Origin of the sequence: Mesorhizobium sp. WSM4898, from assembly GCF_029625845.1 — a bacterium.
Lineage (GTDB): Bacteria > Pseudomonadota > Alphaproteobacteria > Rhizobiales > Rhizobiaceae > Mesorhizobium.
This window is the reverse complement of sequence record NZ_JARTVQ010000002.1, coordinates 976,265-1,205,836: the sequence shown is the minus strand read 5'-3', so window position 1 is coordinate 1,205,836 and position 229,572 is coordinate 976,265. Positions and strand designations below refer to the sequence as shown.

At 63.7% G+C, this 229,572-nt stretch carries 208 protein-coding genes, 1 tRNA gene and 1 pseudogene (1 of these 210 running past the window's edge); 98 read left to right on the top strand and 112 right to left on the bottom strand.

Annotated elements, in window-relative coordinates; translation table 11 throughout:
• Both P9228_RS13240 and P9228_RS13235 read left to right on the top strand, forming a co-directional pair.
• Positions 1-245 carry the 3' portion of an FAD-binding oxidoreductase gene (locus P9228_RS13240; protein WP_067326030.1) on the top strand. 1,141 nt of this gene lie to the left of the window's left edge, so the window shows 245 of its 1,386 coding nt (coding positions 1,142-1,386); the start codon falls outside the window, past its left edge; its stop codon occupies positions 243-245.
• A gap of 105 nt (positions 246-350) precedes the next feature.
• On the top strand, positions 351-707 hold the full coding sequence (locus tag P9228_RS13235; protein WP_067326033.1) for a cupin domain-containing protein: 357 nt from the start codon (positions 351-353) through the stop codon (positions 705-707).
• A 34-nt stretch (positions 708-741) separates the two neighbouring features.
• On the opposite strand, the gene P9228_RS13230 is transcribed toward P9228_RS13235, so the two are convergent.
• From P9228_RS13230 to P9228_RS13080, 31 genes are all read right to left on the bottom strand, one after another.
• Positions 742-2,385 carry an MFS transporter gene (locus tag P9228_RS13230; protein WP_278053832.1) on the bottom strand — a complete coding sequence of 548 codons (1,644 nt, stop codon included), beginning with the start codon at positions 2,383-2,385 and terminating at the stop codon, positions 742-744.
• Between the two features lie 197 nt (positions 2,386-2,582).
• The gene (fliQ, locus tag P9228_RS13225; protein ID WP_027165133.1) at positions 2,583-2,849 is read right to left on the bottom strand and encodes a flagellar biosynthesis protein FliQ; all 267 of its coding nucleotides are present in this window, start codon (positions 2,847-2,849) and stop codon (positions 2,583-2,585) included.
• Positions 2,850-2,870: 21 nt separating this feature from the next.
• The gene (flgD, locus tag P9228_RS13220) at positions 2,871-3,281 is read right to left on the bottom strand and encodes a flagellar hook assembly protein FlgD (RefSeq protein ID WP_278053831.1); all 411 of its coding nucleotides are present in this window, start codon (positions 3,279-3,281) and stop codon (positions 2,871-2,873) included.
• Positions 3,282-3,283: 2 nt separating this feature from the next.
• On the bottom strand, positions 3,284-3,721 hold the full coding sequence (flbT, locus tag P9228_RS13215) for a flagellar biosynthesis repressor FlbT (RefSeq protein WP_127216042.1): 438 nt from the start codon (positions 3,719-3,721) through the stop codon (positions 3,284-3,286).
• Positions 3,718-4,065 (bottom strand): flagellar biosynthesis regulator FlaF, encoded by a 348-nt coding sequence (gene flaF / locus P9228_RS13210; protein WP_278053830.1) that lies wholly within the window; start codon positions 4,063-4,065, stop codon positions 3,718-3,720. The genes flbT and flaF overlap by 4 nt, the downstream gene beginning before the upstream one ends.
• Positions 4,066-4,096: 31 nt before the next feature.
• Entirely contained in the window at positions 4,097-5,146 is a 1,050-nt protein-coding gene (locus P9228_RS13205) for a flagellar hook-associated family protein (protein ID WP_095800446.1), read from the bottom strand.
• Positions 5,147-5,149: 3 nt separating this feature from the next.
• Positions 5,150-6,604 (bottom strand): flagellar hook-associated protein FlgK, encoded by a 1,455-nt coding sequence (gene flgK, locus P9228_RS13200; protein WP_278053829.1) that lies wholly within the window; start codon positions 6,602-6,604, stop codon positions 5,150-5,152.
• A gap of 32 nt (positions 6,605-6,636) precedes the next feature.
• Complete coding sequence (locus tag P9228_RS13195) at positions 6,637-7,893, bottom strand: flagellar hook protein FlgE (protein WP_067002423.1); 1,257 nt, start codon at positions 7,891-7,893, stop codon at positions 6,637-6,639.
• Positions 7,894-7,984: 91 nt separating this feature from the next.
• Positions 7,985-8,653 (bottom strand): response regulator transcription factor, encoded by a 669-nt coding sequence (locus P9228_RS13190; RefSeq protein WP_067002421.1) that lies wholly within the window; start codon positions 8,651-8,653, stop codon positions 7,985-7,987.
• Between the two features lie 222 nt (positions 8,654-8,875).
• Complete coding sequence (locus tag P9228_RS13185; protein WP_278053826.1) at positions 8,876-9,469, bottom strand: transglycosylase SLT domain-containing protein; 594 nt, start codon at positions 9,467-9,469, stop codon at positions 8,876-8,878.
• Entirely contained in the window at positions 9,399-10,142 is a 744-nt protein-coding gene (locus P9228_RS13180) for a flagellar hook-length control protein FliK (protein WP_278053825.1), read from the bottom strand. The genes P9228_RS13185 and P9228_RS13180 overlap by 71 nt, the downstream gene beginning before the upstream one ends.
• Before the next feature lie 650 nt (positions 10,143-10,792).
• Positions 10,793-12,223, bottom strand: coding sequence for a chemotaxis protein MotC (locus tag P9228_RS13175; protein WP_278053824.1), 1,431 nt, complete (start codon positions 12,221-12,223; stop codon positions 10,793-10,795).
• Positions 12,220-13,665: a MotB family protein gene (locus tag P9228_RS13170; RefSeq protein ID WP_278053823.1), complete on the bottom strand. Its 1,446-nt coding sequence runs from the start codon at positions 13,663-13,665 to the stop codon at positions 12,220-12,222. Before P9228_RS13170 ends, P9228_RS13175 begins: the two co-directional genes overlap by 4 nt.
• Positions 13,662-14,288, bottom strand: a complete 627-nt coding sequence (locus P9228_RS13165) for a hypothetical protein (RefSeq protein WP_127241319.1) — start codon at positions 14,286-14,288, stop codon at positions 13,662-13,664. Before P9228_RS13165 ends, P9228_RS13170 begins: the two co-directional genes overlap by 4 nt.
• Positions 14,289-14,291: 3 nt before the next feature.
• Positions 14,292-15,950 (bottom strand): flagellar basal-body MS-ring/collar protein FliF, encoded by a 1,659-nt coding sequence (gene fliF / locus P9228_RS13160; RefSeq protein ID WP_095823391.1) that lies wholly within the window; start codon positions 15,948-15,950, stop codon positions 14,292-14,294.
• Between the two features lie 186 nt (positions 15,951-16,136).
• Complete coding sequence (locus P9228_RS13155; RefSeq protein WP_067002412.1) at positions 16,137-17,021, bottom strand: flagellin; 885 nt, start codon at positions 17,019-17,021, stop codon at positions 16,137-16,139.
• A gap of 281 nt (positions 17,022-17,302) precedes the next feature.
• Positions 17,303-18,187 (bottom strand): flagellin, encoded by an 885-nt coding sequence (locus tag P9228_RS13150; protein WP_067002410.1) that lies wholly within the window; start codon positions 18,185-18,187, stop codon positions 17,303-17,305.
• 228 nt (positions 18,188-18,415) lie between these two features.
• On the bottom strand, positions 18,416-19,147 hold the full coding sequence (gene fliP / locus P9228_RS13145; RefSeq protein ID WP_095777164.1) for a flagellar type III secretion system pore protein FliP: 732 nt from the start codon (positions 19,145-19,147) through the stop codon (positions 18,416-18,418).
• Positions 19,144-19,638, bottom strand: coding sequence for a flagellar basal body-associated FliL family protein (locus tag P9228_RS13140; RefSeq protein WP_278053818.1), 495 nt, complete (start codon positions 19,636-19,638; stop codon positions 19,144-19,146). The genes fliP and P9228_RS13140 overlap by 4 nt, the downstream gene beginning before the upstream one ends.
• A 17-nt stretch (positions 19,639-19,655) precedes the next feature.
• On the bottom strand, positions 19,656-20,360 hold the full coding sequence (flgH, locus tag P9228_RS13135; protein ID WP_278053817.1) for a flagellar basal body L-ring protein FlgH: 705 nt from the start codon (positions 20,358-20,360) through the stop codon (positions 19,656-19,658).
• Entirely contained in the window at positions 20,357-20,890 is a 534-nt protein-coding gene (locus P9228_RS13130; RefSeq protein WP_095800636.1) for a MotE family protein, read from the bottom strand. Before P9228_RS13130 ends, flgH begins: the two co-directional genes overlap by 4 nt.
• Positions 20,891-20,952: 62 nt before the next feature.
• Positions 20,953-22,194 (bottom strand): flagellar basal body P-ring protein FlgI, encoded by a 1,242-nt coding sequence (locus P9228_RS13125; RefSeq protein WP_278053815.1) that lies wholly within the window; start codon positions 22,192-22,194, stop codon positions 20,953-20,955.
• The gene (gene flgA, locus P9228_RS13120) at positions 22,191-22,733 is read right to left on the bottom strand and encodes a flagellar basal body P-ring formation chaperone FlgA (RefSeq protein ID WP_278053814.1); all 543 of its coding nucleotides are present in this window, start codon (positions 22,731-22,733) and stop codon (positions 22,191-22,193) included. The genes P9228_RS13125 and flgA overlap by 4 nt, the downstream gene beginning before the upstream one ends.
• Positions 22,734-22,739: 6 nt before the next feature.
• The gene (gene flgG / locus P9228_RS13115; RefSeq protein WP_067002397.1) at positions 22,740-23,528 is read right to left on the bottom strand and encodes a flagellar basal-body rod protein FlgG; all 789 of its coding nucleotides are present in this window, start codon (positions 23,526-23,528) and stop codon (positions 22,740-22,742) included.
• A 9-nt stretch (positions 23,529-23,537) separates the two neighbouring features.
• On the bottom strand, positions 23,538-23,870 hold the full coding sequence (locus P9228_RS13110) for a flagellar hook-basal body complex protein FliE (protein WP_278054074.1): 333 nt from the start codon (positions 23,868-23,870) through the stop codon (positions 23,538-23,540).
• Positions 23,867-24,283, bottom strand: a complete 417-nt coding sequence (gene flgC, locus P9228_RS13105) for a flagellar basal body rod protein FlgC (RefSeq protein WP_067326083.1) — start codon at positions 24,281-24,283, stop codon at positions 23,867-23,869. Before flgC ends, P9228_RS13110 begins: the two co-directional genes overlap by 4 nt.
• A 2-nt stretch (positions 24,284-24,285) precedes the next feature.
• Complete coding sequence (gene flgB / locus P9228_RS13100) at positions 24,286-24,666, bottom strand: flagellar basal body rod protein FlgB (protein WP_095823386.1); 381 nt, start codon at positions 24,664-24,666, stop codon at positions 24,286-24,288.
• An 89-nt stretch (positions 24,667-24,755) separates the two neighbouring features.
• Complete coding sequence (locus P9228_RS13095) at positions 24,756-25,415, bottom strand: hypothetical protein (protein WP_278053812.1); 660 nt, start codon at positions 25,413-25,415, stop codon at positions 24,756-24,758.
• A complete protein-coding gene (fliI, locus tag P9228_RS13090; RefSeq protein ID WP_127246055.1) occupies positions 25,396-26,802 on the bottom strand; it encodes a flagellar protein export ATPase FliI in 1,407 nt (468 codons plus the stop codon). The genes P9228_RS13095 and fliI overlap by 20 nt, the downstream gene beginning before the upstream one ends.
• Before the next feature lie 4 nt (positions 26,803-26,806).
• Positions 26,807-27,529 (bottom strand): flagellar basal-body rod protein FlgF, encoded by a 723-nt coding sequence (gene flgF, locus P9228_RS13085; protein WP_067002386.1) that lies wholly within the window; start codon positions 27,527-27,529, stop codon positions 26,807-26,809.
• A 7-nt stretch (positions 27,530-27,536) separates the two neighbouring features.
• A complete protein-coding gene (locus tag P9228_RS13080; RefSeq protein ID WP_067326092.1) occupies positions 27,537-28,313 on the bottom strand; it encodes a DUF1217 domain-containing protein in 777 nt (258 codons plus the stop codon).
• A 144-nt stretch (positions 28,314-28,457) separates the two neighbouring features.
• Between P9228_RS13080 and motA the strand changes: the two genes are divergently transcribed.
• From motA to P9228_RS13050, 6 genes are read left to right on the top strand one after another with little or no spacing between them, the layout of a single operon-like run.
• Positions 28,458-29,333 (top strand): flagellar motor stator protein MotA, encoded by an 876-nt coding sequence (gene motA, locus P9228_RS13075; RefSeq protein ID WP_067002381.1) that lies wholly within the window; start codon positions 28,458-28,460, stop codon positions 29,331-29,333.
• 34 nt (positions 29,334-29,367) lie between these two features.
• Entirely contained in the window at positions 29,368-30,303 is a 936-nt protein-coding gene (locus tag P9228_RS13070; protein ID WP_278053809.1) for a FliM/FliN family flagellar motor switch protein, read from the top strand.
• A 30-nt stretch (positions 30,304-30,333) separates the two neighbouring features.
• Positions 30,334-30,720, top strand: a complete 387-nt coding sequence (fliN, locus tag P9228_RS13065) for a flagellar motor switch protein FliN (RefSeq protein WP_278053807.1) — start codon at positions 30,334-30,336, stop codon at positions 30,718-30,720.
• Positions 30,721-30,763: 43 nt separating this feature from the next.
• Positions 30,764-31,780, top strand: coding sequence for a flagellar motor switch protein FliG (locus tag P9228_RS13060; protein WP_278053805.1), 1,017 nt, complete (start codon positions 30,764-30,766; stop codon positions 31,778-31,780).
• A 24-nt stretch (positions 31,781-31,804) separates the two neighbouring features.
• Positions 31,805-32,887, top strand: a complete 1,083-nt coding sequence (gene flhB, locus P9228_RS13055; protein WP_095800430.1) for a flagellar biosynthesis protein FlhB — start codon at positions 31,805-31,807, stop codon at positions 32,885-32,887.
• Between the two features lie 19 nt (positions 32,888-32,906).
• The gene (locus P9228_RS13050; RefSeq protein WP_067002370.1) at positions 32,907-33,344 is read left to right on the top strand and encodes a hypothetical protein; all 438 of its coding nucleotides are present in this window, start codon (positions 32,907-32,909) and stop codon (positions 33,342-33,344) included.
• Between the two features lie 35 nt (positions 33,345-33,379).
• On the opposite strand, the gene P9228_RS13045 is transcribed toward P9228_RS13050, so the two are convergent.
• The 3 genes from P9228_RS13045 to P9228_RS13035 all read right to left on the bottom strand — a co-directional run bounded on the left by P9228_RS13045 (position 33,380) and on the right by P9228_RS13035 (position 36,318).
• A complete protein-coding gene (locus P9228_RS13045; protein WP_278053802.1) occupies positions 33,380-34,150 on the bottom strand; it encodes a helix-turn-helix transcriptional regulator in 771 nt (256 codons plus the stop codon).
• Positions 34,147-34,857, bottom strand: coding sequence for a LuxR family transcriptional regulator (locus P9228_RS13040; protein ID WP_278053801.1), 711 nt, complete (start codon positions 34,855-34,857; stop codon positions 34,147-34,149). The genes P9228_RS13045 and P9228_RS13040 overlap by 4 nt, the downstream gene beginning before the upstream one ends.
• Before the next feature lie 429 nt (positions 34,858-35,286).
• Positions 35,287-36,318, bottom strand: coding sequence for a histone deacetylase family protein (locus P9228_RS13035; RefSeq protein ID WP_278053800.1), 1,032 nt, complete (start codon positions 36,316-36,318; stop codon positions 35,287-35,289).
• A 169-nt stretch (positions 36,319-36,487) separates the two neighbouring features.
• On the opposite strand from P9228_RS13035, the gene P9228_RS13030 reads away from it, so the two are divergent.
• From P9228_RS13030 to P9228_RS12995, 8 genes are all read left to right on the top strand, one after another.
• Positions 36,488-38,146 (top strand): amidohydrolase, encoded by a 1,659-nt coding sequence (locus P9228_RS13030; protein ID WP_278053799.1) that lies wholly within the window; start codon positions 36,488-36,490, stop codon positions 38,144-38,146.
• A gap of 143 nt (positions 38,147-38,289) precedes the next feature.
• On the top strand, positions 38,290-39,390 hold the full coding sequence (locus P9228_RS13025) for an ABC transporter ATP-binding protein (RefSeq protein ID WP_067326113.1): 1,101 nt from the start codon (positions 38,290-38,292) through the stop codon (positions 39,388-39,390).
• The gene (locus P9228_RS13020) at positions 39,390-40,337 is read left to right on the top strand and encodes an ABC transporter permease (protein ID WP_082953946.1); all 948 of its coding nucleotides are present in this window, start codon (positions 39,390-39,392) and stop codon (positions 40,335-40,337) included. The genes P9228_RS13025 and P9228_RS13020 overlap by 1 nt, the downstream gene beginning before the upstream one ends.
• Positions 40,330-41,142: an ABC transporter permease gene (locus P9228_RS13015; protein WP_095777180.1), complete on the top strand. Its 813-nt coding sequence runs from the start codon at positions 40,330-40,332 to the stop codon at positions 41,140-41,142. Before P9228_RS13020 ends, P9228_RS13015 begins: the two co-directional genes overlap by 8 nt.
• 47 nt (positions 41,143-41,189) lie before the next feature.
• Positions 41,190-42,218, top strand: a complete 1,029-nt coding sequence (locus tag P9228_RS13010) for an extracellular solute-binding protein (RefSeq protein ID WP_067002357.1) — start codon at positions 41,190-41,192, stop codon at positions 42,216-42,218.
• Between the two features lie 65 nt (positions 42,219-42,283).
• Positions 42,284-43,480, top strand: coding sequence for a serine hydrolase (locus P9228_RS13005; RefSeq protein ID WP_278053796.1), 1,197 nt, complete (start codon positions 42,284-42,286; stop codon positions 43,478-43,480).
• 30 nt (positions 43,481-43,510) lie between these two features.
• A complete protein-coding gene (locus P9228_RS13000) occupies positions 43,511-44,689 on the top strand; it encodes a serine hydrolase (RefSeq protein WP_278053795.1) in 1,179 nt (392 codons plus the stop codon).
• A 123-nt stretch (positions 44,690-44,812) separates the two neighbouring features.
• Positions 44,813-47,134 (top strand): Tex family protein, encoded by a 2,322-nt coding sequence (locus tag P9228_RS12995; protein WP_278053794.1) that lies wholly within the window; start codon positions 44,813-44,815, stop codon positions 47,132-47,134.
• Here P9228_RS12995 and P9228_RS12990 read toward each other — a convergent pair whose 3' ends face one another.
• Complete coding sequence (locus P9228_RS12990; RefSeq protein ID WP_278053793.1) at positions 47,135-48,046, bottom strand: LysR family transcriptional regulator; 912 nt, start codon at positions 48,044-48,046, stop codon at positions 47,135-47,137. It abuts the gene before it with no gap.
• 106 nt (positions 48,047-48,152) lie between these two features.
• Between P9228_RS12990 and P9228_RS12985 the strand changes: the two genes are divergently transcribed.
• The 11 genes from P9228_RS12985 (at position 48,153) to P9228_RS12935 (ending at position 63,371) form a co-directional block, all read left to right on the top strand.
• Positions 48,153-49,343 carry an acyl-CoA dehydrogenase gene (locus P9228_RS12985; protein ID WP_278053792.1) on the top strand — a complete coding sequence of 397 codons (1,191 nt, stop codon included), beginning with the start codon at positions 48,153-48,155 and terminating at the stop codon, positions 49,341-49,343.
• 105 nt (positions 49,344-49,448) lie between these two features.
• Positions 49,449-52,808, top strand: a complete 3,360-nt coding sequence (locus P9228_RS12980; protein ID WP_278053791.1) for a transglutaminase family protein — start codon at positions 49,449-49,451, stop codon at positions 52,806-52,808.
• Positions 52,809-52,814: 6 nt separating this feature from the next.
• On the top strand, positions 52,815-55,226 hold the full coding sequence (locus P9228_RS12975; protein ID WP_278053789.1) for a circularly permuted type 2 ATP-grasp protein: 2,412 nt from the start codon (positions 52,815-52,817) through the stop codon (positions 55,224-55,226).
• Positions 55,227-56,102 carry a transglutaminase family protein gene (locus P9228_RS12970; RefSeq protein ID WP_095823370.1) on the top strand — a complete coding sequence of 292 codons (876 nt, stop codon included), beginning with the start codon at positions 55,227-55,229 and terminating at the stop codon, positions 56,100-56,102.
• A gap of 105 nt (positions 56,103-56,207) precedes the next feature.
• Positions 56,208-57,143: a glycosyltransferase family 2 protein gene (locus tag P9228_RS12965; RefSeq protein WP_278053787.1), complete on the top strand. Its 936-nt coding sequence runs from the start codon at positions 56,208-56,210 to the stop codon at positions 57,141-57,143.
• Positions 57,143-58,015: a glycosyltransferase family 2 protein gene (locus P9228_RS12960; protein ID WP_278053785.1), complete on the top strand. Its 873-nt coding sequence runs from the start codon at positions 57,143-57,145 to the stop codon at positions 58,013-58,015. Before P9228_RS12965 ends, P9228_RS12960 begins: the two co-directional genes overlap by 1 nt.
• The gene (locus tag P9228_RS12955; RefSeq protein ID WP_278053784.1) at positions 58,012-58,755 is read left to right on the top strand and encodes a hypothetical protein; all 744 of its coding nucleotides are present in this window, start codon (positions 58,012-58,014) and stop codon (positions 58,753-58,755) included. Before P9228_RS12960 ends, P9228_RS12955 begins: the two co-directional genes overlap by 4 nt.
• A gap of 74 nt (positions 58,756-58,829) precedes the next feature.
• On the top strand, positions 58,830-59,921 hold the full coding sequence (locus P9228_RS12950) for a DNA topoisomerase IB (protein WP_278053782.1): 1,092 nt from the start codon (positions 58,830-58,832) through the stop codon (positions 59,919-59,921).
• Between the two features lie 106 nt (positions 59,922-60,027).
• Entirely contained in the window at positions 60,028-60,402 is a 375-nt protein-coding gene (locus P9228_RS12945; RefSeq protein WP_067002334.1) for a YciI family protein, read from the top strand.
• Positions 60,399-61,673 carry an RNA polymerase sigma factor gene (locus P9228_RS12940; RefSeq protein ID WP_278053780.1) on the top strand — a complete coding sequence of 425 codons (1,275 nt, stop codon included), beginning with the start codon at positions 60,399-60,401 and terminating at the stop codon, positions 61,671-61,673. The genes P9228_RS12945 and P9228_RS12940 overlap by 4 nt, the downstream gene beginning before the upstream one ends.
• A 183-nt stretch (positions 61,674-61,856) precedes the next feature.
• Entirely contained in the window at positions 61,857-63,371 is a 1,515-nt protein-coding gene (locus P9228_RS12935; RefSeq protein ID WP_278053779.1) for an aldehyde dehydrogenase family protein, read from the top strand.
• Positions 63,372-63,560: 189 nt separating this feature from the next.
• Here the strand turns inward: P9228_RS12935 and P9228_RS12930 are convergent, their stop codons facing one another.
• Positions 63,561-64,427: a hypothetical protein gene (locus P9228_RS12930; RefSeq protein WP_278053778.1), complete on the bottom strand. Its 867-nt coding sequence runs from the start codon at positions 64,425-64,427 to the stop codon at positions 63,561-63,563.
• 325 nt (positions 64,428-64,752) lie between these two features.
• Between P9228_RS12930 and P9228_RS12925 the strand changes: the two genes are divergently transcribed.
• The 3 genes from P9228_RS12925 to P9228_RS12915 all read left to right on the top strand — a co-directional run bounded on the left by P9228_RS12925 (position 64,753) and on the right by P9228_RS12915 (position 67,288).
• Entirely contained in the window at positions 64,753-65,586 is an 834-nt protein-coding gene (locus tag P9228_RS12925) for a GNAT family N-acetyltransferase (RefSeq protein WP_278053776.1), read from the top strand.
• A gap of 135 nt (positions 65,587-65,721) precedes the next feature.
• Positions 65,722-66,492, top strand: a complete 771-nt coding sequence (locus tag P9228_RS12920; RefSeq protein WP_278053775.1) for an SDR family oxidoreductase — start codon at positions 65,722-65,724, stop codon at positions 66,490-66,492.
• A 34-nt stretch (positions 66,493-66,526) separates the two neighbouring features.
• Entirely contained in the window at positions 66,527-67,288 is a 762-nt protein-coding gene (locus P9228_RS12915; RefSeq protein ID WP_278053772.1) for an SDR family NAD(P)-dependent oxidoreductase, read from the top strand.
• A gap of 36 nt (positions 67,289-67,324) precedes the next feature.
• Here P9228_RS12915 and P9228_RS12910 read toward each other — a convergent pair whose 3' ends face one another.
• The 4 genes from P9228_RS12910 to P9228_RS12895 all read right to left on the bottom strand — a co-directional run bounded on the left by P9228_RS12910 (position 67,325) and on the right by P9228_RS12895 (position 72,021).
• Positions 67,325-68,428: an alcohol dehydrogenase family protein gene (locus tag P9228_RS12910; RefSeq protein WP_278053770.1), complete on the bottom strand. Its 1,104-nt coding sequence runs from the start codon at positions 68,426-68,428 to the stop codon at positions 67,325-67,327.
• Positions 68,429-68,496: 68 nt separating this feature from the next.
• Complete coding sequence (locus P9228_RS12905; protein ID WP_278053769.1) at positions 68,497-69,876, bottom strand: aspartate aminotransferase family protein; 1,380 nt, start codon at positions 69,874-69,876, stop codon at positions 68,497-68,499.
• Positions 69,877-69,912: 36 nt separating this feature from the next.
• A complete protein-coding gene (locus P9228_RS12900) occupies positions 69,913-71,406 on the bottom strand; it encodes an NAD-dependent succinate-semialdehyde dehydrogenase (protein ID WP_127246041.1) in 1,494 nt (497 codons plus the stop codon).
• 129 nt (positions 71,407-71,535) lie between these two features.
• Positions 71,536-72,021: an Lrp/AsnC family transcriptional regulator gene (locus P9228_RS12895; RefSeq protein WP_127216188.1), complete on the bottom strand. Its 486-nt coding sequence runs from the start codon at positions 72,019-72,021 to the stop codon at positions 71,536-71,538.
• Positions 72,022-72,105: 84 nt separating this feature from the next.
• Here P9228_RS12895 and P9228_RS12890 point away from each other — a divergent pair, with 84 nt between their 5' ends.
• From P9228_RS12890 to doeB, 10 genes are all read left to right on the top strand, one after another.
• Positions 72,106-73,491: a PLP-dependent aminotransferase family protein gene (locus P9228_RS12890; RefSeq protein WP_278053764.1), complete on the top strand. Its 1,386-nt coding sequence runs from the start codon at positions 72,106-72,108 to the stop codon at positions 73,489-73,491.
• A gap of 136 nt (positions 73,492-73,627) precedes the next feature.
• Positions 73,628-74,413: an ectoine/hydroxyectoine ABC transporter ATP-binding protein EhuA gene (ehuA, locus tag P9228_RS12885; RefSeq protein WP_278053763.1), complete on the top strand. Its 786-nt coding sequence runs from the start codon at positions 73,628-73,630 to the stop codon at positions 74,411-74,413.
• Positions 74,414-74,516: 103 nt separating this feature from the next.
• Complete coding sequence (gene ehuB, locus P9228_RS12880) at positions 74,517-75,368, top strand: ectoine/hydroxyectoine ABC transporter substrate-binding protein EhuB (RefSeq protein WP_067326181.1); 852 nt, start codon at positions 74,517-74,519, stop codon at positions 75,366-75,368.
• Positions 75,369-75,555: 187 nt separating this feature from the next.
• Positions 75,556-76,215, top strand: a complete 660-nt coding sequence (ehuC, locus tag P9228_RS12875) for an ectoine/hydroxyectoine ABC transporter permease subunit EhuC (RefSeq protein WP_095781183.1) — start codon at positions 75,556-75,558, stop codon at positions 76,213-76,215.
• Between the two features lie 16 nt (positions 76,216-76,231).
• Positions 76,232-76,891 (top strand): ectoine/hydroxyectoine ABC transporter permease subunit EhuD, encoded by a 660-nt coding sequence (gene ehuD / locus P9228_RS12870; protein WP_067002307.1) that lies wholly within the window; start codon positions 76,232-76,234, stop codon positions 76,889-76,891.
• A gap of 5 nt (positions 76,892-76,896) precedes the next feature.
• Positions 76,897-77,673, top strand: a complete 777-nt coding sequence (gene eutA / locus P9228_RS12865; protein ID WP_067327080.1) for an ectoine utilization protein EutA — start codon at positions 76,897-76,899, stop codon at positions 77,671-77,673.
• A 12-nt stretch (positions 77,674-77,685) separates the two neighbouring features.
• A complete protein-coding gene (gene eutB / locus P9228_RS12860) occupies positions 77,686-78,681 on the top strand; it encodes a hydroxyectoine utilization dehydratase EutB (RefSeq protein ID WP_278054072.1) in 996 nt (331 codons plus the stop codon).
• Positions 78,678-79,670: a cyclodeaminase gene (locus P9228_RS12855; protein WP_278053760.1), complete on the top strand. Its 993-nt coding sequence runs from the start codon at positions 78,678-78,680 to the stop codon at positions 79,668-79,670. Before eutB ends, P9228_RS12855 begins: the two co-directional genes overlap by 4 nt.
• A 37-nt stretch (positions 79,671-79,707) precedes the next feature.
• Positions 79,708-80,886 carry an ectoine hydrolase DoeA gene (gene doeA, locus P9228_RS12850; protein WP_278053759.1) on the top strand — a complete coding sequence of 393 codons (1,179 nt, stop codon included), beginning with the start codon at positions 79,708-79,710 and terminating at the stop codon, positions 80,884-80,886.
• A 5-nt stretch (positions 80,887-80,891) separates the two neighbouring features.
• Positions 80,892-81,893: a N(2)-acetyl-L-2,4-diaminobutanoate deacetylase DoeB gene (gene doeB / locus P9228_RS12845; protein ID WP_067326196.1), complete on the top strand. Its 1,002-nt coding sequence runs from the start codon at positions 80,892-80,894 to the stop codon at positions 81,891-81,893.
• 48 nt (positions 81,894-81,941) lie between these two features.
• Here the strand turns inward: doeB and P9228_RS12840 are convergent, their stop codons facing one another.
• The 10 genes from P9228_RS12840 to P9228_RS12795 form a co-directional block, all read right to left on the bottom strand.
• The gene (locus tag P9228_RS12840) at positions 81,942-83,234 is read right to left on the bottom strand and encodes an L-fuconate dehydratase (protein ID WP_278053756.1); all 1,293 of its coding nucleotides are present in this window, start codon (positions 83,232-83,234) and stop codon (positions 81,942-81,944) included.
• A gap of 13 nt (positions 83,235-83,247) precedes the next feature.
• Positions 83,248-83,979, bottom strand: coding sequence for an SDR family oxidoreductase (locus P9228_RS12835; RefSeq protein WP_095800405.1), 732 nt, complete (start codon positions 83,977-83,979; stop codon positions 83,248-83,250).
• 15 nt (positions 83,980-83,994) lie between these two features.
• Positions 83,995-84,447 carry a MaoC/PaaZ C-terminal domain-containing protein gene (locus tag P9228_RS12830; RefSeq protein WP_278053755.1) on the bottom strand — a complete coding sequence of 151 codons (453 nt, stop codon included), beginning with the start codon at positions 84,445-84,447 and terminating at the stop codon, positions 83,995-83,997.
• A gap of 8 nt (positions 84,448-84,455) precedes the next feature.
• Positions 84,456-85,529: a Gfo/Idh/MocA family oxidoreductase gene (locus P9228_RS12825; protein ID WP_278054071.1), complete on the bottom strand. Its 1,074-nt coding sequence runs from the start codon at positions 85,527-85,529 to the stop codon at positions 84,456-84,458.
• Positions 85,522-85,851 (bottom strand): L-rhamnose mutarotase, encoded by a 330-nt coding sequence (locus tag P9228_RS12820; protein ID WP_278053754.1) that lies wholly within the window; start codon positions 85,849-85,851, stop codon positions 85,522-85,524. The genes P9228_RS12825 and P9228_RS12820 overlap by 8 nt, the downstream gene beginning before the upstream one ends.
• Before the next feature lie 2 nt (positions 85,852-85,853).
• Positions 85,854-86,975 (bottom strand): mandelate racemase/muconate lactonizing enzyme family protein, encoded by a 1,122-nt coding sequence (locus tag P9228_RS12815; protein WP_278053753.1) that lies wholly within the window; start codon positions 86,973-86,975, stop codon positions 85,854-85,856.
• Positions 86,976-86,977: 2 nt separating this feature from the next.
• Positions 86,978-88,075: a sn-glycerol-3-phosphate ABC transporter ATP-binding protein UgpC gene (gene ugpC / locus P9228_RS12810; protein WP_278053752.1), complete on the bottom strand. Its 1,098-nt coding sequence runs from the start codon at positions 88,073-88,075 to the stop codon at positions 86,978-86,980.
• A 4-nt stretch (positions 88,076-88,079) separates the two neighbouring features.
• The gene (locus P9228_RS12805) at positions 88,080-88,946 is read right to left on the bottom strand and encodes a carbohydrate ABC transporter permease (protein WP_095800400.1); all 867 of its coding nucleotides are present in this window, start codon (positions 88,944-88,946) and stop codon (positions 88,080-88,082) included.
• A 2-nt stretch (positions 88,947-88,948) separates the two neighbouring features.
• A complete protein-coding gene (locus tag P9228_RS12800) occupies positions 88,949-89,845 on the bottom strand; it encodes a sugar ABC transporter permease (RefSeq protein WP_278053750.1) in 897 nt (298 codons plus the stop codon).
• A gap of 106 nt (positions 89,846-89,951) precedes the next feature.
• Positions 89,952-91,265 (bottom strand): sugar ABC transporter substrate-binding protein, encoded by a 1,314-nt coding sequence (locus P9228_RS12795; RefSeq protein WP_278053748.1) that lies wholly within the window; start codon positions 91,263-91,265, stop codon positions 89,952-89,954.
• A 156-nt stretch (positions 91,266-91,421) separates the two neighbouring features.
• Here P9228_RS12795 and P9228_RS12790 point away from each other — a divergent pair, with 156 nt between their 5' ends.
• Both P9228_RS12790 and P9228_RS12785 read left to right on the top strand, forming a co-directional pair.
• On the top strand, positions 91,422-92,207 hold the full coding sequence (locus P9228_RS12790) for an IclR family transcriptional regulator (protein ID WP_095781194.1): 786 nt from the start codon (positions 91,422-91,424) through the stop codon (positions 92,205-92,207).
• 102 nt (positions 92,208-92,309) lie between these two features.
• On the top strand, positions 92,310-93,146 hold the full coding sequence (locus tag P9228_RS12785) for an amidohydrolase (RefSeq protein ID WP_278053746.1): 837 nt from the start codon (positions 92,310-92,312) through the stop codon (positions 93,144-93,146).
• Positions 93,147-93,171: 25 nt separating this feature from the next.
• Here P9228_RS12785 and P9228_RS12780 read toward each other — a convergent pair whose 3' ends face one another.
• From P9228_RS12780 to P9228_RS12770, 3 genes are read right to left on the bottom strand one after another with little or no spacing between them, the layout of a single operon-like run.
• Positions 93,172-94,293 (bottom strand): extracellular solute-binding protein, encoded by a 1,122-nt coding sequence (locus P9228_RS12780; RefSeq protein ID WP_278054070.1) that lies wholly within the window; start codon positions 94,291-94,293, stop codon positions 93,172-93,174.
• A 14-nt stretch (positions 94,294-94,307) separates the two neighbouring features.
• Positions 94,308-95,465 carry a CaiB/BaiF CoA-transferase family protein gene (locus P9228_RS12775; RefSeq protein WP_127246034.1) on the bottom strand — a complete coding sequence of 386 codons (1,158 nt, stop codon included), beginning with the start codon at positions 95,463-95,465 and terminating at the stop codon, positions 94,308-94,310.
• Complete coding sequence (locus tag P9228_RS12770; protein WP_127215205.1) at positions 95,462-96,016, bottom strand: MaoC family dehydratase; 555 nt, start codon at positions 96,014-96,016, stop codon at positions 95,462-95,464. Before P9228_RS12770 ends, P9228_RS12775 begins: the two co-directional genes overlap by 4 nt.
• A 512-nt stretch (positions 96,017-96,528) precedes the next feature.
• Here P9228_RS12770 and P9228_RS12765 point away from each other — a divergent pair.
• Positions 96,529-97,413, top strand: coding sequence for a hypothetical protein (locus P9228_RS12765; protein WP_278053742.1), 885 nt, complete (start codon positions 96,529-96,531; stop codon positions 97,411-97,413).
• A 41-nt stretch (positions 97,414-97,454) separates the two neighbouring features.
• Here the strand turns inward: P9228_RS12765 and P9228_RS12760 are convergent, their stop codons facing one another.
• The 3 genes from P9228_RS12760 to P9228_RS12750 form a co-directional block, all read right to left on the bottom strand.
• Positions 97,455-98,972 (bottom strand): hypothetical protein, encoded by a 1,518-nt coding sequence (locus P9228_RS12760; RefSeq protein ID WP_278053741.1) that lies wholly within the window; start codon positions 98,970-98,972, stop codon positions 97,455-97,457.
• 66 nt (positions 98,973-99,038) lie between these two features.
• A complete protein-coding gene (locus P9228_RS12755; protein ID WP_095823347.1) occupies positions 99,039-100,145 on the bottom strand; it encodes a cellulase family glycosylhydrolase in 1,107 nt (368 codons plus the stop codon).
• Positions 100,146-100,165: 20 nt separating this feature from the next.
• Entirely contained in the window at positions 100,166-102,316 is a 2,151-nt protein-coding gene (locus P9228_RS12750) for a GumC family protein (protein WP_278053738.1), read from the bottom strand.
• Between the two features lie 238 nt (positions 102,317-102,554).
• Between P9228_RS12750 and P9228_RS12745 the strand changes: the two genes are divergently transcribed.
• Together P9228_RS12745 and P9228_RS12740 are read left to right on the top strand one after the other, a co-directional pair.
• Positions 102,555-103,967: a lipopolysaccharide biosynthesis protein gene (locus tag P9228_RS12745; protein WP_127215208.1), complete on the top strand. Its 1,413-nt coding sequence runs from the start codon at positions 102,555-102,557 to the stop codon at positions 103,965-103,967.
• Entirely contained in the window at positions 103,964-105,058 is a 1,095-nt protein-coding gene (locus tag P9228_RS12740; RefSeq protein WP_127215209.1) for a glycosyltransferase family 4 protein, read from the top strand. Before P9228_RS12745 ends, P9228_RS12740 begins: the two co-directional genes overlap by 4 nt.
• On the opposite strand, the gene P9228_RS12735 is transcribed toward P9228_RS12740, so the two are convergent.
• Complete coding sequence (locus tag P9228_RS12735) at positions 105,044-106,519, bottom strand: hypothetical protein (RefSeq protein ID WP_127215210.1); 1,476 nt, start codon at positions 106,517-106,519, stop codon at positions 105,044-105,046. The genes P9228_RS12740 and P9228_RS12735 overlap by 15 nt on opposite strands.
• 280 nt (positions 106,520-106,799) lie before the next feature.
• Here P9228_RS12735 and P9228_RS12730 point away from each other — a divergent pair, with 280 nt between their 5' ends.
• On the top strand, positions 106,800-107,957 hold the full coding sequence (locus P9228_RS12730) for a GNAT family N-acetyltransferase (protein ID WP_278053735.1): 1,158 nt from the start codon (positions 106,800-106,802) through the stop codon (positions 107,955-107,957).
• 74 nt (positions 107,958-108,031) lie between these two features.
• Here P9228_RS12730 and P9228_RS12725 read toward each other — a convergent pair whose 3' ends face one another.
• The 4 genes from P9228_RS12725 to P9228_RS12710 form a co-directional block, all read right to left on the bottom strand.
• On the bottom strand, positions 108,032-109,258 hold the full coding sequence (locus tag P9228_RS12725) for an NAD(P)/FAD-dependent oxidoreductase (RefSeq protein WP_127246030.1): 1,227 nt from the start codon (positions 109,256-109,258) through the stop codon (positions 108,032-108,034).
• Positions 109,255-110,217, bottom strand: coding sequence for a WecB/TagA/CpsF family glycosyltransferase (locus P9228_RS12720; RefSeq protein ID WP_347404202.1), 963 nt, complete (start codon positions 110,215-110,217; stop codon positions 109,255-109,257). Before P9228_RS12720 ends, P9228_RS12725 begins: the two co-directional genes overlap by 4 nt.
• Before the next feature lie 386 nt (positions 110,218-110,603).
• Entirely contained in the window at positions 110,604-111,389 is a 786-nt protein-coding gene (locus tag P9228_RS12715; protein ID WP_278053733.1) for an SDR family oxidoreductase, read from the bottom strand.
• A 17-nt stretch (positions 111,390-111,406) separates the two neighbouring features.
• Complete coding sequence (locus P9228_RS12710) at positions 111,407-112,138, bottom strand: FCD domain-containing protein (protein WP_278053732.1); 732 nt, start codon at positions 112,136-112,138, stop codon at positions 111,407-111,409.
• Between the two features lie 178 nt (positions 112,139-112,316).
• Between P9228_RS12710 and uxuA the strand changes: the two genes are divergently transcribed.
• From uxuA to P9228_RS12690, 4 genes are all read left to right on the top strand, one after another.
• Positions 112,317-113,501, top strand: a complete 1,185-nt coding sequence (gene uxuA / locus P9228_RS12705; protein ID WP_278053730.1) for a mannonate dehydratase — start codon at positions 112,317-112,319, stop codon at positions 113,499-113,501.
• Between the two features lie 71 nt (positions 113,502-113,572).
• A complete protein-coding gene (locus P9228_RS12700) occupies positions 113,573-113,710 on the top strand; it encodes a hypothetical protein (RefSeq protein WP_278053728.1) in 138 nt (45 codons plus the stop codon).
• A gap of 139 nt (positions 113,711-113,849) precedes the next feature.
• Complete coding sequence (locus tag P9228_RS12695) at positions 113,850-115,094, top strand: MFS transporter (protein WP_278053726.1); 1,245 nt, start codon at positions 113,850-113,852, stop codon at positions 115,092-115,094.
• Between the two features lie 215 nt (positions 115,095-115,309).
• Entirely contained in the window at positions 115,310-117,514 is a 2,205-nt protein-coding gene (locus tag P9228_RS12690; protein WP_278053724.1) for an adenylate/guanylate cyclase domain-containing protein, read from the top strand.
• Between the two features lie 175 nt (positions 117,515-117,689).
• Here P9228_RS12690 and P9228_RS12685 read toward each other — a convergent pair whose 3' ends face one another.
• A complete protein-coding gene (locus tag P9228_RS12685) occupies positions 117,690-118,553 on the bottom strand; it encodes a FecR domain-containing protein (RefSeq protein ID WP_278053723.1) in 864 nt (287 codons plus the stop codon).
• 671 nt (positions 118,554-119,224) lie between these two features.
• On the opposite strand from P9228_RS12685, the gene P9228_RS12680 reads away from it, so the two are divergent.
• From P9228_RS12680 to P9228_RS12670, 3 genes are read left to right on the top strand one after another with little or no spacing between them, the layout of a single operon-like run.
• A complete protein-coding gene (locus tag P9228_RS12680) occupies positions 119,225-120,439 on the top strand; it encodes a glycosyltransferase family protein (RefSeq protein ID WP_278053721.1) in 1,215 nt (404 codons plus the stop codon).
• A 1-nt stretch (position 120,440) separates the two neighbouring features.
• Entirely contained in the window at positions 120,441-121,685 is a 1,245-nt protein-coding gene (locus P9228_RS12675; RefSeq protein WP_278054068.1) for a glycosyltransferase, read from the top strand.
• Positions 121,682-122,839 carry a glycosyltransferase family protein gene (locus P9228_RS12670; RefSeq protein WP_278053720.1) on the top strand — a complete coding sequence of 386 codons (1,158 nt, stop codon included), beginning with the start codon at positions 121,682-121,684 and terminating at the stop codon, positions 122,837-122,839. The genes P9228_RS12675 and P9228_RS12670 overlap by 4 nt, the downstream gene beginning before the upstream one ends.
• A gap of 77 nt (positions 122,840-122,916) precedes the next feature.
• On the opposite strand, the gene P9228_RS12665 is transcribed toward P9228_RS12670, so the two are convergent.
• Positions 122,917-123,588: an SAM-dependent methyltransferase gene (locus P9228_RS12665; RefSeq protein WP_095800629.1), complete on the bottom strand. Its 672-nt coding sequence runs from the start codon at positions 123,586-123,588 to the stop codon at positions 122,917-122,919.
• An 83-nt stretch (positions 123,589-123,671) separates the two neighbouring features.
• On the opposite strand from P9228_RS12665, the gene P9228_RS12660 reads away from it, so the two are divergent.
• The 4 genes from P9228_RS12660 to P9228_RS12645 all read left to right on the top strand — a co-directional run bounded on the left by P9228_RS12660 (position 123,672) and on the right by P9228_RS12645 (position 128,186).
• A complete protein-coding gene (locus P9228_RS12660) occupies positions 123,672-124,025 on the top strand; it encodes a hypothetical protein (protein WP_278053718.1) in 354 nt (117 codons plus the stop codon).
• 15 nt (positions 124,026-124,040) lie between these two features.
• A complete protein-coding gene (locus tag P9228_RS12655) occupies positions 124,041-126,755 on the top strand; it encodes an ABC transporter ATP-binding protein (protein ID WP_095781213.1) in 2,715 nt (904 codons plus the stop codon).
• Positions 126,756-126,857: 102 nt separating this feature from the next.
• Positions 126,858-127,304, top strand: a complete 447-nt coding sequence (locus P9228_RS12650; RefSeq protein WP_067326300.1) for a cyclic nucleotide-binding domain-containing protein — start codon at positions 126,858-126,860, stop codon at positions 127,302-127,304.
• A 36-nt stretch (positions 127,305-127,340) separates the two neighbouring features.
• The gene (locus tag P9228_RS12645) at positions 127,341-128,186 is read left to right on the top strand and encodes an MBL fold metallo-hydrolase (protein WP_278053716.1); all 846 of its coding nucleotides are present in this window, start codon (positions 127,341-127,343) and stop codon (positions 128,184-128,186) included.
• Between the two features lie 50 nt (positions 128,187-128,236).
• Here the strand turns inward: P9228_RS12645 and P9228_RS12640 are convergent, their stop codons facing one another.
• Positions 128,237-129,013 carry a polysaccharide deacetylase family protein gene (locus P9228_RS12640; RefSeq protein WP_278053714.1) on the bottom strand — a complete coding sequence of 259 codons (777 nt, stop codon included), beginning with the start codon at positions 129,011-129,013 and terminating at the stop codon, positions 128,237-128,239.
• Positions 129,010-130,098, bottom strand: a complete 1,089-nt coding sequence (locus P9228_RS12635) for a glycosyltransferase family 4 protein (protein ID WP_278053713.1) — start codon at positions 130,096-130,098, stop codon at positions 129,010-129,012. The genes P9228_RS12640 and P9228_RS12635 overlap by 4 nt, the downstream gene beginning before the upstream one ends.
• Before the next feature lie 75 nt (positions 130,099-130,173).
• Between P9228_RS12635 and P9228_RS12630 the strand changes: the two genes are divergently transcribed.
• From P9228_RS12630 to P9228_RS12595, 8 genes are all read left to right on the top strand, one after another.
• A complete protein-coding gene (locus P9228_RS12630) occupies positions 130,174-131,352 on the top strand; it encodes a DUF3095 domain-containing protein (RefSeq protein WP_278053712.1) in 1,179 nt (392 codons plus the stop codon).
• Between the two features lie 108 nt (positions 131,353-131,460).
• Positions 131,461-132,804, top strand: a complete 1,344-nt coding sequence (locus P9228_RS12625) for a nucleotide sugar dehydrogenase (RefSeq protein WP_278053710.1) — start codon at positions 131,461-131,463, stop codon at positions 132,802-132,804.
• Between the two features lie 267 nt (positions 132,805-133,071).
• A complete protein-coding gene (locus tag P9228_RS12620) occupies positions 133,072-134,412 on the top strand; it encodes an adenylate/guanylate cyclase domain-containing protein (protein ID WP_066994087.1) in 1,341 nt (446 codons plus the stop codon).
• Between the two features lie 141 nt (positions 134,413-134,553).
• Entirely contained in the window at positions 134,554-136,449 is a 1,896-nt protein-coding gene (locus P9228_RS12615; protein WP_347404282.1) for an ABC transporter ATP-binding protein, read from the top strand.
• On the top strand, positions 136,446-138,344 hold the full coding sequence (locus P9228_RS12610; protein WP_347404291.1) for an ABC transporter substrate-binding protein: 1,899 nt from the start codon (positions 136,446-136,448) through the stop codon (positions 138,342-138,344). Before P9228_RS12615 ends, P9228_RS12610 begins: the two co-directional genes overlap by 4 nt.
• 2 nt (positions 138,345-138,346) lie before the next feature.
• Positions 138,347-139,345 carry an ABC transporter permease gene (locus P9228_RS12605; RefSeq protein WP_066994096.1) on the top strand — a complete coding sequence of 333 codons (999 nt, stop codon included), beginning with the start codon at positions 138,347-138,349 and terminating at the stop codon, positions 139,343-139,345.
• Positions 139,342-140,523 carry an ABC transporter permease gene (locus tag P9228_RS12600; protein ID WP_278053706.1) on the top strand — a complete coding sequence of 394 codons (1,182 nt, stop codon included), beginning with the start codon at positions 139,342-139,344 and terminating at the stop codon, positions 140,521-140,523. Before P9228_RS12605 ends, P9228_RS12600 begins: the two co-directional genes overlap by 4 nt.
• 191 nt (positions 140,524-140,714) lie before the next feature.
• A complete protein-coding gene (locus P9228_RS12595) occupies positions 140,715-141,194 on the top strand; it encodes a class I SAM-dependent methyltransferase (RefSeq protein ID WP_278053704.1) in 480 nt (159 codons plus the stop codon).
• A gap of 21 nt (positions 141,195-141,215) precedes the next feature.
• Here P9228_RS12595 and P9228_RS12590 read toward each other — a convergent pair whose 3' ends face one another.
• The gene (locus tag P9228_RS12590) at positions 141,216-142,631 is read right to left on the bottom strand and encodes an adenylate/guanylate cyclase domain-containing protein (protein ID WP_067326333.1); all 1,416 of its coding nucleotides are present in this window, start codon (positions 142,629-142,631) and stop codon (positions 141,216-141,218) included.
• Between the two features lie 203 nt (positions 142,632-142,834).
• Here P9228_RS12590 and P9228_RS12585 point away from each other — a divergent pair, with 203 nt between their 5' ends.
• From P9228_RS12585 to P9228_RS12575, 3 genes are all read left to right on the top strand, one after another.
• Entirely contained in the window at positions 142,835-143,659 is an 825-nt protein-coding gene (locus P9228_RS12585; protein ID WP_095823572.1) for a hypothetical protein, read from the top strand.
• A 74-nt stretch (positions 143,660-143,733) separates the two neighbouring features.
• Entirely contained in the window at positions 143,734-144,258 is a 525-nt protein-coding gene (locus P9228_RS12580; protein WP_127323812.1) for a GNAT family N-acetyltransferase, read from the top strand.
• A gap of 198 nt (positions 144,259-144,456) precedes the next feature.
• Positions 144,457-145,842: a hypothetical protein gene (locus P9228_RS12575; RefSeq protein ID WP_278053700.1), complete on the top strand. Its 1,386-nt coding sequence runs from the start codon at positions 144,457-144,459 to the stop codon at positions 145,840-145,842.
• Between the two features lie 81 nt (positions 145,843-145,923).
• Here the strand turns inward: P9228_RS12575 and P9228_RS12570 are convergent, their stop codons facing one another.
• Positions 145,924-147,696, bottom strand: coding sequence for an adenylate/guanylate cyclase domain-containing protein (locus P9228_RS12570; protein ID WP_278053699.1), 1,773 nt, complete (start codon positions 147,694-147,696; stop codon positions 145,924-145,926).
• A 243-nt stretch (positions 147,697-147,939) separates the two neighbouring features.
• On the opposite strand from P9228_RS12570, the gene P9228_RS12565 reads away from it, so the two are divergent.
• Both P9228_RS12565 and P9228_RS12560 read left to right on the top strand, forming a co-directional pair.
• Complete coding sequence (locus tag P9228_RS12565; RefSeq protein WP_278053697.1) at positions 147,940-151,242, top strand: adenylate/guanylate cyclase domain-containing protein; 3,303 nt, start codon at positions 147,940-147,942, stop codon at positions 151,240-151,242.
• A gap of 19 nt (positions 151,243-151,261) precedes the next feature.
• Positions 151,262-151,942, top strand: coding sequence for a redoxin domain-containing protein (locus P9228_RS12560; RefSeq protein ID WP_067326351.1), 681 nt, complete (start codon positions 151,262-151,264; stop codon positions 151,940-151,942).
• A 62-nt stretch (positions 151,943-152,004) separates the two neighbouring features.
• On the opposite strand, the gene P9228_RS12555 is transcribed toward P9228_RS12560, so the two are convergent.
• A complete protein-coding gene (locus P9228_RS12555; RefSeq protein WP_278053678.1) occupies positions 152,005-154,902 on the bottom strand; it encodes a trifunctional glycosyltransferase/class I SAM-dependent methyltransferase/polysaccharide deacetylase in 2,898 nt (965 codons plus the stop codon).
• A 245-nt stretch (positions 154,903-155,147) separates the two neighbouring features.
• Between P9228_RS12555 and P9228_RS12550 the strand changes: the two genes are divergently transcribed.
• Both P9228_RS12550 and P9228_RS12545 read left to right on the top strand, forming a co-directional pair.
• On the top strand, positions 155,148-156,239 hold the full coding sequence (locus P9228_RS12550) for a branched-chain amino acid ABC transporter substrate-binding protein (RefSeq protein ID WP_278053677.1): 1,092 nt from the start codon (positions 155,148-155,150) through the stop codon (positions 156,237-156,239).
• Positions 156,240-156,319: 80 nt separating this feature from the next.
• Entirely contained in the window at positions 156,320-158,785 is a 2,466-nt protein-coding gene (locus tag P9228_RS12545; protein ID WP_278053675.1) for an adenylate/guanylate cyclase domain-containing protein, read from the top strand.
• An 86-nt stretch (positions 158,786-158,871) separates the two neighbouring features.
• Here the strand turns inward: P9228_RS12545 and P9228_RS12540 are convergent.
• Positions 158,872-158,948: transfer RNA gene (locus P9228_RS12540), tRNA-Met, on the bottom strand.
• A gap of 230 nt (positions 158,949-159,178) precedes the next feature.
• On the opposite strand from P9228_RS12540, the gene P9228_RS12535 reads away from it, so the two are divergent.
• Positions 159,179-160,144: a Gfo/Idh/MocA family oxidoreductase gene (locus tag P9228_RS12535; RefSeq protein ID WP_278053674.1), complete on the top strand. Its 966-nt coding sequence runs from the start codon at positions 159,179-159,181 to the stop codon at positions 160,142-160,144.
• 51 nt (positions 160,145-160,195) lie between these two features.
• On the opposite strand, the gene mnmA is transcribed toward P9228_RS12535, so the two are convergent.
• Entirely contained in the window at positions 160,196-161,386 is a 1,191-nt protein-coding gene (gene mnmA, locus P9228_RS12530) for a tRNA 2-thiouridine(34) synthase MnmA (RefSeq protein WP_278053673.1), read from the bottom strand.
• A 257-nt stretch (positions 161,387-161,643) separates the two neighbouring features.
• Between mnmA and P9228_RS12525 the strand changes: the two genes are divergently transcribed.
• Positions 161,644-161,919 (top strand): DUF1153 domain-containing protein, encoded by a 276-nt coding sequence (locus tag P9228_RS12525; protein WP_006203587.1) that lies wholly within the window; start codon positions 161,644-161,646, stop codon positions 161,917-161,919.
• A gap of 66 nt (positions 161,920-161,985) precedes the next feature.
• Here P9228_RS12525 and P9228_RS12520 read toward each other — a convergent pair whose 3' ends face one another.
• Positions 161,986-162,912: an NADP-dependent oxidoreductase gene (locus P9228_RS12520; RefSeq protein WP_278053671.1), complete on the bottom strand. Its 927-nt coding sequence runs from the start codon at positions 162,910-162,912 to the stop codon at positions 161,986-161,988.
• Between the two features lie 90 nt (positions 162,913-163,002).
• Here P9228_RS12520 and P9228_RS12515 point away from each other — a divergent pair, with 90 nt between their 5' ends.
• Positions 163,003-163,410 carry a helix-turn-helix domain-containing protein gene (locus P9228_RS12515; RefSeq protein WP_095777256.1) on the top strand — a complete coding sequence of 136 codons (408 nt, stop codon included), beginning with the start codon at positions 163,003-163,005 and terminating at the stop codon, positions 163,408-163,410.
• Positions 163,411-163,489: 79 nt separating this feature from the next.
• On the opposite strand, the gene P9228_RS12510 is transcribed toward P9228_RS12515, so the two are convergent.
• Complete coding sequence (locus P9228_RS12510; protein ID WP_278053669.1) at positions 163,490-163,867, bottom strand: flagellar export protein FliJ; 378 nt, start codon at positions 163,865-163,867, stop codon at positions 163,490-163,492.
• A gap of 449 nt (positions 163,868-164,316) precedes the next feature.
• Here P9228_RS12510 and ctrA point away from each other — a divergent pair, with 449 nt between their 5' ends.
• Positions 164,317-165,012: a cell cycle two-component system response regulator CtrA gene (ctrA, locus tag P9228_RS12505; protein WP_006203583.1), complete on the top strand. Its 696-nt coding sequence runs from the start codon at positions 164,317-164,319 to the stop codon at positions 165,010-165,012.
• A gap of 63 nt (positions 165,013-165,075) precedes the next feature.
• Here ctrA and P9228_RS12500 read toward each other — a convergent pair whose 3' ends face one another.
• From P9228_RS12500 to P9228_RS12490, 3 genes are all read right to left on the bottom strand, one after another.
• Positions 165,076-165,444: a response regulator gene (locus tag P9228_RS12500; RefSeq protein WP_067326373.1), complete on the bottom strand. Its 369-nt coding sequence runs from the start codon at positions 165,442-165,444 to the stop codon at positions 165,076-165,078.
• Positions 165,445-165,676: 232 nt separating this feature from the next.
• A complete protein-coding gene (locus P9228_RS12495; protein ID WP_067326376.1) occupies positions 165,677-166,306 on the bottom strand; it encodes a histidine phosphotransferase family protein in 630 nt (209 codons plus the stop codon).
• Positions 166,307-166,325: 19 nt separating this feature from the next.
• Positions 166,326-166,574, bottom strand: coding sequence for a hypothetical protein (locus P9228_RS12490; RefSeq protein WP_278053666.1), 249 nt, complete (start codon positions 166,572-166,574; stop codon positions 166,326-166,328).
• Between the two features lie 117 nt (positions 166,575-166,691).
• On the opposite strand from P9228_RS12490, the gene P9228_RS12485 reads away from it, so the two are divergent.
• Positions 166,692-167,228, top strand: coding sequence for an EipA family protein (locus tag P9228_RS12485; RefSeq protein WP_245299591.1), 537 nt, complete (start codon positions 166,692-166,694; stop codon positions 167,226-167,228).
• A 137-nt stretch (positions 167,229-167,365) separates the two neighbouring features.
• Positions 167,366-168,511, top strand: a complete 1,146-nt coding sequence (locus tag P9228_RS12480) for a hypothetical protein (protein ID WP_278053664.1) — start codon at positions 167,366-167,368, stop codon at positions 168,509-168,511.
• 42 nt (positions 168,512-168,553) lie between these two features.
• Here the strand turns inward: P9228_RS12480 and P9228_RS12475 are convergent, their stop codons facing one another.
• The 6 genes from P9228_RS12475 to P9228_RS12450 form a co-directional block, all read right to left on the bottom strand.
• A complete protein-coding gene (locus P9228_RS12475) occupies positions 168,554-169,351 on the bottom strand; it encodes an RNA methyltransferase (RefSeq protein WP_278053662.1) in 798 nt (265 codons plus the stop codon).
• A 56-nt stretch (positions 169,352-169,407) separates the two neighbouring features.
• A complete protein-coding gene (locus P9228_RS12470; protein WP_066994170.1) occupies positions 169,408-169,746 on the bottom strand; it encodes a metalloregulator ArsR/SmtB family transcription factor in 339 nt (112 codons plus the stop codon).
• A 165-nt stretch (positions 169,747-169,911) separates the two neighbouring features.
• Entirely contained in the window at positions 169,912-170,682 is a 771-nt protein-coding gene (locus tag P9228_RS12465; protein WP_127323559.1) for a HugZ family protein, read from the bottom strand.
• A gap of 36 nt (positions 170,683-170,718) precedes the next feature.
• Positions 170,719-171,894: a CaiB/BaiF CoA-transferase family protein gene (locus P9228_RS12460; RefSeq protein ID WP_278053660.1), complete on the bottom strand. Its 1,176-nt coding sequence runs from the start codon at positions 171,892-171,894 to the stop codon at positions 170,719-170,721.
• A gap of 7 nt (positions 171,895-171,901) precedes the next feature.
• Positions 171,902-172,663, bottom strand: coding sequence for a 3-hydroxyacyl-CoA dehydrogenase (locus P9228_RS12455; RefSeq protein WP_067326396.1), 762 nt, complete (start codon positions 172,661-172,663; stop codon positions 171,902-171,904).
• A 30-nt stretch (positions 172,664-172,693) separates the two neighbouring features.
• A complete protein-coding gene (locus P9228_RS12450) occupies positions 172,694-173,299 on the bottom strand; it encodes an N-acetyltransferase (RefSeq protein ID WP_278053658.1) in 606 nt (201 codons plus the stop codon).
• Between the two features lie 274 nt (positions 173,300-173,573).
• Between P9228_RS12450 and P9228_RS12445 the strand changes: the two genes are divergently transcribed.
• A complete protein-coding gene (locus P9228_RS12445) occupies positions 173,574-174,560 on the top strand; it encodes a glutathione S-transferase family protein (RefSeq protein ID WP_278053657.1) in 987 nt (328 codons plus the stop codon).
• A gap of 1 nt (position 174,561) precedes the next feature.
• On the opposite strand, the gene P9228_RS12440 is transcribed toward P9228_RS12445, so the two are convergent.
• Entirely contained in the window at positions 174,562-175,062 is a 501-nt protein-coding gene (locus P9228_RS12440; protein WP_278053655.1) for an NUDIX domain-containing protein, read from the bottom strand.
• Positions 175,063-175,130: 68 nt separating this feature from the next.
• On the opposite strand from P9228_RS12440, the gene P9228_RS12435 reads away from it, so the two are divergent.
• The gene (locus P9228_RS12435; RefSeq protein ID WP_278053653.1) at positions 175,131-176,069 is read left to right on the top strand and encodes a metallophosphoesterase; all 939 of its coding nucleotides are present in this window, start codon (positions 175,131-175,133) and stop codon (positions 176,067-176,069) included.
• Here the strand turns inward: P9228_RS12435 and P9228_RS12430 are convergent.
• From P9228_RS12430 to leuA, 4 genes are all read right to left on the bottom strand, one after another.
• Positions 176,059-176,676 carry a hypothetical protein gene (locus P9228_RS12430; protein WP_095801707.1) on the bottom strand — a complete coding sequence of 206 codons (618 nt, stop codon included), beginning with the start codon at positions 176,674-176,676 and terminating at the stop codon, positions 176,059-176,061. The genes P9228_RS12435 and P9228_RS12430 overlap by 11 nt on opposite strands.
• 68 nt (positions 176,677-176,744) lie before the next feature.
• Positions 176,745-177,545, bottom strand: a complete 801-nt coding sequence (locus P9228_RS12425) for an alpha/beta fold hydrolase (RefSeq protein ID WP_278053651.1) — start codon at positions 177,543-177,545, stop codon at positions 176,745-176,747.
• Positions 177,546-177,778: 233 nt separating this feature from the next.
• On the bottom strand, positions 177,779-179,566 hold the full coding sequence (locus tag P9228_RS12420) for a tetratricopeptide repeat protein (protein ID WP_278053649.1): 1,788 nt from the start codon (positions 179,564-179,566) through the stop codon (positions 177,779-177,781).
• 197 nt (positions 179,567-179,763) lie between these two features.
• On the bottom strand, positions 179,764-181,440 hold the full coding sequence (leuA, locus tag P9228_RS12415; RefSeq protein WP_170950267.1) for a 2-isopropylmalate synthase: 1,677 nt from the start codon (positions 181,438-181,440) through the stop codon (positions 179,764-179,766).
• 528 nt (positions 181,441-181,968) lie between these two features.
• Here leuA and P9228_RS12410 point away from each other — a divergent pair.
• Genes P9228_RS12410 through P9228_RS12400 form a run of 3 tightly spaced genes read left to right on the top strand, consistent with a single transcriptional unit; the run spans position 181,969 to position 184,173 of the window.
• Entirely contained in the window at positions 181,969-183,135 is a 1,167-nt protein-coding gene (locus P9228_RS12410; protein ID WP_278053648.1) for an ATP-grasp domain-containing protein, read from the top strand.
• A gap of 4 nt (positions 183,136-183,139) precedes the next feature.
• Complete coding sequence (locus P9228_RS12405; RefSeq protein WP_095823306.1) at positions 183,140-183,916, top strand: alpha/beta hydrolase-fold protein; 777 nt, start codon at positions 183,140-183,142, stop codon at positions 183,914-183,916.
• On the top strand, positions 183,916-184,173 hold the full coding sequence (locus P9228_RS12400) for a hypothetical protein (RefSeq protein WP_179293602.1): 258 nt from the start codon (positions 183,916-183,918) through the stop codon (positions 184,171-184,173). The genes P9228_RS12405 and P9228_RS12400 overlap by 1 nt, the downstream gene beginning before the upstream one ends.
• Here the strand turns inward: P9228_RS12400 and P9228_RS12395 are convergent.
• The 5 genes from P9228_RS12395 to P9228_RS12375 form a co-directional block, all read right to left on the bottom strand.
• Positions 184,167-184,919: an SDR family NAD(P)-dependent oxidoreductase gene (locus tag P9228_RS12395; protein ID WP_278054066.1), complete on the bottom strand. Its 753-nt coding sequence runs from the start codon at positions 184,917-184,919 to the stop codon at positions 184,167-184,169. The genes P9228_RS12400 and P9228_RS12395 overlap by 7 nt on opposite strands.
• 52 nt (positions 184,920-184,971) lie before the next feature.
• Positions 184,972-186,075 carry an AbrB family transcriptional regulator gene (locus tag P9228_RS12390; protein WP_095801703.1) on the bottom strand — a complete coding sequence of 368 codons (1,104 nt, stop codon included), beginning with the start codon at positions 186,073-186,075 and terminating at the stop codon, positions 184,972-184,974.
• Between the two features lie 76 nt (positions 186,076-186,151).
• On the bottom strand, positions 186,152-186,463 hold the full coding sequence (locus P9228_RS12385; protein WP_095823304.1) for a putative quinol monooxygenase: 312 nt from the start codon (positions 186,461-186,463) through the stop codon (positions 186,152-186,154).
• A 52-nt stretch (positions 186,464-186,515) separates the two neighbouring features.
• Entirely contained in the window at positions 186,516-187,301 is a 786-nt protein-coding gene (locus P9228_RS12380; protein WP_095823303.1) for an SDR family oxidoreductase, read from the bottom strand.
• Between the two features lie 83 nt (positions 187,302-187,384).
• Entirely contained in the window at positions 187,385-187,819 is a 435-nt protein-coding gene (locus P9228_RS12375; RefSeq protein WP_278053646.1) for a DsrE family protein, read from the bottom strand.
• A gap of 107 nt (positions 187,820-187,926) precedes the next feature.
• On the opposite strand from P9228_RS12375, the gene P9228_RS12370 reads away from it, so the two are divergent.
• The gene (locus P9228_RS12370) at positions 187,927-189,009 is read left to right on the top strand and encodes a hypothetical protein (RefSeq protein ID WP_278053645.1); all 1,083 of its coding nucleotides are present in this window, start codon (positions 187,927-187,929) and stop codon (positions 189,007-189,009) included.
• Positions 189,010-189,271: 262 nt separating this feature from the next.
• Here the strand turns inward: P9228_RS12370 and P9228_RS12365 are convergent, their stop codons facing one another.
• The 5 genes from P9228_RS12365 to P9228_RS12345 all read right to left on the bottom strand — a co-directional run bounded on the left by P9228_RS12365 (position 189,272) and on the right by P9228_RS12345 (position 195,694).
• Positions 189,272-190,219 carry a cation diffusion facilitator family transporter gene (locus P9228_RS12365; protein WP_095801702.1) on the bottom strand — a complete coding sequence of 316 codons (948 nt, stop codon included), beginning with the start codon at positions 190,217-190,219 and terminating at the stop codon, positions 189,272-189,274.
• A gap of 5 nt (positions 190,220-190,224) precedes the next feature.
• Complete coding sequence (locus P9228_RS12360) at positions 190,225-192,414, bottom strand: anthranilate synthase (protein WP_095801838.1); 2,190 nt, start codon at positions 192,412-192,414, stop codon at positions 190,225-190,227.
• 235 nt (positions 192,415-192,649) lie between these two features.
• Positions 192,650-193,705, bottom strand: coding sequence for a succinylglutamate desuccinylase/aspartoacylase family protein (locus P9228_RS12355; protein WP_278053643.1), 1,056 nt, complete (start codon positions 193,703-193,705; stop codon positions 192,650-192,652).
• A 154-nt stretch (positions 193,706-193,859) separates the two neighbouring features.
• Positions 193,860-195,236, bottom strand: a complete 1,377-nt coding sequence (locus tag P9228_RS12350; RefSeq protein WP_127245995.1) for an FAD-containing oxidoreductase — start codon at positions 195,234-195,236, stop codon at positions 193,860-193,862.
• On the bottom strand, positions 195,233-195,694 hold the full coding sequence (locus P9228_RS12345; protein WP_067327104.1) for a DUF4126 domain-containing protein: 462 nt from the start codon (positions 195,692-195,694) through the stop codon (positions 195,233-195,235). The genes P9228_RS12350 and P9228_RS12345 overlap by 4 nt, the downstream gene beginning before the upstream one ends.
• Before the next feature lie 133 nt (positions 195,695-195,827).
• Here P9228_RS12345 and P9228_RS12340 point away from each other — a divergent pair, with 133 nt between their 5' ends.
• Positions 195,828-196,385 carry a sugar O-acetyltransferase gene (locus tag P9228_RS12340; RefSeq protein ID WP_127245994.1) on the top strand — a complete coding sequence of 186 codons (558 nt, stop codon included), beginning with the start codon at positions 195,828-195,830 and terminating at the stop codon, positions 196,383-196,385.
• Here P9228_RS12340 and P9228_RS12335 read toward each other — a convergent pair.
• Entirely contained in the window at positions 196,372-197,355 is a 984-nt protein-coding gene (locus P9228_RS12335; RefSeq protein WP_278053641.1) for a helix-turn-helix domain-containing protein, read from the bottom strand. The genes P9228_RS12340 and P9228_RS12335 overlap by 14 nt on opposite strands.
• Positions 197,356-197,482: 127 nt before the next feature.
• Here P9228_RS12335 and P9228_RS12330 point away from each other — a divergent pair, with 127 nt between their 5' ends.
• Positions 197,483-198,124, top strand: coding sequence for a cysteine hydrolase family protein (locus tag P9228_RS12330; RefSeq protein ID WP_278053639.1), 642 nt, complete (start codon positions 197,483-197,485; stop codon positions 198,122-198,124).
• A 174-nt stretch (positions 198,125-198,298) separates the two neighbouring features.
• On the opposite strand, the gene P9228_RS12325 is transcribed toward P9228_RS12330, so the two are convergent.
• The 8 genes from P9228_RS12325 to P9228_RS12290 all read right to left on the bottom strand — a co-directional run bounded on the left by P9228_RS12325 (position 198,299) and on the right by P9228_RS12290 (position 208,576).
• Complete coding sequence (locus P9228_RS12325) at positions 198,299-199,978, bottom strand: formate--tetrahydrofolate ligase (RefSeq protein ID WP_278053637.1); 1,680 nt, start codon at positions 199,976-199,978, stop codon at positions 198,299-198,301.
• Between the two features lie 376 nt (positions 199,979-200,354).
• On the bottom strand, positions 200,355-201,479 hold the full coding sequence (locus P9228_RS12320; RefSeq protein ID WP_067326471.1) for a DUF2333 family protein: 1,125 nt from the start codon (positions 201,477-201,479) through the stop codon (positions 200,355-200,357).
• 15 nt (positions 201,480-201,494) lie between these two features.
• Positions 201,495-202,802, bottom strand: coding sequence for a DUF6638 family protein (locus P9228_RS12315; protein ID WP_278053636.1), 1,308 nt, complete (start codon positions 202,800-202,802; stop codon positions 201,495-201,497).
• A gap of 109 nt (positions 202,803-202,911) precedes the next feature.
• Positions 202,912-203,328, bottom strand: coding sequence for a DUF559 domain-containing protein (locus P9228_RS12310; RefSeq protein WP_127215410.1), 417 nt, complete (start codon positions 203,326-203,328; stop codon positions 202,912-202,914).
• Positions 203,329-203,426: 98 nt separating this feature from the next.
• Positions 203,427-205,337, bottom strand: a complete 1,911-nt coding sequence (locus P9228_RS12305; protein ID WP_278053634.1) for an ATP-binding protein — start codon at positions 205,335-205,337, stop codon at positions 203,427-203,429.
• 24 nt (positions 205,338-205,361) lie between these two features.
• Positions 205,362-206,507, bottom strand: a complete 1,146-nt coding sequence (locus P9228_RS12300; RefSeq protein ID WP_278053632.1) for a hypothetical protein — start codon at positions 206,505-206,507, stop codon at positions 205,362-205,364.
• Positions 206,508-206,541: 34 nt separating this feature from the next.
• Complete coding sequence (locus tag P9228_RS12295) at positions 206,542-207,630, bottom strand: hypothetical protein (RefSeq protein WP_095801837.1); 1,089 nt, start codon at positions 207,628-207,630, stop codon at positions 206,542-206,544.
• Positions 207,631-207,964: 334 nt separating this feature from the next.
• Entirely contained in the window at positions 207,965-208,576 is a 612-nt protein-coding gene (locus P9228_RS12290; protein ID WP_127215405.1) for a thymidine kinase, read from the bottom strand.
• Positions 208,577-208,663: 87 nt separating this feature from the next.
• Between P9228_RS12290 and P9228_RS12285 the strand changes: the two genes are divergently transcribed.
• From P9228_RS12285 to P9228_RS12265, 5 genes are all read left to right on the top strand, one after another.
• The gene (locus tag P9228_RS12285) at positions 208,664-208,786 is read left to right on the top strand and encodes a hypothetical protein (protein WP_259979959.1); all 123 of its coding nucleotides are present in this window, start codon (positions 208,664-208,666) and stop codon (positions 208,784-208,786) included.
• 23 nt (positions 208,787-208,809) lie between these two features.
• Entirely contained in the window at positions 208,810-209,745 is a 936-nt protein-coding gene (locus P9228_RS12280; protein ID WP_066994256.1) for a choline ABC transporter substrate-binding protein, read from the top strand.
• A 121-nt stretch (positions 209,746-209,866) separates the two neighbouring features.
• Positions 209,867-210,721: a choline ABC transporter permease subunit gene (choW, locus tag P9228_RS12275; RefSeq protein WP_066994259.1), complete on the top strand. Its 855-nt coding sequence runs from the start codon at positions 209,867-209,869 to the stop codon at positions 210,719-210,721.
• A complete protein-coding gene (choV, locus tag P9228_RS12270) occupies positions 210,718-211,899 on the top strand; it encodes a choline ABC transporter ATP-binding protein (RefSeq protein WP_095823289.1) in 1,182 nt (393 codons plus the stop codon). The genes choW and choV overlap by 4 nt, the downstream gene beginning before the upstream one ends.
• A gap of 107 nt (positions 211,900-212,006) precedes the next feature.
• Complete coding sequence (locus P9228_RS12265) at positions 212,007-213,044, top strand: MBL fold metallo-hydrolase (protein WP_095823288.1); 1,038 nt, start codon at positions 212,007-212,009, stop codon at positions 213,042-213,044.
• Between the two features lie 150 nt (positions 213,045-213,194).
• On the opposite strand, the gene P9228_RS12260 is transcribed toward P9228_RS12265, so the two are convergent.
• The gene (locus P9228_RS12260) at positions 213,195-215,261 is read right to left on the bottom strand and encodes a BTAD domain-containing putative transcriptional regulator (protein ID WP_082953953.1); all 2,067 of its coding nucleotides are present in this window, start codon (positions 215,259-215,261) and stop codon (positions 213,195-213,197) included.
• A gap of 171 nt (positions 215,262-215,432) precedes the next feature.
• Between P9228_RS12260 and P9228_RS12255 the strand changes: the two genes are divergently transcribed.
• Together P9228_RS12255 and P9228_RS12250 are read left to right on the top strand one after the other, a co-directional pair.
• Positions 215,433-216,518, top strand: a complete 1,086-nt coding sequence (locus tag P9228_RS12255) for a pyridoxal-phosphate dependent enzyme (RefSeq protein WP_067326494.1) — start codon at positions 215,433-215,435, stop codon at positions 216,516-216,518.
• Positions 216,519-216,596: 78 nt separating this feature from the next.
• Positions 216,597-218,078, top strand: coding sequence for an aspartate aminotransferase family protein (locus P9228_RS12250; RefSeq protein WP_278053623.1), 1,482 nt, complete (start codon positions 216,597-216,599; stop codon positions 218,076-218,078).
• Positions 218,079-218,098: 20 nt separating this feature from the next.
• Here P9228_RS12250 and P9228_RS12245 read toward each other — a convergent pair whose 3' ends face one another.
• On the bottom strand, positions 218,099-220,111 hold the full coding sequence (locus P9228_RS12245; RefSeq protein WP_278053621.1) for a BTAD domain-containing putative transcriptional regulator: 2,013 nt from the start codon (positions 220,109-220,111) through the stop codon (positions 218,099-218,101).
• Between the two features lie 159 nt (positions 220,112-220,270).
• Between P9228_RS12245 and P9228_RS12240 the strand changes: the two genes are divergently transcribed.
• The gene (locus P9228_RS12240; protein ID WP_040996927.1) at positions 220,271-220,507 is read left to right on the top strand and encodes a hypothetical protein; all 237 of its coding nucleotides are present in this window, start codon (positions 220,271-220,273) and stop codon (positions 220,505-220,507) included.
• A gap of 21 nt (positions 220,508-220,528) precedes the next feature.
• Here P9228_RS12240 and P9228_RS12235 read toward each other — a convergent pair whose 3' ends face one another.
• The 3 genes from P9228_RS12235 to P9228_RS12225 form a co-directional block, all read right to left on the bottom strand.
• Complete coding sequence (locus P9228_RS12235; RefSeq protein ID WP_066994274.1) at positions 220,529-220,897, bottom strand: YciI family protein; 369 nt, start codon at positions 220,895-220,897, stop codon at positions 220,529-220,531.
• 207 nt (positions 220,898-221,104) lie between these two features.
• A complete protein-coding gene (locus P9228_RS12230) occupies positions 221,105-222,514 on the bottom strand; it encodes an ATP-binding protein (RefSeq protein WP_278053619.1) in 1,410 nt (469 codons plus the stop codon).
• Positions 222,511-223,227: a response regulator transcription factor gene (locus tag P9228_RS12225; protein ID WP_066994281.1), complete on the bottom strand. Its 717-nt coding sequence runs from the start codon at positions 223,225-223,227 to the stop codon at positions 222,511-222,513. The genes P9228_RS12230 and P9228_RS12225 overlap by 4 nt, the downstream gene beginning before the upstream one ends.
• A 237-nt stretch (positions 223,228-223,464) precedes the next feature.
• Between P9228_RS12225 and P9228_RS12220 the strand changes: the two genes are divergently transcribed.
• The 4 genes from P9228_RS12220 to clpS all read left to right on the top strand — a co-directional run bounded on the left by P9228_RS12220 (position 223,465) and on the right by clpS (position 224,953).
• A complete protein-coding gene (locus tag P9228_RS12220; RefSeq protein WP_066994286.1) occupies positions 223,465-223,767 on the top strand; it encodes a hypothetical protein in 303 nt (100 codons plus the stop codon).
• A 40-nt stretch (positions 223,768-223,807) separates the two neighbouring features.
• A complete protein-coding gene (locus P9228_RS12215) occupies positions 223,808-224,056 on the top strand; it encodes a hypothetical protein (protein WP_066994288.1) in 249 nt (82 codons plus the stop codon).
• A 144-nt stretch (positions 224,057-224,200) separates the two neighbouring features.
• Entirely contained in the window at positions 224,201-224,542 is a 342-nt protein-coding gene (locus P9228_RS12210; protein WP_278053615.1) for a hypothetical protein, read from the top strand.
• Positions 224,543-224,647: 105 nt separating this feature from the next.
• Positions 224,648-224,953, top strand: coding sequence for an ATP-dependent Clp protease adapter ClpS (gene clpS / locus P9228_RS12205; protein ID WP_040989718.1), 306 nt, complete (start codon positions 224,648-224,650; stop codon positions 224,951-224,953).
• 155 nt (positions 224,954-225,108) lie between these two features.
• On the opposite strand, the gene P9228_RS12200 is transcribed toward clpS, so the two are convergent.
• Both P9228_RS12200 and P9228_RS12195 read right to left on the bottom strand, forming a co-directional pair.
• The gene (locus tag P9228_RS12200; RefSeq protein WP_095801685.1) at positions 225,109-227,196 is read right to left on the bottom strand and encodes a hypothetical protein; all 2,088 of its coding nucleotides are present in this window, start codon (positions 227,194-227,196) and stop codon (positions 225,109-225,111) included.
• 3 nt (positions 227,197-227,199) lie between these two features.
• Positions 227,200-229,572 (bottom strand): annotated as a pseudogene (locus tag P9228_RS12195) (DUF4159 domain-containing protein); the annotation flags it as partial.

Below are 229,572 nucleotides of genomic sequence, written 5' to 3'. Positions count from 1 at the left end.
TGGGCGTGTCGAGCTCAAACCTTTCGGGGCGCACGCTTGCCGATCTGATCCTCGGCAATGACACGGATCTTACGCGACTGCCCTGGGTCAACCGCAAGGTCAGACCCTGGGAGCCGGAACCGTTCCGCTGGCTCGGCGTCCACTCGATGTACCAGCTCTACCGCATCGCCGACCAACGCGAGGCCGCCGGGCTCAATTACACTTCGAAATTGGCCGCCCTGGCCGACAGCATCACAGGCCACTGAGACGGTTCGGCGTTCGCCGAACCGCTCTAACTCTTTGTTTTCGCGCAATTCCGGACGGAAAACCATTGCACTTTCCTGGAATTGCTTTTGACACTGGAGCCTATCTTGATCGACCTTTCGACCTTCCGCGACCTCGCCACGGCCGATATCGGCGCCTTTTCACCGAAGCCGACCTCGATCGAAGGCGATCAGGTCGAAGCGGTGCGCTCGTTCTTCCAATCGCCGGACGGGACCGTCGATATCGGCATCTGGGAATGCACGCCCGGCCGCTTCACCGCCGACCGCTCGGGTTCATCCGAGATCTGCCACATCATCTCCGGTCGCGTGGAAGTGAGCCGCGCCGACGGCGAGATGCGTGAGCTGGGGCCTGGCGATCTGCTCGTCCTGCCGAAGGGCTGGAAGGGCGAGTGGCTTATTCATGAGACGACGCGCAAGCTCTATATGATCCACAGCGCTGGCTGATCGGAACTAGATATTCCGGGCCAAAAGACGCGGGTTAGTGATCGATCGGCCCCTTGGGCGAGACAAGGGCCGTGCCGGCGGTGGTCGGGCGTTCGATCATGCGGCGCACACGCGGCGGGTTCTCGCCGCTGTGCAGCGCGCGGATGCGCTCGCCGACAACGGCGTCGGCATGGGTGGCACGCCGGTTGTGGCGGATATACTCGACCCAGGTCGGCGTGTGGTAGTGTTCGATCCAGATGCCCGGATTTTCGAGATCGCGGGCGAGCGTCCAGTTGCGGGCGCCGTCGCGGCGGCGGATGCGGCCACGCTCGGCCATGGTTGCGAGGAATTCCGGCACGTCCTCCTCGCGAATGATGTATTCGATCATGATGGCGATCGGGCCGCTGCGCGGCTTCAAATCGAGCGCCAGCATCGGCTCCTTGAACCGGTTGAGCGGATCGAGGTTGAGAGCGGTGTGCTGCGGCAGCGGCAGGATCAGGCCGATGCCGCCACCGACGAGCATGGTGACAGCGGCAACCATCAATGCAGTCTCCGCGCCATGGGCGTCGGCGACGACGCCCCAGATCCAGCTGCCCAGCGCAATGCCGCCGAAGGTTGCTGTCTGGTAGATCGACAGCACGCGCCCGACCACCCAGCGCGGCGTCGACATCTGCACCGTGACGTTGAAATGCGAGAGCGCGATCACCCAGCAGGCACCGCCGATGAGCAGGCCCGCCGACGTCTGCCAGGCATTGTCGCTGACGGCGGCGTTGAAGGCGCAAAGCGCGAAACCGGCGAAGGCGGCGCGCACCATCGTTTTGCTGGAGAGCAATTGTCTGAGCCTCACGCTGATCAGCGCACCGCCGACCGCGCCGATACCGAAGGCGCCAAGCATGATGCCGTAGGTCAGCGCGTCGCCCTTGACGACATCGCGCGCCACCAGGGGCAGCAGCGCCAGCACCGCGCCGGCGCTGAAGCCGAAGGCGAAGCCTCTCGCCAGCACCTTGCCGATGTTCGGCGACATGGCGACATAGCGCAGGCCGGCTCCCATCGCGGCGCCGAGCGATTCCCGCGGCAGGGTCGGCGCGGGCACTTCCGGCTTCCAGCGGAAAAGCACGACGATCAGGCCGATATAGCTGATGGCGTTGGCGGCGAAGGCCGCCGCCGCCCCCGCGGCGGCGACGATGATGCCGCCGATCGCCGGGCCGACGCTGCGCGTGATGTTGAAGCCCATTGAGTTGAGCGCGATCGCCGCCGGCACCTTGGCGCGCGGCACCATGTCGCCAACCGACGCCTGCCATGACGGGCTGTTCAGCGCCGTGCCGCTGTCGATCAGGAAGGTGAAGGCAAGCAGCGTCCACGGCGTCATCCAGCCGAACCAGGTGAATACGGTGAGCAGTGCCGAGACCACCAGCATGAAACTCTGCGCCACCAGCATGACCTTGCGGCGGTTGAAGCTGTCGGCAATGGCGCCGGCAACAAGCGCGAACAGCATGATCGGCAAGGTGGTCGAGGCCTGCACCAGCGCCACTTGGTAGGATGAGGTGGCGATCGTCGTCATCATCCAGGCGGCGCCCACGCCCTGGATCAAGCCGCCGAAATTCGACACAAGGCTCGCCGACCAGACGGCACGGAAGATGCCGTGCCGGAACGGCGCCAGCGCCGAGACGCGTTCGCTTTCCGGCTCGTCGTCGATCATGGTCGCTGTCCCGCCTTCATCTTGCTGTCTTGCGCTCGCCCGGCGCCATCATCGCGCGGGCGACTCGCCAAAGCATCCCGGTCCAACAACAGGAAGGCAAAGGCGAAAATGCGTCGGCGAAGCTTTAGGCCAAGCATCTTGCCGGTGTGGACCAAACTTTTGCCGGTCCGCGCGGGCGGGATGCCCGCAGCCCCAGGTCAGAAGCCGTGCTCGATGCGTTCGAAGATGACGTTGGTGAAGGCCGAGATCTGGCTGCCGATGAACGGGCCGGTCAGCGCCACGACCAGCATGATGGCGACGATCTTGGGCACGAAAGTGAGGGTGATTTCCTGAATCTGCGTCAGCGCCTGGATAAGCGCGATGCCGATACCGACGGCCATAGCCACGAGCACCACCGGCGCGGAGGCGGTAAGCACCGTCCACACCGCATATTGCACGATATCGAGGGCGTCGGCCTCGTTCATGGGCAGACCCTATGCGAAACTCTAGGCGGCCGGCTTGATCGATACGCCCGCGCCGACAGGGACCTCGGTGCCGTCCTGCAGCACCGCGATCAGGCCGCTGCTTGCGAGCTTCACCGAAGCCACGGTCCCGGTTGTCTTGCCGTCGGCGGAGGTGATCGAACGGCCGATCAGCGCGTCCGCCTGCGACAGCGCCGAGGATTGTATGATCTGGTCGAGCTTGCTGTTGGTCTGCACCGATTGCTCGACCTGCGAGAAGGTCGCGAGCTGGGCGACATATTCCGTCGAATCCATCGGCTTGGTCGGATCCTGGTTCTTCATTTCGGCGATCAGAAGTTTCAGGAACGACTGGTAGTCGACCGCTGTCTTCGAGGTCTGCTGGCTGCTGGCCTGGGTGGCGCCAACCGGGATCGTCGTTGTCATGTCCACGGCCATCTTTATGCTCCCACAGCCAGCGCGCGCGGCGCTTCCGGAATGTCGTCATTGCCGCCAAGCGCTTGGCGCTCGAGCGGATACAGCGCGCGGATCGCCTTCAGCGCCTCGTAGATATGATCCTCGCCGACCATGCGGTCGATCTGCTTCAGCGCGCTGCAGATTTCCTGATTGTCGAAGCTTGCGATCAGCATCGGCAGCGAGCGGCGGAACATGTCGCGGGCCTCGGAGGCTCCCGGCGGGTTTATCAGCATGATCTGCACGATGAAATAGAGCTGCCTGAGCGGCGTCGAGGCCTGCTCGGCTTGGATGACATGGCTTTCGAGCAGGAACTGAACGTCGTTCATCAGCTCGATCGTGACCTTGCGGTCGACCCGGACGACGGCGCCGTTGATGTAGATCTTCTCGTTCGGCTTCAGCGAGATCTTCAGCGTGTTGCTCATTGGATGCCGTCTCGGATGATCTGGGAGACCTCGATCAATCCTTCGAAATTGTTGGTGCGGCCCTGCCGGATGTCTTCCGTTTCGCGCAGCAGCCACAGGCCGATCGAGATCAGATTGGCGCGCAGTTCCCTGGGCAGCGCATTGTCGCTGGAGCCGAGATCCTCGACGAAGGTGGTCCAGATGCGGTTGGTGAAGTGCAGCGCCTCGACCGCCTCAATCGACTCCGGCCCAACGGAAGCTGCCGTGGACAACATGTCGATCGATCGGGTGAGCAACTGCCGCTCCCGGTCCTTGGCGTCGGCGACGGAGTCGGTCTGGATGTCGGCGTAGGAGAATTGATACATCGTCGGAGCTCTGGCGTTCCGGTGAGAGTGTTCAGGTGAGATAGTTCAACAGGCTCAGTTGCTGCAGTCGCGCGGTCAATGCGAAGGACGTTTCTATATGCTGCGTCAGGTCGGCCACGCGGGTGGCGGCCTCCGAGGGATCGACGCCTTCGAGGTCGATGATGTGCTTCTCGAACAGATCGACCTGGGTCTTCATGCGATCGCTGGCGTCGGACACGCGCTTCTGGGTGAGGCCGGCTTCGGACTGCACCTGGACGATGCCGCCGATGGCCTCGCCGACCAGCTTTTGCGCGCGGCTGACGATCGTATTCTGCCCGGCCTCGCTGATGTTGCCGGCAAAGAGCGTGCCGACCATGGCGGCCGCCATGGCGAGCTTGCGGATGCCTTGCTCGTTGGCGCTGACCGACGTCTGCGTGGTCTCGTTCAATGAAATGCGGCTGGTGATCTGGTCGTCGGTGGCGTTCGACCAGTTGGCCTGCCATCCGGAGCCCAGGAACTGCGGCTCGACCGCGGTGGTGATGAAGTCGTCCATCTGGGCGGCGGTGATGTTGGCGGCCGCGGGGTCGTTCTGGGTGAAGCCGAAATAGCTGGTGAAGGCGGCGTCGAACGCCGCCTTGGCGGGCGAGCCGGCGGCGCTGAAATCGTCGATCGGCTTGACGTCGGTGTTGGTCCCGGCAAACAGGTATTCGCCGTTGACGCTGGTGTTCAGGATGCCCGTCATCTGCTGCAGCGCCGTGGCGCCGGCGGTCTGGGTGATGCTGGTCGAGGAGTCGCCCGATACGGCGCTGGTCAGCGCCGTCAGCAGATCCTGCGCGACATCGGAGAGCTGACCCAGCGAATCCTGTGTCGAAGTCAGACGCGCGGCGACCAGCGAGTTCGAATCGACGATGCCGTTCAACCGGTCGAGATCGCGCTGGAAGGTGACGGCCTGTGTCGTGCGCCCGCCGAGCGCCAGGCCGACATCCGCTACCTTGCCGGTCTGGGATTCCGTGGTCGCCTTGACGAGATCGGCCTGCATGCGCATCTGCTGATAGCGCAGGGCGTTGGAGATGGCGGCTGAGGAGACGGCTGTCGCTTTCATCGATTATCCCACCGCGCCCAACAAGGCGTCCAGCATGTCGTCGACGGTCTTCATCATGCGCGCCGACGCCTGATAGGTATGCTCGAGGTCGAGAAGCAGGGACATTTCCTGGTCGACATTGACGCCGGTATCGTTCGACAGCGCTTCGGCGGTGCGAGTGGCCAGCGCTTCCTTCGCGTCGGCGTTGGTCGACGCCTGCTGGCGCACGCCTTCGAACCAGCCGATGGTGTTGGCCGCGTAGTCCGAGACGCCGGAGCTGACCGTGATGCCGGCGGAGGTGTCGAAGGCCATCGGCTGGTCGAGCCTGTTGCCGTAGGCGATCAGCAGGTCCGAGTAGGAGGCGCCGCCGCCGGTGTTGGAAACATAGGCCGCGCCGTTGGCGCCGCCGTCGCGCAGCAGCGCCGCGCTGCCGCCGGCGCTCGGGTCAAACGCGGCGTTGACGCTGATCGAGCCGGCGAGGCCGTCGACCAGGGTGCCGGCAGCGGGAATAGCCGGCGCGCCGGACCAGGTGAACAGGCCTGCGGCGTTGGGCTGAGACGGCGCGGTCTCGGCAAATGCCGTGATCAGGCCGCGCGCGATCTCGTCGAGCTGGCTCTGCATGGTCGCGGCAACGCCGTCGCGCAGCTTCAGCATGCCGGCAAGCTTGCCGTCGGCGCTGGTATTGTCGCCGGTGCCTGCAGAAAGCGGCACATTGTCGATATAGATCGTGTTGCCGGGCGTGCCGGCGGTGTAGCCGGCCGAGGGCGTGAAGGTCACCGACCGCGGCACCGTCTCGAACAGCGTCGTGCCGTCCTTGGTGGTGATGACCATGTCGTTGTCGCCACGCGTGAAGGTCGAGACCGGGACATATTCGGCGATCTTCTTGAGAAGCGCGTCGCGCTGGTCGAGCGCGTCCGACACATCCGTGCCGGAGCGCGTGCCGGCGATGATGGCCTTGTTGGCGTCCTGGAACTGGCTGAGCAGCGAGTTGAGGTCGTCGACGGCGGTGGCGATCTGGCCGTCGGTTTGGGTCCGGAAATCCTGGATCGCCGTGGTGCCGTCGTTCAGCGAGCTCACCACCTGCTTGGCTGCGTCGATGACGCTGGCGCCGAGATTCTGGTTCGACGGCGTGGTGGCGTAGAGCTGCAGCGCCTGCTGCAGATTGCCGATCGCGATCGACGCAGACGACGCATTGTCGACTCCATTAACCGATAGGTCGAGCTGATCCATGCCGCTATAAAGCGCGCTCTGCCCGCTCCATGCCGACAGCGCGGAAAGGTTCTGCCGGAACAGAAGATCATTGGCGGCGCGCTGTATCTCCACCGATCGCGCGCCGGGCGCCGTGCTGGTGACGACGGCGACGCGACGAGCATAGTCCGGGTTGGACGCGTCGGCCACATTGCGCGACACGACGCTGGTTTGCTTGGATGTGGCCAGGAGCGCCGACTGGGCGATGCTTAATGCGGTGGAAAGCGACATGCGGGTCTTTCACGGGCTGGCGCCCGATGGGGTTATCTCTTCAGGTTGACCAGGACGTCCATCAGGTCGGAACCGGTCTGGAAGACCTTCGAGTTGGCGGTGTAGCTGCGCTGCGCCGCAATCATGTTGGTCAGTTCCTCGGCGATATCGACATTGGAATTTTCGAGCGCGCCCGAGACGACCGAGCCAAGCTTTCCTTCATTGGCAAAGCCGATGCGAACAGCGCCTGAGTCCGCGCTCTGCACATAGACGTTGCCCGGCATCGCGGTGAGGTTGTCGGGGCTCTGAACGTCGGCCAGCGGGATCTTGTAGAGCGGCTTGGTGGAGCCATCCTCGAATTGGGCGTAGATGACGCCGTCCTGGCTGATCTGGATCTTTTCGATCGTGCTCGGCGCATTGCCGTTGACGTTGGCGTCGGAGACCGTGAAGCCGGTTCCGAGTTGCGTCAGCTTGGAGAGGTCGAGGTTGAGAGTCGACCCGTTCGGCACCGTGAAGGACACGCCGGTGGTCGCGCCGGTGAGCTTGCCGGTGGTGGTGTCGAAGGTGAGATTGGCCGAACCCAGCGCGCCGCCCGCATAGGGGAACGACGTGCCGGCCGTGGCCTTCGACTGATCGAACACCGAGACCTGCCAGGTGCCGGTGCCGGTGTTGGTGAAATAGACGTCGAGCAACACCTTGTTGCCGAGATTGTCGTAGGCGACCAGCGACGATTTCGACGTGTATTGTGACGAGGTGCTGTTGTCGGTGGGTAGGTTGCCGGCGGTGACAGCGGTGGCGCCAGCCGGCAGGTTGCCGGTGAATGTCCCTTCCGTGCTCGGCGTCGCCGTCATCTCCTGATCGGAAATCTGCACAGGCACGAGGCCTTCGAAGCCGTTGGCGGTCGCGGCCGGATCGCCGTTGGCGTAGCTGTAGGCCATCAGCTGGTAGCCGGCGGCGTTGACGAGGCGTCCTTGAGCGTCCGGAACGAAGGCGCCGGCGCGGGTGAGATAGGGCGTTCCGCTCGGGTCCTGCACGACGAAGAAGCCGTCGCCGTTGACGGCTAGGTCGGAGACCGAAGTGGTGTATTGCAGAACACCCTGCGAGCTGACGGCCGAGCGGATCGTCGTCGTGACGCCACCCGAATTATAGGCGCCGCCGGTGCTGGGCATAATCAGCGTCGAGAATTCGGCGGAGGAGCGCTTGTAGCCGGTGGTGTCGGAATTCGCGATGTTGTCGGCCACCGTGGACAAGCGGTTGGCCTGGGCGTTCATACCGGAGACGCCGGTGCGCATCATTCCGTAGAGGCTCATCGATACATCTCCTCGGTGCCTTTCTGAGAGGCTACAAAACTAAGCCTCGTGTCTTGCGCGAGGCTGGCGCGGGATGTGCCGGCGACGACCATCAAAACACTAGCCGGTAGCCGAGGAACCTCTTGGAATCGATCGGGTCGTGGCCGAGCTTCTCACGCAATTTCTTGCGCAGCTTCGAGATGTGGCTCTCCACCACGTTCTCCTCGACCTCCTCGTCGAAGATGCCGTAGATGGCGTTGAACACCTGCGTCTTGGTCACGCGCCGGCCGCGATTGCTGGCCAAATACTCCAGGATGCGCCGCTCGCGACGCGGCAGCGGCAGCGGCTCGCCGTCGATCTCCGGGTCGCGCCCATCCATGAAGATGCGCATCGAGCCGACCTCGGTGTAGGCGGCCTCTTCGCGGGCGCGGCGGCGGATGGCGGTGATGCGGGCGAGGATCTCGCGGATGTGCACGGGCTTGCGGACGACGTCGTCGACGCCGCTCTCGAAGAGCCTGAGCGTGTGTTCCAGCGAGTGCTGTTCACTGAGCGCGATCACCGGCGCCCCGGTGCGGTCGCGGATCTGGCGCGGCGAGATGGCGCCCTCGCGGCAGTCGCCGATAAGGAAAGCCCTGACCGATCTTAAATCCGTGTCGGCGGCAGAGTTCACCCACTCGCCGAACTCGCCTGGCGCGAAGCCGGCGGTGGCGACGCCCTCGCGATCGAAAAGTGAGCTGTAGCCCTCAGTTACGAGCTCGCGCTCATCAACGATCACGATCATCGGCCCGCCCTCCGAATCATCTCATTTGCCCCGTGCGGAAAGCGGTATCCGGTGCGGTGAATCCTGAAAAACCGTCATTTCTTGTAGCTATTTTCTTGGGAGTTTTTTTGGGAGCCGTAATAAAGCCGGCCGTGAAGGGTCTATTCGCGGTACTGGATGGAGGGCGATGCCGGCGGCGCTGTGAACCCCATTGCGGCAGACCAAAGGCACAAGGTTTGGCAACTATTGGTTGCAGAACGCGCTGGCGTTCGGCGTCCATTTGCCGAAGCCGGTGGCGACCATGTTGGCGATGACGCGGCAGACATAGACCTTCTGCGCCGGGTCGTTGTCGGGGCCGGCATGATAGCGGGCGACGGCCATCGACCAAGTCATGTGGCGGGCGTGGAGGCTCGCCAGGAAGCGCGCGGCGTAGTCGACGTTCTGGTGCGGGTCTAGCATGTCCTCGACGCTGCGGAACTGCGCGCCATGATAGCGATGATTGATCTGCATGCAGCCGAGATCGATCAGCGTCTTGCCCTCGCGGCGGGCATTCTCGAACGTCGCCAGCGCTTCGCCCCTGCTGCGCGGAAAAACAGCCTTTCCTTCTACATTCAAAGCGTTGGGCTGAAGGCTGCCCTTCTTTCCCGTTTCGGTCAGGCCGACCGCGTAAAGGATACCGGCCGGCACGCCATAGCGATCGGCGGCGCGCAGGATTTCCGGCTCGCAAGGATTGGGCGCGGCTTTGGCGGCGACGGTCGCGGCCAGACTAGATATAGATATCGTCGCCAGCGCGCTCGCGAAGAGGCGAAGCAGCGCGGCCGAATTCCTGTGCGCCATTGCCGTTGTTCCTTCCCGGTTGCCGATCGCCGCCGGCGCTGTTGCCGCCCGAGTTCCCGGGCTGGAACGAAGGCTGTTCGCGGCCCGTGGACATCGGCGGCGCGCCGCTCGCTTCGACGCGACCGGGCGAATGGACCGCTATCGAGGGTTGCATGATGGTGACGTGATCGACGTCGAAACCAAGACTGCGGAGCGACTTGACGATGGCGTCGCTGTCAGCGGTCAGACGGCGGTACGCCTCGTGCGTTTCCGGCTTCATCTCGATCGAAAGCTGCTCTCCGGAAAGACGCAGGCTGGCGGTGACGGGGCCGAGGGCAGCCGGGTGGAGCTCGATCTTCAGGACATGTGTCGGAACGGCAACAGAGTTGGTCGCGTGCGAGCCGATCGGAGCGCTCGAGTAGGCCTGCTGAACGCCGCTGTCAGAGGCGATCGCCTCGGCCAGCGCCGATACTGTCTGGCCGAAGGCGTTTTGGGCCGGCGCGGGGAAGCTCTGCTGGCTGACCACATCCAAGCGCCCGGCGGCGGAGGATGGCCTGGCTTGACTGTTCGATGCGAGGGCTTGCGCCGTTTGCGCGGTCTTCTGGGCGGCCGCCGGACGCCAGCCTTGCGGCGTCGCTGCGTCGGTTGCGGCTCCTTGCGTTCCAGACAGGACGTCGTCCTTGCGGATCGACATGTCCGGGCCCGGACCAGCGCCGGCCGGTTTCTGTCCGAAATCGGGTCCGGGCTTCTCGGTCGCCGTCGTCGCGCGACCGGATCGCGGCAATGGCTCGCTGCCTTCGGAAGCGTCGGCCAACATGCGTTTGCCTTGACGGATCGCCAGCTGCGAAGACGCGGCCTGGCCGATCGAGGGCTGGGTTCCTGCCTCTCCCTCGACAGAAGATCCACCGCGCTCGGCATTTGTCGACGTTGCGAAGTGGCGGATGTCGCCCAGCGCCATCAACAAGGGCAAACCGTCATGAAGCGGAGCGCTATCTGACGATTGCGCCGCCGCATCGGCATCGTCCGTGGCCTTTACATGGTCGGCCTCGGCGCCATTCTTCGCGGCCTTTCCGGCCGCTGGCTTCGGCGCGGCAGTCTTGTTCTGGCCATCCTGATCGGGTCGTGGCTTGGGCGAACCGGCGAGGGCGCGCCGCTCCGGCTGCGCATGGGAAGACACAGGTTCGGCGGGATGCTTTGCCTCCCTCGCCGATTGTCCGGCGCCATGCACCATCTCGCCAAAATTCGCGCCGTTTTCCTTGCCGTCGGCAGGATGCTGCCGCGATTGGACTTGGGCGGATGCAAGTCCCGGCGTGGCCTGGCTCACGCTGTTCATTTGGGCGCTGGTCATTTGGGAGCGGCTCCGAGTAGCTGGTCGATCTGGTCGAGCTGGCGGCGCGCTTTGAGCATCGCGGCATCGGTGGGATCGTGCGGATCGAGGCTTGCTGCGGCCGCCGGCGCGGATGCAGGCAGCACGGATGGCGTTTCGGGCTGCGCAGGAGCGGGGGCTTGAGCCTCGGCCGCGGCCTGAGCCGTCGTCGGCGGAGCCGGCGGCGCGGACGCTGCGGCCGGCGCGTCCGCCGGCTTGACCGGGGCCGGCTGCTCGGCCATCGCGCCCTCCACCGGTGGCAACCCTTCGGCGTCGGCCGGGCTCGCAGCCTCGGTTTCAGCGGGTTTCGCGGCATCGCTCTTTGCCGGACCTGCGGCCTCCGTCTCATTCATGGCGGCCGCACGCACGGGAGCGACGACCTCGCCGGCAACGGCTTGCGCTGCATCGAGCAAAGCGCGGTCGCTCTCCGAAAGCTTGCCGCGATCAATCGTGCCGAGCCTCGCGCGCACATCGTCGATCGTGGCCGATGTCACCGTGGAGAGGCTCGAATAGAGCACGGCGCGCGGGTCGTCCTGATTGCCTTTGCCGTTGCGGCCCTGCTCGGCCCGGGCCGAGGCGAAGGCGGAGAGGTCGCTCAGCCCGTCGATCGCGGCGCGGCGCGCGATGCGCAGATAAATCACCTTCTCGCGCTCGGGGTCCATCATCGAGGTGATGTCGGCGAGCTTGTCTTGGCTGATCGACATGTGCAGCGCAATCACACCGGAGACGAAGGAATCGGCGAACTGGCTGGCATAGGGGGAATAGAGATAGCCGGCGACATATTGCGTCGAGGCAAGCGCGAAGCGCGCGGCGTCGCCTTGTGTCGCTGCGAGGCCGACCGAGCGGCGAAGCGCTGCCTCCTCGACCAGTGTGCCGGGGCTGAGCAGGCGGGCCTCGTCCAGCAGCGTCAGCGCCGTTGCGGGTTCATCGGTCGCAAGCGCCGAGCCCTTGACCAACGCCAGGAAGGCGCCGAGGTCGGCGGGCACGCTCATCGGGTCGATCGGCTTCAGGATTTCGATTGCCGCGGCCGGCCTGCCGTTGAGATAGGCGACGACCCCTTTGGCGATGGCGAGGCTTTGCGGGTCGGTCGCCGCGCGCGAAGCTGCCGCCTTGACAGTGACGGGATTGCCGCCGCTCATGCCATAGACGAGCAGAGCGCGGAAATTCTTCGGGTCCTTGAAATCGCCGGCATCGGCGGCGCGAAGCCTCGCATCGGTCATTTCCAGCAGCTTGGCCTGCATCGGCAGCGCCGCATGATCGCCTCCGGCGATGCGGTCCTGGACCAACTGCAGCGAGCGCACCAGCTGGTAAGGCTGCAGGCCGTCATCCTGTGCAAAAGCGGCAGCGGGCGATCCTGCGGCGAGCAGCAGCAGCCCGACTGCGCGGCCGATGGCGGTTCTGACCCTCATCCGCCGGTCGCCATCAGGATCTCGATGCGGCGGTTGGCGGCGGCCAGCGGATCGGACGCGATCTTGGGCTGGCGGTCGGCGAAGCCCGCGACCTCGGTGATGCGGCTTTCGTCGACGCCGCCGCGCACCAGCATGTAATAGGCGGAGTGGGCGCGGGCGGTGGACAGCCGCCAGTTGTCGTAGGCGTTGCTGCGGAACGGCCGCGCATCGGTATGGCCGCCGATGGTAATGGTGCCCTTCTTCTCGTTGATGATGCGGCCGATCTTCTCCATCGCCAGCACCATCTCGCGGCGCGGCACGGCCGAGCCGATCTCGAACATGCCGAAGTCGAGCTGATCGGTGATCGAGATGACGACGCCCCTGTCCGTTGCCTCGACGGAGACGCCCTCGGCCAGCTTTTCACCGGGCGCAAAAGCCTTGGCCAGTTCCTGCTTGATTTCGGCGGCCGCCTTGAGGGCGGCGCTGCTCGGGACATTCTTTCCCTTGTCGGAGGCTTGCTCCGGCTCCGCCTTTGCCGGCTCGGCCGTCGCCGCTTCGGCCCCTGCGGCTCCCGGCATCGCAGCATCGGTCGCAGCGGCCTCCGCCTTTTCGGCTTCTGCCTTTTCAGCTTGGGCTTTCTCGCCCTTGATCGCCTTGCCTTCGGCCTTCCCGACTTTCGTGTCGCCGTCCGATCCGGCGACCACCTTGGCACCGGGTTTTTCCGGTGTGGCCAACGGCTCGAGCGGCGCATCCAACTGCGGCGGTGCCGGCGGAGCGGCCTTGACTTTCGGAACATCGGTCTCGGCGACCTTCTCGCCGGGCCTGGCCGGATCGCCTTCGATCCTCCTGCGTTCGGCGCTGGCCTCGGCGCCGGGTGTCGCAACCTGCTGCGACCAGAAGTCCGGCGCGAAAGGATCGCGATAGGATTCGCCGCCGGAAGCGCCGGTCGCCGGACCGGCGTTCTGAGCGCCGCCTTCACCCTTGGCGCTGACATTCTGCATCACGCCGGTATCGGTAGCGATCTCCGACAGCACGGCATAGGGATCGGCAAACAAATGCTCGTCGGAGAGATCGGATTTCTGCGAGGCCTCCTTCGTCTGCCTGCGGTCGGAGGAGCCGGCGCCGCCCTTGCCGTCCTCGCCGGCCTTGCTCGCGCCATCCTGCGGATTGTCGGCGGTGAGGCCAACCTTGCTCGGGCCGTCGCCAAGGTCTTCCAGGCCCTTGCGGCTGGAATTGCGATCGATCAGCTCGACCGGGTTGAAATAGCTGGCGACCGCCGCCTTGGTCTGCTCGTTGGCGGCGTTGATCAGCCACATGACGAGAAAGAAGCACATCATGGCGGTCATGAAGTCGGCAAAGGCGATCTTCCAGACGCCGCCATGATGGCCGTCGTCATGACCGTCGTGGTTCCGCTTGACGATGATGATCTCGTGCCTGGCCTCGCCGTGGTCGATGGCGCTCATGATAGGACCTCCGACAGGGAAGCCGACCATTCGGCGATGCGCGTCTCGAAGACGGTTTCATCGATGGTCACGGTCAGGTCGAAGCCGGCGGCCTCGGTGAAATCGAGATTGGCCGCGCGATCTCCAAGCGACGCCTTCAGCGGCTCGAACAGCGACAGTGGCCCGCGCACGCCGATACGCACCGCCTCACTGTCGGCAATCGCGGCGCTTACGGTACGGGCAAGAGCTTCGATCGAGCGCTCCTGCAGATCATCGCTGACCACGCCGCCGATGATGCGGGCGACGGTGGCGGCGGTGAGCTCGGCCACGCGCGCTTCCATGGCATCGATCCGTGTCGCGACCGCCGCCCCCAGATCGCCGCCGAAGCTTTTGAGGAACGCCTTTGCCGCATCGTCATTGGCCTGGCGTTCGGCCTCGAGGGCCGCCTCGTGGGCGGCCGCGAGCCGCGCCCCGAGTGCTGCTTCCGCATCGGCCACCGCCTCGGCGATCAGCGCGCCGATGTCGGCCTGCGGTGGCGATATGTCTGGCTTGCGCTCGATGTCAGGCGCTGACGGTGCCTGGCCGGCGCGCGGGGCGCGCGAACCGAAATCGGGCAGGAGATCGAAAAGGGCCGCCGAAGCCATGGCTTAACCCGCGGCTTCCGGGGCGGCGGCCCATTTGCGCAGGATCTGGGCGGTGCGTTCCTCGTTGAGGTCGACCATGCGTGCTAGCCGTTCCTGCGGCGCAGGCCTGATCTTCTGGCGCAGGTCGTCGAGCGGAGTGGCGCCCGGCCGGGCGCCCGGCAGCGCGCCGACGGCCGTGTCGGCCGCGATTGCGGCCACCGGCGCGTCGGGCGTCGGCAGCGAGCGCTGGACATCGTCGAAGCTCGGGCCGGCGAGGGCCGCGGGCTTGGCCGACGCCGTCAGCGCGGCCGCCATCGGCCGCAGGCCGAAGAAGGCGACCAGGAACACGACGACGATAAAGGCGCCGGCATTGATCAGCGTGCCGGTGTATGTGCCGATCGAGGCGAGGATGCCCGGCTGGTCGATCGGCTCACCGTCCAGCCCGTCGATGAACTCGACCGCCGAGACATCGATGACGTCGCCGCGCTTCTCCTCAAAGCCAGTGGCGGAGGCCACCATCTTCTGGATATCGGCGACGCGCTTGGCAATCTGCTCGGGGGTGGCGTCCTTGCCGAGGATGGTCTTCAGCCGATCCTGGTTGACGACGACGGCGATCGACATCTTGGTCACCGAGTAGCCATTGGAAACGGTGGCGATCTTCTTGGAGTTGATCTCGTAGTTGGTGATCTCCTCCTTGCGGTCGTTCTGCGAGGAGGACTGCGGCCCTTCAGTCGTGGTCGTCTGCGTCTCGGGCAGGTTCTGCTCGACGCTGGTCGGGTTCGAGGCCTGCTTCTGGTTGCTGGCCTCGTTGGTGCGCACCGACTGCACCGAACGCTCGACGCGGGATTCGGGATCGAAGATCGTTTCTTCGGTCTGACGGGTGTCGGTATTGACGTCGGCCTTGACGCTGGCGCGAAAATTGTCGGGGCCGAGATAGGGCGTCAGCGCGCGGCGGATGTTGTCACCGATCTGCGCCTCGACCGTCTGCTCGACGCCGAGCGTGCGGGCAGCACTTGTGTTGGAAGTGTCGTCGCCGGCTGCGAGCAGATTGCCGTTGGAATCGAGCACGGTCACCTTGTCGGCCGACAGGCCGGGAACCGCTGCGGCGACGAGGTGGCGGATCGACTGGGCGCTCTTCTCGGCATCGACGCCGGCATAGCGGATGACCACCGAGGCCGAGGGCTGCTGCTCGTCGCGGCGGAAATTGGCGCGCTCGGACATGACGATGTGTACGCGCGCCGCCTTGACGCCGGCGATCGACTGGATGGTGCGCGCGATCTCGCCTTCCAGCGCACGCACGCGGGTGATCTGCTGCATGAACGAGGTGAGGCCGAGCGAGCCGACATTGTCGAACAGCTCGTAGCCGGCGTTGGCGCTGGTCGGCAGGCCCTTTTCGGCCAGCAGCATGCGCGCCTGCGCGGTGGTGCCGGCCGGCACCAGCACCGATGTTCCGTCGGCGCCGACATCGAAGCCGATGCCGGCCTCGCCCAGCACCAGGCCGATCTGGTTCACGTCGCTGCGGTCGAGCCCGACATAGAGCGTCTCGTAGGCCGGACGGTTGAGATAGACCGAGCCGACGCCGATGACGGCCATGACCAGCGCGGCGATGCCGCCCATGAGAGCGAGACGCCTGACGCCGAAGCCGCGGAGGTTCGCGATGAGGCTCTGGATCTGTTCCGGCACGATTCAACCGCTCCCAGCATGACTTTCCGCCGGAAGACTAGACCGCGAAGCTTGTGCGAGGATGATAGCGCATGCGGCCAGGGGCTATCGAGGCCCGAACGGCCCGGCGGCAGCGGTCCGACGCGCAAGAAAAAGGCCGCGCCCGAGACACGGCCTTGCGATGGAGGGGTTGGCTCAGCGGAAATATCAGCTCTTGAACAAGGCCAGGATCGACTGCGAGTTGCCGTTGGCGATCGACAGCGCCTGGATGCCGAGCTGCTGTTGCACCTGGAGCGCCTGCAGGCGGGTCGATTCCTTGTTCATGTCGGCATCGACGAGGGCACCGACGCCTTTGTCGATCGAATCGGACAGGTTCGACAGGAAGCTCTGCTGGGTGTCGATGCGCGACTTGGCGGCGCCAAGGTAGGCAGCGCCGGTGGAGAGCTTGGCAAGCGCGGTTTCAACGCTGTCGAGCGCGGTGTCGACGGCGGTGTCGGAAACGGCCGCGGCACTCGGATCGAAGAAGGTCGTCGCAAGCAGCCCGCCGACGATGCCGCCCGTGCCGGCGGTGTCAAGAACCTGCGTGTCGGTCGCTGCCACGTCGATGGTGTCGATGGAGACGGTCGTGCCGGTGCGGTTGTACGAAGCCACGACATGCAGGTCCGAGGCGGCCGTTCCGTCATTCTGCAGCAGGTTCGAACCGGCATAGCTGGCATTGGTGACCGACGACCTGATCTGGTCCTGGATGGCCTTGATTTCGGTCGCGATCTTCTGCTGGTTGTCCTGACTGGCGCCACGCGCGGTGACCAGCTTGGCCTTGATCGCGTCGACCTGGTCCTTGATGTCGGTGATGGCGGTGTAAGCTGTGTCGACCTTGCCGGCGCCGAGGCCGAGCGCGTCCTGGACGGCCGAGAGCGCCTTGTTGTCGGACCGCATCGAGGTGGCGATCGACCAGTAGGCGGCGTTGTCGGAAGCGGTGGCGACACGGTAGCCGGTCGAGATGCGGCCCTGCGTCGTCTCAAGCGCCTTGTTGGTGGCGTTGAGGCTCTGCAGCGCGGTGAGCGCGGCGGCGTTGGTCATGATGCTTGCCAAGATACACCCCTTCTCAAAGCAGGCATGCCTCGCGCATGCCGGTCAACTCTCTGGCGGGGGCGGTCATGCCTGTCGACCGTCGGTCGGCCCGTCATAGCGATTGGTTAACCATAGCTAGCGCGTCACAGTTAACGGCGCGTTAAAAGCCAGCCTTGAAACCGCGGTGCGGTAATATTTCTCGAGGGAAGAGGCGCGCCTCGGAGGGGCAGCAGCATCAAAAATGAAAATCGGGCCGCGCTGGTGGCGCGGCCCGACAAAGATGCCTGAAGTTCGCTGGGCGATCAGCCGCGGAAGAGCGACAGGATCTGCTGCGAGTTGCCGTTGGCGATCGACAGCGCCTGGATGCCGAGCTGCTGCTGCACCTGGAGGGCCTGCAGGCGGGTCGATTCCTTGTTCATGTCGGCGTCGACCAGAGCGCCGACGCCCTTGTCGATCGAGTCCGACAGGTTCGACAGGAAGCTCTGCTGGGTATCGATGCGCGACTTTGCGGCACCGAGCGAGGCGGCGCCGGTGGACAGCTTGCCGAGCGCCGTTTCAACGGTGCCGAGCGCGGTGTCGATAGCGGTGTCGGCGACGGCGGCGGAGCTCGGATCGAAGAAGGTCGTCGCAAGCAGACCGCCGACGATGCCGCCGGTGCCCGCCGTGTCGAGGACCTGCGTGTCGGCAGAGGCCACCTTGATGGTGTCGATGGTGACGGTCGAGCCGGTGCGGTTGTACGAAGCAACGATGTTCAGATCGGAAGCAGCCGTGCCGTCGTTCTGCAGCAGGTTCGAGCCGGCGAAGTTGGCGTTGGTGACCGACGACTTGATCTGATCCTGGATGGCCTTGATTTCGGTCGCGATCTTCTGCTGGTCTTCCTGGCTGGCGCCGCGGGCGGTAACCAGCTTGGTCTTGATCAGGTCCACCTGATCCTTGACGTCGTTGATGGCGGTGTAGGCGGTGTCGACCTTGCCGGCGCCGAGGCCGAGCGAGTCCTGAACGGCCGAGAGCGCCTTGTTGTCCGACTTCATCGAGGTGGCGATCGACCAGTAAGCGGCGTTGTCGCTGGCGGTGGCGACACGGTAACCGGTCGAAATGCGGGACTGGGTGGTCTCGAGCTGCTTGTTGGTGTTGTTCAAGCTCTGCAGCGCGGTCAGCGCAGCGGAATTGGTCATGATACTGGACATGATACTCGTACCTTGGTTTTTACACGGATTTTTTTGACATACCGGCTTGTCCGGTATGACGGTGCGGCATCATGCCAATGATCGCTGAGACCCGATCACCCGCCATCTGGAGCGGACTATGCGGGCAACTTCCTACCAAACGGCTAAACTGGACGGTTAATCCAAAATAATTCGCGCGGGCTTTAGCAGGCGAAGCCTTAAGTGTCGTCCTCGAGCCCGGCGGGGCGGTCAGGTAAAGGATCGCACTAGGCTGCCGACCAGAAGGTTCCAGCCGTCGATCAGCACGAAAAACAGGATCTTGAACGGCAGGGAAACCACCGTCGGCGGCAGCATCATCATGCCCATCGCCATGGTCACGGTGGCGACGATGAGATCGATCACCAGGAACGGCAGCACGATCAGAAAACCGATCTCGAAGCCGCGCCTGATTTCCGAGATCATGAAGGCGGGCACCAGAATGCGCAGGTCCACGGTGTCGCGCGAGACAGTCTGGCCGCGCTCGCGGGCGAGATCGGCAAAAAGATCGAAATCCTTGTCGCGCACATTGTGCAGCATGAAGCTGCGGAACGGATCCGAGATCTTCTCGAAGGCCTCGGCCTGGGTGATCTGGTTGTCCATCAGCGGCTTGACGCCGGTGTTCCAAGCCTGGTCGAAGGTCGGCGCCATGACATAGAAGGTCATGAACAGCGACAGCGAGATCAGGATCAGGTTGGCCGGCGTCGACTGCAGGCCGATGCCGGCGCGCAGAATCGAGAAGGCGATGACGAAGCGGGTGAAGCTCGTCACCATGATCAGCAGGCCCGGCGCCACCGAAAGCACGGTGAGCAGCCCGAACATCTGGATGAGATAACCGACCGTGGTGCCGTCGGCCTTGCCTATGCCGCCGAGATCGAGCTGCTGGGCCGCGGCGACAGAGGTGGTGACGACGATGAGCGCCGTGGCGATGAGGAACTTTCTCATTCGAGCAGCATCGTCCTGATGAGAACCTGTTTGACGTGGCCGCCGCTGCGCAGCGCCGCACGCTCGTCGAGATCGGCCTTGAGATGCTGGTAGCCGCTGGCACCTTCGATCTGATGCATCTTCAGCGTGCGCACGAACGCCAGCAGGTCCTGATGGATCTGCTCGGTCATTTCCTGCGGCTGCGGCGCGTCGTAGAGCACCGATGCCTCCAGCCTTATCCAGACTTCGCTGGGGGCGGCGAGATTGGTGGTGATCGGCGCCAGTTGGACCACCGTCGGTCCGGCGATCTGTTTGCCCACTTCGGCCGACTTCTCCGGGTTGCCGGCATTCTCAGGTGCGGCAGGAACAGGCGCCGGGGCTTCTCCCTGCTTGAGATAGCCGCCCGAGAACCAGCCCATGCCGACGGCCGCGCCCGTCATGGCCAAGAGCATGGCGAGCTGGACCACAAGGGAAGGTCCCTTCTTGGGCTGAGCCTGCTCGACATTTGACACGACAGCGCGCTCCCGGCCTAGAAAGGAAGAACCTGGTCGAGGATCTGCTGACCGTAGGCCGGCTGCTGGACCTCGCTCACGCGGCCGCGTCCGCCATAGGAGATGCGTGCCTCGGCGATGCGCTCGTAGGGGATGGTGTTTTCGGCGCCGATATCGGAGGGACGCACCATGCCAGCGATGGTGAGGACCCGAAGTTCGTAATTGACGCGCACTTCCTGCGAGCCCCTGATCATCAGATTGCCGTTGGGCAGCACTTCGGTGACGACGGCGGCGACATTGAGCTCGAGATTCTCCGAGCGATTGATCTCGCCGTCGGCGTTGGTCTCGGTGCTGGAGCTCAAGCCGGCATCGCCCTTGCCGCTGGTGCTCTTGCCGTCCCAACCGAGCGTCACGTCGTAGCCGAGCTTGCGCGCGGCGGTGCGGCTGCGGTCGTTCTTGTTCTTGAAATTGGCCTTGTCGTTGAGCTTGATGTTGACGGTCAGGATATCGCCCTCGCGCAGCGCCCGCGGATCGGTGAAAAGCCTGCTCTGGCGATCATCCCAAAGCGAGAATTTCTTGACGGGTCTCGCCGGCGGCTCCGGATAGGAGTAGGGGGCAGCGCCGCCTTTGCCGATGCCGGAGCCGACCGGTGAGAGCGCAGGCTCCCGGCCGACTTCCTTGAGATCGGTGCCGCAGCCGGACAGTGCCGCGACCGCGACAAGGACGAGCAATTTCAACTTCATGACGGATCAACCCTTCGCGCCGCGCTGGCCATGATGCCGGTGAGCGTCGCCGCCGCCTTCTGGTCCATTTCGTTGAGGATGACGCCGGCTTTGCGCGCATCGAGCTTCATCAGGATGGCCGCAGCGAGCTCGGCGTTGACCATTGCCAGGCGCTCGGCCGCGGCGTCTGGCTTCATGCCGGCATAGATCTTGACGACGCTCTCTTCGGCGCGCGCCAGGAATACCTCGCGCCGCTTCAGCCACTGCTCGTACTCGGCGCGTTTTGTCTCCAGCGCCTTCATGCGCTCGTCGATGCCTGCCTGGAGCTGCTTCAGCTCCTCGGCCTGCAACGCGTAGCGGCGGTCGCGAGCCGCATCGGCGATGTTGGAGCAGAAGCGCTGGATCTCGCTCTCGTCCGGCGCCTTGCCGCGCGCGAGATCAGCCGGCTGGGCCGGGGCCTGTCCGCCGGGCAGCACCTGGCGGACTTCTTCCGCGCGACCAGGAGTGCCGCCCATCAGCGCAGCGATCGCGACAGCGGCTAGTAGCTTCATGGTCGTATGAAGTCTCGGGCGACGATGCGGGTTTGAGGAGAAGAGCTCCATCATCGGCATGCCTATTGGAGAACCAGGTCGGCCTGCAGGGCGCCGGCCGACTTGATGCCTTGCAGGATGGCGATGATGCCGTCGGGCTTCACGCCGAGACGGTTGAGACCGGAAACGAGCGTTTCAAGGTCGGGGCCGTCGAGCACGGCGACGCGGGCGTCGGGTCGCGAGGCCTCGATGGCGGTGAAGGGCTCGACCGCCGTCTCGCCCTTGGAGAAGGGCTCCGGCTGAACCACTTTCGGCGCCTCGGTGATGCGCACGGTGAGAGTGCCGTGGCTGATCGCGACGCGCGAGATCTTGACGTTGTTGCCGATGACGATGGTGCCGGTGCGCTCGTCGATGACGACGCGGGCAGGCGCATCCGACTCGACGACTAGGTTTTCGATCTCGGCATAAAAGCGCGCGGCCGATACGTTCTTCGGCCGTCTGATCTGCACGGTGCGGGCATCGCGCTCGGCCGCAACGCGCATGCCGAAGCGCTGCGAGGTGTAGTCGTTGATGGCGTCTGCGATGCGGATGGCGGTCGAGAAATCGGGATTGCGCAATTGCAGCGTCAGCACGCCCTGGTCGTCGAACTCGGCGGGCACGGAGCGCTCGACGATGGCGCCGTTCGGCACGCGGCCGGCGGTGGGCACGCCTTGCGTCAGCTGCGCGGCCTGGCCCTGGGCGGCGAAACCGCCCACGATCACCGAGCCCTGGCCGACGGCGTAGATCTCGCCGTCCGCGGCCTTGAGCGGCGTCATCACCAGCGTGCCGCCGGCAAGCGAGGTGGCATCTCCCATCGAGGAGACGTCGATGTCGATGCGCGCGCCCGACTGGACGAAGGGCGGCATGTTGGCGGTGACGATGACGGCGGCGACGTTCTTGGCGCGCGCGCTGCCACCTTCGGTGGCGATGCCGAGGTTCTCCAGCATGGCGCGGATCGACTGTTCGGTGAACGGCGAGTTGCGCAGGCTGTCGCCGGTTCCCGCCAGGCCGATGACCAGGCCGTAGCCGACGAGCTGGTTGTCGCGCGCGCTCTGCAGCTGGGCAATGTCCTTGATGCGCGCGGCGACCTGGCCGGGCGGCAGCGTGCTCGGTCCCGTCGAGACGCGGAACATGCGGGTGGTGGTGGCCGGATCGTATTCCGGATCGTCGTAAACGCCGCCATTTTTCTGCGCAAGTTCGCGCTTGGCCTTGGACGTGAGCCCATCGGCCAATGCGGGCTGAAGACCGATCGCGGCGCTCAGCAGAAGGGCAAAGACGCGCCTCACGATGCGCCGACCCGAATCGTGCCGTCGGCCATTACTGTGCCGGAAATGATCTTGCCGCTGTCGACATTGCGAATTTTGATGAGGTCGCCGGCGGCGCCTGGCTGCAGCGTGACGCCGGCGGCCGAGATGGTCAGCGCTCCGGCGGTGAAATAGACCTGCACCGAGGCACCCTGCTCGACCAGCCAGGCATCGCGGATCGCGGCCGCCGGAATGTAGCGGCCGGGCACGAGGGTGCGCTTGGCGACCTTGCCCTGAAGTTCCTCGGAGCGCGTCGCCATTCCGTCCGGCGTGTGCTTGCCCGGGACAAGCGTCACCTGCTTCAGCGCCGCAAGTTCGATCGTCTCGCCGGGATAGATGACCCGGTTGGGGATCAGCACGGCTTCGCCGACCGCCTGATGGGCGGCGAGCTGGTTGGCCGACTCCCCGGATCGCAAGGGAGATGGGCCCGTCTCTTGCGCAAGCGCCGGCACGTCGACGACCACCAGCGCAAGGGCCAGCACGGCGCGACGAAAAGCAGGGCAGGAAGCCGGCATGGCCATCGTCGGTTACCTGATGTTCTTTGAGACCACCGAGGCCATGTCGTCAGCGGCCTGGATGACCTTCGAGTTCATTTCATAGGCGCGCTGCGCCGAGATCAGCTCGGTGATTTCCTTGACCGGATCGACGTTGGAGGACTCCAGATAGCCCTGCTCGATGGTGGCGAAGCCCGGATCGCCTGGAACGCCGACATTGGCCGGGCCGGAGGCAGCCGTCTCCTGGAACAGATTGTCGCCGAGCGGCGCCAGGCCCGCCTCATTGGCGAAATTGGCGATCTGAAGCTGGCCGAGAAGCTGAAGGTCGGTCTGGCCGTCGATACGGGCAAAGACCTGGCCGGTCTTGTTGACGATGACCTCGACCGCGTCGGTCGGCACGGTGATCGCCGGAATGACGGTGGCGCCGTCGGCGGTGACCAGCTGCCCGGTGGCATTGGTGTTGAAGGCACCGGCGCGGGAGTAGAGCGTGCTGCCGTCGGCGCCCTCGATCTGGAACCAGCCGCGGCCGGTCAGCGCCAGGTCGAAGCTGTTGCCCGTGCTGGTCAGCTCGCCCTGTGTATGGACGTTGCGCACGGCCGTCGTCTTGACGCCGAGGCCGATCGAAACGCCCTCGGGCACAAGCGAGGTGTTGGAGCGGTTGGGCACCCCTTGGGTGCGATCGACCTGGTAGAGCAGGTCGGAGAATTCGGCGCGCGCCCGCTTGTAGCCGGTGGTGTTGATGTTGGCGATGTTGTTGGCGATGACTTCCAGATTGGTTTGCTGGGCGTTCATGCCGGTCGCGGCGATGGCAAGGGCTTTCATGACGCGGTCCTAGATACTCATGCGGCTGATTTCGAGATAGGCCGAGACGACCTTGTCGCGGATGGCGATCGTCGTCTGCAGGGCCTGCTGGGCGCTCAGCACCGCATCGGCCACTTGGCGGGTGTCGGCGTCGCCTTTGAGCGCCTGGATCGACATCTGCTCGGCGTTCTGCAGCGTGTTGACGGTCTTGGTCGCAGCCTGGCTGAGAGCCTCCGCAAAGCTGCTGCCGACGCCTTCGCCTGCTTTGGTGCCGACACCGCCCTGAAGCAGGCCCGGCGAGGCGGCCTTCGTGCCGTCGATTGCCGGTTTGAACTGTAGTGCCCCGATACCGCCGATCATTATTGGTTCCTCATCAGGTCGATGGTCATGGAAATCAGATCGCGAGCCTGCTTGATGACCTGCAGGTTGGCCTCATAGGAGCGGTTGGCCTCGCTCATGTCGGCCATTTCGACCAGCACGTTGACGTTGGGCATCTTCACGTACCCTTTTGCGTCGGCGGCCTCGTTGCCGGGCTGGAACTCGATCGGGAAGTCCGACGGGTCGCGCGCGATCGAGCTCACCTCGACCAGCGAACCACCGCTCGTCCGGTCGAGCTCGGACTGGAAGCTGATCGTCTTGCGGCGATAGGGATCGGCGCCAGGCGTGTTGCCCGTCGATTGCGCATTGGCGAGGTTCTCCGACACCACACGCAGACGCTCCGACTGGGCGCCAAGGCCGGATGCCGCGACTTTAAGGGCTGCGGTCAGGGCGTCCATGATCAGCTCTTCACCACCATCGTCATCATCGAGTGGAAGGCTTTGACGATCGCCGTGTTGAGCTCGAAGGAGCGGCGAACTTCGCCGGCCTTCATCAACTCGTCCTCGAGCACCACCGTGTTCTTCGACGGCATTATCGAGCCCGTGACATCCTCCGGCTTGAGATTGAAGCCGGCATTGGTCCCCTCGGGGCCCAAATGGCCGGTCTGGGTGGCCGCCAGCGTCACCGCAGTCCGGTCGAGGACCTTTTCGAACGGTTCGACGTCGTTTGCCGTGTAGCCCGGCGTGTTGGCATTGGCGATGTTGGATGCGATCGCCGACTGGCGCACCGCTAGCCATTGCGACTGCCGGGTGGCGAGGTCAAAGAGGTTGACGGGTTCCATGGGACTCTCCGGGCGAGTACGCACAAGACTAGGCTGCCAGTCTTGCGCGGACCTTGCGCGGAGCGAGCCCGCGGCCCGTTACGAGGCCATTACCTGGAAAGCTGGATCACCTTGTTGGCATCGGTGACGATCACCCACTTGCCACCGCGCTGCTCGATCGCGGCGACGCGGCTGGAGTCCGGCAGGACGGAGCCGCGCTGGACGATCCACAGGCCGGTGTCGTCCTCGATCATCGCGCGGCCATTGGCGACATGCACCATCCTGAATTCCGCCGCGGCCGCAGGGAAGGGCTGGTCGCCAGGCGCCGGCGGGGGTTCGTCCTGCACCGTTCCGGTGGCCAGCAGGTCGATATCGGCGTTGGGAACGTACTTGGCCGTCAGCGGTCCGCTGCGTTCGGCCGCGACGCCGCCGCCCTCGCGTCCCGAATTGCTGCCGCTGCCGCCGAACTTGATGGTCTGGACGCCGAACTGCTCCTGGTTGAAAAAGATATACCAGGGAAACAGCGCGCAGATCAGGCCGAGCGTGATGCCGAGCGCTGCGACGACGAAATCGCTGCGCCGGTCCGCTTTCCTGTTGGCCAGGCGGGGGAACTGGACCGGCGGCGGCTGCGGCCACTCCACCTTTTTCGGGAACAGGCCGTTGATGAGCGAGTCGCGGCTGGCGTCGGCCTCCTCGGCGGCCTTGGCCTCGGCAATCATCTCACGCAGCATGCGCTCGGTCTGTTGCAGGTCAGTCTCCTTGATCGCCATTCTGCTTCCCCTTGAGATGGCGGGCGAGATCGGTGAACGGATCGGCCGATGCGCGGTCCCTCGGCGACTGCGTGAGCGCCTCGTAGATCAGCGGCACCTGGCGCACGGCGATGTCGAGCTCGGCGTCGGCGCCGCCCTGATAGGCGCCGAGCAGACGGATGTCGCGCGTGTCCTCGAAGCGCGCGATCATCGCTTTCAGCCTTGTCACCAGCATGCGCTGCTCCGCGCTCCAGGCCTTGTCGGCGAGACGTGAGATCGACGACAGCGGATTGACCGGCGGGTAGCGTCCCTGCTCGGCGATCGCGCGGTCGAGCACGACGTGGCCATCGAGGATGCCGCGCACCGAATCGGCCACCGGATCGTTGTGGTCGTCGCCGTCCACCAGCACCGAGATGATGGCGGTGATCGAGCCTTTGCCCTCGGCGCCTGGTCCGGCGCGCTCGAGCAGCTTGGGCAGATCGGTGAAGACCGATGCCGGGTAGCCGCGCGCGACCGGGGGCTCCCCGGTGCCCGTCGCCACCTCGCGCAGCGCATGGGCAAAGCGGGTGATCGAATCCAGCACCAGGAGCACGCGATGGCCCTGGTCGCGGAAATGCTCGGCCACACGCATGGCTGTGTCGGGCGCGCGCCGGCGCATCATGGCGCTCTCGTCGCTGGTGGCGACGACCGCGACGGTCTTGGCCATGCTGTCGGCGCCGATGGTGTCCTCGAGGAATTCGCGCACCTCGCGGCCGCGCTCGCCGATCAGCGCCACGACCACCGTGTCGAAGGCCTCGGCGCCGGCGAGCATGGCAAGCAGCGTCGACTTGCCGACGCCGGAGCCGGCGAAGATGCCGAGCCGCTGGCCGAAGCAGAGCGGCGTGAAGATGTCGATCACCCGCACTCCGGTCAGAAAGCCGGTGTCGACCCGCTGCCGCGACATGGCGCCGGGCGTCAATGTGTCGGCGCTGCCGGCGGCATTCGGCCTGACCAGCGGCGGGCCGCCGTCGATGACGCGAGTCAAAGCGTCGATGGCGCGCCCGCGCCAGGAAACATCCGGCGCGACCGCGAGTGGGCCGCGCCGGAAAACGGTGTCGCCGATGCCGGCATCGGCGTGGCGCTCGAACGGCGCGACCACCACCTCGTCGCGGCCTATCCTGACGATCTCGCCGCGGCGCGTGCCGGTCTTGCCGCGCTGCTCGACGATGTCGCCGAGCCTGGCAATGTCCGAAAGGCCGCGCACCTTGTAGTGAGTGGGCGAGATCTCGACGACGCGGCCGCCGCGGCTGAGCAGCGTTTCCGGGTTGTCGAACCGCCGCCAGATGCGTTCGAGCGCGGCCAGCCGATCCGTGGGACCGGCGTCTGCAAGCTTCTCAGGCGCGCGGAGCAGGGACGAGCCGTTCGCCATCCCGTTACTTGTCGCCGAGCGTCTTAATCGCATCGTCGGTGGACGAAGCACTCTGCCGGATCAGCGCAGCCGTATTCTCGAAGGCGCGCTGCACCTGGATCAGCCGGGTCATCTCCAGCACCGGATTGACGTTGGATTCCTCGAGAAACCCTTGAGCTACGCCGACATCGGAGCGGTCGGTGACCGGTTCCGGGGTCCGCGCGGGAACGATGCCCGAATTGCCGTAGCGGACGAAATTGGCGCCGGGGTCGAAATCGTAGAGGCCGATGGCGCCGACGAGCTGGTCGTTTTGGCGTAGCGAGCCATCGGCGCCGGCCTTGGGCGGACCGTTGCGCGGATCGAGCTGGATCGGCGCGCCGCCGCTGTCCAGCACCGGATAGCCTTCGATCGACATCAGCTCGCCGTTCTCGTTCATGGAGAAACGGCCGTCGCGGGTCATCACCGTGCCGGCCGGCGTCTCGATGGCGAACCAGGCGTCGCCTTGGATGGCGAAATCGAAAGGATTGCCGGTTTCGGTCAGCGAGCCGTGCGCGCTGGAAAGATAGGTCTTGCCGGAGGATGCGAAGGATACCGACTTCGGCCCGGTGCCGGAGACCACGTCCTCGAATTTCACGCCGGTGGCGCGAAAGCCGATGGTCGAAGCGTTGGCGACATTGTCGGCGATGGTGTCGAGACGGCGTTCGAGCGCAATCTGCGAAGATAGGGCGACGTAGAGACTGTCCTGCATGGTGTTCTCAGAACTTCAGCTTCTGCATGGCCATCATCAGATCGGTCGAGATGCCGACCGTGGTCGGCTGCGCGAACAGCACGCTGACCGAGGTCACGGCAGTGGTCGTCGGGTTGTTGATCTCCCACAGGCTGGTGAAGCGGGTAAGGAAGGTGTTCAGCTTGTCGGGATCCTTGAAGTCGGCGATATCGAGCTTCTGCTCGAACATCTGCGCCTGCTTGTCGATGTCGGCCGACGCGATGGAGTCGGGCAGGCCGAGAGCCGTGCGCACCACGCTCGAAAGGGCCGTGTCGGCGAGCACGTCATACCAGCTGTTGATGTCAGGCGCCTTACGCTGGAAATAGAGCGCCAGCCGCACGCCCTGATTGGTCTCGCCGGCATTCTCCTCCAGCGTCTGGCGCATGTATTTGTCGACCGCGCCTTGCTGGGCGGAAGGATAGAGCGTGGCGGTCGAGCCGTAAGCCGCAAAGTTGAACGCTTTGACGAAGTCGGCGTAACGTTTGTCGCTCAGCTTGTTGGCGAAGCTGTCGGAGTCGGACACGCCTTCCTTGAGCGCCTTGACCATGAAGGCCTTGGCATAGGCCATGTCTTCCAGCCCGTACGCCTTCATCGCGTAGTTGAACAGCCGAGTGTTGTTGACGAAATCGTCGATGCTTTTGACGTTGCCGATATTGGCCAAATAGTAGTCGGTATCACGCTTCACGACGGGCTGCGACTCGACCTGGTCGATTGCCTTTGGGATGTCCTTGGCGATGAGCTGATAGCTCGTATAGGTGTTCAACATCTGCGCCTCCGGCCGAAGCTTTCCGGTGACGATAGCGATGCTTCCTTGTGCGAGGCTGAATCGGTTTCCGCATCGCGATTCAAGCCTCACACAAGGCACGAGGACTATCCCTGATCCCCGACGTGACATGCGGAAGGACCTGTCGTGGGTATTCTGATCGGACTTGTGGTGACGCTTGGCTGCGTGCTCGGTGGCTTCATGGCCATGGGTGGGCATCTGCATGTGCTGATCCAGCCTTGGGAAGCGGTGGTCATCTGCGGCGCAGCGCTCGGCACTTTCCTCGTCGCCAATCCGATGAAGACGGTCAAGGACACCGGCAAGGGCATTCTCGAGGCCTTCAAGCAGGCCGTGCCGAAGGAGCGCGACTATCTCGAAACGCTTGGCGTCCTGCACAGCTTGATGCGCGAGTTGCGATCGAAGTCGCGCAGCGAGGTCGAGGCGCATATCGACAATCCGGAAGAGTCGGCGATCTTCCAGGCGTTCCCGACGGTGCTCAAGAACCACGACCTGACGCATTTCATCTGCGACTATTGCCGCATCATCATCATCGGCAATGCGCGCTCGCACGAGATCGAGGCGCTGATGGATGAGGAGATCCAGACGATCCGCACCGACAAGCTGAAGGCCTATCACGCGATGGTCGCGGTCGGCGACGGCCTGCCGGCGCTCGGCATCGTCGCGGCCGTGCTCGGCGTGGTGAAGGCGATGGGCGCGCTCGACCAATCGCCGGAAATTCTCGGCGGGCTGATTGGTGCTGCGCTCGTCGGAACCTTCCTCGGCATCTTCCTGTCCTATGCCGTGGTCGGTCCGGTCGCCACCAAGATCAAGACGGTGCGCGAGAAGAAGAACCGCCTGTACATCATCGTCAAGCAGACGCTGCTCGCTTACATGAACGGCGCCTTGCCGCAGGTCGCGATCGAGTTCGGCCGCAAGACCATTTCGTCCTATGAGCGTCCTACGATCGATGCCGTCGAGCAGAGCACGATGAATACCGGCACCGCCGAGAAGAAGGCGGCCTGAGCATGCAGAACTTCAGCCGGGGCCGTTTGGCGTCATGACCAGTCCGGCAAGTCCGTCGCAAACCCGGGCTCTCATCATCGAGCGTCTCGTCGGCGACAGCGGCGAGGCCGCGCAGGTGATCGGCGTCGGCCGCGGCATGGCCGAGCGCTCGCTGCCGCTGCTGCAGAAAGCACTTTCCGCAGAGCTGGGCGCGCCGGTCACCGTCGACCTGCAGGCGGTCGAAGTGGGACGTGTCCCCGATGCGCGTATGCGCGCCGGCGAAACCTTCGCCATGACTATCGTTCCTTCGCCGACCTCGGCCGACGCCATGACGCTCGTCATGGACGCGCCGGCGATCGCCGTCATGGTCCAGGCGCTGTTCGGCGGCGATCCGGACCAGCCGGTGGCGCCGATCGAGCGCGACCTGTCACAGATCGAGACCGACGTCGCCACCACCGTCTTCCAAGAGGTCGCGATGGCGCTGAACGGATCGGGCCGGCGTTCTCTCGAGCTGCGCCAGCCTGTCCCGAGGGCGATGTCCGGCAACGAGGCGAAACGGCGCGTGCTACGCGACGGGGCGGCGGTTCGCATCATCTATGGCATCTCGACGCCGACCGACACCGGCACGGTGACGGTGATGATCCCGCAGCGAATCCTTTTGGCGACCCGCGGCGCCACCGCCGATCACGGCGGCGACCAGACGACGGAATTCGACTGGCGAGCCCGCTTTTCGGAGGAAGTGATGCGCTCGGCCGTGCGGCTCGAGGCCACCATGCCGCTCGCCCGGCTGTCGCTTGGCGATCTCGCCGCCTTCCAGCCCGGACAGGTGATCGAGTTCGAGGAAGATGCGCAGCTGCAGGCAAAGCTCAGCGCGCGCGACAAGACGCTGTTTGTCTGCGAGTTCGGCAAGCTCGGACAGAACTACACGGTCCGCATCCGGCATCCTCACGATGGCGGGCAGGATTTCGTCGACGGATTGGTGCCGGGCTGAGGCCTGGCTTGGGATTATTGGAGACGAGGCATGGCGAAGACCAAGGTGGAAGCCGAACCCGAAGCCGACCAGCCGGACGAACAGCTCGACCGCGCCATCGAGGAATTGCGCGGCGTGCTGCGGGAGGAGGAGAACCGCCCCGACGCCGCCCTACAGGCCGGCGCCAATTCCTCGATCATTATGACGATTCCGGTCGATGTGCAGATCATTCTGGGCAGCACCGAAATGCCGGTGTCGGAGCTGATGGCGCTGCAGAAGGGCTCGACGGTAGCGCTCAACCGCCGCATAGGCGAGCCGGTCGACGTGGTGGTCAACGGCCGCAGAATCGCGCGTGGCGAGGTCACGGTGCTTGAACACGATCCGACACGCTTCGGCATCAGGCTTACCGAAATCAACGCTGCTACCAAGAGCTCCTGAGCATGGACGGCGAGAGCATTCACCGGCAGTGGAGCCATGCCCAATGACGTCGTTGACGCTGACGCGCCCACAAAAGGCCGCCGCCATCCTTGTGGCGATGGGCAAGCCCTCGGCCAGCCGGCTGCTCAAATTCTTCAAGCAGGAGGAGCTGAAGGCGTTGATCGAGGGCGCGCGGCTGCTGCGCACCATTCCGCAAACCGACCTGGAGCGCATCGTTGCGGAATTCGAGGCCGAGTTCACCGAGGGCGCAGGCCTGCTCGATTCGGCGGACCGGATGGACACGATCCTCAACGAATCGCTGTCGCCGGAGGAAATGAGCGCGATCATGGGCGAGAAGAAGTTCGAGCCCGCTCCTGAGGGACCGCCGCCGATCTGGCCGGATCTGGAAAAGCTCGAGCCGACGCGCCTGGGCACCTTCCTCGCCGGCGAACACCCGCAAACGTCCGCCATGGTGCTGTCGAAGCTTGCGCCGCAGACCGTGGCCAATGTGCTGCTGACGATGGAAAAGCCGATACGCAGCCAGATCATCAAGCGCATGGTGACGATGGCCAACATTCCGGATGCGGCAGCCAGGATCGTCGAGAACCAGTTGCGCGCCAGCGTGCTTTCGCAAAAAGCGACCAGGGACACCTCGGTCGGCCAGGAGCGCGTCGCCAGCGTGCTCAACGAGATGGCCAAGCCCGAGCTCGACGAACTCATGCAGGATCTGGAGGAAGCGGGCACGCCCGATCTGGCCGGGGTCAGGTCGCGGCTGTTTGCCTTCGACGACTTGCCGCTGCTCGCCCAGAAGGCGCGCGTGCTTCTGTTCGACGGGCTGTCGACGGAGCTCGTCACACTGGCTTTGCGCGGCGCGCCGGCGGAGCTGACCGAATCCGTGCTGTCGGCGATCGGCGCTCGCTCGCGCCGCATGATCGAATCCGAGCTCGGACAGGGATCGGAAGGTATCGCGCTGGCCGACATCATGGCGGCGCGAAAGACGATCGCCGTGGCGACCATTCGTCTCTCGCGGCAGGGAGCGTTCGAGCTTCCCTCGACGCAGACCACCGCCGAAGCCGCCTGACGATAGCGATGCGGTCAGGGCACCATGGCTGACGCGGTCGACAAGGATTCCAAAACCGAGGAAGCCACAGAAAAGAAGATCCGCGACACGATCGAGCAGGGCAAGCTGCCTCACTCGCGCGAGACGGCGATCTTCGCTTCCTTCCTCGCCATACTGGTGTTCAGCGTCTTTTACGCCAAGGACGCCATCGTCAATCTCGGCATGTTCCTCGCCATGTTCCTGGAAAAGCCGGAAGCCTGGCCGATGGACACCGAGACCGACGTCATCGAGCTCTACAAGACCGTGCTGTTCGAAATCGGCCGCGCCGTCGTCAGCCTGCTGGTGCTGCTGGTGGTCGCCGGCGTCGGCGCTTCGGTGTTCCAGAACATCCCGCAATTCGTCGGCGAACGGATCCGGCCGCAGCTGTCGCGCATTTCGATCGCCAAGGGCTGGAGCCGCCTGTTCGGCGTGCAGGGCTTTGTCGAATTCGCCAAGTCGCTGGCCAAGCTTGCCTTCGCCATCGCCGTGCTCGCCTTCACGCTGTCGGAAGATCACCGCAGGCTGCTCGCCGGCATGATCACCAACCCGGTGTCGTTCGGCATGGTCATCCGCGGCATCTTCGTCGACATATTGGTGGCGATCGTCTTCGTCATGGGGGCGGTCGCGGTCGCCGATATCGTCTGGTCGCGCTTCCACTGGCGGCGCGACCTGCGCATGACCAAGCAGGAAGTGAAAGACGAGCTGAAGCAGTCGGAAGGCGATCCGATCGTGAAGTCGCGCCTGCGCTCGCTGGCGCGTGACCGGGCGCGGCGGCGCATGATGACGGCGGTGCCGCGCGCGACGCTCGTCATCGCCAATCCGACGCACTATTCCATCGCGCTGAAATATGTGCGCGAAGAGGACTCCGCTCCGCTGGTGCTCGCCAAGGGCCAGGATCTGGTGGCGCTGAAAATCCGCGAGATCGCGAGAGAGAACAACATCCCGATCTTCGAGGACGTGGCGCTTGCCCGCTCCATGTACAAGCAAGTTTCAGTTGATAGCGTGATCCCGTCGCAATTCTACCAGGCGGTCGCCGAATTGGTGCGGATCGTCTACTCGAAGAAGGCCGAGCGAAAAGTAACCCAATGATCGGACGCTGTTTCTATCCATGAACCGGCAACCACACGCCAATTCACGCGAGCAGATCGTCGCCAATGCCATCCAGGACGTGGTGGGCGAGCTGCGCCTGATCGAGGTCGCGGATTATATCGCCTTTATCCGGCTGGAGCATTTCGCCTGCCTGTCGGACCTGGTGGACTCGGCTGCGGAGCTCTATTTCCAGCCGGGCACGCTCAGGCTCGGTCATGGCGGCGAAGCGCATGTCGACTGGAGCGGCAGCCCGCGCATCGTGCTCGATCTCGAGCTTCGGCCGCGCGGCGTAACCGTCTATTTCCAGCTGATGCTGACCGGGCAGGGCACGTCCGTGATCGTCAATTACGTCTCTTTCGAGAAGCCGGGCGAGACGCCGGAGCACAACACCGCCCTGCTCGAGGACGCGATCGACGAGGCGCGCATCCGGAGGACCGAGCCGCTCGCTTTTCCCTGACGATGTTTCAGGTCTCGGCGCCTGGCCTGGGCGAGCTACTCGATCAGGCCAAGGCGCAGCGCCTTCGCGACCGCCTGGTTGCGGTTGACAGCGTTGAGCTTCTGCGTCGACTGGGTGAGATACTGGTTGGCGGTGTGCACCGACAGTTTCAGGAGCTTCGCGATCTCCTCGCTGGTGTTGCCGTTGGCGGTCAGCTTCAGGCATTCGAGTTCGCGCTTGGAAATGGCGCGCGTCCTGCCGGTTTCGCTTGGACGGATGCGGGCGACCGACGCAAACAGGGCAAAGCAGCGCGCGTGGATTTCACATAGCGTGTCGTCCGAAAGGGTCATATCCGGCCCCAGGAAGACGAGTAGCCCGCACTGGCCGCGCTCCGCATGCACCGGAAAGGCGATGCCGTCGGTGCCGGGCGCGAGCGGCGCGGTCGGTTCGGACCATGCCAGGCTCCCCAACCTCTGCTGCGAAACGGCCATGCCGCTGTCGGCCCACCAGCGCGGCGTCGTCGAGATGCGGCTGTGGCGCACCATTTCCTCGCCGCTGGCGCCCGAGATGAATTTGGTGGTGAGGCCGGTCGACGGATAATCCGAATCGAAGCAGGCGACCAGGCGCGCTCGCTCCAGCGAGGGGCTGACGAAGAAGAGTCCGAAACCAGAAGCGTTGATATCGACCGCGATCCAGCGGCAGCGGCGCACGGCGTCCGGAATGGTCACCGCGTGATGCGTCTCCGATCCGAGCGAGAAGGCGCCGAACGGATTGCGCTGCTCGTTGAAAAGGGCGGCAGCGGCCTCTTTGATCTGTGCGTGCTTCAAATGATGCCGCTCCTGATAGCGGTCGCAATCGCCATCGCGCGGTTCGAAGCCGCGAATTTCTGGATGGCATGCGTGATGTAGCTGTTGACGGTGTTCGACGAGACGCCAAGGATGAGGGCCACCTCGTCGGTGGTCTTGCCCTCCGATACCCAGAACAGGCATTCGCGCTCGCGGTCCGACAGCGGATCCTGCATGGATGCCGCGGCGATCAATTGCGGGATGCTGGATAACGCGTAGCAGCATTTCAGCTGCGCCTTCATCAAGGCCGTAAGGTCGATCTTGGCGGGCTCGGCGGCGGAAAACAGCACGAAAAGGCGCTGGCGGCCGACATTCAACCTCAGCGAATAGATCTCGGCGTGGCCGAGCACATCGAGCAGCCGCGCTTCCTCGCCGCTCAGTAGCGTGCCGGCGTCGGGCGCATGCGCCGCGACCAATGCCTTGGGGCGCACGCCCGGCGCTGCCGTCAGCGGGCCGAGCGCGAGATTGGCAATCAGCCGCTTGCCGATCAACTCGATGGCGTCGAAAATCCAGTTCGACGACACGATACGCGCGTCGTTTCGATCCTGATCGTGCACCATGGCGACCAACATATAGCTGTCGGCGCCGATATCCGCTGAAAGCTGCATGAAGAAACTGGTGAGATCGCCGCGCGACGCCAGGCGCGAGCCTGAAGCGTCGGAATGAAGAAGCGCGGCGGGACTGCTCATTTTGATATTCTGACCGGAATCGATCCTTGCGCCCGGTGCTGGCATTGGCCAGCGCTCGGACCCGAAACGCGTCACGTTTACGAAGACACACCCACGGGCGCGCACAGCGCCCAACCCAGCCGAATCCTTACAGGGAACGCGAAGCCGTCCGCGTCTGGTACCGGCAGGACGCCGGAACTTGAGACTTTGGGTGGTCGCCGCGCCCCCCGTGGACCGGCTGATTCGGGTCTAATCTACCCGCAGATGAATCCGACATCAAACGCGATTTGACAAAATCGAATCCGCTGGACTCGTGTTGCGACTCAGCGGCTGCTCATCGCGTTGCTTGGGGGTGGCTTCAGAGCTGCACCGAGCCGATGATTTCCCGGTGAAATCGAAAAAATAACGCTTCGTTGCAGGCGGAAGCGCGTCCTTTTGATCAGATATGGCTCAGCGGTCCTCGAAGCCGGTCAGCACGCCGACGGCGTTGATGCCGATTTCCTCAACCGCGTAGCCGCCTTCCATGACGAACAGCGTCGGCAGGCCGAGCTTGGCGATGCGCCGGCCGATCTTGGGATAGTCTTCGCTCTTCAGCTTGAACTGGCTGATCGGATCCTTCTCGAAGGTGTCGACGCCGAGCGAGACCACGACCACGTCCGGCGCATAGGCGGCAAGCTTGGCACAGGCGTCTTCCAGCGCCGCGTTCCAGCCGTCCCAGTCGGTGCCGAAGGGCATCGGGTAGTTGATGTTGAAGCCTTCGCCTTCATCCTCGCCGCGCTCGTCGGCATGGCCGAGGAAGAAGGGGTACTCGACCATCGGATCGCCATGCAGGTTGAGCACCTGGACGTCGCCGCGGCGATAGAAAATCTCCTGCGTCCCATTGCCGTGGTGGTAATCGACATCGAGGATCGAGACACGGCTTGCGCCCTGGTCGCGGAACCATTGCGCGACGACGGCGGCGTTGTTGATGAAGCAGTAGCCGCCCATGAAGGCAGCGCCGGCGTGGTGGCCGGGCGGGCGGCAGAGCGCGAAGGCGGTCCGCTCGCCGCCCTTGACCAGGGCGGCCGCCGTCAGCGCGACGTCATAGGATGACTTGATCGCCTTCCATGTGCCTTCGACGAAAGTGGCGCCGGCATCGAAGGAATAGTAGCCGAGCAGGGCGTCGATGCGCTTCGGCGGGACATCGCCGCGCAGGCCGCGCGTCGGCCAGGTGAAGCCCATCGCCGAGCCCTTGAAGCCGGCGGCAACCCATTCCGGCCAAACTGTCGGCAGGAAATCGATGTAGTGCGCTTCATGCACGCGCTTGGCGGCGGCAAGGGCGTGCTCGGCCGGCCCGATGATCGGCCCCAGCTTCTCGCTTTCCACCCTTGCCTTGATGAATTCGGCCCGCGAGGGCTTCTCGAAACCCGGTACAATCGCCGAGGTGACCAGTTCCATCTGGCCGGCGTGACCGGCGTGAAGCGGTGAAAAAACTGTCTTCATTTTGGGAGTTGGCTCGCTGTTCGAGTTCTGGTAACGGGGCCTCAAACAGCTTTGTGGCAGAGAGTTCCGGCGCCGCCAAGGGGCATCTCAGTTTGTCGTTCGGGCCAGCATGGGACGGCTTGCCAGACGCCAATACTCTGCTAGCCTAGGCGCAAATCGGGAGAAAATGATGCCGCAAACGGCCGATCTTATCGTCGAGAACGCCAGCATATTGACGATGGATCCGGATACCCCCGCCGCCCAGGCCATTGCCATCAAAGGTGATAAGATAATTGCGATCGCAGATCGCGATAGCGTCCGCGACTGCAAAGGCCCTGCCACTCGTGTCGTCGATGCTCAGGGCGGCTCCGTCCTGCCGGGCTTCATTGAAGCGCACATGCATTTGTTCGGCGGCGCGGCCGAGCTCGACAATCTGCATCTTGCAGGCGTCCAGGGCTTCGACGCGCTTCGCGACGCGATCCAGGGCTTTGCGGCGAAGCGTCCGAAAGCTGGGCTGCTGCTCGGCGCCGGTGTAGACTATGCGATCCTGCCCGAGCCGGTGACCCGCCATCACCTCGACCGCATCATTCCCGACCGGCCCTTTGCCATGTCGGCCTCTGACCATCACACGATGTGGGCGAACACCAAGGCGCTGGAAGAGGCCGGCCTGCTGCATGGCAAGCAGGTGGGACCAGGCAACGAAATCGTCATGGGCACGGACGGGCTTGCCGCCGGCGAGTTGCGCGAAGGCGAGGCGTTCGGTCCCGTGCTCGCCCATTTCGGCGCGAACCGGACACGGCTCGGCCTCGAAGGTGCGGAGCCGGATCCCTATCCGTCGGCAGCGGAGCTTGCCGCCGACCGAGACCTCATGCACCGCGGGCTTGAGTGGTGCGCAAAGCACGGCATCACCTCGATCCAGAACATGGACGGCAACCTCTACCAGCTCGAACTGCTCGCCGGGCTGCAAGAGGAAGGACGGCTCATCTGCCGCACCAAGATCCCGTTCCACTTCAAGAATTTCATGAAGCTGGACATGCTGGAAGAAGCCTCGCGCATGGCGGCGGCGTACAATTCCGAGTGGCTGTCGTCCGGCATGGTCAAGGTCTTCTACGACGGGGTGCTGGATTCCTGGACCGCGGTGATGGTCGACGATTATGCCGACCGTCCGGGCTGGCGCGGCGAGCCGCTTTTTTCCCCCGAGCATTTCGCCGAGGTTGCGGTCGAAGCCGACAGGCGCGGCCTGCAGATCGCCGTTCATTCGATCGGAGACGGAGCGGTGCGCGCCGTGCTCGACGGTTACCAGGCGGCAGCGAAGAAAAACGGCAGGCGCGACAGCCGGCACCGCATCGAGCACATCGAAGTGGTCACCCCGTCCGATGTGCCGCGTTTCGCCGAGCTCGGCGTGCTCGCCTCGATGCAGCCGCCGCATCCGCCGGGCGCGATGAATTTCCCGCTGGAGCCGACGATCTCGCGCATTGGCCATGATAAGTGGCCGCTGAGCTATGCCTGGCGCACCTTGAAGAATGCCGGCGCGCGGGTCGTCTTCGCATCCGACTGGCCGGTCTCGCCGGTTGACCCGATCCTGGGCATCCAGGCGGCGGTCTTGCGCAAACCTTGGGCAGAAGGCCTGCCGGACCAGAGCTTCTCGCTGCATGAAGCGATTGCCGGCTACACGGTCGAAGGCGCCTATGCCGAGTTCATGGAACACCGCAAGGGGCGCCTGAAGCCCGGATACCTCGCCGATATCGTGGTTTTGTCGGCCGATATCGAGAAGACGGCGCCGGAGGCGCTGCACACCGTGCGGCCGGTCACCACCATCTGTGGCGGCAAGATCACTTTCCAAGCTTAGGATTGACTAGGCCTGAGGCTGGCATGGGTATTGCGTTAAAAAAACGAGTAGCAGCTCCGCAGTTGCCAAGCCGGTCGGCTTATGGTGACAATCAAACAGGAACGCACCTGCCGCCAAGAGCAGGCTCTCTCAATGGGGTAATCGTGCCGGAACAACCGGGTAAGAACGCGATCGAAGTTCGCGGCGTACGAAAAGTATTTGGAACCGGTGAAAACCAGGTAGCCGCTCTCGACACGGTGTCCGTCTCGATCCGCGAGAACGAGTTTTTCACGCTGCTCGGCCCGTCCGGATGCGGAAAGACGACGCTTTTGAGACTGATTGCCGGCTTCGATTTCCCAAGCGCCGGCGAAATCATGCTGCACGGCCAGGACATCGCGCCGCTGCCGCCGTTCAAGCGACCCGTCAACACCGTCTTCCAGAGCTACGCGCTCTTCCCGCACATGACGGTGGCGCAGAACATCGGCTTCGGTCTGGAGATGCTCGGCAAGCCCAAGGGCGAAATCGAGGCACGGGTCGCTCAGATGCTGAAACTGGTCAAGATGGAGGCGCTCAAGGCGCGCCGCACCAGCCAGATCTCGGGCGGCCAGCAGCAGCGCGTGGCGCTCGCCCGGGCGCTCGCGCCACAGCCGAAGGTGCTCTTGCTCGACGAGCCGCTCTCGGCGCTCGACTACAAGCTGCGCAAGGAGATGCAGATCGAACTGAAGCGGCTGCAGCACGAGACCGGCATCACCTTCATCTTCGTCACCCACGACCAAGAAGAAGCGCTGACCATGTCCGACCGCATCGCGGTGATGTCGGCCGGCAAGATCCTCCAGGTCGGCACGCCGCGCGACATCTACGACAAGCCGGCGGAACGCTTCGTCGCCGATTTCATCGGCGAGACGAATTTCTTGGCCGGCACGGTGTTGTCGAAGAAGCCAGGGGCGGCCACGGTCAAATTCGCCAGCAACGCGACGATCGCCGCCGGTTATCCGGAGGGCTTCGATCCGACAGGCGAGGTGACGCTGGTGGTGCGTCCCGAGCATGCCGACCTGGTGCCCGATCCGACCAAGGGCACGATCGCTGGAACGCTTTCCAACATCGTCTATTTCGGCACCGATACGCATTACCACGTGAGGCTCGACGGCGGTGAGAACTTCATCGTGCGCCATCAGAACAGCCGCTCGTCTCCGGTGACCTACGAGACCGGCGCCAAGGTCGGCATCCAGTTCGAGGAGGGCGCCGCGCGCGTCCTGAAAGACTGATGACGACAGCCACGCTCTCCCCGACCATGCCTTCCAAGGCCGCGTTGTTCGAAGCCCAGGCGGTGAAAGCCGGCGCGCGACGCAACCGCCTGCTGTCGCTGCCGGCGCTGCTCATCATCGGCATTTTCGGCGTGCTCCCGCTTTTGATCATCTGCGTCTATTCGTTTCTGGCCGCCGCGCCCTATGGCGGCGTGCAGTGGCGGTTCTCGACCGACGCCTATCTGAACTTCCTGTTCCAGCGCGACATCTTCGACGACACCCTGCAGTTCACGCCGGACTTCCTGATCATCTATCTGCGCTCGTTCCTGTTCGCGGTGGTGACGACGATCATCTGCCTGCTGCTCGGATTTCCGACCGCCTATTTCATGGCGACGCGACCGCCGGCGCAGCGCAACTGGTGGGTGCTTCTGATCACCATCCCGTTCTGGTCGAACCTTTTGGTCCGCACGCTGGCGATCATGTTCATCATCCGCGACGAAGGGCTGATCAATAACGCGCTGCTGGGGCTCGGCGTGATCGATAAGCCGATCACCATGCTCTACACCAATTTCGCAATCCAACTCGGCCTGCTCTATGCCTTTCTGCCGTTCATGGTGCTGCCGCTCTATTCCAGCCTGGAGAAGCTCGATTTCCGGCTGATCGAGGCGGCCTACGACCTCTATGCGACGCGCCGCCAGGTGTTGTGGCGGGTGATCATCCCGCTGTCGAAGCCCGGCATCATCGCCGGCTGCCTGCTCGTCTTCATCCCGGCGCTCGGCGCTTATGTCACGCCGCTGATCCTCGGCGGGGGCGTCCACCTGATGATCGGCGATCTCATCGCCCAGCAATTCGGATCGGGGCGCAACTGGCCGCTCGGCTGCGCGCAGGCGCTGATCCTGATGGCCGCGGTGCTGGTGGCGCTGTTCTTCTACGTCCGCAATACGTCAGGGAAGGTGCAGCATGGCTGAGCCGCGCAGCATCGACATCAAGGAGCAGCCGGGCTTCCGCTCGATTGCTGTCATCTGCCTGCTGGTGCTCTACGTGCCGGTGCTGATCCTGATGATCTTCTCGCTGAACAGCGGCTCGCTGGTCACGCATTGGGAGGGCGTCACGCTCGGCTGGTACGGCAGCGCATTGCGCAACGAGGAATTCCACAACGCTGCCCGCAACACGCTGATCATCTCGATCAGCGCCACGATAATCTCTACCGTGTGCGCGACGCTCGCGGCGATCGGCATGACAAGAGTGAAGCCGTGGCGCGGGCTGGCGGCGGCCTTCATGGTCATCAATCTGCCACTGATGGTGCCGGAAATCATCACGGCGGTGGCGACGCTCTCCTTCTTCGCGCTGATCGCCGGCACGTTCGGGCTGAATTTCGGCATCGGCAATCTGATCCTCGCCCACACCGTGTTCTGCATTCCGTTCGCCTACATGCCGATCCGGGCGCGGCTGGAAGACATGGACCTGACGCTGGAATATGCCGCCGCCGACCTTTACGCGACGCCGTGGAAGGCCTTCAAGCGCATCACGCTGCCGTTGCTTGTTCCCGGCATCATGTCGGGCGCAGCACTCGCCTTCATCGTCTCATTCGACGATTTCACCATCACCCAGCTCGTCGCCGGCCCCGGCCAGACGACTTTGCCCCTCTATATCTGGAACCAGATCCGGCGGCCGATGACGCCGGAGATCAACGCCATCTCCACCATCCTGCTTTTGGTGTCGATCCTGTTCGTCTCGGTCTCGTTCCTGATCGCGCGGCGACGCGCCAAATGATCCGTGAGCTCCAACACAAAACAATGGGAAGGCAAGGAGAACATCAAATGTCTGGAAAACTGATGGCGGCCGTTTCCGCGGCCGTGCTGTTATGGGCCGTTCCGGCGCTCGCCGACGGCGAATTGCATATCTACAACTGGGGCGACTACACCAACCCCAAGCTGATCGAGAAGTTCGAAAAGCAGTACAACGTCAAGGTGACGCTGGACGACTACGATTCCAACGAAACCATGCTGTCCAAGGTGCGCGCCGGCAATTCGGGCTACGACATCGTCGTGCCGTCCGACTACACCGTGAAGATCATGATCGAGGAGGGCCTGCTCGAAAAGACCGAGCCCAACGCGATGCCGAACGGCAAGAACATCGATCCACGCTTCCTCGATATCTACTGGGACTCCGGACGCCATTACACCGCGCCGTGGCAATTCGGCACGACGGCGTTCTCCGTCAATACGGATAAGTTCAAGGGCGACATCAACACGCTGGCCATCCTGTTCAACCCGCCGGACGAACTGAAGGGCCAGATCAACGTGCTCGACGACGTCAACACCGTCATGCACGCGGCCGAGCGCTATGCCGGCGTGCCGCGCTGCGGCGCAGACAAGGCCAGCCTGAAAAAGATCAACGACATACTGATGGCCGCCAAGCCGTCATGGAAGACCTTCAGCTACGACACGATCACCAAGATCACTTCCGGCGACGTGATCGTGACCGAACAGTGGAATGGTGCGGCCTACCGCTCGCGTCAGAAGATCCCGGCGATCAAATATGCCTATCCGAAGGAAGGCATCGAGGGCTGGATGGACAATGTCGCGGTGCTGAAGGGCGCCAAGAACCTGGAGAACGCCAAGCTCTTCCAGGATTTCGTCATGGCGCCTGAGAACGCGGCGCTGATCTCCGAGTATGCCGGTTACGACAACGGCATCGCCGGCAGCCACAAATTTCTGCCTGCAGAGTTCGCCAACTCGCCGGAAATCAGCCCGCCGGCCGGCTCGCCGACGCCGGAATTCGTGCCGCCGTGCCCGCCAGATGTGGTGGAGATCTACAACAAGATCTGGACCAACCTGCGCAAGTAACTGAGCGGGAACGCATGAAGGGAGGGGAGGCTCCGGCCTCCCTTTCTTATGTGCAGGGAGGATTGATGGCATCTTACCGCAACTCCGATCCGCGGCCGCCGATCATGCAGGGCTCGCCGCCGGCCATGGCTCTGCCGAAGCTCGACTGGGATCGGCCACCGTGGAACCGCTGGGCCTTCCAGCACGTGCGTGAGTTTTTGCCGACCGTCGAGGTCTGGCGCGGCCAAGGTCATCGCCGTCGGCTCGATCGCGCCGAGGTCGATCTCGATGACCTGGCGGTGGCGGATAGCGAGGGCCGTCCGACAACGCTCGCAGGCCTGCTCGATGAGACCTACACGGACGGTTTGCTGGTGTTGAAGGACGGCAGGGTCGCCTATGAGCGCTACTTCAACGGCATGGACGAACGCACGCTGCATCTGTCGCAGTCGATGGCAAAGTCGGTCACCGGATCGGTGTTCGGCATCCTGGTCGGGCGCGGCCTGATCGACCCGGCCAGGCTGGTGACGGATTATCTTCCGGAGCTCGGCGAGAGCGCCTGGACCGGGGCCACCGTGCAGCAAGTGCTCGACATGACGACCGGCGTGCGCTTCTCGGAAGAGTACACGGATCGCTATTCCGAGATCGGTCAGGTCGATGTCGCCACCGGCTGGAAGCCGATCCCGCCGGGCAGCGATCCTGATTTCCGGTGGCCCGCGCATCTGTTCGAGCTGATCCTGCGCCTGAAGGACAAGGTGCGCGAACATGGCGAGGCCTTCGAGTACCGCTCGATCGAGACCGATGTGCTTGCCTTCATCATGGAGCGGGTGAGCGGCAAGCGCCTGGCGCAGCTAGTCTCGGAAGAACTCTGGCAAAAGCTCGGCGCCGACGAGAGCGCCTGTTTCACAGTCGACAGCGCCGGGTATGCGCTGGCCGATGGCGGCTTCAACGCGACGCTGCGCGATTATGGCCGCTTCGGCCAGTTGATCCTCGACAATGGCGGCGGGGTCATCCCTGCCGAGTGGATCGAGGCGACGCGCAGCGGCAAGCACGGACCGGACTTCAGCCCGAGCCTTCCGGACGGCAGCTACCGCAACCAGTTCTGGATCGAGGATCCACGCTCTCGCGCACTGATGTGCAAGGGCGTGTTCGGCCAGATGATCCATATCAGCTGGGAGCACAGGATGGTCGTCGTGAAGCTTTCGACCTATCCGGATTTCCTCAACGCCGCCTATTCGGTGGCGACGCTTAAGGCCGTGCACGCCATAGCCGCCGCGCTAGGCTGAAAGTCAGAGATAGACGACCGGGAGACAATCGTGACCGGCAACACCGCGTTCGAGACCAGATACGGCTTTGCCCGCAAGGATGTGCGGCTCGATAATTGGCGGCTGAGGCCGTTCAGCCAATGGTCGTTCCAGAATGTCGGCGAACTGGTGCCGAGCGTCCACGTTGCCGCCGCGCCCGGCGGCGAGGAAGAGGTGAAATCGCTCGGCGCGCTGCTCGAGGAGAAAGTCACCTTGGCCGGCGGCGCCGAAACAGTCGAAGCATTCCTGAAGCGCTCCGACACTGACGGGCTGACGATCCTGAAGGGCGGCAGGCTGGTCGGCGATTGGTCGGCCCCGCATATGGCGTTCGGTCAGCGCCACATCATCTTTTCGATCAGCAAGTCGGTGACGGCGATCCTCGCCGGCATCCTGCAAGGCGAGGGAGTGTTCGACCCGGAAGCGCCGGTGACAGAATACATCCCCGAAGCCAAGGGCTCGGCCTATGGCGATGCGAGCGTGCGCAATGTGCTCGACATGACGGTCAGCCTCGACTTCGAGGAGGCCTATCTCGATCCGGAAAGCGCCTTCGCCCGCTATCGCCGCGCGACACTGTGGAATCCAGGCGGCGGGTCGGAAAGCCTCGCTGCGTTTCTGTTGACGTTGCCGCGGCTCGCCGAGCCGCATGGGGAGACCTACCGTTATCGCTCACCCAATTCGGATATGCTGGGCATCCTGGTGGAGCGGGCATCCGGCAAACGCGTCAGCGACTTGCTCAGCGAGAAACTGTGGCTGCCGCTGGGCGCCGCGAGCGAGATGTCAGTGACGGTCGACATGGAAGGCACGGCGCGTACCGCCGGCGGCATGTCGATGACGCCGCGCGACCTTGCCCGCATCGGCGAGATGATGCGACAGGGCGGCACGGCCAATGGCCGCCGCATCGTGCCGGAAACCTGGGTGCATGACACGGTTGCCAGCGGCGGCAGCCACGAAGCCTGGCGGCGCGGCACGATGGTGTTCCTCTTCCCCAAGGGCCGCTACCGCAACAAATGGTACCAGATGGGCACGCCAAGCGGCGCCTTCTGCGGCATCGGCATTCACGGCCAGTGGATCTACGTCAACCCGAGCGACGAGGTGGTCATCGCCAAGATGTCGTCGCAGCCGGAACCGGTCGACGATCAGCTTGATCTCGATGTCGTCGCCTTCTTCGAGGCCCTGAGCCGGACGGTTTGAGCCGTTCGGCTGGTCTTTCCTCGCAGCTCTTTCCTGTGGAGCTTTCCCGTCGGGTTGAGACAGCGCGGTTGGCGCAGCCGTCGTCCCGGCCTATTGTCGCCGCTCTTTTCGGCAGGAACCAGCATGGCATCGGACATCAAGCGCATCGCAGCAATCATCGCGGCCGAGATCGGCTCGCGGCCGGAGCAGGCGGCAGCCGCAATCGGGCTGCTGGACGAGGGTGCAACGGTGCCTTTCGTGGCGCGCTACCGCAAGGAGGTCACCGGCGGCCTCGACGACACGCAGTTGCGCGACCTTTCCGAGCGGCTTGCCTATCTGCGCGAGCTGGATGCGCGCCGCGACACCATCCTCGGTTCGATCCGTGAGCAGGGCAAGCTGACCGAGGACCTCGAGGCAAAAATCGCGGAGGCGACCACCAAGGCCGAGCTCGAAGACATCTACCTGCCATACAAGCCGAAGCGCCGCACCAAGGCCGAGATCGCCAGGGAACGTGGACTGGGGCCGCTGGCCGAGGCCATCCTCGCCGACCGTTCGGCGGTGCCTGCCGAACTCGCGCTAGCCTATCTCACAGAGGAGGTTCCCGACGCCAAGGCAGCGCTCGAAGGCGCGCGCGACATCCTGTCCGAACAGTTCGCCGAGAATGCCGAGCTGGTCGGCAGGCTGCGCGCCTATATGAAGGAGCGCGCCTTCCTGCGCGCCAGGGTCGTCGACGGCAAGCAGGAGGCGGGCGCGAAATTCTCCGACTATTTCGATCATGTCGAGCGCTGGGCGAACGTGCCCAGCCATCGCGCCTTGGCCATGCTGCGTGGCCGCAACGAAGAGGTGCTGTCGCTCGACATCGAAGTCGATGCCGACGATCAATCGCCGGTGAAACCGGTCGAGCGGATGATCGCCAACGCCTATGCGATTGGTAGCACCCTGCCGGGCGACCGCTGGCTGATGGAAGTGGCCGGCTGGACCTGGCGGATAAAACTATCGCTCCATCTGACGCTTGATTTGATGCGCGACCTGCGCGAGCGGGCCGAGGACGAGGCCATCCATGTCTTTGCCCGCAACCTCAAGGACCTGCTGCTCGCCGCGCCCGCCGGCTCCCGGCCCACGATGGGTCTCGATCCCGGCATCCGCACCGGCGTCAAGGTGGCGGTGGTCGACGGTACCGGCAAGCTGGTGGCGACGACCACCGTCTATCCGTTTCCGCCAAAGAACGATGTGCGCGGCACGCAGGCGGAACTTGCCAGGCTCATTCGCTTCCACAAGGTGGAGCTGATCTCGATCGGCAACGGCACCGGCAGCCGCGAGACCGAGAAGCTGGTGGCCGACATGCTCGCCAGCCTGCCGTCCGACGGCGGGCCGAAGCCGATCAAGGTGATCGTCAGCGAAGCCGGCGCGTCGGTCTATTCGGCCTCGGCGACGGCGGCCGCCGAGTTTCCCGACCTCGACGTGTCGCTGCGCGGCGCTGTGTCGATCGCGAGACGCCTGCAGGACCCGCTCGCCGAGCTGGTCAAGATCGAGCCGAAGTCGATCGGTGTCGGCCAGTATCAGCACGATGTCGACCAGTACCGGCTCGGCCGCTCGCTGGAGGCGGTGGTGGAGGATGCGGTCAATGCCGTCGGCGTCGACCTCAACACGGCATCGGCGCCGCTCTTGGCGCGCGTGTCGGGACTGGGGCCATCGCTTGCCGAAGCGATCGTCGCGCATCGCGACGTCGGCGGTCCGTTCGCTACGCGCCGCGATCTGCTGAACGTGGCGCGGCTTGGACCGCGCGCGTTCGAGCAGTGCGCAGGCTTCCTGCGCATCCCGAACGGCTCCGAGCCGCTCGACGCTTCATCCGTGCATCCGGAAGCCTATGGCGTGGCAAAGAAGATCGTCGCCGCCTGCGGCCGCGACGTGCGCGCGCTGATGGGCGACAGTGCCGCGCTCAAGGCACTCGACCCTCGTGTCTTCGTCGACGAGCGCTTCGGCCTGCCGACGGTACGCGACATCATCGCGGAACTGGAAAAGCCCGGACGCGACCCGCGGCCGGGCTTCAAGACGGCGACCTTTGCCGAAGGCGTCGACGACATCAAGGACCTGAAGCCCGACATGCTGCTCGAAGGCACGGTCACCAATGTCGCCGCCTTCGGCGCCTTCGTGGACATCGGCGTGCACCAGGACGGGCTGGTGCATGTCTCGCAGCTGGCCGACCGCTTCATCAAGGACGCGCATGAGGTGGTAAAGGCCGGCGATGTCGTGAAAGTTCGGGTGGTCGATGTCGACATCAAGCGCAATCGCATCGGCCTCTCGATGCGCAAGGATGGCGGCCAGGGTGGGGCGCCTCGGGTCGGCGAGCGCGACAGCGGCGGCGGCAAGCCCGTACCGCGCTCGCCGGCGCCGCAGCGCCAGCCTGAAAAGCCGTCACAGGGTGCGTTCGGCGCGGCGCTCGCCGAGGCGATGAAGCGGAAATAGCTACCACGCCAGAACAGCCGGCTCCTTCTCAACCTGGCCCCGCAGCCAGTCGCGAAAGCTGGCAACCGGCGGATGGCCGCGCTTGGCGTGCGGCACGACCAGATAATAGGCACTGCGGCTCTGCATCGGCTTGCCCGGCGCCGGCACCAACTGGCCACGCTGCAATTCTCCGGCAATCAGGATCTGCGGCAGCAGCGCCACGCCGAGCCCCGCCATGCAGGCCTGCGCGACCGTACCGAACTGCTCGAACTGCATGCCGGGGCCGGTCGGCGCGTCGAGCTCCTGATGCTCGAACCATTCGCTCCAGGCGTCGGGACGCGTTGCCATGTGCAGCAACGGCAGGCGGCCGATATCGGCCGGCGTCGCGACCTTCCGCTGCGCCAGGAATTCGGGCGCGGCGACCGGCATCACGGTCTCGCGCATCAAAAGCGTGCAATCAGCGTCCGGCCAATCAGGCATGCCGTGGTGGATTGCGGCGTCGAGCCGCTCACGCGCGAAGTCGAAGCGGCCAATGCGCGTGGCGAAATTGATCGTGATGTCCGGATGACGGGCGACGAAATCTGGAATGAGCGGCATCAGCCAGCGCGTGCCGAAGGTCGGCAGGATGGCAAGGTTGAGAACACCGCTATGCCGATTGCTCATCAATCCAAGCGCCGCATCGCGCAATTGCGCAAGTGCTGAGCGCACCGCGCCGGCATAGATTTCGCCCGCCGTGGACAGCCTGACATTGCGGCTGTCGCGTTCGAAAAGCCGGCGCCCGAACTGCTCTTCCAGCAGATTGATCTGCCGGCTGACGGCACCTTGCGTGAGATCGAGCTCGCGGGCCGCGGCGGTGAAGGAGCCGAGACGCGCCACTGCCTCGAAGGCGGCAAGCGCGCTGATGTTTGGCAAGAGGCGACGCTGGACGTTCATGATCTATTACTATCGCTCATTGATGCTTGATGCAATTTCGTTTGATTTTTTCCAGATGGAGGCGGATAAGCCGGGCCATCCAAGATTTTACCGGGAGACCCACCTCATGGCCGCCGAGAAGAACGCCTTCGTCTGGAACGATCCCTTCCTGATCGAGGACCAGCTTTCCGAAGACGAGCGGATGGTGCGCGACGGCGCAGCGGCGTTCGCCGCCGACAAGCTGGCGCCCCGCATCGAGGAAGCCTATGCCGATGAGAAAACCGATCCCTCGATCTTCCGCGAGATGGGCGAGGCGGGCCTGCTCGGCATTACCATTCCGGAAGAATATGGCGGGCTCGGCGCCAACTACGTCACCTACGGGCTGGTGGCGCGCGAAGTCGAACGCATCGATTCCGGCTATCGCTCGATGATGAGCGTGCAGTCGTCGCTGGTCATGTATCCGATCCATGCCTACGGCTCGGAAGAGCAGCGCAAGAAGTACCTGCCGAAGCTCGCCTCCGGCGAATGGATCGGCTGCTTCGGCCTCACCGAGCCGGATGCCGGCTCCGATCCGGGCGGCATGAAGACACGGGCCGAGAAGACGGCGAACGGCTACAGGCTTTCCGGCTCCAAGATGTGGATTTCCAACGCGCCGATCGCCGACGTCTTCGTCGTCTGGGCAAAGTCGGCCGCGCATGACAACCAGATCCGCGGCTTCGTGCTGGAAAACGGCCTGAAGGGGCTGTCGGCGCCGAAGATCGGCGGCAAGCTTTCGCTGCGAGCCTCAATCACCGGCGAGGTTGTGATGGAAGGCGTCGAGGTCGGCGAGGAGGCGCTGCTGCCCAATGTCTCGGGCCTGAAGGGACCCTTCGGCTGTCTCAACCGCGCGCGCTACGGCATCTCGTGGGGCGCCATGGGCGCGGCCGAGGATTGCTGGCACCGCGCGCGGCAGTACGGCCTCGACCGCAAGCAGTTCGGCAAGCCGCTCGCCGGCACGCAGCTCTTCCAGAAGAAGCTCGCCGACATGCAGACCGAGATCGCGCTCGGCCTGCAGGGTTCGCTGCGCGTCGGCCGGCTGATGGACGAGGGCAAGATGGCGCCGGAGATGATTTCGATCGTCAAGCGCAACAATTGCGGCAAGGCGCTCGACATCGCCCGCCAGGCTCGCGACATGCATGGCGGCAACGGCATCCAGATCGGCTATCACGTGATGCGTCATGCCCAGAACCTAGAGACGGTCAACACCTATGAGGGCACGCATGACGTGCATGCGCTGATACTGGGTAGGGCGCAGACGGGGCTTCAGGCGTTTTTCTAAGCTGGCAACGCTGCTTAAATTAGGTGCAGCGCAACATCTCTGCTTGGAGAATGCCCAGCACTTATGTCAGGGTTCGGCGATTGAAACGCCGTTCCCCGGGGCACCATGGCAATTCTGGCAGCCGTCCACCACCTGACCCATTACAAATACGACCGGCCGGTCGTTCTCGGCCCTCAGGTGATCAGGCTGCAGCCGGCGCCGCATTCGCGCACCAAGGTGCTCAGCCATTCGCTGAAGGTCGAGCCGAAGAACCATTTCGTCAACCTGCAGCAGGACCCGTACGGCAACTTCCTCGCCCGCTTCGTCTTCCCGGAGCCGGTGACGGAACTGAAGATCCAAGTCGATCTAGTCGCCGATATGACGGTCTATAATCCGTTCGATTTCTTCGTCGAGGAATCAGCCGAGAATTTCCCGTTCGAGTACCCGGAAGAGATCAGGCAAGACCTCGCTATATACCGCACGCCCGAGCCGGCCGGCCCGTTGCTGTCGGCCTTCCTGAAAACCATCGACCGCAGTCCGACAAACACGGTCAACTTCCTGGTCGGCCTCAACGCGCGGCTGCAGCGCGAAATCGCTTATATCGTGCGCATGGAGACCGGCGTCTATTGGCCGGAGGAGACGCTGGCCGCCGGCAAAGGCTCGTGCCGAGATTCGAGCTGGCTGCTGGTGCAGATCCTGCGCAACCTCGGCATCGCAGCGCGTTTTGTCTCCGGTTACCTGATCCAGTTGAAGCCGGACCTCGTCTCGTTGGACGGACCGCCTGGAACCTCGGTCGATTTCACCGACCTGCACGCCTGGTGCGAAGTCTATATTCCGGGCGCCGGCTGGATCGGCTTCGACCCGACTTCCGGTTTGCTCACCGGCGAAAGCCATGTGCCGCTGGCGGCGACGCCGCATTTCCGCAATGCCGCGCCGATCTCGGGCATGGCGAGCTTCGCCAATGTCGATTTCGACTTCGACATGCGCGTCGATCGCATCGCCGAGCATCCGCGCATCACCAAGCCGTTCTCGGATGAAAGCTGGGAGGCGCTCGACGCCTTGGGCAACAAGGTCGACGCGGTTTTGCGGGAACAGGATGTGCGGCTCACCATGGGCGGCGAGCCGACCTTCGTGTCGATCGATGATTTCGAGGCTGCCGAATGGAATACGGCGGCCGTCGGGCCGACCAAGCGCGACAAGGCGGATCAGCTGATCCGCCGGCTGCGCGAGCGCTTCGCGCCGGGCGGTTTCCTCCACTACGGGCAAGGCAAGTGGTATCCGGGCGAGAGCCTGCCGCGCTGGACCTTCTCGCTCTTTTGGCGCACCGATGGCGAGCCGGTCTGGCGCGACCCGTCGCTGATCGCGCGCGAAACGAGCACCGTCTCTGTCGGGCCTGAGCAGGCCGCAAGCTTGCTCACGGCGATCGCCGCCGAGCTCGGCATCGACAAGGCGATGGTCGGCGAGGCCTATGAGGATCCGGCCGAATGGCTGCTCAAGGAAGGCAAGCTGCCGGATAATGTCGACCCGTCCAACTCGAAGCTGGAGGATCCGGAAGAGCGCAGCCGCATGGCACGTGTGTTCGAGCGCGGCCTGACCAAGCCGTCAGGCTATGTGCTGCCGGTGCAGCGCTGGAACAGCCAGGCCGCCGGGCAGCGCTGGCGTTCGGAAAAGTGGAAGACGCGGCGCGGCCGGCTGTTCCTGGTGCCGGGCGATTCCCCGGTCGGTTATCGGCTGCCGCTCGGCGCGCTGCCTTACGTGCCGCCGGCGCAGTACCCCTATATCGTGCCGGTCGATCCGTCGCTGCCGCGCGCTACGCTGCCGGCGCGCGACGCTCTCTTGCCGGAACCTGCCCCAGCAGAACTTGAGGGCCCCGAAGAAATGGCGCGCCGCCAGCTGGCAGCGTCCTTCACCGCGACAACGGGCCAGCAGGACCGCGTCGAGCAGGAGATCACCGAGATCGGCGGTGCGGTGCGCACGGCGCTCACCGTCGAGCCTCGTGACGGGCGGCTCTGCGTGTTCATGCCGCCGGTCGAGGCGCTTGAGGACTATCTTGAGCTGGTGGCGGCGGCCGAGAACGCGGCCAAGGCGATCGGCCTGCCGGTGCATATCGAGGGTTATGGGCCGCCGCACGACCCGCGCCTCAACGTCATCCGCGTGGCGCCCGATCCCGGCGTCATCGAGGTAAACATCCACCCGGCCGCCGACTGGCGGGAATGCGTCGCGACGACCACGGCGATCTATGAGGAAGCCAGGCAGTCGCGGCTCGGCACCGACAAGTTCATGATCGACGGCCGTCACACCGGCACGGGCGGCGGCAATCATGTCGTTGTCGGCGGTGCGACGCCCAACGATAGTCCGTTCCTGCGCCGGCCGGACCTGTTGAAGAGCCTGGTGCTGCAATGGCAGCGGCACCCATCGCTCTCCTATCTGTTTTCCGGCCTGTTCATCGGCCCCACCAGCCAGGCGCCGCGCATCGACGAGGCACGGCATGATTCCCTCTATGAACTCGAGATCGCGCTGGCCCAGGTGCCGCATCCCGACAAGGGCGAGGCGCCGTTGCCGTGGCTGGTCGACCGGCTGTTCCGCAATCTCTTGACCGACGTGACCGGCAACACGCACCGTTCGGAAATCTGCATCGACAAATTGTTCTCGCCGGACGGTCCGACGGGACGGCTCGGTTTGGTCGAGTTCCGCGGCTTCGAAATGCCACCCAATGCCCGGATGTCGCTCGCCCAGCAATTGCTGGTCCGCGCTATCATCGCGCGGGCTTGGAAGAACCCGCTCGACGGCCGCTTCGCGCGCTGGGGCACGTCGCTGCATGACCGTTTCATGCTGCCGCATTATGTCTGGGCGGATTTCCTCGACGTGCTGGAAGATCTGAAGCTCAACGGCTTCGACTTCCGCCCGGAATGGTTCGCAGCCCAACTCGAATTTCGCTTCCCGTTCTGCGGCGAGGTGCAGCATGGCGGCGTCAAGCTGGAGCTCAGGCAGGCGCTGGAGCCCTGGCATGTGATGGGCGAGCAAGGCGCGATCGGCGGCACGGTCCGCTTCGTCGATTCGTCCATCGAGCGGCTGCAGGTGAGGACGCAAGGCCTCAATCCGGAGCGTCACGCGGTCGTCTGCAACGGCCGCATCGTACCGATGAAGGCGACCGACAGCAGAGAGGTCGCGGTGGCAGGCGTGCGCTTCAAGGCCTGGCAGCCGGCCTCCGGCCTGCATCCGGCCCTTCCGGTCAACACGCCGTTGGTGTTCGACATCTACGACCGCTGGTCGGGCCGCTCGTTGGGAGGCTGCGTCTATCATGTCGCGCATCCGGGCGGCCGCAACTACGAGACCTTCCCGGTCAACGGCAACGAGGCGGAGGCGCGGCGGCTGGCCCGCTTCGAGCCGCGCGGCCATACGCCGGGTGCCTATGTGCTGCGTGAAGAACAAGGTTCTGAAGAGTTTCCCATGACCCTTGACCTCAGGCGACCGGCGAGATTCTGATCGACCATGGCCAAGGGGAATCAGAAACGGGCGGGCGGGAGGCCGCGGGCGCAGAGCCTGTTGGAGCATTACCGGCCGATCGAAGGCGTCGTCGACGAGATGGTCGACGCGTCGGGCAATCCGCGCCCGGCCTGGCGGTCCTTCATCGGAGCGATGGACGATCTGGGGGCTGAGGCGCTCGGACAGCGCTTTGCCCGCGCCGACCAATATCTGCGCGATGCCGGCGTCTACTACCGCGTCTACGACAAAGCCGGCGCCAACGAGCGCGAATGGCCGCTGGCGCATGTCCCGCTGCTGATCGACGAGATGGAATGGGCCGAGATCAGCGCCGGCCTCGTCCAGCGCGCCGACCTGTTCGAGGCGATGCTGGCCGACATTTACGGGCCGAACCGGCTGATCGAGAAGGGAATCCTGCCGGCGGGGCTGATTGCGGCGAGCCCGGAATATCTGCGCCCGGTGGTCGGCGTCCGTCCAGCCAGCGGCCATTTCCTGCACATGGTCGCCTTCGAGCTCGGCCGCGGCCCCGACGGCCGCTGGTGGGTTCTGGGCGACCGCACGCAAGCGCCGTCGGGCGCCGGCTTTGCGCTGGAGAACCGCGTTGCCACCACGCGCGCCTTGTCCGACATCTATGGCGAGCTGCATGTGCATCGCCTGGCCGGCTTCTTCCGCCGCTTCCGTGATGCGCTGAACGGCATGGCGAAGGATTCCGGCGGCCGCGTCGCCATCCTGACGCCCGGACCGCTCAACGAGACCTATTACGAGCACGCCTATATCGCGCGTTATCTCGGCATTATGCTGCTCGAAGGCGAGGACCTGACGGTGTCCGGCGGCCGGCTGATGGTGCGCACGGTTTCGGGCCTGATGCCGATCGGCGTTTTGTGGCGGCGGCTCGATGCCGCTTTCGCCGATCCGCTGGAGCTCAAACCGGACTCGCAGATCGGCACGCCGGGGCTGGTCGAGGCGATCCGGCGCGGCACCGTCTCGGCCGTCAACGGGCTCGGTTCCGGCTTGGCGGAAACGCGGGCGCTGCTTTCTTTCCTGCCGCGGATCGCGCGGGAATTGCATGGCGAGGAACTCAAGCTGCCGAACATTGCGACCTGGTGGTGCGGACAGCAGGCCGAACGCGACCATGTGCTGGCCAATATCGACCGCATGGTGGTTGGCCCGGCGCTGTCGACACGGCTTGCCTTCGAGGACGATGGCGCGACCAGGCTCGGTTCGGCGCTTTCGGCCGGCGAGCGGGCGGAGCTTATCGCGCGGATCGAAGCCGATGGGGTTGGCTTCGTCGGCCAGGAGGCGGTCACGCTCTCGACTACGCCGGTCTTTGCCGGCGGCGGCTTGGAGCCGCGGCCCGCCAGCCTGCGCGTCTACCTGGCGCGAACACACGAAGGCTGGACGGTGATGCCCGGCGGCTTTGCACGCGTCGGCTTCTCGCTCGACCCGACCGCGATGGCCATGCAGCGCGGCGGTCAGGCGGCGGATGTCTGGGTGGTCAGCGACAGGCCTGTCGAGCGGGAGACGCTGCTGCCGCAGGAGACCGACGGCTTCACCCGCACCATGCCCGGCAGCCTGCCGAGCCGCGCCGCGGAAAACCTGACCTGGCTCGGCCGCTATATCGAGCGCTCGGAAGACACGGTGCGGGTGCTGCGCGCTTATCACGTCAGGCTGGCGGAGACATCCGATCACGAGATGCCGCTGCTCGCCGACATCAGAGACTATCTCGAACCGTTCGGCATCGAGGTCGAAACCGCGATCCCGCTTGGATTGATCGGCACATTGGACAGCGCCGTCTACAGCGCCGGCCAGATCCGCGACCGCTTCTCGCCGGATGGCTGGCTGGCGCTGAAGGATCTGTCGAAGACCATCCACAAATTCGCGGAGACGGTCGCTCCGGGCGACGACGCGACGCGGGCGATGACCGTGATGCTGCGAAAGCTTGCGGGCTTCTCGGGGCTGCTGCACGAGAACATGTACCGCTTCACCGGTTGGCGCTTCCTGGAGATCGGCCGCCGACTGGAACGTGGCATCCAGATCGCGCGCACGCTAGCCAGGCTGACAAAGGCAGACGCGCCCGACGGCGCACTCGACATGATGCTGGAGATCGGCGACAGCGTCATGACCCACCGCCGGCAATATCCGGTTCAGTCAGGCCGGCGCACGGTTATCGACCTCTTGGCGCTCGATCCGCTCAACCCGCGCTCCATCCTGTTCCAGCTCGAGCGCCTCAAGGCCGAGATCGGCATGCTGCCTTCCGTCGGGGGCGAGGGACATATGTCGCCTGCGGCGAAAGAAATCCTGCAGCTCAACACGGCGCTCGCCGTGATGGAGCCTCAGGACATGACCGCGAAGGTGCTCGACGATCTCGCCATTCAGATCGGCGATCTCTACAACAGTCTCGCCAAGGCCTATTTCGGATAAATGCTCTACGACATCAGGCTCCATCTTCATTACGGCTATGCGGCCGCAGCCGGCGGCGGCAGGCACCAGGTGCGCGTGCTGCCGCAGACGATCGCCGGCGTGCAGCGGGTTATCGCCGCCTCGCTGTCGTTCCAGCCGAATCCGGCCGAGCGCGCGGATTTTTCCGATTTCTTCGGCAACAACGTCACTGCGATCGCCGTTCGCGACGCGCATGAGGAGCTCCACGTCAGGATGAGCGCCCGTGTGTCGGTGTCGCGGCCGGACGCCGGCCTCGACGTCTCGCCCGACATTCACGGCCTGAGGGCGGAACTCGACGCGGTGCGTTCGCTGTCCGCCGAGGCGCCGCATCACTTCCTCGCCGCCAGCGACCATGCCGGCATCGATCCGGTAATCACGGCCTATGCGCGGGAAAGCCTCGCCGGTTCGGCGATCGCCACGGCGGTCGACCTCTGCAATTGCATCCATCGCGATTTCACCTATGACGGCAAGGCAACCACCGTGCAGACGCGCGCCAGCGATGCCTTTGCGCTTCAACGTGGGGTTTGCCAGGATTTCTCGCACATCATGATCGCCGGGCTGCGCGGGCTTGGCATCCCCGCCGGCTATGTCAGCGGCTTCCTGCGCACGATCCCTCCCAAGGGCAAGCCGAGGCTCGAAGGCGCCGACGCCATGCATGCCTGGGTCAAGGCCTGGTGCGGGCGCGATGCCGGCTGGCAGGAATTCGATCCGACCAACGGCATGCGGGCGAGCAACGACCATATCACGGTGGGATACGGCCGCGACTATTCCGACGTGGCGCCGATTGTCGGCGTCCTGAAAACCACCGGCGAGCAGATCGGCGAGCAGGCGGTCGATGTCATCCCGGTCGCTGCCTGAAGGCGCACGATCGGTGATGCGGCTGCTTCTCAAATCGCGATCCCGCCGCTATCTTGCCGCCGGACCGTGGACCGGCCTGCCGGGCACTTGCGCGGAGTTCAATTGTTGACATCGGTCAGCATCATCATTCCAGCACACAATGCGTCGGCAACCGTTGCAGACACGTTGGCAACCTTGCGCTCGGAAGCCGAGGTCATCGGCGAAGTGATACTGGTCGACGATTCCTCGACGGACAACACGGCGGCCGTGGCCGCGGACGCAGCCTCGCGGCTGGCGCTGCCGTTCCGGGTCATCCGGTCCAATTGTCGGGACGCGGGCGGCTCCCGCAATCTTGCGCTGGCCGAGGCGCGCTTCCCCTGGATTTATATGATCGACGCCGACGATTTGCATATCGAGGGCGGGTTGCGGACGCTGCTGTCCAAGACCAGGACCAAGCCAGGCGCCGACATGGTGGTCGGCGCCTACCGCCGGCGGACCGATGGCCGGGACCGACAGTTCAAAACGCCGGCCGGCTACATGACTGCCGGGCTCGCCAATGCCTCCGCTTATGTGGAAGGCAGGATACGGTCGATTGCCGTCGGCAGCGCGCTGGTGTCGCGGCATACGGTCGGGGACACGCGCTTCCCGACCGGGCTCGCCTACGACGAGGACACGTTGTTCTGGGCGCGGGTTATGCGCAAGGCATCGCTCGCGGTCGTGAGGCAACCAATCATGATCTACTTCGTATCGTCGGACCGCTCGGATGACCGCTTCGCGATAAAGCCTGCGCGTCGCTTCCTCGAATGGCGCCTGGCGCTGCGCGAACTCGCCGACTGCGGCATTGCGAAATCGTCGTTGAAAGCGAGGGAAGGGCTTGTGGCGCTCAAGATCGCCCGCGTTCACTACGCCCGCGGCGATCTCGAAACGGCGGCAAAATTCCTGGCGGTTGCCGAAGCGGCGCCCAAGGTTTCCACCGACATCTGGCGCTGCATGCGCTACCGGCTCAAAATCGCAGCGCGGCGCCGGTTCCCGGCTCATCGCGCCCAGCTGCAAAGTGCCTGATGGCCGACGGGCCGGAACTTGCAGTCGTGGTGATAGGTTTTCGGGCTCCGACCGATCTGGTCGCGGCGGTCAGGTCGGTGCTCGGCCAGAACATCCCGCTCGAGGTGGTGGTCGTGAATTCCGGCGGCGGGAACGCCCAGGCGCTTCTGGCCAATGCCGGACTCGACGTGCCAGTCATCGAGTGGGTAGAAAGGCTCTTTGCCGGGGCCGCGAGAAATCGCGGCATAGCGGCGACGAAAGCTCCTTTCATCGCCTTTCTCGCGGATGATTGCCTGGCATGCCCGCGATGGGCCGAGGTCCGGTTGCGCCATCACCGGGAAGGCGTCGCGGCCGTGGCAAGCGCCATCGCCAACAGTCATCCGCGCAATCTGGTCGCGTGCGCGGCCCATCTCGTTACCTATATGCGGCGCCTGCCAGGTCTTCCCGCTCATAAGGCACTTCGTTACGGCGTTTCTTTCGACCGAAAATTGTTCGATCGGTATGGCCTATTCGACGAACAAATGGCGACGGGAGAAGACACGGAATTCCTGGAAAGGCTGCCAAAGGCGATCGTGCCGCTATGGGAGCCAGCGGTGCTTACCGTCCATCGCAACGAGACACGGCTGATCCGAGTGATTGTCGACCAGTATCTGCGCGGATACCGATATGGGACCTACCTCAAATCCGTTGGGCACCGAAAGCCATTGCGGATTTTCAAAGGGGTGTTTCGGGACCGGCGCAATGTCGGCAAGTTCGCAAAAGAAGGCCTGGCCGAAGAGGATAGACGTTTCGCGATGTTATCGCTGCCGATCGTGTGGGCTGCATTGTTCGCAAAATCGCTGGGGGCAGCCGTCGGCGTAACGCATGGCGATAGGACAGGCACGCGGCCATGATCACCCTGGAGATGAAGCAGCCGCGCCGGCGGCGCGGTCGATGGCTTTGGGCGCGGCAAAGGATCGTCGCCATTTTCAGCTATCGCTACGATGCGCATCTGGTGCCAGACCTCCTCGCCAATCTCGACGCAATCGTCGATGGCTGGATCGCCTATGACGATCGCTCGGCGGATGCGGTCTTCAGCAATGAACCGCAGAGGCGGCGCGCGCTTATTGCCGCGGCCTATGAGGCGGGTGCCGATTGGCTTCTGGCAATCGATCCGGACGAAAGGCTGGAAGATGCCGTGGCAAGCCGGATAGGCCAACTGACCAGCGGGTCCAGGCGCAATGCCTGGGGATTTCGCCTAAGGGAGATGTATACGCCGGCAAGCTATCGCATCGACGGCGTCTGGGGCCAAAAGATGCAGCACAGGCTTTTCCCCGCCTATCACCCGGATCTGAGCCGGTCGCAAGGGCTGCATGAGGCCTGGTTCCCCGAAGATCTGCGCTTCAAGCTTCGGGACAGCGGCCTTAACCTTTATCATTTGAAGATGATCGAGCCGAAACGGCGCGTGGCACGTCGCGACCTCTACAATCATCTCGATCCGGAGCAACGTTTGCAGCAGATCGGCTACGACTATCTGACGGACGAGTCGGGAGCGGTTCTGGAAGCGATACCGGCCGGGCGAGACTACTTTCCCACCCATGTCGACGACGGCAGGCTTTGGATGGCTGAGGTGTCCGCCGACCGGCGGAGCTGAAGGACGCCCTCTGGGGACGGCGGAACCAGCCGCTGTCGCGCGGCTTATCTACGGACCAGTTCCGTGGAGTTACCATGCTGCAACGAGCACAATCGTCCTTCGGCCGCCTGGCGGGTGGTCTGGAAATACAAGGGAACGGCGCGCAGAGTTCCGCCGAGCGCGCCGCGCTCAGCTATGTCAGCGATGCCGATCCGGGCATCCGGCGCCTGAGAAAAGGCAAGGGATTTTCCTATGTCGGCCCGAACGGGAGTGCGGTCACCGCGGCCACCCTTGACCGTATCAAGGCGATCGTCATTCCGCCCGCGTGGACGGATGTATGGATCTCGCCCGACCCGAACGGCCATATCCAGGCGACCGGCCGGGATCAGCGCGGACGCAAGCAGTACCGCTATCATCCGCAGTGGACCGAGGAACGGGACGGCGTCAAATACTCCAGCCTCGTTGCTTTCGCGCAAAGCCTGCCCTCCTTGAGGCGCCAGGTCGATGCCGACCTGCGCCGTCATGGACTTCCGCTGGAGCGCGTTGTCGCCTCTGTCGTCTGGCTGCTCGACAACACCATGATCCGTGTCGGCAATGCCGCCTATGCCCGCGACAACAAGAGTTTCGGCCTGACCACGCTGCGCGACCGCCATGTCGAAATCACCGGTTCCAGCCTGCGCTTCTCCTTCACGGGCAAGTCCGGCAAGGAATGGAAGCTGAAGCTCGTCGACCGACGCATCGCCAAAATCGTGCGCGGCGCGCAGGACCTGCCTGGCCAGAAGCTGTTTCAGTATCTTGATGACGAGGGAACACGCCGGCCGCTGCGGTCGGAGGACGTCAATCGCTATATTCGCGAGGCATCTGGCCCGGAGTTCAGCTCCAAGCATTTTCGTACCTGGGGCGGCACCATCCATGCGGCATCCCTGTTCGCGCAGGCGGAGTTGCCCGAGAGCATGACCCAGAAAAACCGCGTGATGAACAGTATCGTCGACAAGGTCGCCGAACGACTCGGCAATACGCGAGCCGTCTGCCGCCGGTGCTATATCCATCCGCTCGTCTTCGAGGCGTGGGCCGAAGGGAAGCTGCTCGGCGAAATGGCCGAAGCCAACAAACGAAAGCGCCTTATACCGGGCCTCGACGAGGAGGAGACGCTGGTGCTGAGATGGCTGCAGGCGCGCGAAGCCTGACCACCAGGAGGATAGCGTAAACCCTCGATAGCTCTACAACTTTTTTGTCGACCTTGTGTCGGGAAGGGTCCTACTGTTGCGTCCTTTGATACGGAAAGGACGCACCATGCTCTATGCCATTCTCTGCTACGCCTCCGAAGACGTGGTCTGCTCCTGGAGCAAGGAACAGGACGAGGAGGTCATGGCAAAGCTCCTCAACGTACAGGACAAATACGCCAGGGCAGGCCGGCTGGGGCCGGTGGCGCGCCTGCTGCCGACCACAGCCGCGACGACGCTCCGCAAGGTCAAGGGCGAATCGGTGGTGCTCGACGGCCCGTTCGCCGAGACCAAGGAGCAGTTCCTCGGCTTCTACACGCTCGAATGCAATCACCTGGACGAAGCCGTCGAGTTCGCTCGCGAACTCTCCGAGGTCAATCCGAGCGGTGGTTCCTACGAGATCAGGCCGATCTCGGTCTTCAATCCGACAAAGGTTCCCGCATGACCGAGCTTGCCTGGATCAGCAACGCGATCAGCACCGCCCGTCCGCAGGCGATGGGCGCGCTGCTGCGCTATTTCCGGGACCTCGACGCCGCGGAAGAAGCTTTCCAGGATGCGTGCCTGAGGGCGCTGAAGAACTGGCCGAAAAACGGGCCACCGCGCGATCCGGCGGCCTGGCTGATCTTCGTCGGCCGCAACAGCGGCATCGACGCGGTGCGCAAGCGCGCCAAGCAGGCGCCGATGCCGGAAGAGGACCAGATCTCCGATCTCGAGGATGCCGAAGGCGATATGGCCGAGCGGCTCGACGGCGCGCATTATCGCGACGATATCCTGCGGCTCCTGTTCATCTGTTGCCATCCGGACCTGCCGGCGACGCAGCAGATCGCGGTCGCGCTGCGCATCGTCTCCGGCCTGACCGTCAAGCAGATCGCGCGCGCCTTTCTCGTCGGCGAGAGCGCCATGGAGCAGCGCATCACCCGGGCCAAGGCGCGCATCGCCGATGCCGGCGTGCCGTTCGAGACGCCAGGCGCGGTCGAGCGTTCCGAGCGCTTGGCGGCGGTCGCGGCCATGATCTATCTGATCTTCAACGAGGGCTATTCGACCAATGGCGGCGAGGCGCCGGCCCGCGCGCCGCTTTGCGAGGAGGCGATCCGGCTCGCCCGGCTGCTGCTCAGGCTGTTTCAGCAGGAACCGGAGATCATGGGGCTGACGGCGCTGCTGCTTCTCCAGCATGCGCGCGCGCCGGCGCGCTTCGACGCGCATGGCGAGATCGTGCTGCTCGAGGATCAGGACCGGTCGCTCTGGAGCCGCAAGATGATCGACGAGGGCCTGGCCCTGGTCGACAAGGCGCTGCGTCATCGCAAGCCTGGCCCATACCAGGTGCAAGCGGCGATCGCGGCATTGCATGCGCGGGCGGCAACACCCGAGGATACGGACTGGACCGAGATCGACCTGCTCTACGGCTTGCTCGAGCAGATGCAGCCGTCGCCGGTAGTGACGCTGAACCGCGCGGTCGCGGTAAGCAAGGTGCGCGGCCCCGAAGCGGCGCTGGCGATGATCGAGCCGCTGGAGGATCGGCTGGCAGGCTATTTCCACTTCTTCGGCCTGAAGGGCGGCCTGCTGATGCAGCTTGGCCGCAGCGAGGAGGCGCGCGTGGCCTTCGACCGCGCGATCGCTTTAGCCAACACCGCCGCCGAAGCCGCTCATATCCGCATGCATATCGACCGGCTGATCAAGGAAAGCACCGAGACGTCGCAGGCCAAGAAGGCGCGCTGATCCCACTTTCACTGCTGGCCCAATTTTGCGCGCCGGGGTTGGACCATCCCGGGGTGGCGGTTTTTCCCTGAAACGAGTAATGCCACGCCATGAAAGCGCCGTCGTGCCTCAGGGCGCCGACAAGACGTGGCGCAAGGCTTCGACGCTCGCCATATCCAAGGCGAGATCTGAAAAGGAACAAACATGACGATTGCGAAGGAAACGGCCTCACTTCTGGAGAAACTTGGCGTCGCCAAGGATACGCTTTCCGGCGGCGACCTCATCGTGCGCAGCCCGGTGACGGGCGAGCAGATCGCGGCACTGAAGTCGATCTCGGCGGTCGATGCCGGCAAGGCTATCGATGCCGCGCACAAGGCCTTCCAGGCCTGGCGGCTGGTGCCGGGGCCGAAGCGGGGCGAACTGGTGCGCCTGCTCGGCGAGGAGTTGCGTGCTCACAAGGCGGAGCTCGGCCGGCTGGTGTCGATCGAGGTTGGCAAGATCCCGTCCGAGGGTCTTGGCGAAGTGCAGGAGATGATCGACATCTGCGATTTCGCGGTCGGTCTTTCCCGCCAGCTCTACGGCCTGACCATCGCCACCGAGCGCCCTGGACATCGCATGATGGAAACCTGGCATCCGCTCGGCGTCGTCGGCGTGATCTCGGCCTTCAACTTCCCCGTCGCGGTGTGGTCGTGGAACGCGGCACTTGCACTCGTGTGCGGTGACGCGGTGGTGTGGAAGCCGTCGGAAAAGACGCCGCTGACGGCGCTTGCCTGCGAGGCGATCTTCGAGCGCGCCGCCAGGCGTTTCGGCGCCGATGCGCCGGAAGGCCTGCTCCAGGTGCTGATCGGCGACCGCGCCGTCGGCGAGGTGCTGGTCGACCATCCGAAGGTGCCGCTGGTCTCGGCCACGGGCTCGACCCGCATGGGCCGCGAGGTCGGTCCGCGGCTGGCCAAGCGTTTTGCACGCGCGGTGCTCGAGCTCGGCGGCAACAATGCCGGCATCGTCTGCCCGAGCGCCGATCTCGACATGGCGCTGCGCGCCATTGCGTTCGGCGCCATGGGCACCGCCGGCCAGCGCTGCACGACGCTCAGGCGTTTGTTCGTGCACGAGAGCGTCTATGACGCGCTGCTGCCGCGCCTGAAGAAGGCCTATCAGAGCGTTTCGGTCGGCAATCCGCTGGAGACCTCGGCGCTGGTCGGTCCGCTGATCGACAAGGCCGCCTTCGACAATATGCAGAAGGCGTTGAACGAAGCGGAAGCGCATGGCGGCAAGGTGACCGGCGGCACGCGGTTCGAGAACGGCCATCCCGAGGCCTACTATGTGCATCCGGCGCTCGTCGAAATGCCGAAGCAGGTTTCGCCGGTGACGGAAGAGACCTTCGCGCCGATCCTCTATGTGATGAAATATGCCGATTTCGACGAGGCGCTCGACCTGCACAATGCGGTCGGCGCAGGCCTGTCATCCTCGATCTTTACCCGTGACCTGCAGGAATCGGAGCGCTTTCTCGGCGTCGACGGTTCGGACTGCGGCATCGCCAATGTCAATATCGGCACGTCGGGCGCCGAGATCGGCGGCGCATTCGGCGGCGAGAAGGAAACCGGCGGCGGCCGGGAGAGCGGCTCGGACGCCTGGAAGGCCTATATGCGGCGCGCCACCAACACGGTGAACTTCTCCAAGGCCCTGCCCTTGGCGCAAGGCGTGTCGTTCGACATCGACTGAGGACATAGAGCGGTTCACCGTTCCACGGAAACGGCAAGCCGCCCTATCTCTTTGATTTGACAATTCGGGACGGAAGACCGTTTCACACTTTCCTGGAATTGCTCTGAGCGCCGCGTCATGGTCTAAGCGGCTCAACGGCGCGTCTCTTTGCGCGCCGTCACGGCAAGCTCGGAGCAGGCGCCGCGGCGCTCAGCCTTCGCTCGCCCCGGAAAAACTCGCCTCGAAGGCTGCGTCGACGATGGCGAGCTTGGCTGCCTGGACGGCCATGTACTCGTCGAAGAACTGCCGCGACACCCACATGACGGAATGTCCGCGCTGGCCGACCCAGCCGATGCTGCCGAGCGCCTCGGCGTCGCGGAGCTTGCGCGCCAGATGCGTGCGCGACAGCTTCAGCCAATGCGCAAATTCGCTGATCGAGATGACGCCGGTCGGAATCTTCTCGAGGCTGGCGTCCTCCGGATCGATACCCGACATCAGCCAGTCCATGACGATGCCGCCGTTGTTGAGCCAGATGAACAACGAGAAGGTTTGCTGGGGTTCCCGCACCGGAATGGATGCGAGCAATCCGTCGCAGATCAATGGCTGCAGCTTGGCCAGCATATCGGGGTGTTCGAGGAAAGTCGTCAGCCGGGCTCCGCCATCGATGCGGTCGAGCGTTCGCAAATGGGCATGGATCCAGCCGGTAAAGGTCTCGACGGTGGCCGCGGTCACCCGCAAGGGATGAGCCCGGCCATCGCCACGCGACGAAATATATTCGGCGACGTTGTAACGGAGCATTTCCTTGACGAACGCTTCGGCGGTGTTGCGGCTGGCGACTGAATTGCGGCGCACGACCTCGATGAAACGCGCTACGGTCATTTCGGTGCGACGGTCATCGGGGTCGCGCCTGAAATGCAGCGCAAGTCCGACATGGCCGAGCAGCCAGCGCTGCTGGGTGGCAAAAACGGCGGCAAGGCGCGGGCTGGTTTCGTAGATATGGATGAGCGCGCGCGACTGCTCCTTGACACCGCGCAGAGCTGCCGGATGACTGGCGATTTCTTCGGCGCTCAAGGGCATTTCCTGCGGCACTCCATTCGATTCCAAGCAACGACGAAAGAAGATTCCCCGCCTTCCACGGTCGTGTCCAGTTGCCCATTGGAACAACGGCTGATGTTTCGGCGCGTTCTTGCTAACCCTTTGCATCGATTCGAAAAACCCGGATGGTAATTCGCTCGACGGTCTAGCGTTCAATGGGCGGTCTCTTCGCCGAATCGGCGAAGGAGCATCGACGGTTGGGCTTCGTGGCGTGGACAGGTCGGCAACGTCCAAAACCGGTCTTTGCAACCTGCTGGCGGCGACCTATCCTGGCGACTTGAAATCCGTTGCCGCGCCGAGTGAAGCCATGCCGAGAACGATCCGGACGCTGACCGCCAGCGAGGTGGAAACGCTCGTCGAGTGGGCGGCGGGGGAAGGATGGAATCCGGGCATCGGGGATGCCGCCGCGCTCAGGGCCGCCGATCCTGAAGGGTTCATCGGCGCCTTCGTCAGCGGCGAGATGGTGGCCGGCATCTCGGCCGTCGCCTATGGCGCGGAGTTCGGTTTCATCGGCCTCTATATCTGCCGGCCCGATCGGCGCGGCGAAGGCCATGGCAAGGCGGTCTGGGATGCCGGCATGGCTCGGCTCGGCGACCGCATTGTCGGCCTCGACGGCGTGGCCGAGCAGCGGGCCAACTACCAGCACAAAGGCTTCGTGCCGGCTTATGAGACCGTCCGCTTCAGCGGTCGTCCGGCCGGACTGACCGGCGGTCGCGATATCCGGTCCGTTGCCGCCGCCGAGACAGCCGAGATCCTGGCCTATGACCGCCAGTGCTTCCCTGCGCCTCGGGAGGCCTTCGTGCGGGAATGGCTGCAGCCGCCCCGGATCGCGATGATGTCCACTGGCTCTGCTGGGCATGCCGGCTACGGCGTGGCGCGCCGATGTCGCGAAGGTTCCAAGGTCGGTCCGCTGTTCGCGGACGACATGGATACAGCCCTGGCTTTGATGGCGGAACTGGCGGGCAGGACGGCAGGCGAGGCGCTGCATATCGACGTGCCGGCTACCCAGATCGGCTTCACCGCCGTGCTTCAGGCTGTCGGCATGGTCCCCGGTTTCGCGACGACCCGCATGTATCGGGGCGGCAAACCAGGCAATGCGCCGTCGAAGGTTTTCGGCATCACGACGCTGGAGCTGGGGTGATCGCGAAGCGGATGGCTTCGGTCCTGTGATCATTGATTGTCCGGCCTGGCGCATGCGAGATGTCTCTTCGACGTGGTTCGGATGCCCGGACTGTGTCTCGCCGCAACGATCATCGCACAGTGCGGAGGTTATCGAATGGATGCAAGAACCGTGCTGATCGCGGGCGGCGCCGGGGGAATGGGTCTTGCGACGGGACTGCGCCTGGCGGCCGACGGCGAGCGGATCGTGCTCGCCGACCTTCCCGGCGCGAAACTCGACGAGGCCGTGTCAAAGATTGCCGCGACCGGTGCGAACGCGATCGGTCTGCCGCTCGATATCCGTTCCGTCGCTGCCTGCCGAGAGGTTGTGGATAAGGCACGCGAATGGGGCGGCGGCCTGGACATTCTCGTCAATGCCGCCGGCGTCTGGCTCGAGGGAGCGGCAAGCGAGATCCGCGAAGAGCAATGGGACCTGGTGCTGGACGTCAATCTCAAAGGCGCCTTCTTCCTGATCTCGGCCGCCATTCCGCACCTGTCGGCGGCGCAGGGCGTTATCATCAATATCGCCTCCGACGCGGGCATCGTCGGCAACAGCGGCGCGGCGGTCTATTGCGCGTCCAAAGGCGGGCTGGTGCTGCTGACCAAGGCTCTCGCCCTGGAGCTTGCGCCGCACGGCATCAGGGTCAACGCCGTCTGTCCTGGCGACACGGCGACGCCGATGATCGAGTATCAGGCAAGGACCTATGGCGGAGATGACCCGGACGGCTACAAGCGCCGGCTCCTTGGGCACTACCCGCAAGGGGAAAGAGCACGGTTCATCGGCGTGGAAGAGATCGCCTCCTTCATCCATTATCTTTGCCAGCCCGGCGCGGCGCCGATCACCGGGGCCGCGCTTTCGATCGATTTCGGCATCAGCGCCGGCTACTGACTCGCGGCATTGGCGTCATCGCCTGGGAGGCTTCATGACCATATTTCGCAAATCCCGCACGGCGCTGGTGACCGGCGCGGGCGCCGCCGACGGCATCGGCGCCGCGGTGGCGCGTGAGCTCGGAGACGCCGGGCTTGCGGTCGCGATCACCGCCTCGTCGCATCGCGTCGAGCAGCGCGCTGAAGAGCTGCGGGCGGAGGGGCTCGACGTTCGTGCGGTGGTGGCCGATCTGACGCGTGCAGCGGATGTCGAGCGGCTCTGCTCGGAGGTCGGCGAAATCGATATCCTCGTCAACAATGCCGGGATGGGAACAGTCGCCCAGCCGGCGCTGCAGCGGCGATTTCTCGATCTCAGCGAGAGCGACTGGGACCGCGGCATCGATGTCAGCCTGAAGACCACATTCCTTGCCACACGCGCATTTCTGGCCGGCATGGTCCGACGCGGTCATGGACGCGTGGTGAACATGGCCTCGGTCACCGGCCCTTACGTCTCCAACGAAGGCGAGGCCGCTTATTCCGCCGCCAAGGCAGGCATGGTCGGGCTGACGCATGCGCTTGCGCTGGAGGTCGGCCGCAGCGGCGTCACCGTTAACGCCGTAGCGCCGGGCTGGATCGCGACGGGCGCCTCGACGCCGGAAGAGCTCCTCGCGGCGCAAAACACGCCGCTTGGACGCGCCGGCACTCCGGAGGAGGTCGCTGCGGCTGTGCTGTTCCTGGCGTCCGACGGCGCCAGCTATGTCAACGGGGCCGTCCTCGTCGTGGATGGCGGCAACATCCTTCAGGAGCGCAAGGGCTGACCGCGAAGGTCAACTAACGGCCGCCGCCATCGGCCGCTACTTGTTCGTGTCGGCAATCGCGTCCGGCACCACCACCAGCTTGCCGACGAAGTCCTTGGCCATGAAGTCGGTCTGGGCGCGGTGGAAGTCCGACAGCTTGTAGACGCCGCCGACCAGCGGGCGGATCTTCTTCTCCTCGATGTAGCGCACGATGCGGCGGAAATCGGCCCTGGTGCCCTGGCTCGAGCCGTGCAGCTGAAGCTGCTTGAGATACATGGTGCGCAGGTCCAACTGCACCACCGGCCCCGCGATGGCGCCTGCGGTGGTGTAGCGTCCCTCGGGCCGCAGGATGCGCAGCAGATCATTGAAGATGGCGCCGCCGACAAGGTCGGCGACCACGTCGATGGGTTGGCCAGCGGTCGCTTCGTTGACGGCGGCAGGCAGGTCGGCCACGCCGCGCGTGACCACTTTCTCGGCGCCGATGTCGAGCACCGCTTGCTCCTTGCCCTTGCCGACCACGGCATAGGGAATGGCGCCCCGCGCCCGCGCCAGCTGCACGATGCCGGAGCCGACACCGCCGGAGGCGCCGGTGACCAGCACCCGTTCGCCGGCCTTCAAGCCTGCACGTTCCAGCATCTGCTCGCCGGTGAGATAGGCGCAGCAGAAGGTGGCGAGCTCGACATCGCTCAAATCGGTATTGACGACATGCGCGTTCTCGGCCGGCAGCGCCTGGTATTCGGCATAGCCGCCGTCACGGCCGTGGCCCATATAGTCGATGTCGGCAAGCGAATCGTCGTCACGGTTGTAGATGGAGAAGTCGACCATGACGCGTTCGCCGATGCGCTCGGAGGGTACGCCGTCACCGACGGCGACGATGGTGCCCACCGTATCGGTGCCCTGGATGCGCGGAAAGGTCAGCGTGTTGCCTTGCCGGCGCCAGGTCGACACGGCGGCCGCGTCTTCCTCGGTGCCGTAGGCGCCCTGGCGCACCCACACATCGGTGTTGTTCATGCCGCAGGCGCTGACCTTGACCAGCACCTCGCCGGCAGCCGGCGGCGGCACCTTCACATCGGTGCGATAGACGAGTTTTTCCAGGCCGCCGTGGCCGGTGAGCTGCACGGCGGCCATCGTGGCCGGGACGGTTCTGGTCATGGCATTCATGTCAATCTGTTCCTTTGCCTTCGCGCAATTCCCCACGGAAAACCGTTTCACACCTTTCCTGGATTGCTTCAGAGGCTGGCAAACACGCTGTTCACGGCGTCGGCGGTCTTGGCGACGATGGTGTCGGCCTCCTCGCGCGTCAGGCAAAGCGGCGGCGCGAAGCCGAGGATGTCGCCCTGCGGCATGGCGCGGCCGATGACGCCGCTTGCCGCGAGCGTCGTGGCGATCTGCGGGCCCACTTTGAGCGCCGGATCGAAGAAGACGCGATCGTCGCGATCCCTGACGAACTCGACCGCAGCCAGCATGCCGTCGCCGCGGACCTCGCCGACGTTTCTGTGGTCGCCGACGGCCTTGGCCAGCTCGGCGCGGAAATAAGCGCCGGTCTCGCCGGCATTCCTCACCAGATCCATCTCGTCGATCAGTTCGAGATTGGCGACGCCCGCGGCGACGCAGATGGGATGCGCCGAATAGGTCCAGCCGTGGCCCAGCGAGCCCAGCTTGTCGGAACCCCTGACCAGCACCTGCCAGACCTTGTCGGAGACGATGACGCCGGAAAGCGGCGCATAGGCAGACGTCAGGCCCTTGGCGATGGTGATCAGGTCCGGCTTGATGCCGTAATGGTCGGAGCCGAACATGGTGCCGAGACGGCCGAAGCCGGTCACCACCTCGTCGGCGACAAGCAGCACGTCGTATTTGTTCAGCACCGCCTGGATCTTTTCCCAATAGCCGGCGGGCGGCGGCACGATGCCGCCGGTGCCGAGGATCGGCTCGCCGATAAAGGCCGCGACGGTGTCCGGGCCCTCGGCAAGGATCATCTCCTCGAGCTTGTCGGCGCAATATTGCGAAAACTGCTCCTCGCTCATCGAGCGGTCGGCGCGGTGGAAATAATAGGGGGCCTCGGTGTGCATGATCGGCGCGCGCGGCAGGTCGAAGGCGTTGTGGAACAGCTCGAGCCCGGTCAGCGATCCTGTCATGACGCCGGAGCCGTGGTAGCCGCGCCAGCGCGAGATGATCTTCTTCTTCTCCGGCCGGCCGAGAACGTTGTTGTAATACCAGATCAGCTTGATGTTGGTCTCGTTGGCGTCGGAGCCGGAGAGGCCGAAATAGACCCTCGACATGCCCTTCGGCGCGCGGTCGATGATCATCTTGGCGAGCGTAATCGAGGCCTCGGTGCCGTGCCCGACATAGGCGTGATAATAAGCGAGGTTCTTGGCCTGATCGGCAATGGCATCGGCGATCTTGTGGCGGCCATAGCCGACATTGACGCAATAGAGGCCGGCAAAGGCATCGATGCTCTTCTTGCCGGTGTTGTCCCAGACGGTGACGCCTTCGCCGCCGGCCATGATGCGTGCCGGGGACTCGCCCCGCGCATGCGTGCCCATATGCGTCGAGGGATGGAAGAAGTGGTCGCGATCCCAGGCCGAAAGTTCGTTGGACTGTTCGAGCATCTTTTTTCTCCTTGCAGGGAATTCTTCCGGCGTGCGCTAGGCGACGTCCAGACAAAGGTATTTCAGATCGGTGAAGGCTTCGAGGCCATGGCGCGAGCCTTCGCGGCCGATGCCGGACTGCTTGACGCCGCCGAACGGGATCGGCGCGCCGGTGATCTTCACCCGGTTGATCGCGACCATACCGTATTCCAGCGCGCGACCCATGCGCGCCTGGCGCGCGCCGTTCTCGGTCACGACATAGGCGACGAGGCCATATTCGGTAGCATTGGCGCGGGCGACGACTTCCCGTTCCTCGTCGAACGGGGTGACGGCGGCGACCGGGCCGAAGGTTTCCTCATGCATGATCAGCGCCTCGTCCGGCACATCGACGAGCAGCGTTGGCTGATAGAACAGCGGCCCGGCCGCATGGCGCTTGCCGCCGATGAGGCAGCGCGCGCCGCGAGCCAGCGCGTCTGCGACCTGCTCCTCCACCTTCTTGACGGCGCGCTCATGCATCAGCGGGCCGATATCGGCGTCGGGTGAAAGCCCGTTGCCGGTGCGCAGACGCTCGATGCGACGGGCGAGGGCGGCGCAGAAGCGGTCATAGATCTGGCGCTGCACATAGATGCGGTTGGCGGCAAGACAATCCTGGCCGGAGGTGGCGAATTTGGCGTCGAGGGCGATCGTCACCGCCTTTTCGATATCGGCATCACCGAAGACGATCAGCGGCGCATGGCCGCCGAGCTCCATGACCAGTCGCTTCATCGTCGGCGCGCTCTGCGCGGCAATCAGCCGGCCGACGTCGGTCGAACCGGTGAAGCTCATGGCGCGCACCCGGGCGTCAGCGCACATCGCGCCGACGATGGTGCGCGCATCCCCGGTGACAACGTTGAAGACGCCGGCGGGCAGGCCGGCACGCTCGCCGAGCTCGGCCAGCGCCAGCGCCGAAAGCGGCGTTTCCGAGGACGGATGCGCCACCACGGTGCAGCCGGCGGCAAGCGCCGCAGCGGCCTTGCGGGTGAGCATGGCCGACGGAAAGTTCCATGGGGTGACGACGCCGACGACGCCGAGCGGCTCGCGGCGAACGGTCATCTGAGCATTCGGCAAATGGCTGGTGACGCTTTCGGCATTGAGGCGCTTTGCTTCCTCGGCATACCACTCGACGAAGGAGGCGGCGTAGTCGATCTCGCCCAGCGATTCCTTTAGCGGCTTGCCCTGTTCAAGCGTCATCAGCAGCGCCAGGTCGTCCTTGGCGGCGACGATCAGCTCGAACCATTTTCGCAAGATTCCGGAGCGCTCCTGCGGCAGCGCGGAGCGCCAGGCCGGCAGGGCACGCGCTGCCGCGTCGACAGCCTCCGCCGTTTGGCTTGCGCCGAGGGCGGCAACGAAGGCGACTGTGGCGCCGGTGGCCGGATCGGTGACTGCGAAGCTCGCAGCCGAGTCGCCGGCGGTCCAATGGCCCCCGATATAGCCGAGATCGCGCAGCAGCCGGCGATCGGCGAGACGATCCAGTGCTTCGTGGCGGTGTGGGCGTGCAAAATGCGCGGACATCGTTTGTCTCCCGGTGCCAAGGCGATGCGGAGAGATTAGCCGCGCGACCGAGACAGAGAGGCTTTTTCGGCAGCCGCCAGGAGAGAGATTGTCTCCCATGGCCCGCCGGGCCAGACGATCTCTCCGGCTTCAGCCTGGCAACAGGTCGGCGACAGGCACCACGGACTCCTCCTTCACCGTCTTGGTGACGATGTAGGTGAAGTAGCGGTCGATGCCGATCTCGCGTTCCAGAAGGGCGTCGACAAGCCGCTGATAGGCGTCGATGTCCCGCGCCATCACTTTAAGCACATAGTCGACGCCGCCGCCGACCGACCAGCAGGCGACGATCTCGGGTACGTCGCGGATGACCCGCTCGAAACGGTCGAAATCGGCCTGCCGGTGGCTGGCCAGTGTCACCTCCATCAGCACGGTCGCCACCGGCGCGATCGCGCGCATGGTGATTGCGGCGTGGTAGCCGGAGACAATGCCGGCCTTCTCCAGCTTGCGCAGCCGCATCCAGCAAGGCGTCGGCGACAGGCCGACCTTCTCGGCCAGCGCCAGCTTGGTGATGCGCCCGTCGCGCTGGATGGCGTCAAGGATTTTGAGGTCGATCGGATCGAGTTTTGCTGCCGCCATGCCGGCTCCAGTTTTTGTTCCGGACACCATGACGATGCATTATTTCGATTGTCAATTGCACTGATTTCGATCTCTAATAAAGTCATGACATTATGGCAGCCAGATCCTGCGCTCATCCGCCGCCCGGCCTACCTCTCGCTGGCCGATCAGTTCGCGCGCGCCATCCATGACGGAAAGCTCGCCAATGGCGCGCGACTGCCGACGCACCGGCGGCTTGCCGACGACCTGAAACTTTCGGTCCAGACGGTCAGCCGCGCCTATGAGGAACTGATCCGCCGCGGTCTGATTGCCGGCGAGGTCGGGCGCGGCAGCTTCGTGCAGACGCAGCGCCGCGAGCCGGAGCCGCCCTACCTCCCGGAACGGTTGGGCGAGGTCATCGACCTCTCGATCCTGAAGCCGGTCTGCGAGCCGATGCATCTGGAGAAGCTGAAGCAGGCGTTGGGGTGGCTGGCCGAGAACCTGCCGTCGAGTTCGGCGCTGTCGTTCCGGCCGAACATGGTGTTCCCGCGTCATCGCACGGTGGCGGTCGAATGGCTGAAGCTCTGCGGCCTCGACGCCTCACCGCAGAACATCAGCCTCACCAACGGCGCCACCGCCGGCATGACGGTAGCGCTGATGAGCGTCGCACCGCCCGGTTCGACGGTCGCCACCGAGGCGATCGGCCACCACACGCTGGTGCCGCTCGCCCGCTATCTCGGCTTCAACCTCGAAGGCCTGCCGATCGACGGCAACGGCCTGATCCCGGAAGCGTTGGACGAGGCCTGCCGTCTCTCCGACATTCGCGCCGTTTTCGTCCAGCCTTCGGTCATCAACCCAACGGCGAGCTTGATGGACGACAGCCGGCGCGAGCAGATCGCCGCGGTCGCGCGCAAACATGACATCGCCATCATCGAGAACGACGTGCTCGGGCCGCTCGTCGAAGGCCGGCCTCCGGCGGTTGCCGCCTTCGCGCCCGAGCGGACGCTCTACGTCACCTCCTTCACCAAGATAACCGTGCCCGGCCTGCGGATCGGCTATCTCGCCGTGCCCGACCGCTATGTCGCGGCGGTCGCCAACCGCCATCTCGTCTCGAACTGGATGGCGACGCCGATGGTGGCGGAAATCGCGACGCGGTGGGTGAATGACGGCACGGCTTTTGAGTTGGTCGACTGGCAACGCGGGGCGTTGAGACGCCGGCAGGAAATCGCAGCCGAAATGCTGGCCGGCGTCGACTATCGCTCCCATCGCGACGGGCTGCATCTGTGGCTCGAATTGCCGGGCGACCGCGCCGAGGAGAGCTTCGTTGCGCAGGCGCGCCTGCGCGGCGTGGCGATTGCCCCGGGCACGTCGTTCCGCATCGCCGACACGCCGTGGCATCCGGCCGTGCGCATCTCGCTCGGCTCGACCACCGAAGGGGAACTGCGCTCGGGCTTGAGCGTCGTCGCCAAGCTCCTGCTGGGCGATCCGGAGCATCTTCTGCTCGCCATCTGATGCAAAAGCGGATCGCCAATTACCCTGAAATTGTGCAGCGCTCGAAAAATTGTCATGATATTATTTTCCTAATTGACATGATTTAGCGCGTTTCGCATCGTTAGGAGCATAGGCCGCTTCAGAACGGGGAAATGGATTGCCCGCGCCCATCATCAAGGTCGACGCCATTTCGAAGAGCTTCGGCGCCTTCAAGCTGCTGGACGGCCTGTCGATGCAGGTCATGCCAGGCGAGAAGCTGGCGCTGATCGGCCCATCCGGATCGGGCAAGACGACGATCCTGCGCATCCTGATGACGCTGGAAAAGATCGACGGCGGCCATATCCAGATCGACGGCGAGCAGCTCTATCACATGGAGCGCAACAGGCAGCTGGTGCCGGCCGACGAGCGGCACCTGGCCAAGATGCGCCAGAAGATCGGCATGGTCTTCCAGCTCTTCAATCTGTTCCCGCACAAATGCGTCATGGACAACGTCACGCTGGCGCCGATGCTGACCAAGGGCGTGGCGCGAGCCGCCGCCGAAAAACGGGCGATGGAGCTGCTCGACATGGTGGGCCTCGCCGATAAGGCGAAGAGCATGCCGGCACAGCTTTCCGGCGGCCAGAAGCAGCGCGTCGCGATCGCCCGCGCGCTGGCGCTGTCGCCCAAGATCATGCTGTTCGACGAGGTCACGTCGGCGCTCGACCCTGAGCTTGTCGAGGAGGTGCTCAACGTCATGCGCAAGCTCGCCGCCGAAACCGACATGACGATGCTGCTCGTCACTCATGAGATGGGCTTTGCCCACGACTTTGCCGATCGCGTGCTGTTCTTCGATCGCGGCAGGATCGTCGAGGAGGGCAAGCCCGATGAGATTTTCCGCCATCCCAAGCAGGAACGAACGCAGGGCTTCCTGAAGAAGATCATCGCGGCCGGCCATCGCGTCTGACCGTCATGCCAGGGCGGCGAAGCCGTCCCGAAAGCCAGAAACGGGTGGCAAGGACGCCATCCGAACCGAGCGAACCAAGAAGAGAAACAAGGAGTTGGGAACGATGAAGAAACTTGGCATCCTGGCTGGCGTCGCCGGTCTCGCCGTAAGCACCATGCTGCTCGCCTCCGGCGCGCGTTCGGCAGACGACGCAAAGCTCGAGCAGCTCAAGCAGCAGGGCTTCGCCCGCGTCGCCATTGCCAACGAGCCGCCTTACACGGCGGTCGCCGCGGACGGCAAGGTCTCGGGCGCTGCACCCGACGTAGCGCGCGAGATCTTCAAGCGCCTCGGCGTCAACGATATCGTCGCCTCCATCTCCGAATACGGCGCCATGATCCCCGGCCTGCAGGCCGGCCGCTTCGACGTCGTCACCGCCGGCCTGTTCATGAAGCCCGAGCGCTGCGCGGCAGTCGCCTATTCCGAGCCGGTGCTGTGCGATGCGGAAGCGATGCTGGTGAAGAAGGGCAACCCCAAGGGTTTCAAGAGCTATGAGGACGTCGCCAAGGACACGTCGGCCACTATCGGCGCGCCGGGCGGCGGCACCGAGGAGAAGCTGGCGCTCAATGCCGGCGTGCCGCGCGACCGCGTCATCGTCGTGCCGGACGGCCAGAGCGGTCTGAAGATGGTGCAGGATGGCCGCATCGATGCCTATTCGCTGCCCGTTCTGTCGATCAACGACCTCATCAAGAAGGCCAATGATCCGAACCTCGAAGTGATCGCGCCGGTGCAGGGCGCGCCGGTCTATTGCGACGGCGCCGCCTTCAAGAAGGGCGACGAGGCGCTGCGCGATGCCTATGACGTCGAGCTCGCCAAGATGAAGAAATCCGGCGAGTTCGCCAAGATCATCGAGCCTTACGGCTTCTCGGCCAAGGCGGCGATGTCGACGACGCGCGAGAAGCTCTGCGCGGCGAAGTAATCTCCCTTCTTCCCGCTTGCGGCGAGAAGGTCACTCGAAGAGCCGGATGAGGGGGCGGCGCGCCAGCATTTCAAGGTCAGCGCTGCCCCTCATCTGCCTGCCGGCATCTTCTCCCCGTGAACGGGGAGAAGGGGCTGTCGCAGCCGTCTCGCAACAACTGCAAAACGTTAGGAAAATTTGAGACTCAATGACCCAGTGGTCCGGCTATCTCGGCCTGATATTGCAGGGAGCGCTTGTCACCATCGAGCTGACGCTGATGGGGTCGGTGCTTGCGCTCGTCATGGCCTTTCTCGCCGGCATGGGACGCGTATCGCGCTTCTTCATCGTGCGCGCGATTGCCACGACCTATATCGAGTTCTTCCGCGGCACCTCGATCTTCGTGCAGCTGTTCTGGGCCTATTTCGTGCTGCCCTTCGCCGGTCTGTCGCTGACGCCTTTGCAGGCCGGCGTGCTGGCGCTGGGGCTCAATGTCGGGGCCTATGCGGCGGAAGTTGTGCGCGGCGCCATCCTGTCGATCGGCCGTGAGCAATATGAGGCCTGCACCGCGCTTAATCTCGGCCGCTGGCAAGGCATGCGCCACGTCATCCTGCCGCAGGCGCTGCTCATCATGCTGCCAACCTTCGGCAACAACGCGATCGAGCTGCTCAAGGCGACCTCGGTCGTATCGCTGATCTCGCTTGCCGATCTCACCTTCCAGGCGCAGGTGGTTCGCTCGCAGACCGGCAGCACGCTGATGCCCTTCGTCTCCGTTCTCGTCATCTATTTCGCGCTCGCGCTGATCATCTCCTGGGGCGTGCGCTCGCTGGAGCGCCGCATGGCGCGCGGTCTCGACGGAGTGCGTGTCTGATGGAATGGGCCCGCTAATGGAATGGGATTGGAACTTTGTCTGGGAGATCATGCCGACCCTGATCCAGGGGGTGAAGATCACGATCCTGGCGACCGTGCTCGGCTCGATCTTGGCCGGGATCGTCGGTCTGGCGATCGCGCTGGCGCGGCGCTCGCCTAACCGCACGGTGTCGCGCAGCGTCGGCTGGTTCGCCGAATTCATCCGCGGCACGCCGCTTCTGGTGCAGCTCTATTTCATCTTCTACGTGCTGCCCGATATCGGCATCCTGCTGCCGCCCTTGGTGGCGGGCGTCATCGGGCTTGGACTGCACTACGGCACCTATACGGCCGAGGTCTATCGCGCCGGAATCGACAATGTGCCGCGCGGCCAGTGGGAGGCTGCCAAGGCCTGCAATCTTAACGGCCGCCACACCTGGACGCATGTCATCCTGCCGCAGGCGATCCCGCCGATGATCCCGGCCTTGGCCAACTACTTCATCGCCATGTTCAAGGAGACGCCGCTGCTTTCGGCGATCACCGTGCTGGAGCTGATGAACCAAGCCAAGAGCGTCGCCAATACCTATTACCGCTACATCGAGCCGATGACGCTGGTTGGCGCCTTCTTCCTCGTCATCAGCCTCTGCTCCGTCGTGCTGTTGCGCTGGCTGGAGCGTCGTTACGGCAGGATCGAGAGATGAAAGTCATGAAACTGTTGCCCGAAATCGAGCTGGCATCGACCCGGCCCGCACTCGATGCGCGTCCGCTCGAAAAGCGCGTCGGGCTGATTGCTTTGGCCACCGATCATACCAGCGAGGTCGACTTCCGCCGCATGGTGGCGAGCGAGCGGATCGGCGTCTATGTCGCGCGCATCCCCTACGCCAATCCGACGACGCCGGACAATCTGCGCAAGATGCAGCCCTCGCTTTCGGCGGGCGCGGCACTGATCCTGCCGGACGAGACGCTCGATGCCGTCTGCTATTCCTGCACGTCTGCTTCCGTGGTGATCGGCGACGCCGAGATCGAGCAGGCGATCCAGGCGGCCAAGCCGAATGTTCCCGTGGTCACGCCGCCCATGGCCGGCGTGCGCGGCCTCAACGCTTTTGGCGTGAAGCGGATCAGCATTCTCACCCCTTACACTGTCGAGACCAGCCGGCCGATGGCCGCCTATTTCGCCGCGCACGGCTTCGACATCGAGAGCGTCACCTGCCTCGGCTTCGAGGACGATCGGGAGATGGCACGCATCGAGCCTACCTCGCTCGTCGATCTGGCGCGCAAGGCGACGCATGCGCAGGCGGATGCGCTGTTCGTTTCATGCACCGCGCTACGCGCGGCGCTCGCCGTTCCAGGCATGGAGGAGGCAATCGGCCGCCCGGTCGTCACCAGCAACCAGGCGAGCGCCTGGAACTGCCTGCGGCTTTGCGGCGACGACACGGCGCGGCCGCAGTTCGGCCGGCTGATGACGAAGCCATTGGCCCGGTGAGCGGGCATGCCAATGACCAAAACGGAAGTCACGCTTCAGCATATCCGCGCTGCGCGCGAACGCATTGCCGGAAAGGTCGAGCGGACGCCGACTGTGTTGTCGCAAAGCCTCTCGGATCGGGCGGGCCATCCCGTTCACCTCAAGCTGGAACATCACCAGACGACCGGCGCGTTCAAGCTGCGCGGCGCGTCCAACGCGATCGCCGCGTTGAGTCCGCGAGAAAGATTGCGCGGGGTGGTCGCGGCATCGACCGGCAATCACGGCCACGCGCTGGCCCATGCGGCGAAGCTCGAGGGCATGCGCGCGGTGATCTGCATGTCGAAGCTGGTGCCCGAAAACAAGCTCGATGCAATCCGCCGCCTTGGCGCGGATATTCGCATCGTCGGCAACAGCCAGGACGATGCCCAGCAGGAGGTGGACAGGCTGGTTGCGGAGGAGGGGCTGGTCATGCTGCCGCCCTTCGACCATCCGGACATCGTCGCCGGGCAGGGCACGCTGGGGCTGGAGATCTTGGAGCAGGTTCCGGAAGCAGCAAGTGTGCTGGTGCCGCTCTCCGGCGGCGGCCTGGCGGCCGGCGTTGCCGCGGCGGTCAAGGGGGTGAGCCCGGCCACCAAAGTCGTCGGCGTCTCGATGGCGCGCGGTGCCGCGATGAAGGCGAGTCTCGATGCCGGCCGCCCCGTGCAGGTCGAGGAATTGCCGACGCTTGCGGACTCACTCGGCGGCGGCATCGGCCTCGATAACCGGCTGACCTTTGCCATGTGCCGTGAGCTGCTCGACGACGTCATCCTGCTTTCCGAGGACGAGATCGCCGCCGGCATCCGGCATGCCTATGAGGAAGAGCGCGAGATCGTCGAAGGCGCAGGCGCGGTCGGCATCGGCGCGCTGCTTGCTGGGAAGGTCACTGCGAAAGGACCGGTGGTGGCCATCCTGTCTGGCCGCAACATCGACATGAGCCTGCATCGCCGCATCGTCTGCGGCGACGCTGCACTGACGGAGCGCCCCAGATGAGCCGCATGACCATCCTCACCGAAACAGACCTGCGCAAGGTCGTGACGCTCGATCTGGATGCGGTCGCCTGCGTCGAGAACGCCTTTCGGGCTTTGGCGACAATGCCGGTGGCGATGCCGCCAATCTTGAGGCTCGACATTCACGAGCATCGCGGCGAGGTCGACGTGAAGTCCGCCTACGTGCCCGGCATAGATGGCTTCGCCGTCAAGATAAGCTCCGGCTTCTTCGACAATCCGAAGCTCGGCCTGCCGAGCGGCGGCGGCATGATAGTGCTGCTTTCGGCCAAGACCGGTGTGGTCGAGGCGCTGCTGCTCGACAATGGCTATCTGACCGATGTGCGCACCGCCGCAGCCGGCGCGGTCGCGGCCAAGCATCTGGCGCGCGAAGACTCCAGCATAGCGGCGATCTTCGGCGCCGGTTTGCAGGCCGGCCTGCAATTGGAAGCGCTGCGCCTCGTCAGGCCGATCGCGGAGGCGCGCGTCTGGGCGCGCGATGCGGCCAAGGCCGAGGCGACCGCGGCCCGCTTGCGCGAGAGGCTGGGCATCATGGTGCGTGCCGAGCCGGATGCGGCGAGGGCGGCAGCGGGCGCCGACATCATCGTCACCACCACGCCTTCGACCGAGCCGCTGATCAAGGCCGGGTTCGTCTCGGCCGGCCAGCACATCACCGCGATGGGCTCGGATGCCGAGCACAAGAACGAGATCGCGCCGGCGATCCTTCGCCTGGCAGATCTCTATGTCGCAGACAGCGCGAAGCAGACGCGGCGCTTGGGCGAGCTTCACCACGCCATCGAGGCAGGGGCGATGGCGGCCGACGCGGAAGTCACCGAGCTCGGCCAGATCATCGCCGGGAAAAAGCACGGACGACGATCGGCCGGTGACATCACCCTCGCCGATCTCACTGGCACCGGCGTGCAGGACACCGCGATCGCCACTTTAGCCCGCGACCGCGCGCGGGCAGCGAAAGCGGGAACGATTTTCGAAAGCTGAATATGGCCGCGAGGCCCAACAAACGAGGACCAACAAAATGCAGCCAAACCTGAAATTCTCGCGAAGCGAATTTGCCGATCGCCTTGCCAAGACGCGGAAAGCCATGGAGGCCAAGCGGGTCGATCTGCTGATCGTCAGCGATCCCTCCAACATGGCCTGGCTGACCGGCTATGACGGCTGGTCCTTCTATGTGCATCAGGCGGTCATCGTGCCGCCTTCGGGCGAGCCGGTCTGGTATGGCCGCGGCCAGGACGCCAACGGCGCCAAGCGCACCGCCTATCTCGCGCATGACAACATCATTGGCTACGCCGACCACTACGTGCAGTCGACCGAGCGGCACCCGATGGACTATCTCGCCAGCGTGCTTGCCGATCGCCGCTGGGACAAGCTGACCATCGGCGTCGAGATGGACAACTATTGGTTCTCGGCGGCGGCCTTCGCCTCGCTGCAGAAGCACCTGCCCAACGCCCGCTTCGTCGACGCCACCGCTCTGGTCAACTGGCGGCGCGCCGTGAAGAGCCCGACCGAGATCGACTATATGCGCAAGGCCGCCCGCATCGTCGAGGCCATGCATCAGCGTATCGTCGACAAGATCGAGGTCGGCATGCGCAAATGCGATCTGGTCGCCGAGATCTATGATGCCGGCACGCGCGGCGTTGAGGGCATCGGTGGCGACTATCCGGCGATCGTGCCGCTCTTGCCATCGGGCGCCGACGCCTCGGCGCCGCATCTCACCTGGGACGACCAGCCGATGAAGGTGGGCGAGGGCACCTTCTTTGAGATCGCTGGCTGCTACAACCGCTACCACTGCCCGCTGTCGCGCACCGTCTTCCTCGGCAAGCCGACGCAGGCCTTCCTCGACGCCGAGAAGGCGACGCTCGAGGGCATGGAGGCGGGCCTTGCCGCCGCCAAGCCGGGCAATGCCTGCGAGGACATCGCCAATGCCTTCTTCGCCGTGCTGAAGAAGTACGGCATCGTCAAGGACAACCGCACCGGCTACTCGATCGGTCTTTCCTATCCGCCGGATTGGGGCGAGCGCACGATGAGCCTGCGCCCCGGCGATCGCACCGAGCTCAAGCCCGGCATGACCTTCCATTTCATGACGGGTCTGTGGCTCGAGACAATGGGACTTGAAATCACCGAATCGATCCTGATCACCAAGACCGGCGTCGAGTGCCTGGCCAATGTGCCGCGCAAGCTGTTCGTCAAGGATTGAGCCCGATGTCAGCTCTGCCTCCTTCGCCGATCACGCCGACGGTCGATTTCGAGCGCGACGGTGTCCAGCACGGCTTCCTGCGCCTGCCCTACAGCCGCGACGATTCCGCCTGGGGGTCGGTGATGATTCCGATCTGTGTCGTCCGCAACGGCAAGGGGCAGACGGCGCTGCTCACCGGGGGAAATCACGGCGACGAATATGAAGGCCCGCTGGCGCTCTACGAGCTCGCTCGCACGCTCGACCCGAAGGATGTCACCGGTACCGTCATCATCGTGCCGGCGATGAACTATCCGGCGTTCCGCGCCGGCAGCCGCACCTCGCCGATCGACAAGGGCAACATGAACCGCAGCTTTCCTGGCCGGCCAGACGGTACCGTGACGGAAAAGATCGCCGACTATTTCCAGCGCGAATTGTTGCCGTGGGCGGACATCGTGTTCGACTTCCACTCCGGCGGAAAGACGCTGGACTTCGTGCCGTTCTGCGCCGCGCATACGCTGCCGGACAAGGAGCAGGAGAAAAAGGCCTTCGCCGCGGTCAAGGCCTTTTCGGCTCCGTTCTCGATGCGCATGACCGAAATCGATACCGTTGGCATGTATGACACCGCGGCCGAGCAGATGGGCAAGGTCTTCGTCACCACCGAGCTCGGCGGTGGCGGGACGGCCCGAGCTGTGACGGTGCGCATCGCCCGCCGCGGCATCCTCAATGTGCTTCGCCATGCCGGCATCGTTGATGGCGCCGTCGAGAAGAGCCAAACCCAATGGCTCGACATGCCTTCGGGCGACTGCTTTGCATTTGCCGAAGACGAGGGCATGATCGAGACCATGATCGATCTCGGCGAGAAGGTGGAGGAAGGCCAGGTCGTGGCGCGCATCCATTCGACCGGTCGCACCGGCACCGCGCCCCAGGAGATCAAGGCCAGGATGTCAGGGCTCCTGGCCGCGCGCCATTTCCCCGGCCTCGTCAAGGCCGGAGATTGTGTCGCGGTGCTTGCCGTCGAGGTTGACTGAAGCGCGCCAGGTAGAAGCGACGCCGTAACGCCGCCAAGGCCACCTGCGTTACGGCTCGCATTCAACTGTGGAATGTAGGTAGGCGGCGATCGAGTCCGGCTTCATCTCGATCGAGAAGCCCGGCGCCGTCGGCGGCATGTAGGCCGCATTCTCAATGACACAGGGCTCGAGGAAATGCTCGTGCAGGTGATCGACATATTCGATCACCCTTCCATCCTTGGTGCCCGACACCGCGATATAGTCGATCATCGACAGATGCTGGACATATTCGCACAGGCCGACGCCGCCGGCATGCGGCCATACCGGCAAGCCGAACTTGGCGGCGATCAAAAGCACGGCCAGCACCTCGTTCAGGCCGCCCATGCGGCAGGAATCTATCTGCACGATATCGATCGCGCCGCCGGCGATGAACTGCTTGAACATGATGCGGTTCTGGCACATCTCGCCGGTCGCAACCTTGATCGGCGCCACCGCCTTGCGGATCTTGGCATGGCCGGCGACATCGTCCGGGCTGGTCGGCTCCTCAATGAAGAAGGGCTTGGCGAAGGCAAGATGGCGCAGCCAGTCGATCGCCTGGTCGACCTCCCAGACCTGGTTGGCGTCGATCATCAGGTAACGGTCCGGACCGATCACCTCGCGGGCGATCCTGAGACGGCGGATGTCGTCGGCGCGGTCGCGGCCCACCTTCAGCTTGATGTGATTGAACCCCTCGTCGACTGCTTCCTGGCAGAGGCGCCTCAGCTTGTCGTCGGGATAGCCGAGCCAGCCGGCCGATGTGGTATAGCAGGCATAGCCTTCGCGCTCGAGGGTGGCGATGCGCTCGGCCTTGCCGGCCTCGGCCTTCCTCAGGATCTCCAGCGCTTCGGCCGGCGTGATCGCATCGGTGAGATAGCGGAAGTCGACGATGCGCACGATCTCTTCCGGGCTCATCTCGGCGACCAGACGCCAGACCGGCTTGCCGGCTTGCTTGGCCCAAAGATCCCAGACCGCATTGACAACCGCGCCGACGGCGAGGTGCATGGCGCCCTTGTCCGGGCCGATCCAGCGCAACTGGCTGTCGCCGGTCACGTGATGCCAGAAGCGGCTGGGATCTTGCTTGACCCAGTCCAAGTCGATCCCGACAACAAGATGGCGCAGCGCCTCGATCGCCGCGCAGCAGATCTCGTTGCCCCGGCCGATGGTGAAGGTGAGCCCGTGGCCGCTGAGCCCCTCGCTATCGGCGTCGAGGATGACATAGGCGGCCGAATAATCGGGGTCCGGATTCATCGCGTCCGACCCGTCGAGGCTCTGCGACGTCGGGAAGCGCAGATCGAAGACGCGAAGATCGGTAATGCGGGTCATGCTCGGTGCCTCATCAGATCGACCAGCCGCCGTCGATATTATAGGCCTGCCCGGTGGTATAGGTGGCGCCGGCGAGATAGACGGCAAGATCGGCGATCTCCTCCGCCGTGCCCAACCTTCCCATTGGCTGGCGGGCGATGAAGGCGGCACGGGCGGCCTCATAGTCGCCTTGCGCCCGCATGCGGCTTTCGAGCGAGGGGCTCTCCACCGTGCCGGGGCAGATCGCGTTGCAGCGAATGCCTGTGCCGACATAGTCGGCGGCGATCGACTTGGTCAGCCCGATCACGGCCGCCTTGGTCACGCCATAGGCGAAGCGGTTGGGCACGCCTTTCGGGGCGCCGGCGACCGATGCCATGTTGATGATCGAACCATCGCCGCGCTCCAGCATGCCGGGCAGCACGGCGCGGATAGTGCGGATCATGGCGCGCACATTGAGGTTGAAGGCAAAGTCGAGGTCCTCGTCCTTCATCTCCAGGATCGAGCCGGAGTGGACGAAGCCGGCGCAGTTGAAAAGCACATCGACGCGGCCGATTTCGGCGAAGGCGGCCTTCACGGCGTCGTCGTTCAGCACGTCGAGCTTGCGACTGACGATGCCTTTGTGGCCGCCGAGATCGGCCAGCGCCGCTTCATTGATGTCGGTGGCGTGGACGATCGCGCCAGCCTTGGCGAAAGCCAACGCGCTAGCCCGACCGATGCCTTGCGCAGCGGCCGTTACGACCACCACCTTGCCTGTCAGATCAGCCATGTTGTGTCTCCATCTTCAGCCGAGCCGGGGGCGCCGCTCGACGATATAGATGTGATCGGCGGCCAGCACGACTTCGTCGCGCTGGTTCAAAACCTCGACGCGTTCGATGACGCGCCCGGAGGCCGGCCGCTTCGGATCGTCTTCCTTCGCGGCGATCGTCGTGCGCGTGCGGATCGTGTCGCCGATGAAGACCGGCCTGATGAAGCGCAGCCTGTCATAACCGTAGGAGAAGGCGACCGGGTTGATGACGCTCGCGGTCAGGCCGACGCCGACCGAGAACACCAGCGTGCCATGCGCGATGCGTTGGCCGAAGGGCGTCGTCTTCATGAACTCGGCGTCCATGTGATGCGGAAAGAAATCGCCGGTTTGGCCGGCATGGACGACAAAGTCGGTCTCGGTGATGGTGCGGCCGCTGGTCAGCCGCGACGAGCCGATCTCGTAGTCGTCGAAATAGGTGACCTGTTCCATGCCGTTCCTTACGGTTTTGCGGTGAGCGGCGTCGCCGGCGCGGCGCTCGAACGATAGGCGGCTTCCACCAGTGCCATGGTGTTCCAGGCATCTTCGACGGAGCTGACCAGCTCTTTGTCTTCCCCGGAGGCGAAGCGCTGCACATTGGCCATGCGCCCGACAAAGGCGTCGGGGAACCATTCGCCGGTGAGCGGCACGCCGACCCAATCGGAGCCGCCTTTAGGATGGATTTCCAGCACGTCGGGCTCACCGCGCGGATAGTCGAGATTGAGGCCAAGCTTGACGTAGGCGGCGCCCTCGGTGCCGCAGATACGGAACTCGCAGGCCTGATGCCGCCGTCCGAACTTATGATCGTGGTTGATCGAGAGCGCGCAGCGCACCGTGTCGCCATAGTCGAGGATGGCGCTTGTCCGGGTCTGCGCTACCTTGTGATTGGGATTGCCGAGCGTCTTGGCATGCACGCCCTTCGGGTCGCCGAGAAGCTGCCGGATCAGGTCGAGATAGTGGATCGAATGCATGGCGATCTCGACACGCGGCGCCGTAAGCAGGAATTCCCAGAGCTGCCACGGCGTTGCGAGCGCCAGCCAGGCATCGAAGTCGACGACCTCGCCAAGCCAGCCCTTGGCGATCGCGTCCTTCAGCGCCAGCATCATCGGCGCAAAGCGAAGCTGGAAATTCACTGCAGCCTTGAGCTTCTTGGCGCGACAGATTTCAAGGATCTCGGTTGCCTCGCCAAGGTAGTTGCCCATCGGCTTCTGGATCAATGCGACCGCGTCGTCGGGCAGGGCCTTCAGCACCTCGGCGTGCCGGCCGGGCGGCGTTGCGAGATCGAAGATCGCATCCTTGACGGCAGCCGCTTCGTCCACCGAGCCGAATGCCGTCACGCCCCATTGTTCGGCCAGTTTCCGAGCCTTGGCCTGGTCCGGATCGTAGAGACCCACCACTGGAAAACCAGCCTTGCGATAGGCCGGGAAATGCGCATCGCCAACGATCGAGCCGGCGCCGAAGGTGACGATCGGACGCGGCTTTGCAGGCATCGGCCAGGATTGCGCCAGCGAGGCGGGATCGAAGGCATCAGTCATGGTGGAAGACTTCATCCATCGTCGCCCACCACTCGCCCTCCTGCCTTGTCGGCAAGGGTTCCTGGCATGGCATGCAGACCGACCACCATTCCTGGGTCTTCGGATCGGCGGCCATCTTGGCCATGTCGGCGGCGTAGTCGGTGCCGTGATACTCGAAATAGGAGAACAGCAGGTTCTCCGGCCGCTTGAGGTAGATCGAGTAGTTCTTGATGTTGCAGGCGGAGATCATCTCGAGCACGTCCGGCCAGACGGTGGCGTGCAGGCGCACATATTCCTCGACCTTTTCCGGCTTCAGGCCAAGCACCATGCCCATTCGCTGCATTCTCAGTTCCTCCGCTCCGTGACGGTGACGCTGAATTCGACGACGCTCAGCGCCTTGATCGCATCGAAATCCCAGTCGATGCCGAGGCCCGGCTCGTCCGGCGCCAGGGCGTGGCCGTTTTCGATCAACATCTTCTTGCCCGTCAACTCATCCAGCTGCGGAATATATTCCACATATTTGCCGTTCGGCACCGCGCAGGCCAGGCTGACATGCAGTTCCATCAGGAAATGCGGGCAGATCGGCATGTCGAAGGCTTCCGCCATATGCGCCACCTTCAGCCAGGGCGTGATGCCGCCGATGCGGCCGACATCGACCTGGACGATGCTGCAGCCGCCCTTCTGCATATATTCGCGGAAATGGCGGATCGAATAGAGCGACTCGCCGACGGCGATAGGCGTCGCCGTCGAATTCGATAGCCGCACATGGCCGTCTATGTCGTCGGCCGGCAGCGGCTCCTCCATCCAGGCGAGATCGAGATCGCGCAGCCGCTCGGCGCGCCGGATGGCTTCGTCGACGGTAAAACCCTGGTTGCAGTCGGTCATGATCTCATAGCCGTCGCCGACCGCCTTGCGCACGGCCGACAACCGGGCAAAATCCTGGGCGCCGTGCGGCTTGCCGATCTTGACCTTCGAGCCGGTAAAGCCTTTCGCCTTGGCGGCCAGCGCATCTTCGACAAGCGCTTCAGTCTCGATGTGCAGCCAGCCGCCTTCGGTGGTGTAAAGCGGACAGCGGTCCTTGACGCCGCCGGCGAGCTTCCAGAGCGGCAGCTTCTGCTTCTTCGCCCGAAGGTCCCAGAGCGCAGTGTCGATGGCGGCGAGCGCGATGGCCGTGATAGCGCCGATGGTGGTGGCGTGCGTGGCGAATTCGAGATCGTGCCAGATCGCCTCGATCCGGTCGGCATCCTCACCGATCAGGCGCCGCGCGAGGTGGTCGGCCAGAAGCCGCATCACCGAAGAGCCGCCGGTGCCGATCGTGTAGCTGTAGCCGATGCCGACCGCCCCGTCGACGTCGGTGATGGTGACGATCGGCGTCTCCTGGCTGACGAAACTCTGGATGGCGTCGGTGCGCTTCACCTTCGGCACCAGATCAACCATTGCAAGCTCGACTTTCTCGATCTTCGCCATCGTCAGGCCCTCAAGGATTTGCCGGTTTCCGCGGAAAAGAGATGCGCCTGCGACAGGTCGAAGCTCATCGCCACGCGATCGCCCGCCCGCAATGGCCTCGGGTTCAGCATCCGCGAAACCCAGTCGCGGCGGTCGAATTCGGCGAACACCAGCGTCTCGTTGCCGAGCGGCTCGGTCACCGTCACCGGCAGCTCGATCTCGTGGACGTCAGCGGCATCGCCCGAATGCAGGCCGTGGCCCACGGGGTAGAGGTCATCGGGACGCAGGCCGAACACTACCTTGTCGCCGGCGTTCACCTTGGCGTTGAAGCGGCCGGGCAGCGGCAGGCTCTGTCCGCCGGAAAAGACGATCTTGCCGTCGTCCACGGTCGCCTCCTGCAGGTTCATCGGCGGCGAGCCGATGAAGCCCGCCACGAAGCGTGTCGCCGGCCGCTGGAAGACCTCGTCCGGCGTGCCGACCTGCTCGATGTTGCCGTCGCGCATGATGACGATGCGGTCGGCGAGCGTCATCGCCTCGACCTGGTCGTGGGTAACGTAGATAACCGTGGACTTCACCTTGGCGTGCAGCTTCTTGATCTCGGTGCGCATCTGCGTGCGCAGCTTGGCGTCGAGATTGCTGAGCGGCTCGTCGAACAGGAAGACGTCCGGATCGCGCACGATGGCGCGGCCCATGGCGACGCGCTGGCGCTGGCCGCCGGAAAGCTGGGAGGGGCGGCGCTCGAGCAGCGCGTCGAGGCCGAGAATGGCCGAGGCCTCGGCCACGCGACGGTCCATCTCTTCCTTGGGCGCGCCGGCGATCTTCAGCGAGAAGCCGAGATTTTCGCGGACCGTCATGTGCGGATAAAGCGCGTAGGATTGGAACACCATCGAGATGTTGCGCGAACGCGGCGGCAGATCGTTGACGATGCGGTCGCCGATCTCGATCGTGCCGCCGGAGATGTCTTCCAGCCCGGCGATCATGCGCAGCGTGGTCGACTTGCCGCAGCCGGACGGCCCGACTAGCGCGATGAATTCGCGGTCGGCGACATCGAGATCGATGCCGTGCACGATCTCCATATTGCCGTAACGCTTGGTCAGTTTCTTGAGCGAGACAATCGCCATCGGATCAACCTTTCACCGCGCCGGAAGTCAGGCCCCCGACGAGGTGTTTCTGGACGATGAAGGTAAGGAGCAGCGCCGGGATGATCATCACCACCGCCAGCGCGCACATGCCGCGCCAGTCGATGGTGAATTCGGCGGTGTAGTCGAGCAGCCCGACGGGGAGCGTCTTGGAATTGATCGAGCGCGTCAGCTGCGAGGCGAGCGCGAATTCGTTCCAGGAGGTAAGGAAGGCGAAGATGCCGGCCGACGCGATGCCAGGCCCGGCGAGTGGAAACTCGACCTGCCAGAAGGCCTGCCAGCGCGTGCAGCCGTCGATTTGCGCGGCCTCGGCGAGATCCTTCGGCACCTGGCGGAAGAAGCCGTCGATCAGCCAGATGGTGAACGGCACATTGAGCGCGACATAGGCGAGGATCAGGCCGAAATGCGTGTCGATGATGTCGAGCCGCGCATAGACGAAAAACAGCGGCAGCGACAGCGCGATGCCAGGCACGGTGCGGGTCAGCATAAGGCCGAGGAACATCGCCGACTTGCCACGAAACCGGTAGCGCGCGAAAGCGTAGCCGCCGGCCATGCCGATCGCGATGGCAATGACGGTCGAGGTCACCGAGATGATCAGGGAATTGCGGAAATAGTCGAAGACGGGAATGCCGCCCTTGCCGACACCGCTGAACATGGCGACGTAGGCATCGAGCGAGACCTGCTGCGGGATCCAGACCGGCGGCTTGGCCAGGATCTCGACCGTCGGCCGCAGCGAGGACAGCACGATCCAGATGCCGGGCAGACAGATCAAAAGCATGGCGAGGAACAGGCCGACGCGGTGGGCGACGACGCCGGCGCGGCGCTTCAGGCGGGCGGATGCGTTGGCGTCCATCCTCACCACTCCGCGCCGATCTGGGTCCGTGCCGCGGCGAGCTTCTTAAAGAAATAGACGGTGAAGACGATCGACAGCAGGATCGAAAAATAGGCCATCGCATTGGCCACGCCCATGCGCGCGTCACTGTATGCGGTGCGCGCAACCAGCGTCCACAACAGTTCCGTGCGACCGGCCGGGCCGCCATCGGTCATGATCTTGACGATGTCGTAGGCGCGCGCAACGTCGAGCGAGCGGATGGTCATGGCGATATAGGCGAAGGGCATGATGAAGGGCCAGGTCACATAGCGGAAGGTTTGCCACGGCGTGCAGCCGTCGACGCGCGCCGCTTCGACCGGCTCCTTCGGCATGGCGAGCAGGCCGGCGAGGATCAGGATCGCGAAGATCGAGGTCGACGACCAGATCTCCGCGACTGAAATGGCGATGAAGGCGAAATGGCCTTCGATCAGCCAGGGAATGGCGTCCCGCGTGATGCCTAGCGACTGCAGCGCGTTGTTCACCAAGCCGATATTGTCGTTGAACATGAACTTGAACTGGAAGCCGACCAGGATCGGCGAAAACATCATCGGGGACATCATGATGGTACGCAGCAACCGCTGGCCGCGGCTAGCCTTCTCGACCAGCAGCGCGAGGCCGAGACCGAGCAGCATTTCGAGATTGAGCGCGATGGTGAGCAGGAGCACGGTGCGGCCGAAGGCCCACCAGAAATTCGCGTCGGACAGAATGTTGCGATAGTTGCGCAGGCCGATGAAGGTGAAGAAGGTTTCCGGCCGCGTCAGCCTGAACGGCGTGAAGCTCGAATAGAATGACAGGCAGAGCGGCACGACCACCACGGCCGCCAGAACGAGGACGGCCGGCAGCAGAAGAAGCGTTGGCGCGGAAAGCCGCTTGGCCCTCATGCAAAGTCCCAAAATTGTTTGCACGGCCGGCGATCCAATCGCAGGGCGGCCGCCTCGGTCAAAGCGGCGCCGGTCGCGAAGACCGGCGCCGCTGGGAGGATAGTCCTTAGAGCTTGCCGGCGTCCTCGAGGATCTCCGTCGCCTTGGCGGCAGCGTCGTCGAGCGCCTGCTTGGAGGTCTTGTCGCCGAGGATGGCTGCCTGAAGTTCGGGATAGACCGCGTTGGAGATCTCGATCCATTCCGGCGTCTGCGGCACCGGGAAGGCGTTCTTGGCGGCTTCCTGGAAGGCCTGCAGCACTTCGGTTTTGTAAGGATCGGACTTGGCCTGCTCGAGGTCCCATTCCCACACCTTGGTGCGGGTGGGCAGCGGGCCGGCCGCGGCTTCCAGCTTCTGGCTATCCTCGTTGGTCAGCCACCAGACGAGGGAGGCGGCGGCCTCCTTGTTGGCGCAGCTTTCGGTCACCGAGAAGCCATGCGCGCCGGACCAGCCCGAGCGCTTGCCGGATGAGCCCTTCGGCTGCACCTTGACGCCGACATTGCCGGCGACCTTGGACGACTTCGGGTCGTTGAAGAAGCCAGCCCAGCCCGGCCAGTCGAGGTTGAGCGCCACCGTGCCGGACGCGAACCCCTGGCCGAGATCGTCCCACAAATAGTTGGTCGTGCCGGCGGGCACAGCCTTAGCCTTGTAGAGCTTGACGAACCAGTCGAGCGCCTTGACGCCGGCCTCGGAGTTGAAGGCCGGCTTACCATCCTTGTCGAGATATTCGCCGCCGTCGGCGATCAGCATCTCGTAGAAGCGGCCGTTGATCGCCTCTTCCTTGCCGGCATATTGCGTGCCGTAGAAGTCGGGCGGGCTGGCGAAGAATTCCGCCTGCTGAGCCATCTCGTCGAAGGTGTCCGGCGGGGCGAGCTCCTCGCCGTACTTCTCCTTGTAGGCCTTCTTCTTGGCTTCGTCCTGGTAGAGGCTCTTCTGGTAGTAGAGCGCCGAGACGTCGAACTGCGCGCGCGGCAGCATTACCAGCTTGCCGTCGAGCGTGCCGGCAGCGATGTTGGCCGGGACGAAAGCGTCGATCTCCTCCTTCGGCAGCAGCTTGGCGAGGTCGGTGTAGATGCCCGGATATTGCGGGGCGAACGAGGTGTGGTTGGAGCCGACGCACCAGGTGATCGAGTTGGAGGCGATGTCTGACTTGATCTCCTTGTCGAGATCGAAGTGGTTCTTCTTGGAGATGACGTTGACCTTGGCGCCGGTCGCCTTCTCCCACTCGCCGATGCGCGCGTAGAGTTTTTCGTATTGCTGGCCGCCGATCAGCTTGGCGTCGATCGTGACGCCGGTGAACTTGCCCGGCAGGTCGGCCGCAAAGACCGCACCCGATGCCATGAGCAATGCGCCGGCGGCGACGCCGGAAAGCAGTCTGTTCATGAATATCCTCCCTGGAACGGCCGCAGGCCGTCATGGCTGAAGCTCCATGCTTCATTCATATGCAAACAAATTATTCATAAGTCGTCAAGCCGAAACTTCTTCCCTATGAAGGCTGTCTTGCGTATATGAAGATCACAATTCACCAGAGGGCACCGGGTGCAGGACGACGAGGAAGACCGCTATCGCGCGCCGGCACTGGACAAGGGGCTGGACATTCTGGAACTGCTCGCCAGCGTCGATGGCGGCCTGACCCAGGCCGAGATCGCCAAGCGGCTCGACCGCAGCCCCAACGAATTTTACCGGATGCTCGACCGTCTGGTGAAACGCGGCTACGTCACCCGGCCAGACGGCGACCGCTATTCGCTGACTCTGAAGCTGTTCGGGCTTGGCCAGCTGCATGCACCGGTGCGCAGGCTGGTCTCCTACGCCACCTCGATCATGCGCGAGCTGGCCGAGACCTCCTGGCAGGCAAACCAGCTCGTCGTGTTCGACCGCGGCAGCGCCGTGGTCATTGCCCAGCAGGAAGCGCCGCGATACTGGGGCATCTCGATCCGCGTCGGCTCGCATATCAGCCTGTTCGACACCGGCTCGGGACATGTGCTGCTGGCCTTCCGCTCGCCGGAAGAGCGCGAGATGATGATCGCCGAGCATTTGCGCAGCAACGAGGAGATGAAGTTGTCGCCCGACTTCTTCGCACGCCTCGACCAGGTGCGCGATCGTGGCTACGAGATGATGGCTTCGTTGCAGACCGCCGGCGTCTACAATCTGTCGGCGCCGGTGCTCGGTTCCGACGGGCACGGCATCGCCGCGCTCACCATACCTTATATCACTCTGGTCAACGCGCCGGCAGCGCCCGATATCACCAGGACCATCACGCTGCTCCAGGCAGCAGCGGCCCGCCTGTCGCAACTCGCCGGGTCGGATGTCAGGTCAAAGGAATAATTCTTATTTGAATGGCGAATTCTCCGGTGAGATGATCGACTCCATGCGCAAAAGCCGCTGCGCAATTCGGGCCACGTGGATAGCGCGACAAGGGAGGAAGCCATGATCGTCGATACGCACCTGCATCTCATCGACAGGGCGGCGCTACGCTATCCCTGGCTGTCCGGCGTGCCGGCCCTCGACCGCGATTTTTCCCACGACGAATACGCCACCGAGGCGCGCCGCGCGGGCATAGAATTGGCGCTCCATATGGAGGTCGACGTCCACCCGGCAGATATCGCGGCTGAGACAGCCCTTGTCGAAGGACTGTCGAAGAAGCCGGGCAGCCTGGTGCGGGGCGCGATCGTGTCGTGCCGGCCGGAAGAACCTGGCTTCGCCGCCTGGCTGGACAAGGTGAAGGCCGATCCATTTGTCAAAGGATTCCGCCGCGTGCTGCATGTCGTGCCCGACGACGTCTCCGAGGGCGCCCTGTTCCGCGAGAACATCGGGCGCATCGCCGGCAGTGGGCTGACCTTCGATCTTTGCGTCCTGCCACGACAGATGAGCCAAGCGATCGCGCTGGTCGATCTGGCGCCAGACGTGCAATTCGTCCTCGATCATTGCGGCGTGCCCGACATCCGGGGCAAGGCCGAGCATCCCTGGCGCGAGCAGATCGCCGAGATCGCCCGGCGCCCCAATGTCGTCGGCAAGATCTCCGGCGTCGTCGCCTATGCCGATCCGGCGAGCTGGACCGTCGAGACCCTGCGGCGTTATGTCGAGCACACGATCGGCAGCTTCGGCTGGGATCGCGTCGTGTGGGGCAGCGACTGGCCGGTCTGCACGCTCGGTGGCGGGCTGCTCGGCTGGGTAGCGGCGACGCACGCGCTCCTTGCCGGGGCGAGCGAAACCGAGCGCGCGAAACTGCTCTCCGGCAACGCGAAGAAGCTCTGGCGGCTGTGAGCCGCAAGGCCGATGCCCGACTGTATTAGCCGGGCGCCGCGAAGCTCTGCCGGAACAGGCGATTGATGTCGGCGACGACGCGGGGGGCGTCCTGCCGGCCGGCAAGACCCTCGTTGAGGCGATCGGACGCCGCCTGCTGAAACGCCATGTAGCCGTAGTGGCGCGGGCGCACCCAGGCGCCTTCCAGCGTCGCCCGCGTGCCGCGGTAGAAGTCGCCCGTCGCGACATTGACGGCTTCGTCCTCCCAGGCGGCGGCATGGCCGGGCTGGCCGCCGGCGGCGGCATAGAGGCCGCGCTGCACGTCGCCGCTGGCGATCCAGTAGGCGAAGTCGATCGCTTCCTCGCCGGCAGCGGAAAAGGCGGAGACGGCGATGCCGGTGCCGCCGAGCGCGGAGCCGACCGGGCCGTTGCCGCCCACAGTCGGCATGTCGCAAAAGAAGAGCCGGTTCGGCCGGAAGCCTGCAGTGGCATAGGGCACGTAGCCATAGATCAGCGGCGCGCAGGCGATGCGCGAGCCGGCCTCGGCCATCTTTTCGAACACCGCAATCGGATCCATCGTCAGGCACTCGGGATCGAGGAGTGCCGCGATCTCACGCAGCATTTCGAAGACGGTCTCGCCGGTATCGGGATCGATCAGATCGCTCGGGCTTTCGACTGCACATGGCCGGCCGAGATCGGCGGCAAGCGTGAAGAAGCACATCAGCGAGTGCGGCGGCCTGAGCGGCAAGAGCACGCGGCCCCGCTGGGCAAGCTCCAGCACTTCGGTCCAGATCTTCGGCGCGGCGTCTATCAAATCGGGTCGCCAGGCCTGCACCTGCGTCGCGGCGTCGATCGGAAAGGCCCATTGCCGGTCCTGCCAAGTGTAGCTCGGATAGGACCGGCCGACGCTTGCCTTCGCCAGCGCTTCGCGCTCCGCCTCGCGGCCGGGCACGTCGAGCGGGGCCAGGCACTTCTCGGCGGTGATCTGGCCGACATGCGGATGATCGATGACGATCAGGTCGTAGGCGCGGGCGAGTTCTTCGACAGAGAAGGACTCGAAGTCCTGCAGCGAGCGCTTCTCCCACTCGATAGAGACGCCGGTCTTTTCCCGCCAAACCCGGGAGCAGGCGACCATCGGATCATAGCCGCGCGGATGGTTCCAGGTCATGCCCTTGAGTGTCGTCACAGGCCGAACTCCTTGCGGATTTTTGCGCTGTGCTCGCCGACGCGCGGCGCCGCATGCTCGACTTTGGCGCGCATGCCGTCGATCCTGAGCGGTGACCGGGTGGTGTCGATCGAAACACCGTCCTCGCGCGTCACGGTCTGCAGCAGGTCGAGCGCCTTGAAGCCGTCGCTTTCCAGCACCTCTTTCCAGTTCAGCACCTTCGCGCACCAGATGTCGGCGGGCTCGAGGATCGCCAGCCATTCGTCGACCGACTTCTGCGCGATGCGCTGCGCGATGATCGCCTTGATCTCGTCGCGCGCCGTGAACCAGGTCGCCGGCTTGTCGCGATAGGGCGCCAGCCCCTCGATCTCGAGCAGGTCGGCGAGCTTCGGGATCGGCGTCATGGCGATCGCCAGGAAGCCGTCCTTGGCCGGATAGACTCCGTAGGGCGCCGCCAGATAGGCGTGGGCGCTATGGAACGACGAACGGCGCGGCAGCCGCCGGCCGTCATTGAGATGCGTCGTCAGCACCTCGAACTGGAGGTCGATCAGCGCCTCGAAGAGGCTGGTCTCGATATGGCCGCCCGCGCCGGTGATGCCGCGCCGGACCAGTGCTGCAAGGATGCCTTGCGCGCAGGCCGCGCCGGCCAGCATGTCGGCGATTGCCAGGCCGAACGGCACCGGACCCTGATCTTCGTCGCCGTTCAGCCACATGACGCCGGAGCGCGCCTGGGCAAGCAGGTCCTGACCCGGACGCTTTACCCACGGGCCTTCCTCGCCATAGCCGCTGATCGAGGCGTAGACCAGGCGCGGATTGAGCGTCCGCACATGCTCGTAATCGAGGCCGAGCCGCTCGATGACGCCGGGCCGGAAGTTCTGGATCAGCACGTCGGCCTTGGCGAGCAGCCCGCGCAGCGCTTTAAGGTCGTCCTCGTTCTTCAGATCGACCGCAAAGCTTTCCTTGGCACGGTTGATGGCGTGGAAGATGGTGGAATCACCACCGATCTCGGTGTCGCTGAGATAGAGCCGGCGCGACAGGTCGCCACCATCGGGCCGCTCGATCTTGATGACGCGGGCACCGAGGTCGAGGAGCCTCAGCGAGCAGTAAGGTCCCGACAGGAACTGGCTCATGTCGACGACGACAAGGCCGGACAGCGGCAGGTCGGCGGCCATCATTGCTTCTCCGTCTTGCCGGCGAAGTCGGCCGGGTCCTTGTATTTCACCGTCTGCAGATGCTCGCAGTAGAGCACCAGCTCGCCTTCGCCCTTGAACACTTCATAGCTGGCGCGGATCAGCCCCATTTCCTTGTAGCGGGGCTTCTTTTCCATGTTGGTGCGGATCGAATAGATGGTGTCGCCGATGAAGACCGGCTTTATGAAGCGGAGCTTGTCATAGCCGTAGGAAAAGGCATTGACGCAGTTGGTGGCGACTAGACCGAGCCCGGCCGAGAAAACGAACGCGCCCGCCACGAGGCGCTTGCCGAAGATACCTTCGCGCTCGGCGAACATCTGGTCCTGCACATAAGGGTGGATGTCGAGCACCAGGGTGTTGAAGAGATGACTGTCGCCTTCGGCCATAGTGCGCCGGAGCGAGCGGATTTTCTGGCCGATTGGCCAATCTTCATAGAACCAGTTTTCGGCATTCCATACCGGCAGCAAGGCGTGATCGGGCGGCATGTCGGCAGGGCAGGTCGAAGCGACGCCGACGGTGGGCGGGAAGCTGGTCATTGCGCTGTTCGTCCGCTCCGGGAGAATGGCCGCACCGCTCCGGCAAGCCGGAGTCGGACGCGATCGATCCTCCAAATCTTCTTTTGTGAATACTATATTCACATATGAGATTTGCGCACAAGCCGGTCCGGTGAAATTTTGCCTGCACGATCGAACTCGGAGTTGCCTTGGATGCAGCAGGCACAGCGCCAGGCGCGGCTACTTCCGGCAGTTGCCAGCGGACTTCCGGGTCACGGCGAACGCCGCTGTGCCGGACGGGATGGCGAGGCGCTTCTGTCAGGAAGGACCGCCACCGGCCCGAATCATACAAAACCAATGATTGTTTTAGTCAATTCTACAATTGTAACCCGCCTAAGGGTAATGCGACGATAAATTGTAGGCGGAGGAGCACTGCACGATCCCGTCAAATCCGGCCAATAAAATTAGCTTCGATAGCGGTGTAATTCGTTAGTAATCGATCGTCAGGATAACCCGGACCTCGACATATTTGGTGCCTTTTTCTTGAGTCGATTATGGCGGTTCTCGGCGCATTCCCTCCCGGTATCGGTTGCCGGCCCTTCGACGAGAGGGATTGGGGAGGCGTGGCGGATTGCCTGCACCGGGGGTTTCCGGAGCGCAGCAGGAGCTATTGGATAGAAGCGCTGACCCGCCTGGCGCAGCGGCCAGCGGTCGTCGATTTTCCGCGATATGGGTTCGTCCTGGAGAAGTCGGGCCGGATCGTCGGCGCAGTGCTTACGCTCTATGCCAAGCACAGAAGCCTGGAAGGCGATGAAATCCGCTGTAATCTCTCGAGCTGGTCCGTGGACGCGGAATTCCGGCCCTATGCCAGTCGGATGATCGCGACGGTTATCCTGCGCAAGGATGTGGTCTACACCAATATTTCTCCATCGCCCGGGACAGTGAGGCTCAACAAAGCCTTCGGTTTTCGCCTGTTTTCCGGCGGACAGATCGCCTTCTTGCCCATTCTGAATGGTATGCCGCGTCCGGACCGGGTGTTGGAAGCCCATGCGGACCTCGCCGAAATGGCTGAACTCACCGACAACGAAAGATACATATTGCTCGAGCACGCCGCGTTGGGCTGTCTTTCGCTGATCTGCGTCTGCGACGGTCTGGCGTTGCCGCTTGTGCTGAAGCCGCGCCGGATATTGCATGGGCTCGTGTCGTGCTGCCAGGTCGTCTACTGCCGATCCCACGCGGATCTGGTCAGGTGCGCCGGGGTCGTGGGCCGCTTTCTCCTGCGGCGCGGACAGCTGCTTTGCCTCGTCGATGCGATGGGCCCGGTTCCCGGTCTGTCCGGCAGGTATTTTCCGAACAAGGGGATCAAGTATTTCAACGGTCCGAAATCGCCTTCTCCGGGAGACCTGACGTTCACCGAAATGGTGCTGTTCGGTTCCTGAACGAAATCGTGAAGCCGGTCTGGAGCCCAGCCGATCCGAAGTCAGTCCGCCGCTTCGGCTCTTGCCGCCATGCGCCAGCGTGTTCCCAGCGAGACGCCCACGAGCAGCAGACAGAAGGCGAGGGCAAGAGGGGAGTAGAAAGCCTCCTCCTGTAATACGGCATTGGCCGAAATGGTGACGATGCCGACAAAGCCGAACAGGAAATCCGGGTCGCCGGTCTGGATAAGCTGCCGTCGCAATGCCACGGCCAGCGCCGCCAGGAAGCCGAAGAAGACGAGGCTCCCCACGCCCATCTGGTAAAGCATGACACCGACCGCGCTCTCGACCGGCACGGAGGCGGCGCCTTCGGCCTGGGCGGTTTGCCAGTTGAGATTGATGCTGGTGCTCGACAGGTTGCCGCCGAGACCCAAGCCCTGGCCGAGCGGATCGGCCAGGAAATCGCGCATGCCGGCAATCAGACCGAGGACGTGATAGTCGCCATGGGTGGCGCCATAGCCGATCGCCGCCGTCGTCCAAACCACGGCCAGGGCCATCGCGGCCATGAGCGCCAGACCGGCGCGGGAGGGACTGTAGATCAGCCGCACGGCAATTGCGACGAAAAGCATGAAGGTCGCGCCCTTGGAGCCGATGACGAGCAGCAGCGGCAGAGCCGCGAGAGGCAGCACCCATCGTCCTTTGAAGAGCAGCCAGGCCGAAATGATGCTTAAGGCGTAAGCATAGCTGATCGGATGGAAGTTCGGGCCGCCGATGCGGAAGACGCTTGGCAGGATGTCGTTAAACAGGGGCGTGTTGAAGAAGGTCGTGGTCATCACGTCTTCGATCCCACGGTAAACGAAACCGGTTTCCTGAAGCGCTTTTTCCCACACGCCGGTCTCGACCTGCCGCGAGATGCTGCGCTCGACATATTGGTCGCCGTGGAACAGTCCGAGGAAATCCATGGTGAAGGTCAGTTCCGCATAGCCATAGACGATCGCGCCGGCGCCGAGCCACAGCATGCTCTTGCGCAGATCGACGGGATAAAGGCTGGCGGCGAGGACCACGACGTGGAAGCAGGCGAGCGGCGTGATCGTGTTGCGGAAATAGACGACCGCGTCCTTGGGGTCGCCATGCACGACGCCGAGAGCGAAATAGAAACAAATCGTTCCGCACAGGACCATGCTCAGCAGCAGCCACGGGCGCAACTCGGTCAGCGCGCGGACGCGGTACTGAAATGAGGCGGCCAGGAAAATGCCGAACGCTGTCATCAGGATGATGAAGTTGGTGCCGCGCAGCGCGTCGAACGTGTCGTTGTCGGGAATGTAGGGGGTGAACCAGGCGACCACGAGGTTCTGAAAGAGAAAGGCGCAGATGATCAGCACCGGAACGCCCGCCGGCATCGCGTTCGAAACGATCAGCGTCAGCACGAATGTTGCGGCAATCCCGAACGGCGTCCACACGGCAAATGCGGAGACGGCGAGCGCAACGACAAGCAAGGCCGTGCCGACATGCAGCAAGGTTTCGGGCGTATCCCTGCCCGGCAAACCCAGTCTGACGGGCGAAGAGACCTGCGTCGTGCTCATCGCTGATCCGCTCCGCTCGTCACTTGTCCCAGCAAGCGTAGATGGCGCCTGTCGTCCATTTCCGGCCTAACCTCCAAGGAGCGCGGCAATCATCGAGCCATCGAAGCCCTCGACGCTCTGCCTGCTCCTGATGAAGCCGAAGCCCTGATCGAGCTCCCAATAGGTCCATGCCACATGGTTCGCTTCAGCCGCCTTGCGCACGGCGCGCACCCAGGAGGCGCGGCTTTCGGCATCCACGCAGAAGTTGAGCACACCGAATTCGTTCAGCATGACCGGGCAGCCGTTGGTGGTGGACCAGCGCGCCAGATCGGCAAAATCGGAGCCGATCCGCGCGGCCGTCCAAGGCGCCGACAATTCCTCTTCAACGAGGTTGGCGGCTTCTTCGTCGCCGGCCGACCGCAGTTTGGAGATAAGCCGGCTCACCTGGGCCATTCCCTTGCTTGCGGGAAAGGGCAGGTCCGCGATGCGGGCGAGCGGCGAGGCATCCCAGGTCTCGCACTGGTGGGTGAAGGCCAAGGGGGCGTAATAGTGAACGGCGGCAATCTGGTTGTCGTCGGCGAGCGGCGGCGTGTCGGCGATTTCCCAGATGCCCTGAAACCGTGCCGGTCCCCAGACCAGCGTGTGGCGCGGACATTTCGCCCGCAGCGCCGCGGCGATCCGTTCCCGCAGCGCCAGCCAGGCGCTCCGTTCCATCGGTGGCTCGTTCAGCAGCTCGGGATAGACCCACTCCGCAGGCAGATCGGCAACGACGGCACGCAACGCCGTCCAGGCCTGAAGCACTCTTCCTGCAGCCGCCTCGGGATCGTTTCGAAAAGCCGCTACGAGCTCGCCAGAAGGATGCATGTCGAGGAGGACCGAAAAGCCCAGCCCGACAAGATCCCTGATCCCGTTCTGGATGCGGCGAAGCGTTGCCGGGTCGCCGCTGGAGACGAGATCGCTGTTGACCGGCAGCCGGATCGTTTCGAAGCCTGATTGCCGCAGCTTCTCAAGCGTGGCCGTGGCGGGAGCAAGCCCATCGTTTCGGTCGAGCCATCCGGGAAGGTTGAAGCCGCGCGACGGAACTTGGCCGGCCGTCGCGAGCGCAGCGGATTGCGGCGGAGGGGAGACGGCGACAACGGCTCCGGCGGCAAAGGCCAGCGCCTGTCGCCTCGACACCTTGGGCGGCGATGTCATCGATGCACCGCCTTCACGGTCTAGCCCCGGGCGGCGGCGCTGCGGCGCTGCTCGCCGGCCGCTCGCGGACTGTCGATCGCCGCGGCTGGCCGCGCGTCAGCCGGCGCGACGACAAGGGTGGCACTGCGACCGATCTGGCCGGCACCGAATTTTTGCGCGAGCAGCCTGGCGGCTTCCGAAGGCTGCTCGGAGGGGCTGAGCGCCAGAAGCGCAAGATCGGCTTTGGCGAAGAGCTCCGGATTCCAGCCGTTCTCATTGAGCGAGGGCGCGATCACGAGCACGAAATCGAACGCGCTCCCGGCTTCGGCCAGAATGCCACGGAACGAGTTGCGATCGGCAACGCCAGGACTTTTTTCCGCCACTGAGCTGCACACGATCGTCTGCAGACCGGTCGCGCCATCGATGAACAATCCGGCGCCGTCTGTCGTCGCGCTGGACAGACGATCGCCAATTTCCACCATCAGCACGTTCTGATCGGCCCGTTGCATGCCTATGCCCAGCATCGCGCCCGCAATCCTTGCCTCGAAACTGCTGTGGATCGAAGACACGAGGATGACGAACGGTTTGCCGTGGTCGTTCAGGTGCAAGACCATCTGTCGCATGATCTTCAGGACGGCGAGCGACAGCGTTTCGTTTCCGGTCTGGAAGAGCTGTTTCCTGATCGCCTTGATGTTTGAATGGGCGGTCCCACCGGCGACGCCGGGCAGACGGTACTCGCCGAAATTGGCTGGCATCGGCAATGGCCGGGGGCTGACCGGCGCGCTGTCCTTACGGTCCACGAACGGCTCCGGCACGGCCGCCGTCGGCGACTGCGGGTCCTCTTGCGGCTGCGAGACCGGACCAAGCGCCAGAGCGAGGCCGCATCCGGCGAGGAGTCCCAGAACGGCGCTCACCAAGAGAAGCAGGACCGGCTTCGGCCATGTCGGCTGGACAGGCGGCGAAGCCACGCCGATCTTGCGCGCTTCGGAAGTCTGCACGCCCTGCATCTGCGACGTTTCCTGCGCCCGCTTGAGATAGTCGTCGAGCACGGCGCGCGCCGCCTGGGCTTTCGATTCCAGCTGCCGCAGCTGTACCTGCGCGATGTTCGAGTTCGTCGACTGTTGGCGCAGGGCTTCGAGCTTGTCCTGCAGCTTGCCGACATTCTGCACGGCGAGATCATAGCTGGCCTTCAACTGCTGCCTTATGCGATCCGCCTCGGCGGACATCAGCCGCTTCAACCGGTCCAGCTCGGACTGCAGCCGCCCGATGGTCGGATGGCGCGGCCCGTACATGGTTTGCAGGCTGGCAAGCTCGGTGGCGCGCTGGTTGTAGTCGTCGCGCAATTTGATGGCCGAGGTGGAGGTAAGAATATCCGCAAGCTTGGCGAGCCCGGCCGGCGAACTGCCCGCAGCCAGCGCCTGATTGTAGCGGTCCTTGGCCTGGTCGGCGTCGCCCTGGGCGGCGATCAGCTGCGTCGTCAGCTGATCGAGCTGCGACTGCAGCGTGCCGCCGTCCGTCGAATTGACGATATTGTGTTTCGTCTTGAAGCCTTCGACCGCCCGCTCGGCGTCGCTGACGTCCTGCTGCAGGCCGGAGATCCTGTCCGTGAGCAGCGTATTCACGTCGCTGTTGGCGCTCTCGCGTTCTCCCACCAGGCCTGCCCGGTACTGATCGACGATGGCATTGGCGATGCGCGCGGCCTTTTCCGGCGACGGCGACGTGAAGCTGACATTGATGACGTAGGTCAGCCCTTCGCGCTCGACAGAAACCTTGCTCTGGAAGCGCTTGAAGGCGGCGTCCTGCGGCGCGCTTGCGCCGGCTCCGAACAGACGTGAAGCAAGGCCGCCGCCGGCGAATTCCGGATCGCTGTCGAGCTTCTGGCTTTTGAAGACGGCGCCGAGCAGGTCTGGCGACTGGATGACGAAGACCTGGCTGGCGATAGCGGCGCTGTCGGAGCCGATCCCCGGAAGCACGTTGTTGAAATTAGTCGCGCGCGTGTCGCGGGGGTCGATCAGTATCGAGGCCGTTGCGGTATAGCTTGGTTTGGTCACCGCAAGATAGGAGAGCGCCAGCAGCACTGCCGCGCCGGCGATGGCAAGCACCATCACGCGTCGCGCCCAAAGGATGGCCCACACTGCACCTATGTCGAACAACGGCGTAAGAGTGCGCTCGTCGATACTGGCTGGCTTCATCGATTTTCCTCGTCGAGAGCCGCGACTTCACGACCTCACTCGTCTCCACAGTATTAAGGATTATCGTTAGCCATCCGTTAAGCTTGGCGGCGTGACGATGCGCTCGGCGCTGGCGATGCCGGTAACCATGCGAAGCGTTCGCGCTGGCGCGGTTGCGGCATTTTGCTTATGCAGGATCGGGTTTTGAGCGTCGTCGTAGGTGCGGGTAGCCCATCGCCGATCGTCTCAGGAGGCGAGGTTGAAGGACAATAAAGGGAACCGCGAGGCCGCCCCCGGGGCAGGGGCCAGCCCGGCGACCGACATGCGCATGTCGGTCACGGCGCTTGCCAAGAGCGGCGCCGTGGCCGGCATCATCAAGCTTGCCAGCGCGGGCCTGTCCTTCCTGATGTTCGTGGCCGTGGCGATGGTGACGAACGAACGCGAGTTCGGCCTTTACAGCGCTACCTATGCCGGCGCGAGCCTGGTTTCCTTCTTCGCTTCGGTGGGCCAGCAGAGCACCGTGCTCAGGTTCTGGCCTCAATATGCCGGGCTGGGCGATCTCGGCTCGGCTCACGGGCTGATGGCGCGTGCCATTCTCGTGGCGCTGGCCGGGCTTGTCGGCACCAGCCTGCTCATCATCGTGGTGGGATTCCTGCCCTTCGTCGGCAGGGGAACGCCGGAATGGCTGCCGCTATGCGTGGCGGCGGCGGTGCTGTCGTTCTCGCTCGGCTGGTCGGAGTTTACCTCGGGCGCCTTCCGGGCCAAGAACGCGCTGATATCGGGCCTGCTTCCGCGGGACATCATTTGGCGCGCGGCGACAATCGCCGCCGTTGCCGCGCTGCACTTCATGCAAGTGAAGATCGATGCGATCGCGGCGACATATCTGACGGCGCTGCTGCTCATCCTCTCGGTCGTCCCGCAAACAATTGTGCTGTTGCGCGACACGGCGCGGGCAGATCGCGGTGGTCTCACGGAAGGGCAAAAGCAGGAATTCAAGACGGTGACGCTTGGCCTGTGGGGCGTCACCTCGCTGCCGCCCGCGCTCGGCCAGGTCAGCACCCTGCTCGTGGCGATGATCCTGGGGCCAGAGGCGGCAGGCGCGATCTTCGTGGCGGACCGGACCACGCGGTTCGTGACCCTTGCCCTCAACGGCATCAACCAGGCGCTGGCGCCGCAGATATCGGCGGCCTTCTACAGCGGCGACAGGGCTCACGTGCAGCGCATCACCAGCCTCGCCGCGCTTGGCGGCTCGGCCATTGCGCTGTGCGTGCTGGCGTCCTTCTGGATATTCGGCGACTTCATCCTGTCCATCTTCAATCCGGCCTATGCGACGCCGACCATGAGGGCGACGCTCGTCATCTTCGGCATCGGGGCGACGTTCGGCACCGCTTGCGGCCCGATCGAAGTCCTGTTGCAGTTGACGGGTCTGCAGCATGCGCTCTTCAAGGTGCTGGTCATCGTCAACGTTGTCGGACTTTGCGTGACGGCCGTGGCAACTTACTACCTCGGGTCCATAGGAGCGGCCCTCAGCATTGCCGGAACCGTCATCGCATGGACGGCTTTCGGGGTATTGATCGCCCGGCGCAGAATCGGCATCAACCCGTCGATCCTCGGCTTGTCCCTGGACAGGATCGGGCTGGTGCCTCATGCCCTCCTGAAGGGGCGCACGTGAAGATCGTCCAAGTGCAGACCCAGGCGGAAGCAGCGGGGGCGCAGCGCATCTCCGACATGGTGGGCGAGGGCTTGCGGGCGCGCGGGCACGAGGTGCGCACCGTCTTCATGTACCGCAAGACCGAAGCCTATGACCGCGATCCCAATGTGGATTTCGTCCTGACGGACAGACCGCGCGGATTGCCCGGGCAGATCCGGGCGACCGTCGGCTTGGCGCGATATCTGCGCGCGGCAGGCCCCGACGCAGTCATCACTTACCAACACTATGGCAATATCTTCGGCACGATCGGCGCCCGGCTGGCCGGCGTCAGGCACATCGTCGCAAACCAAAGCGGCGCCCCGCAAAGCATGGGCGTCATGGGGCTGCTCTCCCAAATCGACAAGCTCATGGGCACGGTCGGCCTTTACCAGGCGAATGTCGTCAATTCCGGCTGGACTCAAGCGCAGTTCGATCGCTATCCGCGCTCCTATCGGCGGCGCATGCGTCGCATCGATCACGGCGTACCCGCGCCGGGCGAGGAATTCGACAAGGCAGCGGCGCGCGCCGCCTTCGGCCTGCCGCAGGACGTTTGGCTGGCCGTATCATCGGGCCGACTGACGCGGATGAAGAACCAGATCGCGCTTGTCGGCGCGCTCGATCGACTGCCCGACGTCCATGTCGCGCTGGCAGGCGCGGGGCCGGAGCGCGAAGCGCTCGTCGCCTTTGCCGAAAGCCGTGGCGTTGCCGACCGCCTGCATCTCGTGGGCGAGGTTCCGCCGACGCGCATCTTCGAATTCCTCGCGGCCGGGGATGCCTATGCGTTTGCCTCGATGACGGAGACCTTCGGCCTCGCCTGCGTCGAAGCAGCCATTTCCGGGCTGCCGGTTGTGGCCAGCAACCTCGACGTCTTGCGCGAGGTGCTGACCGCGGAGGACGGCTCTCCCGCCGCACTCTTCGTCGAGGCCGACGCTGCCGGCATGGCCAGGGGCCTTGGCGATCTGTTTGCGCGGCCGGAAGCCAAGACCAGGCTTTCGGAGGCGGGACGGCGGCTGCGGGATAAGTATTCGCCGGCCAGGATGTGCGCGGGCTACGAGGCGCTACTGCTTGCCTGACCGCTTGCGCACGGCGGCGATCCCGTCGATCACTTCCAGGCGCCCGGCTCGATTGAGTGTGTGGATTTTCGGATAAGGAAAGTCGCCAGCCGCATCGATCGGCCGCGGCGGCGACAGCCGCACCGTCTGCTGGTTGAGCTCCAGCAACTCCGACAGGCCCAGCCCGCCGCCATAGCCCAGCGTTCCGTCCTGGACCGGAAGAAGCACGCGGCCGTCGCGGTTGCGCACGAAGGCTCCGCCCGGGCGGGCCATGCGGTGGTCGATCAGGACCGGGTTCGCCGGATGCGGCCGCCACGGACCGGCAAGCGCGGGGGCGGAGAAAATCACCAGCGTGTCGGAAGTGCTTCCATGGCCGTCACGGTCCGTGGCGAACAGCCAGAGCATGCCTTCATGCTCGAACAAGGTGGCATCGGAAATCTCGCCTTCGACCAGCACGGTCTCGACAAGCCAGCTGTCCGGGAAGCCCGCGGCGCGGTAGAGCGTGAGCTTGCCGCCGGCGCTCGCCTCCGGCAGCATCCAGATTGCGCCGTCGCGCTCGAATACCTGCGGGTAGGAGAGGTGGTGAGCCTCCTCCAGCACGACCCGAGGCTCGCCAGGAACGCCATCCGCATCAAACGGAACAACGGAAATGACCGCCTTTCCGGTCGCGTGCGGATAGTCCTCGACGAACACGAAGGGCTGACCCTGCCACCAGAAGGGGAACGGGTCGGCATAGAAATGATCGCCCGGATCCGGCAGCACCGACCAGCCGGTGCCGAGCTTGCCGGTATCGGCGACGCCCGGCGCATCGGTAAAGCGATAGCCGACACGCCAATGCGCGTGGCGGAAGCGCGCGCGCCGAAGCGCTTCCCGGCCGAGCCGCGGCAGCGCCGAGCCGAAATAGGCGGATGTGAACCCGCCTCGCTCGCCACGACCATGGATTTCAGCAACTGCCCCTCGTGGCAGCCGGTCGGCCGCGAACGCGCGGGTGACCGACTGAACCAGAGTGATGGCGCGGGCGAACACGTCCTCGGTGCCGAGTGCGCTGGATTCCCGCTTGTCGACCATGGGCCGCGCTTGGCCGACCACCGTCTTCCCGTCGAGCACGGCCTCGATCACCGGGAGCCTGCCGGCCGCGACGGCAATTGCAGCCGAGAGATCGGCGCTGGATCCGTCGAAACGAAGGCCGATGGTGGGAACATTCGCCAAGGCCGCATCGCCGGCAAGATCGAGCCTCAGCGCGGGGGGGCGATTGCCGGGCCGTGCCGGGATTGCTTGCAGCGCGGAGCCGAGAAGGGGTCCGCGCCGGCGGAAAAGACGTTGCTCGAACTGGAAGGCGGCTTTTGCCGCTGCCGGCCAGGTCGCCGGCCCGGGCTGATGCGCCACCGCGACATCGTGGCCGTCCGCCTCCAGCCGCTCTATGGCGAGCCGCTGCCAATGGCGGGGCGCCGATTGCGGAACGATGACCTCGATCGCCAGCATGTCTTGGGCGGCTATGTCCTGCTCGGATTTCCAACAATGAGGAACGAGAGACTGGCCGAAAATACTTACATCGGCGTTACACGCAAAACCGGATTTCTACTTTTTCGGCATGATTTTCGACTTGCGATCCCGAAGCGGTTGTGGTCGTCCGCCCGGACTGCCATGCAACGCAAGATTAGCGGTTTCGGCATATACCAAGATTCCAACAATCGCGGCGACCGGTCTTGACCTGGAACGTAAGAAGTCGTGGATAGCCGCTGTCCCTGCCGGTTCGGATCACATGTTTGAAGTCACTGCTGAGGATGCGTTCGATTTCCGTTCGACGGAGTACGCCGAGCTCTTCGCCAGCTCGGCGGCAACCGCTTTTCAGCATCCGATTTGGCTCGCGCAACTTTATGAGAGGCTCGTGCGGCAAGGCGCCGCCACGCCACTGATCATCGTCGTCCGCGTGCGTGCGAGCGGAAGGCTCGCGATGGTCCTGCCGCTGGTGAGGCGCCGCTACACGCTGCTGAAGGTCGTGGAATTCGCGGATTTGCGGGTTTCGGACTATGTCTCGCCCGTCGCCGACGAGGAGACCTTCTCCCGCATTCTTGCCGATGTCCGCACCGTCGCCGCCATCCGCAAGCATCTGCGGCCATACGATCTCCTGCGCATCGGCAAGCTGGCGGACCGCTCCTTGGCGATGGAGCGCCTGCTTGGCGTCGACAAGCGCGACAGCATGGGCATGAGCGCCTATTCAAGCAAGCTGGAGCCGACATTCGCCGGCTGGCGCGAGCAGCGGCTGGACCAGTCCTATCGCAAGGAGCTGGACAAGAAATCCCGGCAGCTCAACCGCATCGGGGAGGCGCGCTTCGAATGCGTTGACGGCCCGGCCGCGGTCCGCACGACATTCGATGCCCTCAAGCTCTATCGCGGCAAACGCTTCGACGGCAGCAACGGTCCGGCCGACCTTTTGCAGCTGCCTTCCTATTTCGATTTCTACCTGGCCGTGGCCAATGAAGGGTGCGGCGGCTTCGCCCGCACCTATGCATTCTGGATGAACGGCCAGCCGATCGCCGGCGCGCTCGGGCTCAAGCACCGCGGCTCGCTCCTGGTCATCCTCGGCGGTTTCGACGAGGCCGGCTACCGGAAGCAGTCGATCGGCAGCCTGATGTTCGAGCAGATCGCCCGCGATTGCATCGAGCGCGGCGATCAACACCTCGATTTCACCATCGGCGACGAGCCCTACAAGCGCGTCTTCGGTGGCCGGCCTTCACCGATGTGGCAAATCTACCGCGCAGGCAGTCCGCTCGGCTATGCGGCGCATCTGACGGTGCAGAAATTGCCGGCGGCCAAGGCGCTGGCGCGGCATATCCTTGAGGCCGCGCATGTCAAGAAGGCCAAGCCTTCGGCTGTCATCGTGCCGCCGGCTGCCGATGAAGCCGCCGAGTCGTCCTAGTTGAAGCGGGTCGGATCGGACGCCTTACGCTAGCTTCAGGCGGTGCGCACGCCTATGCGCCGGCTTACCCGCAATCAGGTCACGGCTTCCACTTGCGGCCGCTTGAGACCGCGCAGCCGCGCGGCAAAGCTCGGGCTGAACTTGTCGATCTCGTGCAGGATGCGGCGACGGCTGAAATGAACCTGCCGGCGCGCGCGCCAGCGCAGGTCCGTGTCGATGGTCAAGCTGCGGCGGAAATTCGCCAACTCGAGCCCCCGTTCATCCATCGCCTGCTTCGTGGGATCATCATAGAAGGTGGCGATCTTCGCCGCCGCCATGCCGGGCGAGGCCATCCACTGCGGCACGTGCACCATGCACAGGCGCTCCACATCGGTGAGGAGGCGGCTGACGCCTGTTCCGGCGGCCGGACAGGATGTCTGATAGGCGTCTCCGATCAGGACGACGCCGTCGCGCTTGCAATTTTCGGCGACGGTGATGTCGGTGAGCCAGCTCGAAACGCGGTCGATGACCTCGAAATCGCCAAAGGTCTTGAGGAGTCCCGGAAGCGTTTCAATGAGCGTTTCGCGCGGGCGGTCGCGCAGCGCCTTGACCCACGGGTCGGTATGCTCCCGGAAAACAAAGAGGTTGGCGCGGGTAACGCCGCCGGCCGGGAAGAAGTTGAGGTAATCGATGCCGTCCGAAACGCGTTCGCCGTAATAGGTCAACGCCGGATGCTTGAACGCGCTTGCTCCCGCCGGCCGGACATTGAAACCGAAAGTCAGCGATTGGCGCTGGTGGACGAACCGGCGCTCGATGCCGACGTCGCGCCGCAGGATGTCGCCCATGCCGGTGGCGAGCACAAGCAGGCGAGCCGTCACATCCGGCTGCCCGATGATCGACACACGCTGCCGCTCTGGGCCGGCCTCCACAGCGCTCACCCTGCCGGCGACGAAGCGTACGGCCTTGGGCAGTTCGGCCCGCATCGCCGCGACGAGGTCGTCGTAAAAAATGCCGTAGTGGCGGGCTCGCGTGCGGTCGAGTACTCGCCCCTTGCGCACGTTGACGATCTCGTCGAATGCCGCGGCCGCCGTGGAAAGACTGTCGAGGAGGCCGATCCGGCGCAGCTTGTCGATTTGGTCGCCGGCGATCTTCTCGACACGGAACTCGCGCGGAAAAACGGGGTGGCGGTCGATCAATGTGACCCGGTAGCCCGACCGGCCGAGGAGAGTCGCGGCAAGTGTCCCGGAGAGCCCGCCGCCGACGACAGCGATCTCCGTGTCGGTTCCCTCCGGCAGCGGACGAAGCGAATGTTCGGCTGTCATTGGGAATACCTCAACAGGGCATAAAGGGCACGCGGATTGGTGGTGAAGTAGCGCCAGAACAGCCGGCGCGGCTCCATCAACATGCGCCACAGCCATTCGAAACCCGCCTTCTGGACCCAGAGGGGGGCGCGCCGGACCTTGCCGGCAATATGGTCGAACAGCCCTCCGGAAGTCTTGATCACACCGACATTCGAGAGCCGCGAGCCAAAATCGCGGACAAAGATCTGCTCGCGCGGCACGCCGAGGCCGAGCCACAATATGTCCGGTGCAAGCGCGTCGATCTCTTCGAGCTTTTTCTCGAGCGCTTCGCCGGTGAGGTAGCCATGGCTATGGCCGACGATGCGCAGGCGCGGATAGCTGGCTTTGATGGCGGTCACGGCCTTGGCGTTCCCGGCCTCAGTCGATCCAAGCAGATAGAAGGTCGCGGCCTCGTTCTCGGCGAGCTTCGCCACATCGTGGAACAGATCGGTGGTGGCCACCCGTTCCGGCAACCGCGTGCGGCACAATAGGCGCGAGGCGAGAACAAGCGGCTGGCCGTCGGCGAAGATCTGGTCGGCTTCGCGGAAGAGGGCGGCGATCTCAGATTTCGCGCGAACCTGGGCGATGACGTCGCCGTTGGCGGAGGTGAAGTAGTAGGGACGGCTGCCATGGCGGTGCTGCCGCGCCGCCGCGAGCATCAGGCGGGCGGCGCCCTGCCGATCGATCACGGTGACAGGCAGCCCGCCAAGCTGCACCGTCGGCAATGCAGGCAGGTCCTGCCGGGAAGGGGCTGCTTCCAGCGCTGCCACGGCGGTCACGCTTGGACGTCCGGTCGAAGTCTGGTGCTGCAACCGGGGAAAACGAGAGGTCTCATGGTTCGCGGACGTCAGATGTTGGCTGGAGTGGAGCGGATCCGATCCGCCGGTCGTAGCGCTGTGTTGTTCAAAATCTCTTTTTGAAGTTTCTAAAACTTTTCGCATAGGAGAAGTCGCCCCACTCTCCGGTAGTTCAAACTACCTCCTTCATGGCACCATACCTAAAAAAATCAAAAAGTTAAGCGACATGTTAATAGTTAGTTAATATGTACAATTTGAATCGAAATATAAATCAGTTTAACCTTTTGACCTCGACTTCACTTGCTTTTTGGGTGATTTTGAAGCTGCGTTTTCAACACGAATGCGATGCGATCGCCACTGGTGCGACCACATTGCAATGCCAACAAGCTCCTGATCTATCCTGGGTGATCCTGGGCCACGAAATAGTTGGTGAGGCGGGCAGCGACATGCATGGCGCCCGCCAGACGGGCAAAGCGGAAATCGTCCGGCGTCAGCTACTCCGGCAAAGGCCAAGACCGATCTTCATGGCTCTATTTCACACCGATGCCGGCGGTCAGGCCGCCGTCTATCTTGTAATCCGCGCCGGTGCAGAAGCTCGCTCTGGAGGAGCACAGAAAGGCGATGAGTTCGGCCACTTCTTCCGGTTCGCCGATGCGGCCAAGCGGATGCGCCGCACCGAAGCGCCTGTACGCTTGCTCGACATCGGCATCGCTGCCGGTTTCGCCACGCGCGGCCTTCTCCAGGATCGGTGTGCGGATCGAGCCTGGGCTGACCGAATTGACCCGGATGCCAGCCGCCGCGTAATCCAGCGCCAGCGAACGCGTCAGCGTGTGGATTGCGCCCTTGGTCGTGGCATAGGCGGCGACGTTCTGCTGGCAGGCGAAACCCTGCACCGAGGCGACATTGACGATGGCGCCGCCCCCGCGGCGGATCATTTCGGGGATGCCGAAATGCGCCGTCAGGTAGATCGAGCCGACATTGACCGTCATGGCCTTGTTCCATGTTTCCCAGTCGGTCGTGGTCGCGGTTCCGTAGGGATGGACGGCCGCCGAATTGACGATCACGTCGAGGCCGCAGAACCGTGCCACCCCGGCAGCGACGGCATCGCGGACCTGGTCCGCCACGGAGACGTCGGTGTCGACGACCAGCGCGCCGGCTTCGGAGCTTTCCAGCTCCGCTCTCATTGCCGCATTGGCCGAGCGGTCGATGCCGCAGGCGATGATCGCAGCACCCCCCGCGGCGAGGCGCCTGGCGGTTGCCAGACCGATTCCCGTGGTCCCCGTCACCAGGGCGACCTTGCCAACAAAATCCTTCATTGCGGGAACTCCTTCAGTCACGTGTCGGAACCCGGCTCTTCCGGCAGGAATCGCAGGGCGAAATCCAGATGGCGGCTCATCAGGTAGGCGTAGGCCACCCTGTCGCGCGCGCGCAGGGCGGCGACGATCTCGCCATGCGCGGCGCGGGTGTCGGCCAGGACCGGGCGCATCTCCTTGCCGATGGTCATGATCCGCAGGATCATCGGGGAAAGGAAGGAATACATGTCCGACAGCATGCGGTTGTCCGCCAGCCCGATCAACGCCATGTGGAAGTCGAAATCATTCTCGGCGGCTTCCTCGATCGAGCGGCTCTCGACGATCCGCGCGTTGACCGCGTCGAGCGCTTCGATCTGCTCGTTGGTGGCGTTGAGCACGATGTGGTCGCCGATGCCGACTTCAATGATGCGCCTGAAGCCTTGAATGTCGGCGAAGGAGGAGCGCGAGACATCCATATGCGCGGCAAAGAAATTCTGGATGGCGATGCCATGCCCGTCGGCGAGCACCGCCCCGACGCGGGGTTTCGGTTCGATCAGCCCGTAGGTCCGGATGGCGCGCAAAGCCTCGCGCACGGTGTTGCGACTGGTGCCGGTGATCTCGCTGAGCTCGCGCTCTGTGGGCAGCACGTCGCCGACATTCAGCTGCCGCGAGCGGATGAGATCGAGGATACGCCCGGCCGCGGCATCGACCGCCGAACTGCCGCCGGGGTGCCGGCGGGCGACGCTCTCGCGCACGGCCTGAGAATTTTCCAATGACGATCTCCCAAATTGTTGGACCAGAATATCGCAAGATTCCGGGAAAACAATCGAGTTGGATGCGGTCTCGATCAGTTTGCCGGGCCATTAGGGCGTCCGATAAAGCCCAAATTGTCATTGACTCTCATCGTGGTCCAACAATAACTTGCCGCTCCCTCTCAAAGGAAGGCAGAAAATGGAGCAGTGCTGGCGTTGGTATGGCCCGGACGATCCGGTGACGCTGGATCACGTCAAGCAGGCCGGGGCGACCGGAATCGTCTCGGCGCTGCACGACATCTATGACGGGCGCGCCTGGCCGCTGGAAAACATCCTGGAGCGCAAGCGGATCATCGAGGCGGCGGGGCTGACCTGGTCGGTCGTCGAGAGCATCCCCGTCCACAACTCGATCAAGATCGGCTCGCCCGAACGGCTGCGCTATGTCGGCTTTTACAAGGATACGATCCGAGCGCTGGCGAAGGCCGGCATCGCGACGATCTGCTACAATTTCATGCCTGTGGTCGACTGGACCCGCACCGATCTGGCGTATCGCCTTCCGACGACGGGTTATGCATTGCGTTTCGACGCGATCGATTTCGCGGCCTACGACCTGTTCGTGCTGAAGCGACGGAATGCCGAGGCCGGCTACAGCGCCGCGCGCATTGCCGAAGCGGAAGCGCGATTGAAAGAGATCAGCGACGAGAAAATCGACCGGATCGAGCGTAACCTTATCGCCGGACTGCCCGCCACCGAGCGCAGCTACAACCGGGACAGTTTTCGCGAGGCCTTGGCCGAGTACGATTCGATTGGGCCAAGGGAATTGCGCGACAATCTCGCCTGGTTCCTGCGCGAGATTATTCCGGTCGCCGAACAGGAAGGGGTGCGCATGTGCATCCATCCCGACGATCCGCCCTTCTCGCTCTACGGCCTGCCGCGCATCGTTTCGACAGCTGAAGATGCGCGGTTCATTCTCAATGCCGTGGAGAGCCCGGAAAACGGGCTGACATTCTGCACAGGCTCCTACGGCACGCGCGCCGACAACGACATCGTTGCCATGGTCAAGGAGTTCGCCGGCCGCATCCATTTCGTCCATCTGCGCAACGTCACCATCGAGGATGACGGCTCCTTCTATGAGGCCGAACATCTCGAGGGCGGCACCGACATGGCGCATGTCATCCTCGCCCTGATGCAGGAGGAAGCGCGCCGTCGGAAGGAAGGCCGCGCCGACTGGCGCATTCCGATGCGACCCGATCACGGACATCTACTCGCCGACGACATCGGCAAGACCAGGATCAATCCCGGTTATTCGCTGATCGGCAGGCTGAAGGGCCTCGCCGAACTGCGCGGCATCATGCGGGCCGTCGAACGGTTCGGGCTGGCATAGAATCGAAACTTTCCACCCACATTACCGGCGAGCGCAATTCGCTGCATAATGACCGCGCTGGCCGAGAATCGGTGTTCGGCAAGCCGATCCTCCACGGCGGCGTCAGTTCTGGTATTCTCAATGCCCTGGTCGCGGAGGATTTGCCCGGGCCCGGGACCGTCTTTCTCGAAATCGCATGGAAGTTCGTCAAGGCGGCCGGCGTTGAGTAGGCGATCATCGGACGCGTGGAGGTCAAGAAGTTGCGCCCCGACAAGCCGATCTGCAAGATCGAGACCAGCCTACGCAACGGCCAGGGGAGCTTTGTCCCACCGGCGCGGCGACCGTGTTGACCGTCCCGCTGCAAGGCGCATGAGCGCGGTGAGCGGCAGCCCGCTTGGCATGGCCGCCGACAGCGGCCGCTGGCGCGTGCTGTCGCTGCTTTGCCTGGCGGTCGTTCTGTCGCTGACCACCTGGTTTTCGGCGACCGCCATCCTGCCCGAACTGAGGCAGGAGCTTGCGCTCGGCGCCGGCGGGGAGGCCTGGCTGACCAACGGCGTTCAGGTCGGCTTCGTGATCGGTGCGCTGGGGGCGAGCCTGGTCAACCTTCCCGATTTGGTGCGGCTCAGCCGGCTGATGGCGGCCGCCGCTTTTGTCGCCGCGCTCGCCAATGCGAGCCTGCTGTTTCATCTCGGGCCGGGCGGCGTGATCGCCGCGCGTATTGTCACCGGCGCAGCACTTGCCGGCGTCTATCCGCCGGCGCTGAAGCTCGTCGCCACCTGGTTCACGCGCGACCGGGGGCTGGCGCTCGGCGCAGTCATAGGCGCGCTCACCATCGGCTCGGCGCTGCCGCATCTTTTTCGCGCTGTCCTGACCGCGCTCGACTGGCGGCCGGTGGTCGCGGCCGCCAGTCTAGCAACGACGGTCGGCGCGCTCCTGTTTCTCTTGTTCGCAAGGGAGGGGCCCTATCCTTTCGGCAAGGCGGTGTTCGAGCCATCGCGCATCGGGCAGGTGTTTCGCGAGCGGCCGCTGCTCCTGGCCAATCTCGGCTATCTCGGCCATATGTGGGAACTCTACGCCATGTGGGCGTGGCTGCTTGCCTATACGCGCTCGGCATTCGAGGCGCAGGCGATCGGATCGGCCGCTGCCGCCTCGCTTTCGACCTTCTTCGTCGTCGCCTCCGGCATCATTGGCTGCCTGTTGGGCGGCTATCTGTCGGACCGCATCGGCAGAACCGCGACCACCGCCGGCATGATGATCGTCTCGGGAAGCTGTGCGCTGCTGATGGGCTTCCTGTTTGCCGGGCCGCTTTGGCTCTTCATGCTGGTCGCCGTCGTCTGGGGTATTTCGGTGATCGGCGATTCGGCGCAATTCTCAGCCGCAGTGACCGAACTCGGCGATCGCCGCTTCGTCGGCACGGCGCTGTCGGTGCAGCTTGGCGCCGGCTTTGCGCTGACGGTGCTCGCCATCTGGCTGACGCCGCGCTTCGCCGACTTCATCGGTGGCTGGCGCTGGGCCTTCCTGCTGCTGGTGCCGGGTCCGCTTCTTGGGGCGGCCGCTATGCTGTGGTTGCGAAGTTTGCCGGAGAGCGAGAAAATGGCCGGCGGCCTCCGCTAGCGCTCTTGCTCCTCGACTGTCTAGCGCTGGAGCCGATTGAGAACTTCGTCGCTACGCAAATCGCCAGCGCACGGCCCGCGCTGCTCCGTTGGGCGTAAGGTTGGCGATTGCACATTTGCCGGGAACAATGCAGCCTAGCTTCGAGGCTCGAAAGCTGCCTCCCGGAGCGGGGCCATGCAGGCAGGATACGCGGCACAGTTACTGGTGCAGATGTCATGACACGCGCCCAGTTGGCCGGCGTCATCCTGGGTCTGTCGCTGGTCGCAGCGCTTACCATTGTCCGGGCGAGCGACCCGCAGCCGTTGAGACTCGCCCGCGAAGCGACGTTCGACCAGTATCAGAGGCTGGCACCTCGCCGCTTCGAGTCGATGCCCGTCCGCGTGGTGGACATCGACGAGGCCTCATTGCAGCAGTTCGGGCAGTGGCCGTGGCCCAGGGATCGCATGGCGGCCCTGGTCGAAAAGCTGACGGAGCTTGGTGCGGCAGCCATCGCATTCGACATTCTTTTCGCCGAGCCCGACCGTCTGTCGCCTCGCACTGTCCTCCGCGACGTGCCGGGCATCGATCCGGCCCTGCTCGACCGCCTGCCCGACAATGACGAGATCTTCGCCGGGTCGATCGCCGGCAAGCCAGTTATCCTGGGCTACGGCATCTCCAACGAAGGGAACTATCGGCCGCAAATCAAGGCTGGCATTGCCTTTATGGGCGAGAGCCCGATCGCTGCTCCTCCGCCTATCAAGGCAGCCACGCCGCTGCGGCCGCAGCTTGAGGCCAATTCAGCCGGCATCGGACACATCAGCCTCAATCCCGGCAGATCGACCGCTGTGGTGAGGACAGCCCCACTCTTTCTGACTGATGGCGAGCAGCTTTATCCGGATCTTGCCCTCGAAGCCATAAGAGTAGCGCAGGGGGCCTCCACCTACCTCATTGCCGGCGCGCCGGATCGGCAGGGCATAATGACCTCCGTCAAGGTCGGCGACTTCGTTATCCCGGTGACCTCGGCCGGCGAACTCTGGCTCTATGTCAGTCCCGACAGGGCCGAGCGTTATGTTTCGGCGAAGGACGTGCTTGCACCCGGCGGCGTCTCGTCCGAAACGAGGGCCGCGATCGAAGGCAGCATCGTGTTTGTCGGCACTTCGGCCGCCGGGCTGCAGGACATTCGTGTCACCGCGCTCGGTGAGAACGTGCCGGGCGTCTCGATCCACGCGCAGATCGTTGAACAGGTGCTGTCCGGCCACTATCTGTCTCGGCCTGATTGGGCAAACGGGCTGGAAATCGCGTCGATCGCGATGCTCGGCAGCCTCCTGGTGATTCTGACGATTTTCGTAAGCCCCGCGATTGCGCTCGCCTGCGGCCTTGCGATCACGGGACTGGCGCTCGTCGCATCATGGTTTGCCTTTTCGCTTGCGGGACTGCTGTTCGACCCGTTTGCGCCGATCCTCATGGGCACGATCACGCATTTCGCGACAACCTCTTTCCGCTTCCTGGTGACTGATCGAGAGCGGCGCGCGATCCGGCGGGCCTTCGGTCAGTATTTGTCGCCATCGCTTCTCTACCGGATCGAGCACACGCGCGACGCGCTTCGTCTTGGCGGCGACGACCGAGAGCTGACCGTGATGTTTGTCGATGTGCGAAACTTCACGGAGATCAGCGAAAGACTGCCGCCCACCGCCGTCGTGCGGTTTTTGAACACGCTTCTCGACGCGCTCAGCCGTCATGTCACCGCCAATGAAGGCACGCTCGACAAGTTCATCGGCGATTCGATCATGGCCTTTTGGAATGCCCCGGTCGACGTCACCGATCATCCCCGCAAAGCCGCTCGCGCGGCATTGGCGATGCGCGAGACGATTGCCCGCCTCAACGAAAGCGATGCATTCGGATTCGGGGCCGGGCAGACGGTTCGCATCGGTATCGGAATCCATACCGGCGTCGCCTGTGTCGGAAATATGGGCGCGGAGTCGCGTTTCAACTATTCGGCCGTTGGCGACGCGGTGAACATCGCAGCGCGTATCGAGACAACGTGCAAGACGGTGAGTTTCGATATCCTCGCGTCCGACGACACAGTAAGATCGCTGCAAGGCTGGGCCTTGCTCGACGCGGGATCGCTGGAACTCAAGGGAAAGAGCACGAGGACCAGAATCAATGCCGTCGTAGGCGATGAAAACGTTGGGTCGTCGCCGGATTTTGCCGAATTGCGGCTTCTCCACGGCAAGCTCGTGGAGGCGTTGCAATCCCGCTTGCCAGGCACCCGAAAGATGATCGCGGCGGCCAAAGTCAAGGCTGCGGGCCTGCCGACAGGGTTGCAGGAATTCTATGGCCGGATCTCGCGCAGAGCGGATGATTTTGTTGGCAAGCGGGCGGGAGCGGCGATGGAAGCGAATGCCGGCTATGCGGAGCAACAATTCGGCTCCGGTTCCTGACCTTCATTGATGTAGGGCGGTCGACCGCTCGACTCGGTGGTGTTCAAGGGCAACAATTTCGTCCACCCCGACGTAGGGGCGAGTTGGCCCAGACCGGTTGGCGAAGTCGGATACGGACGCGCCGAGAAAAAGAGCGGCTATCCGCTGCTCTTGCCACTGCCGGCCACCCCTGCCGCTATTTTTTGCCAGGACCCTTGGATTTTCCGGGATTGCTGGGATCTTGCTTGCCCGGATCATTTCCATGGCCGTTGTTGCCGTCATCTTTGTCGCCCCGCGGCGGGCTCGGCGGATCGGGGGTGCCCGGACTGGGTGGTGCCGGTGAGTTGCGCCGCTCCGGCCGCGCCGGATGCTCCTGCTGAATGGCAGCCGTAAGCCCGCAATTTCCGCCGATTGCGTCAAAGCCTCCCGAGAGCTGCTGATTGCCGGTCAGAAACGGCAATGCCCGCGAGGTGCCGAGTGTGGTGAGCACAGATCGATTGACCTTGATAACGTCGGACATCGCGCCTGACGGCGTCGCGACCACGCAATCGCAGCGCCGCTTCAGTTCCCTGCATCCGCCGCCGCTGCAGAATCGGGCCGACCCCTTCAGCAGCACGACGGCGGTTTTGCCGTTGGGCGCGATGTGGACATCGAATGCTGTTCCCCGCACGCCTATTGTGCCTGCGGGCGTCACAATCTGGTAGGCGGACGAAGGCGAGTTCCCGCTTATCCAGCGAAACGTTCCCTTGGCAGCGCGGATGGTGAGCTTCTTCACCGAATTATCATCGTTGAAGACGTATTTGTCGAGGACGACGGAAGAACCCCACCCCACCGCCAGCTTGGTGCCATCCCGGAACACGAATTGGCCAAGCCCGGTATTGGATGTCCTGATTCGTTCGTCCCGATGAACGGGTGCGCTGACCACCAGTGGTCCGGTTGCGCCGGTAACGGCAGTCTTGATCACGACTGCCCGGCCCACTGCTTCTGCGGCTATGGTCGGTGTCGCATTGATGAGATTCGCGGCAAGCGCGACAACTGCAGCCCACCTCAAGGACGGCATGGGATCCTCCCCGAAACGACTTTATTAGCACATGCTTGAAAGGCTGTCCCCGCGGAGTCATACCTCAATTTGAGTAGGATATGGCTCTTTCGCTTGGGCGACGCTCGAAGGCACAATCGTCGACGTTAGGTCCTGCGCTTGGGTGGGCCGCGCGGGTTGCCCCCTCGCTCATCGGGTCGGAGGTGGGATAACGCCAATGCTGTTACTGAATTCGTCTGGCTGAGGGACAAGGCGATGTTCTGCGTGGGCGGCGCGAGAGCGCCCGCATCTGGGGCATCGATCATGGTTTGTGTCGGCGCGCTGTCTTTGAAGATCTTCAGCCCATTCTTGGGCAGTTTAGCCGCGTCGGCCACGAGGGAGGAGCGCCATCGCCCTGGCCGCTTTTCTGAAAGCAAGCAATCGGCCAGCCCGCGACCCGTCTCGATACAAGTGCATGTATCCGCCGTGATCTATCTGCAGCGCACGAGGCCGACAAGGCAAATAGGCTGGCATCGCATCCAATGTGCATAGCAGCTGAGCAGACGCTGCTCAGCATATGAACCCTCTTGGGTAATACAATTTGAAAAAATTGCTCCCTCATGTTCAAAACAGGTCGATAGACCCGCGAGAAATGGGTGCGAATCCTGCGGGGGCCCGCGGTCCTCAGGCGAGAATTCTAAAGAGGTTCGACAATGACCCAGCACGTACAAGATGCTCGAATTCTCATGTACAGCCACGACACGTTCGGGCTCGGCCACTTGCAGCGCTGCCGCACGATCGCGCATTCCCTGGTCGAGGATTTCCACGGACTTCAGGTGCTTATCATTTCGGGCGCGCCTATCGCCGGCGCCTTCGACTACCGCGCCCGCGTCGACTTCGTGAAGATCCCGAGCGTCATCAAGTTGCGCAACGGCGAATACACCTCGCTGGAAAAGGATATCGATCTGCATGAGACGCTAAGAATGCGCCAGTCGATCATTCGCCACACAGCCGAGACGTTTCGGCCGGATATCTTCATCGTCGACAAGGAACCGCTCGGGCTGCGCGGTGAGATCGAGGACACGCTGTCCTACCTCAAGACGCGAGGCACTACGCTGGTGCTTGGCCTGCGCGAGGTGATGGATGCGCCGCATCTGCTGGAAGCAGAGTGGGAACGCAGGGATGTGATGCGCAAGATAGGCCTGTTCTACGACAAGGTCTGGGCCTACGGTCCGCCGGATTTTTACGATCCGTTGACCGGCCTGGATGTGCCGCCGGCTATCAGGGCAAAGATGAAGTTCGTCGGTTTCCTGCAACGGAGCCTGCAGAAGAACGAGTTGCCCGGCCACCGCCCCGAGGGCGACTATATCCTCGTTACGACCGGTGGCGGCGGCGACGGCGCCGATCTGATCCACAACGTTATCGATGCCTATCAGCAGGATCCGCAATTGCAGCATAGGGCGCTGATCGTGCTTGGGCCCTACATGCCGGCGCGCAAGCGCAACAAGTTTCTTAAGAAGGGGTCCAAAATCCCGTATATCAAGATCATCGAATTCGACAACCGCATGGAAGAGCTGATTGCCGGCGCCAAGGCGGTAGTGGCGATGGGCGGTTACAACACCTATTGCGAGATACTGTCTTTCGACAAGCCGGCGCTGATCGTGCCCCGCGTCAAGCCGCGCGAGGAGCAACTGATCCGCGCACGGCGAGCAGCCGAACTCGGTCTCATCAAGATGCTTTCCGCGGAAGAAGCTGAGGATTCCCAGCGGTTTGCCGATACACTGAAGGTGCTGCCGGATCGGCCCCGCCCATCGCAGAGCAATCCGCACCTGAGGCTGGAAGGGCTGCCTCATATTTCCGCGATCGTCGCGGAACTGCTCGACCGGCGTGCCGGCCATCACCTTTCGGTCATTGAAGGCATCAACTGAGTTGCAACCTCGCAAGATCGTCGTGGTTCTGAAGGGTTATCCGCGGCTGTCGGAAACCTTCATCGCGCAGGAGCTGCTCGGGTTGGAGCGAGCGGGGTTCGACCTGATACTCGTAGCGCTGAGACGGCCGACCGACACAAAACGCCATCCGGTGCATAACGAGATCAAAGCGCCCGTCCATTATCTGCCGGAATATCTGCATGAAGAACCGATGCGGGTGGCTCGCTCGCTGTTTGCTTGTCTGCTGCGGCCAGGCTTCTGGCGCGCGCTCGGATCGCTGGCTGCCGACATCCCCCGCGACTTTACGCGCAATCGCGTGCGCCGCTTCGGGCAAGCGCTCGTGCTGGCGGCCGAATGGCCGGAAGATGCGGGCTGGCTGCATGCGCATTTCGCGCACACACCGGCATCGGTGACACGCTATGCCAGCCAGCTTCGCGGTCTGCCCTGGAGCTGCTCGGCCCATGCCAAGGACATCTGGACTTCGGCTGACTGGGATCTGGCCGGCAAGCTTTCCTCGGCGCGCTGGACGGTCACCTGCACGAAAACCGGCTTCGACCGTCTAAAAAAACTCGCTAACGGCAACTCGTCATTACATCTGAGCTATCATGGGCTCGACCTTGATCGCTTCGGCAGCTTCCGCGGGGCGCGGAAACCGCATGACGGCTCGGCACCGGACGAACCGGTTGTCGTTCTGAGTGTCGGGCGCGCCGTTGAAAAGAAAGGTTACGATACCTTGCTGGAGGCGCTTGCCCTCCTGCCTGGTGATTTGGCCTGGCGTTTCGAGCATGTCGGCGGCGGCGAGGAGCTGGAACGGCTCAAGGCGCTGGCGCAAAAGCTCGGACTGGATGGTCGCGTCTCTTGGAAAGGCGCGCTTGCTCAGGAGGAGGTGCTTGAGCACTACCGCCGAGCCGACATCTTCGCCCTGGCCTGCAGGATCACCGCAAATGGCGACCGGGACGGTCTGCCGAACGTTCTGGTCGAGGCGGCCAGCCAGCGGCTCGCCTGCGTGTCGACCGATATTTCCGGCGTGCCGGAGCTTTTATCTCCGGATGAAACCGGGCTGCTGGTGCCGACAGAAAATCCAATTGCCCTGGCACAGGCGCTGGAGCGCCTTATCCGTGATCCCGTGCTGCGCGCCCGCCTCGGCGACGCCGCAGAGTGGCGCGTGCGCGCCAATTTCGATCATATGACAAGCATTGGGCAGCTCAAGGAACTGTTCGAGCGGGAGTGGCGGGCCGCCGAATGAAGCGACTGCGCGCCTTCTTCTATGTCCAGCACCTCCTCGGTATCGGCCATCTTGCGCGCGCCAGCCGTATTGCGGCGGCTCTGGTCGATGACGGGTTTGACGTCACCGTCGTGACCGGCGGCGCCCCGATCGCGGGGTTTCCAGGGTCGGACGTCAAATCTGTATCTCTGCCACCCGTCACCTCCGGCGATGAAGGATTTTCCGGACTTGTCGACCTGCAGGGCAAACCCATCGACGATGCTTTCAAGAAATGGCGTTCGGAGATGCTGTTGCAGGCCTATCGGGATTGCGGGCCCGATATCGTCATTGTCGAGGCGTTTCCATTTGGACGCCGGCAGATGCGTTTCGAACTCCTGCCGCTGATCGAGGCCATCGAGGCGACATCACCCAGACCGCTGCTGGCGACGTCCGTCCGTGATATCCTTCAGGAGCGCGTCAAGCCGGGCCGAAACGAGGAAACGGTCGATCTCATCAACAGGCATTTCGACCTTGTCATGGTCCACGGCGATCCGGCTTTCGCAACCATCGACAAGACCTTTCCACTGGCTGGCGCGATGAGGGCCAAGGTTGCCTACACTGGGCTCGTTGCCGCGCCGCCACCGCCCGCGGTCTCCGAGCCCTTCGACGTTCTGGTGTCGGTTGGCGGCGGGGCTGCCGGAAAGAGCCTCGTCAGAGCCACTGTCGCAGCGGCGCGGAATGCCAACAGCGCTTGGAAATGGTGTTTGATCACCGGTCCCAACCTGCCGAAAGGCGATTTCGACGCGATCGCACGCGATGCCACGCCGGGCCTGTCCGTCTTCCGGTTCCGCGAGGATTTCGCCAGCCTGCTGACCGGCGCCCGCCTCTCGGTCTCGCAGGCGGGTTACAACACGGTCTGCGACGTGCTTCGCGCGGGTTGTCGCTCCCTACTCGTTCCATTTGCAGCGGGCGCGGAAACCGAACAGACGGTTCGCGCCCTGATGCTCGAAGAACTCGGTCTTGCAACGGTGCTGACGGAAAAGGACCTAACGCCTGAAGGTTTGGCGCGAGCGATCGAACAGGCGCTTGCTGGACCGAGGCCGTCCGCGCCTCGTCTCGATCTGGAAGGCGCGCGTCGCTCGGCCCAAATCCTGCGCGAGCGACATCGAACATGGTCCCTGAAAACGGAACTCTAGCTAACGCGCGTCGCCCCGGTGAGATTCGCGCGACGTCGTTATTCGACAGCCGTCACGCTTCTTTAGAGCGAAATGCGTTAAACAGTTCCAATCAGCATGAAACGCGTATAATTTTTGGTCGGCAGTTCGCCCGCGAACCGCACCTCCCGTAGCGGCGCCATTGCTTCGAAGGCTGCCAGTGAAGCCACGCAGTTGACGTGCGTCGGCTCGCTGAAATAATCGTTGGATTGCAGCAATACATTCGTGCCCCGCGGAAGCAGGGCAAGCCAGGCGCGCAGATCGACTATGTGTTCGCAGCTCGTATTGACCACCAGGTCGGGCTGCGCGGCCACATAGTCAACGGCGTACATATCTGCCGTCAGCGCGCGGAACCGGTCAACGGCATCCCGGTTGAGGGTCCGGGCGACCGGCGCGACTTCAGGATCGATGTCGATGCTATCAATCGCTCCGATGTCGAAGCGAGCATCGTTGAAAAGCATTGCCGGCAATACGCCGTACCATCCACCCAGAACCCATATGCGCCCGAACCGGCCGCCGCAGCTATCGAACAGCTTGTCGAGTGCCCACATCTTGCAGGCGACCTGCTTGTGGTTGAAGGCGTTGGCGATATCGGCCTGCGGATGCCTGGCGATGACGCGCGCCAGCCCTGCCACGAGAGGGTGGTTGACATAGGCGGCAATTCCCCGCGTGAGGTCCAAGGCCTGTTCGTGCCCGTCCATGCCCGCATTGCGTGGTTGCGTGACATCCATCATACTCGTCTTGTAGGTTGGGATTTCGGGCGACACAACGCAATCTTGCCCCGGCAAGGCTGGTTGGTTCGCGGACGTTGATCATGCTGCACGCCGCTTCGCCATTGCCCCGTGCCGGAGAGGGGCTGTCGCATCAGTCCGGACCATCGGCGTTCATGCGCCAGCATCAGCAGCGCAGCTGTGGCGGCCGTTCGCCAAAACGCCACGGCAGCCGTCAATCGTTTGGCCAGCTGCTTTCTTCGCTAATCAACAATGCCCGTGTTGCGGTCATCGACCATGCGCCTGAACTGGATCGCGCCGCCTCGCAGCGTCCTTTCATCGTTGAGCGCAGGACAATCACGGTGCACTGTGGCTCGAAGCATGTCGTTGGCGACGAAGAAATTGCCGATGCGCCACTAGCCAGCAGGTGCTTCTATGTCGTGCAGCCTTGCAATTGAACGGTCCACGGTCGGATGGAACCCAGTTTAGCCCGCTATATCTGGACGCACACCAAGAAGCAGCAGGTCTGGATATTGATGATCGTCGTGCTTTCGATGATCCCGTATTTCATATCCTTCGATCTGCCGAAGCTGATCGTCAACGGCCCCATCCAAGGTAAGGGTTTCGGAGAACCCGGTGCGACCCAGCCGTTCATGAGGCTGCACTATGACCTGCCATTCATTGGTGAGGTGCAGTTCTTCTCCGGCTTTCAGCTCGACCGCACGGAGACGCTGTTTGCGCTGAGTATTGTTTTCCTTTTGCTAGTCATCATCAACGGCCTGTTCAAACTCTACATCAACACATACAAAGGCCGACTTGGCGAGCGCATGCTGCGGCGTATCCGTTTCGATCTGATCGATCGCGTGCTGCGGTTTCCGCCGATTTACTTCAAACGCGTGAAATCCGCCGAAGTGGCGACCATGGTGAAAGACGAGGTGGAGCCGCTGGGGGGCTTCATCGGCGATGCCTTCCTGCAGCCGGTGCTGCTCGGCGGTCAGGCGCTGACGGCCATGCTGTTCATCATGGTGCAAAACTTCTGGCTCGGAACGATTGCGGTCGTGATCGTGGTGATCCAGATCGTCCTCATCCCGCGCATGCGGCGGCGGCTGATCGTGCTCGGGCGCGAACGGCAGTTGACGGCGCGCGCGCTCTCGGGCCGGGTCGGCGAAATCGTCGACGGCATCGGCGCGGTTCACGTCCACGACACATCAAACTACGAGCGCGCCGACATAGCTGCCCGGCTCGGCCTCATTTTCAAGATCCGCTTCGATCTTTACCAATGGAAATTCATGGTGAAGTTCCTCAACAATTTCCTGGCGCAGCTCACGCCCTTTCTGTTCTACATGATCGGTGGCTACCTGGTCATCCGGGGGCGGCTGGACGTCGGCCAGCTGGTGGCCGTGATCAGCGCCTACAAGGACCTGCCCGGACCGATGAAGGAACTGATCGACTGGGATCAGGCTCGCCAGGATGTCCAGGTCAAATACCAGCAGGTCGTTGAGCAATTCACCGTCGAGGGTCTCATTGCGCCAAGAATTGGGGCGTTGACGATCGATGCTCCCGGTCCGATGACCAACCCGCTGTCGGCGATCAATCTGTCCATAGCGGACGATGGCGGTGGAATGCTCCTCGACCGGATCTCGCTCCAGGTCAAGCCGGGTGAGACGGTGGCGCTGGTCAGCACCGCAACAGGTGGAGCGGAGGCGCTTGCGGAAGCCTTCGCGCGGCTGAACTGGCCGGACAGCGGAAAGATCGCTTCGGGCGCCGACGACCTGCTTGAACTTCCCGAAGCGGTGACCGGCCGGCGCATGTCCTACGCCTCGTCGGATGTTTTCCTGTTCCATGCAAGCCTCCGCGATAACCTGCTCTACGGGTTGAAGCATGCGCCGCTGACATCAGTGCCTTATGAGGGTGCTGCGGCAGACCAGCAGCGCTGGAACATTCACGAGGCGCGGCGGTCGGGCAATTCGGACCTCGATATCCGGAGCGACTGGATCGACTATGCTTCCGCCGGCGCCACCGGCCCGCACGACCTTTTTGAGGCGGTGCGCCGGGTGCTCGACGCGGTTCTTCTGTCGCGCGACATTCTGGATCTTGGCTTGCGCTCCTCGGCTGACCTGACGCGTCATACGGAACTCGCCAGGCGCATCGTCGAACTGCGTGCGGCGCTTCGAACCCGGCTGGAACAGGAAGGGCTGAGCGGACTGGTGGTTCCTTTCGAACCAGGCGCCTACAACAAGGAAGCATCGATCGGCCAAAACCTGCTCTTCGGCGCCGCCGCCGGCCCCGAACTGGCCGACAAGGCGCTAGCGGCCAATCCCTATTTTGCGTCTGTGCTGAGGCAAGCCGGCCTCGACCGCACGCTTTTCGAGATGGGCATGGAGATCGCCGAACAGGCGATCGAGCTGTTTGCCGACCTGCCGCCCGATCACCAGTTCTTCCAGCAGCTCGCCTTCATGGGCGCCGAAGAGATACCCGCCTACGAAACCTTGTTGCAACGGCTCAAGAACCGGCCCTATGAGGCAGTTTCGGAGAACGATCGCGCCATGATCGTTACACTGAGCTTTGCCTATATCGAGCCCCGGCACCGCTTCGGTCTGCTGAGCGAGGATCTGATGAGCAAGATCGTCGCTGCACGCAACCGTTTCTATGAAACCCTGCCGTCCGAGCTGCAAAATGCGATCGAACGTTATGATCCTGCCAAATACATTGCCGCGGCCAGCGTCATGGATAATGTCCTGTTCGGGCGTGTGGGCAACAACCATCCCGACGCGCCGGATCGCATCCGCTCCATCGTCTATGACATTCTCGACGAATTGGGGCTTTATGCCGAACTTCTGGATGTTGGCCTGGACTTCAACGTCGGCGCCGGCGGCAGGCGGCTGACCGCTGGACAGCGGCAGAAGCTCGATGTTGCCCGGGCCCTGCTCAAGCGTCCCGATTTTCTCATTCTCAACCGGCCGCTGTCGGCGCTCGACCAGCGTGCGCAGGACAAGGTGCTGCGAAACGTGCTCGACGAAGCCAGGTGCGACGGCCATTCGCCGGCAATTGTGTGGGTCGTGACGAATCCGGCAATGGGGATGATGTTCGATCGCGTTATCGTCTTCGACTCGGGTAAATTGGTGGAAGACGGAACGCTCGAGACACTTTTGGCAGGGAAGGGTATCTTCAAGGAACTGCTGTCTTAGACCAACGGGCATTGAGATGGGATCGTTCTGTCGGTGGGAATTGGCTGCAAGGCCACGGGATACGGCGCCTGGCAAACGCGAATTTTGAGAAGGTTTGCGACAATGCTGCTCAAGGATGAAGTTGGAATGCTGCAACGCGTTCCCTTGTTCTCCGGCATCGAACCGACAAAGCTCAAGCTGCTTGCGTTCACATCCGATCGTGTGAGCTACAGCGCCGGCCAGATCCTTTTCCGGCAGGGCGACGAGGGAGACGCCGCCTATGTCATCCTCTCAGGCAGCGCGGATGTTCTGGTCGATTCCGACAGCGGGCCGATAAAAGTTGCCGAACTGGCGCCGAATTCGATCGTTGGCGAGATCGCCATCTTGTGCAACAGCTCCCGCACTGCCACCGTCAGAGCGGCAAGTCCGCTGGAAGCCTTGAAAATCAGCAAGGATCATTTCCTGAGGCTTATGAAGGAGTTCCCGGAGATGACCATCGAGATATTGCGGGTTCTTGCCGATCGTCTAAGCCATACGACCGCGGACCTGATCGACGCACGAAACGCCTAGCAGCAGTTGTTTGGCCACGACGGGCGAAGGAGCAGCATGGATTTCCTGGTCAGGTTTTGGGGCGTGCGCGGCAGCATTTCGGTATCGGGACCAGAATTCTCTCGCTATGGCGGCAACACGAGCTGCATTGAGATGCGATGCGGCAAGCATATGCTTCTGTTCGACGCCGGCTCTGGCCTAGGGCTTGCCGGCAGAGCGTTTCGGGCCTCGGGCGTGACCGATTTCGAGCTGTTTTTCACCCATTGCCATTACGATCACATCATCGGGCTGCCGGCTTTCAAACCGATCTATGACCGGAGCGTCAAGGTCAGGCTTTGGTCCGGCCATCTTGCGGGACGCATGACGACCCGTCAGATGGTCGATGAATTCATGCGGCCGCCGTGGTTTCCGGCCAAGCTCGACATCTGCAAGGCAAGCATCGACTGCCGCGATTTCGTATCCGGAGACGTTCTAAGGCCGCGCGAAGGAGTGGTCGTCCGGACCGGCAGTCTCAACCATCCCGGAGGCTGCATAGGCTACCGCGTCGAATGGGGCGGCCGCGTCGTGGCGGTGATCACAGACACTGAGCACGAGCCGGGTAAGCTGGATCAGGCGGTGCTCGACCTGATCGAAGACGCCGACCTCGTCATCTACGATTGCACCTATACCGAGGACGAAATGGAAGACCGCCGTGGCAACGGGCACTCGACATGGCAGCAGGGCGTCAAACTCTGTGAGGCCGCCGGTGCCCGAGGGCTTGGGCTGTTCCACCACGATCCGACACGCACCGACGACCAATTGGACGAGATCGAGCAACTGGCCAAAGCCAGGTTTGCCGGCGCTTTTGCCGCGCGGGACGGCCAGACGCTCAAATTTCCAGTTTTATTGCACAAAAAGCGCTGAGCTATTTTGCTCTATCTTATTGTTTTGATGCAATTTCGGAGGAAAATCGCTCACACTTTTCCTGGAATTGCTCTACCGCCGCTACGCCCGATCAATGTCCTGATCGGAAGCCATGCGCAGGCTTCAGTCTGTGCGGCGACTGTGAACAGCCGTTCGAGAAAAAGCCAGGCCGATTCATCGTGGACGAGATGGTGGGTGAGCAGGCCGACCGGTTCGCCACCGTCGAATGCATGCCGCAATTGCGCAATGATGGCCTGAACCAAGGGCCCATGATCGCGACAGCCGCGCGTGCCATGCCAATCGATGATGTCGACATTGCTGTTGATGACCGGCACCGGGGCCGGCTTCGGCGGCCCAAAGACCGACAATGCCGCAAATCCTACCGATCCAAGCTCCGATACCAAGCCGGCGTCGATTCTGTTCCAGGGTGGCACCAGCATCGGAACGGCACGCGCGCCGTGCAGCCCGGTTAGGCGCGACAGCCCGCGAGCCATATCATCGAGCACCGCCTGGCGTGGCCGATGCGCGCCGAGTTCCTGCTTTTTCTGGTCCTGCGGCGCATAGTTTCGGTGCGCCCAGCCATGGATGGCGACCGAGGCATGCGGCGCCTCGTCAAGCCGGACGACAAGCCTCTCGTCAGTCAGCGCCGGAATGACGGCCAGAGTGAGTGGAACCTCGAATGCGCGGGTGAGTTCCAGCAGCCGATCAAGCGCAGCCGTCGGATCCACAGCGTCGTCGTCGCGCAACCAGAACTCCGCCTTGCGGTCCGCCCGTCGCCAGCACGCCAGTTCTTCCACCAAGGGCTGCCAGATCTGATCGACTGTCATGCAACCGCGATCTTCGTAAGAAGTTCGGAAAGACGCGCCGCTGCAGTAGCGAGGGAGCGTTCTTCGAGGATGAAACGTCTGGCGTTGCCGGCCATGACGGTTCTTTCCTCGCCACGGACCAGAAGCCTTTCGATGGCAGACGTGAACGCCGCCACATCGCCCGGCGGGGTGAGAAATCCGGTCTGGCCATCCCGCACGACCTCCGGCACGCCGGCGATGTCCTGCGCCACCACCGGAAGCCCGGCGGCCTGTGCTTCAAGATAGGCAACGCCATAAGCTTCGCCGCAACCCGGCCAGACGTAAATCCCTCCACTGTAGAGGACATCCGGCACGGCGGCTGGCTCGATCGCGCCAAGCCATTCGATCCGGTCGGCGGGAAGGCCGGCGAATTGCCCTTTGACCTCGTCACGGGCAGGCCCGTCTCCGACGACCGACATGGTCCAGGGCAGGTGGCCGATCGGAGCGAGGGCTTGCGCGAGCATGCGATAGCTATCGACCTTGTCGCCCGGTCGCATCATGGCGACTGTAACGAGACGCGTCGGACAACCACGCGCCGGCAGTTCCCGGAATACCGATGTGTCGATGAAGGGCGAAAGCATGCCGAAAACGGCGTCTGGAAGAGCGTCTGTCAGTCCCCGACGATCCCTTTGCGTGAAGCAGATGTTCAGCGCCGCCTGTTCGACGGCTCGCGCCACCAAGGCTTGCATATCGGCCCAAAAACCGACGTTGCGCCGCTTCGAATAGGAGGCTTCCGCGGTCACATAGGGGATGGCAAAGGCCGACGCCAGCTCGGGCCCGATCAGGTCGGGCGCCTTGTAATAGAGATGATAGGAGAACCAGAGGTCGGGCTTGCCGTCACGCTGCCAAAGCTCTGTCAGCCGCGCGACTTCCTCTCGGGCTTCGACCTTGAGCGCATCGAAACTTTTCGACTCCGGTTCGCGTAGATAGAAGCGCAATTCGGATGCCAGATCGACGCGATGCCCTCCATGCTCAAGCGCCTTGATCAACATCCGTGCCATCTGACGGTCGCCAGAGGCAACGGCATGATTGGGCGACTTCAGCGGCGCGTAGAAGGCAATTCGCATCGCCGGAGCCTATCATTGGAAAGCCTGCGCAAGTCAATTTCGAAGCATGATCGAGTTTCACCTTCAAGCAGTGGAATGTGCTATTGCATGCTCATGGAAACAGCCGCAGCGTCCGACCCGTTCGTCGCTTCCTTGCCGGTGTTCGCGAAGTTCGAAAGCGTTGCCGACATCGACAACTATCGGCCGCTTCCCGATGGCTGGGCGCTGGCCACCGCCGACATCGTCGGCTCGACCAAGGCGATCGAGGCAGGGCGCTATAAAACCGTGAATATGGCCGGCGCCAGCGTCATTTCGGCGCTGCTCAATGCGCTGGGTCGGCAAGATCTTCCCTTTGTCTTCGGCGGCGACGGCGCGCTCGTGGCGTTTCCGAGTTCGGCGCTGGAGATCACGCGCAACGCCCTGGCGGCCGTCCAGCGATGGGTGGCGGACGAGTTGGCCCTGACCTTGCGTGCCGCAATCGTGCCGATAGCGGATATAAGAGCGCAAGGCCTCGACGTTCGGGTAGCGAGGTTCCGGGCCTCCGAAGCGGTGTTCTATGCCATGTTTGCCGGCGGCGGCGGCAGTTGGGCGGAAGCCGAGATGAAAGCGGGGCGCTACCTGATCGATCCTGCGCCGGCCAACGCGCGGCCGGATCTGACCGGTCTCTCCTGCCGCTGGAGCCCGATCGAAGCCCGGCATGGCGAAATCGTCTCGATCATAGCCGTTCCGGGCGCCTCGCGCGATGTGCGCGGTTTTCAGGTTCTGGCTTCCGACATCATCGCCCTTGTCGGTCGACAGGAACGTGATGGCCATCCGGTGCCGGTGAACGGGCCGGCCTACGGTTTTTCGCGCGCCGGCCTCGATCTCGAGGCCCGGGCCGTCGCGCCGGCGGGAAGGCGGTGGGTGTCGAAGCTGTGGATAGTGTTCCTGTTGTCGCTTGCGGCTGTGACCGATCGATATGGCTGGACGATCGGGAGGTTCGATCCGAAGATCTACAAACGCGACGTGGCCAGCAATTCGGATTTCCGGAAGTTCGATGACGGCTTGAAGATGACCATCGATGTAGATGCGGATTTGTTGCAGCGGATCGAGCACCGGCTGCAGCAGGCCGAAGAGGCGGGCATTTGCACCTATGGCCTGCACCGCCAGCAATCGGCGTTGATGACGTGCCTCGTCGCCTCGCCGCTGCAGCGCGATCATGTTCATTTCATCGACGGCGCCGCCGGCGGTTATGCGATGGCTGCCGCAAGCCTGAAGGCGAAGGTGTCGGCCTGACGACGGCTTGCGGAGATCCATTTTCCGCAATATGCCTCGGGGTTGTTGGGCCCACATGAGCCTCGCCGTGGAAGCGGGCAGTCTGTCCACATTGAGGAAAACAGATTTTTGGACGCCTCACGATCGACATATGACAGTCTGCTGAACCGGATTTCGACGCGCACCGCGCAAGTCGGGGTGATCGGACTGGGTTATGTCGGATTGCCGCTGGCGGTCGCGGTAGCACGCGCCGGCTTCCCGGTTTTCGGCTTCGACATTGAAGCCCAGAAGGTCGAGAATCTGAACAGCGGGCAATCCTACATCGAGGCGGTGACGTCCACTGCCCTTGCCGTCGAGGTGGCGAGCGGACGGTTTCGCGCCACTGCGGATTTTACCGAACTGGCCGCCTGCGATGTCATCGTCATCTGCGTTCCGACGCCGCTGACGAAAAACCGCGAGCCAGACCTCTCCTTTGTCAGGAACACGGCAGGCACCATCGCGAAGCATCTGCGTCTCGGCCAGTTGGTCGTGCTGGAATCGACCACCTATCCCGGCACCACCGACGACGTGATCAAGCCCATCCTGGAACAAACCGGCCTGCAGTCGAAGGTAGACTTCTTCCTGGGCTTCTCGCCCGAACGCGAGGATCCAGGCAACCGCAGCTTTGAAGTCGCGACGATCCCCAAGGTCGTGGCAGGCGACGGCATTGAAGCCGCGGCGCTCGTGAAGGCTTTCTACCAGGGTGTGGTCGAGACCGTCGTTCCGGTTTCCACCACCGCGACCGCCGAGGCGGTCAAGCTGACGGAAAACATCTTTCGCTCGGTCAACATAGCCCTGGTCAACGAGTTGAAGGTCGTGCTCGGTGCGATGGGCATCGACATCTGGGAGGTGATCGAGGCGGCAAAGAGCAAGCCCTTCGGCTACATGCCGTTCTATCCTGGGCCCGGACTTGGCGGGCACTGCGTCCCCATCGATCCTTTCTACCTGACGTGGAAGGCGCGCGAATACGAACTGCCGACCCGCTTCATCGAACTGGCGGCAGAGATCAACACGGCTATGCCGCGTCATGTGGTCGATGAACTGGCCAGGGCGCTGGACCGGCGTTGCGGCAAGGCGCTCAGCCGCTCGCGCATTCTCATCATTGGGCTCGCCTATAAGAAGAATGTTCCGGACATCCGCGAGAGCCCTTCATTGCGGCTCATTGAACTCATCGAGGAATGGGGCGGCAAGGCCGAATTCCACGATCCGCACGTCAGAGAAATTCCGACGACACGGGAGCATATGGCGATCAAGGGGCGTCGGTCTGTCGAATTGAGCGAGGGGACCTTGAAGGATTTCGATGCTGTCGTCGTTGCAACCGACCACGACGCGATCGACTATCAGGCGATCGCCGATCACGCCCTTCTGATCGTCGACACGCGCAATGTTTTCGGCCGCCTCGGGCTAGCCCGAGAGACGGTGGTAAAGGCCTGACGGCGGTCTGAGCCGGCGAATTCTTTGCTCGATGTCAGGATCGTGGTTGCACTCGGCCGGCAGCGTCGACACATAATGCCGCGAGTAAATAGATACAGTTAGCCTGTCGCTCGCCCGCACGGACAGCCAGTTGCGAAGTTCTTCGCCGGCTTTTCCTGCCAAAGCTGGCTTCATTGACTTCGGGGATCTCTTCTTGGGGTCGTTGGCGGACTGTGTTGTGGGCGGATCAAAGGACAATGCCTCGTCTTCGAGGAGTTTCGAGATAGCATGAGCACAACGCAAGCAGAAATTTCCACCATCCTCATGGATAAGGTAGCCGATTGGCTGAACCAATCGGTACTTGCCGGCAACGACCTGGAAACATTGGTAAAAGGCTTTTGCGAACGGCTGGCTGCTGCCGGCCTGCCGTTGAAGCGGGTGCATTTGAGCTTTTCGATGCTTCATCCGCTTTATGATGCGCTTGGCTTCACCTGGGTTCGCGGCCGAGGCTTAGAAATCGAAAGCTTCCGCAATGAGCCCGGCGCGCCGTCCGACAGGTTCCTGACCAGCCCATACTATCATCTGCTCAGCAACAAGCTCGACCACCTGCGACGCCGGCTCGACCCGTCGCTGCCATCAGAGTTTCCTGTTTTCGATGATCTCAGGCTTATAGGCGTCACCGACTATTTGGCTTTCGTGCATTCCTTCAACGGCAACGCCAGTCAGGGCATGATGGGGTCCTGGTCCACCGACAGTGCCGCAGGGTTCAGCGACAGCATGATTTCGGCGCTGCTGCGCATCCAGAACCATCTCGCTATGGCAACCAAGATGGCGGTGCTCACCAAGCTCGCCGACAACATGATGACCACTTATCTCGGCGGCGACGCCGGCAGGCGCGTGCTTGACGGTCAGATCAAGCGCGGCGAGGGCGATACAATCCGGGCCGCGCTGGTTATGGGCGACATGCGCGGGTCGTCAAGGCTTGCCGAAACCTCCGGCCGTGAAATCTATATCGATACGCTGAACCAGTTTTTCGACGCCGTTGCAGCACCTTTCAATCGCAAAGGTGGGCAGATCATGAGTTTCATCGGGGATGGCTTCATCGCTGTTTACCCTTGCGAAAGGCATCGCTCGCAGTCCGAGATCGCCTGCCAGGCTGCTCTTGCGGCAGCGCGCAGCGCCACAGCGCGCGTGACGGATCTCAATCTGCGCAGAAAGGAAAAGGGGCTAACCGACATAAAATTTGGTATCGGTCTACATGTCGGCAATGTGATGTTCGGCAATGTCGGGCTTACCGACCGGCTCACATTCTCTGTCTTCGGCTCGGCTGTAAACGAGGTCCAGCGTCTCCAGGTACTGACCAAGAAATATCCGCACAGCATTCTCGCCAGCAAGGACTTCGCCAGCTATTGCGGCGCCAGCAACTGGCTGACGCTCGGCAGCGAGGAACTGGCTGGCATCAAGCAGAAGCTGACGGTGCTCTCACCCGATCTGTCGGGTGCTCTCGCAGTCGATGAAGACGGTGCGCTGGAGCCGGTTTATGACCGAAGATCGGACGCCGAGCAGGTCATGTTGCTTCACCGCGATGCCGCGCGGCTGTCGGCGGGCGACCCGAGCAAGCTCCAGTAACCGCCACGACCTGATCCGAAGTTTCCGGTAGACAGTCCGGTCGCCAGTTCCTCCACTGGCGACCTTTCCGAATCCAAGTTGCTCTAAGCTGGCAATAGGTTAGTCTCGCTTCCGAACCTGCCAGATTGGGGCTGGTGTGGAATGAATTCGGGTGTTGATCTGCTGCGGATCGAGGATGTTGGCATCTCTTTTGCCATCATCGGGGGACCGTTGCATGCCGTCAGGCGCGCAAATCTTCGCGTCCTGCCCGGCAAGGTTACCGCGCTTGTGGGCGAGTCCGGCTCCGGAAAATCGGTTCTCAGCCAGGCAGTGATGGGCATTCTGCCGGGATCAGCCCATGTTCGCGGCCGTATCCTGTTCTCCGATCCCGAAAGGCCCGGCACCACGCAAGATATCCTGAAGATGCCACGTGATGGACCCGAAATCCGGGCATTGAGAGGCAGCCGCATCGGCAAGATCTTTCAGGAGCCGATGACATCGCTGTCGCCGCTGCACACGATCGGCAACCAGGTCAGCGAATCCTTGCAGATTCATACCCCCATGGCTCGGGCGGAGCGCAAGGCGCGGACCGAGGAAATGCTCGGTCTTGTCGGCTTTCCGAGTCCCAAACGCGCCTATGATATGTATCCCTTTGAGCTTTCAGGAGGATTGCGTCAGCGCGCCATGATCGCCATGGCGCTTATCTGCCGGCCCGCCCTGTTGATCGCCGACGAGCCGACGACGGCGTTGGACGTCACCATCCAGGCGCAAATCCTACATTTGCTGCGCGGCCTTCAGACCAAGCTGAACATGGCGATGTTGCTGATCACCCACGACCTCGGCGTGGTCGCCAACGTCGCCGACGAGGTCGTGGTCATGTACCATGGCGAGATCATGGAAGCGGGACCTGTCGAGGCGATATTCCGCCGACCAGGTCACCCCTACCTGAAGGGCCTGATGGCAGCCGTTCCGCATTTCGACCTGAAGCCTGGCGAAAGGCTAAAGGCGCTGCGCGAGGTGCCGGTGAATGTCGAGAACCTGCTCGGCAAGCAGACGGCGCCGCCGTCGAAGGGGCCAGACGATATCCTGTTGTCGGTCAGGGATCTGAAAAAGACCTTCACAATCCGCAAGTCCGGATTGTTTGGCGGGGATCACCAAACCACGGTTCGCGCCGTGGGCGGCGTGAGCTTCGATATCAGGCGCGGCGAGTGCCTGGGGCTGGTCGGCGAAAGCGGCTCCGGCAAAACCACGGTCAGCAAGATCCTTATGCGGGCTATCACCCCTAGCGGCGGCTCTGTGACGTTCAACGGCCGCGATGGAGCGATCGACGTCTTGCAAGGCGAGGGAGACGCCCTGCGCATGCTGCGCGCCAAAATCCAGATGGTCTTCCAGGATCCGGTTTCATCGCTGTCACCTCGCATGACAGTGGAGAACATCCTGAGCGAGCCGCTGGAGATCCATCAACGTGGCGATGCCGCGTCCCGACTCGCCACTGTCAAAAGCCTGATGCAGGCGATCGGGCTCGATCCGCGCTTCATCAAGCGCTATCCCCACAGTTTCTCCGGCGGGCAGCGTCAGCGTATCGGCATCGCGCGCGCGTTGGCGCTGGGCCCTGAACTGCTGATCTGCGACGAGCCGGTTTCGGCGCTCGACGTCTCTGTCCAGGCGCAGATCTTGAACCTGCTGAAGGACCTGCAGAAGGAACTGGGCCTGACCTACCTGTTCATATCGCACAATCTGGCGGTGGTGGACTACATGGCAGACCGAATCGCAGTGATGTGCGGCGGGCGTATCGTCGAGCTTGCGCCACGCGAAACTCTGCTGAGGAAACCGATCCACCCCTACACGCGCTCACTTGTCGCCGCAGTACCTTTCCCCGACCTCGACAGGCCGATGGATTTCACGACGCTGAAGCTCAGCGGCGCTTCCGACACCAGCGCATGGGGACCGCAATTCCGCGACGAGGGCGACGAGGATGTATTGTCGCCGCTCGATCTTGGTGGCGGCCACCTCGTGTTGGCCCGACGTTCGGCCGATGTCAGCGAGCTACGCCATTGATCAGCCGGCGCACCGTCCTCGGACTCATGGCTTCGGCGGTTTTGCCGGGCACATTGCACGCAGGCGATCTGGAGCCGGAGTTTCTTCAGCCGCTGCTGAAGGCCCTGGCGCTGCCGGCACTCTCCGAGCGCTTGCCCAAGAACCCGCGCGTGTTGAATCTCGCTGCGATGGGGCGGCAGCCCGGCCAGTATGGCGGCACGCTGCGCACGATCATCGGCAGTCAGAAAGATATCCGGATGATGACGATCTACGGATATGCTCGCCTGGTCGGCTATGACCAAAAGCTCAACTTGCAAGCCGACATTCTTGAAAATTTCGAGGTAGCAGACGATCGCGTCTTCACTTTCAAGATACGGGAAGGACATAAATGGTCTGACGGTAGCCTGCTGACGCCGGAGGACTTTCGCTATTGCTGGGAAGATGTCTGGCTGAACGACGAACTTTCGCAAGGCGGGCTCGCACCGGCCCTGCTGGCCGACGGCAAGCCGCCACGCTTCGAGATCGTCGATGCGTTGACGGTCCGTTATAGTTGGGATGCGCCAAATCCCGACTTCCTGCCCAAGCTCGCGGCTGCTTCGCCGTTATCGCTTGTTCTGCCGGCCGCCTATCTCAAGCAGTTCCACAAGAAATACCAGGATCCATTCCGGCTCGCCGGCCTGATGGAGGAGAACAGGGCCAAGAAATGGACGCTCTTGCATATCCGCATGTCGCGGCAGTATCGCCCGGAGAACCCGGAACTGCCGACGCTCGATCCCTGGCGGAACCGGACCAAGCCGCCGGCTGAGCAGTTCGTCTTCGAGCGCAATCCGTTCTTTCACCGCATAGACGAGAATGGCCGGCAACTACCCTATGTTGACCGGATTGTCATGAATGTGAGCTCGTCGGCGATTATTTCCGCCAAGACCGGCGCGGGCGAGAGCGACCTGCAATGCATGGGAATTGATTTCAGCGATTACTCCTTCCTGAAGGACGCGGAGAAGCGCTACCCGGTCAAGATGCATCTCTGGAAACGCACACAGGGTTCGCGACTGGCGCTGCTGCCCAATCTGAATTGTGCCGACCAGGTCTGGCGTGGCCTTTTTCGCGACGTGCGCGTGCGTCGTGCACTTTCGCTCGCTGTGCACAGGCGCGAGATCAATATGGCTGTGTTCTATGGATTGGCGCAGGAAAGTGCCGATACGGTCCTGCCGGAGAGCCCGCTCTACCGGCCCGAATTCGCGAAAGCCTGGGTCACCTACGATCCTGATCAGGCCAATGCCCTGCTCGACGAGGTCGGGCTTCAGGCGCGTGACGATGACGGCCTGCGGATACTTCCCGATGGACGCCCGGCGCAGATCGTCGTGGAAACGGCCGGCGAAAGCACGCTGGAAACGGATGCGCTCGAGCTCATCAGCGATCACTGGCGCCAGATCGGTATCGCCCTGTTCATCCGGACTTCGCAGCGCGACATCTTTCGCAGTCGCGCGCTTGGCGGCCAGATCATGATGTCGATGTGGTCGGGCATCGACAATGGCGTGCCGACCGCCGACATGAACCCGTACCAGCTGGCCCCCACCATTGACGACCAACTGCAATGGCCGCTCTGGGGTGCTCACTACTTGTCTCGTGGCAGGCTCGGCGAGGCGCCCGATCTTCCGCCTGTGGTCGAGTTGATGACCTTACTCAAGCGCTGGAACGCATCGACCGAAGCCACGGAGCGCGCTGAAATCTGGAATTCAATGCTGTCGATCTACACCGATCAGGTGTTTTCGATCGGCACGGTGAACGGAACATATCAGCCGGTTCTGGCCTCCTCGCGGCTGCGCAATCTGCCTGACAAGGCGCTCTACGGCTACGACCCGACCGCCTATTTCGGTGTCTACATGCCCGATACATTCTGGCTTGGAGAGTCCTGAGCGTGCTTCGATATATTGTCTGGCGCCTTGCCGTAATGGTCCCAACGCTGCTGATCATATCGGCGCTTGTGTTCACGATCATCGAACTTCCCCCAGGCGACTATTTCGACAGCTATGTTGCCGAGCTTCGGGCTCAGGGCGAGGCGGTGGATTCCGACCGCATCGAGATGATGCGGAAGGACTACGGTTTCGACAAGCCGCCGGTCATTCGCTACTTCTACTGGGTTGGCGGGATGCTGCACGGCGATTTCGGCTATTCCTTCGAATATGAGCTGCCGGTTCGCGACGTGATCGGGGACCGAATGTGGCTGACCGTGCTGGTTTCCTTCGTCACGATCCTCTTCACTTGGCTCATCGCCTTTCCAATCGGCATGTACTCCGCCACGCATCAATACAGCTGGGGCGACTATGGGCTGACTTTCTTCGGCCTTCTCGGCCTTGCCATCCCGAACTTCATGCTGGCGCTGATCCTGATGTATTTCGCCAACATCTGGTTCGGCACGTCCGTCGGCCATCTCATGGACCAGCAATATCTCGGCGAGCCGATGAGCTGGGCCAAGGCGAAGTCGATCCTCGCCCATCTCTGGATCCCGGTCTTGATCATCGGCACCGGGGGCACGGCAAGCATGATCCGGCGGCTGCGCGCCAATCTGCTCGATGAGCTTCACAAGCAATATGTCGTGACGGCGCGCGCCAAGGGCCTTCATCCCTTCAGGACCCTGGTCAAATACCCGCTGCGCATGGCGCTCAATTTCTTCATTTCGGACATCGGCTCTATCCTGCCGGCCATCATTTCCGGTGCTGAAATCACGGCGATCGTGCTGTCTTTGGAAACGACCGGGCCGATGCTGATCAAGGCGCTGCAAAGCCAGGACATGTATCTGGCAGGGTCGTTCCTGATGTTCCTCGCCTTCCTGACGGTCATCGGCGTGCTGATTTCCGATCTGGCGCTGGCACTGCTTGATCCACGAATTCGTTTGCAGGGCGGCAGTACCAAATGAACACGCAATCGCCACTTCCCGCTCCGGGTGCTCCGCTGCAACACTATGTTTCCATCGCGCCCTTTGACCTGCAGTCGGTCGAGGCGATGACGCCGGAGCAGTCGAGGGTCTTTCAGGCGTCGCAGTTGCGGCTGATGTGGTGGAAATTTCGACGGCACCGGCTTGCTCTTGTATCCGGCATATTCCTGGCGGTGCTCTATTTCGCGATACTGATCTGCGAGTTCCTGGCGCCCTACAATCTGCACACGCGCAACATGGACTACATCTATGCGCCGCCGCAGCGGGTGCACCTGTTCCACAACGGCCAGTTCGTCGGGCCGTTCGTCTATGGCCGCCAGATGAAGCTGGATATGGACACGCTGAAGCGGAACTACATCGACCAACAGGACGATGTTCAGCGGATCCGCTTCTTCTGCGAGGGCGACAGCTACCGGTTCTGGGGCCTGATCGAAGGTGACAGGCATTTTGTCTGCCCTGCCGAAAACGGCCAGCTCTTCCTGGCCGGCACTGACAGGCTGGGGCGCGATGTGCTCTCGCGCATCATCTATGGTGCACGCATTTCACTGACGATCGGCCTCGTCGGCATCAGTTTCAGCTTCCTGCTCGGCATAGTCATCGGCGGACTGGCCGGCTATCACGGCGGCATCTTCGACCTGATCGTTCAACGGATAATCGAAGTTCTGCAATCGATCCCCAGCATTCCGCTATGGCTGGCTCTGGCGGCGATCATGCCGATAACTTGGAGTCCGATCCTGATCTATTTCGGCATCACCGTCATCCTCGGGCTGCTCGACTGGACCGGATTGGCGCGGGCCGTGCGTTCAAAGCTTTTAGCGTTGCGAGAGGAGGATTACGTTCTGGCCGCGCAATTGATGGGCGCCAGCAGCGGCCGCATTATCCGGCGGCACCTCATTCCGGGCTTCATGTCGCATCTGATCGCGACGGCGACGATCTCCATACCCGGCATGATCCTGGGCGAGACGGCGCTGAGCTTCCTCGGGCTCGGGCTGCGGGCACCGATAACCAGTTGGGGCATCCTGCTCACCGAGGCGCGCAGCGTCAGCGTGATCGCGTTTTATCCATGGCTACTTTTGCCGATCCTCCCCGTCATTCTCGTCATTCTGGCGTTCAACTTCCTCGGCGACGGCTTGCGGGACGCTGCGGACCCTTACAAGTGACATCGCCAGTCCGCCGCGCTTCAAGGCGCAGACTCCGCCCGGTTCGTCGGGGGCCTGTTCGGTTGTTGCTGTGTTGAACGTTCGCCTCTATATGCGGCGACGCCGGATCGGGCTAACACGTTGCTCGGGTTTCATCCTGGTATCGCGGGCATTGCCGGTCTCTTGAGCTGGTTCAGGACACACAGACGCATATGAGTCGCCTCGAAAGTTTCATCCGCAGGCTGACGGCACAGCGCGACATTCTCGATCAAGTCTGCGCGGAGGTGGCGAAGATCGAGGGTCCCATCCTTGAGCTCGGCCTCGGCAATGGCCGGACCTTCCACCATCTGCGCGAGCGTCTGCCCGGCCGACGGATCGTGGCGTTCGACCGCGCACTTGCCGCACACGCCAGCTCAATTCCCGAAGCTGAAAACCTCGTGCTCGGCGAAATCCGCGAGACGGCGAGCAGGTTCATCGGCATCGAGGCCGCTCTTGTTCATGCCGACATCGGCACCGGCTATGAAGATCGCGATGCAGTGACCTCCACCTGGCTCCCCGAACTGACCGCGCGCCTGCTTCGCGTCGGAGGCATTGCGGTCAGCGGCACGCCGCTCGATCACCCGCAGTTGCAAAGCCTTCCACTGCCGCCTTCGGTACCCGCCAATCGCTATTTTGTCTGCAGGCGCGTCTGAGGGCCGAAACGGCCCAAGTCTTCAGGGGATCGTGTATACCGCTATCTCCCTCTCGATGCCGCGCAGCGAGACCTCGTGTGGCACGGGCGTCAGCGCGTTCCTGTGCAACAGATCGGCGGTGAGATTGTCGTCGACCACCGCGCGCGTGGCGAAGATCGCCTGTGCGTTGGCAAGGTTCTGGACCCGCGAAGCAATGTTGACCGTCTGGCCGAAATAGTCCTGTCGCTCGTTCATAGACACAGCAATGCACGGGCCGGCATGGACTCCGATCTTGAGCAGCAGATCCTCGCGCCCGCTCTTCTCATTGAGCGCACGCATGGCATCGCGCATCCTCAGGGCCGCCGCAATCGCACGATCCGGCGTCGCGAAGGTCGCCATCACCGCATCGCCGATCGTCTTCACCACCGCGCCTGCCTCCGACGCGACGATCTCGTGCAGAACCTGAAAATGCACGCGCACGAGATCGAAGGCTGAAAGATCGCCCACCCGCTCGTAAAGCTCGGTCGATCCACGCAGGTCGGTGAACAGGAAGGTGAGGCTAGTGATCTTCAGGCGCTGGTTGATGTCGAGCGTATCCGTGCGATAAAGATCGCGGAACGTCTGGTTGGTGAGCAGGCGCTTGGCTGTCAGGAACGGCCGGCGTTTGCCCAGGAGATCATGCAATTCCTGGCCGGCGATGAAGACCGTCGGCAGCACGCGGGTGTCGGTCCTGTTTTCCAGCGAAATGCGCAACGGGCCGGGTTGCATCTCCAGCGTCTGGTTCTGGACATGCTCGCGGTCGAAGACCAATGAGAGGCTTCGTCGCTCTCTTGTCGGTTCGCCCTTGACGTCGATGAACTGCACTGAATGGGTGACCGGCTCGAAGACGATGATGAATTCGGACGGAAGCTGTACGGGCAGAACAGCCTTTTCACCTGGCGCAAGCTCGATATCCTCCAGCGAGAACGCTTCCATCGTCTTGGCGAAATCCTCTTCCGGCAGGTCGACGCCGGACGCCCAGTAGATCTGGCGGAAATATTCCACCAACGGCAGTTCGTGTGGATTGTGGGCGGCAATCTTGCGCACGCGAGGACTGACCGTGAATGTCACCTCGACCATCTCGTCGAGGGTCGGTGAATAGCCTTCGGAACACAGCGCGCAGGTATATTCGTCCTTCTGCAGGGTTTTGAGCGTGGCGTTGCTGTCGAGCACGCCGCCACAGCCGGGGCATAGAACATTCCAGGAAATGTCGAAGAGGCCCACGCGCGCCGCATGCAGAAAGGCGCCTATGGCGCGTTCCACATCGAGGCCATGCTTGCTGGCGAAGGCTAGAGCATTGATGCGGCAAAGCTCGCGGTCCTTGCCCTCCGCGATGGTTCGCTTGATCGCATCGATTGCCCGCGGATCGACATCGGTCGATTGCCGCAGAAGCGAGAACAGATCCTGAGCTTCGTTCATCGTGCAGGCTCCGGAAGAAATGCGCCGCCGAAACGTGTTGACCGGACCGGTCCTGGTCCGACTGCGCCATTTTACTTCGAAACCGACCCTACGGCCATTCGAATAGACAAGCCGGGCGATACCTCAAGTCCGTTTGGTGGATTTTCGCCGGCCGCAACCGGCACTATGATGATCCATGGGCATTTATCTATGCGGGCTACCCGATGCCGACATCCGACAATCCGCCGTTTCCCGGCACCCTGCGCCTCTTTTCCTTGGTGGTCATTATCGTCCTGACCGTAGGCGCCGGCCTGTTCTTCGCGCCCGTGCTGGTCAAGCCGCGCTGGCCGTGGGCCGTCACCCCGTTCAATGCCCGCTTCCTTGGTGGCTTCTACACCGCCGAAATGGTCGTGATGGCGGCGCTGCTGTTCTGGAATCGCTGGTCGCCCGGCAGGCTCGTGCTCGTCATGGCGCTCATCTTCACCGTCATCGTGTCGGTGGCGTCGTTCATCAATCTCGGCTATTTCAACTTCGGGCGCAAAGCGCCCTGGCTCTGGTTTCTGGTCTATCTTGGTTCGGTCGCGGCATCCGGGCTGTTCTTGTGGCGGGCCAGGGCCCGTCCTTCTGCAAAAGGCGTGACCTTACAGCCCGCATGGCGCGGCTACATGCCGGTGGAATTGGCAGTCCTTGGGCTCTATGGCGTCGGCCTTTTGCTGTTCCCCCTGACATTCGGCAGCTTCTGGCCATGGCCGGTCGATGGCTTCCACGCTCAGGTCTACAGCGCCATCTTCCTCGCGGGGGCGGGTGGCATATATGTCGTCTGGAGAAGCGCGCCGCGCGAGGAACTGCTGGTGCTGGGCTTGGCGCAGTTGCTGGTTGGCCTGCTTGCCATTGTTGGACTCGTCATCACCGACGCTGCGGTGAACCGGATCGACTGGACGGCGACCGGGACATTGTGCTGGCTCGCCCTTTTCGCCTGGATCGGCATCAGCGGCGTCTTCAAACTTTTCGCCGCCACTCAGTATTTTAGCTCGCAATCGGCATCATAGGTTCTAGAGACGGCTGGATTTTCAGGTGACGTAGGGTGCATCGTACCGTGCCGATTGCCATCGCCGGGAACGTTATGACCAGCACAACCTCGCCATCCTCCGAGAAAATCCAGCCGCAGCTCCGATCCGTTCGGCTAAGCGATGCGGAGGCGCTTTGCGCCATCTTCAACATGCCGGGCTTCCGCTGGGGCACGCTCAGGATGCCTTTCGAGATGGTGGAGCAGGTAGAGCGGCGCATCGCCAAGTCCGGCCAGGAAACCACCTGGATCGTTGCGGAGGTGGAGGGCAGGGTCGTCGGCCATGGCAGCCTGGTCGTGCAGGGCTCGCCGCGCCGTTCGCATATCGGCGAGATCAATATGGGTCTTGACGATGCCTTTGTCGGCAAAGGCATCGGCTCTGCCATACTTGGCGCGCTGCTCGACGTGGCCGACAACTGGCGCGCTCTGAAGCGGGTCGAATTGACCGTCTATGCCGACAACGAACCGGCCATGCGCCTCTACAAAAGCCACGGCTTCGAGGTCGAAGGTCGGCATGTGAAGGCCGGTTTTACCGAGGGCCAGTACCACGACCTCCTCAGCATGGCCCGGCTGCGATTCTGAAATCCGCTGTTCGGTCATAACTGTTTAGCCGATCTACAAATCAAGCCGAGTTGGCGAACTGGTGGTTGCCGATGGAGAACTCTGTAGGATAATTTCATCTCACACGGTTCTGATCGAGTTGACGATCCATGTGTGGGCCGGCATTCAGGAAGTCTGGTCTCCCTTGGCGTTTGCACCGCGAGCCGCCAGACGGGACAGATGACCGCCGTGGCTGACCCAATCCCCACGCCTCCAGTGGAAATTCTGGCTGTGCTGTCGCTGCTCTGCCCGGAGGTCGTGCGTGACATCGAGCAGAACTGGAACGCACCGGTTTCCGATTATGCCCGCCATCTGTGGCGGCCGGTGGCAAGGCCTGCATCGGACCCGGCGATCGCTGCCCGCTCGATCCTGCGCGACGTGCTGCATCGGCGTCTTGGTGCGATCATGCAGCCTGAAGAGGTCGGCAAGGCCCTCGAAGCGTTCGAGCACAGACCGGTCATTCAGTCCGGCCTGCACTGTCTGCTTCTGATGGACCGGATCACCTTCGACGCCCTGCTGCTTGCCTGGCTCGGCGCGGTCGAAAGCGGGCTCTCGGCCTTCTTCTGCTTCATGGGAACGACGATGACCATGGAGACAATCGGCCGGGAGGGGCCCGGATGGCTCGATGTCGGCGACGACAAGGTCAACCTGTTTGGCATGGGACGCCACAAGCTTTGCCGCAAAAGCGCCTGCGCGGCCGGTCCCGTCTTCCTCAACAAACGCGCGCTCGAAGCGGTGGGTGATGAAACGGATGCCAGCCGCTGGCTGGGCACACTGCTTGCCAGCCGGGACAAGATGTTTGCAACCGCGGCCGACGCGGTGACAGCCCTCAACGAGGATCTGGTCGCCAATTGGGACTGTTCCAGCATGGCCAAGCCGGTTTTCATCGATGATCGGCTGGCCGCGGCCGCCATGGCTCGGCATCTGGAATATGACGGCAGCCTTCTTTCCAAGCTGCTCTTTGAGCCCGCGAGGCGCAAGCGTCTCGAACGTGCCCTGCAAGAGACCGCAGCGAGACCATTTGGCAGATTCCTGCCCAATGCCACAGCCTATTTCTGGGGCATCCGCGACGAGCGCGTGCGCAAGCTCGTCCTTGAGAACGGCCACCTGATCGAGCCCGACAGGCGGCATGGTCTTTCCATCCCGTTCGAGCGAACGCATCTCAAGCAGGCGCTACTGGAAGGCGTGCTGCTGCCGAACTTGTTCCTCACGTTCCTCGTGCTCGCCATATTGCCGCGCGTGCGGGTTGTGGGCGGCCTGAGACAGATTGGCTATGTGGCGCTTTTCCACTCGATCCTGCTGGCCGCGCTTGACGAGAACGCGCCGGAAGAGCGCGATCTGGCTCAGGAGCTGCAGGTTCGGGAAAATGCCTGGGGCGTGCGGGTCATCGATGAAAAGATCTCGGTCCGCGAGCAGCTTGCCGGCCTGCCGCAAGGGGCGCTCTTCCCGAATCTACTGCGGCAGTATCGCTTGCAAACATTTGCCGAGACGACCGACGACCTGAAACTGGTTCGGGAAGACGCCCGATGGCGCAAGATCGGCCAGGCAGAGATCAAGGCGACCTGAGCTTCGCTTCCGGTTTTATTCGCGGAGAGTCCATTCGTGAATGAACGCAGTTCAAGGCCTGACCTGACATGGCCCCATCTGTCACTGCACGATACCGGCCTTGCGGAGCCCGTCCACGATGAGTTCGAAATCGGCAGGGTTCTTGTAGGGCAAGACCTTGCGTCGGTAGTCCAGCGAATAGTCGGGATTGACGCGAAGCACCTCCTGCCATGCCTCGCGGGCCTCGGCGAAACGGCCCAGATGGCCGTAGCTGGCGGCCAGAAGCGCGCGCGAGACATCGGTGACAGCGTTGCGAGCCAGCCGCTGCAGCAAGAGGTCAACGGCCTCTTCGTACCTTCCGAGTTGAAACGATGCCAAAGCCTGGAAATGCAGAAGCACATCCGGAAAGTATGGATTCAAGGTCTTGCCCCGGGCGTAACTCTCGAGCGCCTCTACGGATCTGCCCGAATAGTGCAGCGCCTCGCCGAGGATCACGTGCCCTTCGGCGAAGTTCGGATTGAGAGCTATCGCGTGCTCGGCCTCGTTGATGGCTTCATCGTGCCGTCGTGTATACAGCTTCACGATAGCCAGTGCCCAGTGCGCCCAGGGATCGCTGTCATCCAGCGTTACCGCTCGCGTTGCAGCCTCTTCCGCTTGCGCCATCGATTCCGGCGGCGACGCACTCCACCTGTTCAGGTAATCGAGCCCGTGCGTGAGGGCGAGGAAGGCGTGGGCAGAGGCAAACTTCGGGTCCAGTTCGATCGCACGTTGCAAGAGGTCGCGGGCTGCGACGTTCGTCTCCTTCGTCAGCCGGTGCCACAGCTCCCGGCCCCGCATGAAATAGTCATACGCCTGCGTGTTGCGCGCATACTCGGGCGCCAGCCGCTGACGGTCGCCTTCGGTGAGATTGAGCGCCAACGCTCCGACGATCTGCTGCGTCACGTCGTCCTGCACGGCGAATATATCGGTCAGGTCCCGATCGAACCGCTCCGCCCAAAGGTGACCGCCCGAGGTTGCATCGATGAGCTGCGCGGTGATGCGCACCCTGTTCCCCGACTTGCGTACGCTGCCCTCAAGTACATGCCGCACGCCGAGCTTCGAGCCCACCTCCTGCACATGGACGTTCTGCCCCTTGAAGGTGAACGACGAATTGCGTGCGATGACGAAGAGCTGCGACAGTTTGGACAGCGCCGTGATGATGTCCTCAGAAATGCCGTCGGCGAAGTAATCCTGTTCGGCGTCACCGCTCATGTTGGCGAACGGCAGGACGGCGATCGACAGTTTCGGCGGCGCTGCCGTCGCGGGCCGGCTTGCCGCGATTTCCGGGGTCGCGGCCGGCTTGGTCCCGGCGCTGCCGACTTGCAGCGAATAGACCCGGATCGGCTCGGCGATGTTCTTGAGCTGTGTGCTGCCGAGATCGCTGACCGAGAGGTCGAGCCGCGCCTTGACCTGGCGATAGGCATCCTCGGACAGGCAGATGGCGCCGGGCGCCGCGACGCCCTCCAAACGCGAGGCGATGTTGACGCCGTCGCCCATCAGGTCGCCGTCGCTCTCTTCGACCACATCGCCCAGATGGATGCCGATCCTGAACTCGATGCGGCGGTCCTGCGGCACGCCGGCATTGCGCTCGACCATGCCGTTCTGAACCTCAACGGCGCAGCGCACGGCATCCACCACGCTGCGGAACTCGACCAGCGCTCCATCCCCGGTGCGCTTGATTACCCGCCCGTTGTGGACTGCGATGATCGGATCGATCAGGTCGCTGCGCAGTGCCCGCAACCTCGCCAAAGTACGATCTTCGTCCGCGCTCGCGAGCCGGCTGTATCCAACCACATCTGCAGCGAGGATTGCGGCCAGCTTCCGCTTTTCGCTCATGGGTACGTGTCCTCGGCTCCATAATAGCAGGAAGGCGGAGGCTAAGAGGGAATTTTCGTGGACGACGGCTACGCAGACGCGCGAGTCGGCAGCGCTCTGCCACCGGGCCTGGACCGATCGCTCGATGCCCCATTTGCGCTGCCGCTTGCTGGCCGACGACTATCGGTTCATTCTTGTCTGAATACCCGGCCGTGAAGTGCGTGGCGAGATCACGCCGTCATGGCTCCAGTGAGGTCTTGCTCGATGGACTGCTCGGGCTGCGGTTTCGAGGTCGAGGGCGGTTTCGCTTTCTGTCCGAAGTGTGGCAGGCGCCAGCCCGTGCCATGCGCCAGTTGCGGCTACCTGTGCGCACCTGATTTCGAGTTCTGTCCGAAATGTGGGGCAAGCGTCGGTGCGACGGCAAAAGCCGTCGAACGGCCTGCTCCGACACCGAGCCGGACCATTGTGCCGCCTTCTCGAACTCCGTCGCTGCTCGCGAACATCGAAAGCGAAGATGATGGGTTCCATCCCGTCTCTGAAGCCGATCGCAGGACGGTGACGGTCCTGTTCGCCGACCTTTGCGGCTTCACGACACTCAGCGAGCAGCTCGACCCCGAGGTGATGCAAGCGCTGCAGAACCAACTGTTCAAGGAATTGACGGCAGCCGTGCGAAACTTTGGCGGTTTCGTCGACAAATTCATCGGCGATGCATTGCTTGCCTTGTTCGGTGCGCCGGTCGCGCATGAAGACGATCCGGAACGTGCGCTTCGCGCCGCTCTCGACATGATGGCCCGGACGACGCGGCTCGGCGAAAGCGCTCCCCACTCCGGCTCGCCTCTGTTGCTCCACATCGGCATAAACACTGGTCCGGTCGTTACTGGCGGATTGGGCATCGGCACCGCCAAATCTTATTCGGTGACCGGCGATACCGTGAATACGGCGCAACGCTTGCAATCGCTGGCCGCACCGGGTGAGGTTCTGGTAGGCGAACTCACTCACAGGCTGACCCGGCATGCCTTCTCTTTCGAGCCGCTGGGCGATGTTGTGCTTCGCGGCAAGGCAGGCAGTGTGCTCGTCCATCGACTGGACGCACCGCTTGCGTTGCCGCGTGCAGCGCGTGGGCTCGAGGCGCTCGGCCTCAGCGCGCCGATCATAGGTCGTGGTGCGGAGCTCCATAGAATGCTGGCCAGCCTTGACCAGGCGTGCGGCGGCTCGGCCCAACTTGTTCGCCTCGTCGGAGAAGCCGGTATTGGGAAATCGCGGCTGGTGAAGGAATTCGTCGCCCGCGTCGGCGACGAGGATCGTTTTCGCAACGTCGCCGTGCGGCAGGCCACATGCTCACCGCTGGGCGAACAATCTTTTGGCGCCTTGGGCGCAGTGGTGCGCAGCGCTGCCGGGATGATGCAAAGCGATACTGGGGATGAAATGCGGGCGAAGCTCGGAGGCTTGCTGACCGACCTCGGCCTGCAGGGCGAGGAGGCGAAGCGGCTGATGCCTTTGCTCTACCATGTGCTTGGCCTTGGCGACCCCGATGCCACCTTGCAGCATGTCGAGCCCGAGCAGCTGCGGCGGCAAATCCTCTACGCAGTCCGCACGATCATCGAAAGGCGGCTTGCCTTGTCGCCGCTGTTGATTGTCGTCGAAGATCTGCACTGGGCCGACGCCGTGTCGCTCGAGGCGCTGCGTTTCGTGATGGACAGGTTGGAACGCACGCGGTTGATGTTGCTGGTCACGCATCGTCCGGCGCCGGACAACGACCAGCTCGACTCAAGTCGGGTCAGTCACACAGCGCTCAGGCTTTCGCCGCTCAACACTGATGACGGACGCGGGCTGCTGGCGGCGCTGTTCGGTGAGAGCTGGGTAAAGTCCGCAGGCAGGCTTGTCGACCAGATCCTCGAGCGCGCCGGCGGCAACCCGCTTTTTATAGAGGAGATCGTTCGCGGCCTGATCGATCGCGGTGTGCTGATGCGCGAGGGCCAGCGATGGCGGACTGCGGCAGGCGAAGTCGCAACCGGCATTCCCGCCACTATCCAGGCAATGCTGCTTGCCCGGGTCGACCGGCTGCCCCAGGAGGTGCGCCGGTTGGCCCAGGAAGCCGCGGTGATCGGCCCGCGCTTCGATGCCACACTTTTGAAAGCCGTGACAGCCGAACCCGGCCGCTTGGAAGCCGGCTGCGAACTGCTTTGCGATGCCGAAATCATCGAGGAGGTCGCCGGATCAGGCTCGATCTCGTCGCCAAGCTACCGCTTTACGCAAACGTTGCTGCAGGACGTGATCTACCAGAATCTGCTGTTGCAACGCCGGACCGATATCCACGGGCGGGTCGGTGCCGCCTTGGAGCAGCTGTGTGGCGACAAGCCGGAACGGCTCGAGGATTTGACCGTGCTCGGTCATCATTTCGCGCAGAGCGCGGAGCGGGAGAAAGGCGCGCATTACTTGCAGGCGGCGGGCGATCGCGCTCGCATGATATACGCCAACGACGACGCCCTTCGTTTCTACGAGCGAGCGCTGACTGCGTTGGGCGCGATCGGGCAAATGCCGCTCAAATTGGCAATCGCGGAGCGCATTGCCGATTTGAGCGGCCCGGTAGGCCGCCGCGAGGTCGCGCACCAGCACTACGAAACGGTGCTGCAGGCATATCGGGAATCAGGCAATCGTGTCGCGTCGGCACGAGTTTTGCGCAAGATCGGTCGGCTGCTCTGGGACGTCGGCAAGCGGGACAACGCAGAATCCCGCTATGCGGAAGCCGCAGCGCTGCTCGAAGGAGCGGATGCCCCGATCGAGCAGGCGCAGCTGTGGCAAGAACGTGGCCGACAGGCGTTCCGTAGCGGAGATCACGCTCGCGCAGCAAAATGGGCAGACGCGGCGCTGGATGGCGTACGCACTCTGACAACGGAGCATGTCTCCGAGGAAGGGCGTGACGCCACTCTTGTGACCGCCGAGGCACTCAACACCAAGGCTGTCGCGCTGGCTCGCCTTGGGCGAAACCTTGAAGCGGTGCGCCAGATCGAGCGTAGCATTGAATTGGCCGAAGCCGCCGGTCTGCTGGGCACGGCCTGCCGCGGCTACACCAATCTCGGCGTGCTTTACACGACCATCGATCCGGCACAGGCGATAAAGGTCTGTCGGCGCGGTCTTGAAGTGGCGCGCCATATTGGTGATTTGGGCTTTCAGGCGCGCCTCCTCGCGAACCTGGCGGTTGCTTGTTGTACTTTCACGGATCGTTGCCCAACGGAGGGCGTGCCTGCTGCCGAGAAGGCCATCGAGATCGACCGGGCACTCGACCAGCGCGAGCATCTGCCGGTGCCGTTGATCGTGCTTGCGCAGATCCACCAGTGCAACGGTCGTCCGGAACTGGCGGTTGGCTTGTTCCACGAAGCACTGGACGTAGCGCGCGAAACGAGTGAACCCCAACTGCTGTTTCCGTGCTATGATGGTCTGGCAACGCTTAATCTCGACCTCGACAATTTGGCCGAGGCCGAACGCTACTTTTCCCTGGCGCAGGGTATATGCGCCCAGCACGGGCTAGACCCGGAAGCGCTTGTGGTGCTGCCTTTTCTCGACTAGCCGGGTGGGAGGTTGAACAATGTCCGCGCGTATTGACTTGGTACCGCTTCAACCGGGCGATCGTGCGCCGAACGTGGTGCTCGACGCCATAACCCAGGAAGGCAAGATCGCGCTTGACGACTTCCGCGGACAAAAACCGGTGCTGGTTGGCCTTTTTCGAGGTCTGCATTGTGCGTTTTGCCGACGCCATATCGCCGCCCAGGCGCGGCTTGATCCGGAACTGCGCGAAAAGGGGGTGGAAAGCCTGACGGTGGTCAACACGCCGATCGAACGGGCGCGTCTCTATTTCCGCTACCACCCGATGCCGAATCTGCTTGCGGCTTCCGACCCTGAACGCGCTTCGCATCGTGCTTTTGGACTGCCCAATCTCGAATTCACCCAGGATGACACGAACTGGCCGTACAAGGTTTCGATGGCAGCGGCAAAGGATATGCGGGTCGACATACCAGGCGAGTTGCCCGCTCCCATGGATCCTTTTGCGGCCAGCGAATTCCTCGACAAGAAGGACCAATACGAAGTGACCGAGGCCGACCAGCAGATGATGGCAACGGGACACGGACAACTGATCGGTCAATTCCTGCTGGACCGGCAGGGGGTGGTCCGCTGGAGCTTCACGGAGGTTCCAGAGGGTGGGCGATACATGTTTGGGGCGCCAAACCCGCAGGAGTTGATGTCAGCCGTGTCCCAGGTCGTTCAATAGACTTGCGAACAAGGTAGTCGGGCGGGACACCGATAAAAAAGCAGAAGCGGTTTGTTCACAATTCATCCGAGCACGGCCTCGACACGTGCAACAAAGTCATCGAGCGAGCGATCCCCGCGAACCTCGATGCGCGGAAGGTCGATGGGATCGCAATCGAGGCCCGCCGGCCCGTGTTTGCCGCCGAAGCCGATCCGATAGCCGCACTCCTTGGCCAGCCGGCCAAGCCGTCGGTCGGTGACAGAGAAGGGTGCCGCGAACGCCGTGGTCGGCCGACCGGTCCACCGTTCGACGAACATGCGAGAGCGCAGGAGCTCGGCGGCCAAATCAGAACTCGACAGACCATCGATCGCGCGATGCGTCGCCAGATGGCTTCCGAAGAACGCACCTTCGCCGGCGAGACGTCGCACCGTCCCAGCGTCCATAAGCTGCGTCGGCGGACCGCTGTCGATGTCCCACCGTGCACTTTCCCCTACCAAGTCCGTTACCAGGAACACTTCCGCGGTCAGGTCGTTCGCGCGCAAGATCGGCCAGGCATGGTCGGCAAAATTCTGGAAGCCGTCATCGAAGGTGATGAGCACCGGGCGGCCAACGAAAGGTTCACGGTTGGCGATGGACCATCCCAGCTCCTCGGACGTGATGGCGTGAAAGCCATTGGCGCGCAGCCATGCCATCTGGCGGTCGAATGCGGCGGGCGTGAGCCGAAAACGGGCGAGCGCGGCTGGACCATCATCGGCGATGCCGTGGTACATGAGGACAGGGACATGCTGCCGCCGCTCGCTACGCGCGACGTCGCGGCGCAAGGCCCGTGCCCCGCCCCAGACAATATTTCGCGCGACTCCAACACCGATGGGCGCGTGGATTGGCACATGATCAATCACCGGGGCCGTCGCCACGCCGTCCCGTGACAGGCGGCGGAAGCGGTCTATGCGATAGAGCTCGGTCTGGATCGACCGCTCGAGGAAGAGCCCTTCGGTCGCCGCCAGCGTCTCCGAGATCGCTTGTGCGCCGAATGTGTTCCAGTCGAAGCCCGTCCTCTCAACATTGTCTCGGAGCACGAATGCGTGTGCGCTGACGAGACTGCCGCCAGGCTTCAACGCCTCAACAAATTTCTTGGCGATGCGCCGCAACTCAGCGAGATCGTCCAGGTAGTAGAGCACTTCCGAACAGACGATCAGATCCATCTTGCCCGGAAGCGTTTCCGCGGAGAAATCCAGTACGCCGAAGTCGACATTCGGCTGACCGCTGCATCGCGCGCGCGCCCGCTCGACGGCTACGCTGGAGATGTCAGTTGCGGTCAAATGGCCGACTCGCGGCGCCAGCTGCCGCGTGAAGTGGCCCTCCGCGCAGGCCAGCTCAAGCGCCCGTCCGATGAGACCGGCAGGCAGAATTTCGAGCTGCCGCTCATACTTTTCCTGCTCATAGGGCGAACGATAGTTCCAGGGATCCTCGGTCGCGAAACGGCGATTCCAGAACGACGTGCGATCAGTACCGTTGTCATCCGCGGCCGGTTTACGGCGCGGTGCCGCAAATGGCTCTGCAGGTTCGGCGCTCGACCGAACCAGTTCCTGCGCTTCCGCGGCCAATCGCGCCAGCTTGCCGAAGTGGCTATCCGGATCGGACGGAGGCTCCGCCATGGACAACGATGCCTCGGCTTCAGACATGTTTGACTTGTCGGCGACGCCGCTCTGCGAGGCCAACTCAATCCAATGGTTCCTTGTCACTTTCCCGAGCGCGCCGAACTGCACGCGAGCCTCGATCCGGCCGTCCATCATCAGATACGCATAAATTCGATCGATTCCTTCCGGCAGGTCGGTGGAGGCCGGATTTCCAACGTCGACGCGAATTCCGAGTGTCCGCGTCAGTCTGCGCGGCGCGGCGAGATCGTCGGAGTCGAGAAGCATTTGCTCAAGGTGATACTGGACGCGGCGACCCGCTGCGGGATCGTCCCAGACCCTGCCGAGTTCGACGATCAACTCGGTGAGGGGGCCACCGAACCTGTCCCACCTGGCAGCCAATTGCGCTGGCACCGACAGGCTTCCTGCCATAAGGCCATCGAAGACCACCCTGGCGATCTCACGCGCCCATTTGCGTGCTGCCGGGACCGCGCGCAGGGACTGCGCGTCGATTGAGCAGGCGCCGCGGCCGCAATCCGACGCGGCGTTCCACAGCGCGAACCACGCGAGTGCTTCGGCAGCGGAGCAGCCGTTCGCGTCGATCGCTCCATTGGCGTGAACCGATGCCGGGTGTTCGACCCTGGGATCAGGAGAAAAGCCGCGGACGATCACGATTGCCGCATCTGCCAGCATCTGCGTCGAATTGCGGGAGAGCGAGTTGGGGCTGACCCGATGGAAAGCGAGAGGCTCGTCGACCATCACCCAACGTTTGCCCAGACGTGCGAGGCGCTGCCACAGGTCCCAGTCCTCGCAGGTGCGCAGCGACACATCGAAACCGCCCAACTCGACAATTGTCTTCCGATCGACCAGCAGCGCGTGAGTGCGGATGGCGCACCGGCGCGCGAAAGTTTCGAAGGGCTCGATCGCAACCTCTGTTGAGATGCTCGACGGGGTCAACTCGCCGTCGGGCATCACGCGCCGAGAACCGCAATAGGCGGCCACCGCATCGGGAGCGGTTTTCAGAGCGGCCAGCATTTTCGCAAGGAAGCTGGCATCCACCCAATCGTCCGCATCCAGAAACATGAGCCATTGGCCGCGCGCTGTCGAAAATCCGCTGTTGCGCGCGCCGGCGGCGCTGCGCGCGCAAGAGCTCAATGTGCGAAATCGGGCATCGCGCTCAACATAACCGGCGATGATCGCGGGGGTGCGATCCGTGGAGGAGTCATCGACGATGATCGCCTCCCAATCCGCTATATCCTGATCGAGAAGGCAATCGAGTGCGCGCGCCAGCGTTGCCTCGGCGTTGTGCGCAGGAACCACGATTGAAACCAGAGGATTATGCGCCACGCCGTCTTACCCGCGCCTGCTTCGAACGTAGAACAAAAGTCCCAAACCATAGCCCGCGATTTCCTGCAGGCAAACAAGACTTGAAAACAGGCTTGAATGGAGAGCGCTCATGCCCGACGGTTTAGAATTAGGCCCGTGCGCCGGGGCGGTGTTTTCGCGTCACATCCGAGGCACTCGCGCTTACCGAAGGGGCTGTCGGGTGTGACTGGATTAGCGTAAGCTACTGTTCACAGGGGGTGCAAAACATGCACCGTGTCATCGCCCTAGCGATCGTAGTTGCGGCCGTGTTCAGTTCCGCGAGGGCTGAGGTGCTGATCGGGGTCTCGTCTGCGATGACAGGGCGGCTTGCCTGGATCGGCGAGCAGGGGCAACGCGGCGCGGAGAGGGCGGTGGCCGACCTCAACGCGGCGGGTGGCGTGCTCGGCCAGAAGGTGAGGCTGATCTCGGTCGACGATTTCTGCGATCCCGAGCAGGCGGTCGCGGCCGCCCAGAAGCTGGTGGCCGACGGGGTGGTGCTCGTCGTCGGGCATTATTGCTCTGGAGCCTCGATCCCCGCATCAAAAGTGTATGAGGCGGCGGGCGTCGTGCAAATATCCCCAGGCTCGACCAATCCGCAGCTGACCGAACAGGGCCGTGGCAATGTCTTCCGCACCATAGGCCGCGACGACGCGCAGGGTTTCATCGCCGGCAACTACCTTGCCGATCACTGGGGCGACAAGAAGATCGCAATCCTTCACGACAATTCGACCTATGGGAAGGGTCTCGCCGACGAGACCAGGAAGCAGCTGAACAAACGGGGCGTGACTGAAGTTTTTTACGACGCATACAGGCCTGGGAAGGACGACTATTCAGCCGAGGTCGCTGCGTTGCAATCCGCCGGCATTTCGGCCTTGTATGTGGGCGGGTATCATGCCGACGTTGCGCTGATCGCTCGCGCTGCAGGCGACCGGGACTACACGCTTCAGCTCATATCCGGAGATGCTTTGGCTACCGAGGAATTCGCCCTGATCGCAGGCTCAGCGGCGGAGGGGACCCTGTTCACCTTCCCGGCGGACCCGCGGCGAAATGCCGGCGCGGCCGCGGTCGTGGAGCAGTTCCGTGCGGACAACTTCGAGCCCGCGGGCTATACGCTGTTGAGCTACTGCGCGGTGCAGGTCTGGGCCCAGGCGGTGGCGAAGGCAGGTTCGCTGGCGCCAAAGGCGGTCATAGCGGCACTGCGCGAACAGCAATTCGACACCGTCATTGGCAGGGTCGATTTCGACGCCAAGGGCGACCTCACGAGGCAGAGCTGGGTTTGGTACGTCTGGCGGGGCGGGGAGTACGTGCCGGTTGAATAGGGTGCGCCGAACGCCGGCGTGACGCTGAGACGTCTAGTCTGATGCAGACCAGTGTGGCTGGATTGTTCCGACTCCCCACGATGCTTGAACGCCTCGGCATACGCGGTCGGCTGTTGCTCGCCTTTTTCGGGATCAGCGGCCTTGCGGTGCTGGCTACCGCTGCGGCGCTTTATGCCTTCCTCGAAGTCGGCGACGTTGTCGACCGAATCACCACGGATCGGGTGCCGCCGGCGTTGGCTTCCCTCCAGCTGTCGCGCCAGGCCGAACGGGTCGCTGCCGCCGCGCCATCGGTGCTGGCGGCGACAAGCAGGGCTCAGCACAGCAAGGTCTCGGCGGCCGTCGCGCTCGAGATGTCCCGCCTCGAGGCCCTGCGTACGGATCTCAGAGATGCTACGCTGGGCACAGTGCCTTTAGCTGAGATCGAGGAAGCTGCGGTTGTTTTGAGGCGCAACCTGAAGGAGCTCGACTCTCTTGTTGTCGCCCGCCTCGAGGTCGTCGCCCGCAAGGAGGAGCTTCTGAACCGCCTCGCCGCGACGACGACCGGCAGCCAACGCCTTCTGGCCACCGGCATCGTGGTGATGGATTCCAGGCTCCCGCAATGGCGGGCGGTCACGGCCGATACGTCGCTGTCGCCCGATCGACGCGCAGCGGCAATGGCCGACATGGTCCACGCGATTGCGGCTTACATCCCGCAGCAGAAGGCGCTGCTGGAGATCTCGGCGGTAAACGACGCGCTGGTGAAGGCCGCGACCGCGCCGACGCGAGGCGACCTGGCGTTGATCCTGTTTCCGCTGCACCGCTCGCTCGCCGCTCTGGAAACGGCTTCCTCGGAGATCGACGAAAAGCTGCAAACCCGTTTTCGGCTGCGGGTGGACGAGTTCGAGGCACTCACCGATGGTGAGAGCAGCATCCCGAAGGCACGGGAGGAGGAGCTTGCGGTCCTCGCGCAGGGCGAAAAACTTCTGGCCGAAAACAATCGGCTGTCGCGCAGTCTGACCGCAGCCGTCGACCGTCTTGTCGCCGCAGCGGACCGCGAGATCGCTGCCTCCGGTCGCGAAGCCGCGCTCGTCCAGCGCTACGGCACCGGAGTTGTCCTCGGCTCTGCCTTTCTCAGCCTGTTGAGCTCGGTTCTGGTCGTCTGGCTCTATGTCGACCGCAGCCTTCTCGCCCGTTTGGGAGCGGTGAGTCAGGGCATGCTCGCGATCGCGGGCGGCGATCTTCGTGCGCCGCTGCCGGCGGCGGGCAGCGACGAAATCGGGCGCATGGCCGAGGCGCTGAGCCTCTTCCGGGATACCGCTGTCGAGGTCGAGGAAAAGAACCTGCGCGACGTTGCAGAAGCGCGTCAGCGGCTGGTCGATGCCATCGAAAGCATTTCCGAAGGTTTCGCTCTCTATGACAAAGACGACTGGCTTGTCCTTAGCAACAGCCGCTACCGCGAACTGCTATACGCCGGTCTGGAGGCAGAGCTAACCCCCGGCATGGCATTCGAGGAGATCATTCGCCGATCCGCGGAGCGTGGCTACATCAGGGATGCCGAGGGTCGGGTCGATGAGTGGGTCGCGGAGCGCCTATGGCGGCACCGTAACCCCGGCGAACCGTGGGTGCAGCGGCGGCACGACGGACGATGGATCATGATAAGCGAGCGGCGGATCAGCGCCGGCGGCACGGTCGCCGTCTATTCGGACATCACCGAGCTGAAGCAAAGGGAGGAGAACCTCGCCGAGAAGTCCGCTGCCCTGGAAGCGCTTTCCAGCAAGCTGGCCAAATATCTGGCGCCCCAAGTGTACAGCTCGATATTCACCGGCCGCCAAGACGTTAGAATCGCCAGCCAGCGTAAGAAGCTGACCATATGCTTCTCCGATATCGCCGGCTTTACCGAGACCACCGACAAGATGGAATCCGAGGATCTCACCCAGCTCCTCAATCACTACCTGACGGAAATGTCGAAAATCGCGTTGGATCATGGTGCCACGATCGACAAGTACGTCGGCGACGCGATCCTGATGTTTTTCGGCGACCCTGAGACGCGCGGCGTCAAGCAGGACGCACTGGCTTGCGTGCAGATGGCGCTTGCCATGCAAAAGCGGATCAGCGAGCTTACGGAGGTCTGGCGGGACATGGGGATCGAAACACCGCTGCGCTGCCGCATCGGCATCCATACCGACTACTGCACCGTCGGTAACTTCGGCAGCGAGGACCGGATGGATTACACGATAATCGGCGGCGCCGTGAATCTCGCCTCGCGCCTGGAACAAGAGGCGGCTCCGGGGACCATCCTCATTTCCTACGAGACGTTTGCGCAAGTGAAGGACACGATCGATTGTGAGGAGATGGGGCACGTCCAGGTCAAGGGCATCGCCTATCCGGTCGCTACCTACCGCGTCATCAAGGCCAATCTAGCGGGCGCCTGTCGCGTTGTTCGAACCGAGCTGCCGCACTTCAGGCTGGAACTTGAACCGGGGCTGATGTCCGCCGATGAGCGTGGCGGTGCCGCCACTGCGCTTCGAGACGCGCTGGACCGGCTTTCCCACAAGCCCGGGCAGTAGGAGCTGGGTGCCGCGCCTGCCGGCAAATCACCGAACCGGGTCCGAGCAAGTCACGAACGATGTATTCGGGTCGGACAGGTGTGAGATGGTAGCGGAGGAGGGACTTGAACCCCCGACCCCAGGATTATGATTCCCGTGCTCTAACCAACTGAGCTACTCCGCCAGGAGCGGCGAAGAGGCTCGAAGAACCACACCGGTCGTGGGCAATTCGAGGCGTTCGCCAAGGTCGCGCGGATATAAGGTTGGCAGGGCAAAGCTGTCAAGCCGCACGCATCAGCATAATCTCATCCCGGAAAAGCCTTGCCGGGCAGACGCTGAAGCGCATGCAATCGGGGTTGAGTTCGACGGGGCACGTCGCTATGTCTCGGCCACGAAATTCTAGAGTTTGAACGAATGAAGCCGCGCATCGCCGTCCTCGGTTGCGGATACTGGGGCAGCAACCACATCCGCACCCTCAAGGCGCTTGGCGTGCTCCATGCCGTTTCCGATGTCAACCGTGCCCGCGCCGAAGGCTTTGCCAGCGAGCAGGACTGCCTGGCGATCGGGCCGGACCAGTTGTTCGAGCGCGCCGATGTCGACGCCATTGTCATGGCGCTGCCGCCGCAATTCCATGCCGACATGGCGCTGCGCGCCATCGAGGGCGGCAAGGACGTGCTGGTGGAAAAGCCGATCGCGCTGACGGTCGCGGACGCCGAGCGTTCGGTGCAGGCGGCCAGGAACAATGGCCGCGTCTTCATGGTGGGCCACGTGCTGCGCTTCCACCCCGCCTTCGAGACGCTGAAGGCGTTGATCGACAATGGCGAGCTCGGCGAGGTGCGCTACATCCACTCGCACCGGCTCGGCCTCGGCAAGTTTCACACCGAGAACGACGCGCTCTGGGACCTTGCGCCGCATGACCTCTCGATGATCCTCGCCATCACCGGCACCGAGCCGATCGAGGTCAGGGGCGAGGGCGCGGCACTGCTCGACAACCTCAGCGACTTCGCGCATCTGCACATGCGCTTTCCGAACGGCGTGCGCAGCCATCTGTTCGCTTCTCGTCTCAATCCCTATCGCGAGCGCCGGCTGACCGTGGTCGGAACCAAGGCGATGGCGGTGTTCGACGATGTCGAGCCGTGGGAGCGCAAGCTTGCCGTCTACAGGCACGCTGTCTGGCAGGACAGCGGCCAGTGGGCGTTCACCGCCAACGAGCCTTCCTACGTTGCGGTCGGCGAAGGCATGCCGCTGACGCGCGAGCTCGCCCACTTCATGCAGTGCATCGAGACGCGCGCCGAACCGCGCACCGACGGCGAGGAAGCGATCCGGGTGCTGCGCATCCTGACGGCTGGGACGGTGGCGCATAGCGGGTCGCCCGCTTAAGACGTCCTCAAAGGGAGGTCCTGAGCCAAAGCGCCCGATTGGAGGCGTGGGTTACTCGGCGGGGACGTGCGCGGTCTGCTGCGCAAGCCTGGACAGCATCGCCTCGGCCTCGGCGCCGCGCTCGGAGCGCTCGATAAAGCCGCCGCCATAGACTCGCGCCTCATCGCCGTCATCGGAATAGAGCACGCAGGCCTGTCCGGGCGCGATGCCGGATTCGCCGTCGACCAGCTCGACCGAGGTCACGCCGTCGCGGTGATGCAGCACGGCCGGGCGCGGCGGCCGGGTCGAACGGACTTTTGCGAAAAGCTCGATCCCGCCGGCCGGAACGTCGGAGAGCGGGCCGTCGCCGAGCCAGTTCATGGCGCGCAGGTAGATCCTGTGCGTCTCCAGCGCCTCGCGCGGGCCGACAATGACGCGGGCGCGGTCGGCGTCGAGATGGACGACATAGAGCGGCTCGCCCGAAGCGATGCCGATGCCGCGGCGCTGGCCGATCGTGTAGCGCAAGATGCCTTCGTGACGCCCGAGCACGCGACCGTCGATATGGACAATATCGCCCGGATTGGCGGCCGCCGGCTTCAGCTTGGCGATAATGTCGGAGTACTTGCCCTGCGGCACGAAGCAGATGTCCTGGCTGTCCTGCTTGGCGGCGACCGTCAGCCCCATCTCCTCGGCGATCGCCCGCACCTGCGGCTTGGGAAGTCCGCCGAGCGGGAAGCGCAGATAGTCGATCTGCGCCTGGGTCGTGGCGAACAGGAAATAGCTCTGGTCGCGGTCTGCATCGACCGGCCTGTAGAGCGCGCGATGCGCGCCATTGGCGCGCGAGCGGATGTAATGGCCCGTGGCCAAAGCATCGGCGCCGAGATCCTGGGCGGTGGCCAAAAGGTCCGCGAACTTGACCGTCTGGTTGCAGGACACGCAGGGGATGGGCGTCTCGCCGGCGACGTAGCTCTCGGCGAAGGGATCGATGACCGCCTTGCGGAAGCGCTCTTCATAGTCGAGCACGTAATGCGGGATGCCGAGCGTCTCGGAAACGCGGCGGGCATCGTCGATGTCCTGGCCGGCGCAGCAGGAACTGGCGCGGTGCGTTGCCGCGCCGTGGTCGTAAAGCTGCAGGGTGACGCCGACGACATCATAGCCTTCGCGCTTGAGGATGCCGGCAACGACCGATGAATCGACGCCGCCCGACATCGCGACGACGACGCGGGTGTCTTCTGGGCGTCCGGGAAGATCGAGGCTGTTCATGGTTCTTTCAATCTGCGTGGCGCTGGCTGCCAATGGCCGGAATATAGGTCAAGCATCCCGGCGGCGCCAGCTTGGCTCCTCAAGCGATTTTATCGGGCAAAATCAGGGCCGGACCGCGATTATCTCAAATGCCGAACGAAAACCTAACGCGACGTTCACGATCCTTACCTAGTCATTAGGCTTCGCTTAGGCAATTTTTAAAGCTGTGGCGGTACGGTGGCGGGGATTGGGTCTTTGAGTTTTTAGTAGAGAGTACGATGACCGATCTGGTTAGACCTAGAGTCAAATATGTTATCGGGCCCGACGGCAGCCCTCTCACGATAGCCGATCTACCGCCGACGAATACACGGCGCTGGGTTATCCGGCGCAAGGCGGAAGTGGTCGCGGCGGTCCGCGGCGGACTGCTCAGCCTGGAAGAGGCCTGCCAACGCTACAAGCTGACCACCGAGGAGTTTCTCTCCTGGCAGGCATCGATCGACGAATATGGCCTTGCCGGGCTGCGCACGACGCGGATCCAGCAGTACCGGCACTAGGCCAGCGCCGGAACCCAAAGAAGGGCGCGGAACTCCGCGCCCTTTTGCTTCCGGGATCTGCGCTGATCAAACCGTCAGCACAACCTTGCCGATCGGTCGGGTGGCGAGGAAGGCATGGGCGGCACCCGCCTGGTTCAGCGGAAAAGCCTTCGCCACGTGCACGGCGAGCTTCCTGGCATCGACTAGCCTGGCGAGTTCCACCAGCCCCTCGCGATCCGGCACCACCGACATGCGCTCGACGCGGATGTTGCGCTCCCCGGCCTTGACCCTTGTCGCATCATGGACGTTGAGCAGCGACACCAGCACGCCGCCTTCGCGCAGCACTTTCAGCGACCGGTCGGCATGGTCGCCGCCCATGGCGTCCAGCACTAGATCGATATCGCGGACCTGTTCGGTGAAATCGCCTTTGGTGTAGTCGACAACCTCATCGGCGCCGATCGAGCGGACGTAATCAAGCTTGTCCGGGCTCGCAGTGGCGATGACCCAGGCGCCGCGCGCCTTGGCTATCTGCACGGCAAGATGGCCGACGCCGCCGGCGCCGGCGTGGATCAGGACGCGCTGGCCGGATTGCAGGCCGCCGTGGCGGACGAGACCCTGCCAGGCGGTCAGCCCGGCCAGCGGCAGCGCCGCGGCTTGGGCATGGTCGATGGCGGCAGGCTTGGCTGCGATCTCGTCCACCGGCGTGGGGACGAACTCGGCATAGGCGGCGGCCTGCTTGGGGAAGCGCGGCATGCCGAAGACCGCATCGCCGACCTTGAAGGCGGTCACGCCGGTGCCCAGCGCCTCGACGGTGCCCGAGATATCCCAGCCGAGAATGAAAGGTGGTTCGCCGATGAGAGGGAAGTAGCCGGCGCGCACCGCGCCATCGACCGGGTTGATGCCCGCGGCCTTGACGCGGACCAGAACTTCGCTGGACTTGGGCGAGGGGGCCGGCTGTTCGGCGACGAAAAGGACGTCGGGTTCGCCAACGGAATTCTGGGTAACGGCACGCATTGGATGCTCTCCTGCTTGATTGCTGCCGCTATCATTTGGATAGTAACAATCGCTTGTCTAGTATGCACCTTTCGGATATATAGATACCTCATGGATAGTGAAGACAGCGGTTCCTTTGGCTACGATGCATTCCGGCGCACATGCCCGTCGCATACGGTGCTCGAAATGCTGGCCAGCAAATGGGTCTATCTGACGGTTTGCGCGTTGCGGCGCGGCCGCCTGCGCAATGGCGAGCTCGCCCGCAAGCTGGAAGGCATCACGCCGAAAATGCTGACGCAGACGCTGCGCGTGCTGGAGCGCGACGGGCTCGTCCGGCGCGAGGTCTATCCGGTCATACCGCCGAGGGTCGAGTATGAATTGACGGAGCTCGGCCAGAACCTTGCGGGACTGCTCAGCCAGATCAGGTCCTGGGCGGAAGAGCATGCCCCCGACATCAAGGAAGCCCGAGCGCGGGCATCGGTGGACCATCAGGATGATGAAACGGCGATGCTGCCCTAAGCCGGAGGCCGGGCTTTTTCGGCTCGTGGTTCGAAACGGCGATCAGACAGCGCTCCGAGGGATCAATTGCGCTCGGCGGTCAGCCGATCATGGCGCTGCGGCCGCCCACTTCCGCGTCGCGGACCTTGCTGTCGCGCGATTCCAGCATCTCCGCCTTGGAAAGCTCCGCTTCAGCTTCGCCGAGTAATGATTCGGCCATGGTTCGCTGCTGGGCGAGATCGTTCTGCGAGTTCCTGAGGTTGTCGCGGCGCAGTCGTGCCGCCTTGGCGAAGGTCGGATAGGCAAAATGATTGATGTCGGTGATGCCGGCTTTTTTCTCTTCAGCGACGATTTGCGCCTCCAACTCGACGGCCATGCGTTCGAATTCGGCGATCATCATGTCCAGCTGCAACAGCTGGCGCCGCTTCTCATTCACCTGAAACTGCTTCAGCCGAACGAGGTTTTCACGTGACTTCATGACTCGGTACTCCGCAAAACGCACACCTGCATATCGTCCCATCGACCTCGAAAGGCCTACGCGTCGCCCGTTTCCACCGGCTTTCCCCGCTCTATGGGAAACAAAGCCCTAAAGATTTTTGCCGGCGGTAACCTTTCGTTTACGGGCATTGTTAATCATACGGGCGAGGACTTAAGGCCGGGTAAAAATTCCCGACAGCGGCAGGAAGCGCGGCCTGCGAGTCTCTGGAGTCACTTAGGCTTGCTTATTAATGTGGTACATGAGCGATTTGGGTCTACGATTCGTTATTAGATTCAAGTGGGTGTAGAAAGGGGTTAAAAAATCTGATATCGTGACCGACACGAAATTAGGATTTGTTAACCAGTCGGTGGCACCTTCTGTTCAGGCAATCACTGCTCCGGGTTCGGGACGGGTCGTGACGCGACCCGGCGGCAGAAAAGGGGAATGAAATGCGTGTTCTGCTGATTGAAGACGACAGTGCAACCGCACAGAGCATCGAGTTGATGCTGAAATCGGAAAGTTTCAACGTCTATACGACCGACCTCGGCGAAGAAGGGGTCGATCTCGGCAAGCTTTACGATTACGACATCATCCTCCTCGATCTTAACCTTCCCGACATGTCGGGCTACGAGGTGCTCCGCACGCTTCGCCTCTCCAAGGTCAAGACGCCGATCCTGATCCTCTCCGGCATGGCCGGCATCGAGGATAAGGTGCGCGGCCTCGGCTTCGGCGCCGACGACTATATGACCAAGCCTTTCCACAAGGACGAGCTGGTGGCGCGCATCCACGCCATCGTGCGCCGCTCCAAGGGCCACGCCCAGTCGGTCATCACCACCGGCGACCTGGTGGTCAATCTCGACGCCAAGACGGTCGAGGTGGGCGGCCAGCGCGTGCACCTGACCGGCAAGGAATATCAGATGCTTGAGCTGCTCTCGCTGCGCAAGGGCACGACCCTTACCAAGGAAATGTTCCTCAACCACCTCTATGGCGGCATGGACGAGCCGGAACTGAAGATCATCGACGTCTTCATCTGCAAGCTGCGCAAGAAGCTCGACGCAGCGTCCGGCGGCCAGAATTACATCGAGACGGTGTGGGGCCGCGGCTATGTGCTGCGTGAGCCGGAAGACATCCGCGTCAGCGCCTGATCCTCTGCCAATTCACACAAAAACCCGGCTCAGGCCGGGTTTTTGTTTGGGGTGTCGAAAAGCTCAGGCCGCGATTTTCAGGAAGCGGAAGCTCTCGAGCAACTGCGCGCGGTTGAAGGGCTTCAGCAGGTAACCCTGGGCGCCGGCACGTTTCGCTCGCATGATCGAGCCGACATCGACTTCGACGAGCGAGACCAGGATCTGCGGCTTGACGCGGTTTTCGATGGCACGGATGCGGCGAATGAGGTCGACCGCCTGCATATCCGGCAGGCCGCCGTCGACAACAATGACATCGGGCATGTCGCCGGAGCAGATCTCGATCGCATCAAGCCCGCTGGCCGCCTCGAAGACCACGATGTCCGAGCCGCCAAGGATACGCTTCGCGACCTTCCTGATGACGCTCGAGTCGTCCACGAACAGGCAGCGTTTCATTTCCGGGTCCTCTTTGCCAACTGCCGAACCGGCAATCCGGTAACCGTGAGGCACCCTAGAACAATCTGGTAAAGAAGCCGACAAGCGGTTAGGTAAAGTTTTTCCAAAGAACCGCTTTGCGCGGTTTTGGCCTGCGATGCATTGCAGTGCCAGGCGGCAGGCAATGCTTCGATCGCACTGCCAGCTGCAAGATCAGTGACAATGGATACTTGACCTGTTCTTGGCTGTCGCCTCAGGCCGCCGACAACACGATCTCATCGGCCGTCGCATGGATCGAGATCGTCATGTTCGCCTCGCGCGCCAGAAGCAGCGTGTAATAAGGCTGGACCGAGTGGGCGTCGATCGGCTCCTCGGGCTTGTGGCCCGAATGCAGCTCGAGGAATTTCGGCGGCACCCGCAGCATGGGGCCGCTCGCCGACAGCGAGAAACGCGGTTCGGTCTCGAGGTTCTCCAACGTGACAACCAGCCTGCCGCCACGCGGTATGGCGGCATTGGCGACAAGAATGAGATTGAGCAGAAGCTTGACCTTGTTCTTGGGCAGCAGCGCGCGGGCGCCGTTCCAGACAAGTTCCGGCTTCTCGTTCTTCAGGAAGGCAATGGCCACGGCCTCGGCGTCGCCGGTATCGATCATCATGCCGGCGGAGCCCGCGGCGCCGAAGGCGATGCGGGCAAACTGCAGCCGCGCCGAGGCGTTCCTGGCGCTCTGGCGAATCAGCTTCATGGCGTCTTCGTCGGCGCCGCCTTCATCGAGCAGTTCGAGGCCGTTGTTTATGGCGCCGACCGGGGAAATGATGTCGTGGCATACGCGGCTGCACAAAAGCGCAGCCAGATCGGGGGCGGAGAGGGTGAAGAGCTCGGCCATCGGAGAAATCCCTGCTGGTTCACATGTCATGGCCGAACGTTGTCGCGCCCGCTACGCGAATCACGCTCTTTTCCAAGGCCTTCTGAATACACAGCGTCCGTCCATGCATCAACAAATCCACAGCTGCGACAGCGAAAATGGCGCGTGATGCCGCGAAATTGAGGCTGATAGAGATCGTGTCAGGCTCTTCAGCCCTCGAACCGCCATCTTCCTGCGCCAGCTTAATGGTTGAAAAAGGATTACGGCATAGTTTGCCCGTAACAGTCATCTCGAAACGGCCGCCAAGAGCCGTAGGGATACGAGGCGTCGGCGAAAGTGCTCCCTGACGGAGATTGGAAGCATGTTTTCCCGATTCTTTGACCGGATGTTCGTCCGCGTCCTCACCATGACGATCGCCCTCTCGGGTGCTCTCATCCTCTCAACCTCGGCGTCGCGGGCCCAGGAATACACCGCGCAAGAGATTGTCGATTCCGGCCACAAGTTCTTCGGCGCGACGTCGGGAGGCCTCGCCACCGTGGTCGAAAAGGTGTTCGCGTCCTACGGCCTGCCAAACGGTTATCTGCTCGGCGAGGAGGGATCCGGCGCGCTGATCGGCGGCCTGACCTATGGCGAGGGCACGCTGTACACCAAGAACGCCGGCGACCATAAGGTGTTCTGGCAAGGCCCATCGCTCGGCTGGGATTTCGGCGGCGAAGGCTCGCGCGTGATGATGCTGGTCTACAATCTCGACGATATCAGCAGCCTCTACAACCGCTTCGGCGGCGTCGCCGGATCGGCTTATGTCGTGGCGGGCGTCGGCTTCAACGTGCTGCAAAGCAACAGAGTGCTGCTCGTTCCGATCCGCACCGGGGTCGGTGCCCGGCTCGGCGTCAATCTCGGCTATCTGAAGCTGACCGAACGGGCGACCTGGAATCCGTTCTGACCGGACAGGATTGCCACAGCCGCTCGGATAAGACTGATCGTGCCGCGGCGTGCTCTTGCCGCGGCGCTGGATTTCCGCCATGCCAAGGTGGCACAGTCGGCATGGCGGGTTGCCGCCTCGCATACGGATAGTCCACCTTGGTCCAGTCGATCCTGTTCTTCGCACTCGGCTTCCTCTGCGCGGCCTTTCTGGTGTCGCTGATCGCGCCGGCCGTCTGGCGGCGGGCCGTCGTGTTGACACGCCGGCGCCTTGAGGCCTCGATGCCGCTGACGCCTGCCGAGATGCTGGCCGAGAAGGACCGTATCCGCGCCGAGTTCGCCATGAACACGCGCCGGCTCGAGATGAACATCAAAAGTCTGAAGGAAAAGGTGGCCGAGCAACTGGTCGAGATCGGCCGCGCCCAGGAGGCCCTGAAGGGACTGGCGGTCGAGAAGAAAGACAAGACTCAGGCGCTTTCCGATCTGCAGGCCAAGAACGCGGAGCTCAGGCTGCGCGAGGAAGAGTTGCACAAGCTTACGGAAAAGCTAGCGCAGGCGGAGCGCTCGCTGGAGAAGCGCGCGCTGGAGCTGCAAAAGCTGGAGCAGATGTATGACGAAGCCAGCTTTTCTTCCTCAAACCGCCAGATCGAGCTCGTCGCCCGCGAATCGGAACTGGACAAGCTTGCCAATGACGTTGCGGTGCTGCGCAGCCAGCGCAAGGAAGCGGACCGGCGCAATCAGGAACTGGCAGCGGAAAGCAAAGCCGCCAGGGACGCGCTCAAGGCGGAGAAGAAGCGGACGGCCGAGCTGGACAAGAAGGTCGAACGGCTGCTTGCAACGCTTGCCGACCGCGAGGAAAAGCTCGACAGGCGCGAGAAGGAGCTTGCGCGGATGCGCGAACGCCCAAGCAAAGATCATGCGGTAAATGGCGGAACGCACAAGGCCGGCGAAGTCCAAGGGATCGACAATGCCATCGCCAAGCTCGAAGGCGATCGCGAGCGGTTGGAGGCGCGGCTGACGGCGCTTGCGCGGGAGAACAAGCGGCTCAAGACCGATCTTGCGGCGCTCGAAACGGCACAGCCTGAACAGGCAGGCGAGGCACCGCGCGCCGGTGCGGCGCTTCGCGAACAAATGAACGAACTGGCGGCCGAGGTCGTCAATCTGACGATGAGGCTGGAAGGGCCGGATTCGCCGATCGCCAAGGCCTTGGCGACCCCTCGCGACGAGCGGCAAGATATCGGCGAGCGCGGCATCAGCCTCGCGGACCGTGTCAGGGCCTTGCAGAAGGCCAACGCAAGCAGCTGATCCGAATGCCGTGGCGAGCGGAGCGTCTTGGTCGCTGCGCCGCTATCGTTTCGAGAAGTGATGCAGGGCAATGGCCGATGCGGCTGCAACGTTCAGGCTGTCGAATCCCTCCGCCATGCCGATCCGTACGGTCCGCAGGCGACTGAGCAGGGTCTCGGGCAGGCCTTCGCCTTCCGTGCCGAGAAAGAGGGCCAGCCGAGACGTTCTTTCCGCAGCGCGGATGTCCGTTTCGCCGCGCGGCGAGAGCGCGAACTGGCCGAAGCCCATCCGGTCAAGCGTTGCGGTCACGCTCATCGCATCGTCGAAGGAGCCGAAGGGCACCTTCAGCGCCGCGCCGACCGAAACGCGGATCGCCTTGCGGTAAAGCGGATCACAGCAGGTGGGATCGAGAAGCACGGCGTCCGCGCCAAAGGCTGCGGCGTTGCGGAAGATCGAGCCCATATTGTCGTGATTGGATATGCCGACCAGAACCACGACCAACGCGCTTGCCGGCAAGGGTTCGAGCAGCACCTCGGCCGGTCGAGGAGAGCCCCGAACGCCAATCGCCAATACGCCGCGATGCATGTGGAAGCCGGCGATCCGGTCCATGACGTCGCCGTTGACGACATAGATCGGGAAGTCGGCTGGCGCCTTGCGCAAGACACCTTCGAGGCCCGCCCGCCTGTTCTCCAGAATGAGGGCCGATTCCGCCGCGAAGCGTCCGGCCGACAGCAGAAGATCCAGCACCACCTTGCCTTCGGCGACGAAGCGCCCATGTCGTCCGACGAGATCGCGCTCGCGGATATCGAGATAGGCGGCGACACGCGGATCCCGCGGGTCGTCGACAGGGATGAGGTTCATAGAAATCTCGCCGGCGAACGATCGTCAGCAAGGTAAGGGGCTTTGCAGAGCCCGGGTCAAGTCCCGGCGCGGCGCATCCTGTAGGCCATCTGCGACAGGTCGCCGTCGCCGAAAATGCCTTCCAGCGTGCGAAGCAGCTCGCGCACCGCGTCGGAGTTGCAGGAATAATAGATCATCTGGCGATCGCGACGCGTCTCGACGATATCAAGCGCTCTCAGCTTGGCCAAATGCTGCGACAGAGCGGACTGGCTCAACTGGACTTTCTCGGCGATGGCGCCGACGGACATTTCGCCCTCGATCAGATAGCTGACGATCAGCAGCCGCTTTTCATTGCCCATGAGCGTCAGAAACGCGGCAGCCGATTCGGCGTTGGCGACTAGCTTGCTTGAGATCATGGATCCCCCATGTTTTCTGGCTCATCCAGCTGCCATGGGGGCAATGGCGGCTGATTTCCACGATATTCAGGTCAGGGAGCGCCGCTGAATCGGCGCTGCAACAAAAGGTAGATCATTTTACCTAAATCTCAAGAGTTGCTTTCGATCCGGGACGATTAACTTTCGCTACTGTGCCCGCCCTGCGGCGCGCCCGGCCTTGGCCATCTCGACCAGCACGGACCGCAACTCGCCGGCAGTGCCGAGAGGCCGAGGGAAGAAGACCCTGCAGGTGGCATCCGGAGAAGCCAGATCCATGCCGTCCGCATCGAAACCCGTAGCGATCCAGCCATCGCCTTCGGCCCGGCCGAAATGGCGCGCATAAATGCAAAGCGCATCGCGATGGTCGGCATTCATGTGGTCCAGCGCCGACTGTTCGCTGGCCCCCAGCTCCTCGACGATCGTGCCGCCGGCGATCAGGTCGGCGCGATCCAGAAGATAGGCTTTGCCGAAGCCGCCATTGAGACTGGCGCGTTCAGGCTCAAGCCGGAATATCGAGAAGTCGCCGAGCCCGGCATAGAGTTTCGCCTTCGGATTGCGGTTGAGATAGCGCCGTTCGGCGCGGGCGTGACCCGCCGATCCGCGCTCCAACCGCAGCGCCTGGCATACAAGCGAGATGCGGGGATGCGCGAGCGGATCGCCCTTGCCGGGTTCGCCGACGAGCAGCGAGCAGCGCGGGTCGGCGAGAAGCGCGCCGGTATGCGCCGACAGCATCGAGACCAGGATCAGCGGCGCGCCGTCGATGTCGGTCGCCACGCCGACCCGGCTTGCCAGCGGCGCCCCGGTGCCGGGCTCGATTGCCGCAAGCGCGCCGAAGCGGGCCGAGCGGACCAGAGTCTTCGCCAGCCTGACGGCCTCGGTGTCGGTCTCGCGGATGACATCCTTCCTGGTCTCGGTCACAGCGCTCACCGCGATAAGTTGATTTCTACTCTCCGGCTATCTGCCAAACAGGCCGGACCTGACAAGGGCTTCAATTTCAGTCTCGTCGATGCCGAAGCGTGCCAGCACAGCCGAAGGCCGGCGGTCGGCGACGGTCGGCGCCGCGGCAAGCGTCGAGGCGGCGCTGGAGAAGCGCGGCGCCGGCGTCGGACGTTCGAGCTCGCGCGATCTTGCAAAATTTTGCCGGGCACGGCTCTGCGGATGATCCCTGGCTTCGGTCAGCGACAGGACCGGAGCGACGCAGGCGTCGGTCGGTCCAAACACCTCGGCCCACTCGTCGCGTGTCTTCTCTCTGATCCTCGCGGCAATGGCAGCGCGCATGTCGGGCCACGATGTCCTGTCATATTCGCTGCCGACAAAACGCCGGTCGAGCGGCAACAATCGGGCGAACTCGGCAAAGAATTGCGGTTCGAGGCAGCCGATGGCGACATGCCGTCCGTCCGCCGCCTCGTAAACGTCGTAGAAGGGGGCCCCGGAATCGAGCAGGTTCTCACCGCGTCGCTCGCTCCAGAGGCCGGCCGCCATGAAGGCATGGATCGGAGCCGCGAGCATCGATGCACCCTCGACCATGGCGGCATCGATCACCTGACCTTTGCCGGTGCGCGAGCGCTGGAACAGGGCCGCCAGCACGCCGGCGATCAGCATCATGGCGCCGCCGCCCTGGTCGGCGACAAGGTTCAGCGGCGGCACGGGCGGCGCTCCCTGCCGGCCGACGGCATGCAGCAGGCCGGCATAGGCGAGGTAGGTGATGTCATGACCGGCGCGGCGCGATAGCGGCCCGTCCTGGCCGAAACCCGTGAGGCGGCCGTAGATCAGCGCAGGATTGCCTTCCAGCACGACATCAGGCCCGAGGCCCAGCCGCTCCATGACGCCTGGGCGAAAACCTTCGATGAGAACGTCGGCCTTTTCCGCAAGGCGCAGCAGAAGCTCCGCGCCGTCCGGCCGCTTCAGGTCGAGCCTGAGGATGGAGCGGCCGTGGCGGTCGAGGTCGTGGGCCTCGGGCAAGGATAGAAGCGGCTCTTTGGCGTCCGCCCGCTCGATGCGCAGGACGTCTGCGCCCATCTCCGATAGCATCAAGGCGGCGAGCGGCACCGGGCCGAGGCCCGCCATCTCGATCAGCCTGAGGCCAGCCAACGGCCCTGTCTTGTCGGCGGCTGTCGGCGGCGTGCTCATTTCGCTTTTATTTGGGCGCCATGCGGATCGCGCCGTCGAGGCGGATGGTCTCGCCGTTCAGCATCTGGTTCTCGATGATGTGGAGCGCGAGTGCTGCATATTCCGAGGGCTCGCCGAGGCGAGGCGGGAAGGGCACCGAAGCGCCGAGCGAATCCTGCACCTCTTGCGGCATGCCGGCCATCATCGGGGTCTTGAAGATCCCTGGGGCGATGGTGCAGACGCGAATGCCTGAGCGCGCCAGGTCGCGCGCCACCGGCAATGTCATGCCGACGACGCCGCCCTTGGACGCCGAATAGGCAGCCTGGCCGATCTGGCCGTCATAGGCGGCGACCGACGCCGTGTTGACGATGACGCCGCGTTCGCCGCCGGCGAGCGGGTCGAGTTTCGCCGCCCGGTCGGCGACCAGGCGGATCATGTTGAAGGTGCCGATCAGGTTGATCTCGATCACCTTGCGGTATTGATCCAGCGGGTGCGGGCCATCCTTGCCGACCGTCTTCACTCCAATGGCAATGCCGGCGCAATTGACCAGGATGCGCGGTTCGCCGAGCTTTGCCGCCACTTCGGCGATCGCCGCGCTGCCACTGTCTGCGCTGCTGACATCGCATTGAACCGCGATGCCGCCGATATCGGCGGCAACCTTGGCCGCGCGATCGATACCGATATCGAGTATCGCTATCTTAGCGCCCTTGGTGGCAAGGGCGCGCGCCGTCGCTTCGCCAAGGCCGGAGCCACCGCCAGTGACGATCGCGATCTGGCCGTTCGGGGTCATGGTGGCGTCCTCCCAGAATTTCGGATCATGCTACGAAGCGCGCTGCTGCGGCGCAACCTGAATGACCGGATCGATCGAGGACTGCGGAATGGCCGAGGCGCGGACCGCGACCTGGGCCAGGTCGGCAACCCGCGCCGTATCCGCATGACAGACCTCACCGACGAACCGGGCCACCGCGCCAGGCCTGATTTCGTGATGGAGCAGCCGGTCGAGATCGACCGGACGCGGCATGGTGATCTGCCCACGCGGGAAGCGCTTGAAGCCGAGCGGCCCGTAGTAGGGCTCGTCACCGACCAGCATGACGGCCGGCGCGCCGGCCTTCGCGGCGGCTTCGAGCGCGATCGCGACCAGCCTGCGGCCTATGCCGAGATTCTTGAAGGCGGGCCGGACGGCAAGCGGGCCAAGCATCATGGCGCGTCCGGCGCCTGCCGCCACGCGCGTCATGCGCACCGAGGCGATCACCGTCTCGTCCTCGACGGCGACAAAGGACATCGAGCGGTCGTGCCCGCCGGCCTCGCGGATCTTATAGGCGGCCAGCACGAAACGGCCCGGCCCGAAGGCCTCGTCGTTGATGGCTTCGATTTCAGGATCGTGCGCCGGGGTCTCCGGCAGATATTTCACGTCGGCAAGGCTCATGGTCTTTGCGTTCCGGTATGCGAGGAAAGGTTTGCTGCAAGCGGCAGCGTTCGCCAGTCAGCGCTTCATCAAGCGCGGGCGTCCTTTCGTCGTCGGTCGAACCGGATCGTGGCAAAGTCAAACATGGGCGCTTCCGCTAGCATCAATTGTTCCCGGCTGCAATCGGCACTTTTTCACCTTTCTTTTCGCCGTTTGACGAACTGTTCAGCGCCTGGGGGCTTCGACATTTCGGGTAAGCGCCTAGATGTCTGTTGGAACCGCAGGGAGATTTCGCATGGGATTGCTGGTTGAAGGCAAATGGCAGGACCGCTCGACCGTTGCCGACAGCAGCGGCAGGTTCGTGCGTGCCGAAGCGCAATGGCGCGACTGGGTGGCGCGCGACGGTGCGCCGGCGCAAGGGCGCAAACGCGGTTTCAAGGCGGAGCCCGGGCGCTATCACCTTTACGTCTCGCTCGCCTGCCCCTGGGCGCACCGGACCTTGATCTTCCGTGTCTTGAAGAAGCTGGAAGACATCATCTCCGTCTCCGTGGTGCACCATTTCATGGGCGAGAACGGCTGGACCTTCACAGCCGAGGACGGCGCAACCGGCGACACGCTCTACGGCCTCGACTTCCTGCACCAGATCTATGCCAAGGCCGATCGCGGCTATTCGGGCCGCGCGTCCGTACCGGTGCTGTGGGACAAAAGACAGGAAACCATCGTCAGCAACGAGTCGTCAGAAATCATCCGCATGCTCAATTCCGGCTTCGACGAATGGGGTGATGCGAGCCTGGACTTCTATCCGCCGGCGTTGCGTTCCGAGATCGACAGGATCAATGCGCTGGTCTATCCGGCGATCAACAACGGCGTCTATCGCGCCGGCTTCGCCACCTCGCAAGAAGCCTATGAGGAAGCGTTCGGCGAGCTCTTCGCAGCACTCGACACGTTGGAAGAGCGGCTGTCAAAGCAGCGCTATCTTGTCGGCGACCGGATCACCGAAGCTGACTGGCGTCTATTCACCACGCTGGTGCGCTTCGATCCGGTCTATGTCGGCCACTTCAGATGCAATCTGCGCCGGATCGCCGACTATCCGAACCTGTCGAACTATCTGCGCGACCTCTACCAGGTGCCCGGCGTGTCAGGCACGGTCAGCCTGCATCACATCAAGTCGCACTACTACGGCAGCCACAAATCGATCAATCCGACGGGGATAATCCCGGCGGGACCTGAACTCGACTATGCCGCACCACATGATCGCGGCCGGTTCAGGAAGGCGGCATGAGTTACCAGTAGGCCGAGACCTGCACGCCGCCGAAAATTTCGGCAATCCGACGTCGCGTCGCCGGCGTCGCATCTGCCGGCAAACGGTCGAGCGGAAAGAACGCCGCCTCGGCGATCTCATGGTCCGCCGATTTCGGCGCCGTCTGGTTGAAGGCTTCGACCAGATAGAGGCCGACGTGGTCGCGTGTGCTGGCGCGACGGTTGAAGTGCATCGATCTCAGCACCGGCGGAGCCGTCAACGCGATGTTGCCCTCCTCGGCGAGCTCGCGCGCCAGCGCCTCGACAAGCGTCTCGCCGACCTCGACGCCGCCGCCAGGCAACTGCCAGCCCGGAACATAGGTGTGGCGGATGAGGAAGATGGAGTTGGATGCGCGGTCGTAGATCAAGCCGCGCACGCCAAGCGTCATCGGGCGCCGCAGCAGGAAATAGAGATGGAACAGCCTTGCCCGCAGTCCCGCCCAGCCGGTCTGGCGGAACGCCTGTTCCGGATCGGCGCCAGTCATCCACGAAACCGCGAGCGGACAGGAAACGTTGAGTAGAAAGCCCGGACCGGGTCGCTTAAGAAGGGGCTATGCTCAGGCTTGCACATATTTCCGATGTCCATCTGGGGCCGCTGCCCGATGTAACCTATCGCGATCTCGCGTCCAAGCGCGTGCTGGGTTACGTCAACTGGCAGCGCAACCGCCGCCGTCATATGCACGATGCGGTGATCGACACGATTGTCGGCGATATCAAAGCCAACGCCCCCGACCACCTCGCGGTCACCGGCGATCTCGTCAACCTGGCGCTCGATGGCGAGATCGAGATGGCGAAACATTGGCTGGAGACGCTGGGCGCTGCGAATGACGTATCCGTGGTGCCGGGCAATCACGATGCCTATGTGCCGGGCGCCTTCGACAAGGTTTGCCGGTCATGGGCGCCGTGGATGACGGGCGACGGCATCAACAGCCCGATCGACCGCAATTCCTTTCCCTATTTGCGGGTTCGCGGTGATGTCGCTCTGATCGGCGTCACGACGGCGCGGGCCACGGCGCCCTTCATGGCCAACGGCTTCTTCATGGAGGGCCAGGCGGAGCGGCTCGGCAACATCCTCGACGCGACGGCCAGACAGGGGCTGTTTCGCGCCATCATGATCCATCATCCGCCGGTGCGTGGCGCGGTCTCGCAGCATAAGCGGCTGTTCGGTATCGCGCGCTTCCACAAAGTCATTCGCCGGTATGGCGCCGAGCTTGTGCTGCACGGCCACTCGCACTTGCCTTCGCTGTTCACCATCGGTCCGCGCGGCGTCAAGGTGCCGGTGGTCGGCGTGGCCGCCGCCGGCCAGGCGCCGGGCGGCGATCATCCCGCCGCTCAGTACAATCTGTTCGAGATCGGCGGAAAAAAAGGTGGTTGGACCATCCGCCTGACACGGCGCGGCCTGACCGGTCCGGCACTGCCGCCGTCGGACATTCAGGTGATCGAGCTCGGTGCCGATATGCCGGTGGTGCGCGAGCCCGTCGTCAGAAGCTGATCTTCATCTGGGCGATGCGGTCCCAGAACAGCACCAGCGATACCGCCAGGCCGACCAGGGCGCCGGCGGCGATCAAGCCGAGGCCGGCGAAGAAGGTCGTCCAGCCGTTGCGGCGCGTTGCAGCCTGCAAGGGCGGCTCGGCTTCCCGGACCTCGGCTCGATGCAGGCCAGTCACCGCGCTCTCGACCGCGCCTTCCATCATCCGCTGCCGCTCGACGACACGCTCGGCCACGTATCGCGTAACGGCATCGGCGACGGGCTTCATGTCGGTCGATTCGGCCAGCACCACGCGGCCGATGCGCGTGTCCTTAAGGAAGCGGAAGGTGCGGCGATCCCGCCCCATGGCGACATGGCTGACGGCATCGACCCACAGCCGCGGCTGCAGGCCGGAGGAGACGGCGAAGTCGAAATTGTCGATATCCGCCGGCACGTCGGCGAAAACGGGGGCGAGCTCCGCGGCCAGCAACTCGAGCCGCATGCGGTGCGCCTCGCGCATGTCGACCACCACATCATCGCGGTCGGCGAAGGCGTTCTTGACGTCGCGGATCGCGTCCGCGAGCTTTCGCGATGGCTCGATCGGGGTGATTTTGTCGCCTGCATCCTTCATGGCGCTGCCTCGCTGTTGGTAAACAGCGAGTTAACACAGTCGCCGGCAAAATGCACTGCGAGATGGGCTCAGCTTGCGGCTGCGCTGAACACCGGTCTCTGGATTCTGCCGCGGCGACGCGTGTTGCGGCGCACGGCCTCTGCAATCAGGTCAGGCGCCTCCTCGACCAGCATGTGGCCCGCCTCCAGCACGTAGTGCAGGTGGAAATGCGGCGGCAAGTCCTCGGCCTGGGCGACGGGCAGGACGGGATCGTCCGTTCCCCAAAGCACCATCACCGGCATGCTCAGGGTTTCCAGCCGTTCGCTCGGGATGACACCTTGCTGGTCTTCCCTGGTGATCACGGCTGCAGCACCGACGAGGGTCCGCAACTGGCCCGGCCGTTTGCGCATACCGCACAGCGCCTCCACCACGTGTTGAGGAGGAGAACTTTGCGGCCCCGACATGGCGGCAAGACAGGCGCGGATCTCATCTCGATCGGCCGCGGCCGCATAGCGCCGCAGCAACGGACCGTTGATCTCGGGGCCGAAGCCGCCGGGCGCCAGCAAGGTCAGCGAGGCCACCCTTTCGGGATCGGCAGATGCCATCAATGTCGCGATCGCGCCGCCCATGGAATGGCCGACGACGTGAACTTTGCCCAGGCGGCGCTTGCCCAGATCGGCCAGGATAACCCCAGCGGCCTGCTTGACTCCTGCCGCCTGGCACTCCAGGGAGTTTCCGTGGCCCGGCAGGTCGTAGGCAAGTGTCCTCACATCGGGCGTCAATCCCGCAATCACGTCGCGCCAGATCGAATGGCAAGCGCCGAAGCCGTGCAGGAAGACGATCGTCTTCGAGCCAGCACCGCTTTCGGCGACGTGAAGAGAGTTAAACATCGAGATTGTTGGCTGTGAAGCAGTATGAGGGGCAATTCAAGATTGTGGCTGAATTGCTCCCTGAGCAGGTCGATAGCCAGTAAAATCTTCGCGAATTCGCCGTGCGCGCCCCAATCGAACGCGTAAGCAGGCCTAAGACTCGTTGAGTGTCGACGCCCGCTGTGCCGAGCAGATCCGGCGTGCGAATTTAATATTCCAATCAGTCCGCACGTCAGCGAATGCTCCACGTTCGCTCAGCTCGGATTGCCAATCCCCGCAGAGCGCAAGGATTGCACCAGCCGGTCGATGAGATCGGCGGGGTACTTCCTGTCAACAAAAGTGGCGCGCGGATTGGCGGCGAATTTCGGGAATTCGGCCGTGAGCTCGTTCGCCAATTCGTTTGCGAGCTTGTCGCGGCCTGAGATCTTGGCGCCGATCAGGCGCGCCGCCAGGTAATGCGATTTGGACGCGGTGGTCCGCAGCGACTCGCTGGCAATCGCTGCCCTCTGGGTGTCGCCTTGCATGAAGGCTCCGACAAACAGGCCATAGTCCCACCAGGTCGGATGACCGCTGAAGGCCTCGACGGCATGGCCCAGGATCGGCGTCCCTTCCTGGTATCTGCCAGCGAAGATCAGGCCGTAGCCATAAGCGGCGGCCATGCCGAGATCGTAGGGGTTGAGCTCATAAGCCTTGCGCATCCAGCGGATCGCTTCGTCGGTGTTGCCGAGGCGCGAGTTGAGGTAGCCGTAGGCGCGATGCGCGTGCGGGCTCATCGGTGCCATCTGAATGGCGCGGTGGGCAAACGACATGGCCTGCTCGACCGTTGCGCCGGGCGGATAGGCGTAGCGGTTGTTGACGGCTTCCAGATGCAGGGAAGCCAGTTCCGAGTAGATGAGCGATGATTTGGTGCTTTCTCTGACCAGCTTCTCCAGACAGCGATACGCAGCTTCGTGCGCCTTGGCGCTCTGGTCGAGATAGTAGAGGTCGTCGAGCACCAGACATCCTATCTGGCTGGTCCGGATATCGCTCTGGTCGATATAGCTGTAGATCGCGCCCGAAGCGGGGACGGTAGAGCTCAGGAGATTGGCGATGTTGCTCTCGACCGCACCAGGCGCGCTTTCGGCCGATGTCAGGTTGCGTGACAGGAGAACCCGTCCCGTCGCGACGCTCTGCAGCTCGATCATGACGTCGCCGGCGTTAGTCCCGGGAATAAGATCGAAAACGAAGCTGATCGGATCGGCGGAACGATTGCGCGTAGCGTCGGCGTCGCGTCCGATGAAGTCTATCGTATCGAAGCCGGCCAGACCGGCGCGCAGCGAGGAAGCAACACGGGCCGCCTCGGGTCCGTCGGCTTTGATGGCCAAGTAGATCAAAGGCAGGCCTTCGAACGTTTGGGAAGCGACGCTGCTGGTCGCGCCTGCCGTTTCGACTTCAACCGGCGCGGTCGCGTCGTCACCACGAAGAAAGGCGTTACCCTGGCGGACGACAAGGATACCCAGCATGGCGATGACCAGCACCATGGCGGCCCAGAAGAACCGCAACTGGCGCGTCAGCGATGACGCAGATTCGGTCGGTGCCGGGGTCGTCGTCAGCGGCACGGCGTCGACCGGAGCGGCGGCGGCCTCGGGCTTCTCGAAATGCTTGGAAGGCCGGGCGATCGGGGCGGCATCCGCGGGTTTGGCGTCGGCTGGGAGCCGTATGGCGTTCAGCTCGTAAGAAGGGACATAGCCGCCGCGCGGAATGGCGATGCGCACCGGTTCGCCAATGCCTTCGCTGGCGAAATATTGATCCAAAAGCTCGCGCAGCCGCCCCGCCTGGACCCTGACGACCGCGTCGGTCGATCCGTCGAAATCGCCGTCCTTGCCGAAGACATCCATGGCAATGGACACACCCTTCAGCCGGTCGGCTTCGCCTGCCTGCTCGCGTTCGACCAGATAGCGTAACAGCCTGCGGGCCCGCTCGGATCGTCCGAACGTTTCGCTGGCAAGCAGTCGCTCCAATGTCTCGCGCACTGCGGGGGCGGCAGGCGTGGCAGGCTCCAAGTGTCGGACCTTTCAGAGTCGGCACAGGTTAGGGCGCGATAATATAGCGCGCGCTCCAGCGCACAAGGAACCTTCTGTTATGTGATCGCGTAAGCCACGGGAAATTTACCGGCCGGTTAACGAATTTGAACGCGGCTCGCGCCTGCCATGAAGCGTGGCACGTCCGATGAACGGGCCACGCTTTATCAATCGAACAATCAGGCGGGCTTGCGGCCCAGGATGCGGTTGGCGGCCGAGACCACGGCCTCCAGCGAGGCGGCGACGATGTTGGTGTTTATGCCTGCGCCGAACAGCTTGCCGCCCGGATATTCCATCTCGACATAGGAAATGGCCGAGGCGTTCGAGCCGCGCTGCAAGGAATGTTCGGAATAGTCGAGCACCGACATGTCGACGCCGATATGGCGCGAAAGCGCATCGACGAAGCCGTCGATCGGGCCGGTACCGGTGCCGGTGATGGTGACTTCCTTGCCGTTGTCGAGGATCTCCGCCTCGACCACGCGACGGCCCTTTACCGCAGTGTCCGGATAGGTGCGATGGTCGAGGAATTTCAGCCTGGCGCCGGGCTGGTCGACATAGGCTTCGAGGAAGCGCTCGTGGATGCGCTTGGCCGGCACTTCCTTGCCTTCGGCGTCGGTGATCGCCTGGATGTCCTGGCTGAACTCGATCTGCAGGTTGCGCGGCAGATTGAGGCCGTAGTCGGCCTGCAGCACGTAGGCGATGCCGCCCTTGCCCGACTGCGAGTTGATGCGGATGATCGCCTCATAGGTGCGGCCGACATCAGCGGGGTCGATCGGCAGGTAGGGCACTTCCCAAACCGGCGTGTTGGCTTTGCGCAGCGCCTTCATGCCCTTGTTGATGGCATCCTGGTGCGAGCCGGAGAAAGCGGTGTAGACGAGCTCGCCGACATAGGGGTGGCGTTCCGGGATCTTCAGCTGGTTCGAATATTCATAGACGTCCTTCATCCGGTTGATGTCGGAGCAGTCCAGCTCGGGATCGACGCCTTGCGTGTACATGTTGAGCGCCAGCGTCACGATGTCGACATTGCCGGTCCGCTCGCCATTGCCGAACAGCGTGCCCTCGACGCGGTCGGCGCCGGCCATCAGGCCGAGCTCGGTGGTGGCGATGCCGGTGCCGCGGTCGTTGTGCGGATGCAGCGAGATAATCAGCTTGTCGCGGTTGTCGAGATTGCGGCACATCCACTCGATGCGGTCGGCATAGACGTTGGGCGTCGACATCTCGACCGTCGATGGCAGGTTGACGATCAGCTTGTTGTCGGCCGTCGGCTTCACGATCTCGGTGACGGCGTTGCAGATCTCCAGCGCGACCTCGAGCTCGGTACCGGTGAAGCTCTCCGGCGAATATTCGAAACGGAAGCCGCCGCCGGCCTTGGCGGCCATGTCGGTGATCATCTTGGCGGCATCCGTGGCGATGCGCTTGATGCCGGCGACGTCCTTTTCGAAGACGACGCGGCGCTGCAGCTCGCTGGTCGAGTTGTAGAAATGCACGATCGGGCGGTGGGCGCCCTCGAGCGCCTCGAAGGTCCGCGTGATCAGCTCGGGCCGGCACTGCACCAGAACCTGCAGCGACACGTCCTTGGGCACGCCGCCCTCCTCGACGCACCAGCGGGCGAAGTCGAAGTCGGTCTGCGAGGCCGACGGGAAGCCGATCTCGATCTCCTTGAAGCCCATGTCGAGCAGCAGCGCGAACATGCGCGCCTTGCGCTCATGGCCCATCGGGTCGATCAGCGCCTGGTTGCCGTCGCGCAGGTCGACCGAGCACCAGATCGGCGCCTTGTCGATCACCTTGGACGGCCAGGTGCGATCGGCGAGGTTGACGGTCGGGTAGGGCTGATATTTGCGGGCGGCATCGGCCATGTGGCCGGGCGCTTGCGCGCCCGTTTCGGCCTCGCCGGCGCGGATTGCTTCTCTTCTATTCATCGTCGTTTCTCCCGGCGGCTCGTGGGACCGCCTTCAGGCGGATCGGTGCCGAGCGGCGCCTTTACCAAAGAATTTCGTTCGCTTGATGTGACTTGCCAATCTAGCCAAGGAGCAGGCGCCCAAAGCGGCGGTTTTCGACCGCCGGGCGCTCCTTCAGCGAACCCGGCGATCGCCGATAAGGCCGAGAAGGAGCAGGGTCGAAGCAAGCGCGCGCACGGTCTCGCGGGCAAAGCCGGGGCGAGAAGAAGCGACGGAGCGGGTGCGCGTGGTCATGCCGGCTCTCTTACAGGAGCGGCCATCCGGAGGCAAGTGCCGGCCCGGCTTTAAGTCTTTGGTTTCATGCATATCGTCTTCCCAAAACCGCTGCACAGTTTTGGTCGACATGCTTTGGCGCGGCTCTTCCCCGCATCAGCCAAATGCGCCACACTCGCCTCCGGAGGACCTGATCCGAGGGGGAGGTCGTGCATGAATTTCATGTTCTTCTCGCCGCATTTTCCGGGCAACGGCGCCGATTTCTGCGACCGGCTGAAGAAGGCCGGCGCTACCGTGCTCGGCATCGGCGACGCGCCCTATGAGACGCTGAGCAGCAAGCTCAAGGCGGCGCTTTCGGAATATTATCGGGTCGCGGACATGGAGAACTACGATGCCGTATTCCGGGCGATGGGCCATTTCATCCACAAATGGGGCCGCATCGACCGCTTCGAGTCGTTGAACGAGCACTGGCTGGAGCTCGAGGCCAATATCCGCACCGACTTCAACATCTTCGGCACCAAGCTCGACTTCGTGAAGAATTTGAAGCGCAAGAGCCGCATGCGGGCCTTCTTTCGCAAGAGCGGCGTCGAGACAATCCCGCAACGCAAATGCTCCGATCGGGCCGGCGCCATGACCTTCATCCGCCGGGTCGGCTATCCGGTGGTGGTGAAACCGGATTCGGGCTCCGGCGCCTCGAACACGTTCAAGATCTCCAACGCGAAGGAGCTCGATCAGTTCTTCAAGGACAAGCCCGAAGGCGTGGCCTTCGTCATGGAGCAGTTCATCGAGGGGCTGGTGGTGACCTTCGACGGGCTGGTCAACCGCGACGGCGAGGTGGTGCTGGCGGCGAGCCACCGCTACGACCAGAGCGTCATGGAGGTGGTCAACCGCGACCGCCATATGAGCTACACCTGCTTCCCCGAGATTACGCCCGCGGTCGAGGAGGCAGGCCGCAAGATCCTGAAGGCGTTCGACGTACGCGAGCGCTTCTTCCACATCGAACTGTTCGAGACCAGGGACAAGCGCATCATTGCGCTGGAGGTCAACATGCGGCCGCCAGGCGCCTGGATGACGGATGCGATCAACTACACTTTCGACATCGACGTCTATGCCGAATGGGCCAACATGGTGGTGAAGGACGCGGCCGGCGGGCCCTACAAGGGCAAGTATTTCACGGCCTATGCCAGCCGCAAGCGACACCTCGACTATTTGCACAGCCATGAGGACGTGCTAGCCGCCCACGGCGACAAGATCGTCCACCATCAGGCCATCGAAGAGGTTTTCAGCCGCGCCATGGGGAACTACGCCTACCAGATGCGCTCGAAGGACCAGAAGGCGCTGCGTCAGGCGGTCGACTATATCCACGCGGAAAAGGCGTGAGCCGATGGACGTCTCCTATCACAAGGCCCATGCCCGCAATCTCGGCCGCGACATGGAATACAAGCGCTACGGCCATGCCGGGCGGCCGGTGGTGGTGTTTCCCACCTCGCAGGGGCGTTTTTACCAGTTCGAGGATTCGGGAGGCGTCGCAGCACTCGCCGAATTCGTCGACACCGGCCGCATCCAGCTGTTCACGCTCGACGGCATCGATTCGGAATCCTTCTTCGACAAGCATGGCGATCCCGTCAGTCGCATCGCCCGCCACGAAGCCTATTTCCGCTATGTGCGCGAGGAGGCGCTGCCGGAGCTGCAGGCGGTTGCCGCCAAGGCCAATGGCGGACGCGCCCTCAAGCCGCTGTTCTGCGGCTGCTCGATGGGCGGCTACCACTCGTCGAATTTCGTGTTCCGCTTTCCGGAGCTAGCGAGCGGCGTGATCTCGCTATCCGGCGTCTATTCGACCCGCGACTTTTTCGGTCGGACGCTGGAGGGCAGCATCTTCTACAATTCGCCGCTCGACTATCTGCCGGGCATCGTCGACCAGAAGCTGCTCGGGCGGCTGAGGGCGCTGAGGCTGATCTTCTGCTGCGGGCAGGGCGCCTGGGAAGAACGAATGCTCGTCGAAACGCGCGAACTGGAGCAGGTGCTGCGCGAGAAATCCATTGCGGCCTGGGTCGACTATTGGGGCGGCGACGTCAGCCACGACTGGCCGTGGTGGCACAAGCAACTCGTCTATTTCTTTGGCCGCTGGCTCGATGACGACCTGATGCACAGGATCGACTGATGACCGCGCCCGACCCGATCCGCCGCTTGTCGAAGCCACCAATGCCGGCGACCCGGGGCCTTTCTCGAACCCTCACCGCCGATGCCTTGCTCACCTATTGGGGCCGTTCCTTCCGCGGACGCGAGCAGATCGCGCGCTGGAACCAATCCGACAGTATCGGCGTACAATCCCTTTTGATGCGCGTCGCGGGGTTGGCCGCCACCTCGGGTCATGTGGAATGGCGGCGTGGGCGCGCTGTCGCGATCCTCGCTCAGTAGGTCGCGCGCCCGCCGGACAGATCGAAGGTGGCGCCAGTGGTGAAGGAATTCTCGTCCGACAGCATGAAGGCGACCATGGCCGCAGCCTCCTCCACCTCGACGAATCGACCGCGAGGCACCTTGCTGAGCATATAGGTCACCTGGGCCTCGGTGAGCTGTTCGAGGATACGGGTGCGGGCGGGCGAGGGGGTCAACGCGTTGACGGCGATGTCGAGACCGGCGAGTTCCTTGCCGAGCGACTTGGTCAGCGCAAGCACGCCGGCTTTGGCGGCCGAATAGGCGGCGGCGTTGGGATTGCCTTCCTTGCCGGCCACGGAAGCGACATTGACGATGCGGCCGTAGTTGCGCGCGATCATGCCGGGCACCAGACGTCGGCAGCAGTAAAAGACGCCGTTGAGGTCGATTTCGATGATCTGCCGCCAGGCGGCGGGGTCATAGTCCACCACGGTCGCGGCCGGCCCGGCAATGCCGGCATTGTTGACAAGGAGATCGACAGGCCCGAGCGCCTGCTCGGTCTCGATGGCGGCGCGGTCGACGGCCTCGATCTGCGACTGGTCGCAAAGCAAGGCATCGACCCGGCCCAAGGGAGCAAGCTCGGCCACAGCGCTCGCCATCGCGGCCTGGTCGATGTCCCAGATGGCGACGCTTGCGCCCGACGACAGCAGGCGTCGGGCGACCGCAAGGCCGATGCCTTGCGCGCCGCCCGTCACGACCCCGACGCGGTTAGAGAGATCGACAGCATTCAAACGACGGTTCATGGCCAATTCCTCTGCTTCTCCATGCACTTGGTAGCGCGGATCAGTCCCTGACGTTTCGCGCCACAAGCTTGGCGACGCTTGGCCCAACAAGCAGCACGACGAGGAAACGGGCCGATTGCAGCGCCATGACGAAGGAGATGTCGACGTTCTGCGCGGCGGCGGCGATGATGGCGACGCTGTCCATGCCGCCGGGGCTGGTCGCCAGATAGGCGGTCAGCGGATCGATGCCGAGCACGCCGCTGATGACGAAAGCCATGCCGCCGCAGAAGGCGATCAGCGCTACGATCGAGGCGATGATCTGCGGCAGGGCGCGTGCCGCGTGGCGCAGGATCGGCCGGGTGAAGTTCAGCCCGATCGACCAGCCGACCATGGCGTAGCTGACGGCCAGCAGCCAGGGCGGCAATTGCATCGGCACGCTGAAGCCGAGATGGATTACCGCGCCAAAGATGAAGGTGCCAAGGAAGAAGGGCGAGGGCAGTCTGAGCAGCTTGCCGAGCAGGCCGCCGACGACCGCGATGCCAAGGGTGGCGCCAAAGGCCAATGGATCGATCGGCGGAAACCAGATGATGGGCGGCACTTCGACGCCCGACGTGTCGACCCACATCTTGGCGACGAGCGCCGCCGTCACCGAAACGAAGATGACGCGCAGATATTGCATGAAGGCGACGAGGCGCTGGTCGGCACCGAAGGCGCCGGCCATCAGCACCATGGCGGTGGCGGCGCCCGGCGAGGAACCCCAGACCGCCGTGGTGCCGGGCAGGATGCGCCAGCGACTGATCAGCCAGCCTAGCAGGCTGGAGGCGGTGAGCGTCGCCACCACCATCCCGAAGAAGAGCGCCCATTCGGCGTAGAAGACCGGAAATATGTCGACCGAGATCGAATTCGCCACCAGGCAGCCGACCACGGCCTGAGCGGAACCGAACAGCGCGCGGGGTACGCGCACCGTGGCGCCGTTGGTGCCGGCCAGGATCGCGGCAAGCATCGGGCCGATCAGCAGCGCCGCAGGCAAGGCGGCCAATTCCAGCGCGCCGGCAAAGAGCAGCGAGAGCACCACCAGCGCCAGCCACTGCTGCAGCGGGCGCAATCGCGTCATGCGTTGAACAGACGGTTGCTCCAGTGACGGTCCTTCTGATGAAGAGTCCATATCCGGCTCTTAGCCCGGGCACGGACAAATGCGAACCCATTTTCCCGCGGAAATGCCGTTGGCGACGGTCTCGCGCTCAGCTGCCCTTCTCGGGGGCCGGAAGGCCGAAGCCGCCGACAGGATGGGTCTCGACCTGGAATTCGAAGCCGGCGATGAAAGGACGCGCCCTGGCGATTGCCGCCTGGACTTCGGGCAGTTGCAGGGACGCCTTATGGCTTGCCTGATCGGTCCACACTTCGGTGACCCAGATCGCGTCGGCATCGGCCGGGTCGGTGGCGATGATGTAGCTCAGGCAGCCGGGCAGCGCACCGGTCGTCTCACGCAGCACGTCCATGACTGCATCGCGCTGGCCGCGTGCCGCCCGCATCTTGCCGATCAGTCCGAACATTCCCTTCCTCTCCCTCCAGGTTGCACGCTGAGCTGAGTATGCAATCGCCAGCTCACGGCATCAACTGGCCACCATTGACCTCGATCACCTGGCCGATGATGTAGCCGCTCAAGAGGTCGGAAGACAGGAACAGGTAAGCGCCGACGCAATCTTCGGCCCTTCCGGCGCGACCCTGCGGAATGGTGGCGACCATGCCCTTCATCTGCTCGGCGGTGGAATAGCGCTCGTGGAACGGGGTCAGGATGGTGCCGGGCGCCACGGCGTTGACGCGGATGCCGAAGCCGATCAGCTCCTTGGCCATGCCGCGCGTCACGTTGGAGACGAAGGCCTTGGACGAGCCATAGAGGCCGGCGCCGCCGCCGGCGCCGTTGCGGGCGGCGATCGAGGTGGTGTTGATGATGAAGCCGCCCTGGCGCTTCAGCCATGGGATCGCTCTGCGCGAGGCCGTCAGCACCGAGCGCGCGTTGAGATCCATCACCGCATCGTAGTGGGCCTCGGTCTGCTCGGCATAGGCAACGCGGCCGAGCATGCCGCCGGCATTGTTGACCAGCCCGTCGAGCCGGCCGAAATGTTCAGCGCTCCCCTCGACCACGCGCTCGACGTCGGCGGGAACCGAAAAATCGCCCTGCGTCAAGAACACCTCGCCGCCGTCGTCGCGGATGGTTTTGGCGAGCTCTTCGGCAGCTTCCCGGCTTGAGTTGTAATGCAGCGCAACGCGGCATTTCTGCCGGGCATAGGCGAGGGCGAGGGCTGCTCCGATCCCGGTCGACGCGCCGGTGACCAGCACCGCCTTGCCGGCAAGATCGGGAATGACAAGCGTGGTCGGGTCAGTTGGCACGTCGATATCTCCAGGATTGCGCTGGCAATTGGTAGACGCTTCCCGGCCAGGTGTTCAAGTCAAGGCAAGATCAGGGCGCGAATTCAGGGCCGCAGATAGACATAGCCCTGGCGCTGCAGCTCCGCGAGCTTGACCACGCCGCCTTTCTCCGCGACCTGGAAGCCGGCAAGCAGGTCGGTCAGTGCGATGTCCATGCCATGCATGGTGTTGCTGCAGGCCTGCGGAACAAGTCCCTGCTGGACGAGGCCGGCAAAGCGGCTGGAGGTCGCGCCGGAAGCGCTCTTTGACTTGAAGGCCGCAAGCGCCGGCCCGTGGACGACCAGCACGACCTCGACATTGCCGCCGGTGCCCTCATAGTGGTTCTTGATGTTGCCGAGGACCAAGTTGACCTTCTCGGCGTCGCTGAGATGGTAGGCGACCTTCAGCCTGTCCTCGCCGGTGCCGGCGCTCGCCTGGCGAAGACCGAAAAAACCGGCCGCTCCGGCAAGACCGGCGCTGAAAACGTCACGGCGCAGCATCGCATCCTCCTCGATCCGGCGGCCCTCGCAAGTTTGCGTGGCCCAGCCTTCGTGCCTAGACTAGCATGAATCGCAATCACGTCTTGTCGGTGCGAGGAGAGGATCACATGACGTCGAGGATGGTGGCAGGCGCGATGCTGGGTGCCGCGCTGTTCTTTGTCGGCGGGACGCTCGCAGATGATGCCCCCAAGCTGACCGAACTCAGCCCGAGCGGCGCCGACGTCTGCTTCGGCCGGGTCTATGATGCCGCCCATCTCAAGGTGCATCCGCACCAGAAGGTGGCGCGCATCTTCTTCTACCATGGCCATGATCCGGTCGGCCGGCCGAACGAGGAGCCGAGCTCGATGTCCGACGCCGCCTATAACGGCTTTCTCACCACCACGGTGCGCGGCGCCAAGAAGCCGGAATGGGCGGCTGCCTGGTGCAACAAGGAGGATCCGAGCGACAAGGCGAGCGGCATCCGCTGCGGCATGGAATGCGACCGCACGCTCGCCTCGCTGAAGGTCGACGACAAGGGCCGGCTGATCCTCTCCAACGTGCAGCCTGACGTCTATCTCGACGCCGGCGCGGAGGAGGATCTCGGCAAGGCGAAATACGACGAGCAGGCGCTTGGCAGCGAAGACGACAATTTCCGTCTCGATCCGATGCCGGCCGACACCTGCAAGGCGGAGTTCTCGCGCATCGATCCGGTCGATCCGGCGCTCGGGGCTCCGCTGCGCGAGCGGCTGAAGCCGGATCAGCCCTTCTGCTACGGCCGCGACTATGATGACGCGCATCTGAAATCCCATCCCGACCAGATGACGCAGTCGATCCGCGTCTTCCGCGGGCCGATCGAGCTTGCTTCCTTCGCCGCCGGCGGCGATGCCGCCAACTGGCCAGACGGCGCCGACATCGCCATCTCGGTGACGACCAGGCAGAAAGAGGCCAAGGTTACGCAGACCTATTCCTGCCAGGGCGAGGCCGATCAGTGGCGCTGCTCGGCCAGCTCCAAGATGAGCGACTTTGCCTGCGACATCTCGCAGAAGGAGATTTTTCTCAAGCGGGGCGCCAGCGGCACGATGCTGCTGGCCAACCCCAACAATGCGCTCGCCATCGTCGACCTCTGCTCGAAGATGGCGGGCGGCAAGACCACGTCCGACGACAAGGTGTACAGACTCAATCCGATGCCGCAGTCGGCCTGCACGCCGTGAGTGTGCCACTTCGTCACTCTAAAGTGTGGCGCTTCGTCATCCTATGCGGAGCAAGGAGGGAAGCGACGCGCGCAGCCATAGGATCCATGCCGTTATGCTAAAGCGTTGAAACGGTGCAGAACTCTGCTTCGCTGCATGCTTCGGCCAAGGCCACGGCATGGATCCCAGGGGTCTCGGCGATGGAGCTTCGCTCCTGCTTCGTCCAGGGATGGCGACACCGCGGAGGCCCGGCCAATTTTCCAAGGCGTGGCTGGAAATCGCTTCAGGCGAAAGGCACCGCCGTTGTGCCTTTCGGCAGCTTCGCCTCGTCGTCCGGCTCGACATGGATGGTGACGCGCACCGAGGGGATCTCGGCCTTCAGCGCGTCCTCGATGCGGTCGCAAATGACATGGCTGGCGCCGACCGTCATGTCGGCGTCGACGACGAGGTGGAACTCGATGAAGGTCGCTCGCCCGGCGATGCGGGTTTTCAGGTCATGCACCTCCAGCGCACCCTTCGAATTGGCCGAGATGATATCGCGGATCTGCATGTGCTCCTGGGTGTCGACGGCACGATCCATCAGTCCGCTCAGCGACTCTCCGGTAAGCTTCCAGCCCTGATAGAGAATGTTCAGCGCAACAAGAAGCGCAAGCAGCGGGTCGAGGATATGCCATCCAGTCATCACCGCGGCGACAAGGCCCACGATGACGCCGACCGAGGTAAGCACGTCGGTCATGATGTGCTGGCCGTCGGCGACCAGGGCCGGCGATCGTTCGCTGCGGCCGTTGCGGATCAGCACGAATGCCCAGACGGCATTGACGAGCGCCGCGCCGGCATTGATCGCCAAGCCCTGCCAGGGCTGTTCGAGCGACGCGGGATTCTGCAGCGATTGCCACACCTTGGCGATGATCAGCAGCGCCGCAACGACGATCAGAACACCCTCGAGCACCGCAGAAAAATACTCGGCCTTGTGATGGCCGAAGGGATGGTCGCTATCGGCCGGCTTATGGCTGATGCGGATCGCCCAGAGAGCGGCTGCTGAAGTGATGACGTTGACGATGGATTCCAAAGCATCGGAATAGAGGGCCACGGAGCCGGTCATCTGCCAGGCAACGAATTTCAGCCCCATCACCAGGAAGGCGATGACGATCGACCAGAAAGCGAGGCTGGCGATCTTGCGCTTCGCGGCGGCTCTTGCGGCCGCCGTCGCCGTGTCTTCCACCGCGGCCATCGTTGCTAGGCAGCCTTTTCCTTGGCCTTGCGCGGCAGATGCGCAACGATGTTCTCGATGATGCGCATGCCGGCATTGTGGCCGAGCGTCATGATCGATTCCGGGTGGAACTGAACGGCGGCGATCGGCTCCTTGCGGTGCTCGAAGGCCATGATGACGCCGTCCTCGGTCTCGGCCGTCACCACGAAACCTTCGGGCAGACGCACCGGATCGGCGAAGATCGAATGATAGCGGCCGACGGTCACTTCCTTGGGCAGCCCCGAGAAGATGATGCCCGGCTTCGAGACACGGATGCGCGAGGGCTTGCCGTGCATCGGAATGTGCAACTGCCGCAACTCGCCGCCATAGGCTTCGGCCAGCGCCTGCAGGCCGAGACAGACGCCGAAGACCGGCAGGTCGCGGGCGCGCGCTCGTCTGATGGTCGCGGCGCAATCGAAATCCTTCGGCGTACCCGGGCCGGGGGAGAGCACGACGAGATCGGGCTTCAGCCGCTCGAACACCTCTTCCGGCACCGGCGTGCGCACGGTGGAAACAGTGGCGCCGGTCTGGCGGAAGTAGTTGGCCAGCGTGTGGACGAACGAGTCCTCGTGGTCGACGAGCAGGATGTTGACGCCGTCGCCGACGCGCGCGGTGGTGCGTTCGGTGCCTGCGGCGTTGCCGGTCTTGGCGTCGCGTATGGCGGAGAGCATGGCGGATGCCTTCAGTTCGGTTTCGGCTTCTTCTTCCTCAGGAACGCTGTCGAAAAGCAATGTGGCGCCGGCGCGCACTTCGGCGATACCGTCCTTGATGCGGATGGTGCGCAGCGTCAGCCCGGTGTTCATGTCGCCGTTGAAATTGACCATGCCGATCGCCCCGCCATACCAGGCGCGCGGGCTCTTCTCGTTCTGCTCGATGAAGCGCATGGCCCACAGCTTCGGCGCGCCGGTGACGGTGACCGCCCAGGCGTGTGACAGGAAGGCGTCGAAGGCGTCCATGCCTTCGCGCAGCCGTCCCTCGATGTGATCGACGGTGTGGATCAGGCGCGAATACATCTCGATCTGGCGGCGGCCGATGACGCGCACCGAGCCCGGCTCGCAGACGCGCGACTTGTCGTTGCGGTCGACGTCCGAGCACATGGTGAGCTCGGACTCGTCCTTCTTGGAGTTGAGCAGCTTGAGGATCTGCTCGCTGTCGGAGATGGCGTCGTCGCCGCGCTTGATGGTGCCGGAGATAGGGCAGGTCTCGACCCGACGGCCGTTGACGCGCACGAACATCTCCGGCGAGGCGCCGATCAGATACTCGTTTTCACCGAGATTGATGAAGAAGGAATAGGGAGAGGGGTTGATCGACTTCAGCTTGCGGGAAATGTCGGAGGGCTGGGTCTCGCAACGCTCGTAGAACATCTGTCCAGGCACGACCTCGAACAGGTCGCCGCGCTTGAAGCTCTCCATCGCCCGGCGCACCAAATTGGCATATTCGCCGGGTTCGTGATCGCCGCGCGGCGGGATGCGGTCGGCGGTCCTGAACGGCTCGACATGAGCATCGCGGGCCAAGCCTTCCGTGGAAAACCCTTCGCCGGAATAGTCGTAGCGGTCGGTCCAGGCCTTGGTCGAATAGTGGTCGACGACGAGGATCTCGTCGGGCAGGAACAGCACCAGGTCGCGCTGGCTCTGCTTACGCTCGAGCTTGTAGTCGACCGGGTCGAACTGGAAGGCGAGATCGTAGCCGAAGGCGCCGTAAAGGCCGAGATTGGCGTCCTCGGCAGTCTTGAACAAAGCCGTGATGGCGCGCAGCACCGTGAAGACGGACGGCACGCGGCTGCGCTCTTCCTCGGTGAAGACGCGGCCGGGCTTGGCGACATCGAGGCGGATCAGCTTTTTCGAGCTCTCGGCAATCGCCACCTCGCTCAGCTCGCCAAGCGCCTTGCCGATCACCGGCAGCAGCACTTCGCCGCGCTGGTTGAGCGCCTCGATGCGCATGGCGCGGCCGCGCGCCGAGATCACCAGCGGCGGATCGATGATGGCCGTGTCCCAGCGCGTGTAACGGCCCGGATATTCGTAGTTCGAGGAGAACACCGCGCCGCGGCGGGAATTCAGGCCGTCGACATAGGCGTCAATCGCGCCTTCATAGGGCTGGTCATGGCGTTCGCGGGTGATCGTCACCCCGCCCGCGGTGACGAAGCGCTCCGCCCCGTTGTCCAGAACTGTAGTCGTCATTGCCGTCTCCATCAGCGTTTTGGGCAACGGACCCGGGAATGGCTTGGAAAAACAAATGGCCGCCCGGACATTCCGCTGCGGCCACCCTCATTTTCACGCATGCGCGTTCGAACCGGCCGCTGTCAGCGAGCCCACCACCAAATGGTCTTGTTCGAACGCATGTTCATGGCGACTCCCATAGCGGCGAATGACGGCCCGCGCAACTGGATTTCACGCGAACGGTAAAGCCGGCCCGTCAGTCCTCCAGCGTGCCGGAGCGCGCGTCGGCGCTCCTCTTGTCGCCGGCAAGCTTCAAAAGATCCTCGCCGGCGCGGATGATGCGGCGCGAACGACGGGTCAGGATGAAACCCGACTGGGGCGCGAACACCTCGGTGCGGCCGCCGGCTTCGCCGGGCGCATGGACGATCGTCGCCAGCCGGTCGCCCTTGTTGACGCGGTCGCCGGGCTTGACGTCGTAAAGGATGGCGCCGGCCTTGGGCGAAGGCATCATCTCGATGTTTTCCAGCGGTACGACGGCGCCGGAGAAGCTGCTCGCCTTCGGGACGGAAGGGTCCTGGATGACGCCGCGCGTCACCAGCAAGCGGTAGAGGCCGGCGGCATCGGAGGCGGCCAAGCCGCTGTCGACATCCAGCATGCCGCGATATTCGACCGTGGTGGCGACGCGCCGGTCGAAGCGCGCGACGCTCGCAGGCACATTTTGATAGGGCATGATCGAGGCGCCCTCGAAGGTGCCGCTACTGTCCTCGCTCCACAGCAGGACGGCATCGATGCCCATCGCAGCCGCGCAGTCGGCCATATGCGGCCACAGGCTGGTGTGGATGTAGAGATAGGCAAGGCCTTCATCGTCGCAGTGGAGATCGAGCACGATGTCGTTGCCGAGCGAGAGTTCGACGAGCCGCTTCTTCAGCCGGCGGTCGGCGCCGCCGAGGTTGACATCTGCTAAAAGCCTGGCGTCCGGCGCGGCAAGCAGCGGGAAGGCACGGTTGAAGTTGGTGCGGGTGCCGAGATTGAAGCGGCCCTGGTGCTCGCCGAAATGGTATTGCGCCCGACCGATTGGATTGGCCCAGGGCACCAACGTGATGGCGCCTCTAATGCGGCCTTCCGCTTCCGCCTTGGCAAGCATCGGCATCAGCGCGTCGATGGCGACGACACCCGGCAATTCTCCGGCATGAAGCGCCGCCTGCAGATAGGCCGAGGGCGCCGCCTTGTCCGTGCCCTCGAAGCGGAAAACCGGGAATTCATAAGCAACGCCTTCGCTGTCGCCTGCGATGCGCTCGATGGTCTTTTGCATGGAGTTCCTCCGGTGGGTGGCCAGACATGCATGGTTGCGGCCAGGGTGTCAGTGGTCCAGCCCGCCCGCGCGATAGGCGCAAGCCGATCGTCGGACGCCTTGAGCACTGTTTTGCCAAGACCGAGAGGCCCCGACGTGGAGCGGCGATCTGCCGTTACGCCAGCGGCTTCAAGTCCTGGGCGATGGTCGGCAGAAGCTCCGAGACGTTGGGGTGGATGTGCATGGCACGCGCCAGCGTCGAGATCGGCGCCTTGGCATACATCAGGTCGAGCACTGAGTGGATCGCCTCGTCGCCGCCCGGTCCGAGCACCGAACAGCCGAGGATCTCGCCGGTGTCGGCGTCGGCCAGGATCTTCATGAAGCCTTGCGTCTCGCCCTTTTCGACGGCGCGGCCGACACGGGTCATCGGCCGCTGGCCGACAAGCGCGCGGCGGCCGGATTTCTTGACAGCGGTCTCGGTCATGCCGCAGCGGCCGAGCGGCGGATCGATGTAAAGCGCATAGGCCTCGATGCGATCGGTGACCTTGCGCGGATCGTTGTCGAGCAGATTGGCGGCGACGATCTCGTAGTCGTTGTAGGAGGTGTGGGTGAAAGCGCCCTTGCCGTTGCAGTCGCCCATGGCCCAGATGCCGGGCACATTGGTGCGCAAGTGGTCGTCGACGACGATGTAGCCGCGCTTGTCGACCTCGACGCCGGCCTTGTCGAGGCCGAGGTCGTCGGTGTTGGGGACGCGGCCGAGCGCCAGCAGCACATGCGAGCCGACCGCCGGCGGCTTGCCGGCAGAGAAGGTCACGGCGATACCGTTGCCCTGCCTGGCAAAGCCGATGTCCTCGGCGCCGACATGGACGGTGATGCCTTCGTTTTCGAGGATCGACTGGATCGCGGCCGAGACGTCCTCGTCCTCGCGGCCCGTCAGCCGCGGCGCTTTCTCGATCACCGTGACCTCGGAGCCGAAACGGCGGAACATCTGGGCGAATTCGAGCGAGATATAGCTGCCGCCGACGACGACCAGATGGCTGGGCAGCACATCGAGATCCATCATCGAGGAGTTGGTGAGATAGGGGACGTCGTTGACGCCGGGCAGGTCCGGCACGGAGGCGCGGCCGCCGGTGTTGAGGAAGATTTTTGGCGCGGTCAGCAGGTCGTCGGCGACGCGCACTGTATTAGCGGATTCGAACCTGGCATGGCCGCGATAAAGCGTGCAGCCCTTCATCCCCGCGATCCAGCTTTCGAGATTGCCGCGGGCATCGTTGGTCACCTTGTCCTTGCGTGCCTTGATCCTTTGATAGTCGACCCCGACCGGACCGGAGAGCGCGACGCCATAGTCGGCGGCGCGGCGGGCAAGATGCGCGGCGTAGGCGCTCGCCACCATCGCCTTGGTCGGCATGCAGCCGGTGTTGACGCAGGTTCCGCCAATAAGCTTGCGCTCGATCAGCGCAACGCTCATGCCGGCGGCGTCGAGCCGGCCGGCGAGCGAAGGGCCGGCCTGGCCGGCGCCGATGACGATGGCGTCGAAGTTTTTCGCGCTCATGCGACCGCCGCCACGATCAGCAGGCCGCCGATGATCGCCACCGCGTCCTCGATGAAGGCGGCGGGCGGATCCTTGCCGAAGGCGGCAGCCATCCTGGCGCGTGCTTCCGCGCCGCCCAGCGTGCCGATCACCGCGCCGATCGCGCCGGCGATGAGGCCGCCGATGGTGGCGCCGACCGTGGCGCCGATCACCGCGCCGCAGAAGGCGCCCGTGACGATGCGCGCGCCAAACTGCTGCGGCACCTTGCGGCTCGGCGTCGACGGCAACTGGTCGGTGACAAGTTCGACAATCGCCAGGACGGTGAAGATGCCGACCGCGATCCAGTGGCCCATGAAGCTTGCCCATGTGCCGGCAACCGGGATCCAGCCGAGATACGAACCCCAGGCAACGGTCGCTGGCGCGGTCATGGCGCGAAGGCCGGCGACGACGCCAATCAGCAATGCCAGAATGTAGAGCATCATCATCCCCTCAAATTCGGAGCTCCGCACGGTTCCGCGGATGGCAAGCTAGCATAGGCCTGGCGTTTGGCCATGGGCTTTTCCGGTCGGGCGGATTGTGCTTTGGCAGCGGGACGGGAATGGAGGAGCAGCCATGACGACAAGCGAGCGCATGAAGATGGCGGCGGGTGAATGGTACAGCTGCATCGACCCGGAGCTGGAGGCGATGCGGGTGGCCGCCCGCGACGCAGTGTTCGAGCACAACAGCATGCCGCCCCGGCAGCGCGGCGACATCGGCGCGACACTGCGAGCGCTGCTCGGCGGCCTAGGCGAGGGCGCGCGCATCGAGGCGCCGTTCCACTGCGCTTACGGCTTCAACCTGTTCCTCGGCGAGGGCGCCTTCCTGAACGCCGGTTGCACCATTCTCGATGCCGCTCCGGTGAAGATCGGCAGGAGGACGCTGCTTGGCCCCAATGTGCAGATCTATTGCGCCGAGCATCACCGCGAGGCCGCCGGGCGGCTGGCCGGATTGGAGATCGCCAAATCGGTGACGATCGGCGACAACGCGTGGATCGGCGGCAGCGCGGTGATCCTCGCCGGCGTCAGCATCGGCGAAGGCGCCATCGTCGGCGCCGGCGCGGTGGTGACGCGCGACGTTCCGGCCAATGCGACCGTGGTCGGCAACCCGGCGCGGATGGTTACACGCCGCTGAGGGCGACCCGTGCGCTGCCCTTCGAGAATTCGCGCCGGTACTGCATCGGCGAGGTTCTGAGCCGTGCCGCGAAATGCTGGCGCAGCGACGTGGCGCTGCCGAAGCCGGCCTCGAAGGCCACCATGTCCATCGATTTGTCGGTCTGTTCCAGCAGCCTCTGCGCCAGCGCCAAGCGCTGTTCGGCCAGCCAACTGCCGAAGCTGGTGCCGGTCGTCTTCTGGAAGCGACGCGTGAAGGTGCGGCGATTGAGGCCAGCTGCTTCGGCGACGCTGTCCAGGGTGTGAGCTTCGCCAAGCGTTGCCCGCACCCCGTCAAGTGCCTTTGTGAACCGGTCGGCGTTTGGCGTCGGCGCGAGCGGTCGCTCGATGAACTGAGCCTGTCCACCCTGCCGGTGCGGCGACAGCACGACGTGGCGGGCGAGCCGAAGCGCTGCCTCGGCGCCGTAGCGGGCGCGCACAATGTGCAGGCAGCAGTCCAGCCCGGCGGCGACGCCGGCCGAGGTAACGATGTCGCCTTCATCGACATAGAGCACGTCGGCATCGACGGCGATATCGGGGTGCAGCGTCTGCAACTGGTCGGTATAGGCCCAATGCGTGGTGGCCTTGCGTCCCGCCAGCAGTCCGGCGGCGGCGATGGCGAAGGTGCCGAGGCAGAGGCCGACGATCAGCGCGCCGCGCTTATGTGCCCGTTCGAGCGCATGCTTGAGCGGCGCTGCCAGAGGAGCATCGAGATCTTTCCAGCTTGGGATGATGACGATGTCGGTCTGGTCGAGCGCCGAAAGATCGTGCGGGACCGAAATGCTCAAACCGGCATCGGTATGGATAGGTCCTTGCTCCGCCGCGCAAACGCGGAAGTCGAAGCGCGGCAGGCCGAGCTTGGTGCGGTCCGCGCCGAAGACCAGGCAAGGCACGGAAAGGTGGAACGGGCTGATGCCGTCGAAGGCGACGACGGCGACGATCGGATTGCGCATGGCAGACATCACCAGGTTACGGCAAAGAGTGTCCCAATTCTTTCGAATAATGTCAATTGGGCCACTTTCTGGGAATAGATGTTCGGCCTAGCTTCGCCACCTATCAACCCGCTCGAAAGGAACCGCCATGTCAGCACCAGCCACCCAGCCACGCCGCGCACTCGTCGTCGTCGATGTCCAGAACGACTACAATGGCGGCAATCTCGCCATCCAGCATCCGCCCTTCGCCGACAGCGTCGCCAACGTGGCGCGCGCCATGGACGCCGCCACTGCTGCCGGCATCAAGGTCGTTGTCGTGAAGCAGATGGCGCCGGAGATTTCGCCGATCTTCGCCAAGGGCAGCCATGGCGGCGAACTGCATCCCGAGATCGCCGGGCGCGCCCGCGACCACTATGTCGAGAAGACGCTGCCCTCCGCCTTCACAGGCACCGACCTCGAGAACTGGCTACGCGCCAACCACATCGATACGATCGCGGTCGTCGGCTACATGACGCATAATTGCGACCTGTCGACCATCATCCATGCGGTGCATTTGGGCTTTGCCGTCGAGTTCCTCTCGGATGCCAGCGGCTCGGTTCCCTACGCCAACAGCGCCGGCTACGCGTCTGCCGAAGACATCCATCGCGTGGTGAGCGTGGTGCTGCAGTCGCGCTTCGCCGCGGTGCTCAAGACCGCCGAATGGATCGATTGCCTGAAGACCGGCGCCCTGCCGGAGCGCGACACGATCTATGCGTCGAACCAGCGGGCGCTGAAGCGGAACGCTGCCTAAAGCATTCACCGTTTCACGGAAACGGCGAAATGCTCTGGCTTTTTGTTTTTGACGCAATTCCGGACGGAAAACCGCTCACACTTTTCCTGGAACTGCTCTAGCCGCACCAACGCCGAAAGAAAAAGGGCGCCGCAGCAGTGCGGCGCCCTTGGTCGTTTCAGCTCCCAACGCTGCCTAGAACAGGCCCTCGATCTGGCCCTGCTCATTGAGGAAGATCTTCTCCGAGGAGGGCGACTTGGGCAGGCCGGGCATGGTCATGATCTCGCCGCAGATGATGACGACGAAGCCGGCGCCGGCCGAGAGCCTGACCTCGCGCACCGGCACGGTATGGCCGGTCGGCGCGCCGCGCAGGTTCGGGTCGGTCGAGAAGGAGTACTGGGTCTTGGCCATGCAGACCGGCAGATTGCCGTAGCCTGCCTGTTCCCACGCATGCAACTGGTCGCGGATCGACTTGTCGGCGATCGCCTCGTCGCCGCGATAGATGCGCTTGACGATGGTGTTGACCTTCTCGAACAGCGGCATCTCGTCCGGGTAAAGTGGCGAGAACTGCGAGGCGCCGGATTCGGCGATCTCGACAACCTTCTTCGCCAGGTCCTCGATGCCGGCCGAGCCTTGAGCCCAGTGCTTGCACAGGATCGCCTCGGCGCCCTGCGCCTTGACGAAGTCCTTCATCGCCTGGATTTCGGCGTCGGTGTCGGTGGTGAAGTGGTTGATCGCCACCACCGCCGGCACGCCGAACTGCTTCACGTTCTCGATGTGACGGCCGAGGTTGAGGCAGCCCTTCTTGACCGCTTCGATGTTTTCCTTGCCGAGATCTTCCTTCTTGACGCCGCCATTCATCTTCATGGCGCGCACGGTGGCGACGATCACGGCGGCCGCCGGCTGGAGCCCGGCCTTGCGGCACTTGATGTCGAAGAATTTTTCGGCTCCCAGGTCGGCGCCGAAGCCGGCTTCGGTCACGACGTAGTCGGCAAGCTTCAGCGCCGTCGTGGTGGCGACGACCGAGTTGCAGCCATGCGCGATGTTGGCGAACGGGCCGCCATGCACGAAGGCCGGGTTGTTCTCCAGCGTCTGCACCAGGTTGGGCTGGATGGCGTCCTTCAAAAGCACGGCCATGGCGCCGTCGGCCTTGAGATCGCGGGCATAGACCGGCGACTTGTCGCGGCGGTAGGCAACGATGATGTCGCCGAGGCGCTTCTCAAGATCCTTGAGGTCGGTGGCAAGGCACAGGATCGCCATGACTTCCGAAGCGACGGTGATGTCGAAGCCTGCTTCACGGGGGAAGCCGTTGGCGGCGCCTCCCAGCGAACAGATGATCTCGCGCAGCGCCCGGTCGTTCATGTCCATGACGCGGCGCCAGGCGACGCGGCGGGTATCGATGCCGAGCTCGTTGCCCCAGTAGATGTGGTTGTCGATCAGCGCCGAAAGCAGGTTGTGGGCCGTGGTGATGGCGTGGAAGTCGCCGGTGAAGTGGAGGTTCATATCGTCCATCGGCACCACCTGGGCCAGGCCGCCGCCGGCGGCGCCACCCTTCATGCCGAAGTTCGGGCCGAGCGAGGCTTCGCGGATGCACACGATCGCCTTCTTGCCGATGCGGTTGAGGCCGTCGCCGAGGCCGACCGTGGTGGTCGTCTTGCCTTCGCCGGCCGGCGTCGGGTTGATGGCGGTGACGAGGATCAGCTTGCCGTCCTTGTTGCCCCTCACCGATTTGATGAATTCGGCCGAGACCTTCGCCTTGTCGTGGCCATAGGGCAAAAGGTGCTCGTAAGGGATGCCGATCTTGGCGCCGATCTCCTGGATCGGTTTCTTCCTGGCGGCGCGCGCGATCTCGATGTCGGACTTCACTTCGGCCATGACGGCTTTCCTCTGGATTGGGCGGTGGAGGGGAGGGGTTCGATCACTACAGCAATTCCAGGAAAAGTGTGAGACGGTCTGCCGTCCGGAATTGCGTTAAACGAGGAAACAGGGCGGTTCTGCGTTTCCGCCCGGACGCAAGGGCATGTTCTAACCCTGTCGCTGTCACGGCGTCAACTTTCATGCAACTATGTTTCCTGCGAAGAAATTATTGCGTTCCCGGCCGACCTTCCCAAGGGTCTTTGGCGCCCGGTCGTTGCGAGCGTATAGAAGCCAGAGCAGGGATCGTTCCGCCGTCTCAAAACAGCCGCGCAATGCGCGGAATGCGACAGACGCGACGGCGCAAATCCGCCACCCTCCTGCTGTGGCGGCCGCGCTATTGGCTGAGCACGTTGCTGATCTCGACCATGTTGGAGCGCACGCGCAGGATATAGAAGCCCATGGTTGTCAGATGCGTCGGCAACAGCCAGCCGTCCTCGCGGCCGTTGGCGATGATGAAGGGCTGGATGCGCAGTGCCGAGACGAATTGCGCGTCCATGGTGTCCCACAAATTCTGCAGGTGCTTTTCCTTGATCACGTCCTCGAAGTCGGCCTGCGCCGCTTTCATCAGGCCGTAATAGGCGTAGAGCTGGCCATAGGCGAACCAGAAGCGGTCGTCGGCGCGGAAGTCGAACCAGCCGTCATTATGGTTCTCGGCGCGCTCCTTCAAGATCGCGGAGGTCGAGCCGATGTCGCTGGCGATGCGGTCGATATATTGCTTCAGATTGTCGGCGCGGGCATCGAACGTCGCCTGACAGCTGGCAAGGCGAGCGTTGAAGGAGCGCAGCTTGCGCACGGCATCGCGGTAGTAGCTCGGCGTCGGTGTCTTGGGGCCGAACGGGTTGAGGCCGAAATACCAGGTCTCTTCGTCAAATTGCAGATTGCCGCGTGCATCCTGCAGGTCGGCGTCGATCTGCGAGGTGGTGCGCACGCGGCCGAGATTGTCGGCAAGCTCGGTGGCGGTGCGCCGGACCGCCTGGTTGATGCCGCGCTGGAAGGAGGCCTTGTTGTCCATCCACGGCGTATGGTCCCAGTCGATGCCGAACAAGCCGAGCTTGTAAAGGATCATCGAGGAGACCCAGGCATTCTGGTTGACGTTGAAGTCCGTCAGATCGGCAGCCACCTGGGCTATCCCTGAGTTGCCGCAGGTCTTGGCGGTGTCGGTGCCAGCGCCGGCGGAGACCTGCTCGCCGGCCGAGACGCTGCGCTTCTCGAAGGTGTATTTGTCGGGATAGTTCGGGTCGAAATTGTTCCACCACTGGGTGGCGTAGAAGAAGTTGGCGTAAAGGCCGATCAAAACCAGCAAGGCAAGGCCGACCACCGCCTTCAGGATCCAGCCGCGCTGGCCGTACCAGCGGCCGGCCCATATGAACGGCCAGAGAATAATGCCGACGACGAAGCCTATGCCGCGGCCGATCCACTGGAAAATCCGGGTGAAGAAATTCACGATCGGATCAAGCATGGCTCTCGTCCCCCCTCAGTCCGTCAAGCCGTAAAGGCGCGCGCGGAATGCCGCCTTGTCCTTCAAATATGTGGTTTTCAGAACGTCCACAACATGCGATCGCCACGCATCGCTCAAGCCGTCGAAGTCCTTGTAGAAGCCCGGTTTATTGAAGACGTAGCGCGAGACGAAGTCCTGTGGCACGAAATCCGAGATCAACTGATTGGTGAGCCAGGCATCGGGATGATCGGGCTTGGCGCGCACAACCAGGAAGCGCTGGCGCGGCGGCACATCTTCAAGCTTCAGGTGGCCGAACTGGGCGATCTCGCGCTTGGCGGCGTTGAGGAAAGGGAAATTGCCGTCGCTGGCAATCAGGTCGGCATGGCTGTGGATCCAGGTCTGCAGCCAGACCTTGTCGACGTCCGTCAGGTTGCGGTTGGGCTCGGCATCGCGGATCAGCGTCCTCACCACCATCTCGGCGCGGTGCTCCAGATACCCCGAGGTCTCGATCCAGGAAGCGCGCGGCAGGTCAAGGCGGCCGGTGGCGGCGAGGAAGCGGAATACCTTGTCGGCGTCGTTGATCGACAGATAGCTCACCTGCCACGGCCGCGAGCGGCGGAAGCCGGGCGCTGCCGGATCGCTGATCACCGTCGTCATGTCGGGATCGACGAAGACGTAGAGCCCGCCGAAATGGCTGGTCCAGTAGGCGTTGTGGCGGAAGATCACCTGATCGGGCACCAGCGCGTTCTCGCGGATGTCGCCGCAGACCTTGGCGAGGCCGACCATGCGCTCGAGCATGGCGTTGTCGCGCCAGGCGTCGGGTTCCTGCTTCAGCCGGTCGACCAGCTTGCCGAGCTCGGCCGCCTTGCCGAGCACGTCCTCGGCCGACAATACCTTGAACTCGACCTGATTGATCGACAGCAGGTCCTCGATGTCGTCGACCTTGGGGACGGAGTCCTCGATCTCGCCGTAGATGACGTCCTTGATCGTCAGCGCGTCGATGGCGCGCTGGTTCTTGGACATGAACTCGAACATCAGCTGCGAGGTGTTGGAGAAGGCGGTGTGCACGACCGGCAAATCGATCTGCGACGGCGTCAGGATGATGAAGCGGCGGTTGACCTCGTTGGGATCGAGATAGCCGTAATCGCCGCATTCCTCGGCCACCTCGGGCGAGAAACCGGTGCGGTCGATCTGGAAGCTCGTCAGCTTGGTCGGCTCGAGGCCGAAGGCGACGAGAGCCTTGTTGTAGCGCTGGATGAGATGCGGCTCATCGACGACGAGCAGCCTGCCATAGATCAGCTCGTTGTCGCGCAGAAGGTCGGGCTTTTTAGCGGGACGGGTCATTGGCAAAGGTCCGACGGATGTAGCCTCGAAAGGCGAAGCGGCAACGCCGACGCCCCCCTCTCCCCGTTCTTGACGGGGAGAGGGTAAGGGTGAGGGGCGGCGCCAACGATCAAAGATTTGTCTCCCCGTAGCCGCTGGCAGCAATAAATCGAAGCTCGTGCGTCTCGATCAGACGATCGAGACGGCATTCGATCGCAGCAAGTATGGTTTCGAGCACCTCATCCCGCTTCTTCAAGACATCGACATTCCAGAAGCGGAGAACGGACCAATTGTTTGAGACCAGGAAGCGATCCCTGATCTGGTCGTAGCTGTTGCCTGCATGCTGGCTGCCATCGACCTCGACAACGAGCTGGCACTCCCTGCAGGCAAAATCAGCGAAATAATTGCCTATCGGAAACTGCCGCACAAACTTATGGCCATTCAATCGTCTGTCGCGCAGTTCCATCCAAAGAGCTGTTTCCGCGTCGTTATCCGAGTGCCGGAGGCGTCTTGCCCGTTTCGTTGTAGCGACTTCTGGTCCACGCACGGCGCTGCCCCCCTTACCCTCTCCCCGTGAAGGACGGGGAGAGGGAGGCGCCGACGTTGGCACCACATCCTTCCGCACTTGCGGGCAGCGAAGGAAGCCTACGCATTCCAAAGCCCCTTGTTCTTCAGCTCCTCCATCTCGCGCACGGCGCGTTCGCGGAGCCGCGCGTCGCGCAAAAGCTTCTCGACCGCCGCGTCGTCGGACTTGTCGGAGTAGCGGAATTCGGAATCGGCGTAGCGATTGATCTCCTGCATGACCATGTCCATCGAGAACGGCCCGCGCAACTCCTCGATCATCGCCTTCTTGTCGTCGTAGCTCTTGTGCATGAAGGCTTCCGGCTTCTCGAACCAGTCTTCCGGGAGCTCGATATCCATGGCGCGCATCTTGATGGCGTCGGTCACGTTCTTGATGGCGCGGCCGGTGAAGCGGGGCTCGGCATTCTTGATCATGTGCAGGTAGGTGCCGATATCGGCCATCGTCTTCGGCGCGCCGTTCTCCTTCATATAGCGCTCATAGACCTTCATCAGCCCGTCTTCCTGCGGCTTCTCGTGCTCCTCATAAGCCGCAGTCACGGCGCGCTGGATTTCCTGCGCGGCATAGAGCTCGTGCTCGCCCAGCGGGATCTTGTGGTTCTTGCCGGCGAGCAGCACGAAGATGTCGATGTAGTCGTCGCGGCTCTGCGGGCCGTCGACCAGCCAGCGGGCGCCGGCGCGCTGGCGCAGCGCATCGTCGACATTTTCGGGGTAGTTGGAAAACATGCCGAAGGAGCAGTTGCCGCGCACCATGGTGGAAGCGCCGGCAAAGGCGTCCATCAGGACGCCCGTGATCTCCTGCTGGCCGGCGGATGCGCGGTCGTCGGAGCGGCGCGCCGCCACCTGGTCGATGTCGTCGATGGTGCCGAAACCGATGGCCCGCGGATTGAGCACATTGTTGATGAACTGGCGGCAGTTCTGGCCGGATTTGCCCTGGTAGGAAGAAATCTGGTCGACCCCGAAATTCTCGTAGACGAAGGGATAGCCGGCGACCTGACAGTAGTTGTTGAGGAGGCCGGCGATCATTTGGATCAGCGTCGTCTTGCCGGTGCCTGGCGCGCCGTCGCCGATGAAGGTGAACAGAAAGCCGCCGAGCTCGACGAAGGGGTTCAGCTCGCGTTCGAAATCATAGGCCATCAGCATCTTGGCGAGCTTCACCGACTGGTATTTGGCGATGTGATTGCCGACGACCTCTTCCGGCTTCTTGAAGGTCATCACCAGCGGCTTCAAGCGCTTGCCGGGCGCGACGTCGAAACCGTCGAGGGTGAAGTCGTCGGCATCAATGCGGATATGCGCGTTCTCGAACGGACCGATGCCGTCGAAGCGCCCCTTGCGCGCGAGCAGCCCGTCGATGGCGACGCGGGCGAATGCGCGCGCCCTGGTCATCAGATCGGCATCGTCCTTGGAGCCGGCAATCGCCTTGTCGAGGCCGGCCACGATCGACTTCACCGCGTCCTGCGGCGTGTCGAACAGGAAGTCGGGTTCGGGACTGTCGTTCGGCGCCTCGCCGTCGCTGTCGATCAGCTGGAACAGGTAGGAGGCGAAGCTGAAAGCCGAAACGTAGGCGGAGGCCGACAGCAGCTTCTTGAATCTCGCCGCCTCGTCGCCTTCGAGCGGGGCACGCGCGTTCTTGGCCTGCAGGCTTTCGAGATCGGATCCCTCGGCAAAGACATCCGATATGGCCAGCGCGATCGCCAGGCCGCGGCGAGCGCGGTAGAGAAGCATGTGCTGCGGGATGCTCATCAGCTGGTCGTCGGGATGGATCGCGGCGACCGTTTTCGACAGTTCGACCTCGCGCGTGCGGCGCACCGAACCGGCCGAGACGGTCGAGACGAAGCGCCGGTTGGTGCCGGCGAGCGCGGTGCCGGACTCGCGCGATGGATCCTCCAGCACGACGATGCGGGTGATGAAGCTCTGCGCGGTGGCGCGATGCTTTTCGATTGTCGATTCCGAGATCGTGGTCAGCCCGGTGTCCATTACGGATACTCCGCGATTCGACGGTCACACATCGCTGATGACCTGCCCTTTGGACAGGATGTGGACCTTGTAGCCGGAAAAGATCTTCTGCGCTTCGCCCGCGGCATAGAGCGCCTGATAGGCCTCGTGCGGGATCAGCGCGTGGTTCTCATAGCTGGAGACGCCTTGGCGCGCCGCTTCGAGGTCGTCGGTGTTGATGAAGAATTCCTGCGTAGACTTTTCGCTGGAGAACAGCCCCTTGCGGCCGGGCTTCTCGGACTTGGAAAAAACTTCCTGGATGGTCCAGGTGAGCAACCAGGCGTTCTCCGGCTTGCGCACCTTGGCCAGAACCTCGGTAACGGTCGAATTGTTCTCGGTGATCCCGGCCGAATAGAACGGGCCGAGCACGACGCGCCGCAACTGCTTCGGGTGCAGCGGCTCGAAATCCTTGTCGAGATTGACCGCGATGGTCGCCGGCGACAGCGTGTAGGCGGAATTCTTCTCGGTGAAATCGTCGAAGCGGTGGGCAAGCTCGGGGTTGAGCAGGCCATCGACAGGAAGCGGAATGTCGATCTTCTCGTTCAGCTTGCCGTTCGCGTCGACGAGCTGTCGCACCATGCTCTCGGAGGAGTCCTCGACCGTCACCATATAGATCAGCGGCAGGTTGGCGCTGCCGTCGAACGAGGCCCAGTGGACGAGGTAGTAAGGCCGCATGGTCTTCGGATTGACCGAGACTTTGGCCGTCTGCGCCAGGGTGAACGGACCGAAGGTGGTCTCGCTCTTGACACCCTCCAGATAGAGCCGCTCGGCCATCGACCTTTGCAGCGCCACAGGCAATTCCTTGTGGCGCAGGATGAAGTCGGCCATCTCCTCGCGCAACTCGCCGGCCTGCGGAATGTTGGCCAACCGGCTATCTGCCTGTCGGCGGTCGTTCTCCAATTCGAGCAGATTCTGGAACACCGGATAGCCGCTGTCGGCGCGCGAAATGCGGAACGTATCCATGAAGCCCAGCCGGTTGCGCCAGCAGTCGAATGAGTTTTCCAGCCGGGCGATGTATTCGGCGACGATCTTGGCGACGATGCCGTGCCGGTAGAGCGGCGAGCGATCGTCGCGCATGAACAGTTCGAGCCCGCTCAGCGCCGCGGTGATGGCGAAGAAGTAGCGCGCCGCCGCTTCATGTTCGGGGGTCATGGCACCGCCGTGTCGAAGAATGCCGTCACACCGCCTACTGCTGCACGTAGTTCGCCGAATTGTGCTTCTTCATCACCTCGTCGAAGCGGCGGGCGAAGGCGTCGTCGGCGAGTTTCTTGCGGCGCTGGATGTCGGCGGTGGCCACCATATTCTTCTCGTGCATCTCCAAGAGATCGCCGATGTGCTTCTGCGAAGCGGCGCCGATGCCGGCCATCGTCTCCTCGGCCGTGTTGTCGACCTGGCTGCCCAGCGTGTTGATCTTGTGGGCAACGTCCTGCTGGGCGGCCGTCTTCAGCGAGTCTTCCAGAGCTTTGTAGAGCACGATGCGCTGCTCGGTGTCGATTGTCAGCTTGTTGATCAGCGTCGACTGCGCGGCGATCTGGTTGTTGAGGGAATCGACAAACGTCTGAAACATCGAGGTGTAGCGCTCCAGCGTCTGGCTTTCGGCCAGCAGCTCCTGCTCCTTGGCCTGCTTCTCGTTGTACTCGGTCGCCATCTTCGAACGCTCGCCCTCGAGCTGGGTGCGTTCCTTCTGGCTGGTCGAGGCGGCGATCTTGTTCTCGATGTCGAGCAGCATCGGGTTGAGTTCCTCGATGCGTTTCTGCACCGCCTCGAGATTGGTCATAGTCGCCTTACGGCGCTCGATCACCTGCGACAGGCTAGCTTCGGAGGTCTTGTAGCGCTGGTCGAGGATCTGCTTCTGGGCTTTCAGGATGCCGACGATGGTGTCCGATTTCGCCAGCAGCTCCTGCAAATTGCCGGCGAGCGACATGTTGCGCACTCGGTCGGTGCGCATGCGCTGCTTGCGCTGCTCGGAGAAGACGCCGACGAGATTTTCCCAGCCGGTGTAGCTCTTCATGCTCTCGAATTCGGCGCCGAAGACATTGGTGGCGTCCTCCAGCCCGATGATCAGGTCGGCGATATTGCCTTCCATGACCTTCTGCTGTTTCAGCACGTCCTCGATGCGGGCGTTCTCGAGGTCGAAATTGGCATCGCCGATCTTCCTGTCGGCCTGCGCCAGCGTGTCGAGCACGGTTCCGGACTGCTCGATCTTGGTGCGCATGTCCTCGACGACCTGCTTGGTCTTGGCAATTTCGGCATCGAAATTCTGCAACGTCGCCATAGGGGCCTCCCGCTTCGGCATCCGGTTTCGTGTCGCACGTCGCCGAATATATGTGGGGGCTCAAGGGATTGAAAGAAGGAAGACAGGGAGACGTGGCAAAACAAAAGAATTGGCCAGGTCCTTGAAAGATAAGGCAAGCATGCTCATGCCGGAGTAATGCGCGCCGCCTTCAGGCAGCTTTAGCTGGTATGCCTTAAGCTCTTGTTTTTGCGGACAAGCTGCGGCGCTGGGGAGTGTGCAAATCTGTTGTGCCGAATCGTGGCAATCAAGCGGCCATCAGCCGGCGCATGGCAGCGATTGCCCAACTTAGTCGGAAGTCGCGAGGCTCCCCGTCTCAGTTGCGGGCAAAGCCGATGAAGTCGTCGGGCGCAGCCCTGCCCATTTCCTCTTCCCAGTGCCGGCGGCAGAGCGAGACATAGACGTCCTTGCCGATCGCCACCTGCTCGCCTTGCTTTGCCACCTTGCCGTCGGGACCGAGGCGAACGACCATCGTCGCCTTGCGGCCGCAGCGGCAGATGGTGCGCACTTCGCGCAGATCGTCGGCGATGGCGAGCAGCGCGCGCGAGCCGGAAAACAACTTGCCTTGGAAATCGGTGCGCAGGCCGTAGCACATGACCGGGATGTTCAGCCGGTCGGCGATGCGGGCCAGCTGCCAGACCTGCTCCTCCTCGAGGAACTGCGCCTCGTCGACGAATATGCAATGCACGGTGGCGTGTTCATGATGCTCGGCGACGCGGGCGTAGAGATCGTCGCCGTCACGGAACATCTCGGCCTCGGTCTCGAGACCGATGCGCGACGAGATCAGTCCCTTGTCGCCGTTGCGATAATGGCCGGCGACGAACAGCATCGTCGTCATGCCGCGTTCGCGATAGTTGTAGGATGCCTGCAGGAGCATCGTCGTCTTGCCGGCATTCATCGTTGCGTAGTTGAAGTAGAGCTTGGCCATATGGGTGTTTAAGCTCAATTGCCGCGGGGCGGGGAAGGGGCCGCGGGCTCCTTCCACCAAAAAAGCGGGCCCGCCGGAAAGTGCGGCATGTCGCTGAATGGCAAGCGCGCGCCGTTGATCGCGGTGTGGAACCGCTTGAAACCGCATCAAAATGGTGTTTGGCTGGCGAAACAAGGCGGGCGCAAGAACCGTGACTTCGCGCCGCTTTAAAAAACCGCAATGGGAGAAAGTTCATGTCGCGTATGAAATCCTTCGTCGCCGGCCTCGGGCTGGCGGCGCTTCTGTCCACGACCGCGGCCTATGCCGGCGATCCGGCGAGCTGCAAGGCCGTGCGACTGTCCGATGTCGGCTGGACCGATATCCAGGCAACCACCGGGGTGGCTTCGGTGCTGCTCACCGCGCTCGGCTACGAGCCGCAGGTGATCCAGCTTTCGGTGCCGGTGACTTATGCGTCGCTGAAGAACAAGGACCTCGACGTCTTTCTCGGCAACTGGATGCCGTCGATGACCAATGACATCAAGGACTATACCGCCGACGGCTCGGTCGAGACGGTAAGCACCAACCTGACCGGCGCCGGCTACGGCATCGTCGTGCCGACCTATGTCGCGGATGCGGGCGTCAAGACGCTGACCGATCTCGGCAAGTTCAAGGACAAGTTCAACGGCAAGATCTACGGCATCGAGGCCGGCAATGACGGCAACCGCATCATCCTCGACATGATCAAGAACCCGAAGGACAATCTTGAAGGCTTCGAGCTGGTCGAGTCCTCGGAAGCCGGCATGCTGACGCAAGCCGAGCAGTCGATGAAGAACAATGAGTGGATCGCCTTCCTCGGCTGGACGCCGCATCCGGTGATGGGCGCCATGAAGATCACCTATCTCGACGGGATGGGCGACAGCGGTTTCGGCGCCGCCACCGTCTATACGAACACGCGCAAGGGCTACACCACCGAGTGCCCGAATGCCGGCAAGTTCATCTCCAACCTGAAATTCAATCTCGACATGGAAGGCGAGATGATGGACGCGATCCTGAAAGGCGGCGATGCCCAGACGGTCGCCACCGACTGGCTGAAGAAGCATCCGGACGCGATCGCGCCCTGGATCGCCGGCGTGACCACCTTCGACGGCGGCGATGCGGCTGCGGCCATCAAGACTGCGCTCGGGAGTTGAGCCGGCTTTGAGTCCGGCATGATCTCCGGAAAGGGGCAGCCGCTGGAAAAGGCTGCCCTTTTTCATATGCTGTGAGAAGGTGACCGCTCGGCAAGGGCGGCAAGGATCAATGAGGGGAAAGATGGATCCGATCTCGAAATTTCTGGTCGCCTACAAGATTCCCATAGGTCCATGGGGCAAGGCCTTCTTCGGCTTCCTCACTGAGAATTTCGATACCGTCTTCAGGGCCTTTTCGAACGGCCTGAACTTCATCCTCGACGGGGCGGTGGACCTCCTGCTGATGCTGCCGCCGGTTCTGCTGGCGCTGGTCGTCGCCGTCATCGCCTGGTTCCTGCAACGCTCCCGGCCGCTCGCCATCGGCGTCTTCATCGGCCTCATCTTCATCATCAACCAGAACCTCTGGAAGCAGACGGTGCAAACACTGGTGCTGGTGGTGGCCGCCGCCGCCATGGCAATGGCGATCGGCGTGCCGCTCGGCATCTGGGCGGCGCACAAGCCGAAGGTCTACCGCGTGATGCTGCCGGTGCTTGACCTGATGCAGACGCTGCCGACCTTCGTCTACCTGATCCCGGTGCTGACGCTGTTCGGGCTCGGCAACGCGCCCGGCCTCATCGTCACCATCATCTTCGTCATCCCGACGGCGGTGCGTCTCACCCATCTCGGCATCGTCTCGGTGCCCAAGGCGATCATCGAGGCGGGCGAGTCCTTCGGCGCCACCAAGAACCAGCTTCTGTGGAAGGTCGAATTGCCCTCGGCGCTGCCCACGATCATGGCGGGGCTGACCCAGTCGATCATGCTGTCGCTGTCGATGGTGGTGTTCGCGGCGCTGATCGGCGCCGGCGGTCTCGGCACCGAAATCAACCGCGCGCTGGGCTCCCGCAAGATCGACCTCGGGCTTGAAGCAGGCCTTGCCATCGTCGTGCTCGCCATCGTGCTCGATCGCATGACCCGCATCGGCGTTGGAGGCAAGAAATGACCGTCGCCGTCGATTTCAAGAATGTCGATATCGTCTTCGGTGCCGACCAGGCGAAATCCCTCGCGCTGATCGACCAGGGCGCAACCCGCGCCGAAATCCTCGAAAAGACCGGCAACGTGCTGGGCTGCGCCGGCGCCAACCTCACCGTGCATGAGGGCGAGATCTCGGTGCTGATGGGCCTTTCCGGCTCCGGCAAGTCGACGCTGCTGAGAGCCGTCAACCGGTTGAACGTGGTGTCGCGCGGCCAGGTGCTGGTCAATGACGGCGACCGCACGGTCGACGTCGTCACCTGCGACGAGCCGACACTGAGACGTCTGCGGCAGAAGCAGGTGGCGATGGTGTTCCAACAGTTCGGCCTGCTGCCATGGCGCACGGTCGAGGAGAATGTCGGCTTCGGTCTGGAGCTCGCCGGTGTGCCGGAGGCCGAGCGCAAGGCACGGGTACAGAAGCAGCTCCAGCTGGTCCATCTCGACCAATGGTCGAAGAAATACGCGCATGAACTGTCGGGCGGCATGCAGCAGCGCGTCGGCCTCGCCCGCGCCTTCGCCACCGAGGCGCCGATCCTGTTGATGGACGAGCCGTTTTCGGCCCTCGATCCGCTGATCCGCACCAAGCTGCAGGACGAGCTCCTGCAGCTCCAGGCGGCGCTGAAGAAGACCATCATCTTCGTCAGCCACGACCTCGAGGAGGCGCTGAAGATCGGCAGCCACATCACCATCATGGAAGGCGGGCGCATCGTCCAGACCGGCGCGCCGGAAGACATCGTGCTCAGGCCGGCCAACGACTATGTCCGCGACTTCATCGCCAATGTGAATCCGCTTTCGGTGCTCACCGCCTGGAACGTGATGCGCGACCGCCGCGATCTCGAGCAGGGGGAGAATGGCTGGGTCTGGCTCGACCGGCGCAAGACGACGCGCTTCAAGATCGACGAGCATGGCCTGGTGGCCGCGGCCGAACGCGACGGCAAGCCGGCGGTGTGGGTATCCTGCGCCGAGGTCGAGAGGCAGCCGGAGGAGGGTGCGCAGGTGTTCTGGGCCAATCCCGGCACGTCGCTGAAGACGGTGATGCTCGCCATGCACCGCTCGCAGACGGCACCGGTGGCGCTGTTCGACGAAGGCTCGCGCTTCGTCGGCGCGATCGGCATCCGCGACGTGCTGAGCGCGGTGCTCAGGCGGTAGGAGCTCGGCCTTAGTTCAAGCATGAAGTGTTCGCTGGCGGTCACCTCATGCTTATTCTAGACTTGGTCGGCAGCCGGGGTGGGCCGCTCGCGCATGGGGCCGATAAAATGATCTTCCGTCAGCTTTTCGATTCCGTTTCGGGCACTTATTCCTATCTCCTCGCCAGCCGCCGCGGCGGCGAGGCGCTGATCATCGATCCGGTGCTGGAGAAGGTCGAACGCTACCTGCAGCTGGTCAACGAGCTCGACCTCAGACTGGTCAAAGCGGTCGACACACATCTTCATGCCGACCACATCACCGGGCTCGGCGCGCTGCGCGACAGGACGCATTGCGTCACCGTGATGGGTGAGCAGACCAAGGCCGACGTCGTGTCGATGCGGCTTGCCGACGGCGACAAGCTTGCCATCGAGGGGCTGGCGCTGGACGTCGTCTATACGCCCGGCCACACCGACGATTCCTACAGCTTCGTCCTGCCGGACCGCGTCTTCACCGGCGACACGCTGCTCATTCGCGGCACCGGCCGCACCGACTTCCAGAACGGCGATCCGCGCCAGCAATACGAATCGATCTTCGGCCGACTGCTCAAGCTTCCCGACGAGACGCTGATCTTTCCGGCACACGACTACAAGGGCGAAACCGTGTCGACGATCGGCGAGGAAAAGGCCTTCAATCCGCGCCTGCAGGTGAAGTCGGTGGACGAATACGTGAACATCATGAACAACCTGAAGCTCTCCAATCCGAAGATGATGGATGTGGCCGTGCCGGCCAACATGCGGGTGGGGCTGCATCAGGACGACATCGCCAGCCGCGGCTGGGCAGTAACCGCCGAACAGGCGCTGGCGCTGGTCGGTCGGCCCGACGTGGCGCTGATCGATCTGCGCGAGCAATCCGAACGGGATCGCCACGGCGTCATCCCCGGCGCGATCCATCTGCCCTATGCGCGGCTGCAGGAGAATATCGCCGCCGGCGGCATGCTGCACGAGCTGGCGAAATCGACAGCCAAGCAGATCCTGTTCTATTGCGCCTTCGGCGAGCGCTCGGCGATGGCCGTGCAGGCGGCGCAGGACCGCGGGATATCGAGCGCCCGCCACATCCAGGGCGGCATCGATGCGTGGCGGAAGGCCAGCGGTCCGCTGATGCACTGAGACCTGTCGATATTCAGGTGATGCCGGCCTGCAAACGCGCGTTTCCTGGTGCTCGTGTACTTCAACTACGCTCCGCTCAGGTTCTCGGAACCCGCCATTCTCGGCTCGGCCTGACCTCAATCGCAACACGCCCTTGGATGTGCCAGAAAATCAATTCAATCCGATCAGCTTCGCGCCTCTGCGGAACAGGGCTTCGCCGTCCCGGTCGAAGCGGAAGGTGGCGATGAAATCGTCCGCCCGATAGTCGGGCCACGTGGTGCGGATCGCGGCGGCGAAGTTTCGTGCCTCGTCCTGGCGGCCGGCCAGCGCCAGGCAATGCGCGGCGATCGCCAGGATGATGACATGCGCGTTGGGCCTGGCCGCAGCTTTCAGCGCCCATTCGGCGGCTTCATCGTATTCGCCCAAGCGTGCATGGGCCATGGCCCGCGCGCCCATCATGCCGAACAGCAATGGGTCAAAGGGGCTGAGATGGCGCGAGTGATCGGAGGAGCCGATCGCAGATTGCGGATCGCCCGACTGCGAATGGACAAAGGACAGGGCATAGTGGCCGAGCGCGAAGTTCGGGCTGAGGTCGACGGCCTTCGCCAGCTCAAGCAGCGAGCCGTCCTGCTCGCCGCGCAGCCACAAGGCGCGGCCCATCGCCCAGTGCGCGGCCGGATTGCGGTCATCGACCAGGAGGCTGTGACCGGCAGTTGCGAAAGCCAGCGACGCCTCACGGTCGCGATCGCCCCAACGCTGAAAGGCATTCTGCCAATGCGTGAAGGAGAGGCCTGCATAGGCTCGGGCGAAGGTCGGGTCGAGCTTCAGGGCGTCATTGAAGAACTGCTGCGCCAGTTCGTTTTCCTGGCGGGTGAAGCGGTACATGTGCCAGAGCCCGCGATGATAGGCTTCCCACGCATTCAGCGAATTCGGCGCCTTAAGCATTGCCCGGTTTCGCTCGACGGTCGCGATCTCGGCGGCGATCGAAGAGACGATGCTGTTGCCGATGTCGTCTATCACCGTGAAGATCTCGTCCGGCCTGTGCTCGAAGGTCTCGGCCCACACAATCCTCGCGGTGCGGACCTCGACGAGCTCGACCGAGACGATCACCCTGCCCGAAAGGCTGCGGACCGAGCCTGTCGCCACATAGTCGACATTCAGCCGGCGCCCGGCGTCCTCCGGCGCGATGTCCTTCTCGGCCAGCGCGAAAACCGATCCGCGGGCAATGACGAAGAAATCGCGAAGCTTGGCGAGCCGCGTTATGATGTCGTGGGTCAAGCCATCGGCAAGCCCGCCACGGAAATTGACGGCGCTTTCCGCGAACGGCATCACCGCCAACGAGGCCCGGCGCACCGATGCGGGTTCGGATTCGACGGCAACGATCGGTGCTTGTGGGGCCGGAAGAGCTAGTCCGGATCGCGCGCATGGCGTTGCGCTGGAATGGCGTGCCTTGATCTCGTGCCATGCTTCCCGCAACGGAGCGACATCCAGCTCCTCGGAGCGGAAGAGTTCCGCCGCGGTTGCAATATGCTCCTCACCGGCGCCGATCTGTCCCCGCCGCGCAAGGTTTTCCAGCAGCGCCACATGGGCGCGGCCATCGAAGGGCGCGAGTTCCAGCCATCTGTCCAGATAGGCGCCCGCTTCATCGGCTCCCTGGGGGAGCAGGCCGATGATGTGCTCCAGAACGGCGACGTGGCACGAGCTGAAACGGCGGCGTTGCGCGGTCAGCCAGCTGGTGAAATGCGGGCTCCGATCGAGCTCCAGCCCGTCAAGGAAATCGCCGGCGAAGAGCTGCGCAAGCGCCCGAAGGCGCCCGAGGCTGAGCGTCTCGATCCCTTCGGCGACCGCTGCGGCGGCTTCGACGGCATCGACGTTCGTATCGGCAAGACGAAGCGCCACGGTGTCGCCCTCGGTCTCGACCCTCTGCCGGCCCGGTTGGTTAAGCGCGCCGCGAAGCTTGCTCAGGCACCAGCGAAGCTCGCCGCGCGGATCGTTCGGCACGTCCCACAGAAGCTCGCAAAGCCGGCTGCGGCTGACGGGATGTGGCGCGAGCGCCAGATAGGCCAGCAGCGCGCGCAACTTGCGCGAAGAAGGCAATTTAACCGGCTCGCCGCCACGCGCGATCGTCAGTTGCCCAAGCAGTCGCAAGGACAGGCCGGCGGCAGTGTCGTTCGGGCTCGATCGGCTGGATTCCACGTATGTTCCCACGCTTTCTCCAACGCTCACCAGTTGGTCCATGTTCTATCACCAAAGACGACAGGAAGCATCCGGCAGCCCAATTCCATGCCGGAATGCCGCCGTTGCCGCATTCGCGGCAGGTCAAGCAACCTAACGCGGCAAGGTGTCGAAACCGCGCCGCCCAAGCCGCCGGTCTGTAACCGGCGCGTGAGATCGCGAGGAGAGAAGCCCATGTTGCAGAAGTTGAAAATCAGGACCACTGCCGGTCGCGGCCGGCTGTTCGACAGCATTCTCGACACCGTCGGCGACACGCCGGTCATCCGTATCAACAATCTCGGCCCCGGCCACGCGACCATCTATGTGAAGGCCGAGTTCTTCAATCCGGCGGCGTCGGTGAAGGATCGGCTGGCGCTCAACATCATCGAGGAAGGCGAGCGTAGCGGCAAGCTGAAGCCGGGCCAGACCGTCGTCGAGGCGACCAGCGGCAACACCGGTATCGGCCTTGCCATGGTCTGCGCGCAGAAGGGCTACCCGCTGGTGGTGACGATGGCCGACAGCTTCTCGATCGAGCGCCGCAAGCTGATGCGCATGCTTGGCGCCAAGGTGGTGCTGACGCCGCGCGCCCAGAAGGGTTTCGGGATGTACAAGAAGGCGGTGGAACTCGCCGACGCCAACGGCTGGTTCCTGGCGCGCCAGTTCGAGACGGAAGCCAATGCCGCCATCCACGAGGCGACCACGGCGCGCGAGATCATCAACGATTTCGCAGGGTCGCGCCTCGACGTGCTGGTCACCGGCTACGGCACCGGCGGGACCGTGGCCGGCGTCGGCCGGGTGCTGCGCCGCGAGCGGCCGGATGTCCGCATCGTGCTTGCCGAACCGGCGAACGCGCAGCTTATCGGCAGCGGCAAGCCGCAGGAGCGTGGCCAGGGCGGTGCGCCGTCCGCCAGCCATCCGGCCTTCGAGCCGCATCCGATCCAGGGCTGGACGCCGGACTTCATCCCCAACGTGCTGCAGGAGGCGATCGATAAGCGCTACTATGACGATGTGGTGCCGATCGCCGGCCCGGAAGGCATTAAATGGGCCAAGGCCCTGGCGCAGCAGGAAGGCCTCTTCACCGGCATTTCAGGCGGCGCCACCTTCGCCGTCGCGCGCCAGATCGCGGGCACCGCTCCGGCGGGCTCGGTGATCCTGTGCATGCTGCCCGACACCGGCGAGCGCTACATGTCGACCCCGCTCTTCGACGGCATCGAGGCTGAGATGGATGCCGAGGAGACGGCACTGTCGCGCTCGACACCAGGCTGCCAGTTCGACGCCTGAAGACAAATCGCGGCGCTGCTGTCCACTCGGATGGCGGCGCCGCGCGACGATCCAGGAATGATCGCGGGGGAGCAGCGAATGGACACTATGCAGGAAACAGCGGTGATGGATGAGACGCTCGACCCGCCAGACTGGGCCGAGATGCAGGCCCTGTCGCATCGGATCGTCGAGGATGCCGTCGCTTATCTCAAGGATGTCCGGGACCGTCCGGTGTGGCGCCAAATGCCGGTCGAGGTTCGCGCCTTCTTCTCGGCGCCGCTGCCGCGCTCGCCGGCACCGATAGCCGACGTCTATGGCGATGTCGCCCGCAACGTCATGGCCTATCCGATGGGCAACATCCATCCGCGCTTCTGGTCCTGGTATATGGGGTCAAGCAATTTCACGGGCGCGCTGGGCGATTTCCTGGCGGCGATCCAGGGCTCGAACCTCGGCGGCGGCAATCACGCCGCCGGGCTGATGGACAGCCAGGTGGTCGACTGGTGCAAGGAGATGGTGGGCTTCCCGGCTTCGGCCAGCGGCACGCTTGTCAGCGGCGGCTCGATGGCCAACCTCATCGGTTTGACCGTGGCGCGCAATGCCAAAGCAGGCGTCGACGTGCGCGAAAGGGGTGTCTGGGCGATCCCAAAACCGTTGCGCTTCTACGCCTCGGACCAGGTCCATTCCTGCCACCGCAAGGCCATGGAAGCGCTCGGCCTCGGCAACCGGGCGCTGCGGCGGGTCTCGACCGACGCCGATCTGCGCATCGATGTCGATGCCCTCAAGACCGCCATCGCGGAAGACCGCGCGGCAGGTTTCAAGCCGGCTTGCATCATCGGCACCGCAGGAACCGTCAACACGGGCGCGATCGACGACTTGCGGGCGCTGGCCGTGTTGGCGGCAGAGGAAGACCTCTGGTTTCATGTCGATGGCTGCATCGGCGCCCTGATCGCCATCGCGCCTGAAAACAGATCGCTCGTCGCCGGCATCGAACGCGCCCATTCCGTCGCGCTCGACCCGCACAAATGGCTGCACGCGCCCTTCGAAGCGGGCTGTGCGCTGGTTCGCGACGCCGTCGCCCACCGCAACGCCTTCGCCGTCACGCCGGAATATCTGGAATCGACGCCGCGTGGCCTCGCCTCAGGGCAATGGCTGCACGACTATGGCCTGCAGACATCGCGCGGTTTTCGCGCGCTCAAGATCTGGATGTCGCTCAAGGAGCATGGCATCGAGAAATTCGGGCGGCTGATCGACCAGAACATCGCCCAGGCCGGCTATCTGACCGAGCTGATCCGGGTCGAGGCGGCGCTCGAGCTGACGGCGCCGACCACCATCAACATCGTCTGCTTCCGCCATCGCCTGGACGGCGCCTCCGAGGAACAGCTCAAGTCGTTCAACACCGAAATCATGCTCAGGCTGCAGGAAGAAGGCATTGCAGCCGTGTCCGACACCACGGTGCACGGGCAGCACTGCCTGCGGGTCGCGATCACCAACCACCGCACCCGCCGCGACGACCTCGATCTCCTGCTGCGTGAGACGCTTCGCATCGGAGCGGAAATCAAGACCGCGGCGCTACCAGACTGACGAGAGAGCGCCAAGACATGTCATTCCGGGAGGCCGGCTAGCCGTAGCGCCTCGACATATTTGGCGAAATATTCTGGCCTGATCTGCCCTACCCGATGCTTGAGGTTGGAAAGCTTCAGTTGCGGGTCGAGCTCCAGCGAGCGCGCGATGTGCCTGCTCGCGGCATCCAGCCTGCCGGCCATGGCGTTGCTGGCGGCCGCCACACGCAGGCCGGTGAGATAATAGGGCTGCGCGCGCGACGCCGCCTCGGCGAGCGGCCAGGCGGCGTCGTAGCGGCCGGCCACGAAGTGAGCGAAGGCAGTGAAGGTCTGCATGAAGAAGGTCAGCGGATCGAGCGGGCTCAGCCGCCTTGCCCGCGACATGTGCTCGATTGCGATGTCCGGGTCGTCATGGCAGGCCTTGAGGCAGCCGCTGGCGCTCCAGGCGGCTGCGCAGTTCGGGTTGAGCACGAGCGCGCGGTCGGCCAGTGCCGATCCGGCCTCGTAATCGCCGGTGACATAACCCAGCGCCAGGCCGCTGAAAGCCAGCGCCACCGCATCGTCCTTGCCGGCGATAGCCACGTCGCCGACCAGCCTGGATACTTCGGCTGTTTCCTTCTGCCGGTCGGCCATCCAGCCATTCGCCATGCGCCAGAAATAGCACCAGGCGGCAGCGCCTTCCGCAGCGGCAAAATCGGTGTCGAGCTGGATGGCCCTGTAGAACTGTGGCAACGCCTCCTCCAGCCCTTCTCTCGTCCAGCGGTAAAGGCTCGCCATGCCGCGCAGATAGTGGTCATAGGCGTCGAGGCTCTCGGTGGGCTTGCGCTTGGCGCGCGCCATCTCGGCCTGCTCGAGTCTGGGTGAAATTGCGCCGATGACACTGGAGGCAACGAGGTCCTGCAGTTCGAACACCTCCGAGACATCGCCTTCGAAGCGGTCGGCCCACAGATTTACTCCCGCCGACGCCTCGATAAGCTGACCTGCCACCCGAAGCCGGCTGCCGGCCTTGCGGACACTGCCCTCCAGCACATAGCGCACCCCGAGCTCGCGTGCCACGCGGGTGACGTCAACCGCCTGGCCCTTGTAGGCGAAGGCGGAATTCCGCGCGATCACGAACAGCCAGCTGACATGCGACAGCGCCGTCGTGATCTCCTCGACAACGCCGTCAGTGAAATATTCCTGCTCGGCGTCGCCGCTCATGTTCTGGAACGGCAGGACCGCGATCGACGGCTTTTCCGGCACCGAAACGACAGGGCGAGGCGCCTTCGCTTCCAGGCGGGAAAGTTCGGCCTCGGGCTGGCCATAGTCGGCTATCGAACCCTTCAGCTCCATTGGCGCCTCGATGCGTTCGATCAGCGCCCGCGTCGCTTCCTCAGGCTCGACACCGAGCTCGCGCTTGAGCGCTTCCTTACAGGCCAGGAACTGACGAAAGGCGTCGTTGGTGCGGCCGTGGCGGCGGAAGACGCGGATCAGGGCGCGGTGGGCCTGCTCGGCGCATGGGTCGGACGTCACTAGCCGCTCAGCCAGTCTTTCGCAGGCCTGCTCCTCGCGTTCACCGAGTTCCGGCAGGAGGCTCAGCCGTTCGGCCAGGTCCAACGCCTTGCGGGTGTAGTTCGCCCGAAGCGGCGCAAGCCATTCGTCGATTTCGCCGGGGGATGGCAGTCCGTCGAGCAGGTCACCCCGGTACAGGTCGGCAGCTGCCGCGAGGCTCGCGCCGTCATCGGCCTGGCAGTTCCGGTCGAAAATCCAGATGTCGGCCTCGTTGTCATTCGCCACCACCCAGATGGTGTCGGCATTGCCTTCGATGCGAATGGCCTCGTTGCCGGTGGACGGAAACAGCCGCCTGATGTCGACCAGGGCCTGGCGCAGGCTGTTTCGCGCCTGCTGCTCGCCGCTGCCGGTCCACAGCATCGCCGCCACCTTCTCGCGGCGAAGCCCTTTCGGGCCGGCCAGAACCAGCGCGGCAAAGAGCAGCGACGTCTTGCGCGTCGCGAAGTGCAGAGGTTGCCCGCCTGCGGAGACAACCTCGATGCCGCCAAGCAATCGAATGTACATCCGGGGCCCCGTGAACAGCGTTAAGCAGAATACCATGTCCCGCCGCCGACTTAACGACGATTTTGCGGGCTTTTTCCTGCGGTTTCACGCCTGGACGAACGTTGCCAAAGCGCGCCGATGAGACACTGCCCTCGTGAGTTCGAACGAGGGAGAATGACAATGACCTACATCAACATCAGAACCTGCCAGCCGAGCACCCGAGTTGCCGGCACGCTCGCCGCCAAGATCGCGTTAATCTTCGCCGGGTTCCAGCGCCGGTATCAGGACGCCATGCAGCGCAGGGCTTTGGCCGGTCTGTCCATTTCGGAGCTGAAGGATTTCGGCTATCCGGCCGATGAAGCCCCCGCGGATGCTGCGGCGCGCAGCCGCACCGCCGGGCGCCGCCCGCTGCGGTGAATCCGTCGCTTCTCCCGGAATTCAGGCCAGCGGCGCGCCCGGCAGATAAAGCGCAATCGGCCGGATCTCGTAGACGGCGGTGGGATTGACGCGCCTGAGATCGCGCGCCACCGCTATCGCCTCGTCCTGGTTGGCGCAATCCAGCACATAGAGGCCCAGCAACTGCTCCTTGGTCTCGGCAAAGGGGCCGTCGATCACCATGCCGTCGCCCGGACCGCGCAGCGTGACGGCTTTCGCCGTCTCGCCCAGCCTTGCCGCCGGGCCCAGCTTGCCGGCGCGGGTCAGCCTGTCGTTGATCTCGAGCAGGTCTTTCATGACGGCTGCATCCTCGTCGGGCGTCCAGGACTGGACGGTCTCTTCGACGTGATAGGCAAGGATTGCGTAGAACATGGTTCGGTTCCTCGTGCGGGGATCCGAAAATCAGAATCGAATTTTTGCGTCGCTGACCTTCGGTTCGGTAAGGGTCATGCACCAAATTGAAGTGCTACGGCGTCCCGCGTCCTGGAGGATGCACGGCGCTGTAGGACGGGCCGCACTATCACAAGGATGGCGCGGCTGATCCAGTCCTCTGGAGCAGCCGGGAAAGCGCTTGCTGACTCAAGCTGCCAGCGGCAGGCGCAGCTCCGTCAGCAGGCCGCCGCCGGGATGGTTGGAAAGGCTGATCTCGCCGCCGGCGCCGCGGGCGATGTTGCGGGCGATGGTCAGGCCGAGGCCGAGCCCGCCGGTCTCGCGGTTGCGCGACTGTTCGAGGCGCACGAAGGAACCGAACACCTGATCCAGCTTTGCCTGCGGAATGCCCGGCCCTTCATCGCGGATGCTGAGCGTGATTGTGTCGCCAGAGCGCTGCACGCCGATATGCGCCTTCTTGCCATAGGTGACGGCGTTCTGGACTAGATTGGTGATGCAGCGGCGCAGCGCCACCGGCCGCGCGATGCAGACCAGGCCGCGCGAAGGCGTGGCGTCCTCGTCGAACGAAGCGTCCTCGAACATGTCGGCGACCGCCTCCACCAGCGACCAGAAGTCGATCCGCTCGGCCTTTTCCTCGGTGACCTCGAATTTGGCGAAGTCGATCACCGAGCTTGCGATGCTCTCGATGTCGGCAAGGTCATGCGCCAGCGCTTCACGGGCCGGCGATTTGCGCAGCAGCTCGAGACGCAATCGCATCCTGGTCAGCGGCGTGCGCAAATCATGCGCCAGTGCCGCCGCCAGGTGCTCGCGGTCCTCGACATAGTCGCGCAGGCGCGTCTGCATGGCGTTGACCGCCTTTGCCGCAGCGCGGATCTCGCGGCTGCCGGTCTCGGCGATGGGCGGGCTTTTGAGGTCTTTGCCGATGCGGTTCACCGCGGTCTCCATCATGCGATAGGGTGCGGTCAGCCGGCGCAGCGACCAGATCGACATCACGATGATCAGTCCCGCTATCAGCGAATAGAGCGGCAGGCTGTCCCAACTCAGGATCGGCCCAGCCGGCGTGATCGGCTCGGTGAAGTTCAGCCACTGGCCGTCGGAAAAGCGCAGCGACGCCGTCAGCTTGTCGCTCTGGGCGAAATCCGCGGCCAGCACCAGCAGATCGCGCTCGACCTGGCCGACATCCTTGTTCATCACCTGACCGTCCGGGACATCGGCTTCCTGCGTTGCCGGATCGCGCCGCACACGCGCGTCGGTGATGCCGAACTTGGACAGGCGGCCGACCAGGATGTCCTCCAACTCGGCTAGCTGGTCATCGCCGGCGATCGAGGAAGTGACGGCGGGGCTGTCCGAAACGGTCAGTGCGTAGGTGGCATTGAACAGACCGGAAGCGGTCGTCTTGCGTTCTTCAGGCGTGGCGTCATGCATCAGCTGCACCAGCGAATAGGCGCGGTCGTTCAGCCGGTAGAGATCAACCACATCGTTGGCGGCGGCGCGGTCGCGCGCCACGATATAAAGCGTCGCGACCTGGCTGATCATCAGGCCGGCAATGACGATGAGCAAAACCCAGACAGGCAGGGTTTGCGGCAGCAAGCGTCTCATTCGGAGGTCGTTTCGGGCAGAAACTGATAGCCACCGCTGCGAACAGTCAAGATCAGTTTTGGCGTCTTGGGATCGTCCTCCATCTTGCGGCGCAGGCGGCTGACCAGGATGTCGACGCTGCGATCGAAGCTGTAACCGGTGTCGCCGCCGGACAACTCGATGAGCTGCTCGCGGGTGAGAACGCGTTGCGCGCTCTTGACGAAGGTCTGCAGCAGGTTGAACTCCGCCATCGTCAGTTCCACCCGCACGTCGTCGGGCGCCGTCAGCCGGCGGCGCGAGCAATCCATGGTCCAGCCGGCAAAGCGGTAGATCTGCTTGGCTGTGGGCCGCCGCGGCTCGGCCGTGCCGTTGCGCCTCAGCACCGCTCGGATGCGGGCGAGCAATTCGCGCGGATCGAAGGGTTTCGGCACATAGTCATCAGCCCCCATCTCGAGCCCGACGACGCGATCCGTCGTCTCGGTCACCGCGGTCAGCATGATGATCGGTGTCGTGTGATTGGCGCGGATCTCGCGGCACAGTTCCAGCCCGCTTTTACCGGGAAGCATCACATCGAGCACGATCAGGTCGACCTGCGCCCGGCGCAGGATCGACTCCATCTCGGTGCCGTCGGCGGCCACTGTCGTGCGCAGCCCCCGTTTCTGGAAAAACTCCTGAAGCAGGTCGCGTATGCCCTTGTCGTCATCGACGATCAGTATGTGCGAGTCGGATTTCACGAGAACCCCGCGATTTGTGTAGCCAAGCTGCCCTTCTGTGATCACCCACACGATAGAATTCGGGCCACATCTTGGCCAGTGGCGGCGACGTGGGACGGAATGGCTTCCCCAGAAACAATTCAGAAACAAAATTCTACACTCGGGAAAAACTCGTGAAAAATTTCAAGGGCATAACTGGTGGCGTGGCGGTCAGGTCATCGGCTGCGACGCAAGTTTCCGGAGTAACGGGCAAGACCGATGCAGAGGTTCTGGATCAGCGTGATGGGTGCTTTGCTTAGCATGTCGCTCATCACAGCCGCAGTCGGGGCCTCCAACGCAAAGGTAACGCCGCTGACCCGGACCGAGCGCTGCACCAATCTCAACCGTCAAGTTGACGAAGCCCTCGAAACCCATGCCGCGGCAACGCAGGTCACCGCGGCGAAGGCACTTCAAAGAAAGGGAAACCGGTTCTGCGCTGCCAAGAAACAGGCGCAGGGCATCCGGATGCTCGCAAACGCTTTGAAGCTGCTTGGAGTGACACCGATCGACCCGGTTCAGTGACGCTCAACTCCTCGACCCGCATGAAAAAGGAAATGAAGCCATGACAAAGTCCCTCCTCTCCGCCCTCGGCCTCGCTGTTGCTCTCGCTTTCTCGATGCCGGCTGTCAGCAACGCCGCCGCCACGACGACCGCCGCTCCGGCCGCCTCGACCACGACCACGGCTCCGGCCGCTGACGCTACGGCGAAGACCGCTCCGAAGAAGGTCGCCGCCAAGAAGGCCTGCAAGGTGACCAAGACCCACAAGTGCCCGGTCAAGAAGGCCCCGAAGAAGGACGCGAAGAAGTCCTAATCCAGGCTTCGATCCTGATCTTTCAAGACCGCTCCGGCCGAAACCGGCCGGGGCGGTTTCCAGCGGCCGAATCCTGACACCGGCAGCTTGCGCCGCGCCACTTCCTTAACCCGATCGCAATGCCGGTGCCGTAGGACAATCCGCATGAAGAAGCGGCTTTCGTCCATGATGCGCTCGCTGGCTCTCGGCGGCTTGGTTGCCACCGCGGCAGCAAGAGCGCTGATCATCTTGACAGCCAGCCCAGTGCCGGATCCCGCCAGCGGCAGGACCGAGCCGGAACTTTTCGCGCCGGCCATCTCATCGAGCTTCGACTACATCACGCCGGCACAGAGCTGGGTCCTGATCGTGCTGACGGGCGCGACGCTGATCGGCTTCGCCGCCTGGATGATTGGCGCGTTCATGGAGCGCGGTTCCAACATGGACGACGGTGCGTCGCACGATCGGTCGGCAGGGGCGTTGAAGCGCAAACAGCGCTATCCCACATAAGCCTTCATCGTCCCTCGATTCTCCGCCCTCCAGCGGACAAATGGACAAATGCTTCCCTGCCTGAGGAAGTGCAAGCCAGACCCAGTTTCCAACTGGTGAATTCCAATGCCTGAGACCGTCCTTAAACCGCGTACCAAGACGCAGCCGAAGACCGAGCGGCCGAAGCTCTACAAGGTCATCCTGGTCAATGACGACTTCACGCCGCGGGAGTTCGTGGTGACGGTGCTTAAAGGCGAGTTCAAGCTCAGCGAGGATCAGGCGCATCGCGTGATGATCACCGCGCATACGCGCGGCGTCTGCGTGGTCGCCGTCTTCACGCGCGACGTTGCCGAGACCAAGGCCGCGCGAGCAACCGACGCCGGTAAGGCCAAGGGCTATCCGCTGCTGTTCACGACCGAGCCGGAAGAGTAGGGCGGCTCTGCCTCGCCCGTGTCCTGGAGAGGGAAAGCGAGGCCGCCGGCCGAGCAGGGTGAGGGTGGGGGCAAGCGCCGTATTTGATTGTTGCGCGCCGCCCCTCATCCGCCCTTTCGGGCACGTTTCCCCGGAAGGGGGAGAAGGAAAAGGCTCTACCTTCCTTCTCGATACCACATCGAGCCGATGGCCAGGAGCAGCAAGCCGAGGCCGAGGAAGCCGCCGAACAGCGGCACGCGCGAGACGGCCTTCAGCGTGCTGTCGTCGGTGGTGCGCAGCCCGATCCAATCGTTCCCCGATGCCGCCCCCGAGGAGCGGACAGGTACGATCGAAGGCAATGCCACACCGCCGGCAAGATCGCCAAGCATGGAGGATGGCGCGAGCCGGCGCACGCTGCCGCCGGTCGCCTCGGCCGGTGCCTTCAGCCTGTCCTCGGTGGAAACGACATCGGCGAATTCAGGCGCATTGATCGGGCCGACATGGGCAAGCGCGGTGAGGTCGCCGTTGCCGACCTGATAGAGGCCGATCTCGCTGGTCTGCAGGCTGCCCGTGAAAATCCCTGGTTCGGCTTTTTCCAGCTTGACCGTCATCGTCTTGCCGGAAGGCGTGATCACCTGGGCGGGGCCGGGATCGTCGCTCATCGTCTGGCGGCGGATTTCCAGCACCATGCCGCGGCCGTCGGCGGTCAGCCGCTCTTCTTCAAGTTCGGGTTCCTTCATCAGCCAATGGGCGATGCGCCGATAGAGCTGGACATGCGGCCCGCCGCCTTCGAAGCCGCGCGCCCACAGCCAGCCCTGATCGGAAAGCAGCATGCCGACCCGGCCTTCGCCCTTGCGGTCGAGCACAAGCAGGGGGCGGTCGTCGGCCCCTTTCATCACCACCGCGCCCTCGGGATTCTTGACGCCGATGGTGCGGAACCAGCGGCTCCAGCGCGGCGGATCGGCGGCGGAGCCGTCGAGCCCGCGCGTGACTGGGTGGCGCTGGCCGAGATCGGTGAGACGCGGATAGAAGGCCTTATCGACGACCTCGCCGCTCGGCATCGCGGGCAGGGCCGACATCAGCGGCGTTCGGGCGATGGAGCTTTCGCCGGCATATTCGGGGCCGGCGGCAATCAGCAGCGCGCCACCCTTTTCGACATATTCGGAGATGTAGTCGTAATACAGGATCGGCAGCACGTCGCGGTGCTGATAGCGATCGAAGATGATCAGATCGAAGTCCTTGATCTTCTCGACGAACAGCTCGCGCGTCGGGAAGGCGATCAGCGACAGCTCGTTGATCGGCGTGCCGTCCTGCTTTTCCGGCGGTCGAAGAATGGTGAAGTGGACGAGGTCGACCGAAGCGTCGGATTTCAACAGGTTGCGCCAAGTGCGCTCGCCGGCATGCGGCTCGCCGGAGACCAAAAGCACGCGCAGATGATCGCGAATGCCGTCGACCAGCGCGATGGCGCGGTTGTTGGTGTCGGTCAACTCGCCCGGCTCGTGGTCGATCGAAAGCTGGACGATGTTGCGGCCCGCGTTGGGAATGGTGACCTCAAGCTTCATCGGCTGACCGATGGTCGCATGCTCGACAGAGACCTGCTCGCCATTGACCGAGACCCGCACGTCGACCGGGCCGCCCTGACCTTCGGTGGAAAGCACCCGATAGCTCATGTCGAGCGGCTTGCCGACGAGGCCAAAGCGCGGCGCGTTCTCGAAGCGGATGCGGCGGTCCTTCTCGTGCTCGTTGCCCGTGATCAGCGCATGGAGCGGCGCGTTGAATTCCGGAGCGCCGGCCGGCGCGTCATGCACCTCGCCATCGGTGATCATGATGGCGCCGCCGATGCGCGAGGGCGGCACATCGCGGAAAGCGCTTTCCAGCGCGCCGAACAGCCTGGTTTCCGTGCGCTCATCGGCGGCCTCGGATTTGCCGGCCTCGACGACGCGGACGTCGAATTGCTTGAAGCGGCCGAGGCGCTGCTGAAGGCCCGTCAGCGCTTCGTCGGTCTGCTTGGTGCGGTCGCCGATGTCCTGGCTCTGGCTGCGATCGACGATGACCGCGACGACGCTCTTCAATGCCTCGCGTTCCTCATCGAGGAAAACGGGATTGAGCAGTGCCGCGCCCAGCGCCAGCAGGGCGATGAAGCGCAGGACAGAGCCGCGCTGACGGAACCACAGGCCAGCCAGCGCGAGCAGCGCGAGCGGCACGATGACGACCCAGAACAGCGGCCAGGAAACGAGCGGCTCGAAGGAGATCGACCAGTTCATGAACTACTGTCCCAGCCGTTCGAGCAGGACGGGCACATGCACCTGGTCGGATTTGTAGTTGCCGGTCAGCATGTACATCATGATGTTGACGCCGGCGCGCAGCGCGTAGACGCGCTGCATCGGATCCGGCGGCACGGTCGGCAGCATCGGATCGCCGTTCTCGTCGACCGCCCAGGCGCCGGCGAAATCATTACCGGTGATCATGATCGGGGAGACGCCGTCGCCGGTGCGCACGGGACGGTTCTCGGTGTTGCTGGCATCGAGCGAGGCTTCGACCCAGAGCGGACTGCCGTTGAAGCGGCCGGGAAACTCGGGAAGGATGAAGAAGGACTTCGTCAGCACATGGTCCGAGGGCACCGGCTCCAGCGGCGGCACGTTCAGATTGCCGAGAATATCGCGCAGCCGCTCGGTGGCCGGGCTTGCCGAGCCGGCGCCGATGCCGTTGGAGAACTGGTCGCGCGTGTCGAAGAGAACCGTGCCGCCCTGCTGCATATAGGCGTCGATGCGGGCGATCGCGGCTTCGCTGGGCATCGGCGCGGTGGCGTCGATCGGCCAGTAGATCAGCGGATAGAAGGTCAGTTCGTCCTTGGAGATGTCGACGCCCGCCGGCGGGCCGGGTTCCAGCGCGGTCTTCTCGATCAGGAAGCGGGTGAGGCCTTCGAGGCCGGCGCGGCTGATTGAATCGACGCCGGGCTCGCCGGTGATGACATAGGCGATCCGAGTTTTCGAAATGTCCTCGATGGCCTGGGAATCGCCCGGCTTCGAATCATCGGCGCGGGCAAAGTCGGCGTGGCCGAAGAGCCCGCCGAACACGATCAGCAGGGCAGCGGCGGTCGCCGCGGCGCGGCGCGGCCGGCGCGAGAACAGCCCACCCATCCAGAACACGGCAAGCGTGTCGAGCACCATCAGCAAGAGGGCCAATGTGACCAGCGGGCCTTTCAGGTTCTCCGATTCGTCGAAGGCGTAAGCGATGGCCGTCACCGGCAGCGAGACCTGTGGCCGAGCAAGCGGCGTGAATGTGCTCGAGGCGTTGAGCAGGTTATGCGCGAAAACGCCGGTTTCCGAACCGTAGAGGCCGGGCGGGTTTTCCAGCGTCACCGGAAGCGGGCCGGCGGCGGGCACGAGCGGCCGCGCATCGGGTGTCGGCGGCACCAGCGCGCCGTCGGCGCCGATCATGCGATAGGGCGCCAGCGAAGCGGCGGCCGCCTCGGCATTGGCGACCGCGGCGCCCTGGTTGCGCGACAATTGCACTATGCGTCTCAGCATCTCGACGAAGCTGCCGGAGATCGGCAGGTTCGACCAGGTCGCCTCCGGTGTCACGTGGAAGAGCACCAGCGTTCCCTTGTCCTTCTTCATGCCCGTGACCAGCGGCGTGCCGTCGGCAAGCGTCGCCCAGGTGCGCTCGACGATGTCGGGCGTCGGCTCGGCCAGCACCTGCCGGCTGACCGTCACCTCCGTCGGCGGCGCGAGGTCGGCGAACGGGCCGTTCTTCGGGAATTCGGTGACCGGTTGCGGCGTCGTCCACGAAAGCGCGCCGCCCAGCGCACGCTCGCCGCTGCGCAGCCGGACCGGCAAGAGATCATCGTCGTTGCCGGCGGCAGCCAGCCTTGAACCGGCAAAACGCACCAGCGTGCCGCCATTGTTCACCCAGTCGACCAGCCGTTGCCGGACCTGCGCAGGGATGGTGCCGACATCGGCCATGATGATCATCGCCGGCTTCTGGTCGAGAAGCTGCGGAATGGCATCGGCCAGATCGGCGCTCGACGGCTCCACCAGATCGGCGAAAGGCTGCAGGGCGCGGCGAATGTAATAGAGCGGCGACAGCAGCGGCTGCGCCTGGTCTGCCTCGGCCTGCGAAAGCAGACCCACGCGGCGGCGCTTGGAGCTCTCGTCCAGCACGCGAACGGCACCGGCCTGGTGCTCGCCATCGAGAGCTATCGAGGCGAAGTCGTTGCGCAATTCGAACGGTACCTTCATCGTTCCGGTGGCGGTGGTCTGACCCGGCGCGAAGGTCAGAGTCGCGTCGGCGATGCGGCGGCCCTTGTCGTCGAAGGCTCCCGCGGTGACCTGCGCCGGCGCCGGATCGCCCGGCGCGCGGATGGCGGTCAGCGTGAAGCCGTCGACCTGATTGTCGGCGCCGGTCAGGCCGGTGAGCGAGAGCCGGTCCGAGGTAGCCCAGACCAGCCTCGCGGCATTCCTTTCCAGGAGCGTCTTGAACGCCGCTTCATCGCCGGTGGCGGCAAGGCCATCGGCAAGCACGGCGACGCTGGCGCCGGGCAGGCGCTCCAAAGTGGCTGCGACGCGGGCATAGACGGCGTGCCGGTCGTCATCGCCTTTACCGCCGAGAAGCCCAATGCCGAGATCGGCCCCTTCGAT

Excerpts from the sequence above, each read along its gene's own strand:
- P9228_RS12290 (WP_127215405.1), bottom strand. The coding sequence starts at position 208,576 with ATGGCCAAGCTCTACTTCAACTACGCAACGATGAATGCCGGCAAGACG.
- leuA (WP_170950267.1), bottom strand. The coding sequence starts at position 181,440 with ATGGCCGATGCCGCCCGCAAATATCAGCCCTACCCGACCGTCAACCTC.
- P9228_RS12535 (WP_278053674.1), top strand. The coding sequence starts at position 159,179 with ATGAAGCCGCGCATCGCCGTCCTCGGTTGCGGATACTGGGGCAGCAAC.
- P9228_RS13170 (WP_278053823.1), bottom strand. The coding sequence starts at position 13,665 with ATGAGCGCCATCGACCACGGCGAGGCCAGGCACGAGATCATCATCGTC.
- P9228_RS13070 (WP_278053809.1), top strand. The coding sequence starts at position 29,368 with ATGACCAGTCCGGCAAGTCCGTCGCAAACCCGGGCTCTCATCATCGAG.
- P9228_RS12240 (WP_040996927.1), top strand. The coding sequence starts at position 220,271 with ATGACCTACATCAACATCAGAACCTGCCAGCCGAGCACCCGAGTTGCC.
- P9228_RS12655 (WP_095781213.1), top strand. The coding sequence starts at position 124,041 with ATGGAACCCAGTTTAGCCCGCTATATCTGGACGCACACCAAGAAGCAG.
- P9228_RS12950 (WP_278053782.1), top strand. The coding sequence starts at position 58,830 with ATGCTGCAACGAGCACAATCGTCCTTCGGCCGCCTGGCGGGTGGTCTG.
- P9228_RS12410 (WP_278053648.1), top strand. The coding sequence starts at position 181,969 with ATGAATTTCATGTTCTTCTCGCCGCATTTTCCGGGCAACGGCGCCGAT.
- P9228_RS13010 (WP_067002357.1), top strand. The coding sequence starts at position 41,190 with ATGTCTGGAAAACTGATGGCGGCCGTTTCCGCGGCCGTGCTGTTATGG.
- P9228_RS12615 (WP_347404282.1), top strand. The coding sequence starts at position 134,554 with ATGAATTCGGGTGTTGATCTGCTGCGGATCGAGGATGTTGGCATCTCT.
- P9228_RS12220 (WP_066994286.1), top strand. The coding sequence starts at position 223,465 with ATGCAGAGGTTCTGGATCAGCGTGATGGGTGCTTTGCTTAGCATGTCG.
- P9228_RS12430 (WP_095801707.1), bottom strand. The coding sequence starts at position 176,676 with ATGAAGGATGCAGGCGACAAAATCACCCCGATCGAGCCATCGCGAAAG.
- P9228_RS12525 (WP_006203587.1), top strand. The coding sequence starts at position 161,644 with ATGACCGATCTGGTTAGACCTAGAGTCAAATATGTTATCGGGCCCGAC.
- P9228_RS12685 (WP_278053723.1), bottom strand. The coding sequence starts at position 118,553 with ATGCCGTCCTTGAGGTGGGCTGCAGTTGTCGCGCTTGCCGCGAATCTC.
- P9228_RS12375 (WP_278053646.1), bottom strand. The coding sequence starts at position 187,819 with ATGCTGCGCCGTGACGTTTTCAGCGCCGGTCTTGCCGGAGCGGCCGGT.
- P9228_RS12600 (WP_278053706.1), top strand. The coding sequence starts at position 139,342 with ATGAACACGCAATCGCCACTTCCCGCTCCGGGTGCTCCGCTGCAACAC.
- P9228_RS12245 (WP_278053621.1), bottom strand. The coding sequence starts at position 220,111 with ATGTACATTCGATTGCTTGGCGGCATCGAGGTTGTCTCCGCAGGCGGG.
- P9228_RS12475 (WP_278053662.1), bottom strand. The coding sequence starts at position 169,351 with ATGAACCTCATCCCTGTCGACGACCCGCGGGATCCGCGTGTCGCCGCC.
- ehuD (WP_067002307.1), top strand. The coding sequence starts at position 76,232 with ATGGAATGGGATTGGAACTTTGTCTGGGAGATCATGCCGACCCTGATC.
- P9228_RS12925 (WP_278053776.1), top strand. The coding sequence starts at position 64,753 with ATGCCGAGAACGATCCGGACGCTGACCGCCAGCGAGGTGGAAACGCTC.
- P9228_RS12715 (WP_278053733.1), bottom strand. The coding sequence starts at position 111,389 with ATGAAGGATTTTGTTGGCAAGGTCGCCCTGGTGACGGGGACCACGGGA.
- P9228_RS12390 (WP_095801703.1), bottom strand. The coding sequence starts at position 186,075 with ATGGACTCTTCATCAGAAGGACCGTCACTGGAGCAACCGTCTGTTCAA.
- P9228_RS12815 (WP_278053753.1), bottom strand. The coding sequence starts at position 86,975 with ATGGCGAAGATCGAGAAAGTCGAGCTTGCAATGGTTGATCTGGTGCCG.
- P9228_RS12640 (WP_278053714.1), bottom strand. The coding sequence starts at position 129,013 with ATGACAGTCGATCAGATCTGGCAGCCCTTGGTGGAAGAACTGGCGTGC.
- P9228_RS13080 (WP_067326092.1), bottom strand. The coding sequence starts at position 28,313 with ATGTTGAACACCTATACGAGCTATCAGCTCATCGCCAAGGACATCCCA.
- P9228_RS12590 (WP_067326333.1), bottom strand. The coding sequence starts at position 142,631 with ATGAACGAAGCTCAGGATCTGTTCTCGCTTCTGCGGCAATCGACCGAT.
- fliN (WP_278053807.1), top strand. The coding sequence starts at position 30,334 with ATGGCGAAGACCAAGGTGGAAGCCGAACCCGAAGCCGACCAGCCGGAC.
- fliI (WP_127246055.1), bottom strand. The coding sequence starts at position 26,802 with ATGGCGAACGGCTCGTCCCTGCTCCGCGCGCCTGAGAAGCTTGCAGAC.
- P9228_RS12210 (WP_278053615.1), top strand. The coding sequence starts at position 224,201 with ATGAAGAAGCGGCTTTCGTCCATGATGCGCTCGCTGGCTCTCGGCGGC.
- P9228_RS12545 (WP_278053675.1), top strand. The coding sequence starts at position 156,320 with ATGCTTGAACGCCTCGGCATACGCGGTCGGCTGTTGCTCGCCTTTTTC.
- P9228_RS13095 (WP_278053812.1), bottom strand. The coding sequence starts at position 25,415 with ATGGCGATCAAGGAGACTGACCTGCAACAGACCGAGCGCATGCTGCGT.
- P9228_RS13165 (WP_127241319.1), bottom strand. The coding sequence starts at position 14,288 with ATGGCTTCGGCGGCCCTTTTCGATCTCCTGCCCGATTTCGGTTCGCGC.
- P9228_RS12510 (WP_278053669.1), bottom strand. The coding sequence starts at position 163,867 with ATGAAGTCACGTGAAAACCTCGTTCGGCTGAAGCAGTTTCAGGTGAAT.
- flgB (WP_095823386.1), bottom strand. The coding sequence starts at position 24,666 with ATGGAACCCGTCAACCTCTTTGACCTCGCCACCCGGCAGTCGCAATGG.
- P9228_RS12485 (WP_245299591.1), top strand. The coding sequence starts at position 166,692 with ATGACGATCGCCCTCTCGGGTGCTCTCATCCTCTCAACCTCGGCGTCG.
- P9228_RS12650 (WP_067326300.1), top strand. The coding sequence starts at position 126,858 with ATGCTGCTCAAGGATGAAGTTGGAATGCTGCAACGCGTTCCCTTGTTC.
- P9228_RS12455 (WP_067326396.1), bottom strand. The coding sequence starts at position 172,663 with ATGACCCCGAACGGCCAGATCGCGATCGTCACTGGCGGTGGCTCCGGC.
- P9228_RS12570 (WP_278053699.1), bottom strand. The coding sequence starts at position 147,696 with ATGAGCGAAAAGCGGAAGCTGGCCGCAATCCTCGCTGCAGATGTGGTT.
- P9228_RS12750 (WP_278053738.1), bottom strand. The coding sequence starts at position 102,316 with ATGAAGCCAGCCAGTATCGACGAGCGCACTCTTACGCCGTTGTTCGAC.
- P9228_RS12660 (WP_278053718.1), top strand. The coding sequence starts at position 123,672 with ATGCTGCACGCCGCTTCGCCATTGCCCCGTGCCGGAGAGGGGCTGTCG.
- P9228_RS12730 (WP_278053735.1), top strand. The coding sequence starts at position 106,800 with ATGTTTGAAGTCACTGCTGAGGATGCGTTCGATTTCCGTTCGACGGAG.
- P9228_RS12295 (WP_095801837.1), bottom strand. The coding sequence starts at position 207,630 with ATGGCGACGTTGCAGAATTTCGATGCCGAAATTGCCAAGACCAAGCAG.
- P9228_RS12230 (WP_278053619.1), bottom strand. The coding sequence starts at position 222,514 with ATGAGACGCTTGCTGCCGCAAACCCTGCCTGTCTGGGTTTTGCTCATC.
- doeB (WP_067326196.1), top strand. The coding sequence starts at position 80,892 with ATGTCAGCTCTGCCTCCTTCGCCGATCACGCCGACGGTCGATTTCGAG.
- uxuA (WP_278053730.1), top strand. The coding sequence starts at position 112,317 with ATGGAGCAGTGCTGGCGTTGGTATGGCCCGGACGATCCGGTGACGCTG.
- P9228_RS12805 (WP_095800400.1), bottom strand. The coding sequence starts at position 88,946 with ATGGACGCCAACGCATCCGCCCGCCTGAAGCGCCGCGCCGGCGTCGTC.
- P9228_RS12760 (WP_278053741.1), bottom strand. The coding sequence starts at position 98,972 with ATGAGCACGACGCAGGTCTCTTCGCCCGTCAGACTGGGTTTGCCGGGC.
- P9228_RS13205 (WP_095800446.1), bottom strand. The coding sequence starts at position 5,146 with ATGAAAGCGACAGCCGTCTCCTCAGCCGCCATCTCCAACGCCCTGCGC.
- eutB (WP_278054072.1), top strand. The coding sequence starts at position 77,686 with ATGACCAAAACGGAAGTCACGCTTCAGCATATCCGCGCTGCGCGCGAA.
- P9228_RS12735 (WP_127215210.1), bottom strand. The coding sequence starts at position 106,519 with ATGCTGGCGATCGAGGTCATCGTTCCGCAATCGGCGCCCCGCCATTGG.
- P9228_RS12575 (WP_278053700.1), top strand. The coding sequence starts at position 144,457 with ATGACCGCCGTGGCTGACCCAATCCCCACGCCTCCAGTGGAAATTCTG.
- P9228_RS12775 (WP_127246034.1), bottom strand. The coding sequence starts at position 95,465 with ATGATGGCCGCCGACCTGCCGCTGTCCGGCCTTGTCGTCGTCGACATG.
- ehuB (WP_067326181.1), top strand. The coding sequence starts at position 74,517 with ATGAAGAAACTTGGCATCCTGGCTGGCGTCGCCGGTCTCGCCGTAAGC.
- flgK (WP_278053829.1), bottom strand. The coding sequence starts at position 6,604 with ATGTCGCTTTCCACCGCATTAAGCATCGCCCAGTCGGCGCTCCTGGCC.
- P9228_RS12355 (WP_278053643.1), bottom strand. The coding sequence starts at position 193,705 with ATGCAAAAGACCATCGAGCGCATCGCAGGCGACAGCGAAGGCGTTGCT.
- P9228_RS12345 (WP_067327104.1), bottom strand. The coding sequence starts at position 195,694 with ATGCTCTACATTCTGGCATTGCTGATTGGCGTCGTCGCCGGCCTTCGC.
- P9228_RS12435 (WP_278053653.1), top strand. The coding sequence starts at position 175,131 with ATGCTCAGGCTTGCACATATTTCCGATGTCCATCTGGGGCCGCTGCCC.
- P9228_RS12830 (WP_278053755.1), bottom strand. The coding sequence starts at position 84,447 with ATGGAACAGGTCACCTATTTCGACGACTACGAGATCGGCTCGTCGCGG.
- P9228_RS12215 (WP_066994288.1), top strand. The coding sequence starts at position 223,808 with ATGACAAAGTCCCTCCTCTCCGCCCTCGGCCTCGCTGTTGCTCTCGCT.
- P9228_RS12560 (WP_067326351.1), top strand. The coding sequence starts at position 151,262 with ATGTCCGCGCGTATTGACTTGGTACCGCTTCAACCGGGCGATCGTGCG.
- P9228_RS12630 (WP_278053712.1), top strand. The coding sequence starts at position 130,174 with ATGTGCTATTGCATGCTCATGGAAACAGCCGCAGCGTCCGACCCGTTC.
- P9228_RS12365 (WP_095801702.1), bottom strand. The coding sequence starts at position 190,219 with ATGGCCGCGGTGGAAGACACGGCGACGGCGGCCGCAAGAGCCGCCGCG.
- P9228_RS12580 (WP_127323812.1), top strand. The coding sequence starts at position 143,734 with ATGACCAGCACAACCTCGCCATCCTCCGAGAAAATCCAGCCGCAGCTC.
- P9228_RS12620 (WP_066994087.1), top strand. The coding sequence starts at position 133,072 with ATGAGCACAACGCAAGCAGAAATTTCCACCATCCTCATGGATAAGGTA.
- ctrA (WP_006203583.1), top strand. The coding sequence starts at position 164,317 with ATGCGTGTTCTGCTGATTGAAGACGACAGTGCAACCGCACAGAGCATC.
- P9228_RS12515 (WP_095777256.1), top strand. The coding sequence starts at position 163,003 with ATGGATAGTGAAGACAGCGGTTCCTTTGGCTACGATGCATTCCGGCGC.
- P9228_RS12780 (WP_278054070.1), bottom strand. The coding sequence starts at position 94,293 with ATGACCTGGAACCATCCGCGCGGCTATGATCCGATGGTCGCCTGCTCC.
- P9228_RS12330 (WP_278053639.1), top strand. The coding sequence starts at position 197,483 with ATGTCAGCACCAGCCACCCAGCCACGCCGCGCACTCGTCGTCGTCGAT.
- P9228_RS12645 (WP_278053716.1), top strand. The coding sequence starts at position 127,341 with ATGGATTTCCTGGTCAGGTTTTGGGGCGTGCGCGGCAGCATTTCGGTA.
- P9228_RS13150 (WP_067002410.1), bottom strand. The coding sequence starts at position 18,187 with ATGTCCAGTATCATGACCAATTCCGCTGCGCTGACCGCGCTGCAGAGC.
- P9228_RS12935 (WP_278053779.1), top strand. The coding sequence starts at position 61,857 with ATGACGATTGCGAAGGAAACGGCCTCACTTCTGGAGAAACTTGGCGTC.
- P9228_RS12820 (WP_278053754.1), bottom strand. The coding sequence starts at position 85,851 with ATGCAGCGAATGGGCATGGTGCTTGGCCTGAAGCCGGAAAAGGTCGAG.
- P9228_RS12920 (WP_278053775.1), top strand. The coding sequence starts at position 65,722 with ATGGATGCAAGAACCGTGCTGATCGCGGGCGGCGCCGGGGGAATGGGT.
- P9228_RS12720 (WP_347404202.1), bottom strand. The coding sequence starts at position 110,217 with ATGCGAAAAGTTTTAGAAACTTCAAAAAGAGATTTTGAACAACACAGC.
- P9228_RS13030 (WP_278053799.1), top strand. The coding sequence starts at position 36,488 with ATGCCGCAAACGGCCGATCTTATCGTCGAGAACGCCAGCATATTGACG.
- P9228_RS13050 (WP_067002370.1), top strand. The coding sequence starts at position 32,907 with ATGAACCGGCAACCACACGCCAATTCACGCGAGCAGATCGTCGCCAAT.
- P9228_RS12665 (WP_095800629.1), bottom strand. The coding sequence starts at position 123,588 with ATGGATGTCACGCAACCACGCAATGCGGGCATGGACGGGCACGAACAG.
- P9228_RS13060 (WP_278053805.1), top strand. The coding sequence starts at position 30,764 with ATGACGTCGTTGACGCTGACGCGCCCACAAAAGGCCGCCGCCATCCTT.
- flgC (WP_067326083.1), bottom strand. The coding sequence starts at position 24,283 with ATGGACGCCCTGACCGCAGCCCTTAAAGTCGCGGCATCCGGCCTTGGC.
- flgF (WP_067002386.1), bottom strand. The coding sequence starts at position 27,529 with ATGCAGGACAGTCTCTACGTCGCCCTATCTTCGCAGATTGCGCTCGAA.
- P9228_RS12250 (WP_278053623.1), top strand. The coding sequence starts at position 216,597 with ATGGACACTATGCAGGAAACAGCGGTGATGGATGAGACGCTCGACCCG.
- P9228_RS12425 (WP_278053651.1), bottom strand. The coding sequence starts at position 177,545 with ATGTTTAACTCTCTTCACGTCGCCGAAAGCGGTGCTGGCTCGAAGACG.
- P9228_RS12755 (WP_095823347.1), bottom strand. The coding sequence starts at position 100,145 with ATGACATCGCCGCCCAAGGTGTCGAGGCGACAGGCGCTGGCCTTTGCC.
- P9228_RS12550 (WP_278053677.1), top strand. The coding sequence starts at position 155,148 with ATGCACCGTGTCATCGCCCTAGCGATCGTAGTTGCGGCCGTGTTCAGT.
- P9228_RS13190 (WP_067002421.1), bottom strand. The coding sequence starts at position 8,653 with ATGATCGTGATCGTTGATGAGCGCGAGCTCGTAACTGAGGGCTACAGC.
- flbT (WP_127216042.1), bottom strand. The coding sequence starts at position 3,721 with ATGAGCAACACGCTGAAGATCTCGCTGAAGCCGAACGAGAAGATCTAC.
- P9228_RS12285 (WP_259979959.1), top strand. The coding sequence starts at position 208,664 with ATGTCGCTGAATGGCAAGCGCGCGCCGTTGATCGCGGTGTGGAACCGC.
- P9228_RS12795 (WP_278053748.1), bottom strand. The coding sequence starts at position 91,265 with ATGAACAGACTGCTTTCCGGCGTCGCCGCCGGCGCATTGCTCATGGCA.
- P9228_RS12235 (WP_066994274.1), bottom strand. The coding sequence starts at position 220,897 with ATGTTCTACGCAATCCTTGCCTATCACGTCGAAGAGACCGTCCAGTCC.
- P9228_RS12990 (WP_278053793.1), bottom strand. The coding sequence starts at position 48,046 with ATGAACGTCCAGCGTCGCCTCTTGCCAAACATCAGCGCGCTTGCCGCC.
- P9228_RS12340 (WP_127245994.1), top strand. The coding sequence starts at position 195,828 with ATGACGACAAGCGAGCGCATGAAGATGGCGGCGGGTGAATGGTACAGC.
- P9228_RS12975 (WP_278053789.1), top strand. The coding sequence starts at position 52,815 with ATGGCCAAGGGGAATCAGAAACGGGCGGGCGGGAGGCCGCGGGCGCAG.
- flgA (WP_278053814.1), bottom strand. The coding sequence starts at position 22,733 with ATGGCCATGCCGGCTTCCTGCCCTGCTTTTCGTCGCGCCGTGCTGGCC.
- P9228_RS12690 (WP_278053724.1), top strand. The coding sequence starts at position 115,310 with ATGACACGCGCCCAGTTGGCCGGCGTCATCCTGGGTCTGTCGCTGGTC.
- P9228_RS13175 (WP_278053824.1), bottom strand. The coding sequence starts at position 12,223 with ATGAGGGTCAGAACCGCCATCGGCCGCGCAGTCGGGCTGCTGCTGCTC.
- P9228_RS12520 (WP_278053671.1), bottom strand. The coding sequence starts at position 162,912 with ATGCGTGCCGTTACCCAGAATTCCGTTGGCGAACCCGACGTCCTTTTC.
- P9228_RS12900 (WP_127246041.1), bottom strand. The coding sequence starts at position 71,406 with ATGTCCGCGCATTTTGCACGCCCACACCGCCACGAAGCACTGGATCGT.
- P9228_RS12890 (WP_278053764.1), top strand. The coding sequence starts at position 72,106 with ATGACATTATGGCAGCCAGATCCTGCGCTCATCCGCCGCCCGGCCTAC.
- P9228_RS12955 (WP_278053784.1), top strand. The coding sequence starts at position 58,012 with ATGATCACCCTGGAGATGAAGCAGCCGCGCCGGCGGCGCGGTCGATGG.
- P9228_RS12315 (WP_278053636.1), bottom strand. The coding sequence starts at position 202,802 with ATGACCCGTCCCGCTAAAAAGCCCGACCTTCTGCGCGACAACGAGCTG.
- flgH (WP_278053817.1), bottom strand. The coding sequence starts at position 20,360 with ATGAAGTTGAAATTGCTCGTCCTTGTCGCGGTCGCGGCACTGTCCGGC.
- P9228_RS12725 (WP_127246030.1), bottom strand. The coding sequence starts at position 109,258 with ATGACAGCCGAACATTCGCTTCGTCCGCTGCCGGAGGGAACCGACACG.
- P9228_RS12800 (WP_278053750.1), bottom strand. The coding sequence starts at position 89,845 with ATGAGGGCCAAGCGGCTTTCCGCGCCAACGCTTCTTCTGCTGCCGGCC.
- P9228_RS12960 (WP_278053785.1), top strand. The coding sequence starts at position 57,143 with ATGGCCGACGGGCCGGAACTTGCAGTCGTGGTGATAGGTTTTCGGGCT.
- P9228_RS12670 (WP_278053720.1), top strand. The coding sequence starts at position 121,682 with ATGAAGCGACTGCGCGCCTTCTTCTATGTCCAGCACCTCCTCGGTATC.
- P9228_RS12350 (WP_127245995.1), bottom strand. The coding sequence starts at position 195,236 with ATGAGCGCGAAAAACTTCGACGCCATCGTCATCGGCGCCGGCCAGGCC.
- P9228_RS12320 (WP_067326471.1), bottom strand. The coding sequence starts at position 201,479 with ATGCTTGATCCGATCGTGAATTTCTTCACCCGGATTTTCCAGTGGATC.
- P9228_RS12385 (WP_095823304.1), bottom strand. The coding sequence starts at position 186,463 with ATGTTCGGACTGATCGGCAAGATGCGGGCGGCACGCGGCCAGCGCGAT.
- P9228_RS12680 (WP_278053721.1), top strand. The coding sequence starts at position 119,225 with ATGACCCAGCACGTACAAGATGCTCGAATTCTCATGTACAGCCACGAC.
- P9228_RS12200 (WP_095801685.1), bottom strand. The coding sequence starts at position 227,196 with ATGAACTGGTCGATCTCCTTCGAGCCGCTCGTTTCCTGGCCGCTGTTC.
- P9228_RS13020 (WP_082953946.1), top strand. The coding sequence starts at position 39,390 with ATGACGACAGCCACGCTCTCCCCGACCATGCCTTCCAAGGCCGCGTTG.
- mnmA (WP_278053673.1), bottom strand. The coding sequence starts at position 161,386 with ATGAACAGCCTCGATCTTCCCGGACGCCCAGAAGACACCCGCGTCGTC.
- P9228_RS12565 (WP_278053697.1), top strand. The coding sequence starts at position 147,940 with ATGGACTGCTCGGGCTGCGGTTTCGAGGTCGAGGGCGGTTTCGCTTTC.
- P9228_RS12400 (WP_179293602.1), top strand. The coding sequence starts at position 183,916 with ATGACCGCGCCCGACCCGATCCGCCGCTTGTCGAAGCCACCAATGCCG.
- P9228_RS12980 (WP_278053791.1), top strand. The coding sequence starts at position 49,449 with ATGGCAATTCTGGCAGCCGTCCACCACCTGACCCATTACAAATACGAC.
- fliP (WP_095777164.1), bottom strand. The coding sequence starts at position 19,147 with ATGAGAAAGTTCCTCATCGCCACGGCGCTCATCGTCGTCACCACCTCT.
- P9228_RS13130 (WP_095800636.1), bottom strand. The coding sequence starts at position 20,890 with ATGAAGCTACTAGCCGCTGTCGCGATCGCTGCGCTGATGGGCGGCACT.
- flgG (WP_067002397.1), bottom strand. The coding sequence starts at position 23,528 with ATGAAAGCCCTTGCCATCGCCGCGACCGGCATGAACGCCCAGCAAACC.
- flaF (WP_278053830.1), bottom strand. The coding sequence starts at position 4,065 with ATGTATCAATTCTCCTACGCCGACATCCAGACCGACTCCGTCGCCGAC.
- P9228_RS12770 (WP_127215205.1), bottom strand. The coding sequence starts at position 96,016 with ATGACCAGCTTCCCGCCCACCGTCGGCGTCGCTTCGACCTGCCCTGCC.
- P9228_RS12930 (WP_278053778.1), bottom strand. The coding sequence starts at position 64,427 with ATGCCCTTGAGCGCCGAAGAAATCGCCAGTCATCCGGCAGCTCTGCGC.
- P9228_RS12445 (WP_278053657.1), top strand. The coding sequence starts at position 173,574 with ATGGGATTGCTGGTTGAAGGCAAATGGCAGGACCGCTCGACCGTTGCC.
- P9228_RS12835 (WP_095800405.1), bottom strand. The coding sequence starts at position 83,979 with ATGGCTGATCTGACAGGCAAGGTGGTGGTCGTAACGGCCGCTGCGCAA.
- ugpC (WP_278053752.1), bottom strand. The coding sequence starts at position 88,075 with ATGGCGATTGTCTCGCTCAAGAAACTGACCAAGCGTTACGGCAATATG.
- P9228_RS12970 (WP_095823370.1), top strand. The coding sequence starts at position 55,227 with ATGCTCTACGACATCAGGCTCCATCTTCATTACGGCTATGCGGCCGCA.
- P9228_RS12910 (WP_278053770.1), bottom strand. The coding sequence starts at position 68,428 with ATGAATGCCATGACCAGAACCGTCCCGGCCACGATGGCCGCCGTGCAG.
- flgD (WP_278053831.1), bottom strand. The coding sequence starts at position 3,281 with ATGGCCGTGGACATGACAACGACGATCCCGGTTGGCGCCACCCAGGCC.
- P9228_RS12490 (WP_278053666.1), bottom strand. The coding sequence starts at position 166,574 with ATGACTGTTACGGGCAAACTATGCCGTAATCCTTTTTCAACCATTAAG.
- P9228_RS13185 (WP_278053826.1), bottom strand. The coding sequence starts at position 9,469 with ATGGCGCACAGGAATTCGGCCGCGCTGCTTCGCCTCTTCGCGAGCGCG.
- P9228_RS12785 (WP_278053746.1), top strand. The coding sequence starts at position 92,310 with ATGATCGTCGATACGCACCTGCATCTCATCGACAGGGCGGCGCTACGC.
- P9228_RS12255 (WP_067326494.1), top strand. The coding sequence starts at position 215,433 with ATGTTGCAGAAGTTGAAAATCAGGACCACTGCCGGTCGCGGCCGGCTG.
- P9228_RS12300 (WP_278053632.1), bottom strand. The coding sequence starts at position 206,507 with ATGACCCCCGAACATGAAGCGGCGGCGCGCTACTTCTTCGCCATCACC.
- P9228_RS12470 (WP_066994170.1), bottom strand. The coding sequence starts at position 169,746 with ATGATCTCAAGCAAGCTAGTCGCCAACGCCGAATCGGCTGCCGCGTTT.
- choV (WP_095823289.1), top strand. The coding sequence starts at position 210,718 with ATGACCGTCGCCGTCGATTTCAAGAATGTCGATATCGTCTTCGGTGCC.
- choW (WP_066994259.1), top strand. The coding sequence starts at position 209,867 with ATGGATCCGATCTCGAAATTTCTGGTCGCCTACAAGATTCCCATAGGT.
- P9228_RS12635 (WP_278053713.1), bottom strand. The coding sequence starts at position 130,098 with ATGCGAATTGCCTTCTACGCGCCGCTGAAGTCGCCCAATCATGCCGTT.
- doeA (WP_278053759.1), top strand. The coding sequence starts at position 79,708 with ATGCAGCCAAACCTGAAATTCTCGCGAAGCGAATTTGCCGATCGCCTT.
- P9228_RS13230 (WP_278053832.1), bottom strand. The coding sequence starts at position 2,385 with ATGATCGACGACGAGCCGGAAAGCGAACGCGTCTCGGCGCTGGCGCCG.
- P9228_RS12325 (WP_278053637.1), bottom strand. The coding sequence starts at position 199,978 with ATGGCCGAAGTGAAGTCCGACATCGAGATCGCGCGCGCCGCCAGGAAG.
- P9228_RS12695 (WP_278053726.1), top strand. The coding sequence starts at position 113,850 with ATGAGCGCGGTGAGCGGCAGCCCGCTTGGCATGGCCGCCGACAGCGGC.
- P9228_RS12335 (WP_278053641.1), bottom strand. The coding sequence starts at position 197,355 with ATGCGCAATCCGATCGTCGCCGTCGTCGCCTTCGACGGCATCAGCCCG.
- P9228_RS12840 (WP_278053756.1), bottom strand. The coding sequence starts at position 83,234 with ATGACCCGCATTACCGATCTTCGCGTCTTCGATCTGCGCTTCCCGACG.
- P9228_RS12915 (WP_278053772.1), top strand. The coding sequence starts at position 66,527 with ATGACCATATTTCGCAAATCCCGCACGGCGCTGGTGACCGGCGCGGGC.
- P9228_RS12940 (WP_278053780.1), top strand. The coding sequence starts at position 60,399 with ATGACCGAGCTTGCCTGGATCAGCAACGCGATCAGCACCGCCCGTCCG.
- P9228_RS12495 (WP_067326376.1), bottom strand. The coding sequence starts at position 166,306 with ATGGCCGAGCTCTTCACCCTCTCCGCCCCCGATCTGGCTGCGCTTTTG.
- P9228_RS12460 (WP_278053660.1), bottom strand. The coding sequence starts at position 171,894 with ATGAGCACGCCGCCGACAGCCGCCGACAAGACAGGGCCGTTGGCTGGC.
- P9228_RS13005 (WP_278053796.1), top strand. The coding sequence starts at position 42,284 with ATGGCATCTTACCGCAACTCCGATCCGCGGCCGCCGATCATGCAGGGC.
- P9228_RS12985 (WP_278053792.1), top strand. The coding sequence starts at position 48,153 with ATGGCCGCCGAGAAGAACGCCTTCGTCTGGAACGATCCCTTCCTGATC.
- P9228_RS12995 (WP_278053794.1), top strand. The coding sequence starts at position 44,813 with ATGGCATCGGACATCAAGCGCATCGCAGCAATCATCGCGGCCGAGATC.
- P9228_RS13015 (WP_095777180.1), top strand. The coding sequence starts at position 40,330 with ATGGCTGAGCCGCGCAGCATCGACATCAAGGAGCAGCCGGGCTTCCGC.
- P9228_RS12500 (WP_067326373.1), bottom strand. The coding sequence starts at position 165,444 with ATGAAACGCTGCCTGTTCGTGGACGACTCGAGCGTCATCAGGAAGGTC.
- P9228_RS12370 (WP_278053645.1), top strand. The coding sequence starts at position 187,927 with ATGACGTCGAGGATGGTGGCAGGCGCGATGCTGGGTGCCGCGCTGTTC.
- P9228_RS13035 (WP_278053800.1), bottom strand. The coding sequence starts at position 36,318 with ATGAAGACAGTTTTTTCACCGCTTCACGCCGGTCACGCCGGCCAGATG.
- P9228_RS12595 (WP_278053704.1), top strand. The coding sequence starts at position 140,715 with ATGAGTCGCCTCGAAAGTTTCATCCGCAGGCTGACGGCACAGCGCGAC.
- clpS (WP_040989718.1), top strand. The coding sequence starts at position 224,648 with ATGCCTGAGACCGTCCTTAAACCGCGTACCAAGACGCAGCCGAAGACC.
- P9228_RS13180 (WP_278053825.1), bottom strand. The coding sequence starts at position 10,142 with ATGTCGATCCGCAAGGACGACGTCCTGTCTGGAACGCAAGGAGCCGCA.
- P9228_RS12895 (WP_127216188.1), bottom strand. The coding sequence starts at position 72,021 with ATGGCGGCAGCAAAACTCGATCCGATCGACCTCAAAATCCTTGACGCC.
- P9228_RS12405 (WP_095823306.1), top strand. The coding sequence starts at position 183,140 with ATGGACGTCTCCTATCACAAGGCCCATGCCCGCAATCTCGGCCGCGAC.
- P9228_RS12260 (WP_082953953.1), bottom strand. The coding sequence starts at position 215,261 with ATGGACCAACTGGTGAGCGTTGGAGAAAGCGTGGGAACATACGTGGAA.
- P9228_RS13195 (WP_067002423.1), bottom strand. The coding sequence starts at position 7,893 with ATGAGCCTCTACGGAATGATGCGCACCGGCGTCTCCGGTATGAACGCC.
- P9228_RS12280 (WP_066994256.1), top strand. The coding sequence starts at position 208,810 with ATGTCGCGTATGAAATCCTTCGTCGCCGGCCTCGGGCTGGCGGCGCTT.
- P9228_RS12360 (WP_095801838.1), bottom strand. The coding sequence starts at position 192,414 with ATGACGACTACAGTTCTGGACAACGGGGCGGAGCGCTTCGTCACCGCG.
- P9228_RS12855 (WP_278053760.1), top strand. The coding sequence starts at position 78,678 with ATGAGCCGCATGACCATCCTCACCGAAACAGACCTGCGCAAGGTCGTG.
- P9228_RS13040 (WP_278053801.1), bottom strand. The coding sequence starts at position 34,857 with ATGAGCAGTCCCGCCGCGCTTCTTCATTCCGACGCTTCAGGCTCGCGC.
- P9228_RS12450 (WP_278053658.1), bottom strand. The coding sequence starts at position 173,299 with ATGAGCCTTGCCGACGTGAAATATCTGCCGGAGACCCCGGCGCACGAT.
- P9228_RS12945 (WP_067002334.1), top strand. The coding sequence starts at position 60,028 with ATGCTCTATGCCATTCTCTGCTACGCCTCCGAAGACGTGGTCTGCTCC.
- P9228_RS12765 (WP_278053742.1), top strand. The coding sequence starts at position 96,529 with ATGGCGGTTCTCGGCGCATTCCCTCCCGGTATCGGTTGCCGGCCCTTC.
- P9228_RS12265 (WP_095823288.1), top strand. The coding sequence starts at position 212,007 with ATGATCTTCCGTCAGCTTTTCGATTCCGTTTCGGGCACTTATTCCTAT.
- P9228_RS12825 (WP_278054071.1), bottom strand. The coding sequence starts at position 85,529 with ATGACTGATGCCTTCGATCCCGCCTCGCTGGCGCAATCCTGGCCGATG.
- P9228_RS12440 (WP_278053655.1), bottom strand. The coding sequence starts at position 175,062 with ATGACTGGCGCCGATCCGGAACAGGCGTTCCGCCAGACCGGCTGGGCG.
- ehuC (WP_095781183.1), top strand. The coding sequence starts at position 75,556 with ATGACCCAGTGGTCCGGCTATCTCGGCCTGATATTGCAGGGAGCGCTT.
- eutA (WP_067327080.1), top strand. The coding sequence starts at position 76,897 with ATGAAACTGTTGCCCGAAATCGAGCTGGCATCGACCCGGCCCGCACTC.
- P9228_RS12585 (WP_095823572.1), top strand. The coding sequence starts at position 142,835 with ATGCCGACATCCGACAATCCGCCGTTTCCCGGCACCCTGCGCCTCTTT.
- fliQ (WP_027165133.1), bottom strand. The coding sequence starts at position 2,849 with ATGAACGAGGCCGACGCCCTCGATATCGTGCAATATGCGGTGTGGACG.
- P9228_RS12905 (WP_278053769.1), bottom strand. The coding sequence starts at position 69,876 with ATGCTCGAACAGTCCAACGAACTTTCGGCCTGGGATCGCGACCACTTC.
- P9228_RS12305 (WP_278053634.1), bottom strand. The coding sequence starts at position 205,337 with ATGGACACCGGGCTGACCACGATCTCGGAATCGACAATCGAAAAGCAT.
- flhB (WP_095800430.1), top strand. The coding sequence starts at position 31,805 with ATGGCTGACGCGGTCGACAAGGATTCCAAAACCGAGGAAGCCACAGAA.